A 230,686-nucleotide genomic window follows, 5' to 3' on the forward strand; every position below is an offset into this window, starting at 1 on the left:
CACCAAGGCCGCCGACCTGGGACGAGTCCATGATCTCGGCGCGTCCGGTGACGGCCGAGAGGGGAAGGCCGCCTGCGATGCCCTTCGCCGTGGTCACGAGGTCGGGCACGATGCCGAACTGCTCGCTGGCGAACATGGTGCCGGTGCGGGCGAATCCGGTCTGCACCTCGTCGGCGATGAAGACGACGCCGTTATCGTTCGCCCACTTCTGCAGCGCGGGCAGGAATCCCTCTGCCGGGACGATGAATCCGCCTTCGCCCTGGATCGGCTCGATGAGGATGGCCGCCAGGTTCTCGGCTCGCACCTGCGCCTCGATCTGGTCGATGGCCCGGCGGGCGGCATGCGCTCCGCTCAGTCCGTCTCGGTACGGATAGGACAGCGGCACCCGGTACACCTCGGGAGCGAAGGGTCCGAAGCCGTTCTTGTACGGCAGGCTCTTCGCGGTGAGCGCCATGGTGAGGTTGGTGCGGCCGTGGTAGGCGTGGTCGAAGACGACGACGGCCTGCTTCTTCGTGTAGTGGCGCGCGATCTTGACCGCGTTCTCCACGGCCTCGGCACCGGAATTGAAGAGGGCGCTGCGCTTGGCGAAGTCGCCGGGCGTGAGGCGGTTGAGGGCCTCGGCCACCTCGACGTACGAGTCGTACGGCGAGATCGTGAAGCACGTGTGCGTGAACTGCGCGACCTGGCGCTGCACGGCTTCGACGACGCGCGGCGCCGAGTTGCCGACCCCGGTGACGGCGATGCCGCTGCCGAGGTCGATGAGCGAGTTGCCGTCCGCATCCACGAGAACTCCGCCGCCGGCGGCGACCGTCGCGACAGGGATGCTGTGGCCGACACCCTTCGCGACCGCCTCGGCCTTGCGCGCCAGCAGTGCTCGCGACTGCGGTCCGGGGATCTCGGTCACGAGCCGCCGTTCCTGCGGCAGCTGCGGTCCTCCGGTGGGGATGGGCGCCTGCGCGGTGCCCGACGCGGTGTCGACGATGGTCATCATTGCCTCTCTTCGGCTGGTGCGGCTCGGCTGCCGACCACTCATCACTGAAGTGCGAACGGGCGACACCGATGATCCCGGTGTCTGAGTTCAGGCTAGGTCCGGGGCCGGATCCGCCGACTGGACACACTGGCCATTCAGGCGCGACCAAGTGGCCACTTTGTACACTCTGGATATGCCCATGCCGACAGTGCGCATCCTTCTCGCTCGCCGCGAATTCGGCCTCACGCTCCTCACCCCTACGGATGCCATGCCGGCCGCTGGGCTCGACGCCGAGGCCTCCTGGGTGCACAGTTCCGATCTCCTCGACCCGACCCCGTTCCTGACTCAGGGCCAGGTGCTGCTGACGACGGGCACGCAGTTCGGCGGATCCGCTGCGGGCCCCACCGCGACCGGCCGCCCCGCTGCCGGCGATTCCGCCACCGACAGTTCCAGCGACAGCGATGATTCCGACTACGACGGTTACGTGAGGCGCCTCGTGGGCAGCGGCGTCGTGGCGCTGGGATTCGGCACCGAGGTCGTGCGCACGACACCGCACGGTCTCATCGCCGCCTGTGTCGCCAACGCCCTCCCCCTGCTCGACGTGCCGTACCGCACACCGTTCATCGCTGTCGCCCGCTACGCGGCGGACCTCCTGGCCGAGCAGGACTACGCGCGGAACACCTGGGCCCTGTCCGCTCAGCGGGCGCTCTCGCTGGCGGCGCTGCGACCGGACGGGCTGTCCGCGACGCTGGCGGAGCTGGCCAGGCAGCTGGGCGGATGGGTGGCACTCACCGACGCCAGCGGCGCGGTCCAGCGCGCGTTCCCGGCGAAGGCCTTGTCCGAGTCGTCCCGCGCCGACATCGAGACCGCGGCGAAGCGGATGCTGCTCGGGCGCCGCCGCGCGGCATCCAGCGTCACCGGGGCGCACACCACCGCCTCGCTGCAGACGATCGGAGCGAGCGAGCGCCTGCTGGGCGTACTGGCGCACGGCGGCAACGGCGACGCGGATCAGGCGACGCAGCAGGTCGTCACGAGCGTGGTGGCGCTGGCCGGACTCGCCCTCGAGCAGGGTCACGCGGTGGAGACGGCCGGCACCGCCGTTCGCGCGGCCCTGGTGCGGGCCCTCGACGATGTGCGGGCATTGGCAGAGCAATCGGATGGCCTTTCGGCATCGGAGGTCGCGGCGCTCGGGGCGGCGCGGTCCCGCATCGATGCGGAGCTGGAGCCAACGCGGATGGCCGATGCCGCCACGGCCTCGGCTTCTGGCGGCGGGGCGGCAGGGCTGCTCCCGGGAGTGGACGATCCGCAGATCCGCTCCCGAGCGATGGCCTTGCTGGCGCCCTTGACAGCCGGTGACCAGCAGGGCGTGCTCGCCCGGTCACTGCTGGTCTGGCTGGAGCACAACGGCGTCTACGACTCCGCTTCCCGGGAGCTCGGCGTGCATCGGCACACGCTGACGGCGCGCATCCGCTCCGCCGCGCACCTCCTAGGACGCGACTTCACCGCGTTCGCCGACAGGGCGGAGGTGTGGGCGGCACTGCGCGCTGTCCGCACCCGTGCCTGACCGTGATCGCTCACGGACCACCCGCTTCGGAGGACGCGCTTTCGCTACGGACGACGGACCATGGTTCGGGGGACCCGATTCGATGGGCCGGACGACGGCGTGGGGGCGGCGATGAACGACGTGCAGAAACCGGGAGCGGATGACGGACTGGGTGAGGAGCCCGGCGCCGGAGCCGCCGAGCTCTTCGCCGTCGACGCCGACGGCGAGGTCGTCGAGATCGAGATCGTCGCGACCGAGACCTTCGCGGTGGACGGATCAGGGGAGGTCGTCGACGTCACGACGACCGTCGAGCTCATCGAGGAGACCCCGTGGCGTCTGCCGGCCGAGACCGCACCGCAGGAGCGCATCTGGATGGCGTTCCCTCCCGCGGACGCGTACCTTGGCGACACCGCCGACGACCTGGATGCAGCACGCAACGCGTGGACCGAGGTGGCCCACGGCATCCTTCGCTTCGAACCGGTGACCATGGTGGTCGACCCGCACGACGTGGCCGTTGCGCGCCGGTACCTCTCGTCCGAGGTCGACATCGTGACCGCGCCGCTCGACGACGCCTGGATGCGCGACATCGGTCCCACTTTCGTGCGCGACGAGAACGGCAGGCTCGGTGCCGTCACCTGGCGCTTCAACGGCTGGGGCGGTCAGGAGTGGGCCCGCTGGGGAAACGATGCGGTCATCGGCGCACTGGTCGCGGCGCGCGCCGGGGCGCGCAGGGTCGTGAGCGATCTCGTGAACGAAGGGGGCGGCATCCAGGTCGACGGGCTCGGCACCGTGCTGCTCACCGAGAGCGTGCAACTCGATGCCGCACGCAACCCGGAGTGGAGCAAGGCGGATGTCGAAGCCGAGTGCGCGCGCACCCTCGGCACCACGAACCCCATCTGGCTGCAACGCGGGCTGTACAGAGACGATCAGCGGTTCGGCACCCACGGGCACGCGGATCTGGTCGCCGCCTTCCCGTCGCCGGGACGCGTGCTCGTGCACAGCCAGACGGATGGCACCCATCCCGATCATGCGATCACCCGCGAGGTCGTCGACGCGCTGCGCTCCGCGCGCACACCGGACGGCGACGAGTGGGACATCGTCGAGCTGCCCGCACCACAGGTGCTGCGCGATGCGCACGACTTCGTCGGCTACAGCTACATCAACCATCTCGTCGTGAACGACGCCGTGATCGCCTGCACCTTCGATGATCCGCACGACGAGCAGGCCCTGGACATACTCGCAGAGGCATATCCCGGTCGGGAGATCGTGGGAGCGGATGCCCGGGCCATCTTCGCTCGTGGCGGCGGCGTACACTGCATCACCCAGCAGCAGCCGGCCGCACGGTGAGGCGGGGCTGTCGAACGTGACTCACCGCTGGTCGTCGTGCTCACCGCTCGTCGTGCACCGGTGACACATGCCGCGAACGGCATGTCACTGGAACTGATACCGCTTGAGTTCCACCACTCGACGGGCGGCGTCGTCCACGGTCGCGGCGAACGCGGGATCCGCCTTGGCCTTCGCCACCACCGCGGCGACCATCGGCGCGGCGAGCGATGAGTCGGCGGAGATGAGCACGATGTCGACTCCGGCCTGGAGCGCGAGGATGGCGCGATCCGCCGGCGACCACGCCGACGTCTGCTCTGCCACTGACAGATCGTCGCTCATCACGACGCCGCGGAATCCCAGCTTGTCTCGCAGCAGCCCGGTCACGATCGCGGACGAGAACACGGCAGGCGAATTCGGATCCAGTTGCGTGTAGATCGCGGTTGACATCATCACGACCCGGGCCTCGCGCTGGATCTCTGTGCCGAACACGCCGACGCTGGGGCTCGTCGCCGTCGTGACCGTGTCCGTCACACCCGAGTCCGTGTCGGTGTTCTCGGTCACGTTGCCGAGACCGGGGAAGTGCTTGATCACGGGAACCACACCGGACGTGTCCATACCCGCGCGGAAGGCGTCCGCATGGCCTGTGATCGTGTCGGGGTCGTATCCGAACTGACGGTCGAAGCCACCGATCGGCGGGTTGTTCTCCGCCGCCTGCGGCGACGGGATCAGGTCCACGACCGGCGCGAGGTTCATGTTCACGCCTGCCGACTTCAGCTGACTGCCCCAGCGCGTCGCGGCATCCCTCAGCGCGTCCGGTGCCATGGCGCCCTGCTGCAGACCGGATGGCATCTCGTCGAATCCGGGTCCGTTCAACACCTGCACCTCGCCGCCCTCCTGGTCGGTGGCGACGAACAGGGGCAGCCCCGCGGTTGCGGCAGGCGTCGCCTGCGATGTGAACTGCGAGACGACGGCGGCAGCGGCGCCGGTTCCCGCGTGCGAGCGCCCGGCGAGGAACACGTTGCCGATGTGAAGGCCGGCGATCGCCTTCACCGTCGTGGGATCCGCCGCCGTCGCCTGCGACCCCACCATGAAGAGCTGCCCGACCTTCTGTTCGAGCGTCATGCCTGCGATCGGATCCGCCGTGGTCGGCGTGGGAGTCGGGGTCGGTGTGTGCGTCGTCCGCTGGCTCGGGGTGCGTGTCGACGTCGGAGCGGATGTCGCACACCCGCCGAGCAGGCCGGCAAGCGCGGCCGCGACCGTGACTGCGACGGCCGCGCCGAGCATCCGGGAGGTCGGTCTGCGCACCTGTCGATGCTAGGCGACACGGCTCAGAGCTCTGTCACCCCGGATTCTCGACTCGTCCTCCTTATCGCCGAACCGCCCCCTGGCCTGCGGCGGCAAGGGGGCGATTCGGCATCACAAGGGCGAGTCGAACGCTCGCCTACGCGTCAGGCGTTCGCGGGCTCCAGAGTGCGGTCCGCGACGTCGACCTTGTCGTCGGTCTTCGCGTCGTCGTCCTTCGCGTCGTCGTCCTTCGCGTCGTCGGTCTTCGCGTCGTCGTCCTTGAACGGGTCGCCGCTGCGCTTCGCGTTGTACAGGCCGAGGTCGAGGATCCCGTTGCGCTTGGCCACGATGGTCGGCACGAGTGCCTGACCGGCGACGTTGATGGCCGTGCGACCCATGTCGATGATCGGGTCGATCGCGAGCAGCAGGCCGACGCCGGCGAGCGGCAGGCCCAGCGTTGAGAGGGTGAGCGTGAGCATCACGGTGGCGCCGGTGGTGCCCGCCGTGGCTGCGGATCCGATCACGGCGACGACGACGATCAGCAGGAACTGGCCGAACGTGAGGTGGATGCCGTAGAACTGCGCCACGAAGATCGAGGCCAGCGCCGGGTAGAGGGCCGCGCATCCGTCCATCTTGGTGGTCGCACCGAGCGGAACCGCGAAGGCTGCATACTCGCGCGGCACGCCGAGGTTGCGCTCGGTGACCCGCTCCGTGAGCGGCATGGTGCCCATCGAGGAGCGGGAGACGAAGCCGAGCTGGATGGCCGGCCATGCGCCCGAGTAGTACTGCTTGATGGAGAGTCCGTTGGCGCGCACGATGATCGGGTACACCACGAAGAGGATGATCACGAGGCCCACGTAGATGCAGATCACGAACACGCCGAGCGAGCCGAGGGCATCCCAGCCGTAGGTCGCGACGGCCTTCGCGATGAGCGCGAGCGTGCCGATCGGGGCGAGGCGGATGATCCACCAGAGCACCTTCTGGATGATCGCCAGCACCGACGACGTGAGGTTGAGGAACGGCTCGGCCTTCTTGCCGACGACGAGCGCCGCGATGCCGATGGCCGCCGAGATGACGAGCACCTGCAGCACGTTGAACGACACCGCCGTGGTGACCGCCGTGGTTGCGCCGGTGCCGCTCACCTGCGAGTTCGCGGCGAGACCGAACACGTTCGACGGGATCAGGCCGACGAGGAACGCCCACCAGGATCCGACGTGGCTCGGCAGCGCCTCGGCCGACTTGGAGACACCGGTGTGCGCACCCGGCTGCACGATCAGGCCGAGCGCGATGCCGATGAGCACCGCGATGAACGCCGTGATGGCGAACCAGATGAGCGTCTGGATGGCCAGCTTCGCCGCGTTGGACACCCGTCGCAGGTTCGCGATGGAACTCACGATGGCCGTGAACACCAGCGGCACGACCGCGGCGGTCAGCAGCGACACGTAGGAGTTGCCGATGGTGGTCACGGTGGCTGTCAGCCAGTTCGGGTCGAGCAGCGTGCCGCCCATGGCGCGGGCGATCAGGCCCACGATCACACCGGCGACGAGGCCGGCGATGATCTGGACTCCGAACGACGTCAGCCAACGAGGGGTCTTGCGTGTTCGGGTCTTCACAGAGGTTTCGGAGGAATCGGTCGTGGAAGTCACGGCCGCCACGTTATATAAGCCGCCGGGCTCGGGGGCGGCTGTGACGGACTGTTACGACGTCCGACGGATTCACAGTGCCACCTCACCGCACAGGTGGACCTGCACCCCGAGTTCCTCGAAGAATGCAGCCTTCGCGAGCAGGGCGCGGTCCGCGGTCTCGGCGTCCGGAGCGTAGACGACCTGTGCGTGGTTCGCCTTGTGCCGAGCCATGAGCTGGTCACGTCCCACTCCGTGGAGCACGGCGTGCATGATGGGCCACTCAGGGTTCGTGGCGTCAAGACGACGCTTGGTCTCCTCTGCGGGGAGGTCCGCCACGTGACCGCGTCCGAGATCGACGTGCAGCTCGCCGTCCATGATGAAGACGCGCGACCACACGATCTCGCCCGGCTTCGAGCATCCGGAAAGCGTTCCACCGCCCAGCGGGAAGAACATCGGGTCCTGACGCATCGCGTAGCTCTTGTCGTATCCCCCGTTGTGCGACGCGGGAACGGATCCGGAGATCTCGAAGACCCACACGAACTCGCCGTCGTACTCCTCGCCCCACCGTATGTCGTGCAGCGTTGTCGCCGGGTCCAGCCCCATCGCGGTCCAGATGCGGTTGGTGATCAACGCGTCGACGGCTACCCCTTCGTCCACCTCGTTGAAGTGCGGAACGGCAACGTTCTGATACAGCTCCCGAGAGCCGTCGCGACTCAGAACCGCCGGCCGCTCGACGTTGTTCAACAAGCCCTCCGCCAAGTCGCTTGCGGGAACCGTGTCCTTCAGCCCCTGCTGATACTGGATGCCGATGGCGTCGAGTCCGAAGTCGTCCGCTATGCGGAGAGCTGCGATGTACATGCGGAACTGACTGATCACCTGGTCCTCGGTGAGCTCCGTCGACGGATCCGAGCCGAACCGGAACTCGAAGCCCCGCTCGTCGAGCCACGTCTTCACCGCGCGCGCCTCGTCGTCGGTCACCTTCGTCATCTCGGCGACCAGGGCGCTCTGCGATAGCCGCTCCTTGTAGATGCCGAGCGGGTTGAGGAGCTCATCGTCGAAGATCGCGTTGTACATGCCCATGCAGCCTTCGTCGAAGACGCCGATGATGGCCTTCTCGTCTCTGAGCTGACCGGCGAGCGCCCGGCCGAGCTGCACCTCCTGGCTCTCCGGGTCCAGGGCCGGCAGGTCGCGCACGTGCGACTGGTCGTGAACGATGCCCCCGGTCTCGAGCCACTCGCCCAGCCTGGTGCGAGCCCAGTCGTCGGTGAAGTCGGCGCTCCAGAGTGCCGAATACGCGACATCCGCCTTCGTCATGCTGCCGGTCAGGTTCAACAGACCGACGAGGCCGGGGAAGTCGCCTGCCCAGTTCGCCACCACGAGGATGGGTCCTTCGTGGGTACGCAGACCTGGCAGCACATGGTGGCTGTACTGCCACACGGCATCGACCACGACGACCGGCGCGTCGACCGGGATCTCTTTGAACACCTCGATGCCGGCCCGCTGGCTGTCGATGAACCCGTGGCCCTTCTCCGCGTCGTACGGGTGCGCACGCTGAATCGACCAGCCGAATGAGGCGGCCGCCGCTGCGAAGTCGTCCTCGAGCTTCTGCTGCGTGGGCCAGCACTTGACGTTGGCGCTGGGTCGAAGGTCGCCGCTCGCGACCGTGTAGAGCGTCTGAGGCATTGCCTGCGGACGGCTCAGCGGTGCGGGCAGTGTGTAGGTGCTCATTACGAGTTCTCCTGTGGTGTCGGTAGTGCAGTGAGGTCGATGGTGTCGCCGGCCGACAAGGCGCCGGGTGCGGCCGAGAAGAGTCCGGACGCCGGATGCTCGACCTCGACCGAGTCGACGTCGAGGTCGCCGCCGAGAACCCGAAGCGTCGCGCGGCGCTCGTCGAGGTCGACGACGCCCCATCCGGTTCCGGCTGTGAAGGGGAGGCTCGCCTTGCCTTCCCTGAAGGCCTGACGGACGGGAGCTAGCCGAAGGCGACGCGTCGGCGCATTCCAGTCCGCGCCGGTCAACGCCACGAGCACACCCCAGCTCGCCATGGATCGCGCGTAGTGGTTGCCGCACTCCGCCTCGTTCCACGGGTTTCGACGGATGCCGTCGTGCCGCTCCCGCACGGCGTTCACGATCTCGAGACCCTCGTCGACGTCTCCCTCGTACACGAGGTGGGTGGCGACCTGGTACTCGATCCCGGTCCACACCTCGTCGGAGTACACGAAGGGGATGCGGGGCCTTCCGCTGTTCGGCCACGTGCACAGCACGAGCCCCGCCTCATCGTTCAGCGCGTAGGTTCGCTGAACACTGGCGTAGGTTTCGAATCCGCGTCGGAAGTTGTGCCGGTGGATGGAGCGGACCGCCGAGCGCACATGGTCGGCCGGGAGGATGTGCCCTAGTCCCACGAGGTGCGCGAGGGTCTGTCCGAGCAACTGGTCGCTCAGGCATCCTGCGCCGTATTGGTACCGGTGCGCGTCGACATCGTCGAGCCGCTGGTCGTAGTACTCGCCGTTGAAGAGCATGTGGTCGACCAGGTCTGAGGCGACATCCACCGCACGTGCATATCGGTCGGCCGCCTCGCGGTCTCCGAGATGCTCTGCCATGCGTACCGCAGCCGCAAGCGCCGCAATGAACATGGAGTTGGCGAGGGAGTTCTCCCCGTAGAACTCGATGTCATACGTGTTGTGCTGCTTGCTGTCGAGCACGCCGTCGCCGTTGGCGTCCCATTCCGTGAACGCGAAGTCGAGGGCGCGCTTCGCGGCCGGCCAGAGTTCCGCGAGGAAGTCGTCGTCGCCGGAGGTGCGCCACTCGCGGAACAACCGGACGATCGTGCCCATCTGTCCGTCCACCGCCGGATGGAACTCCAGCGGCTCCGCGTCGAACACGGAGTTGGTGCGGAAACGCATCCTGCCGTCCGGCAGAGTCTCGTTGAGGAACTCGTTGCGCCTGGCATTCCGCTCGAGACTCGGGAAGAGCGCGGCGAGCGCCTGCGCGTAATTCCAAACGTGCGTACACGTCCCCTCGCAGCTGCCTGCATGGTCGAAGCTGCCCTCCCAGGCGGCGAACCGCCCCTCAGGCGTTCCGTCCGCGATGCGGAAGCACGTCGTGCTCCTGGCTGCCGCCAGAGTCGAGGTGGCGGCATCCACCACGGCGGCAGGCAGGGTGCTGTCGTGGAGCGCATCGTGGAATGCCCAGGTCGAGGCCTCGAGCTCAGGAAGACGGCGGGCGAGGTCGGCCGCGACCGCCCAGGCATCCGGGTATCGGGTGGCGTACTGGTTCTGCACGACCTCGTCGGCATGCGTGTTCGGCAGCCCCACCATTCCGTTCCACGCCTTTGGCCGGTTCGGAGTGTGCCAGCTCAGGATGAACTCGAAGTCGTGCGCCTCTCCCGGTGCCAGCACGTGCTCGACGCTGATGCTCCCTGTGCGGAGCTTCGGCAGCTTCTCAGGATCGTCGCCGTCCAGGCTGAACACCGGCGAAGGCTCGAGCCGTCCCGATGCGGCGAAGGAGTCCCAGAACAGCTGAATGCCGTCCTGCCAGAAGTCGACCGGCCAGCATGGGGTGGCAGTGACCGGATTCGCCGTCACCAGGGTCGCCGTGCCGTAGTGGACGTCGTCCGCCGGAAGGTCGGTGCCGAGCTCGAGCCCGCGAAGGCCGTCTCGGTCGGTGAATGCGACAGACGGCATCCCTTCGTACTCGGGGAACTGGAACACGTTGCGCCCCGTGATCGCGATCGGATTCGACATCGCGGCCGCCAATTGGACCGTCACCGGAGAGTCCGAGTCGTTGCTCACCGTGTAGCGGAGCACGGCGCCCGGGATGCCGGAATCATCGGGATCCAGCGGCACCAACGGTGTGAACGCGGTCAGACGGACGCCGACTGGAAGGTCGTCGTCCTCGAACTCGACGGTGACGATCGGATACTCGCCGGCCATCCGAGACGACGCCAGCCTCGGCAGTCCGGCGACCTTGCCGATGTGGTATCCGGAATCGCCCTCGTGCGGCTTCTGCACCCGGCTCTCCAAAACCTTGGCCACGGCTGGAGAATCCGCCGGCTGCGCGCGAATCGCGAAGAACGTGAACGGCAGCCAGGATCCCTTGTCGGGATGATTCGAGATCTCCCAATCGCGCAGCTCGCCCCTGGCGCCGATCGACACGTTTCCGGTACCGATCCCGCCCAAGGGGAATGCCGCGGCTGTCGCCTCCGGCCCTAGCAACCGCGACGTCTGCGGGTTCGTCATCGTTGATAACCTTTCGTGTAATCGGTTTCAAGTATGCGGTTTGCAGAATTGCCCTGCAACCGGGCATCGGATGGAACTGACTGGAGAGCCGTGCTGCAATCGATGCCGCAGCTCGGACCGATCATCGAGCCACGCACGCGACAGGGCCACGAATTCCGACCACCGGATGTTCGCGCCCATCTCCACGGGCCCGGAGCTCGACCGCGAGACCAGGTGCTCCTGGTTGCAGGTGTCGCGATCCGCCCACCAGCCCCACGAGCATCCCCTCACTGCTGAAGGTTCCGATGTCGACACCGATGGTCGCCGTGGTGGTGATCATGCACCACATTGGCAGCAATCGGTTTCACAATCAAGTGCACATTCCGTTCCAAGCGCCGGTCAGATCTTCCGCACACGTTGCCCGATGGCCCTTGACAAGGCTCCGCTTCGGAGCGCCTAATGTCTGTAATCGATTTCGATGCGGCAATCGATCCTTCGCCACCCCACCGCGTCGATCGGTCGATCTTTCGCAAATCACAGCGACGAAAGGGATTCATCGTGGAATCGACATCCGGCACTGGACGATCGTTCATGTCCTCCTCAATCAGCCGGCGACGCGCTCTTCAACTGTTCGGGCTGGCAGCGGCTCTGCCGGCTGCCGCATCGCTGGCGGCGTGCTCGTCCGGCGGGTCCGGCTCCAGTGGATCGCGCAAGCTGACATTCGTCTTCTACGGCAACGCGAGCCAGCAGAAGGCCGTGCAAGCCGAATACTCCGGCTTCGTGAAGGCGAACCCGAAGGTGCAGTTCGCCGCCCAGGGCATCGCGGCGCAGAACTGGGCAGGATTCGCCAACACCGTCGCCACCCGGATCGCGGGCGGTGCCGCACCGGACGTGATCGACATAGCAACGGAGGGCCTCGGCATCTTCCGCTCGAAGAAGCTGATCGAAGACCTCGAGACGAACATCTCCAAGGACAAGGCGGCGATCGACGACTACTACGCGGACATCGACCCGACGTACAAGAAGTGGAGCGACGAGTACGGCAACCCCGGCGGCAAGACGTATTACATGCCGGGGGGCTTCAACACCGTGTGCCTCTACTGCAACAAGGACGTGTTCGCGCAGGCCGGCGTCGACCTCCCCGGAACCGACGACTGGACGTGGGACGACTTCGAGGCGGCCGCGGAGAAGATCAAGAGCAAGACCGGCGCATACATCCTTCCGTTCGGAAGCGCTCAGTTCACCGACATCATGCCCTGGCTGCTGAGCAACGGTGCCAGCACCCTCAACGAGTCCTGGACCAAGCCGGTCATCGACTCTCCGGAGGCGATCGAAGCCGCAGAGTTCTGCAAATCGATGGTGGACAAGGGCTACTCCCCTAAGCCCGGCGGCAATTTCGATGCAGCGACGCAACTCGCCCAAGGCAAACTCGCCGCGCTCGCCGGAGGCCGCTGGCCGACGATCGACATGATCCGACTGAAGCTGGTCGACAAGGTGCAGATCGTGAAGATGCCAAAGAAGAAGCAGCTCGGTACGCCGATCGGATGGGACGCGTTCCCGATCCTCACGTCGTCGCAGAACAAGGACGACGCATGGTCGTTCATCAAGTACCTCACCACGAAGGAAGCCGGGCAGGACTTCGCCAAGGTGGGCGGGACGAACATTCCGGCGCGCAAGTCGATCGCGCTCAGCGACACGTTCCTCAACGGCGCACCGAAAGGCAGCGAACTGCTCTACCAGGCCGCCTCGTACGCCACCCCGGTTCCCTCGCCGAACCGCGGTGCGGAGAGCCAGCAGGCCGTTGAACAGACCTGGCTGAAGATCCTCACCGGCGGCGTGGCAGCTGATGCTGGTCTCAAGCAGCTCAGCACCACCCTTGCGGGACTGCTGTGACGACCTTGACCACGTCGGCCAGCACCAGGAGGCCGGTACGCCGCGGCGACCAGAATGTCGCGCGAGGCTATCGGCCTCCTGCCTGGTTGGGCTATGCCTTCATCAGCCCGGCGATGATCTTCTTCCTCGTGTTCATAGCCGGTCCCTTCGTCGTCGCGATCGCACTCGCATTCTTCAAATGGGACCTGCTCACGCCTGCGCAACCCGCAGGGCTGTCGAACTTCGCACGGCTCTTCACCGATCCGCTGCTCGGGCGAACGCTCCTCACCACATTCGCATTCGCATTGGCATCCGTCTTCACTCACGTCATCGGCGGACTTCTCCTGGCACTTGCGGTGAACAGGGTGGCGAACCGGGCGGTGTCGTACTTCGCCAGAGCGTCGGTGTTCTTCCCGTTCCTCATCTCCTGGGCGGCCGTCGCCCTGCTGTGGAAATACGTTCTCGACCCGAGCTTCGGCTACATCGCCTTCTACCTCGGGCAGCTCGGCATTCCATCGCCGCAGTGGTTCACCGATCCTGCGTGGTCGCTACCGGCGATCATCGGCATCGACTTCTGGCACACCATCGGCTACACGTTCATCATCATGCTGGCCGGTTTGCAGACCGTGCCCAACGAGTTGATCGAAGCGGCTAAGACCGACGGGGCGTCGAATCGGCAGGTCTTCTTCAACGTCACGATCCCGCTGATGTCACCCACCATCTTCTTCGCCACCGTGATCACCTTCATCGGCGCCTTCCAGATCTTCGACCCCATGCAGATCATCACGCAGGGCGGGCCGGACAACTCGACGATGTCGATCGTCATGTACCTGTACCAGACCGGAATCCAGGCCTTCGACATCGGGTACGCCTCGGCGATCGCGCTGCTCGTGTTCGTCATCATCATGGGCGTCACCGCCCTTCAGTTCTGGGGATCACGAAAGTGGGTGTACGAGCAATGACGGCTCCCATCGCGACGATGGACGTCACGCCAGGGAAAAGCGGCCGGGCGCGGCGCCGACGGCGCTTCAGCACGGGCTCGATCGTTCTCGACATCGTGCTCGTCGTCATCGGCATCCTTATGGTGTCGCCGCTCGTCTGGCTGATCTCGACCAGCCTCACGGATGCATCGCAGGCGTTCGCACTTCCGCCGACGTGGATACCCATCCCATTCAGCGTCGACAACTTCGCTCAGGTGTTCGGACTGATCCCGTTCGGGCAGATGTTCCTCAACAGCATCATCGTGGCGACATTGAGCACCGCCGGATCGCTGCTCACGAGCATCCTGGCCGCTTACGCATTCTCCCGGCTGCAGTTCCGGGGCCGGCAGACCATTTTCGTCGGCATCCTGAGCGCGCTGATGGTGCCCGTGCAGCTCACGATCATCCCGGTGTTCATCCTGATGCGCACATTGCACCTGGTCGACACGCTGACCGCGCTGTGGTTGCCTGCGTTCATCAACGTGTTCGCCATCTTCTTCCTGCGGCAGTACTTCAACACGATTCCGCGGGAGCTCGACGAAGCGGCACGCATCGATGGCGCCGGGCATCTGTGGATCCTCTTCCGAATGCTGGTGCCGCTGTCCGGTCCCGCGATCTCGGCGCTGATCATTCTGAACTTCCAGGCCGCGTGGAACGACTACTTCGGCCCGCTGATCTTCCTGAGCAGTCCACAGAACATGACGCTCCCGATCGGACTCGTGACTCTTCAGAGTGGGCAAGGAGGCGGCCCCGCCGTTATCGTGTTCGCCGCCATCACGATGGTCGTCGTTCCTGTGCTCGTTCTGTTCCTGGTCTTTCAGCGCAGTTTCGTCTCGAGCATCGCATCCAGCGGGATCCGCGGATGACCGCGCCCGCGTCCTCGCGTCCGAGCGCGCGCGACGAGACTCGGTTCACCGGTGCCGGCAGACTGCTCTGGGATGCTCTCCCCGCATTTCTCGTGTCGGGAACGGCGATCTGCGTGGTCACCGGTCTCGTGCTGTGGATGGCGCCGGGACTAACGCCATTCTCGGTGGTGCTCTACGCCCTCTTGCTGGCGCCTCTGTACGGCGCGCTGGTGGCCCAGGCGCACCGCGCCCTGGAGGGCGAAACGCCCGGCGCGTTCTCCCTGGGGCGCGAGCTGCGCACATCCTGGCGGCTCTCGATCGGTTTGTTCGCGCCGGCCGCCGCGTCCATCGCCCTGACTCTTGTGGCCGAGTTGGTATGGGCGCGCACAGGCGCGATCATCGCTGCCGTTCCCGCAGCCGTCGGCACGGCAGTCTCGGTTCTTCTCCTCGTGTCGGCAGTGGTCGGGCTGCCGCTCGGTGTCTCGATGCCGCGACTTCGTGGCATCCGCCTTGCGCTGACGGCACTCGTACTCACCGCTCGTCGTCCTGTCCCTGTCATCGGGTTCATCGCCGTCATCGTGCTGGTGGCGTGGGGTGCGGCCCAGTTCAGCGGAACCTTGCTGTTCCTGCTTCCCGCGCCGCTCGCCGTCGTCTCGGTGCTCGCCCTCCGGCACATGGTGACGGTCATCGACCCCCGCGACTGACCTCACCGCGGACGACGTCTTGGCGCCCGTCTCGGCCGGCTCGGCGGGACGGGCGCCGATCCGGAACGGCTCACTTGAAGCCGGAGGTCTTGATCGACTCCGTGATCTGGCGCTGGAAGAAGAAGAACAGCAGCAGGGTGGGAATCGCTGCCACCGTCGACGCCGCGACGATGTAGCTCTCTGACGATGCGTACTGCTGATGGAACGTGGAGATGCCTACCTGCACGACACGGAGGTCCGGATTCGAGGTGATGGTCAGCGGCCAGACGAACGAGTTCCAGTTCGCCAGGAAGAAGAAGACGGCGAGCGCGGCCAGGACCGGACGGAACAAGGGCAGGATGACATTCCAGTAGATCCGCCAGTACCCGGCGCCATCGATCAGTGCGGCCTCTTCGAGCTCGTCCGGAAGCGAGATGTAGAACTGCCGGAGCAGGAAGATGCCGAACGCGCTGAACAGTGACGGGACGATCAGACCCCAGTAGCTGTCGAGCATACCGAGCAGGCGCACGACCTCGAACTCGGGAATGAGCACGACGGGGAGGCTGACCAGGAGGGTCGAGAACATGATGAGGAAGACGGTCTCACGGCCCTTGAACCGCAGGCGAGCGAGCGCATAAGCGGCCATCGAATGGAACAGCAACGCGACGACGGTCACGAACGCCGATACGAAGAAGCTGTTGAACATGTATCGGGCGAACGGCACCTGCGTGAAGACGTAAACGTAGTTCTCGAAGGTCCAATGCGGCGGAAGAAGTGACGTGCCGTAGATGTCGGCCTCGGTCTTGAAGGAGCTCAGCACCATGTAGGCAAGCGGAAAGATCGTCACGATGGCGATCACGACGCCCACGACGAAGAGGGTCGTGCTCTTCTTCGTCCACTTCTTCTCGCGCCCCGGCTTGCGGCGCGGAGCGGCAGGCCGGGCTCCGTCGTGCAGGGTCGAGCCCGTTGTTGTACGGGTGGCGATGTCACTCGTCATCGATCCGCCCTCCTTTCGTGATGCGGAACATGAACGCCGACCAGATGAGCAGCACCAGCACCAGCACCGAGCCGATGGCAGCGGCGTAGCCGTACTCGCCGTAAAGGAAGGCCTGTTGGTAGATGTAGAAGATAAGGAGCGACGTCGTTCCTGCCGGTCCACCCCCGGTGAGGATGTAGATCAGGTCGAAGCCACCGGTGATCACAGCGATCGTCGCGGTGACGAACACGAAGAGAGACGTCGGCCGGAGCATCGGCCAGGTGATGTTCCAGAACCGCTGCCACGCGCCGGCGCCGTCGATGCGAGCGGACTCGTACAGCTCGGCGGGAATGTCCTGCAGCCCCGACAGGAAGATGATCATGTAGTAGCCCATCTGGAACCAGATGCTGATCACCACAACGGTCCCCAAGGTGTAGTGCGGGTCGCCGAGCCAGGAGATCCCGTGCACGCCGAACGCGGACAGGAACTGGTTCACTACTCCGACCTTGTCCGCCAGCATGAACTGCCACATCAGTCCGACGACGACAAGGCTGATCACGTACGGAGCGAACAGGGCACTCCTGATCACCCCGATGAAGGGGATGCGCTGCTGCACCAGCAGGGCGAGCAGGAGGCCGACGACGAAGATCGCCGGCACCAGGATCACGAGGTAGAGCGCGGTGATTCCTGCGCTCTGGAGGAACTGCGGATCCTGCGCCATACGGATGTAGTTCCCGAACCCGACGAACGAGATGTTGCCGAAACCGTCGAGCCGGAAGAAGCCGAGCACGATGGCGATCACCATCGGGATGAACACGAAGATCAGCAGGCCGAGCGAGTCAGGCAGGAGGAACAGCAATGCCGCGAGGCCTTCGCGCCGTGCGCGAGCCGATCGTCGCCTCTCCTTGGATGAGTCGGTGGCGGAACGCCGTGACCCGTTCGTCTCGATCGTGCCCGCCCGTACTGTGGCGGTCATAGCAGCGTCCCTCCTTGGTAGGTCTGCATGAATGCTGTGATGGCCGTCTGGGCTCGGTCGGCCTGTGCGCGCGCATCGCCGCCGGCCGCCTGTACCTGCCCGATCGCGTCGGAGATGGCCTTGTAGACGACAGGTGGATAGCGCGGCTCGCCGCGACCGGTGGGCAGGATCACGTCGTGGAAGTACTTGAGCTTGTCGTTCTCGAGAGCGCCGCGCTCGACCATGAGCTTGTCGACGGACTTGCGAGGGGGCATGTCCGACTTCGCGACGGTGCACCAGTCGTAGATGCGCTGGATGCTCGACTCGCTCATGCTGCCGACGGTGTCGACGACGAACTTCGCGGCCGCCTCGGGATTGCGCCCTCGCGCGTTGACGCACCAGGCCCAGCCGCCCATGACCGTCTTCGTCTCACCACCGGGCGGAGTGGGGAGCGGAAACAATCCGTAGTCGAACTTGGGGTGACTTCCGCGGAATCCCGCCACCTGCCAGATTCCGGACTGCCACATCGCGGCGTATCCCTCGGCGAATGCCCTCGGCGAATGCCCCCGGCAAATCTCCTGCGGCAGGGTCCGTTCGCGGCGCGACGCCGGATCGTACCGAACGGCCGAAGAGGTCCAGTGCCTGCACGACCGCGTCACTGTCGAACGACGGCCTCTGGCGGGCATCCACCACGTCGCCGTTCCCCTGCCACATCCACGGGTACCAGGTGAAGTTCTGGAAGTACCCCGGCACCGTTTCGAAGACCAGGCCCGACTGCGAGTCCGTTGTGAGCTTGCGCGCGACGTCGAGCATCTGATCCCATGTCGTCGGAATGTCGCCCTCGCTGAGATGGGCCTTCTCCCACGCCGGGATGCTGTAGTACATCGCGAGCGGCTCAACCTCCATCGGCAGCCCGTAGACGCCCTTGCCGACTCGGCGAGTGGCGAGGATGTTCGGGTTGAAGTCGTCGATCGCCTCCTGCGTCATGTACGGCGCCAGATCGAGGAGAGCGCCGCCGTTGTAATAGCGGAGGAAGTCACCCGGACTGATCAGGAAGATGTCGGGACCGTCACCGGAGGCGAAGGCCGTTGCTAGACGCGTGTTGCTCGGATCCGTGAAGCTCGGAATGAAGACGTTCTCGACCTTCTGGTCGTTCTTCGCGTTCCAGTCAGAGACGGCCTTCTGGAACCAGTCGTTCTGCGCCTTGAGGTCCGCCGCGGTCTGCGTCTGCGGCGCATAGAACTGCCAGAACTGCAAAGGTTCGCTGGAACGGGATGCCTTGGTCGAGCAACCGGCGAGCGATAGACCGGCCGCAGCCGCCGTCGTCATTGCCGCCGCCTTGAACAGCGTGCGCCTCGAGAACGCTTCGGTGTGCACCATTGCTCCGTTCGTCGCCATTGTCGATCGCTCCGTTCGCAATCGATTTCGCTCCCAGGCTTGTCGCAAGGCAAGCGCGCGCTTCCGCCGGGCAGGGCCGGCGAGGCCATGCTCTTCCGCACATGACTAGGAAGTCACGGCTTGGATGCCCACATAGTCCGCCGAGGACATCGTGCTTTCGTACCGCTACAGGTCAAACATTGCGCCGAACGGATGTAATCGATTTCGTTGATCGTACACACCCCCCGAATGGGTGTCAATCGTTGAAATCCGAGTGCTGCGGTCTCTGCCCGTCCCTGTCGTTCGGATTCGGACACAGCCGCGCGGCCGACCCATGCTGCGGTTCGGCCAGGACGTGACCCGAGCGCCTTCCGGTCAGGAAGCGAAGGTGAGGCCGCCCGACGCGTCGTCCGGCGAGGCGGAAGCGCCGGGTGCGGACAGAGTGTTGCGGAGCACGACTGTTCGCGCCGGCTGCTTGTCGCCCTTGATGCGCTCGAGCAGCATGGTCGCGGCCGTCACCCCTAGGTGCCGCGACGGAAGATGCACGACAGTGATGCCCGCCGGCGCCAGCGCCGCGAACGGAAGGTCTCCGAAGCTCGCCATGCCCACGGCGGGAGGCATCTGTCTGCGCTCGATCAGCACCTGGAGCGCGCCGACGCTCATCAGGTTGTTCGCCACGAACACGCTGTCCGGGGGGTTCTTGCCGTCGAGCAGAGACCGCATCGCATCGCGTCCTCCGTCGACGCGGAAGTCGGCATGGATGAGATAGTCCCCCGGGTCGAAGTCCGCTCCCGCCTCGGCGAGCGCTATGCGCCATCCGTCCGCTCGCTGAATGGCGGTCTCCACGTCTGCCGGTCCTGTGATGCACGCCACCCGGGAGTAGCCCTGCTCGAAGAGCGCCTGCGTTGCCGCGCGTCCACCGGCCCGGTTGTCCACGGTGACCGCGTCAATGTCGGCACCGTGCGGGCTCCTGTCGACGGCGACCACGGGTCTGCCGCGCTTGAGCAGGCTTCCGATGTCGCTGTGCTCATCCGCGGCCGCTATGATCACGCCGCCCATGTCCTCGCTGATCGCGATATCGAGATACTTCGCCTCCTTGTCGCGGTCGCCGTCCGAATTGCAGAGCACGACCGAGTAGCCGGCTTCGTGCGCCACGTCCTCCACACCGCGTGCGAGCGAGGTGAAGAACGGGTTCTCGATGTCCGGAATGACCAGTGCGAGAACTTCGGAGTTGCGCTTGCGGAGTGTTCTGGCCGTGCGATTCGGTGTGAAGTCCAGCTCGTCCGCGGCCTTGCGCACCAGGCGGGACTTCTCTGCCGAGACATTCATCCCGTTGAACACGCGTGAGACCGTCGCCGCGGAAACACCGGCGCGCGCAGCGACTTCGTAGATCGTGGCCATTCGTCTTCCCACTCATGAATCGACACCGCCGTCGCGCGGATATCCGTACCGTAGCGCCGTTGCGGTGCTCGGTTGACACTTCCCGAAGGCGAGCCATAGATTGATTGAAATCGATTGCAAGCTTATGGCTTCCATCCCTTTCGACCAACCCGCCAGGGTACGACGACGTACAGGAGACCCACTTGACTATCGGCGACCTCGCCTCGCTCGCCCGTCTGCACCAGGTGCAGACCCGCTCCATCAGCCCGGAGAACTTCGACGGTTCGGTCGCCGGCGGTGGCCGTGCCATCGAGGGAACGGGCGCCGAGTGCGCCCGCGACCTCGGGCCCGGATGGAAGATCTCACCGAGCATCGACATCGACGCGGGCGAGACCTTCGAGCTGGCGGCCATCGCAGGCCCGGGAAAGATCCAGCACATCTGGATCACGACCCACACAGACAACTGGCGCACCCTTCTCTTCCGTGCGTACTGGGACGGTGCCGATGAACCGGCCATCGAAGTTCCCTACGGCGACTTCTTCTGCAACGGGTGGGGCAGGTTCGCGCAGGTGAACTCGCAGGTCATCGCCGCCAACCCGCACGGCGGTTTCAACTCGTACTGGCCGATGCCGTTCCGCGATGGCGCTCGCCTCTCCCTGGAGAACCTCTCGGACGCCCCCGTTCGCGTCTACTACCAGGTCACCTACGAGATCGGCGGGGACTATTCGAGCGACGGATACCTGCACGCACAGTGGCGACGCAGCAATCCCCTCGAGTACCTGAAGTCGCACGTGCTGCTCGACGGCATCGAGGGCGCCGGTCAGTACGTTGGCACCTACATCGCGTGGGGCGTGAACAGCGCGGGTTGGTGGGGCGAGGGCGAGATCAAGTTCTACCTCGACTCGGACGAGGAGTATCCGACCATCTGCGGCACCGGAACAGAGGACTACTTCGGCGGAGCCTGGAACTTCGACATTCCCGGCAAGGGCTACACCGAGTTCTCCACTCCCTATCTGGGCATGCCGCAGGTCATCCGGCCGGACGGACTGTATGACAGCCAGCAACGATTCGGCATGTACCGGTGGCATCTGAACGACCCGATCCGCTTCTCCGAACGCCTGCGGGTGGATATCCAGGCGCTCGGTTGGCGAAGCGGATGGCGCTACCTGCCGCTCCGCGACGACATCGCGTCGACCTCGCTGTTCTACCTCGACCGCCCGACTGCGCGACGTCCGAAGACGCCGTCTGCCGACGACCTGGAGGTTCACTTGGGCCGCGAGGCCGTCCCGGACCTCGGGGCCACCCCACCGCGGACTCCGTAGACCCGCTGCCGGCCGAGGTTGCCGAAAACGCGCCGGTCGGGTTCATTCGGACGCCATCGGGGGCGGAGCGTCCGGCCCGATCAGCCCTTCTTCACGAGGTCGGCCCGGTACCAGTACACGTTGTACGGTCCCCACACCGACAGGGTGAAGTAGACCGTCCTGCCGCCGTTCTCGGTGTACTGCGGAAGCTGGAACGGCGCATACAACCCGGGCACCGCAGACGAGGAGACCAGGGTCTTCGGAGACGACCACGGTCCCCACGGATGCGCGCTGTCACTGATCAGGGCTCCCCGACCGCCACCATCGGTGTACGTCATCAGCCATCTCTGCAGGTAATCGTTCCACGCGACGGACAGCTCGCCGACCGTCCCGTCGGCGACGATCCCCGCCTCGTCGACATCGTCGCTCCATCGCGGCGCACCGTCTGCATCCGTACCCGTGAAGTAGCGATAGGCACTCTGCTTCTCGACGTCGCGCTCTGCGACCTTCATCAGTTTCACCGGTCCGTTCCGTCCATGCGTCACGCCCCAGAAGTACAGCTCGTCGCCGACTTTCGTCACGCTCACCTGCACGAAACCGCCTTTGCCACTCCAGCGCGGCGACGGAAGCTTCCTCCAGGTCTGACCGTGGTCGGTGGACTTGGCGAGCCCGGAGTAGTTCGTCTCCCATTCACCCGCATCGCCCCAGTGCCGCACGGACATGTAGTCGAGATACATGGTTCCGTTCGCTTCGAAGCCGTAGGTCGGGATCGTCGTCATCTCGACGCCGTCCTCCTTCTTCGACGGGATGAGCTCCTTCGCCCATCCCTGCTCGTCGACGATGTAACCGTCGAGGCGGATGCCGTCGTTCGGGTCCGCGTCACTCGTGTACGCGATCGCGTTCGAGCGCCATTCGGTTCCGCCGCCGCCGGTCATGCCAGGGTCACGCTGACCGAACGTGTCGCCGAACACGAACCAGGTCTTGCCGTCCGCCTGGAACATGGACCCGAGGTCCTGGCCGGCGATCTCGTATCGCCCGGTTCGGTTGGGCGAGTCCGGTCCGGTGATCTGGGAGACACGGTGCACATTCGCCACGCCGGCCAGGGCAGACGGACGGTCCTGGGTCGACAGCATCGTTCCGACGTCCTTCGAGCACCCGGTGAAGGCGAGCACCGCTACGACCACGAGCCCCACAGCTCCAGCGGAACGCGCGACCCGGCGCGCCTGCGCTGAGAGTCCTCCTGCATGCGGACGATGTGCCATGCCTGGCCTCCTTGCCGAGCGCGTCGGCGCTACCGCCGCACCGATCGGTCAACAGTGAATCGTATGAAATCGGTTTCGTCAAGAAACGGTCTCGCCTCGATCAGCAAGTTCAATGTCAAGGCCTCGATCGATCGAAACCGATTGCAGCCGCGGACCTTCGGGCCGATCGACGCATTCGCGACTCGAGTCGTCACCGACAGCTCCCATGCTGTGGAATAGACGCATGGCATCCGATCGCATCCCGGCCCTCTTCGAGCGCAAGCACGCGCGGTTCGAGGGGATCCGCGGGGACTCCGAGTTGCGCGTCCTGTTCGACGACGGGCGATGGCTCGAGGGTCCGGCGTACTCACCGCAGGGGCGGTTCGTGCTGTTCAGCGACATCCCGAACGACAGGGTGCTCCGCTACGACGAGGTGAGCGGTCGAGTGGACGTGTGGGAGCATCCGGCCGGCTTCTACAACGGGCGCACGGTGGATCCGCAGGGCCGGTTCGTCAGCTGCCGTCAGGGGGATCGGAGCGTCGTGCGGCGCGAGCACGATGGCTCGACATCCGTCGTCGCCGACTCCTACGACGGGCATCGGCTGAACAGTCCGAACGACGTGGTGGTCCGCTCGGACGGCTCGGTGTGGTTCACCGACCCCACGTACGGCATTCAAAGCGACTACGAGGGGCACCGCGGGGACGAGGAGCTCGGCAGTCGCAACGTGTATCGCTGGTCGGCGGATGCAGGGCTCATCGCAGTCTGCACCACTCTGACCCAGCCGAACGGGCTGGCCTTCTCCCCCGACGAGTCACTGCTGTACGTGACAGACAGCGAACGCCGCACGATCACGGTCTTCGCCGTCGACGGGGTCGACGACGACCGTCTGGCTCCCGGCCGGGAGCTCGTGTCTGGCGAGGTCGCCTTCGACGGCCTGCGGATCGACACAGTGGGCCGGCTGTGGGTGGCGACCACCGAGGGCATCCACGTCTACGACCCGGACGGCACGGTGCTCGGCCTGCTCCGCCTGCCGGAGACGGCAGCGAACCTCGAGTTCGGCGGACCTCAGCGCAATCTGCTCTACATCACCGCGACGACGCGGCTGTACGTCATCCGAGTCTCCGTCGAAGGCGCAAAGCGGCTGCAGCGGTCGCACCGATAACGGAACGGACACGGATTCGCATGCTTGTGCATGCACCATTGCGTCGGCATCCCGATCCTCGCTAGGTTTACCGAGGCCCATTCGGGCCGCCATCCGGCGTCTCGCTCGCGCGATCGCTTCGCGCTCGAGCCGTACAGGAACACGAAAGGGGACAGTCATGATGAAGACCATCACGCACATCCAGCCTCACTCCTTCGTGCTCCGTGGCGCCGCCAACCGCACCGCCCGACGCGCACGTCGTACCGGGGCAGCCTGCTAGTAGCCATGCCTGCGTTCTGACGGCCTGGCCGGTGTTCTGAACAGGACACCGTTCTGAGCCCGACCGCACGCTGACGGTCTTCCTCTTCCGAGGATGCGTTGTCGCGACGCCCGCGATGTCGCTCGCCGACATCCGCTCGACGTCACCGACGATGACCCACCGTCGCACGGCTTCAGGACCAGGCAGAGTCGTCACCCGCTCAGCGCAATGGCGACTCCGCAGGCATTCCCGCCCTCCGTACGCGGTCCGCCATGCCCGGATCCGCGCGACGGAATCGACGCAGGAGAGCGCCCAGCGCGGGCTCTCTGCTCACCGCAAACCTGCCACCGGCAGAAACCGGGATCATTCCGGCGCCAGGCGGCCCATCGTCTCTTCTATTCGTTCCACGAGATCGCGAGTCGGACATCCGTGCCATCGCGTGAACCGCGCCCCGCACCGGGGCCGGTGCCAGCACCATCACTCGTGTCGGCAGCCCTGCCGGCACCACACCTCATCTGGAGTAACCCTTATGGATACGCAAACGCTCGACAGGCCCCGGTCGGTCACGACCGAGACCGCGGACGCGTTGACGCTCGCCGCACACCCGCCGAGCCCCGTCGACCGACTCGCGATGCGGGTCGGTCTCGCCCTGATCGTCTGGAGCCGGCACGAGAGTCGCCTGCGCCGCAGCGCCGCCGAGGACTGGGACCAGGCCTCGCTCCGCAACCAGCAGACCGAAGAGCGGGAGGCGCGCGAACAGGCGTGGCTGAACGCTCTGCACCTCATGCCTCGCCGGTGAGCCGATCATGAACACGTTCACGCTGGAGGGCATCCTGGCCGCTGCCTACGTGGCGGCCGGGATGCCCCGACCCTCTTCTTCAGTTGTCTTCAGCGGATGCGCGAGCATTCGCTCCTCGGCTTCGGCGTCGCGTCAGGAGATGACGACCTGGATCGCGGCCTCCGGTGTGTTGACCCGGAAGCTGAACGACTCCTCGAGGTAGAGGCTCACACTGTCGGCATCGTGCGTGCGGTAGCCGATCGCCAGATCCTGGCCGACCTCGAGCACGAAGTCACCGCCGCGCAGACTCAGCACGACGACGCCGTCGAGGCCGGGAACCCACTCCACCGGCCCGCCGAGGATGTCGCGCAGGTGCCGGATCAGCGGATATCCGCCCCCCTCGTTCGCCTCGATCACGCTCGTCCACTGACTCGGCCCGAGCGCCAGAGCGTACGGTCCGTCGACTCCGGATCGCTTCAGCGCGGCGATCGCCTGCGTCACGACGTCGTCGTAGTCCTGCGGAGCACCCTGGTGCACGAGCGGACGGTGCGGCGAGGCGGGGATGATGCCCGTGATGCCCGCCGCATCCCAGCCGTTGAAGACGGCCGAGTTCTCCACGCGCGCGATGCGCACCGCGGCCTCGTCGAGCGGACCCAGGTCGACGTCTTCTGCACCACGGTCGGCTGCGTCGAGTTCCTCGCGCTCGAGCGCGAAGTCGGCGCGCACCTCGGTGAGCGGCAGCACCTTCCGGCTGCGCGCGATCACGGACTCCTCCGGGGCGTCCACCACGCCGCCGACGCGTCCGAGATTCGTCGCTGAATGCTCCCAGCCGTGCGGCCCAGAGAAGTCGACGAGCTTGCGCGCCCCCAGTGCGACGGGAAGGCGGGCGGATGCCTCGTCATCCAGCAGCTTCCACGCCGCGTCGGTGAGCGGAGCGCGACCGCGCAAAAGGTGATTCGTCATGATGCCGTTCCTTCTGTGTCCTGTGCCGTTTGCGTTGCCGATGGATTCCGCAGCGATCCGATGCCGAGTGAGACGTCCGCGTCGCGGTTCGTCGGCTCGCTCCGTGCGGCGGCCTCGGAGCCATCCGCATCCGAGACGTCAGCGCCGAGCATCTCCGCCAGCTCCTCCGGATCCGCGAGCGCCTGCAGCACCGGGTTCGACGGCACGAAGAACGTCGAGCCGGTCACGGCCGTTGAGACGTCGAGGATCTTGTCGTGGAAGCCGGGTGGGTCGCCGATGAACATGCGGTCGATCATCCGCATCGTGACCCAGAGGCGCGCGGAGTATCCGATGAAGTAGGTGCCGAACTCGCCCGACCCTGGCCGCCCGAAAGGCATGTTGTCACGCAGGATGTCGACCTCGTTGCCGTCGTCATCCGTGATGGTCGTGAGCGTCTTGTGCGCCTTCTGGTCCGCCACGCTGTCGTCGAGCTCGACGTTGTCCAGTTTGGTGCGGCCGATGACCGCCTCCTGCTGCTCGGCGGTGAGGGATCCCCAGCCGTCCAAGTCGTGCAGGTACTTCTGCACGACGACGTAGCTGCCGCCGGCGAACGCGGGATCCGCGTCCGCGATGAGCGTCGCATCTGCGAGCTCGCTGCCCTTCGGGTTGGCGGTGCCGTCGACGAAGCCGAGCAGGTCGCGTGCGTCGAAGTAGCGGAAGCCCTGCGTCTCGTCGGCGACGCGAACCGCGGATCCGAGGGCGCCCAGCAGCAGCCGCTCCAGCTCGAAGCACAGGTCGACTCGCTCGGCACGGATGTGGAACAACAGGTCGCCAGGAGTCGACGGTGCGGTGTGCACGGCGCCGCGCACCCCGGGGAACACTTCGAGCTCGGCGGGCCGGATGCCGGGCACGAGCCTGTCCCACAGCGTGCTGCCGATGCCGACGACGCACGAGAGGTGGCCGCCGAGATCGCGGAATCCGACCGTCTTGACGAGGTCGTCGACCCCGGAGACGACGTCGCGCACGGAGTCGAGGGATGAGTCATCCGCTCCGACGGTGACCACCAGGAACACGGCGAACCGCGAGAGCGGAGCGTCGACGCTCTGCGCGTCGATGGGTACGCGATCGCGCAACTCACTCGACATTCGGCATCCCCTCGCCAGGCCGCGCGGTGCGAAGCAGCACCCGCGGATCAGACTATCGCCGACATCCGGGGCGTCTCGGGCCCGAGCCGCATCGTAGAACACGAGGTAAGTTCACATCACATGGGGGAAACGGCTGCGCAGCCGACGCCATCTCGTGGCGCCCGGGCGCTCGACTTCACGATCCGGGCCTTCAGCACGGAGGCCACGGTCTACGGGATCGTGCTGGTCAGCGCCCTGATCGCCGTCGGGTGGAAGTTCGACACCGACCTCGAGGTACTGCTCTTCATCGTCGGCACGACGCTCATCTTCTGGATCACGCACGTCTACGCCCGCACGGCAGTGGCCAGCAACGAGCACGCGGATGAGCCGGTCTCAGTCGGCCGGGCGTTCCGTGAGGCAGTCCGGCACTCCAGCGGGATGCTGCTGGCGATGCTGCTGCCGGCCGTCTTCCTGGCGCTGGCCGCCGTCGGCTGGCTCGACGAGTACGTGGCGTACTACATCGCGCTCTGGGTCAGCATCGGCATGCTGGCGGTCATCGGCTACATCGTGGCCTGGCGCAACAAGCGTCCGTGGTGGCGCAGGATCCTGAGCGCGCTGATCACCGGTGTGTTCGGTCTCATCGTGGTGGGGTTGGGGATCCTGGCGCACTAAGCCGTGCCCGACCCGACTGAATAAGCAGAGGATGACGCCCGCGATCGGGGGGAATCGCGGACGTCATCCGGTCGGGCACCGGGATGCCGGAGCGTCGGCCCGCGACTACACGCCGGAGATGTGCACGAAGATCGGGCTGCCCCAGATGGCTCGGTGCGACACGTACCGACCCCAGTCGGGCGAGTCGACGATGCCGCCGTCGCCGTCGTAGATGCCGATGTGCTGGCCGGGGTAGACGACGAGATCGCCTGCGACCGCCTGGGATTCCGACACCTGGGTGCCCATGGCGGCCTGGGAGTCGACGCCGCGCGGCAGGCTGATGCCGTTCTGGCCGTAGACCCACTGCACGAGGCCGTCGCACTCGAATCCGGCCGACGGGGAAGCGCCGGTGGAATACGGGACGACGCCGATGTAGGTCTCGGCGAGTGCGAGGATCGCGGCGCCGAGGCCCGATCCCGTGCTGGAGGCGGACACCGTCGACGTCGAGCTCGCGGTGGCCTGAGCTTCTGCGGCGGCTTGTGCGGCGGCCGCTTCGGCGTTCTTCTGATCCAGATCGCTCTGGCTCGTCGCGCTGAAGGTGTCTACGGCGAGGGTCGCCTGCTGCGCTCCGGCGTCGACAGCGAAGGTCTGAGCCGCCTGCTGCACCGGGATGGATGCCGTGGTCGGGTTCGTATCCGGGTCCGGCGTGAACGCGGCGGCCGGTGAGGCGGTCGTCCCGACGGAGAAGCCGACGGCGCATGCGACTGCGACGATCGCCACGCCCAGACCGGATCGTTTTCGGATCCGTGATGCGGTGCGGCCTCCGGATGTCGGCACGTGCACCGTGACGGTTCGGCCGACGCGGTCGCCCGGCACTCGGTCGATGAGTGCGACGGCGTTCCGGGGGTTTCGGGAGTTTTCGGTTGTGGGGGTTGCGCGGTGGCGTCCGTGGGGCATTCGTTCGACTCGATTCGGGTTTCGGGTTTCGGACGTACCTCGGACACGTTTCCATAACGAACGCGCGTGAATCTGGACATGCTGTCAGAAAACACGCTAGGAGAGCGCAGGACTTTCAGACTCTCGTTGGCGTGCCGATAGGTCTCGGAGCCCACTTTCGGCGTCGTCGAGACATCGTTTTCCGCCTTCACGTCGGCGGCGCCGAGAACCTCCCGGGCACCCGGAATCCGCGGTGGACCCGTCAGACCTCCGCGAGCCGGGCCGCCTCGGCGAGTACGTCGAGCTGCTCGAGATCCCGCACGTCGAGAACCTGGAGGTAGACGCGCCGGGTGCCGAGTGCACGAAGGCCGTGGAGACGCTCGGCGACATCCGCTGCTGTCCCGAAGAGACCGTTCACGCGCTCGGCGACGGGATCCTGTCCTTGGGAGCGCGCCAGCGCATCCGCCTTCTCCGTCGTCGTGCCGACGGTGGCAGTGAGGGCGACCGAGAGGCGCAGGGTCTCCGGATCACGCCCGGACGCCTGCACCGCGTCAACGGCGCGGCCGTAACGCTCCGCGACGACGTCATTCGGCACGAATCCCGTGTTGAACTCGCGCGCGTACTGCGCGGCGAGTGCCGGCGTGCGGGTTGGCCCACCTCCGCCGATGATGATCGGGATGCTCTGACCCACCGGTCGCTCCGCCGCCGGCCGCTGACCGCCCGGTGTGCGATCGAGTCGGTAGTGCTCGCCCTCGAAGGAGAAGGTCTCGTCGGCCGGCGTGCTCCAGAGGCCGGTCACGATCGCGAGGGACTCTTCGAGCAACCCGAACCGCTTGGGCGGGAATGGGATGCCGTAGGCGTCGTGCTCCGGAGCGTTCCAGCCCGCGCCGAGGCCGAGCTCGACGCGTCCACCCGACATGGCATCCACGTTGGCGACCTGCATGGCGAGCACAGCGGGGTGCCGGAACGTGACCGGCGTCACCAAGGTGCCGAGGCGTACGCGCTCTGTGGCCATCGCGAGGCCGGCGAGGGTGGTCCAGGCATCCGACAGGGCTGGATCACCCGTGAAGGACCGGTCGGGCTGCGTGTAGTGATCGGACCGGAAGAAGCCGTCGAAGCCGAGCCGCTCGGTGGCCCGAGTGGCGGCCAGCAGGTGATCCCAGGTCATGCCGAACTGGGGCTCGACGAAGATGCAGTACTCCACGGCGACCATCCTGTCGGATCGGTCGAAGGCTCGCCGGACCTCGGAGAAGCTGACGATCCTTCGACCTGGGCGTCCCCGCAGAATGCGCGGGCCCCGGGTTGCGGATGCCATGCGGGTGCGGAATCGTGGCCGATTCCTGTCGGCAACCGGAAGGAGAGCTCATGCTCACCCTCACCGAAAACGCAAGCACCATCGTGAAGACGCTGACCGCGCAAGCCGTCGACTCGCCCGAAGCCGGACTGCGCATCAGCGGTTCCGAGACGGGCGACACGTCGTTCGCCGTGACAGTGACACCCGCTCCGGATGCTCACGACCAAGTCATCACAGACGGGGACGCCCGGGTCTTCGTCGAGGAGACCGCGTCCCAGGCGCTCAACGACAAGGTCCTGGACGCCGAGCTCGACGAGCAGGGCGCGGTGCACTTCCAGCTGGGCCTGCAGCCGCAGTAGGGGTGCGGCATCCTCAGCCCGGGTTCAGTCACCCGTCACCCTGCGGATGCACACGGATGAAGAGGGCCCCCGCCACGGCGGGGGTCCTCTGCGTGTCGTCGACCCGCCGACTCAGACGGATTCCAGCGTTCCGACCTTCGGAACGGCCGACGCACTGCGGACGCGCCGCCTGATCGCAACGAGATCGAAGACGTGCAGGGCGATGGCCAGTGGAACGGCCGTGGTCGGGATCAACACCAGCGGCAGCTGCGTCAGCTCGGCACTCGACGGCACGACGGGGATCACCTGAGTCGCCGCACTGAGCCCGGTGAGCGCACCCAAGGCGAGCGCGACGACGAGGTCGAGGAGGCCGAAGACGTTGAACCAGACAGCTCTTCGGTAGCGGCCGCGCTCGACCGCCCGCATCACGAAGGGCGCGGCGATGCCTACCGCGATGTCACCCAACCCGGCCGGCAGGGCGAACAGCCACGGCAGTCGGCCGATGAGCATCGCGAGCACGAAGATGATCCCGGCTACCCGCAGCACCTGCGGAGCGATGAGAGCGGATGCCGCATCCGGCGCACGCAGAGCGCTTGCCACTGCAGAAACGCGGGACCAGAGCAGCACGACGAGCAGCCAGACCGTCACCGCTGCCGGCATGAGCAGCGTCATCCGCGAGAGCACCCCCGAAGCGGATGCCCACCAGAGCACAGACATCCAGGCCAAGGCGACGAGTGCCGAGACCACGACGGTGGTCGTCGCCGACCGGCGACTCGTGCCGGCCGCCCGCGCGCGCCGATAGACGATCCGGAGGGTGACCGCGGGGATCCCGAGCACGGGCACCGCCACGAGCACGAAGAAGAACCAGGGCATCGTGGTCACGATCCGCCCCGTTCTCGAACTGGAATGACGTTATCGAACATAGTGTTCGATAATTGTTCGAGGCGTTCGGCGCCGCCAGAGGCAAAACGACCCAATCGTCGGCTTGTGAACAGAAGCGGCGAATCCGTTCGGAATCCGCGCCGACGAAGGAGCTCGTCATGTCGACCACGTTCGAGGATCGTCGGGTGCGTCGGTCGAAGACCCTGATCATCGGAGCCTTCGCCGACCTCGTGCTCGAGAAGGACTACGCCCGCGTGACGGTGCAGGACATCATCGATCGGGCCGACGTCGGCCGCTCGACCTTCTACGCGCACTTCCGCGACAAGGAGGCCGTGCTGCGCGCCTGCTTCGACGAGGTGGAAGCGGAGCTGGCGACCATCGGAGGCACCCCGGCGGACGGCACGGCGGATGCCGAGCCCCATGACCCGTCCGCCGCCCCGCGTGCCGTCGGCGAAGGAGCGAGCAGCGCGGCCCGAGTGCTGATGGATCACGCGTGGGAGCACCGGCAGGTCTATCGGGCGATCTGCGCGAGCTCGGCCAGCGGCATCGTGCAGCGCCATCTGCGACGCCTGCTGCTCCCCGGCCTCCGCGGGCTTCCGGGGCCCGCAGCGCGCACGACGGATGCCGCGATCACCCGCGAGTTCTACGTGAGCGCCCTGATCGGCGTGCTCATCTGGTGGGTGACGACCGATTTCCACGCGCTCCCGAGCGAGGTCGCGGACGACTTCCAACGGCTCGCAGCAGGCGGGATTCCAGGGATGGGCGGGTCGGCCGCGTAGGGCGCGGGCATCAGATCCGACCGTCCGGATCGAGCAGAGCAGCGACCGCATGCGGGTCCTCGCGCATCGCGTTGTGCCCTGTCGGAAGATCGTGCACGTGCCAGGCGGGGTCGGTCAGGAGCCGGGCGCGCAGTCCGGCGAAGGGCGTCCCCTCTTCCCACCCCGAGCAGTAGATGAAGTCGCGTCGCGGAACGCGATCCACGTCCCCGCCGAGGCGGATCGTCTGCAGGAGCGACGCGAGAGGGTGCGGGCGGCGGCGAGGATCACCGCCGTTCGGCTGGCGGAACGGCGGGCGAACCGCGTAGCCGGTGTCCGCCGCACCCGCCGCGAACGCATGCCGGTAGGCATCCGTCGTCAAGGTCCAGCACGAGTCGCCGTCACGCGGTACGTAGGCGTCGAGGTGCACCAGTCGCGAGACGCGGCCGGCTGCACGGTCCGCCGCGGCCGCAATGACCATACCGCCGTAGCTGTGGCCGACGAGGGTCGCGTCGGCGATGCGTTCGCGGTCGAGAAGCCGCAGCACGTCGTTCGCGTGCGTCTCGAGGTTCGTGCTCGCGAGTTCGGCTGCATCGTCGTCGGGCCGCAGCCCTGTCAAGGTCAGGGCATGAACGGTGTGTCCAGCACCTTCGAGAAGAGGGATGACCCCCTCGAATGCCCAGGAACCGTGCCACGCGCCCGGCACGAGAACGAATGTCGCCATCAGGTGTCTCCTTCGCAGATCGGGATGCCCTACCCCTCGATCCCAGCGCTTCCACCAATGTCGTGCTACCGCTAGATTGCCTCTTGATGCCTCTTTCCAGCCAAGGTCAATCCGGCGCCGTGAAGTCGCAGGTGTGGCCCTCCGGTGGACGGCATCTGTGGCGCTCGGGCGGCGTCAGCTCCGTGCAGACGCACGACCACGGACATCTCGTCTATGCCGCGACCGGCGTTCTCACCGTTCACACGAGCGAAGGCACCTCTGTCGTACCGGCCAACAGGATCGCCTGGACACCCGCGGGCCGCGCGCACCAGCACCGCGCGCACGGCTACACGGACATGCGGATCGTCTTCGTTCCGCTGTCGTTGGCCGCACGCATCCTTCGGCGCCCCGCCGTCTTCTTGGCCACAGACCTCGCTCGCGAGGTCGTTCTGGCACTCACGGGACCGAACGGCGACGACCCGCCCGCCTACAGCGCCTCGGCACAAGCCCGACTTCGCCGCGTTCTCGTCGACGAGCTCCGAGAAGCTCAGGAGCAGCCCCTGTATCTGCCGGTGCCCCGCGACGATCGGTTGCAGGCACTCGCTCGGATACTGGACGAGCGACCGGGCGACAACGCGTCCATGGCCGAGCTCGGCGCCGAGGTCGGCGCCAGCTCACGCACCCTCAGCCGTCTGCTGAGCAACGAACTCGGCATGACCTTCTACCAGTGGCGCACCCAGCTGCGCATCTACCATGCGCTCGTTCTCCTCTCCGAGGGCAACGACGTCACCCAGACTGCCCACGACTGCGGATGGTCCAACCCGAGCGCCTTCATCACAGCATTCGCGGACGTGATGGGGACGACGCCGGGGCAGTATCTGGGCAGCCGACCGCGATAGCGATCCGGTCCGTACCGGCCAGCGCCCGGAGAAACGAAAACGGCCCGCTTTCGCGAGCCGTTCTCTTACTGTCTCAACCAGTGTGCGCCATGAGGGATTCGAACCCCCAACCTTCTGATCCGTAGTCAGATGCTCTATCCGTTGAGCTAATGGCGCCTGGGGTGTTGTTCCGGAGCCTGGGGCTCGCTGATCAACCTGACGACTATATCAGGCCGGGACACGCTCCCCGAAATCGGGCAGGTTGGGCACTGGCTGGCTGTTTCGACGGACTCACCCAGTGGGGCCGGCGCGGCTCGATCAGTGGGGCGGATTCGGCTCAACCAGCCGCAGAGGCGAGGGCGACCCGGATGCGAGAGGCCACGGCATCCGCTTCATCGGGGGACGCGTAGGCGTGCCGCGGGCCGAGCCAGAAGCGCAGGCCGTCGCCGCGGGAGCGCGGGATGACGTGCAGGTGCAGGTGCGGCACGGACTGCGAGACGACGTTGTTCACGATGAGGAGGGAGCCGTCGGCGTCCATCGCGGATTCGACGGCGCGCTCCAGTGCCTGGGACGTGCGCACCCAGGCATCCGCGAGGTCGATCGGCAACTCGTCGTACGTCTGCACGTGCCGTGTCGGCACCATCAGCACGTGCCCGGCGAACACCGGGTGAGCGTCGAGGAAGGCCACGAAGTCGTCGCTGCGGAACACTTCGTTGGCGGAGGCGTCTCCCGCGACGATCGCGCAGAACGCGCACGTCTTCGTGGACCCGCGTTCCGTAAAGGCGGCTCGTGACTCCGCCATGAGCTACGCGAGCACCTCGTCGAAGAAGTCGAGCTGCGCGCGCCAGCTGCGAGCATCCGCAACGGGACGGAAACGGTCGCCCGGCACCGTGAAGGCGTGCGGTGCCCCGCTGTACGTGTTCACCTGCCAGTCGATGCTCGGAACCGAGCGCAGCTCGTCTTGGAACGCTGACACGTCGGAATCCGGCGCCGACGGGTCGGCGCCACCGTTCAGGATGAGCACCTTGCCGCGGATGGCGGCCGCATCGCTCGGATCATGCGTGAGCAGCCTGCCGTGGAACGAGACGACGCCCCGGATGTCCGCCCCGGTTCGCGCGAACTCGAGGGCCGCTGTGCCGCCGAAGCAGTATCCGATGACGACGATGCGCGAGTCATCCACCTGCGGGAGCTCAGCGAGCGTTTCGTACGCTGCCTGCACACGGGCGCGCATGAGGCCGAGGTCTCGGTAGAAGGCGCCCACGACGGAGGGCGCCTCGTCCGATGTCGGTCGCACGCCGGCGCCGTACACGTCGGCGACGAAGGCGACGTATCCGAGGCGCGCCAGCATCTGGGCGCGCAGCTCGGCATTGGGTCCGACGCCGAGCCAGTCGGGCACGATGAGGATGCCGGGCAGCGGCTCGTCGGCGGCCGCGTCGTGTGCGACGTATCCCTCGAGCTCCGTGCCGTCGTGGCCGTACGTGATGGGGGACGCCTCGAGACGTGCGCCATCCGGAATCGGGATCCGGGCGAGCAGTTCCTCATGGGTGGCTGGCAGGTCGGTCATCGGCGACTCCTCCGGTCTGGTTCGGGCTCGACGCTCACGTTACGCCGGGCGCGCGGGCGCGGTCCGTGCTTGGACAAAAGGGATGCGCATCGAGCCGCGCTCTGTCGCATCGCGTCGACAGCACCGTGCCGTTCCGTGCCGGGCCTGTGCCGCTGTGCAAGCCGGGGTGCGGCATCCGTCCTACCCTGAACGCATGGCCGAGGAATACGCGCACGAACCGGATGCCCATCGCTACACCCTCCGGGCCGACGGCCAGATCGCCAGCGTCGTCGAGTACAGCGTGCTCGGCGACGCCATGTCGATGACCCGCACCTTCACGAATCCGAATCAGCGGGGCAAGGGTCTCGCGGCCAAGATCGTCGAGTTCGCGGTGGACGACGTGGAGAAGAACACGGACCTGCACGTGGTTCCGATGTGCTGGTACGTGGCCAAGTGGTTCGACGAGCACCCGGAGCGTGCCGACCTGTTGAAGGCTCGCACGGCGTAGCCTCGCGGAATGGCCATCTCGCAGATCCTGCTGTTCTCCGTGCCCGTTTCGGATCCGGATCGCGCCCGCGATTTCTATGTCGACACCCTCGGATTCACGCTCGTCGCCGACACGATGATGGGCGAGGACCAGCGCTGGATCCAGGTGGTTCCGCCGGGTGCTGCCACGTCGATAACCCTCGTCACGTGGTTCGAGACGATGCAGTCCGGATCGCTGCGCGGCCTGGTGCTCGAGACGGATGACCTCGAGGACGACATCCACCGCCTCACCAAGCTGGGCGTGGCGTTCGACTCCGGGGTGGAGCCCGCGCCGTGGGGTCAGTACGCGCAGTTCACGGATCCGGACGGCAACGGAATCATCCTGCAGCAGTCCACGCCGCGCTGATCCGGCCTGCCGCGAGGGCAGTTCCTCCGCCGAGGACGAGTCCCAGCAGCATGGCGACCCCGTGGGCATCCCACGACGCCACCAGAACAATCGCGACGACCACCGAGACTCCCGCGTAGACGCGCACGAGCACGGTCGATCTCGGTGACGGGCGCGCGGCATCCCTGGCACCGATCAGCAGCGCCAGGGCGAACACGCTGAACATGAGGCCATCGTTGGCGAACGAGCTGCCGCCACCGGGCCGGCTCCAGGCGACGGCGAGCAGATTCAGCACGATCGACGGCGCCAGGTACAGCGCGATCGCGATCCACGGACCCCAGATCCAGGTGCCGAAGGTGAGGGCGACAGCGACGACGAGCAGGTTGAAGACAGCGGCGACCTCGCCGCCGTCCTGGGCGACTAGCGCCGTGAGGATGCGCCACCACTGACCATCCGCGATAGTGGCGTGCGGGTCGCGGGCGAGGGCATCCGTGATGGCTGGAAAGACGGGCTGCAGCAAGGACGGCACCCCGATCACGACGACGAACACGACCGCAGGCCACGGCATGGGACGGGCGAGGGGCAGCATTCGGATGCCGACGTTCACGAACATCGCGATCACCACCAGGTGCCCGACGATGCTGACGAGGCTCTCGCCCGACGTGTCCACGGAATCGAGGATGCCCGCCGCCGACGGTGAAGGGCAAGCGCCGGCCGGTCTCCCGCGGGCGAGTGCTCGTTGCCGGGTGGCGCGGCCCTCACCGCGGATCCCTCCAGGAACCACGCGGTTATCCTCGAATCGGCAGTCGTTGCACGAAGGAGTCCACCCATGCCGACCACTTCCGGGCGTTCCGCTCTCATCGCCGGGTACGCCCGCACCCCGTTCGTCCGCTTCAACGGAAGCTTCGCTTCGATCCCCGCGCCCGCGCTCGGCGGACACGCCATCGCCGCAGCCCTGCGGCGCGCCGGCATCGCCCCCGAGCGCGTCGACATCGTGCAGGGCGGGCAGGTGGTGCAGGCAGGGGCCGGGCAGAACCCGGCACGGCAGGCTGCGGTGGCCGCCGGCGTCCCGCTCACCGTTCCCGCGATCACGTTGAACGCCGTGTGCCTCTCCGGGACCCTGGCTGTTGCGCACGCAGCACGGCTCATCGAGCATGGCGAGGCCGACATCGTCGTGGCCGTCGGTCAGGAGTCGATGTCGCTAGCACCGCATGCCTGGGTCGGATCCCGCGCCGGCCAGAAGTACGGGGCGATCGAGTTCATCGACACTCTCGAGCACGACGGCCTTTCCGACGCTTTCGAGCACATCTCGATGGGCGCCTCCACGGAGCAGTACAGCGAGGCGCTCGGCATCAGCCGCGAGGAGCAGGACGCCTTCGCGGCAGGATCCCACCAGCGTCTCGCCTCATCCGTCGACTTCCTCGCCGGTGAGATCGAGCCCTATGAGATCGCCTCCCGCAAGGGCTCGACGACCTACTCGGTCGACGACGGATTGCGCGCAGACACGACCGCCGAATCGCTCGCCTCCCTTCGCCCCGCGTTCGCCGGAAACGGCACGATCACGGCGGGCAACTCGTCGCAGATCACGGATGGCGCCGCCGCGCTCGTGCTCGTCGGCGACGACGTCGACCTCTCGGTCGCGCCGCTGGCGCGGGTCGTGTCGCAGGGATTCGTCGCCGGTCCGGACACGTCGCTGCACGCCCAGCCCTCGAACGCCATCGAAGCGGCGCTGAAAGCCGCTGGACTTCAGGTATCCGCTCTGGCCGGCGTGGAGATCAACGAGGCGTTCGCCGCAGTGGCCGTGCACTCGACGCGGCAGCTGGGCGTGGATCCGGCCATCGTGAACGCGCACGGCGGGGCGATCGCGATGGGACATCCGATCGGGGCGTCCGGCGCGCGCATCGTCGGCCACCTGGCGCGACGGCTGCAGGCTGCCGGATCCGGGAGCTATGGTGCGGTCGGCATCTGCGGCGGCGGCGGGCAGGGCGCATCCGTCGTGCTGCAGGCGGTGTAGCGAGGTCACCGGCGAGGCTGCGCGGTCACGTCCTATGCGCGACGCGCCGGAACCGGCGGGACCCCCAGCCTGGACCAGCGCTGGCCGCGCCTGACCAGCGGGGACTCAGAGGGTTCCGTGTGCCGCCCAGAGTTGGGCGGCACGGTCGGCGGCGTCCGCGATGAGCTGATGGAGCTCCGGCCGCTCTGGCACGCGGAACGACACGTAGGCGCCGCGTCCGCCGGCGACCGGACGCCCGTACGCCTTCGCCGCGAGACTGCCGTCGGGCAGAAGCCGCACGGTGATGCTCTCCAGCTCGAACTCCTCGTCGCGGCGCGTGTCCCGCCAGCGGAGCTCCTCCGGGACGACCACGTTGATCGCGAGCGCTCCGACCTGAGGGGTGTCCCCGGCTTCCGCATCCGTTCCCGTCATGTCCTCATCGTGCCGCAGCAGCAGAGGCACCGACAGGACATCCAGTCGGAACCGTGCCAGTCGGGCGTGTTCTCGGCGGGAGTGCGCCATCCGTCATGTCGACGGATGGGTGGCGTCGGGGTCCGGCCGGATCCGTCAGCGGTTGAGCGCGTCGCCGACCAGGCGGCGGAGCTCGATGATGCCGCTGTCGGACCAGCGGGTGGGGTGCACGCGATTGGTGAGCAGGGTCCACGCGCGACCGGAGCCGAAATCGATCCAGATCCCCGTGCCGGTGAAGCCGCTGTGACCGATGGTCTGGTCGCTGCACGTCTCGCCGCCGGACCATCCCTCGTACGTGTGCTCCCATCCGTAGGTACGGCGCGGGCCGACGGCGGTGCGCATCAGGGCGATGGCCTCCGGTGTCGCGCCCGATCCGTCCAGCAGCCCGCCGGCGAAGGCGAGGAGGGATGCCGCGGTGCCGAACAGGCCGGCATGCCCGGCACCCTGCAGCGCTGCCGCGTTCTCGTCGTGCACCGTGCCGACGAGCATCCCCCTGCGCCACGGGCAGTACTCGGTGGCTGCCGCCTCGGCCGGATCGGCCGACCACGCGAAGCCCGCACCGGGGTCGAGATCGCGGATGCGGGCATCCGCGAGCCGTTCCAGCACGAAGCCCAGGAGCATGTAGTTGAGGTCGGAGTACACGGGATCGCCGTGCGGCCAGTCCCGCTGGATGACGAAGGCCCGGAGCTGGTCGGGGTCCGTGCCGTAGGTGTAGACGGGGAACGTGGCGGGCAGGCCGCTGGAATGCGTGAGGCAATCGCGCAGGGTGATGCGGCGCTGCCAGGCGTCCGGGTCGAACTGACGCAGCTCGGTCAGCACCTGCGTGACGGGGGCGTCGAGATCGAGGATGCCTGAGCTGGCGGCATCCAGGATGCGCGGCGTCGTGAACACCACCTTCGTCACCGACGCGAGGTCGAACCAGGTGTCGGTGGTCATCGGCCGCTCGCCCGGCAGCCGCTGCGCCAGGCCGAAGGCCCTGGTCGTCACGCCCGTTTCTGCATCGAGCACACCGAGCACGGCACCGGGGATGCGACCGCCATCGACCCAGTTGGCGACCAGTCGCGATGCTTCGGCGAACCGCTCGTCGCCGGTCATTCGCCGGTCTCCCCGTCGATGAGCTCGCGCGCGATGTCGAGATGCCCGAGGTGCCGCGAGTACTCCTGCAGCACGTACGTGAGGATCCAGCGCAGCGCAGGGAGCGGTTGATCGTCGGTGTACTTGCCGCCGACGTGCGAACGCTCGTCGAGGTCGTGCTCGGCGACGATGCGACGCGTGGCCTCGCCGCCCGCGCGGAGCTCGGCAACCGCATCGGCGACGGTCAGTCCGGGCGGCACTGCCCAGGATCCGGTGCTGCTGGCGTCGGGATACGGATCTTCCAACAGCTCCCCCAGAAACGACCACCGCAGCCAGCGACGCTCCATCGCGGCGAGATGCCAGGCCAGCTCGATCATCGACCAGCCGGACGGGATGACGGAGGTGCGGGCATCCGCTTCGCTCAGCCCCTGCAGCTTGCGCTCGACGGCGCTGCGGTCGTAATCGAGGAAGCCGACGAGGATGTCACGCTCGTCGGCGAGTGCACGGTCCGGCTTGTCAACGCGATCGGCCATACCGGCAGAGTATGCCGCGGAGAGGGTGTTCCGCGCTTCGCACGATGCGGACGCAGGGCGGACGGCCATCGACCTCACGTTTCCGCGACCGCGATCGTCTGCACAATGAAAGAGGAACCCACAGGGGAAGACAGAGGAAGCCGCTCATGGACATCCGCCACGCAACCGTCACAGCTCCGCAGATCTCGGAGCACATCGGCGAGGTCGCCATCGTCGCCGAAGGGGATGCGGTCACGGGCATCTACTACCCGGGGCACTGGACCAGGCCGGATCGGAGCGCGTTCGGGCCGGAGGTCGGTGCGGCATCCGATCCGGTGATCCGGGAGGCGGTCGTGCAGCTGCACGATTACCTCGACGGCACGCGCACCACACTCGACTTCGCCATGCGCGCGAAGGGCAGCGAGTTCGAGGAGCGGGTGTGGGGCATCCTGCGCGGGATACCGTACGGCGAGACGCTCACCTAGGGCGAGATCGCGGAACAGCTCGGCGACCGGAACCTCGCGCGCATCGTCGGACAGGCCGTCGGGCACAACCCGCTGTCCATCGCGGTGCCGTGCCACAGAGTGGTCGGCGCGACGGGCAGTCTCACCGGATACGCGGGCGGGCTGGACCGCAAGCGATTCCTGCTGGGGCTCGAGGGGGCGCTCGCGGAGGATGGGCCGACGCTGTTCTGAGGGACGACGTCGCTCCCGCCCGGAGCGTCTGTCGGGAACGGAAACGGGCACGCTCGCGCGGAGGAACAGGCACGCTCGCGGTGAAGAACGGGCACCCTCGCGGAGAGCAACAGGCACGCTCGCGGGAAGGAACGGGCACCCTCGCGGGGAGGAACGGGCACCCTCGCGGGGAGGAACGCGCACCCTCGCGCGGAGGAATGCGCACCCTCGCGCGGAGGAACGCGCACCCTCGCGCGGAGGAACGGGCACCCTCGCAGGGAGGAACGGGCACCCTCGCGGGGAGGAACGGGCACCCTGGGCGAGGGGTTAGTTGTTGCCCTTCGAGCAGGTCTGGGTGGCGGCGGTCTGTCCCTTGACGTCGTCGGGCAGGGCGACCGGAGTGCTGGACGGCTGCGCCGCAGCGGTGGACGAACCACCGGCTCCGCCGCCGGAGCCGCCGCCGGAGCCGCCGGTGGACGCGCCGGAGCCGGCCGAGGCATCCGACGGGGCGGGTGGATCCGTCGAGGTCACGGAGCCGACGCCCGTGCCGCCGGTGAGCTGCAGCGGCTGGTCGGCCTTGATGGCCGCCATGAGCGTGTCGGCCGACGAGTGATCGGCAACGACCTTGCCCGGGTAGTCCGAGTCGCTGCCCACCGGATACTGCACGAACACGATGTTGTCGTACTGCAGGTCCTTGGCCGCCATGGCGATTTGGTACAGCGTTGTGACGTTGTTGAGCGAGTCGGACCACTTGATGTTCTGCAGTGCCGCCTTCGCCAGCCCCCACACCTTCACGGGGTTGGTCAACGTGGACTTCGTCATCACTGTGCGCACCAGCGACGACAGGAAGACCTGCGTGTTGCTGATGCGACCGAGGTCTGACCCATCGCCCACCCCGTACCGGGTGCGCAGGAACTCCGCCGCCTCCATGCCGGAGAGCACGGAGGTGCCGTCAGGCAGGTCGAGGTTCGTGTGCTCGTCGTGGATGCCGCCATCCGTGATGCATACGGGCACACCGCCGACGGCATCCGACATGGCGACGACGCCGTTGAAGTTGACGACTCCGGCGAACGGGATGTCCACTCCGGTGAGTTGCTCGATGGTCAGCACCGTGCAGGCGAGCCCGCCGTCCGAGAGCGTCGTGTTCAAGGGCTGGAACGACATCGCGCTGTTCCAGCCGCCTTGGCCGTCCGGGCACTTCGGGATGGCGAGCATGAGGTCGCGCGGAAAGCTCACGACAACGGCGTGTGTGTGGTCCTGCGACAGGTGCACGAGCATCGTCACGTCGTTCAGGCCCTCGCCTGAGCTGTCCTCTGTGGTGCCCCAGGCACCGCCCTGGTCCGTGCGGGTGTCGGTGGCGGCGAGCAGGATGTTCACGCCGCCCTCGAGCGCCCCGATGTCGGGGACGGCCCCGAGCTTCTCCTCACCGACGAGATGCACCGACGGCTTCACGTCCGCCACGAGGTTCGCGGCGGCGACACCGCTGATGCCGACGACGCTGATCAGAGCGACTGCTGCGACGGATGCCACGGCCTTGCCCACGGTCGCCCACGGCCTGCGATGCAGCCTGCCGTGTCTGGCGATGGTGCGCAGTGGCGCGGGCTCGGATCCCCGCGACCGCGGCCCGTGCTCTGCCCGGGACGGCGCTCCGTACGAGGATCCGGACGCGGCGCTGCCGGCCCCGGTCCGCTGTCCGTACTCAGGGGTGTTCCCCGTCGAACGGCGCGGGCCGGGCGCCTCTCGTCGAGCGCTCCGTGATCCTGCCACCGCACCACCCTAGGGGGTCGCGGGCGGCGCAGATAATCCGGTCGCCGTCGGCCGAACGCGTCGAAACCCGGCGTCGCCGCGAGCGTCACTCGTAGCGGAGCGCCTCGATCGGATCCTGGCGGGCGGCACGGCGAGCGGGCAGTGTTCCGGCGACGAAGCTGATCGCCATCACGACGATGATGATCGTCGCCACCGACGACACCGAGAACTGCAGCAGATGCAACCCCGGCAGATCCGATAGCAGCGTCGCCGACAGGCGGTTGCTGATCAGGGTGCCGAGACCGATCGCGACGAGCGCTCCGATCGCGCTGCCGAGGAATCCGATGAAGACGGCCTCGAGGCTGAACAGCGCGAACACGCGTCCGCTGCCCATCCCCATGGCCTTCATGAGTCCGATCTCGCGGGTGCGCTCCTGCACGCTCATCAGGAGCGTGTTCACGATGCCGAATCCGGCGGCGATGAGCGCGATCACGGCGAATGCGTCGAGCACGCCCACGATCCCGTTGATCACGGTCAGCAGGCTGCCGAGCTGGTCGTCGATGGTCTGTCCGGTGAAGCCGGCGTCCTTCAGGTCGGCCTTGATCTTCGCGATCTGCTGGGGCGTGGAATCCTTCGCGAACGTGGCCGTCGCGCTGCCGTACGTCGTCGTGATCGCCGACGGCTTGCCGGTGGCCTGCGCGTCTTGCAGTGCGGTGCGCAGCGTGTCGTTCACCGAGGCGCCCGACGTGAACAGGGAGGCGTTCTGGATGCCGACGATCGTGGCATCCACCTCGTGCATCGTGCCCAGATAGTCCTGGATGCCGATCGTGACTGGCTTGCCGACGGCCTCCTTCGCGCTGCCAAGGCCCAGGTTCTCCAGGTAGGTGGTCGGCAGCACGATCTGGCTGTCGCTCGAGCTGTTGTCGAGCTGCGCGCCGGATGCGAGATCGGCGCTCACATTGCGCACCGGATTCATCGTGAGCACCCATTTGCCGCCGGTCGAGTAGCTGATCCACGACGGGTTGATACCCGAGTTGCCGCTGGCCGACGTGATGCCGGAGACGCCCTTGATCGTCGTGATGTCGTCTGCGGTGAGCGCCGCCGAACTGCCGCGACCGGGTCCGAGGCCACCGCCGGAGGCGGAAGTCGCCGTGTTCGGGTCGTACTTCTGCGGACCCGAACCGGTGGACGACGCAGCGCTGGCCGTCTTCGTGACGGTCAGCGAGTTCGTCGCCCCGATCGCTCCGACCTGCGTTGTGATGTAGTTCGAGATGCCCGTACCGATGGCCGACGTGAGCGTGAGGGTGAATGCGCCGATGAAGATGGCGATCACCGTGAGCGTGGTGCGCAGCTTGCTGCGGAATGTGTTCGAGACCGCGGATGCGATCAGGTCGCCGGTCTTCATGCCGCCACCTCCGAGACGTCGGAGATGCGGCCGTCGCGCATCGTGATGCTGCGCTCGCAGCGGGATGCCAGATCGGCGTCGTGGGTGACGATCACGAGCGTGATGCCCTGCTCACGGTGCAGACCGAAGAGCATGCCCTCCACCTCGGCGCCGGTCGAGGAGTCGAGGTTGCCTGTCGGCTCGTCGGCGAAGATCACCTTCGGCTCGTTCACGAGTGCGCGGGCGATGACGACGCGCTGCTTCTGCCCACCGGAGAGGTCGTTGGCACGGTTGCGTGCCTTGTCGGCGATGCCGAGCCGGTCGAGCGCCTCCATCGCGCGGCGCTTGCGCTGCGATCGGGACACACCGGCGATCACGAGCGGCAGCGAAACGTTGTCGAGCACGCTGGCGTGCGCGTTCAGGAAGAACTGCTGGAAGACGAAGCCGAACTCCTTGTTCCGCAGGCGGCCCAGCTCACTGCCGCGCACATCCCTGGCATCCCGGCCGTCGACGAGCACGGAGCCGGAGGTCGGGCGATCCAGCAGTGCGAGCAGGTGCATGAGGGTCGATTTGCCCGATCCGCTCTTGCCGACGATGGCGAGGCTCTCCCCCGCCAGCACAGTGAGCGACACCCCGCGCAAAGCCTCGAAGCGGTCTGCGCCGCTCCCGTAGGCCCGGCGGAGGTCGCGGGCTTCCAGTACCGCTGACATGCTGTCCGTTCTCTCTCGTGCGGGTCGGCATCCGGACGCCATCGGCGCCTTTCGGCCGGTCGACGCACGGCGCGCCGAGTCCCGCATTCCCAGTGTCGGCAGACGGCGCTTTCGGGGCGTCCCGCCGACGCGGGCTCTTCGCTACCGCATTCGCAGTAGCCGGGTGCCCTCAGAGGCGGGATGCCACCCTCCACGTACTGAGCGATGCTTGGTGTGGAAAGGTGCGGCCGCACGACCTCGCGCGAACCCGCGCGCGGCCTCCGGCAGACGACCCGTCGGAGTCACCGAGTGACGACCAAGCGGAACGGAGGATGGATGCCGGTACCGGTCAGGCCCCGCCGTACTCGCGACATCGTGGTGGACGTCATCGTCTTCGTTGTCGTCTGCCTCGCCTCGTTCGCGCCGGCCGGTCGCAGCGAGATGGCGGCGGGATCCGTCGCGCAGCACGGCCTGATCGCGTTGCCGTTCATGGTCGCGGCGGGACTCGTGCTGTTCGCCCGCCGCCGCTATCCCGTGGTCGTGCTCGTGATCTGCACGCTCATCGCCATGGTGGCGCCATGGTTCGACGTGCCGCACACGGCCGGATTCACGCTGCCCGTCGGCATCGCGATGTACTCGGTCGCCCGATACAGCTCCCGCGCGCTGACCGTCGGATTCGCCGTTGCCCTGGTCGTGCTGCTCCCCCTCGAGCAGCTGCTCATCGCGGGTGTCGGATTCGGCGCCGGAGACGTCACGGAGCCCGCAACGCTGCAGCCAGCGGTGTTCGTGGCGTTCACGGCTGCCCTTGGGTCGGCGATCCGGTCGTATTTCGACGCTCTGGAGTCAGCAAGGGAGCGAGCCCGGCGCGCTGAGGAGTCCCGAGAGGCGGAGGCCCGCCGCCGGGTCGCCGAGGATCGGCTGGCCATCGCGCGGGACCTCCACGACTCGGTCGCGCACCGCATCGCGGTGATCAATCTGCAGTCCGGGGTCGCTGCGCGATCGCTGCGCAATGATCCGGGGGAGGCGGAGGCCGCCATCGCCATCGTCGGCGACGCGGCCCGCAACGTGCTGACAGAGCTGAACGACATGCTCGGACTGCTGCGCAGCACCGCCGACCGCGACATCGTCGACGAGCCGGACTTCGAGCACATCGACGGGCTGCTCGCGCTCTTCGCACGCAGCGGGCTGAAGGTGCGGGTGCACGTCGACGGCGATCCGTATCCGTTGGACGCACGCGTCAGCCCGATCGCCTACCGGGTCGTGCAGGAGGCGCTGACGAACGCGTACAAACACGGTCAGGACCGCACGGCGGAGCTCGATCTGTCGTACTCGGGGGACGGCGTGGCCATCCGGGTCACCAATCCCCTCCCGGATGCCGTCGTCGCGACGTCGGCCCCGGCATCCACATCCTCATCGACGGACGGCCACGGCCTGATCGGCATGCGCGAACGTCTCGCAGAGGTCGGTGGAACGCTGACGCTGGACCGCACGAGCAACACGTTCGAGCTGACCGCCGTGCTGCCGACGAGCCGGGCCGACGCCGTGACCGCCGACGGGAGTGCGCGATGATCCGGGTGTTGATCGCTGACGACCAGGCGCTCATCCGGTCAGCAGTCGCGGCGCTGCTCAGGCACGAAGACGACCTCGAGGTGGTGGGCGAGGCATCCGACGGGGCGGAGGCGGTCGCTGCGGCGCGGCGCGAGCATCCGCACGTCGTCGTCATGGACCTGCGGATGCCCGGCACCGACGGCATCGCCGCAACCCGGGCGATCCGCGCCGACGAGACACTGAATGCCACGCGCGTGCTCGTGCTGACCACGTTCGAAGACGAGGAGAACGTGCTGGCGGCGCTGCGCGCGGGTGCCGCCGGATTCCTCGGGAAGGGTGCGGATCCGGATGACATCGTGCGCGCGATCCGCACCGTCCATGCCGGCGACGAGCTGCTGTCGCCGGTGGCGACGCGGGCCCTGATCAGGCGGTCGCTTCAGGCACCGGCATCCGGTCCCACCCGCGTGCTGCCGCACGACCTGACGGAGCGCGAGACCGAGATCCTTGCACTGGTGGGCAGAGGGCTCTCGAACGACGAGATCGCCCAGGCGCTCTTCATCTCCCCGGCGACCGCCAAGACCCACGTCAACCGTGCGATGACGAAGCTCGACGCGCACGACCGGGCGCAACTCGTGATCGCCGCGTACGAATCCGGACTGATCGCACCTGGCACGGAATGATGGGATGTGCTGCGCTGAGCAGTGATCGTTCATTCTTCTCGAGTCGAAGGGCGCTGGTGAGGCTGTGGTCGTCATCGGAGTGATCGCCGCTGTCGTCGGGGTCGCAGCAGTCGTGTACCTCGTCGTCGCGATGATCTACCCGGATCGCCTCTGATGCGGCGGTGCTGATGGACTGGCTGTTCGCCGCCGCGACGCTGCTGACGCTCGTCGTGCTGCTCGGCGTGCTGTACCGGCCGCTCGGTGACTACATGGCCTGGGTCTACACGAGCAGCAAGGACTGGCGGGCCGAGCGGATGCTGTACCGCCTGGCAGGCGTCGACCCGCGCCGCGAGCAGTCCTGGCGCGGATATCTCACGAGCGTGCTCGGGTTCTCCCTGGTCGGGATCGTGCTCCTCTTCGCGATCATCGAGCTGCAACCGTTGCTGCCGTACTCCCTCGGGCTCGGATCGATGAGTCCGGACCTCGCGTTCAACACGGCCGTGTCGTTTGTCGCGAACACCAACTGGCAGGCCTACTCCCCCGAGCAGACCGTCGGCTACACGGTGCAGATGGTGGGGCTCAGCGTGCAGATGTTCGTCTCCGCGTCGGTGGGCATGGGCGTGTCCATCGCGCTCGTGCGCGGACTCGCCGCGCGACGCACCGGCACACTCGGCAACTTCTGGGTGGACCTCGTGCGCTGCACGTTCCGCATCCTGCTGCCGCTCAGCGTTGTCGCCGCGATCGTGTTCATCGCGGGCGGCGTGGTGCAGAACTTCAGCGGTTTCACCGACATCCACACCGTCGCGGGCGGCGTGCAGTCCATCCCCGGCGGTCCCGTCGCCTCGCAGGAGGCGATCAAGATGCTCGGCACGAACGGAGGCGGATTCTTCAACGCCAACTCGGCGCATCCATTCGAGAATCCCACCGCCTGGACGAACCTGTTCCAGGTGTTCCTGCTGCTGCTCATCCCGTTCTCGCTGCCGCGCACGTTCGGCACGATCGTGGGCAACCAGCGCATCGCCTACGTGCTGCTGGCGACGATGGTGACCCTGTTCCTGGTGGTCTTCGTTGCGCTGACCGCCTTCGAGCTGGCGGGCCAGGGCACGGCGCCGACGCTCGCGGGCGGCGCCATGGAGGGCAAGGAGCAACGCTTCGGCATCGTCGGCTCGACGATCTTCGGATCCGCGACGACCGGCACGTCCGGCGGCGCCGCCAACTCGATGCACGGCTCGTACACCGCGCTCGGCGGCATGGTGCTCATCCTCAACATGATGATCGGAGAGGTCTCCCCCGGTGGGGTCGGCGCCGGGCTGTATTCGATCCTCGTGTACGTCGTGCTCGCGGTCTTCCTCACCGGACTCCACCTCGGTCGCGCTCCGGTGTTCCTCGGCAAGCGCATCGGCACGCGCGAGGTCAAGATCGTGAGCGTCTTCATCCTCGTGATGCCGGCGCTCGCGCTCGGCGGCGCCACCCTCACCCTCGCGATCCCTCCGGTGCGCGACCAGGTGCTGGCGGGACTCGGCGAGAACGGTCCGCACGGCATGTCCGAGCTCATCTATGCGTTCATCTCTGCGGCGATCAACAACGGGTCCGCGTTCGCCGGATTCGATGCGAACACGCCGTGGCTCAACCTCCTGCTCGGCAGCATCATCCTGCTCGGACGTTTCATCCCGATCGCGCTCGTGCTCGCGCTCGGCGGATCGTTCGCACTGCAGGATCGCGCCACCACGACGGCCGTGCGGCTCCCACTGGCCCGTCCCCAGTTCGTCGTGTTCCTGATCGGCGTGATCGCGCTCATCGCGCTGCCCATGTTCGTGCCGTACCTGCTCGCCGGTCCGCTCGCCGAGGGGGTGGCGAGAGCATGACGCAGACGGCATCCGGCACGGCCACGGGCGGTCCAACGGCAGGCGGCGAGCGCTTCGTCGATCCGTTCCGCATTGCGGTGGAGGCGTTGCGGCGTCTGGATCCGCGCATGCTGTGGAGCAATCCCGTGCTGTTCATCACGTGGTGCGGTGCCGTGCTCACCACGTTCGTCGCGATCGCGGAGCCCTTCGTGGGCGGCCCTGCACCGTCCGGCGGAACGGTGCTGCCGGGCGGATTCACCTGGGCGATCGCGATCTGGGTGTGGCTCACGCTCTACACCGCGAACATCGCCGAGGCCATCGCGGAGGGACGCGGACGCTCGCGCACCGTGGCGCTGCGGTCGGTGCAGGGCCCTGTCACCGCCCACCGGATCGTCGACTACGAGCCGAAGCGGGATCCGGACGCGCACGATGCCGCCATCGTCGATGTGCGTTCCGACGAGCTGCGCCCAGGCGACTTCGTGGTGCTGGGCGATGGGGATCCGGTGCCGCTCGACGGAGCGATCGTGTGGGGCGTCGCGTCGATCGACGAGTCGGCGATCACAGGCGACTCGGGAGCCGTCATCCGCGCCGCCGGCGGCGACCGCACGGGAGTCTCCGGCGGCACGACGGTGGTCTCCGACCGGATCGTCGTGAAGGTCACGGCCCGCTACGGCGAGTCCGCCGTCGACCTGATGATCGATCTGGCGGAGGGCAGGCGCCGGCAGAAGTCGCCCAACGAACTGGCACTGAGCGCACTGATCGCTTCGCTCTCGCTGTCGTTCGTGATCGTCGCGCTGACGCTCAACACGATCGTGTCGCCGGTCGCGCCGCCGGTGTCGATCCCCATCCTGGTGGCGATCGTGGTGTGCCTCATCCCGACCGAGATCGCTGCGCTGCTGTCGGTAACGGGCATCGCCGCGATGTCGCGGCTGCTGCAGCAGAACGTGCTGGTGTCATCCGCTCACGACCTGGAGACGGCAGGCGATCTCACCATCGTCATGCTCGACAAGACGGGCACGATCACGCGCGGGAACCGCAGGGCCGTGCGTTTCGTTCCGCTGGACGGCGTGCCGTTCGGCGACCTCGTGCACGGTGCATGGCTGGCGTCGGTCGCAGACCCGACGACGGAGGGCACGTCGACTGTCGAGCTCGCGGTGTCCACCGGCGTGCCGAGCGTCACGGCAGCCGAACCCGACGGGAGGCCGGTCGGCTTCAGCGCACGCACCAGGATGTCCGGCCGCGATCTCCCGGACGGCACGCGGGTTCGCAAGGGCTCGGAGACCTCGGTGCTCGCGTGGCTCAAGCACATCGGCACGCAGCAGCGGCGCGAGGTCGTCGACGAGCTCACGCGGCGCACGATGGCGATCGCCCGCACCGGAGGCACCCCGCTCGTCGTCGCCATCGAGCCGCCGGATGAACCGCCCCGAGTGCTCGGCGTGATCGATCTGCGCGACAGCGTCAAGCCCGTCGTCCCGGCGAAACTGGCGCGGCTGCGTGCACTCGGCGTGCGTACGCTGATGGTCACCGGCGACAATCCGCAGACGGCCGAAGTGATCGCGGCCGAGGCCGGGGTGGACGACTTCCTCGGGGACGCGAATCCCGAGCGCAAGCTCGACCGCATCTCCCGCGAGCAAGCCGCAGGCAACTTCGTGGCGATGACCGGTGACGGCACGAACGACGCTCCCGCCCTCGCCCAGGCGGATGTCGGGGTCTCGATGAACACCGCGACCGCTGCGGCGAAGGCGGCAGCGAACATGATCGTGCTCGACGACGATCCGACCCGGCTCGTGGAGATCATCGAGGCCGGACGCCGTCAGATGGCGACCCGCGGTGCGCTCATCACGTTCAACATCGCGAACGACTTCGTGCGCTACTTCGCGATGTTCCCTGCACTGTTCGTCGGCACGTTCCCCGGGCTCGCGAGCCTCAACGTGCTCGGGCTGCACTCGCCGGCGTCGGCCATCCTGTCCACGCTGATCTTCAGTGTCGTCGTGATGGGCGTATTGATCCCGCTCGCTCTTGCCGGCGTTCCCTACCGGATGACGGATCTCGCCCGCGCGCTCACCCGCAACCTGCTCTACTACGGCGTCGGCGGAGTGCTCATCGCCGCCGTCGGCATCAAGCTCATCGACCTCGTGGTCGGCCTCATCCCGGGATACTGACCTCCGCCCGGACCCAGACCCGTCCAACTACAGACCGTTCCACACAGAACGTCCCGACAAGGAAAGGAGCAGGCGCGTGAACAGCACGCTTCGCCGAACCGGCCTCATTCTGCTTGCCTCGGTCGTCATGATGGCCGCATTCACGCTCGTGCTCGGCGTGGTGTATCCGCTGGTCATCACGGGCATCGGGCAGGTCGCCTTCCCATGGCAGTCGAACGGGTCCCTGCTCCAGAAGCCGGCAGCTGAGGGCGATGCCGGCTCGAAGGCGGGCTCCACGGTCGGCTCCGCGCTGCTCGGACAGTCCTTCTCGGATGCGAAGGGCCATCCGCTCCGCCAGTACTTCCAGCCCCGCCCATCCGCTGACAGCGCTGGATACGCCGGCACGGATTCGGGCGGATCCAACCTCGGACCGGAAAGCACGGAACTGATCTCGCAGATCAAGGAGCGCAAGGCGCAGGTCGCCGCCTTCAACGGGGTGCCGGAATCCGAGGTGCCCGTGGATGCCGTCACGGCATCCGGCTCCGGCCTCGATCCCGACATCAGTCCCGCGTACGCCCAGGTCCAGGTGGCCAGAGTCGCGCGGGCGCGCGGATTGCCGGCGGCCGCCGTGGAGGCCCTGGTGGCCGAGTACACCAACGGCCCCGACCTCGGCTATCTCGGCCAGAGCACGGTCGACGTGGTCGAGCTGAACCTGGCGCTGGACGAACTGCGGTGATCTCGGGGGTGGCTCGCGACGCACGAGAACCCCGGCGCGCGGGCGGATCGATATGGTGTTCGGATGCCTCAGAACGAGCTGCTTCCTCGATCCGTTCCGGCAGCGGAGGGAGTGTCGTCTCTCGGGCTGGAGGCGCTTCTCGACCGGCTCGGTGAGCGCTCGATCGAGTGCCACTCGATCATGGTCGTGCGTCACGGCCGCGTCGTCGCTGAAGGATGGTGGGCACCGTACTCGGCGGACCGTCCGCACCTTCTCTATTCGCTGACGAAGTCGTTCACATCCATCGCCGTCGGTCTGGCCATCTCCGACGGTGCGCTGCAACTCGACAGCAGGATCGTCGATGTACTGCCCGACCACGTTCCGAGCGACGTGTCGGAACAGGGACGACGCCTGACCGTTCACCATCTGCTGTCCATGACGACAGGTCACGTCGGCGACAGCCTCGAGGATGCATGGACCCAGGAGCCGGGCGACCTCGTGAAGGGCTTCCTCCGGCTACCGCTGACGGAGATCGAGGGAACGCAGCACTACTACGACAACTCGACCACCTTCATCCTCGCCAGGATGGTGGAGCGGGCGACCGGCCAGGGACTGCCGGAATTGCTCGACGAGCGGCTGTTCCGTCCGATGGGCATCGATCATGCCGAGTGGGATCGCGTGGCAAGCGGCGCGGCATTCGGTTTCCACGGACTGCACCTGACGACCGAGGCGATCGCGGCATTCGGTGAGTTGCTGCTGCGCGGTGGCCTCTGGCACGGTCGGCAACTGGTTCCGCGCGAGTATGTGGAACTCGCAACGACGCGCCAGATCGACAGCAGGCACTACGCAGAGGGCGCGGAAGGGGCCGATTACCTCAGCGGCTACGGATACCAGTTCTGGATGTCGCGCCACGGCTTCCACGGCAACGGCGCGTTCGGCCAGCACTGCATCGTCGTGCCATCGCACGACCTCGTGGTCGTCGTGACCTCCGCCCAGCAGACGGTCGAGCAGGCCCAGAACGTGCTGGATGCGGTCTGGGACTGCCTGCTGCCCGGAGTCGGGTACGGCGATACGGCGGATGACGACGAGGGGGCCCGCGAGAGGCTCGCCGGGCTGTCTCTGCCGCTGGTGCCTGGAACGGCGGATCCGGAGCGTTCGATGGTCGCCACCCTCGACTCATCTCTCGAGGGCTCAGCGCTGCCGGACGACATCCCTGTGTCGCTGGATCCCGTCGACGGCGGCTGGAGAATCCGATTCGGGTCGGTTCTCACGATCGACGTCGGGTATCGCCGCTGGTGGGAGAGTTCCGCGCTGGGCCGTCCGATCTGCGCGAATGGCGCCTGGCGAGGCGACCGATTCGTGGCGGATCTCTACGTGATCACCAGTCCGCACCACGTGCGACTCACGGTCGACGCGGCCACACGGACGGCGTCGGCGATCTGGACCACGATCCCGCTGACCAGTTCGGATCTGCTTCTGCACGTGCGCTCGCCGCTGGTCACACGGCCGGACGTCGCATAGCGCGGTGACGTCGATGCCGGCGTGGTCCTCGTGGCCGTGGTACACGTCGTGTCACTGCGCACGCGCCCGCGCGGCGAACTACCGCTCGTCGTCCTCGTCGTCCTGCTCGAGGTCGGCGATGTCGACGAGCCCGCCGAACTCGTAGTGCACGGTGGCTCCCGGCCCGGGCTCCCCGGACCGCGCGCGATAGAGCGAGTTGAACATCGGGTCGGAGCGTGCACGGTGCTTCCCCGACATCGCTGCAGCGGATGCCTGCTGCACGGCAGCGCAGACCAGGTCGCGTTCGAAGTCCCCCGGGTCGAGCTCCATGACCTGGCCGTCGAAGGCGCCGCCGTGCAGCACAGCATGGAACGTGGGCCCGGAATCGAGGATATCGGCGAGCTCGCTGCGGAACTCGTCGAGGCTGATCGACCGGTTCGCACCGACCAGGAGCGCCACGCGCTCCAGGAGGTCGCTGCGCTGGGTCTCGGCGAGTCCGGTGACGGACTCGACCAGCTCGCCGGCATCCAGTGCAGCCAGCAGCTGCTCCGGAGTGGGTTCGATGTCGTCGTCCATGGCCTCACGGTAAGTCGGGTTGCCGAAGACCGGAGGCGTCGCGCGGCGAGTCGCGTCAGTCCGCGGAAGTCTGCGGATGTCCGGCGAGCAGGCGCCGCAGGCTCTCCTCCACATCGGCGACCCTGCCCGCGCCGACGAGCGACTCCCACTCGGCGCGAAGGTCATCGAACACCGCCTCGCCGTCGCGCATCAGGGAACGCCCGCGATCGGTGACGGTCAGGCTCATGCTGCGCCCCTCGCCAGGGATGCGCCGGCGCAGAACGTATCCGCCGTCCTCGAGGAATGCGACGGTCTTCGCCGCAGCCTGCTTCGACACCGAGGTGCGCCTCCCGACCTCGGAGACCGTGCCAGCGCCCGCCTCCACTGCACGCAGGGCGAAGTCGTGGGCGGGGCGCACATCCGGATATCCCTTGGCCGTCAGCCGTTCTCCGGCCTCGTCGGCCAGGTACCGGAATCCGCTCAGGAGCAGCACGGCCAGATCGGCGCCTTCACGGGACATGCCTCGATCGTAAGACGCCCATCGAGGGGGGATGCGGCCGAGGCGGCGCGACGAGACAACCAGGTTGTCTTAATGTGGACAGTGTGACAACCTGGTTGTCTTGACCGGATCCCTGGAGGCGTCCATGAACAGCGACCAAGCGGCCGTCGACCGCATCCGTCACGACACAGCGACGGTGAACGGGACCCGATTGCACTACGTCACGGCAGGCGATCACGGATCCCCTGTGCTCCTCGTGCACGGCTTCCCCGAATCCTGGTGGGCATTCCGCAGACTCATCCCGTTGCTCGCCGCACGGCACCGCGTCCACGCGGTCGACCTCCGCGGATTCGGCGACTCGGACACCGCCGGCGACGACCACTCCAGCTCGGTCGCCGCCGACGATCTCCACGCGCTCATCCAGCACCTGGCGGTCGGACCGATGCACGTGGTGGGACAGGACGTCAGCGGGGGCACCGTCTACCGGCTCGCCGCCAGGCATCCCGATGACGTCGCCAGCCTCACCGCGATCGAATCGGGCATCGCCGGGTTCGGAGCGGAACGCCTTGCGGATGTCACGCACGGCGGAGCCTGGTACATCGGCGCACTCGCTGCGCCCGGAGTCGCCGGCCTGCTGTTCGAGAAGGAGGCAAGTGCGTTCATCGGCGACTATCTCTATCCGCTGTACAAGGTCTCGTCCGCCTCCGTCGGCCCGGCGGATGTCGCAGAGTACGCCCGTGGCTACGGACGACCGAACGGATTCTCGGGCGCCGCAGGCCTGTATCGCAGCATGATCACGGAGGGCGACGAGTTCCGGGCGCTGGCAGCTGCGCATCCGCTGCGGATGCCCGTCACCGCGATCGGATCCCGGGGCGGTGACTTCACGTATCGCGCGTTCAGCGGCGTGGCGGCGCATGGCGTGACATCCGTGAGACTCGACGGGGTCGGCCACTATGTCGCGCAAGAAGCCCCCGAACTGCTGGCGGAGGTGCTGCTCGAGGCGTTCGCGAGGACGAAGGCAGGCGCCGCACGCTGATGAGCGGCGGCGCGCGCCGCGGCCGACGAAGATGGGTCTATGGGCAAGGCCTCGCGCGGGGCACGCTCGCGGCATCCAGGGCGGATGCTGCGAGCGGGGACCGCTGCTGCCGTCGCTCTCGTGGCCCTCGTCGGCTGCACGGCGTCCGAACCAGGGCCGAGCCCGACCCGGTCGACGAGCGAAGTCGTTTCGCAGGGGTGGACCGAAATCCCCGTGCCGACGGCCGGTGCGCGAGTCCTCGTCTTCCTGATCGTCGGCAACCGGACGCTCGCCCTCGGATCCGTGTGGCACGGCTCGACCCGCGCACCAGCGGCCTGGTCGACGACGGACTTCGCGCGCTGGACCGCCCTCACCGTGCATCCGGTCACCGGATACGGCCGCCTCGCCGAGTTCACGATGGGAGCGGTCGACACGACCGACCGGCATACTCCTGGGCGGATCGTCGCCTGGGGGCAGGCGTTCGGCGGAGCACACAGCAACCCACGGCCGACGACATGGACGGGGAGTCCCGGCGCTCCACACACATCGGGCATGCTGACCGAACACGAGCAACCGTTCACGATGTTCGGCGGCGAGGATGCCATCGCGACCGACGCCGAGGCCGCATACGGCGGCACCATGCTGCTGGCCGGATCCTGGGACAGTCGGACCACGCTGGACGGCCCCGGACGTTACGGCGCGGCCGTGTGGCTGTCCGGCTCTGGGACGACCTGGACACGGCACACGGACCTGGCCGGCCTCTCCTCGAGCAACGGCGAGCAGACGAGCGCAGTGGGTGCGGCGGCGGGACCGACGGGATTCGTGCTGGTGGGGGCATCCGCTCGCTATGGTCAGTCGGGCCCGCCGAGCACGGCGCTGGCCTGGTTCTCGAATGACGGGCTCGCGTGGCAGCGCGTCGCCCTTCCGAATGCCGAGAGCGCGGTGGCGAGCCGGGTAGCGTGCGGATCACGCGCGTGCACGATGATCGGCAGCACGTTCGCCTCCGAACAGCACCTGATCTGCTGGCGGACGGATGCCGCAGGCAGGGTCACCGAGACCTCCGACGGCCCCGGCCGCGGGCTCGTCGACGTGACGGGAGTCGTCGCCGAGCAGGCATCCGTTGCCGACGCCCCCACCACGAGCGGCGCCGACGCGGCCAACGCCGCAACGGATCGAATCTGGACCGTGGCCGACTTCGATCACGTCGCGCGGCTCTTCACTCTGAGCTCCGACTGCTCCGGCTGGACCCCGATGCCGATGCCGACGAAGGCGGAAACCGCCGTCGTCACCGTGCTCCACGACCGCGTCGTTATGGCGACGTCCAACAGCGACGCGTCACGCCTCTGGGTGCGGAGCGTGAAGGGTTGAGCGTTGTCATCCGTCCCGCTTAGGGTGCCGGTGTGGCGGAACCGGTGGATCAGTGGTGGGCGAGACGGCAGTTCTCGCGCGGCACCGACGTGCCGTATCCGGTCGGCACGTACCGCGAAGCCTGGGCGTCGTTCCCAGCTCTCATCAGGCAATATCATCCCGACTTGAATCGCGGTTTCACGCTGTCGCAGATCCCGCCCGCCGCAGAGGTGCTGCTGCAGTGGCAGTGCGACGCCGGCCATGTCTTCGTGGCGACGCCGTCCGAGCAACGCGACCGTCCTGGGCAGCGTCGGCGGCGCTCGGCGTGGTGTCCGGAGTGCACGAGGCTGGCGTTGGGTCGCCCGAACCCGCGGGTCAGCGTCGAGCTCGACCAGGGCATCCTGCCGCAGCCGCCGGGCAACCCGTCGGGCCAGCGGTCCATCGTCCCGAGCCGTGCGGCACCTGTTCCGACCGGCGTGGCTGCGCGCCCGCCCACCCGAAGGCCTCGCCCGCCGCGACGCCTGTGCGACAAGACGCCGGAGCTGCCAGCCGGCACCCCCTTCCTCAGCGAATGCGCACCCAAGCCGGCGTCCGCCGTCGAGGCCGAGCTTCGTGCGGGCCTCGAGGCGCGACTGACGCTGACGAGCGGATGCAACGCCATCCGCATCGCACGCCCTTTCTTCGATCACCTCGAGGTGTGGCCCGACATCCTGCTGCCGGAGCTGCGCGTGGCGATCGAGTACGACAGCACGGGGCGCCACGGCTTGGAGCACGTCGGCAAACGTCAGCACACGGACGAGCGCAAGGACCGCGCGGTCCGCGCATCCGGATGGGAAGTGGTGCGGATCCGCACCGGCCGCCTCCCCGCGCTCGGTCCGCACGACATTCTCGCCTCGGGCGTCACGAAGAAGACGTTCGAGCGGATCATCGACGAGCTGCGCGACATCCGCGGTCCGCTGTTCGTCGACGCGTACCTGCTGTGATGCGGGCCGGCGGTCACCCCCGCAGAGCGATCGCCTCGCTCACCCACCGCGCGTAGAGCTCCCACGGATCGTCGACGCCGGCGCGCAGGGCATCCGCGTGCTCGGCGAGCTCCGGAGCCAGCTGGAACCATTCGCTCGTGCCCAGCCGCCACGGCGCGAACTGCTCGTGACGCGCATGCTCGCGGGAACGTCCGCCTCGCTCGAGAGCGACGAGCTCGTGGTGCCAGAGCTGCGACAGCCGCTGCCGGAGGTTGCTCGATGTGCCGATCTTCATGCGGTCGTCGAAGCGGATGTAGTACACCACGTCCACGCGGGGCAGCGGCAGGTCGCCGTCGGGGCTCGTGCCGTACACCCACTCGCACACCGAGCAGACCCATCCGGACGGATACCGGATGCCCACTCGCGCCCCGCACGCCGGGCACGGCGTCGGCAGCATGTCGTGCACGCCGTACTCCCGGGCCACCCAGTCGGCGCCGAGCGCCAGGTGGTGGAGGCAGAGCGGGACGGGTGCGCCGGCCGCGGCGGCGTCGGCGCAGCCCGGGATGACGCAGCTGGATGTCGCGCCGCCGAGCGCGCCCTCGCTCCGCGCTTCAGCCGTGCCGCCGCCTGTCATCTGGTCTCGTTCCTCCCGGTTCCGTCCAGCATCGCAGCGACCGCCGACGTGGCCGTCGCCCCCGCCCAGCCTTGCCGTTTTCAGGACATGCTGCGAGATAGCCGCACTACTGGGACATCCCGGCGCATGTCCTGAAAACGGCAGGTGATCGGCGACGGACCGGGCGGGATACGGGTACCGACGCCACCGACGTCACGGACGTCCGGGCCGCCAGGAACGCCACCGACGCCAGGCAGGGACGTCACGGACAACGGGCACGGACGGCACGACGCGACTCAGGGACGCCGGCGGCATCATCGACGCCGATACGGATCGGTCAGCAGCTCCAGGTGGCCGACATGGCACGCCGTTTCCTCGATCATGTGCACCATGACCCATCGGAGCGTGACAGTCCCTCTGCCGAAGGACGGTTGCGTCGCCCGCGACTCGAGATCCGGGAGGTCGGCGAACACTGAGCGGCTGCGCTCGCAGGCTTCCCGGTAGAGCGCGATGATCCCCTCGACCGAGTCGTCATCGGCCGACTCGAAGTCCCAGTCCGGCCGGTCGTCGAACGGCGCCGATGCCCACGGCTCGGGAAGCTCTCGCGATCCGACCCGTGCGGTGAACCAGTGGTCCTCCATGTGGGCGAGATGCTTGACGATTCCCCCGGGCGTCAGGTTCGTCGCTGGCAGACTCCGGGTTCGCGCCTGTTCATCGGTCAGCGTGCCGAAGCGGCGCAGTGCTCGTTCGCGGTAGAGATCCAGGAACTGGGCGAGCGTGGTTCGCTCGCCCGCGTCGAGGTCGGGATAGGCCAGAGCGGCGTCCGATTCACTCACGCTCCGAATCCTGCCACTGGCTCGCGGTCGGATTGACCGCACAAACGGCTCGGATTGGCCGCACAGACAGCCCAGATCAGCAGACCACCGTCGCCTCACCGAGATGGCGCGCGAAGAACCGGACGGCGCTGTCGATCTCGAACATCGGGATTCCGAAGTGGCTGCCCGGGTTGGCGTGCAGCGTCTTCTCGGCCGATCCGAGCGCACCGAACAGACGCATCACGTCGTCTCGCGGGTTGCCGTCGTCGTTCCACTGCAGGAGGTACTCGACAGGGACGGTGATGCGCGATGCAGGCTCGAGGAGCCACTCGCTGCCCACCAGGCCGAGCACGGCGGCACCGATCCGCGGTTCGTCGGCGACGAGACGGATGCCCAGCTCACCGCCCTGAGACAAGCCGTAGTACCCGATCGGCCGGCTCCGGTCGACGAACTCCGTTTGCTGGAGTGCGTCCAGCGTCTTCTGCCAGTCGGGGATGAGCTCTGCCACGACCGTTTCGTACATCGCGAGCTTCTCGGCCTCGAACGATTGCCCGGCGTCCTTCAGCCCGTCGATCACCGCGACCAGCCGCATGACCTCGGGGTGGAAGGGGCGATCCCCGGTGCCCGGCGCGTCGATGGCGGCGACGGCGAATCCGCAGGTCGTCACAAAGGGAAAGGCGCGAGACGTGACCTCCCATCCCTTTTTGCTCGATCCGCCGCCGTGCCCGATGAGCACGAGCGGGCGCGGGGTCGTCGCATCCGCAGGCGTCCAGAGCACACCGGGGATCTCCCCCAGAGTGAAGAGCTGCTCGCGGATGCCGTCGGTCACCGTCTCGGATGTGAAGCGCACCAGTGGATTCCAGCAGAACGGCTGGAGCCGAGACAAGGGGAATCCTCGAGCGCCGCCGTGCGTCGACGCAACAGCCGCGCCGCAGAGACAGTCGCTCTCGTGAGGCCGGGATCGACCCGGCGTTAACGGTCACAACCGTCCACTCCGCGCTGCGAACCCGGTCGGTCCGACGGCTCAGAGCCGCGCCTCAGAGCTGTGCCTCGGCCCGTGCCCCGGGCCGGTCGCCAGCCGGATACGCCCCGTATGCTCGAACCATGGACGAGGGCGCCCTCATCGAGCACATCGACGCGCTGCGTCGGGCGAGCGTAAGACCCGTCGTCGTCGGGATCTCCGGATACTGCGGTTCCGGCAAGTCCACTCTCGCCAGGTCCGTGGTGGCTGCGCTGCCCGGAGCCGTGCGGATGCGCGGCGACGACTTTCTCGATCCGGTCCGCTCCCACCGACGCTCGACCGATTGGGATGGTGTGGAACGCACGCGCCTGGTGGACGAGGTGCTCGCTCCGCTCCGCACGGGAATCCAGAGCACGTTCCGCCGCTTCGACTGGGCGCGCGGGGAGCTCTCCGCTCCAGAGCCGGTGCCGGCCACCGATCTCCTGGTTGTGGACTTGATCGGCTTGTTCCACCCCGAATCCCTCCCCGCGCTCGACCTCACCGTCTGGTGCGACGTCGACCTCGAGACCGCCGCCGAGCGCGGAATGGCCAGGGACAGACGACTCGTCCGATCCCACGACGAGCCCTGGCGCCAGGTCTGGGTGCCCAACGAACGCGACTTCGAGCACGCCTATGCACCGAAGGAGCACAGTGCAGTGATGTACAGCACCCGGTAGACCACCGCCCAGTAGTTCACAGCCCGGCGGCCGGCAGGAGCCGAGGCTCCTGCCGATGCTTCACAGCGACGTGTCCGCGGTACGTGCGATCATTCGTAGATACGTTCGATTGATCGGAGTGCGGATGCGTGGCGAAGCGACCGTGCTGCACGCCGACCTCGACGCGTTCTACGCCTCGGTGGAGCAGCGGGATGCGCCCCAGTTGCGCGGTCGCCCGGTCATCGTCGGCGGCGGAGTCGTGCTGGCCGCGAGCTACGAGGCGAAGGCCCGTGGCGTGCGCACCGCGATGGGCGGGCGACAGGCGCGCGAGCTGTGTCCTGATGCCGTGGTCGTCCCGCCGCGCATGGAGGTCTACTCGGCGGCCAGCAAAGACGTGTTCGCGATCTTCCGCGACACCACGCCGCTCGTCGAAGGTCTGTCCATCGACGAAGCGTTTCTGGAGGTCGGCGGCCTGCGGCGCATCGCCGGCACACCGGAGGAGATCGCCGCGCGGCTAAGGGAGCGGGTCCGCGCCGAGGTGGGCCTGGCCATCTCGGTCGGCGTCGCCCGCACGAAGTTCCTCGCCAAGGTCGCCAGCGCGGTCAGCAAACCCGACGGGCTGCTCGTGGTCGAGCCGGATCGCGAGCGGGAGTTCCTGCTCCCGCTCCCGGTCGAACGGCTCTGGGGAGTCGGGGCCGTCACGGCCGAGAAGCTGCACCGGCTCGGCATCCGCACCGTCGGGCAGCTCGCCGAGCTGGAGGAATCCAGCGCCGAGCGGCTCCTGGGCAAGGCGGCAGGCGCGCACCTCCACGCGCTGGCAAGGCTGCGGGATCCGCGACCGGTGGACACCACACGACGACGCGGATCCATCGGCTCGCAGCGCGCCCTGGGATCCCGTCCCCGTCAGCCTGCGGAGCTCGACCTCATCCTCACCCAGATCGTCGACCGACTCGCCCGCCGGCTCCGCGACAAGGACCGGGTGTGCCGAACGATCGTGCTGCGCCTGCGCTTCGGCGACTACGCGAAGGCGACCAGGTCGCGCACCTTCCGCTCCCCGACCGACCGCACAGGCATGCTGCTCACCGTTGCGCAGGGACTGCTCGCCGCCGCTCTGCCCGAGATCGCGGAACGCGGCATCACGTTGATCGGCATCTCGTTGTCGCAGCTCGGTCTCGCGGACAGCATCCAGCCGGAGCTGCCGATCGACTGGGGCGACGGAGCACGCCTCGACTCGGTGCTCGATGCCGTTCGGGAGCGGTTCGGCGCGACATCCGTCTCCCGTGCCGCGCAGCTCGGGCGAGACCCTGGCCTGTCGGCGCCGTTGCTGCCGGAGCACGAGTGAGCGGATCGCGGCGCACCGACACCACCCGTCACCGACCGTATGCGGTCAGGAAGCGGTCGCGGAAGGCATCCATGCGCCACAGCGGCGACGCGCTGGTCGGCTGGATCCCGGACGACCAGTGCCACGCGGCGATCGAGCGGAACACCGCGGGATCCTTCGCGATGATGCTGATCGGCACCTCGTGGTTCGCGCCCTTGCCGCTGACGATCGTCGCCGGTTGGTGGTCACCGAGCTCGATGACCACCAGGTTGGGATCGTCGACGTTCTTCAGGAACGAGTACATCGACTGCAGCGTGTACTGCACCGACTTGCCGTAGAACTGCTGCACGGTCTTCGGGTTCTGCCACACCGTTCCGGAGGATTCGCTCTGCGCGGGCTGAGGAGCGTAGATCGACCCGTCGCCGATCTGCGACCACGGCACGATCTGCGGCAGAGGCGCCCACGGCGTGTGCGAGGAGACGAGGTCGATCTCCGCCATGACCGGCTTGTGAGGTCCGGTCAGCTCGTGATCGGCGAAGTACTTCCACGTGTACTGGTCGGGGATCCTGGCATATCCGAAGTGCGGACCCTCATAACCGACGTTCTGCGCGTTCAAGAGCGAGTCGTAGTGGTAGAACGACCTGCCGAACGACCACGGCTGCGCGTCGGACGGCACATCGCTCACGGTGCGCCAGCCTGCCTTGCGGAACGCGTCACTCAGCGTGAAGCGGTCGCTGCGGACCACCTTGCTGTAGATCGGCTGCTCGTCCACCCACAGACCGGTCTGCAGCGTGGAGTGGGCGAGCCAGCTGAGCCCGCCGAACGTGGGCGAGGTGAGCCACGCACTCTGCGCGGTGTAGCCCTCCGCTTTCAGTTGCGCATTGCCGTTCCGCAGCACCGCATCCACCCCTGGTGAGAAGTCCGTGCCCTGAACGGCGACCTGACCATAGCTCTCGACGAAGGCGAACACGACGTCCTTGCCGCGCAAAGCGGTGAGCAGATCGGATGCGGGTTCCCCTGCGAACGAATCATCCGCGATCTGTCGAGGCAGTCCCGCCTGAGCCGACAACGTGGTGGACACCTGAGACACGGCCGTGCCGATCGCGTCGACGGATGCCGCGGCCGCCGTCGGCTGACCCGCGACGAGCTGGGATCCCACGAGTGCGGCGACGATCCAGGCCGCGGTCACGGCGCTGATCACGGCGGTGCCCACTTTCAGGTGCCGCCGGATACCGGCACTCACCCGCAGCGCCGCCCAGGTGAGCGCGACGACCAGAGCCACGGCGAGCACGATCGCCAGCACGACGAGGGCCGTCGTCGCGGTGGTCCCGATCGAGTCGGAGACGACGCCGAGGGCGTCGTCGAGCTGCTGCCAGTCGGCCGGATCGAAGTGGATGTCGAGCACCTGCTCGTATCCGTAGTCGATGCCCGCGAGCGCGATCGCGACCACGACGACAGTGCCGAAGACGGCGGCGAGCACGATCCGCACCCACCGCCACGGCACCACCATCAGCACCAGCAGGATCACGAGCGACTCCACCGGCACGCGGACGAGCGCGAGCGCGGATCCGGTCGAGAGGATCCCCGGCACGAGGGGCGCAACGATGAGCAGTGCGATCGCGATGCCCAGCGCGATCGGGCTCCACCAGTGCCGGGCCGAGCGCGCGGTCCGTGCGGATGCCGTCGGTGCGGGGGCGGTCATGACATCCGCTCCGACAGCGCGTACCGCAGCAGCACGAGGTCCCCGATCTGCCTGGTCTCCGCCAGGCGTGCTCGACGCGACGGCGTGAACGGGAATCGCCCGGAGCCGACCGCGCGCGGCGCCCGTGCCTCTCCCACGAAGAAGGGCGCTATCACCAGCTGCAGCTCGTCGACGAGGTCAGCTGCGAGGAACTGCGTCAGCACGGTGCCGCCGCCCTCGACCATGAGGCGCCGCACATCGCGACAACTCCCGAGATCGTCCAGCAGCGCTTCCATGGTCACGTGTGCACCGAGCCCGACGACCGTCGCCCGATCGCCGAGCTGCTCGCTCAGGCGACGCTCCGCCGAGCCGGTGCAGTACACGATCCGCTGCGAGTCCCCAGCCGTGAAGAACGCGGCCTCCGCCGACAGCTCCCCGCTCGAGGTGACCGTCACCTTCGCCGGAGAGCACGCGAGCCCTTCGGCGACCCTGCGCTCGCGCCGCGCATCATCGCGGACGAGGAGGCGCGGATCGTCGCGTCGCACCGTCGACGCTCCGACCATGATCGCGTCGCTCGCCGCCCGCACCTCGTCGACGCGGTCCAGGTCGGCGGCGTTCGACATCCTGAGCCGGCGCGGTCCCGTGCCGTCCAGATACCCGTCGATGGACATCGCGCAGCTCAGCGTGACGTATGGACGCCCTGTCATGCTCTGCCTCCCTGCTCCAGCACTCGTGTTCCGTCGCCGTCGCCGTCGCCGTGGGCGGCGCGTCGCTGCGCACGGATGCCATCCCCTAGCAGCACCACAGCACCCGGCACCACTGCCAGCATCGTCAGCACACCGAACGCCGCCGACACCACCACCCCTGCGCCCGCGCCCAGCCCGATCAGGGCGAACGCCGATGCGCTGGCCGCCTCCCTGGGACCCCATCCGCCCACGTTGATGGGGATCGCGGATGCGCACAGCACCACGAGCGCGACCGCACCGAGACCAGCAGGCTCGGCGTCAACGCCCGCGGCGAGTCCGGCCACGATGAAGGTCGTCGCGTGCGCGGCGACGACCACAACGGAGGATGCCACGATGGCGACGAGGGTGACCGGACGCGTGATGAGGGGGCGGAGCATCCGCGCTTCCCGCGCGAGCGCCGCGCGGCCGCGTCGTGTCGCGGCCACCGCACCGATGGTGATGGCGACGAGCGCCGCCAGGGCAGCGCCCACCCACGACAGTGGTCCCAGTGCGGAGGAGAGCCCGAGCGGGACGAGCACGGCAAGCGTCACGCTGGTCTGCACGATCTGCCCTGCCACGCGTTCGGCGACGACGGATCGCGCGGCGACGGCGATGCGCTGCTCGCGGCGTCCTTGCGCGTAGGCGCGGTGCACGTCTCCGACGACTCCACCCGGGAGCACGGTGTTCAGGAAGATGGCGCGGTAGTACGACGCGAAGGCGTCTCGCCAGGACAGTGGCATGCCGAGGCGCGAGGCGACGACCCGCCACCGCCATGCTGCGGCAGCGGTGGCGACGGCAGTGAGTCCGAAGGCGATCGCGATCGTCGTGGGCGAGACCGAGGCGATCCCGTTCAGGAACGGCCCGACACCGACCGCGAGCACCGTGGCCCCGATGATCAGGACGGCCGCGAGAACGGTGAGCGCCACCCGCGCTCTGCCCATCCTGTGCATCAGGCCGGCCATGCGAGCACATCCTCGTGCGAGACGATCACCCTGAGGGATCCCGCGGCGACCGCCGCGCGGCGTCGACGGCGGTAGTCTTCCGCGACCCCGGTCAGGGCCGGACGCTGGTCGATCGCGGCGTCCACCCATCCGTCCAGCCACTGATGGATCAGCAGCGGGTCGTCCGGGCCGAGGCGCCACGGGGTTGGTGCCCTTCGGATGCGCCACCCGGACGCGGCGAAGAGCTCGGCCATCGCGGGAACCGCGTCGGGCCCCAGGAGCCGCAGGCCACCGGACACGCGCCGCTGATGGGCGTTGAACGCGTCGCGGATGACGGTGTCCACCGGATCAGCCGGGTACAGCCGCACCTCACCCGTCACGGTGAGGCTGAACAGCGCAGGGGCTCCCGCCGTGACGCACGCCGCCACGATCCGCTCGCCTTCGGACCAGGTGACGACATCGAGCACGGCGGATGCCGTCACCGCTGACGCGCCCTCGAGTTCCCACGGCGTCAGCTGGGCGAGCTCCTCGACGCTGAGCTCGGCCTCGACCGGTCGGCCGGCATCGTCGGCGACCGACCGGAGCTCGACGTGGGAGAGGATGCCTGCGTCGCCGTCGTGCAGCACCCACCGCTGCGGACCCGGCAGTCGCGGCGCGAGCCACCTGGTCATCGCCCCGGATCCGGAGCCGAGATCGTGGATCGTGAGGCCATCGTCGATCGTCGATCCGGCAGCGAGCAGCCGTGCCAACTCTCCCGCGAGCTCCGGTGAACGTGCTGCATCGTCCGCTGCGGCACGGAGTGCCAGCCACTGCGGCGAGACGACCGAGATCGAGGTCATGCCGACACCAGCGCTTCCTCGACCATGCGAGCCGTGTCCTGCCATCCCGGCAGCAGAGTGCGGGCATGCCTGGCTTCCGTGCGGAGTCGGTCACGGAGTCCCGGATCCGAGAGCCATGCGTCCAGGGCATCCGCCAGCGCCGCTGCGTCGTCGGGGAGCACGAGCATCGCCCCGCCCCCTCTGTTGCCGATCGCACGGGTCCGGCCCATGCCGAGCGTGTCCGGAATACCGCCGACCGCGGCGGCCATCACGGGGATCCCGTGCGCCTGCGCCTCGGCGAGCGCCATCCCCGAGCTCTCGAGTCGGGACGGCGCGACGAGCAGCGCCGTTCGACGGTAGACCGCATCGAGCTCGCCAGGTGCGAGCGTGCCGGGCATCCACACGCGTCCGCCGAACTCGGCAGCGCTCTCGGCGATGCGGGATGCGAACTCCGGAAACACGGTCATCGAACCGATCAGCGTGCAGGTCCAGCCGGGCTCCGACACGCGGGCGAGCGCGTCGAGCAGGAGGTCCTGACCCTTGTGCGGCGCGATGACGCCCACGCAGAGGAGTTCGCCACCGGGCTCCGCGGCGGTGGCGGGTGGACTGCGGTGCGCGCCGGGGACCGCGACCGTGATGCACTGGCGATCCGCGAGTCCGCGTTCCACGAGTTGGTCGGCCGTCCACCGGCTCGTCGTCACCACCCGTCGAGCGCCGGCCAGTGACCGGCGCTCGGCGTCTGCTGTCGCGTCCGATGCATCCGGGAACGCCGCCGCGACCATGTGCGCGAGGACGACGACGCGGATGCGCGTGCTCGCAGCCTCGAGTTCGGCCGCCGCCCAGTCCCCCACCAGTCCGTCCACGAGCGCGAGACCTCCGTCAGGCACGGTGTCCACGGCAGTCGGCGCCGAGGATCCCTCCGCGTGCGGTTCGGCAGCCCCCGGATCCGCGACCCGGACCACGTTCACGCTCCAGCCCCGCTCGCGCAGCCCCGTTCGGATCTCCCTGTCGTACACATTGCCGCCGCTGACCCGCGTCGGATCGTCGATCCCGTCCGGCACGAGGAACCACACGATCCGCCCGGGCATCAGAAGGCTCCGGTCGTCGCCGTCGCGGTGATTCGCGTCACGTCCGTGCGTGTCCCGCCCATCAGCGCATCTCTTCCATCACAGCGCCACCTCGTACGACGCCCATGCGACATGCGATTCGTGCAGGGTGACGACGATCCCGCTGAGCCGTGCAGACCCGAGCGCACCGTCCCGAGCCCGAGATGCGAGTCGATCGCCGATGACCTGGCAGAGGCGCTCCGTGGTGGTGTTCACGCCGAGCAGGTCCGGATCCTCGTCCAGGTTGCGGTACGAGTACGCGGCCACGATCTCGCGCAGTTCGGCGGTGGCGCGGCCGATGTCCACCACGATGCCGTCTGCATTCAGATCGGATGCGCGGAACGTCGCGTCCACGACGAACGTCGCGCCGTGCAGATTCTGCGCGGGCCCGAACACCTCGCCCTTCAGGCTGTGCGCGATCATCAGGTGATCGCGCACCGTGACGCTGAAGCTCATTCCGCACTCCAATCGATGGTGTGGCACATCTCGTCGGCGGTGCCGGCGGCCAAGGATGCGATCACCGACGGCAGCTCGCGCCATCCGGAGGCGCCGCCGAGGAGCGCGTCGAACGCCGGATCCTCCAGAAGTCGCAGTGCCAGGGCGAGGCGCTCGCGCGTCGTCCTGCGACCCCTCCTGCTCGGCGCGACGGCGCCCACCTGGCTGGACCGGATCGTCAGCCGACGCGAGTGGAAGTCGGCGCCCAGCTCGAGTGGGACTTCGCCGCTGCCGTACCAGCTCGCGACGACCACTTCGCCGTCCGTCGGCGCGAGGCGGAGCGCGAGTCCCAGACCGGCAGCGGAGCCGCTCGCCTCGATCACGACATCCGCATCCGCATCCACATCCACATCCGGCGGAGCGTCGTGCGGTGCGGCGAACCGCGCACCGAGCGCCTGGGCGATCTCTGCTTTGGCCGCATCGATGTCGACGAGTGTGACCGCAAGTCCGGGGATGCCACGCAGCAGCGCCGCCACGGAGCATCCGATCATGCCGGCTCCGACCACGACGACGCGGTCGCCGATCAGCGGCCGGGCGTCCCAGATCACGTTGACCGCGGTCTCGACGGCACCGGCGAGCACGGCCCGCCTGGCAGGTACCGCGTCGGGCACGGGAACGAGCGCATCGATGGACGCCACGAATCGCGACTGATGCGGATGCAGCGAGAACACCGTGCGTCCGCGCCACTGGGGCGGGCCGTCCTCGACGACTCCGACGTTGAGGTAGCCGTACTTGACGGGGAACGGGAAGTCGCCTTCCTGGAAGGGGGCGCGCATCCGCTCCTGCTCCGTCTGCGGCACGTCGCCGCGCGCGACGATCATCTCCGTGCCCCGGCTCACGCCGGTCCACATGGTGCGGACGGACGCCTCACCCGCTCCGGCCTGCCGTTGCGGCTCATGACGCAACTCGGCCATGCCAGGGCCGGTGGTCCAGAGCGCGATCGCGTGATCCGCCTCTTGCGGATGAACCGCGGAGCCCTCGGGCAGCGTGTTCCTCATCACGACCATGATGAACACACGAAAGGTCGCAGGGGAATGGTTCAGGTCACGCCGTGGGGGTGGGCGCTCGGCGGTTTCGCCGCGCTCTTCGTCGTGGGACTCCTCATGCCGCTGTCGCTCACGGGGTGGGCTCTCGGCGTGGCCTACCTGATCGTGTCGTCGCTGCTGGTCTCGCTCGGGCTCGGGCGCCGGAGCGCGACCCGCTTCGGGCCGGCGAACGTCGTGACGGCCACGCGGTCCATGCTGGTCGGAGTCGCGACCGCCATGGTCGTCGCGTCGTTCACGATGCCGCTTCCGACGGCGCTGTTCGTCACGATCGTCGCCGTCGCGCTCGCGCTCGACGCCGTCGACGGCTTCGTCGCGCGTCGCACAGGCACCACGAGCGAGCTCGGAGCCCGATTCGACATGGAGGTCGACGCGTTCCTGCTGCTGGTGCTGTGCGTCTACGACGCCCGATACGTCGGATGGTTGGTGCTCGCGATCGGCCTGATGCGCTACGCCTTCGTCGCGGTCGGATGGCTGCTGCCGTGGATGCGCGCGACCCTCCCGCCGCGCTACTGGCGCAAGGTGGTGACGGCCTTCTGCGGGATTGCACTCACGATCGTCGCCGCGCGCATCCTGCCGCCGCTCTTCGACGGCATCATCGCCGCAGCAGCACTCCTGCTGCTCATCGAGTCGTTCGGCAGGGATGTCGTGTGGCTGATCCGCGCGAACGTGTCAGCGCGCAGTGTCGATGAACCGCGGCGGGCGTTGCCTCGTGTCACGGGAAAGGGCCTCCGCACAGGGGGCGAGACAGAAAGCGAGTAAGCACATGGCCGGAACCAGCCAGCCGATGCGCTGGGTGATGCGCATCCTCAGCGCGATCATCCTCGTCATCGTGGGCGGCATACACCTCTTCCTCGTCTTCGACGGCGTCGGAGGTGTGCTGGGAGTGCTGTTCGTGCTCAACGCGATAGCCGCGTTCGTGCTGGCGATCACGATGCTCACCCTCCGCGGCAGGCTGCTGCAGTTGGCCACGGTGTTGAGCCTGCTGTTCCTCGTCGCAACGCTCGTCTCGCTCCTCCTCGCTCTCACGGTCGGCCTCTTCGGCATCCGCGAGGTGTGGACGTTCACGCTCGTGCCGCAGACCATCGTCATCGAGTCGATCGGGATCATCGTGCTCGCCATCGCGACGGGCGTCATGTTCCGCAGTGCCCCGGCGGTGGCGGCGTCGCGGTGAGCGCGCCGGCACGCCCGGAGCGTTGGGTCGCGGCAGCGATGGAACTCTGACCCAGGGCTCTAGACCGCGCGCAGCAGCTCGACCGAGCCGCGCACCTCTGCCTCGAAGTCCTCGCCCCAGTTGCACTCCAGCGACACGCTGCCGTCGTAGCCCGCTTGCTGCAGCATCGCGAGGAAATCCCGCCATGGCCAGTCGCCCGTTCCGAGGTAACGGCGACCGCTGTCGGCGATGTGAGCGTGGCCGATCCGCGATGCGTGCTGAAGGATGGCACCCAGCGGCTCGCCGTGCAGCATGATGTGGAACAGGTCGGCGACGATCGGCACGTCGTCGATCCCGTACGCGTCGAGGAACTCCGCGGCTTCGCCGATCGAGTTGATCAGGTTGGTCTCGCCCGTGTGCAGCGGCTCCAGCATGATGCGCAGACCGGATGCCGCCGCCGCGTCGCGCGCGATCCTCACGATCGTCGCGAGCTGGTCCCGTGCTGCCTCCCGGCCCACGCCGTCCGGCACCGTCCGGGATCGTCCGGATCCGAAGACGACCTTCGCTCCGGGCTCGGCGACCTCGCCGAGAATCGGGAAGACGGCCTCGAAGTAGGCTCGCGCGGCATCCGCTCGGCCGTCGGCACTGCCCTCGGTGCCGATCAGCTGCAGGGAGCCGGGCACGAGCACGGCGAACGACGGATGCCGCCGGCCGCGATAGGCGTCCGCGAGTCGCCACCGGGTGGCATCCGGCACCACGACGTTGTCCACGATGAACGGCTCGACGTAATCGACACCGGCCGCGAAGGCTGCGTCGAGGCGGGCTGCGTCGGTGATGACGCCGAAGGCGGAGAACGGCATGGGGTTCCTTTCCGAGGTGACGGACGGTGTGCGTGATCGCGAAGCATGGGAGTCGGCCCCGTGGCGACATCGGGCACGCTAGCACCTTGAATGAATCGATTCAGCTCGATTATGCGGCGTGGTCCGCCGGTCCGATCACGCGCTTTGGCCGCCGCGTGTCGACGCACGCCGGGTCAGACCCGCCGCAATGCCGATCACGACGAGTGCGAACACCGCAAGCGCCGCGCACACCAGGAACATGTTGTGGTATCCGCCGATCACCGCGGCGAGCGCGATGATCCCGCCGGAGATGATGGCGCCGATGCGGCGGATGTTCGTGAACAGTCCAGACGCGAGCCCCGGCCGCGGAATGATCTCCAGGAAGAACGTGAGGCCGACACCTGCGACGATCGCGAAGAACACGGCGTTGAGGAGCTGCGCAACCAGGAGCAGCACGGGACCGTTCACGACGGCCATGAGCACGTAGAACGCCGTGCCGACGACGCATCCGGCTGCGATCAGCGTGAGGCTGGAGAAGCGCCGCGAGAGACGCCCGATGATCATGAGCGCCGGGATCTCCGCGCCCGCCGCGACGGCGAGAGCGATTCCGGCCCAGAACACCGGCAGTTGCAGCGTGTTCACCACGAACAGTGCCATCACGGTCGTCACGACGTAGTTGGTGGCCTGCAGCGCGACGAACGCCACCGCTATGGCCACAACGGCGACGATCGGATACGCGACCTCGTCTCTCGAGGCGTCGACCGTCTTGCGGACGGCATGCTCGGGCGACCGCTGGCGCATCCGCAGCATGACCGTCGTCGCCAGACCGACGAGCGACACCGCGGCGATCGCGACGAGCACGGATCGGTCGCCGAACCATCCCACCAGCAGCGTCGCGATCGGTGGGCCGGCCACCCACGCGAACGACACGACGGCACGCGTGTTGATGACGGTCCGCGGCGACGCCCCGCTCGCGCGCAGGTGCGCGAACAGCAGCGAGGATCCGACGCTTGCCGGGCCGCCCAGCAGCACGAGCGCGACCATGGCAACGGGCAGCAGGCTGGAGAATCCGAGCACTGCGGTCAGCGGCAGGGTGGCGATCCCGCACCAGATGATCGCGGTGAGGTAGCTGCCCCTTCTGTCGGCGATCATCGGGATCACCAGCGAGCAGACGAATCCACTCACGTTGTACAGCGCGAGGGCCAGGCCGATCTGCGCATCCGTCGCCCCGAACGGGCCCGCCAGCACGAGCGCCAACGCCGGATTGAAGAACGCGAACTGCAGACCCCACGTCAGCGCAGCCGTCGGAACCAGCAGAGTGCCGGACCGGCGACGAGCCGGCTGAGTGAGTGGCTGGCTGTCGTCGGTCACGTGCGTCATCCGCTCCATTCTGAAGCACCGCCCGGCATCGGATCGACGCGTGCCGAGCTGCGGCCCGCGTGACAACATGCCGACCTCAGCGACGGATGCGCGAGGTATCGCGGCGAGCCGCCCGAGCACGCGGCGGCACAGCTGCCCCACCTGTGGAAACGTTCAGAATGTGCGGCGATCCTCCGGCGCTAGCTTTTCCCCGTGCCCGATGCGAGTGTCCCGTCTCCCCTTGTTCTGCAGGATGCCGCCCCTGCGTTGCTGCCTGGTCGATCCGCGGCGTCGCTGCGCAAACGGCTGGTCGGCCTGACGGTGGCGGCGCTGTACCTGAGCATGGGAGCCCTCCTCGCCTGCGCATTCATTCCGTGGCAGCCCCCGGTGCTCTGGGCGCTCGTCGGATGGGTCGTTCCGCTGGGCGCGATCGCAATCATCGTGGGACAGTCGCGCGCGATCGGGGCGCGCACAAGACTCGAACGCGAGGCCGGATACACCACGACCGGAGACGACTGGAACCTGCCGCAACTCGATCCCCGCACCGGATCTGTGCTGCGCCCGAGCGCCGTCATCGCGGGAAGCACCGATCCCGTCGGTTCTTCCAACGACAAGCCCAAACCGCCTGTCAACCGCGGAGCCGTCACCGCTGTCTACGTCTACACGACGCTGGTGTCCTTGGGCCTGGTGGCCCTTTCGTTCTTCGTCGGGTCCATGGCGGGAGATGCCTTCGAGGTCGCTCCCGGTAATCCCGGTATGCGTATCTACCTCATAGCGATCAGTCTCGTCGGTCCCTTCTTGCTCTACCTTCTCTATGTGCCGCAGTTCAGGCTGCGGCATGCGCTTCGGCGCCTGCACGAAGTGGATGACTCGCCGCTCTTGTTCGTGAGTTCGATGACGCCGTCGATGATCACGTTCTTCGGCCGTCGGGGGCAGACCGTCACCGCGCGCACACTGATGGGGACTGCGGTCGGCCCGGACGGCATCCGCTTCTATTCGCTCCCGGACGGTGCGCGGCTCGCCGCGATCTCATGGTCGCAGGTGGACGAGATTCGCGGACGGCGTGTCACACAGAGCCGCTCGACGGCATGGCAGACGCTGTCGACGATGCGGAACTCGAACGGCCTCCGTGAAGTCCTCGACTGGCGCGGTGCCCAGGTGGCGGCGTTCGCCTCCGGTCGGGAGAGCATGGGACGGTGGATCGCCGAACGGATGATCGCGCTGCGGCCCTAGGATCCGCTCGGACCGGACACACCATGAGGGGCCCGTACCTGAGCGCGGGCCCCTCGTGCGATCCGACGGTGCGGATCCGATCCTCGCGGACCGTTCGCCGCTACCCGACCACCTTTCCACTCCACGTGCCGATCGCCTCGACGTAGCCTGCGGCATCCGTCGCCGTCACCGTCACCGTGTGCGACCCCTTGCCGAGAGTGAGCGGACCGGAGACGGCAACAGACGCGCCTCCGTCGATGCTCGCGGACAGCAGGGCTGCCGTGTCACCAGTGGTCGACACGGCCAACGAGACCGAGCCGCCCTTGTAGAAGCCGGCCCCGTTGACGGGTGCGCCCGGCGTCGCGAAGCGCACGGTCGTCACCGGGGTTCCGGCCGCCGGGTAGTCGACGATGTATGCCGTCGATCCCGTCGCCGAGGTCGCAGAGACCGTGTTGCCCGTGCCGTTGACGCCGTGCGTGATGCCGCCGCCTCCGCTGAGGAACTGCGTCACCACGTGGTGGAACGCCACGTTCGGGTTCACCGGAGTCTGGATCGCGGATGCCGCGAACACGTTCTGATCCACGCCGCCGGCTTCGCGGGTCGGGTCGAAGAACGAGTAGATGCCGAGTCCGTAGGCGTGATGGCTGGTGACCGAATCGGAGACCTGGTACGACGCGTATCCGTCGCGCGTGCCATCCATCCAGTCGGCCTGGGTGGGCGGGTCGTACGGCAGCTCGCTCTGGTAGAAGATCGTGGTGCCGCCATTGCCGTTCCACACGGTCTGCGCCTGCTGGTAGTGCTCGACGAACAGCCCGTTGGCCTCGACGTCATCGCCGTTGACCACGAGGCCGTGTTGACCGGTGTTCTGCGTCCAGCCCACGTCGCTGCCGTGGTCGGCGCGCCACGACCAGATGTCGTCGAGCAGCACGTTGCTGCTGTTCACGACGATCGCGGTGTTCACGCTGCCCTGACGGGCCCCGCCGATCCGCACGAAGACGTCGCTCAGTGTGGTCGGGTCGGCCGGGTCACTGACGTGTGCTCCCGACGGCCCGACCTGCACGAGCACGTCGCTCTTCACGGCGCCCGCATCGATCGTCAGCCCGGAGATCTTCACGCCCTTGACGTCTCCGACCTCGATTGCTGCGTTGCCGCGCGTCGGCGTCAGCGTCGCCTCGCCCTGGCCGAGGATCACCGTGTCCGCTCGCTTCACCCGCAACGCCTGGTCGAGCGTGTAGACGCCCGGCGTCACGATGAGGTTCTTCCCGGATGCAAGCTGCGCGTTGATCGTCGACGCCGAGTCCCCGGGGTGCGCGATGTAGAAGGCACTCATCGGCAGCGACGTGCCGTCAGTGGAATCCGTCGACCAGCTCACTCCTGACGCATTCCGCTTGGCGTTCGGCACGAACACCTTGTACCGGCCGCCGTCAACGTAGAGGAACGGTGCCTCGCGGCTCAGCGGCGTCGAGTCCAGCGTCGTGTACGGCGGGCTCGGATACGTGGCATCGGCAGGAGCCCCCGTCACGCCGGAGAACACCTGGTTCCAGACGCCGTTCGACCACGATCCGACGGAGCTGTTCTCCGTGTACCACTGCTGTTGGGATCCGTTGGTCACCAGCCCGTCGATGTTCGAGTCGGCGAGGAAGCCGCCGCTCGCGTAGGCGCCGAAGCGTCCCATCAGCGTGAGGTTGCCTGCGATGTCCACACGGCGAAGCGGTGCCGCCTGCGACACGGACCAGCGCATGGTGTTCGGATCGGTGATGCCCTCCGGGAACTGGCGGGTGGCGTCCTCGCCGAGCGGTTCCTGGATCGGGTTGACCTTCACGTTGCTCAAGCTTCGCCAGAAGTTGTCCAGCGACCCGGGACTCTGCCCCTCCCATGGAGCGGACGGATTCGACTGCACGGGCTCCACGTGAAGAGCGCCGTTGATGGTCACGTCGTCCGGCGAGCCGCCGAGGCCGGCCACGGATTCGTAGAATCCGACGTTCGCGTTCACGATGCCGGTCGCCGCATTCGGGCCGGAGTTGGTGGTGTCCGTGCCGCATCCGTACGTGCCGGGCAGGAAGTACACCTGGTGCCGGTTCGAGGAGAACTCCTCCTCGTTCGACACGGCCGCGAGCTTGGCGTTGATCTGATCCGTCGTCATGCTCGGGTCGAGGATGACCACGTTCGGACCGAAGTCGGGGGCGGCCGGGGCCACGTACGAGGCATCGGGCTGGCATCCTGCAGTCGGATCGCCTGCCGGTGTCGCAGCGGATGCCGGCGCGGCGGACAACAGGCCGATTCCGGTCAGCGCGAGAGCCGAGGACGCGAGGATGCTCACCCCCTTGAACGCGCGACGCGATGGCACGGTGCGACTCATGCTGGTTCTCCTTTGAACATTCGCCGACGTCAGCAGAAGCTGTTACTGACTTGTCAGTAACAGTGGCACGGAGTCGCGGTGCGCGCCACTCTTGTGCGCGACCCTTGCGCGCGACCGACGGCGGATCCCCCGAGGCCGCAGCCGTCGGGGGATCCGGTTCTGCGCAGCGCTCGCTGTCAGCCCTCCCGCGGCGCGCCGAAGAACGCCCGGATGTCGTCCGCCAGAAGCGCAGGACGCTCCAGCGCCGCGAAGTGGCCGCCCTCCTCCACACGACTCCAGTGCACGATGTTGTCGTTGTCGCGCTCGGCGAACACCCGGATCGTCTGGAAGTCGTCCTTGAAGACCGCGACGCCGGTGCGAGCGTGGTTGATCTGCGGTTCCGTCTGGGCCTGCGCATTGTCGAAGTAGCTGCGGCTCATGCCGCTCGCGGCGTTGGCGAACCAGTTCACGCTGACCTCGAGCAGGATCTTCTCCAGCGGTACGAGAGACGTGCCGTTGCCGAAGCTGTTGAACAGCTCGCTGTAGGCGAGGAGGCCGATCGGGGAATCGCTGAGCCCGACCGAGACGGTCTGCGGACGTGAGGCGTTCATCGTGTTGTATCCACCGACGGACTGGAACCACTGCATGTGCTCGAGGCCGGCGTAGTCGGCCGGTTCGAGCCGCTCGAACTCCGAGGGGTCACCGGAGGGGAACGAGAACAGCTGCAGCACGTGCAGGCCGAGGAATCCGTCGGGGCTCAGGAGTCCCAGCTCCCTGGCGACCATGGCACCGTTGTCCGACCCGTGGATGCCGTAGCTGTCGTATCCGAGTCCGCGCATGAGTGCGTCGTACACCTTCGCGACCCTGGCCGTCGTCCAGCCGCCCTCGACGACCGGCTGCGAGAAGCCGTAGCCGGGCGCATCGGGGATGACGACGTCGAAGGCATCCTCGGCTCGGCCGCCGTGCGCCTCCGGGTCGACGAGCAGGTCGATCAGGTCGAGGTAGTCGACGGACGATCCCGGATACGTGTGCGCCAGCAGCAGCGGCGTCGCGCCCTGGTGAGCTGAGCGCACGTGAATGAAGTGGATGTCCTGGCCGTCGACCTCCGCGACGAAGTGCGGGAAGGCGTTGATCCGAGCCTCCGCCGCCCGCCAGTCGAACGCACGCCACACCTCGGTCGCCTCCCGGAGATACGAGTTCGGGGTTCCGGCGCTCCAGTCGTCGGCTGGTGCCGGCTGCGGAAGTCGGGTGCGGGCGAGGCGCTCCTGCAGATCGGTGAGCTCCGCATCGCTGACGGAGACGGTGAAGGGACGGATCTCGAGACGTGTCGTGGTGGTCATGTCTTCAACGTTACGAACGTATTAGGTTGATTTCGTTCCTAATAATCACGCCTCTGAAAGGTGGCCATGTCCAGTCCCTCCGCCCGCCTTCTCGCGCTTCTCTCGCTTCTGCAGACCGGCTCGGCGCGAACGGGCACCGAGCTGGCCGCGCGCCTGGGGGTCAGTGGACGGACGGTGCGCACAGACATCGAGCGCCTGCGCGAACTCGGGTACCCCGTTGATGCCACCCGTGGCCCTGTCGGCGGGTACCGGCTCGGAGCCGGCGGGCGTCTGCCCCCGCTGCTGCTGGACGACGAAGAGGCGGTCGCCGTCACCGTCGGACTGCAGGTCGCGGCGGGAGTGACGGGGATCGCGGAGGCCGGCGCCCGTGCCCGCGCCAAGATCGAGCAGGTGCTGCCGACTCGACTGCGGCCGATGGTCCAGGCGCTCGGTTCCACCATCGACCGGGGCCAGGAGAACATCGACACCGATGCGCCGGATCCCGAAGTCGACGCGGCCGTCCTCGGAGCCGTCGCGGCGGCGATCCGCGATGTCGAGTGGCTGCGATTCGACTATCAGGAGACCGCTCGGCTGGTCGAGCCGTACCGTCTGCTCAGCTGGCAGCGGCGCTGGCATCTCGTTGCGCGCGATCCGGAGCTCGGCGAATGGGCGACGTATCGGGTGGACTGGATGTCGCTGCGGATGCCCACCCGGCGCCGGTTCGAACCGCACCCGCTCCCCGGCGGCGACTACACAGCGTTCGCGATGCGCACGATCGCCGCCAGCGGATGGGCCGTGCACGCTCGCCTCCGGATCGCTGCCGCCGCCGAGTCCGTGCTCGACCGCATCAATCCGACGGTCGGCGTGGTCGAACCGATCGACGAGGAGACGTGCGTGCTCGTGACGGGAGCCGACAGCCTGGACACGGTCGCCGCGTATATCGGCATGCTGATGATGGACTTCACGGTGGAGTCCCCCGCCGAGCTCGTGCCCAGGCTGCGGCTGCTCTCCGAGCGCTACGCCCGCGCGGTCGCGGGATCCGTCGACGCGAACGGATCCTGAAGAAGGCCGGTCGCCCGCTGAACCGACGGAGTGCCGTCAGCAACGACCGCGGCCCGGACCGTCGCGATCGCGGTCAGTCGAACCAGTCGTCGTCGACGCTCGCCGACCATTCTCGGAACGCCGTCAGCGTCTCGATGCGGCGAGGGATGTTGTGGGCGACGGCATCCAGGAGAGTGGAGTAGTCCCCCGATGCGGTGGGCGACTCGAGGATGATCGACAGCCGTCCGGGGGATTCGAACTCGATGTCCGTCGCGATCCGGGCGAGCTCGTCCGCATCGCCGGCCTGCGGATGCTCCGCGGGCGTTCTGGAGACGTCCTGCAGGCGCAGGAACAGCGCCCGCCGATCGTCAGCGCTCAGCCTTCGGAACGCCGCCACGTGAGCCTCGAGGATCTGCTCGCGCGAGCCTGTGGTGAGCAGGTACCCGTAGAGGTCGGTCCTGCGGTCGTTGGTCGAGGTCATCGGTACGTCCTTCGCCTGGTCTGTCGGGCGCGTTCTGCACCCGCATGACCAGTCTTCGCGCTCGCCGGCAGATCCGCAGGCGTAGGAGGTCAGACCAGTCGAAGTACACGGGACGAGGCCCAGGGAGTCCCTGGTCTCGTCCCGTGCCGGGCCGGGCGAGCCCGAAACCCTCAGGCGACTACGCGCGACGCTTGCGTGCGAGGCGGCGAGTGGCGAGCGCCCCGACACCGAGGAGCAGCAGGGCGGCGCTGCCGAGCAGCATCGGCAGCGGATCGGATCCCGTCGACGCGAGGGATCCGGACGCATCCGCCGATCCCGCACCGCCGGCGGCCGGATCCTCGACCGTCAGGGGCGCCGACGCGAGGACGGTGTTCGGATCCGCGGCATCGGCGATCGTGATGGTGTGCGCGCCGGGCGCCGTGTCCGCAGGGATCGTCCCGGTGAGGCTGAGGGATCCGTCGGTTCCCGCGGACCCGCTGGCGAGCTCGACGGGCGTCGAGTGCAGCGTCACCGTGTACGTCGTCCCTGCGGCGAGCCCGCTCGCGGTGACGGTGATCGGGTCACCCGGCTTCACCGAGGACGAGCCGATGTTCAGTGCGACGCCGCTGCCGGAGCCGCCCGGCGTGGTGCCCAGGTCGACGGAAAGCGTGCCCGCCCAGAGCGAGTGGCCGAAGCGGTTGCCGTCATCCGTCCACAGCACCTGGCGCTGTCCGTCGACCGCAGTGGACGCCGGTGCGACGGCGAAGCCCTCGAGGTTGTAGTTCGGCAGGCCGGCCGGGCGGGCGTAGGTGTGCTCGACGCCGAAGTGGCCGTCGCTGCCGATGCCCAGGAAAGTGGTCGCGTTGCCGCACGTGTTGTCGCAGTGCGCCCAGATTCCGCCGAGGTCGGCGTCGAACGAGTCGTCCATCACTCCGACGAGCCCGCTGTCGATGTCGGCGACGCGCGTGTAGGAGTGGTCGGTGTTCAGCACGTAGGCGTGCAGGTGGCCGGTCTTCTCGATGGCGCCGAAGAAGAGTCCCGCTGCAGCCTTGTGCGGGTAGTCGGCCGGGTTGTAGAGCGTGCCGGCGTCCGTGCGGAAGCCCTGTGCGGTGAGGTAGCTGTCCGGAACGAACGCGACGCCCTCGAAGCCCAGGTTGGAGTCGGCGGAGTCGGTCGGGGCATAACCCAGGTCATCCGTCAGCACCCACTGGTCCGTCGCGGAGATCGTGGTCGCCGAGGTGGTGGGGTCGAAGCGAAGGATCGAGTCCAGCGGCACGCTCGACGCGTTGTTGTCGCGCTCGGTCGTAATGTACAGCGCACCGTCGGGGCCGACCGTGATGCCCTCGGAGTCGGGTGCGCCGGATCCGTTCGGGAAGCGGATGTCCTTGCCATCCGCCCAGCCGTTCGCGGTGTCCTTCACCCAGGTGCCGTTCTCGTTCAGCAGACGCCACACGTGGCTCTTGTTCTTCACGGCGTACAGCACGTTCGCATTGGACGGATCGAAGGCGAGGCCGCTGAGGTCCTGTCCGGATTCGCTGGTCACCCACGAGCACTGGGCGTCGATCGTTGCGGGGGTGGCGCTGCCCGGCCAGGTCGTGGCATCCGCCGGGACCGTACCGGGGTCGTCGCCGGAGTTCTCGGTCTGGCACGGCGCCTCTGGCGCGGTGCCGCTGGTCAGCGGCGGCACGCCTGTGGCGCAGGCGGCGGCGTTCGAGGCGCCGAAGCTCGCGGCCGTCACCTCGAGGTAGGTGCTTCCGCCGTCGGGGCAGCGGGCCAGCGACTTGTACGCGTGATCCGTGTTGACCGTCTCGTCGACGCCGGCCTGGCCGGCCGTCCACTCGACCGAGTCGACGAGCGTGCCATCCGGCGTGTAGATCTTGACGGCGTCGCCACCGCTGGACAGGCCCTTGGTGGACTGGAACACGCCGTAGCCGCCTGCGGGGATCGTCGTCGAGAGCACGCCGTTCACATACAGACCGCCGGAGAAGTCCGTCGCGGCGCTGGCCGCGCCGCTGTCGATCTGCTTCCAGCCGGCGAGGCTCACGTCGTGCGTGCCCTTGTTGTACAGCTCGACGCCGTCGGAGAGTGTGGGCAGCGGGGCGAAGCCGATGCTGTCGTTGTCGGAGGTCACCTCGTTGATGACGATGTCGGCCCAGTTCGGATCCGTCGCCGGAGGAGTGTCTCCCCCGCCGCCGCTGATCGGAGTGCGCACGGACGACGCGTCCGCGATGCCGAGGCTCGACGTGCCGGGAGAGCCGATGGATCCTGTCACGCTGGTCCAGCTCTCCTGCTCGTCACCGACGGTGGAGAACGTCCAGCCCGTGGTGTCCGCCTTCGCGCCGACGTGCGCGGCGTCGACCCACGCGGACTGGCCCTTGCCGCCCGAAAGGAATCCGGAGGCGTACGAGACGGAGTCGACGGTGTTGCCATCCGTATCGAAGAGGTACATCGTCTTCGGGCCCTTGTTCAGCGTGGTGCTGCCGTCGTTCACCACCTTGACCGAGTCCTTGAGGCCCCAGTCGGCGCGGAACTCGGTGGGAGTGACATCCGTGATGATCGCTGACTCTCCGGCGGACAGCGTGCCGAGCCCGGACAGCGAGACGGTGCCGGGCGCGGCGGCCGTGCCGTACGACCATCCGCTCACATCGACGGCGGATGCGCCGACGTTCGTGACCTCGACGTACTCGCCGTCACCCCCTACGCTCGACCCGCTGATCAGCCCGCCGTAGGCGAACTCCGTGATCGCGACGCTCGGGGCGGCCGGACTCGCGGATGCTGTTGCCGGAACGGCCACGAGGCCGGCGACAGCGAGAACCAGGGCAGACGCGGTGACGACCGCGGGACGGGTAGCAGCAAGACGCACGGGCTACACCGTCCTGGAGGCCGTGGAACGGGAGGTGAACGTCGGGTAGCCGAAGGGGCAATTATGAGGGGTGCTCGTTTAGCGGGCGCCCCGTTCAGCCCACCGACAACCGCTGTGCGCTCGACCGGCCCACCCGCAGCACCGGACGCCGTCAGGCGTTGTGCTTGGCGACGACCTCCGCGCGCGACGGATCCTCGCTGGCGAAGACGCCGCCGTTGGCGACGCTGTCCGCGGTGATCTCCTGGAAGACGATGCGGACATCCTGGCGGCGCGCGCCGAGGATCTCGACGGCGCTCGCCGTGACGGCCTCGGCGAACTCCCGTCGCTGGTCGATCGTGCGGCCCTTCAGCAGCTCGACGGTGATGTTCGGCATGGCTTCCTTGCGGGAGAGGGGCTGATGAGACGGTACCCGGCGTCGATCACTCGTCGATCGGAGCGGAGACGGAGGCACTCGAGCCGCCCATCCCCGGCGGGGACTCCACCATAGCAACGCGGTGGGCTCGACCTTGCGGGGCTCTGGTCGACGCGCCCGGGTCGACGATCCGACGCATGAGTCTGGCGGCGCCGTCGCTGTCGCCGGCGGCTATCGCGTCGGCGACAGCGGAATGGAGTTCGACGCCGCTCGAGGCGACGCTCCACCGGAGATGGTCGTCAGGGACGCGCTCGCGAAGCGCCTCGTCGACGACACCGGCGAGCCTCGCCAGCATCGCGTTGCCCGCGAGCCTGAGGACCGTGCCGTGGAATCGACGGTCTGCCTCGAAGAATCCGTCCCGATCGCGAGCCGCCGTCGCCCCGGCCAGCGCCTGCGCCGTCGCCCGGAGTTCGGCGGTCTCTCTTGGCGTTGAATGCGCGGCAGCACGTGCGGCCGCCTCGAGCTCGACGACGAGCCGGAGGCCGAGGAGGTCGGCGAGCTGCGCTTCGCGGTCCGGCGACTCCAGACGCCACCGGATCACCTGCGGATCCAGCAGATCCCATTCATCCCTGGGGCGTACGCGGAGCCCGACCCGACGTCCAGCAGTGAGCATCCCGAGCGAGACCAGCACCCTGGTCGCCTCGCGGACCACGGATCGTGACGCCCCGGTACGTTCGACGATGCGATCGACGGTGTCGTCACTGCCCGGCGGCACGTCACCGCCCACGATCGCAAGGCCGAGACCGTCCAGCACACGCCGGAATGCCGCACCGTCGGAGACCGCCACCGTCACGCCTGCGAGAGAGGCGAGATCACCAGTTCGTCGAAGCGGACATGCGCTGGCGCGTCGAGAACGAACTGCACAGACCTCGCCACGTCGGCGGGCGCGAGCATGCGCTGCCGGGCTTCGACGTCGGGCACGTTCGGCCGATGATTCAAGAAGTCCGTGGCGACATCGCCCGGGCAGAGGTGGCAGGCCCGCACGCCGGCACCGGCCTCCTGTGCATTGAGAGTGCGCGCGAGTTCTGCCAGCCCCTTCTTGCTCGCGCTGTAGGCGACGCCTGCGATCGGGTTGAACGCCCACGCCGAATAGGAGGAGATGACGACGACGACACCGGCCCGTTCGCGAAGCTGCGGTAGTGCTGCGTCGATGACCGCGGCCGGCCCGACCAAATTGGTCTGCAGAATCTCCTCGAACTCGGGCATGTTCTGATCCGACCAGTGCCGACGCGGACTGTTCAGGCCGGCGGCGAGCACGAGTCCGTCGACGCGTCCGAAGCAGTCGAGAACGAGATCGCGCGCGCGGGCGATGGCCGAACGGTCCCGCACGTCGAGCGGCGCCACCAGCGCTTCGCCGCCGGCCGCACGGATTTCGGCCGAAACCTCCTCGAGGGCTTCGAGCCGACGTCCGCTCAACGCGACACGCCAGCCGGCGGCCGCCGCGAGGCGCGCAGAAGCCGAACCGATTCCGGATCCCGCGCCGGTGATCCAGACGACCTTCTCCGAATTGCGCCGGCTCATCGCGTCCTTTCCCTTGGTGATAGGGTCTCGCCAATAGTATGACTATTGGAGGCGTCAATGCTGCTCGATCTGTCAGACAAGGTGGTCGTCGTCTCGGGTGGTGGACGCGGTATCGGACGCACGATCGTCGACCGCTTCGTCAGCGAGAAGGCGAAGGTGGTCGCGATCGACATCGCCTACCCCGATGAGCTCGCGCCCGGCGTCGTTCAGCTCACCGCAGACATCACGGATCCCTCCGCCGTCAAAGCGGCCATCGATCGCGTGCTCGAACTCCATGGGCGCGTCGACGTGCTGATCAACAACGCAGGCATCCTGATCGAGGGCCCCATCGAGACCTTCGATCCAGCGCATTGGAAGGCCACCTTCGACGTCAACGTGCTGGGAACCTTCTTGTTGAGTCAGGCGGTCATCCCCTCCATGAAGGCTGTCGGCGCTGGACGCATCATCAACGCTGCATCCTTCGCTGCCATCGTGCCGAGCATCGGTTCGGCAGCGTATGCCGCGTCGAAAGCCGCCGTCGTCCAATTCACGAGAGTCCTGGCCGGCGAGCTCGGCCCGTGGAACATCACGGTGAACTGCTACGCGCCGGGAATGATCCCCACCGCGATGAACGGATTCGCCGACATGCCGGAAGGTGCGCAGGCACGACTGTTGGACACCCTCTCGTTGCGGCGCTGGGAGCGGGCGGACGACGTGGCAGATCTGCTCTGCTTCCTCGCGAGCGATGCCGCCGGATACATCACAGGGGCGCTGCACGACGTCAGCGGAGGCAAGCTGGCGACGCAGATCCCGAGCCGGGCGTACGAGGGACTGTCGGACTGACCAGAGCGTGACGACCCGACGAACGTCGAAGAAGCGCTGCAACGATCACCAACGGGCCGCAGGGCGTGACATCCAACTCGAGGCGCTCAGGAGCGGCCAAGGGCTGAAGAGGACGCCCTGATGCGATAAGCGCGACTCGCCGCCAATGCCTGCCATGCACGTGCCTGTGGCGCTCGTTCGTCAGCGCATCTGCTTCACATCGTCGGACGAGTGCACGGCAACGCTCGACTTCGGGTGAAGGCCGGGTCGACGTGCTCCGTTGCGAAGGCGGCGGGCGGCTTTGCTCACACGTTGACGCGATAGCGCAGATGCACTCGCCCGCCAGGCCCTGGCTCGCACTCCATCAGTTCGAGCTCGTGTCGCTGGGCGACGCCTGCCAGGAGAGGCTCGCCTGCACCCACCACCACGGGGTGCACGATCAGGACCAGTTCGTCGATCAGTCCTTCGTCGAGCAGCCTGCGTACCAAAGTGGCGCCTCCGACCACGTAGCCGACTCCTCCTGGTCGCTCTTTGAACTCCCGCAGCTCGTCGATGTCTCTCACGATTGCGGCGTTCGGCGGCCAGTCGATGCTCTCGAGTGAGGTCGAGACCACCAGGTGCGGAGTCTCGGCAATGAGCCGAGCGGTCTCGATCTCTCGCGGATACGGAGTACGGCCGAGCATCTCGGCAACCTCGGGCGCGTCGGAGTCGATGGCGCTCCAGTACAGTCCGTAGCCGGGATGCATGCGGCCGCCCTGGATGAGCGTGTCAACGGGGCCGACGAGTTGGATGGCGTCCGACCAGGAGTCGACCCAGTCCGCGAGGCCGTCCTGCACGCTGAAGCCATCGAGTGTGACCTGCATCGCCGTGACGAAACGGCGCGATTCTGATGAGTTCATTACTTCCTCCGAATGATGATCCTGTGGAGCCCGCCTGGTTCCCGAGTGCCGGAATCCGAGTTTGACGATGTGAGCTGCGCGAACCGTTCTGAACCGTTCGCTCGAGAAGACGCGCCTCCGCGCACGCGTGCACCTTCGTCCGGTCCACGCCGATAGCGACCACGTGAGTGCTCAATAGCCGATGGTGAAGCGGCGCTGTATGTACCTCGGTATTTCCGCCTCATCGAGAACAGCGACCGCCAGGTCCTCGGCTGAAATGCGGCTGCGCCCCTCGGCATCCGTTACAGGCTGGTCACCGCCGGACCGGTACCGGCCGGTGCGCTCACCCGGCGCAGTCTCGATGGCGGGACTGAGATAGGTCCACAGCCGGTTCGAGGTACGGAAGACGTTGAGCGCATCGCCATGACCGCGCATCGCCGCAGCGTAGTCCGGCGGCAAGCCGAAACTGTCGATCGCGGCATGGAGCAGTTCATCCGAGTCTTGAAACACCAGACCCGGTTCCATCTCGAGACTCGCCGCGCCGCCGACCACGATGAGACGGATGCGAGGAAAGTCGCACAAGGCGATGGTCAGCGCGTGCGCCACGCGAACGTAGATGCCCGGGTCCGCGATGCCGAGCGCGACGGCCCGCTCCGGATCCGCGGCTGTGTTGCCCGGCCCGAATGCGCTGACCAGAAGGTCGAGGCCGGCAATGACCGCGCGAAGGTTCTCGCTGTCGGTGACGTCAACCTCCTTCCACTCGACGTTGTCCCGACCGTCGTGGATGGCCGAGGCGTCGCGGCTGTACGCAGTGACCCGATGTCCCCGGTCGACGGCCTCCGTGACGACGCGGCTGCCGATCATGCCCGTGCCGCCGATGACTCCGATATGCATGAGTTGCCCCGTTCTGGATTACCCGAGAGAACCGGTCGTATGGCTGACCCGGTGAGGTTACGCCGTGCACAAACTATACGGTGTACAGATTCTATATAGCAAGCACCAATGTCTTAGACTTGTGTCGTGACAGCCACAGCGTCCCCGGATCGGCGCGCGCGTCTACGCGCGGCGACGACGGCCGAGATCAAGCAGGTTGCGCTCGCGCTGATGTCCGTCGGTGGACCGGATGCCATAACGCTGAGGGCGATCGCACGCGAGATGGGCATGACCCCGAACGCTATCTACGGTTATTTCGCCACCCGCGACGACCTCGCGACCGAGCTGATCCGGGACGTTTCCACCGATCTGGCCGACGTGCTGGATGCCAGCTGGGCGCGCACGAAGCGCTCGTCACCCGCCGGACGGATCCGGGCGTGGGCGAACGCTTTCCGGGCGTGGTCGCTCGAGAACCGCGAGGGATTTCGACTTGTGTTCGGAGATCCGATCCCCGGGTACAAGGCGCCGGAAGGAGGACCCGCGCCCGATGCGATCCGACGCATCTGCCTTGGCCTCACGGGGCTGGCCGCCCTCGCCTGGCCCTATGCCGCACCTGGCGCCGACACCGGCACTTTTCGGTGGTCCGATTTCGATCCGCTACTTTGCGATGAGGTTCGCACCGCTTTCCCCGAGCTGCCCCCGGCCGCGCTCGCGCTCGCTCTGCGCATCCGCTCCCGTCTCCATGGGCTCGTCACTCTGGAGGTGTACGGCCACCTGCAAGGGGTCACTCCCGCGCCCGAGAAGCTGTTCGACGCCGATGTCGCAGATCTCCTGAACACCCTGCGACTGGGACCTCAGGACTCTTGACCGCTGGCTGACGGCGGATAAGAACCGGATGCGCACACATGTACTGCGCCGTCGCCGTGACGACCAAGGTCTTGCCGTGGTGAATCCCCGGGGGTGCGTTGGCCGAACCAAGAAGTGGTCTCAGGACGTGCGGCGTACCGGCACATGGACCGGCGCACGACGTGCCGACTAGAGGTTCGCCGCAGTGCGCACAAGGTCAGCGACGGCTTTGGACCTGCATTGCGGTGGCCAGGCGATGACGGTCGTGACCGCCGGTGCGTCCGGCACGGAAACGACAGCATGATCATCGCCCAGCTGAGCCCCGAGCGATTCGGGCAGGAGCGCACATGCCCTGCCCAGCGTGATCAGTTGGATCAGCTGCGTATGGTCGCGGACGCGCGGGCCGGGACCGTCGACATAGCTCCCATCCGCTCGGGGCCAACGCGGCAGGGGCGGGTCGGTCATTGCGTCGACCTCGGCCGCTGACATCTCCGAGCGATGAGCGAGCGGATGCCCTACAGGCAAGACGACGATCTGCCGTTCGGTGTGCAACTCCTCGGTGTCGAACCCGGTCGTCGCGTCGTACGGTCGCTGGAGCAGTGCGACGTCCGCACGTCCGTTGCGCAGCAGGCTCTCCGCTTCGCTCGGCCCGCACAGTACGACCTCGACTTCGACGGCGTCCGGGCGGGCTGCATAGGCATCCAGCAACCGGGACACCAGCTCCTTCGACGCTCCTGCCTTGCTCGCCAGCACCACACCGGGGCGGCCAGTGGCCGCGCGTCGGGTGCGGCGCTCAGCGGCTTCCACCGCTTCGAGCGCGAACCGCGCCTCGTGCAGGAGCACCGAACCTGCCTCGGTCAATGCGACCGAGCGGGCGGTGCGGTGCAGCAGGACGACTCCGAGCCGTCGTTCGAGCTGCTGGATGGCGCGCGAGAGCGGTGGTTGCGCGATCGAGAGCCGTTGCGCGGCGCGCCCGAAGTGCAACTCCTCGGCGACGGCGACGAAGTATCGCATCTCCCTTGTCTCCACCGGCTCAGGATATTCGGCGCTGACCAGGACCGATACCCGTGCGGTATCACCCATCACCCGATCGGTGTTGGACCGTGCAGCTGCAGGAACTGCAGGATCAAGGCCGTGAGCAGACAGACGATTGCACTGGTGACCGGTGCGAACAAGGGAATCGGATACGAGATCGCAGCGGGTCTTGGAGCGCTCGGCTGGCGAATCGTTGTGGGCGCGCGTGATCCGCAACGTCGCGACGCCGCCGTGGAGAAACTGCGTGCCGCCGGGGTCGACGCGATCGGCGTGCCACTGGATGTGACCGACGACGCGAGCGTGGCCGCAGCCGCCGAACTGATCGACACGAATGCCGGAGGACTCGATGTCCTCGTGAACAACGCCGCTATCACCGGCGGCGTGCCGCAGACCCCGACGACGGCCGACCTCGCAACCGTGCGGACCGTTGTGGAGACGAACGTGATCGGGGTCATGCGAGTGACCAACGCGATGCTGCCGATGCTCCGCGCATCCGCCTCACCGCGAATCGTCAACATGTCCAGCAGCGTCGGCTCGCTCACTCTGCACACCACGCCCGGCATCGACATGGGTTCCGTGCCGACGACGTACCTGGCCTCGAAAACCTTCCTCAACGCCCTCACGATCCAATACGCCAAGGAACTCAGCGGCACCGACATCCTGATCAACTCCGGCTGCCCAGGATTCACCGCCACCGACCTCAACGGATTCAGCGGCACGCGCACGCCCCGACAGGGTGCGGCCATCGCGATTCGGCTGGCCACCCTTCCCGCCGACGGCCCGACCGGGGGATTCTTCGACGACGCCGGAACAGTGCCCTGGTGAGGCACCAGATCAATGGCCGGCTTTCCCGATCCGCAAACATGCACCGGTCTGCCCTGGAGGAGGGGCACGACAATGACAAAGGCAGTCAGGTACGACGAGTTCGGCGGAATCGACGTCTTGCGGCTGGACGAGATAGCCCGCCCCGTACCCCAAGACGGGCAGGTCCTCGTGGAGACCAGGGCGGCCGGCATCAACCCCGGTGAGGCCGCCATCCGAACCGGATCGATGGCCGACATCTTTCCCTCGACCTTTCCATCCGGGCAGGGCAGCGACGTTGCCGGAGTGGTGACAGAGGTCGGCCTCGGAGTCGACGAGTTCTCAGTCGGCGACGAAATCATCGGATTCTCCAATACCCGCAGCGCCCAGGCCGAACTGGTCGTCGTCGATGTCGACAACCTCACACCCAAGCCGCCCAGAGTCTCATGGGAGGTGGCAGGGAGCCTATACGTCGCGGGTTCAGCAGCATGGGGTGCGGTGCATTCCGTCCGACTCCGCAAAGGCGACACCGTCGTCGTCTCGGCGGCGGCCGGAGGAGTCGGCTCCCTCGTCGTCCAACTCGCCCGCCGAGCCGGAGCCACGGTCATCGGCCTGGCAGGCCGCAACAACCACGAGTGGCTACGAAGCCACGATGTCATCCCCGTCGAATACGGTGACGGCGTCATCGACCGGATCAGAGACGCCGCACCGAGCGGCATCGAGGCCTTCATCGACACCCACGGCGGCGGCTACGTCGAACTGGCCTTGGCTCTTGGCATCGACGCCGAGCGGATCGACACCATCGCCGACTTCTCGGCGGCCGCGAAGCACGGGGTCAAGACCGAACCAGGTCCCGACGCCGAGCCTGGCGCCCAGGTACTCGCCGAACTCGCCGCCCTGATCGCGGAGGGACACCTCGAAGTCCCGATCGCCAATGTCTACCCGCTGGCCCAGGTCCGACTGGCCTATGCCGAACTGGAACGCCGACACACCCACGGCAAGATCGTGCTCGTGCCATGAGGCGTTCCCGAACCAAGGCTCGTCCTCGACGGATGCTAGCCTTTCGTGTCCGTCTTCGACGTCACCCGAACCAAGCCCTCGACGACGCCGATCCGTTGCCGGAAACCGTCCCGGTTTCTTGCGTGATGACCTACCCCGCTGGGATGCGGAGAACGCGTTGAGACTGTCGCTCGTTCTCCGCCGCTGCCGACCGCACGACGATGTTGCCCGGGCCGGATAGCGAGAGTCGCGAGACGAATTCGAAGCGCAGAGCCTCACCGGGACCGATCGTCGTCGCTGGAGTGTCGATCTTGAGCCTTTGGCGATCGAGTTCCGTCAGGCCCTCGACGGAGAGATCGTAGGCAGTGCCCGTCCCCGTGTTGCGAAGCAGCCAGGAATCTGCACCGTCCGCTTCCACTGCCCAACGCACCTCGCTCTCCGCCAGTTCTGCGAACCCCACTGCGTTCGGCGCACCCGCGTCAGCAGCAGCGAAACTCGCCCGCTCCTGCGCGTCCTTGGACCGACGGTTGTTGATCAACGTGAGCCAGCCGAATATGACAGCAACCGCAACGGCAAGGATCGCCGCGGCCGCCGAGATCCACTGCGTGACCAAGCTCGCGGACTCGTATGGCGTCATAGACGTCAGGTTAGAGTCTTGGCCGGGCATGGGCTGACTGTTGTGGTCAGCCGGCCGCCGTCGTGGGTTCGTGCAGGCCATCGGTCTGCGAAGGTCCTCCCGCCGCTACGGTGGCTTCATGGATCCACTCACCGCTGTGCCGGGACACCGGTCTGCACTCGCTGCGGCGTCTGGATGGATGGGATGAACTACGGCCTGCTCGCCGACGAGTGGCCGCCCTAGGGATCGAGTTCCTCGCGATCGCGGTCTGAGGAGTCGAGGCCGAGGAACCGACGCATCAGAGGCCGGAGTCCCCGAGGGTCCAGGGATTCCATCCTAGGAAGACGGCGAGGCTTCAGCGTCCCGACAGCCTTCGGTTGTGGTTCGCGCAGCCAGTACCCGTACGTTCTTCGTACAACGACTTGGAAGGAGGATCGGTGCGGAAGTTGTTCGTCGGCGCGGTGGCGGCCATCGTGCTCGTCCTCGGCGGATGGCTGGCGGTCGTTCTCATCGCCGGCACCGTGCCCTCGGTGGCGGAGGCGCAGACGTGTCCCGCTGCTACCCCCGCAACGGTCGGCACCATCGTCGTTCCCCGGGGACCTGTCGCCGGATTCTGTCAGCCGCAGCTGATCATGGCCGCCCACATCATGAACGCCGGCCGCGACCAGGGGCTGGAGACGCGGACCCAGGAGATCGGTGTGATGACGGCGATCGGCGAGACCGGGCTGCGGAACCTCGACTACGGCGACGCCGCGGGTGCGGACAGTCGCGGCCTGTTCCAGCAACGGGACAACGGCGCATGGGGAACGCTCGCCGACCGGATGGATCCGTACACCGCCGCATCCAACTTCTTCAAGAAGCTCATCACCGTCGACGGCTGGCGGACGATGGATCCCAGCGACCTGGCGCACGCCGTGCAGGTGAACGCCGACTCCGGCTACTACTCGCAGTTCTGGACTCGGGCCCAGACCATCGTCACGGCTCTGGACGGCTGACCCGCGCCGCTCCTACGTGTACCGGCGCCCGCTGCGGACGACCGGGCCGGCCACCGCCTCCGGATCACTACCGGTGCATCCAGTCCTCCAACCAGGACAAAAGGAACGGCAGGGCGAACGCCCCCACGATGAGACCACCTGCGAGTTCGAGCGAATTCGCCGAATCCGTCCACACCATCAGGCGCCCCCTCGCCAGTCGATGCGCGTCAACACTGACGCGGCCCCACCGCTGTGGCCGGAGTGTGGCAAGTGAGGCCACCCCGCCCCACGCGCCCTGCCGTCCCCTCTGCAGTGCACCCGAGCGGAAGCGTACGGAGTCGATCTCCAGAAACCTCCCAGGATTCGATCGTCGCCGAAGAATCGGCCTCGTGGATGCACGGCCCCGACCAGACATCCCCACGGCAGCCGAAGGGCCGGGCGCCCTGGCGTGAACGTCCAGGATCCCGGCCCTTCGGGCGGCGCCGCCTCCTAGGGAAGCAGGCCCGGCGCCTGGGCGATGAACGTGTCGAGCACGCCGTCGGCCACCTTGACTTTGCCTTGCGGCCGAGTGGTGCCGGGGATGGTCGTGATCGCGCTCGCCTGGGATGCGAGCGCTGCTGCCCGATCGAAGTACGGCTGGCCGGCACCGTGCTGTCCTGCCTTCAGACCGGCCATGGTGTTCTGGAACGCCTGACCCCACAGTGTCAAGGCATCCAGCCACGGCTTGGTCTCCGCGAGGAACGCCTGGTCCTTCACACCGGCGCGGATCTGCGCCGGCGCCGCCGCGAGCTCGTCGGCGTGGGCGCTCAGGGCACGAAGCGCTGCCTGTCGCTGCGCCGGGTCACCGCTTGACCAACCCGCCTTGAACGCGGCGATCCGTGCAGCCAGAACCGGAGCCTGCGGTTGCCAGTTCGTCGTGCCGAAGGTCGGTGCGAGGTGCTCGACATCGACCAGCGCGAGGAGCGCATCCGCCGTCTTCTGGTCGCCGCCCGCCATGTACTGCGCTGCAGCATGCATGTTCTGATCCGGGTTGTACGCCTCGTCGTTCCAGGCGAACGACGCGCCACCGAAGAGGGCGAACTTGCTGGCTGCGGCTTGCTGCATCGGGTTGAGCACGATGCCGGCGAGCTGCGTGTGCAGTCCCGCTTCGCGATCCGCGTAAGGCGCCAGCAACAGTCGTCCGGTGGTCTGGCTGTAGTCGTCAACCGGATAGTTGTCCCAGAGGAAGACCTTGCGTCTCCACACATCCGATGCGGCCTGAGCGTCCGCCACGCTGATGGACGGAGGCACCACCGCAGTGCCGGTCCACTGCACGATGATCCGCGGGTCGAGCTGCTGGCGAAGGATGCTCTTGTACGGCGAGTCGGCCGTGTCGGAGTACTCCGTCGGCACCATCTCGAGCGGCGAGGTTCCAGCATGCTTGTCGAGGAAGTCGTGCTGAATGGTGTTCAGCAGGTCGGCCTGCGCCTGGCCGGCACTCGCCTGGCCCGGGTTGCCGTACTTCGTCTGGTCGGCCGTGCAGTTCCACTTCGTGTAGCTGATGTCGTCGAGCGAGATGTAGAAACTGCGACCGCCGATATCGTAGATCGACTGCAGCTTCGACTCCAGGGCGGCGATGTCGCTCGGGTCGCTGTAACAGATCGACAGTCCCGGAGCCAACGCGTACGTGAAGTGCACGTGGTGGGCTGTGGCCGATGTGATGAGCTGCTTCAGATCGGCGAGGTCTGCGGCGGGGTACGGATCGCGCCATTCGTCACGGAGGTACACGTCGTCCTTCGGCGTGTAGATGTAGGTGTTCGCCTTGACGTCGCCGTAGAACGCGAGCTGGTCGAGCCGGTCCGACTGCGACCAAGGCGCGCCGTAGAACCCCTCGATGGCTCCACGCAGAGGCATGCTGGGATAGTCGACGATGGTCGCGGCGGCGATGGTCTGCCTGCCGGGAGTGACGAGCTGGCGAAGGGTCTGCGCCGCGTAGTACACCCCGTCTCCGTCGTTCCCAGCGAGGACGACGCTCCCGCCATTGGCCCGAGCCTTGGAAGCCAGGGAGTATCCCTCGGCGGGGAGTGTGGACGGAACCGATCCGCCCGTGGATCGGAGCGCATCGGCGACGTCCTGGTCCTGGATCGACCCGACGACGACGGTCAGCGCGGTCCGGTGCGCGGCGAACGCACCTGCGCTGATGTCGGACTGCACGATGCTGCGCACGCCCGCCGCGGTCAAGGCGGCCTTGATGACGTCGATGGTCGAAGCATCGACCGACGACCCCGTCAGCACTTGCGCAGTGTGCGGCACGTGCAACGCCGCACCGGCTGCCGCGATCTGCTGCGGAGTGGGCGTGATCACCGGCAGGCCGCTCGACGTCGACGAGGCGGGAGCGGCGGCGGCGTGAGTCGCCGCGTTCGCCGGTGCGGAACTCAGCAATCCAGCACCGAGAACCGCCGCGGCGACGACGCCGACGACGGGTACGGAGATCTTCCTTGATGGGTGGGGCATGGCACCTCCAGGATGTGGACCAACGGAAAGAAGCGATTCGCATGCTGGCCCCAGACTCCTGGGTCTCGGTCTAGCTCCCCCGATGCCTAGACCAACATCTATACCGGTCTAGTACTCACAGCAAACCGAAATCAACTGTTTGGTCCATTCATCCTGATTCGCCAGGAAAATGGATCACCATCCCAGGTTCCCGCCATCCTAAATCGCTATAGTAATCGAGTGATTCTCATCCCTGCTTCCCCCGTGCGCGACTGCGAGAGCGGCCGTTGACCGCGCCTCCTGCCGGGTCGCCGAGATTCGGCGTCAACTACACGCCCTCACGCGACTGGATGCACTCGTGGCTCTCCCTGTCGGTCGATGACGTGCGACGCGACTTCTCCCAGATCGCGGAGCTGGGGCTCGATCACGTGCGGGTCTTCCCGCTCTGGCCCTTGCTTCAGCCGAACCGGACGTTGATCCGCGAACGGGCGCTGGACGACGTGCGAACGGTCGTCGACACGGCCGCCGAGTTCGGGCTGGACGCCAGTGTCGACGTGATCCAGGGACACCTCTCCAGCTTCGACTTCGTGCCATCGTGGCTGGCGACGTGGCACAACCGCAACATGTTCACCGATCCGGATGCCGTGGCCGCCCAGCTCGCACTCGTCTCGGCCCTTGGCGGCAGGCTGGCGGACGCCGGCAACTTCATCGGGCTCACTCTGGGAAACGAGGTGAACCAGTTCTCCGGCGCTCCGCATCCGTCTCCGTGGCCGATCGGCACGCCAGAGGCGGAAGCCTGGCTCACGGCGCTGCTCGGTGCGGCGGAGGCCGCGGCGCCCGGACGGCTCAACGTGCACGCGCCGTACGACGCCGTCTGGTACCTGGACGGGCATCCCTTCACGCCGACGCAGGCCAGCCGCATCGGTGACGCCTCCGTCGTGCACTCGTGGATCTTCAACGGCACAGCGCAGAAGTACGGCGGCCGCTCGGTGGCAGCGGATCGGCACGCCGAGTACCTGATCGAACTCGCCCGTGCCTTCGCGCCCGGTCCGCACCGACCCGTCTGGCTTCAGGAAGTGGGGGCGCCGTCGAACTGTCTCGAAGAGTCGGACATCCCGGGTTTCGTGGAAGCGACGCTGCGCTCGGCCGCGCGATGCCAGGATCTGTGGGGCATCACCTGGTGGTGCTCGCACGACGTCGACCGGCGTCTGGCGGACTTCCCCGACCTCGAGTATTCGCTGGGGCTGATCCGTTCCGATGGGTCGGTGAAGCCTTCGGGACGACGATTCAGCGAGGTCGCCGCAGAGCTGAGGAACGGCAGCGCCACCGCGACACGCTCGACGGGGATCGTCATCGACGTGGACGACGATGAACTGCCCGTCCGCCGTGCTGCGCTGTCTCCCCGTGGTGCGGTGTTCCAGACCTGGGTCGATCTGTGCACGGACGGCGTCGATCCTGCACTGGTCACGAGCAAGGACGCCGCCGATCCGGCAGCCCTCGCAGCACGCGGGATCACGTCGCTCGTGCGGCCGGATCCCGCGCGTGCCACCGACGAGGCGTATTCGTCGGCGAACACGGTCGTGGAGCCGTAGCCCTCACCGGGTCCATTCGGTACGACCCGGCTCGGGGTCGATTCAGGTCAGCTCGGGCCGGGGCGGCTCGGATCCGAACCCGCCCCCGGCCGCGCCGTGCTCTCGCGCACGCTGAGGCTCGGTACGGGGCCCCGCACGCCGGGAAGCGGCTCATCCGAGTCGAGTTGGGCGAGCAGAAGCGTCGCTGCCTTCTCGCCGAGGTCGAAGGTGTCCCTCGTCAGGCTGGTGATCGAGGGGTGCATCAGCTCGGAGATGATCGAGTCGTCGAACGCCGCGACCGAAACCTCACCCGGCACCCGAATGCCCATCTCCTGCGTGACCCGCATGCCTGCGACGGCCATGACTTCGTTGTCGTAGACGATCGCGGTCGGGCGGTCCGTCCTACTGAGCACGCGTCGCGTCGCCGCGGCCGCTGCTGCGGGAGCGAAATCGGTCGCGAAGGTCTCAACGGTGATCCCGCGGCCGGCCAACGACTCGAGCGTCGAAACGCGCATCCGGGTGTGCTGGAATTCGGCCGGGCCCGTCACGTAGGCGATGGCGCGATGCCCGAGCGCCGCCAGGTAGTCGAACAACTCGTGCCCGGCTTGGTCGTCGTCGATCCACACGCTGGTGTGCCCATCGGGCGCGAGCGGGGTGCTCCCGATCAGGACGACCGGCAACCCGAGGTCTTCGAGCAGAGTCAGCCGTGGATCGTCGTCGCGCGGGTCGAGAAGGATGACGCCATCCACCTGGTGGGAGCCGCTCCACGACCGGTAGGCACCGAGCTCGTCATCGAGGTCGTGCACGACCCGCAGGAGCATGGATGCGTTCACGGCGCTCAGCCCGGACTGGATGCCGGAGATCAGGTCGGCGAAGAACGCTTCGCTCCCGAGCGACCGCGCGGGCCGCTGCACGGCCAGACCGACGACGCCGAGCCTGGATCCGCTCAGCGCCCTGGCCGCCTGACTCGGCTGCCAGTTGTGCTCTCTCGCGACCGCGAGGATGCGCTCCCTGGTCTCCTTGCTCACACCTGGCCGGTCGTTGAGCGCGAATGACACCGCACCCGGTGAGACGCCGGCGATGCGAGCGATCTCGGCGATCGTCATGCGCTTGCGAACGGCCATCGGATGCCACACTCCTCAACGGCAGAAGTGGTTGCCTGCGCAATGCGCACCTGCTTCCACGAAGATACCTGCTGACCGATCAGGCGAGGTACAGGCGAAGCGGGGACATCGGCTCCCCGCTTCGCCTGTACCCGGATCTCACGCAGTGCTTCCGACCCGCAACCGCGTCACGACCATCGCAGCGCGACGGTCGACGGCGACGACTCAGTGCCGTCCGCGCTGATCGCGCTCACGCCGATGAGGGTGGTGGCCGCGGCTCCAGCCCTCTCCAGGCCGTCGATGTAGGCGCAGTCGCCGTTGACCCGGGCGAGCCAGCTGCGCGCGCTGCCGGACAGGCTGTACACGTCGTAGTACCAGGCATCCGGCACGGCGTTCCAGGTCAGGCGCACCTGGGCGCTCTCGGAGACGATGGCACTCGCCTCGATGCGCAGGCCCCTGGGCGCACCGACGTGCTGAGGGCCGCCGGCGTACGCGCGGATCTCGCCGATCGCGTAGTCCACGTCGGCCGCCTGCGCCGCATCCGCTCTGATGACGCCCAGGGAGATAGACGTGATGGTGCCGCTCGAGTCGCGAGCGAGGCGACCGATGTCTGCCGTCGCCGTGCGCCAGCCCGAGCGGCCGAGCGGCCGGTCGTGCGTCGGGACATCCGCGAGCTGAAGCCCAAGGGCGGAGAGGCCCTTCGTGGAGTTCGCGATCGGAATCCAGGTGATCGTGGCGCCGTTCCCGTCGAACGTCAGACCGAGCAGGAGCGTGGCAGGTGCCGAGCCCGTTCGGTACGTGACGTCGATCTCCGGAGCCCGCCCGTGAACGTCGAGCGGCAGGTGCGTCTTGTACAACCGGAAGCCCTCCCCCTGCGCCGAGTCGAGGGTTCCCGAGAGCTTCAGCGATGAGCCACCGTCGTAGGCGATCGAGTCGTCGAATCGCGCCGCGAGCGAGCCGCTTGCTCCCGAATCGCCGATGGGCACGTTCCACCACTGCCAGGTCGGCAGGATGTCCTGCGCACCGATGTTGAACCACGGCGCATCGCTTACCTCGAGGCCGTCGGCGAAGAACGTGCCGCCGACTCCCGTGTTGAAGCGGGTCACGAACGGATACTCGCCGATGACCGACCGTTCTGCGATGAAGTCCGAGACACCGCAGGTCTGGGCTGCCGGGGATCCGGCGGCCGCCGGGTTGCCGGAGGCGCCGGACCAGAAGACCGACTCGCGCTGATAGACGCTCGCTGCGACATCCGCCAGAGACGTGGGATCGCTCGCCTTCGCGCGGCCGGTGAGGACCATCTGGTGCTCAGGATCGAACAGGGCGAGCGAAGCGACGGGTGCCGCACTGCCATCCGTCGGCACGACCAGGGGCGCGTGGACATTGAGCCCCGTGTTGTAGTTCGACGCGCTTCCCTCCATCTCGATCCCGAAGAAGACGGACTCGAATTCGTCGATTCCGAGCGTTTTCGCGTATGCGGTGCTCTGGTTCACCTGCGACGTGCTCCACCAGTAATTCAGGAAGATGGAGTCGCAGTCCCCGAACGCAGGGTCGATCCACGGCGCGTTCGCCGAGTCCAGCTGGTTCTGGTACGAGAGGCTGCCGGACGTCGTCAGCCCGTCGTACCACTGCAGGTCGAAGTGCGAGAGCTTCAGCTTCGCCGCGTACTGCTTGGCATAGCGGCAGAAGGCCGCGAGCTTGGCCACCTGATCGGTACTCGCCGACTGCTCGATGTTGAAGAAGTATCCGTCGAATCCGAAGTACTCTGCCGCCTCGACAAGGCGCTCGGCGACCGTGAAGTGGCCGTTCGCATCCTGAATCAGGATGTCGTGCGCGCTGTCTCCCGCCGCCGAATTCATGATCGGATGATCGATCACGCCGTACGAGAGCGCCCCGTTGCGGTGCGCCACATCGATGTACGCCGGATTCGGGATCAGCGGAACGGGCTCGTACCACGCGGACCACGCCGCCTGGATGTCGGTGAAGGCGTGCACGCGGGGGATGTGGACGTCCTGGCTGCGTCCGTACGGGAAGTACTGGAACTCGGCAGCGACGTCGTCGTGCTCGGCGGCGACGGTGTACTGACCGCCGCCGACGGAGTAGCGGTCCTGATCGCTGAGGAGGGGCTTGTAGTACTGGCAATAAGTCGCCAGTTTCGGCGTCGTGCTGAGGGCGGGCTGCGCTTGCAGAGCACTGGTGAGCGGGATTCTCTGCCGAATCGGAACGGCGGACTTGAAGTACTTCGCATCGCCGTCGGCGGCCGGATTCCACGCGATGAACGCGTCGACCGCGTCGCTGGACTGCAGCGTCCACGCAGGGAACCCCTGCGCGGAGCCGGGTGCCCTGGGGATCCCCGAGGCTGCGGCCGACGGCGCTGCGGCCCCGGTTCTCCCGACGGGCCCGAAGGCCGGTGAGGCGCTGGCGACCGCGGGAACGGCGAGCGCCGCCGCAACGCCTCCCACGGCGCCCCCGAGCAGGGACCGCCGGGTCACGCCGGAACTGATGGACGACTTTCGGTCTGCCATGGCGACAGCACCTCCACTATGAGATGGGACGATCGGCTCGTTCAGCGGCGGCAGAGCTTGAATTCCCGTGAAGACCGGGGTTCCGTGCCTGATCCGATCCGACACTCCGACCGCTCGCGGCGAGCCCGAAACTATATCGCTTTAGTTCAGTTCGCAGACTAGCGCCGCCTGAAACGCGGCCGCAAGCGTCGGTTCGGATGGATCGAGGCACTAAAGGTCTATAGCGCTGGGATCGGATCGACGGCGATCGACGCACGTGCATCCGAAACGGTCGACATCGACGTGCTCTCGACGACCACGGCGACGAGCCGCGGGCGCGCCGATCCAACACGAAACGCTTTCGAACCTTCCGTTGGAGCGCCAGAGGCGGATGATCGAGACATCCGCCTCACAAGGGCGCACCACGGTAGTAAGCCGCACCGACAAGGAGCTCAGCATGACCGCCACGTACTCACTCAGCGATGAAGAGAAGGAATTCGCGCACATGGTGCGCCAATTCGCCGACGACGTCGTCGCGCCGAAGGCCTACGAGGCCGACCGCACGAAGACGCTTCCTCTCGACGTCGTACGGCAGATGGGGGAACTGGGCTTGTTCGGCCTCCCGTTCCCCGAGGAGTACGGCGGGCAAGGCGGAGACTACTTCGCGCTCTGCCTCGCGATCGAAGCCCTCGCACGAGTCGACCAGTCCATCGCCATCACACTCGAGGCCGGCATCGGGCTCGGCGCGATGCCCGTCTTCCTCTTCGGCACCGAGGAGCAGAAGCAGGAGCTGCTGCCCGAACTCCTCGCCGGCCACGCGCTCGCCGGTTTCGGTCTCACCGAGCCGGGGGCCGGATCCGACGCTGGCGCGACTCGCACCACCGCACGCTTGCAGGACGGCGAATGGGTGCTGAACGGCGCGAAGCAGTTCATCACCAACTCGGGGACCGCCATCACCCGGTTCGTGACCATCACGGCGGTCACCGGCGAAACGGATGGACGCAAGGAGATCTCGACGATCATCGTGCCCAACGGCACCCCGGGTTTCACCGTGGAGCCTGGCTACGACAAGGTCGGCTGGCACGCATCCGACACGCATCCGCTGACATTCGTGGACGCGCGCGTGCCGGAGGCGAACCTGCTCGGGCAGCGCGGTCGCGGGTACGCGAACTTCCTCCACATCCTCGACGAGGGGCGCATCGCCATCGCGGCCCTGTCGACCGGTGCAGCAGAAGGCTGCCTGGAAGCCGCTGTCGACTACGCCAAGACGAGGCTCGTGTTCGGCGAGCCCCTCGCTTCCCGACAGAACACGCAGTTCGTCCTCGCCCGCATGCACCTGCGCGTGCACAACGCGCGGCTCGCCTGGCACTACGCCGCCCGACTGAGGGATGCAGGCCAATCGTTCAAGACCGCGGCGGCCATCGCGAAGCTCACGGCCAGCGACGCCGCCATGGACAACGCTCGCGACGCGACCCAGATCTTCGGCGGCAACGGGTTCATGAACGAGTACCCGGTCGCACGTCACTTCAGGGACTCGAAGATCCTCGAGATCGGTGAGGGGACCAACGAGGTCCAGTTGCTCGTCATCGCGCGAGCCCTGGGCATCGCGTAGGCAGCGCCGGCGAGATGCCCGGCCGAGGGTCGCCTCTGCACCGGCCAGGGCGGCCATGCGTGCGACCCCGAACCGGATCGTACGGACGGCCTCTGGGCCGCTACCGTGGGGAGACAATTCCTGAGGAGGCCCGATGACGAAGCGCGCCAGCATGAGCGATGTCGCTCGCGCGGCAGGCGTCTCCCTGACGACGGCTTCGCGCGCGCTAGGAGGCGTCGGGCGGGTCTCACCGGAAACCCGCGCCAAGGTCATCGAGACGGCCGAGCGCCTCCAGTTCCAGCCCGACATGATCGCACGATCGTTCGTCACCGGCCGCAGCTTCATCGTCGGTGTGCTTGCCGAAGCCGCGTCCGGTCGATTCAGCATGCCACTCCTTCTCGGAGCGACCGATTACCTCGGTCGCGAGAACATCGCGGCCGTGACGCTCGATGCACAAGGTCGCCCGCGCATGCTGACCGAGTACCTGAAGCGACTCCGTTCGCGCCGCATCGACGGCGTGCTGGTGGTCGGAGACGACCCCAACCGTGCAAGCCTGGTCCTCTCCGAAGACTTCTCGGTTCCCGTCGTCTTCGCCTCGTCTTCCGCGACACCCGAGACGGACTTCGTCGTGGCTCCGGACAACCGCGGGGCCGGGCGAGCCGCCGCGGAGCATCTGATCGGCCTCGGCCGACGCTCGATCGCGCACGTCACGGCGGCCGTGCACGAGCCAGCGGTGGACGCCCGCGCGGCAGGCTTCGCGGAGGGGATGGCGGCTGCCGGGATGTCGACCGCGCTGGGCGGGCCCCTCTACGGCAGTTACAAGCAGCGTTGGGGCACCGACGCCGCTGAACGCATCATCGCAAGCGGCGAACCAGTAGATGCCATCTTTGCGGCCAACGACGAGATCGCCATCGGCCTGTTCGCGACGTTCCACCGGCACGGCATCCGCGTTCCCGACGACATCGCGATAGTCGGATACGACAACCGGCTCGCCGGCGTCGATCGTCCCGACCACCCTCTGACCACCTTCGACCCTGAGCTCGGTGCGGTGGGTGCGCGTGCTGCGGAACGCCTGCTGGCGGCCATCGCCGGGGACAGCGAGCCCGGGGTGGAGTACGTGCAGCCCCGGTTCATCGAGGGCCGGTCGACCGTCGGCCCGACGATCGACCCGTACGACGTGCTCTGACGGCGGGTGCGTCCTGCGGAGGGTGCCGAGCCTGCTCGGTGGCGTCCGCTCTGGAGTCAGCGACGGACGACAGTCGAGCATCGGGATGCGGGCAGTCGTCACCCCACCGAGCTGCGGGCGGGGCGGAACGTCGCGACACCGACGGTCGTGTCGCACTGCCCGTAATAGGCGAGCCAGGCGTCGCGGAACCAGACCAGTCCTTCGACGAAGGTCACATTCGGGGACAAACCGCCCCTGTCTTCCTTCGCGGTCGGCTCGAGCCAGGGCTCCAGCAACGCGGCAACGGGCACGGTGGGCCGGGCGGGATCGAACAGCACCTGTCCGCTCGAGTAGTAGAATCCGCCCTCCGGGGGATGGATGGCGCTGTTGTGCACGAGCAAGATGTGGCCGGTCCGCGTGATCAGCGGCTGCGGTCCGGTCTCGACCAGGCCGCCCATGAACGTGCCGGGTCGCGGGACGAGCACCGGCTCCGAATCGGCGACCCGCCAGTGCAACAGGTCTTCGGACTCCGCGAGATAGACGTTGCCCTCCCCGACGTACATGAGATAGCGGCCGTCGATAGGAGTCTCGAGGATGACACCGCCTTTGCTCCACTCGTCGACCGGCGGCTGTCGCCTGCCGCCGAACGTGTCGAGCCCGGGCAGGATCGGGCCGTGCTTGGTCCAGGTGCGCAGGTCGGTCGAGGTCGCCAGGCACAGGCGCGCCGTCGTCCGATCCCAACCGGTGTACGTGAGGTAGAACGTCTCGTCGATCATCACGACCCGCGGATCCTCACAGCCGAAGCGCTCGTACGCATGCTCGGGCACGAGCACCGGCTCCGCATCCCGCTCGAAGTTCAGACCGTCGTCGCTCTGCGCGTAACCGATCGATGAGACGAGGTCGTCTGAGTGCGCCCGATAGAGCAACACGACCTGGTCGTCGCGCACGATCGCTGCCGGGTTGTAGACGTTGGTGGACTCCCACGCGCGCGGCCCCGGCCGAAGGACCGGGTTGGCCGACGAGGGGGTGAACGGTCCGAACGGATAGTCGATGGGTGGATGGGTGGCAGACCTGGTCGGGTCGAGGGACGGGGTGGTGTCGCGGGCGGTCATGTGTCCTTCCGGATGTGATGGTGCGGGCGTCTGGGAGGAAGCGTCGAGGGACGGGCTTCGGTTCGTTCATGTTCGTGAGCCCTGAGTTCGTCCGGACGCGCAGCCCATTGTGGTGGCCATTCTTCGAGAGGCAGCGCAATCGATTGCACTCCTAAGAATGAAGCCTTTCGGACGCCGCGCGCAAGCGATCGGAGCGCACAGCGTCCGCGAGGAGTCGACCGTTGACAGCACGGGCGTAGCGGGCCTACGCTGGCCGGGCCGCGCGACGCTGCGCGTTTTCGATCCGATTTCGAACGATGGAGTTCAGCTGTGAAGATTCGAACGGTATCCATCGCAACCGCGCTCGTTCTCCTCGGCGCCGTTGTCTTGCCGACCAGTGCGCAAGCAATTGCGCACTCGACGGACGGAAGTAGCGCGGCCCAATCGCGCGCGTCCGCTCCCGCAGTGTGTCCGGCCGTGACGCCCAACATCACCTCCGACAACGTGACTGATTACCGACTCGATTCCAATCTGGTGAGCGCCGGCCACTGGTCGTACGAGGCGATCGACGGAAACACGGTCGGGCTGCTCCAGAAGGGCGGCACCGGTGCTTTCGCCGCCGACGAATGGGCGGCCGCACTCGACAAGCCGGAGCACGCGTGGTTCGTGAAGGCCGACGGCGAGATCGGCACCGACTACCGCCAGATCGCCGAGACCTACACCGTCCCGGATGAAGCCGACGGCAAGAACGTGCACATCACGGGCAGCTTCACGTCGCCGGGCGGACGGTTCCGTGTACTCCTCTCGCACGACGGAGACGCGACCTCGATCGGGAGCCCGAGCGCGTTCACGCAGCTGTACACGTACACCGGGACAGCGACCACGTTCGACCTCAACGTCACGGCGGCCAAGGGGGACGACCTTCTGTTCGTGGACGACGGCGTGTCGACCTGGTGGGTGCCCGGTCAGCTGAAGGCCACCGTCACAAGCGAGCTCGCGACACCGCCCGCCGTGGTCTCCGCCACCCCCGGCCCCGGTTCGATCGACGTCGGCGACTCCGTCAAGCTCGTCAGCGCGACGGCCGGCGCCTGCATCGCGTACACGACCGACGGCAGCGATCCGACGACCTCGAAGACCGCAGCGGCGTACGGCAAGCCGATCACGATCACGGCCGACACGGACATCAAGGCCGTCGCCATCGCCAAGAACGGCACGCCAAGCGCGGTGACCGACCTCCCGTTCGTGTTGAACGAGCCGTTCCGGGCCTTCGCCGGCGCCAACCAGGCCGGCATCGACGGGCTCGTCTCGAATCTCCAGTGGTCGCGCGAGGACGTCAGCTGGAACGGCATCGAACCCGCGAAGGGACAGATCGATCAGGCAGCACTCGCCGAGTACGTGCGCCAGTTCACCGAGGCCAAGGCGCACGGGGAGACCATCTTGCCGGTGCTCGACTACACAGCCGATTGGGCCGCCAACCGCACCGGCTACTCCTTCGACTTCCACGGCCAGACCTACGTCTACGGCCCCGTGCTTTCGACCCAGAACGGCCAGTTCACGCAGGTGCTGACGACCAAGGACGCGAAGGGGAAGGTGATCTCATCGCAGACGGTGCAGACCGACATCAGCCGCACCCCACCGCAGGACCCGGCCGACTTTGCGAACTTCGCGAAGATCGTGGTCAAGGCACTCCGGCCGCTGGGCATCAGCTACTACCAGGTCTGGAACGAGGCCTACCCGGGCTCCGGCTTCTGGGACGGTGGCATGGACCAGTACATGCAGTACATCCAGCTCCCGGCCGCCAACGCCATCCATGACGCAGGCGGCAAGGTCGTGTACGGCGGATGGATCTGCGGCGCTCCCCTCAGCGAGTTCATCGCACTGCTCGACAAGTGGAACGCCTGGAAGAGCATCGACGTCTACGACATGCACTACATGCCGATCGGGACCATGCAGACGATCTACGCTGCCGCCCAGAAGCGGGGGATCAAGAACCCCTCCGTGTGGCAGACCGAAATCGGGTTCACGACCGAGGACAAGTTCTTCGCCGACATCTACCCGCGCGTATTCGAGTGGGCATTGTCGAAGGGAGGCACGAACCTCGACCAGTTCAAGCTGCTGTACTTCGCCAACTGGACGCCGAACGATCCATCGGCGTTCGGATACAACCGCACCATCTACAGCGGCTCCGACTTGACCACGAAGGGCAGAACACTGGTGACCCTGGCAAGCCTGCTGCGGGGCACGAAGGCCGAGCCTTACACGGACTTCACGACTTCACCTGGCCTCAAGCCGGAGATGAACGAGGCGCTCTCGACCGCCAATGGCTTCCGGCTGGACGGCAACCGCGTCGTTCTCGCCATCGACCTGAAGCGGCAGAACCAGGCCGACATCTTCGAAGACCAGAACACGGGTGACACCATCCACCTGAACTTCGGTAATCCGACGATCACGGTCACGCTTCGCAACGTCACCGACGTGAAGTCCCTCGACCGGGTCGACCTGTTCGGCAACAAGACCCCGCTCACGTGGAAGAGTACGGGCCGGAACACCATCCAGGTGCAGGTGCCCATCATCGACGCCGACCCGACTGTGCACGACCTCAACCAGACCGAGAACGAGGACGTGTTCTACCTCTCGCTTCAGGAGCGCTGACGTCGCTCGGGCCGTCACAAAGCGGGACCGTCTCCATGGGAGGCGGCCCCGCTTTGTGACAGCCAAGTGAAGCCGCGAGAGTCGAGGTGGTGGAGACCGAGCGCGCGGACCCGTCACAAACGTGGGGACGGATGGAGGTGATCACGACAGCGCGAGCCGCTCACATGCGCGCCCCGTAACGCCCTGTTCACACTCCGCCCATATGTTCTTGATGTTGGGGAAAGGGGTCAAACGTGTCCGAACCCGTGATCGATCTCATGCACGCGAACCTGCATCGCGTCTTCGACGAGCGCGACGATGCCGCCCGTCGGAGTGCCATCGATGCGACGTACAGCGTCGATGTCTCATTCACCGATCCGGAAGGGACCGTGGTCGGCGTCGAGGCGCTCGACGCGAAGGCCCGCGCCCTCCTCGAGCGCTTCCCCGGATTCCACTTCAGCGAGGCGGGTCCCATGCGCGAGAGCGGCTCGCTCGGATACGCGCCCTGGAACTTCGGACCGGCTGACGGCGATCCGGTGGTGAGGGGCGTGGACATCGCGCTCATCCGCGACAGCAGGATCACCGAACTGCACACCTTCGTCTTCTGACCAGCACGACCACACCGAACCGCCGCAGTGCGGACCGTAAGGAGCACCAGATGAGCACGATCACCACGGATGACGGCACCGAGATCTTCTACAAGGACTGGGGTCAGGGTCAGCCCATCGTCTTCAGCCACGGCTGGCCGCTCTCGGCGGACGACTGGGACACCCAGCTGCTGTTCTTCCTGAGCAAGGGCTACCGGGTGATCGCTCATGACCGCCGCGGGCACGGTCGTTCCACGCAGACATCCGATGGCCACGACATGGACCACTACGCCGCGGACCTCGCCGCACTGACCGCTCACCTCGATCTGCACGACGCCATCCACATCGGACACTCGACCGGCGGCGGCGAAGTCGCCCACTACATTGCGCAGTACGGCGAGGAGCGCGTTGCGCGAGCCGTGCTGATCAGCGCTGTTCCGCCGATCATGGTGCAGACGGAGAGCAACCCCGGCGGTCTGCCGAAGAGCGTCTTCGACGGTCTGCAGGCCCAGCTCGCTGCGAACCGCTCGAACTTCTACCGCGCGCTTCCCTCCGGCCCGTTCTACGGGTTCAACCGGCCGGGAGTCGAGGCATCCGAGGCGATCATCGAGAACTGGTGGCGGCAGGGGATGATGGGCGGCGCGAAGGCTCACTACGACGGAATCGTGGCGTTCTCGCAGACCGACTTCACCGAAGACCTGAAGAAGATCAGCGTTCCGACCCTCGTCATGCACGGGGAGGACGACCAGATCGTGCCGTTCGCCGACGCGGGTGCGCTGTCGGTGAAGCTCGTGCAGAACGGCACGCTCAAGGCCTACCCGGGATTCCCGCACGGCATGCCGACGACGCAGGCCGACGTCATCAACGCCGACATCCTGGAGTGGCTCCAGGCCTGATCCGGCCGTACGGCGGGTGCGACGCTGCATGGTGTGCCGCACCCGCCGGCTGCCGGCTCGACCCGGCAGGCCGTCGAGCGGACCGCTGCGGGCTCAGGGCGCGTTGAGCGAACCGGTCAGCCTGCCGTGGAAGGCCCGGCTGTTCTCGTTCAGGCCGGTCAGCTCCACGACAGCGTCGAGCGCCGCGTACTTCGTCTCAACCGCATCGAGGGCGGCCACGCTGGAGGCATCCCAGACGTGCGATCCGCTCAGGTCGATGACCACACGCGGTGGATCGTCCGCATAGGAGAACTGGTCGACCAAGTCGTTGCTCGACGCGAAGAAGAGCGGCCCGTGAACCCGATAGCGCGCGACCGTGCCGTCGACCGAGACGTCACGACTCACCTTGACCACTCGCGTGATCCGGCGTGCGAACAGAACGAGAGCGAGGAGCACGCCCACCCCGACTCCGGTCGCCAGGTTGTTCGTCGCGACCACCACACCGACGGTGACCAGCATCACGAGAGTCTCCGAAACGGGCATCCTGCGCAGGGTGGCAGGTCGAACGCTGTGCCAGTCGATCGTGCGCAGTGCGACGACCATCATCACCGCGGCGAGCGCCGCCATGGGAATCGCTGCCATCACCGGGGACAGCACGGCGACCAGGAGCAGCAGGAAGAGCCCGGCGACGAGCGTCGAGACGCGGGTGCGCGCCCGGCCGATCTGCACGTTCACGACGGTCTGACCGATCATCGCGCATCCGGCGACGCCACCCCACAGGCCGGCGAGGATGTTCGCGACGCCCAGCCCCAACGACTCGCGCGCCTTGCTGGACCTGCTGTCGGTGAGCTCGTCGACGAGCTTGGCCGTCAGCAGGCTCTCCAGGAGTCCGACGAGCGCGGCGGCGAACGCGGTCGGCGCAACGATCCGCAGGGTGTGGAGATCGAACGGCACCGTCCACGCCGTCAGTCCGGGCAGACCTCCGCTCACCGAGCCCTCGTCCCCCACCGTCGGCACGTTCAGCCCGAACACGAACGCGGCAGCGGTGACCAGCACGATCGCGACGAGAGGCGCAGGTACGGCCTTCGTCAGCCTGGGCAGGAACACCACGATCAGGATCGTCACCGCGAACAGCGGGTAGACCTGCCATGGCACGTTCACGATGTGCTGCACCTGCGCCACGAAGATCAGCACGCCCAGCGCGTTCACGAAGCCGATCATCACCGATCGCGGGATGTACCGCACCAGCCGGGCGAGCCCGGCCGCACCGAACGCGATCTGGATGACACCGGTCAAGAGCACCGTCGGCAGCACGTACGCCGTCCCGTGCGCGTGCACCATCGGCGCCAGCACGAGCGCCACGGATCCGGCCGCCGCTGACACCATGGCCGGCCGGCCGCCGATGAACGACATGACGACCGCGAGCACCACCGACGAGACCAGTGCCACGTCCGGACCGACGCCGGAGATGAGCGAGAACGAGATGACCTCGGGGATCAGCGCGAGCGTCGTCACCATCCCGGCCAGCACCTCGGTCGTCAGCAGTCGTGGCCTTCTGAGCACGGCAGAAACGGGGATCTGACCGTTCCGGAGGCGGAGCGCGGCGATATCCGGGACAGAACGGGAGGCAGACATGACGGGGGCGCCGAACGGCCGCGCAGGACCGCGCGGCAGTCCTTTCGGCGGCGGGGAGAGTGCGCGCGCAAGGCGGCGGCACCGAACGAGCCTATCCGCTGCGCGCGACGCCCTCCGTCGAGGAAGTGCGGGTGAGCGCGGGTAGCCGTTGCCGGATTATCGCCGCCCGTGTGGCAGTGACGGATTCTCTCCTCACTCCGCTGGACGGCCCCGCCGCGCTCGTCGACGAGCTGCAGCGCCGCCGCGAGGTGGCCGGCTTCAGCTAGTTCGTGTTCGGCGCGGGGTTCGCGCAACGAGAAGGTGACGCGTCCGCGCCCACGAGGAAGTCGACGACGATGGTGTTGACGAGGTCGGGGCGCTCCATCATCACGAGGTGGGTGGCCCCAGGCACGATGCAGAGCTGCGCGCCTCGGATGTTCTTCGCGATCGCGACCGTGTGCTCGATCCTGATGGAGTCCGCGTCGCCTGCCATGATCAGCGCGGGACACTTCACCTGTCGGAGATCGCCGAGCGGAATGTGCGGCTCGTCCTGCCACAGCCGCGCCAGCTTCTCGCGCACCAGCTCCGCGTGCACGGGTCCGTCCGGACTCAGTTGTTCGTAGTCCGTTTGCATCTGCTCCTCGATCCGACGCACCAGGCTGGTCGAGTCGCCTGATGCGTCGGGGAGGCCCGACTTGCTGCCGACGCCCTCTGCCTCGTCGATCAGCCCTTCGGGGTCCGTGTTGGATCCGATCGCGACGAGCGAGCGAACGCGATCCGGATAGTCGATCGCGAGCATCAGAGCCGCGATGCCGCCGTCGCTGAATCCGAGCACGTGGGCGTCCTCGAGCCCGAGCGCATCCAGGTAGTCGACGGTGTCAGCGACGATGTCGTCGTAGGTGAAGGGGCCTTCGCGGTCGACGCTGCGTCCGTGGCCCGGCCGCTCCATGGCGTGCACGCGATATCGGGTGGCAAGGCATTCGAGCTGCGGCCGCATGGTCTCGAGCGAGCAGAAGCCGCCGTGGAGGAGCACCACCGGCTCGCCGGATCCGACCACCTCGTGATAGACCTCTGCCCTCGGCAGGGAGATGTACGGCATGAGGGTCTACCGCACCGCTCTGGCCTGGTCGGCCGGCGAGACCGGGGTGACGACACCGGATCCCACGACACGCGCCGGCAGCGGATGGTGGCAGGCCACCTGCCGGCCGTCGATCGGTCGGAGCAACGGTCTTTCCGTGTGGCAGATTCCGGTTGCTGCCGGGCAGCGCGGGTGGAACGGGCATCCGGCTGGGCGGTTCGCCGGACTCGGAACGTCCCCGCTGAGCACGATCCGTTCACGTTCCTTCCCGCCGGCGCCATCCACCTGGGGGATCGCCGACAGCAGCGCCGCCGTGTACGGGTGAGCCGGAGACGCGTACAGCTCCTCGGCATCCGCGAGTTCGACCAGGTCGCCGAGGTACATGACGGCGACCCGGTCGGACACATGTTCCACGACGCCGAGATCGTGAGCGATGAACACGTAGGTGAGTCCGTACTCGTCCTGCAGATCCGCCAGCAGGTTCAGCACCTGAGCCTGGACCGACACATCGAGCGCCGAGACCGGCTCATCGGCGACGAGCACGCTCGGGTTGAGGGCAAGGGCCCGTGCAATGCCGATGCGCTGACGCTGCCCCCCTGAGAACTCGTGCGGATAGCGGCCGGCCATGCTGGGGTCGAATCCGACGCGTTCGAGCAGGAATGCGACTCGGTCGTCGATGCCGCGTCGATCCGCGGTTCTGTGGATGCGCAGCGGTTCGGCGACGATGTCCTCGACCCGCATACGGGGATTCAGCGACGAGTACGGATCCTGGAACACCATCTGCAGCCTGCGGCGCACCGGACGGAGCGCTCGGCGGCTCAGCCGTGAGATGTCGCGGCCCTCGAACTCGACGGAGCCGGAGGTGACATCGATGAGCCGCGTGAGGCACTGGCCGAACGTGGACTTGCCGCACCCGGACTCTCCGACGATGCCGAGCGTCTCGCCGGCCTTCACCTCGAGGCTCACTCCGTTGACGGCGGTGACCGCACCCTTCTGCTTGCCGCGAAGCGCGTAGGTCTTCACCACGTTCTCCGCCTTGAGCACGACCTCGCTCACGCGATCTCCCTCCTGAGCTCCTCGCGCACATCGCCTGGCAACCAGCACGCATCCAGGTGGTTCGGCCTATCGCCGGTCGCGCTCAACGCAGGGAGGGTGGCGCACTGGTCCATGGCGAACCGGCAGCGAGGCATGAACGGGCATCCCGTAGGGCGTTCCCCGGCACCCGGCGGGAGCCCGGGGATGGTGGCCAGACGCTGCTTGCGCTGCCCCGGCTTCGGAATGGCGCCCAGCAGTCCCCACGTGTACGGATGCCGCGGCGAGCGCACCACGGTCGACTCCTCACCCATCTCGACGGCGCATCCGGCGTACATGACGATGACGCGGTCGGCGACCTCGGAGATGACGCCCATGTCATGCGTGATCATGATCACCGACGACCCGTATCGCACCTGCAGGTCGCCGATCAGTTCGAGGATCTGCCGCTGGGTCGTCACGTCGAGCGCGGTCGTCGGCTCGTCGGCGATGAGCAGCGACGGATGACACGCCAACGCCATTGCGATCATGACCCGTTGCCGCATTCCTCCGGAGAACTCGTGGGGATACGACTTCGCCCGCCGCGCAGCGTCGGGGATGCCCACCTCATCGAGCAGCTGGATCGCACGCTTCCAGGCGGCGGCCTTCGTGACGCTCTCGTGGTTCTTGATCGCCTCGACGATCTGCCAGCCCACTGTGTAAACCGGGGTGAGCGCGGTCATCGGGTCCTGGAAGATCATGGCGATCTTCTTGCCGCGGATGTGGTTGAGTCGCTTCGTCGGCATTCCGATGAGTTCGGATCCGTCGAAGCGCGCCGAACCGGTGACCGCGACGTTCGGGTTGTCGAGCAACCCCATCATCGAGTACATCGAGACGCTCTTGCCCGAGCCCGACTCCCCGACGATGCCGAGGACTTCGCCCCGGCCGACGTCGAACGAGAGTCCGTCGACCGCCTTGACGGCGCCTGAACGGGTGCGGAAGGTGACGCGAAGGTCGTCGACAGTGAGAAGCGGAGTGGATGCGATGGCATCCGTCGGATAATCAGGCACGGCGCACCCTTGGGTCGATGGCGGCATAGAGAAGGTCGACCACGGCGTTCGCCGCGACGACGAAGAACGCCGCGTACAGCACGCACGCCATGATCACGGGCAGGTCGAGGTTCTGCAGCGAGTCCCAGGTGAGCTTGCCGATGCCGGGGAGTCCGAAGACGACCTCCGTGAGCAGGGCGGCTCCGCCGACCAGCGAGCCGAAGTCGAGGCCGAAGAGGGAGACCACCGGCGACAGCGACCCGCGGAGCGCGTGCCGCCACAGGATGCGCCGCTCGGACAAGCCCTTCGCGCGACACGTGCGGACGTAGTCCTCCGACATCGCGTTCACGAGCTCGGAGCGCAGCACTCTCGCGTAGATGCCGCCGTAGAGCAGGGCCAGGGTGAGCCAGGGGAACAGCAGGTGCAGTGCCCATTGGGCGGGATCCTGCGTCAGGGGCACGTAGCCGAGCGGAGGAACCCACGAGAACACGGAATCGTGCAGTTGGTCCTGGGTCACCAGATTCACCACTTCACCGACCCAGTAGGCGGGGAGCGAGATGGCGGCGATCCCGATGATCATGAGGATCGGATCGACGACGGATCCCCTGAAACGGGTCGCGAGGATGCCTCCGCCGAGCCCGAAGACGATCCAGATGACCGCGGCGCCCAGCACGAGCGACAGCGTCACCGGCGCCGCCTGCATGATCTGCGGCACCACCCTGTCGCCGATGTTCACATACGAGGTGAGGTCCTGCGTCACGAAGAGGTGACTCATCATGAGCACGTAGCGCATCGGCAGAGGCTGATCGAATCCGAACTCGTGCTGCACCTGCGCGAGCACGTCCGGCGAAGCGCCGCGACCGGCGATCCGTGCTGCCGGATCCACACCGGGTGTTGCGAAGAAGATCAGGAACACCACGACACTGATGGCGAACATGACGAGCACGGCCGACCCCAGCCGCTTGATCGCGTACATCATGCTGCGCCCCGCAGCTTCGCCTTCGGGTCGAGCGCGTCACGCACGGCGTCACCGAAGAGGTTGAGGGCGACAGCGGTCACGACCAGCATGACGCCGGGGGCAAGGGCGACGACCGGCCGGGTGTAGAGCAGGTCGAGACCGTCATTGATGATGGTTCCCCAACTCGCGTTCGGTGGTTGCACCCCGATGGAGAGGAACGAGAGCGCCGACTCGGTGAGCATGTTGAGCGCGGCCATCAGGGGAATGAACACGATCACGGTGGGCAGCACGTTCCGCAGGATCTCTCGCCGAAGGATGCGCCAATCGCTCGCGCCAAGCCCGACGGACGCCTTCACGAACTCCCGGTTCCTCAACGACAGCACCTGGCCGCGGAGAGGTCGCGCCACATACGGCACGTAGATGAGGGCGATGATGCCGATGGGCAGCAGCAGGTTGCCGGGGCCGATCACGACCGGCCCGATCCGCAGCCCGTCGGTGAGCAGGACAACGGAGAGCGAGATCGCCAGGAGGTAGACGGGGAACGCCCACACGATGTCCATGAGCCGCGAGAGCACCCAGTCGATGGGACCGCCGAAGTAGCCGGCGACGACTCCGACCAGGGCTCCGGCCGCGCAACACAGCACAGCGGAGGTGAACCCGATCACCAGAGTGGTCAGCCCGCCGTAGAGCAGCCGGGCGAACACGTCGCGACCCTGTCCGTCTGCGCCGAGGAAGTAGCCGCCCAGGTTCCAGGTCGGCCCGATCGGCTCGACTCCCAGCTTGAGGCCCGTCGTCGACTGCTGCAGCACCGCCACCCGCTGCCCGTCCACCATCGTGTGCCCGTTGACGTTCGACTGGAACGGATCCGTGTGGGCGACGTACTGCGCGTACAGCGGCGCGGCCAGGCACAGCAGGATGATCGCGATCAGGATCGCGCCGGAGACCACGGCGACCGGATTGTGCACGATCTGCGTGAACGCGATCCGCCACGGTCCAGGTGGTCGCTCGGTGCGGCTGCGACCGCGAGGGGCCGCAGCCGCCGAGACGCTCACTTCAACCACAGCTGGTCCACGAGCATGTAGTACTGGTCGCTGAACTGGTAGTTCTTCACCCGCGACGACGTGAAGTCGATCAGCTTGGGGTTGAACAGCGGCACCAGCGGCGATTGCGCCATGAACTGCTGGTCGAGGTCGCCCCACTGCTGGTCTGCTGTCGCCTGGTCGGTGAGGCCGAGGGCATCCGCGCTCGCCATCTTCGCGTCGAGGTCCTTGTTGCAGTAGCCGGCGATGTTGATCGAGCTGTCGCTGTTCGGGTGGAACGAGGCGCACGACAGCAGAACCTGAAGGAAGTCGGATGCCGCCGGGTAGTCCTGATACCACTGCGTCAGGCTGATCTGCACGTTGTTCTTCGTGTTCTGGATGTAGTTGTACTGGATGTTGTTCGACAGCGGCTTCAGCGTCGCCTTGTACCCGAGCTCGTTCAGCATGCTCACCAGGTAGAGTCCGATGCCCTTGTTGACGCTGTCGTTCTGCACGACGACGCCGACCGCCTGCCCAGCCGTTCCCGACTGCTGAACGAGCTGCTTCGCCGTGGCGAGGTCGGGCGCGCTCCACGTGCTCCCGCCGTCCTTGGTGTAGTCGCAGAAGTCCTTGTGGCCGGGGAAGTCGGGCGGCAGGATCGTGCACGCCGGCGAGGCCAGCGAGCTCCCGCCGTACAGCTTCACGACGGATGCCCTGTCGACCGCCCAGTTGATGGCTTGTCGTGCGTCCTGGTTGTTGAACGGAGCCAGGTTCGTGTTCAGCGCCAGATACCACATGGCCGTCAGCGGAGTCACGTGCACCTGCGAGGAGTACTTCGACGAGATCTCGGAGAGCCGGTCCGACGGCGGGGTGTCGTACATCCAGTCGATCTGCGAGTTCTCCACGGAGGTCACCTCCGCCTCGGCGGTGAGCCCGAACGTCTCGTCGATCTCGTCCGGATAACCGACGGGCGCCGCCTGCTTCGACCACGAGTGGAAGTACTTGTTGCGCTTCATCACGAGCGCCTTCGTCGGCGAGTAGCTGGCGAAGTAGTAAGGCCCGGTGGTGGGGATCGGGGCGGTGCCAGAGTCCTTGGGCGCGGTCTTGGCCGGCAGAACCGATGCGAAAGGCATCGATAACTGCGCTTCGAACTCAGGGTCGGACTGCGTGAGGTGGAACGTGACGGTGTTCGTCGAGGAGTCGGCGACGACTCCGCCGTCGAGCGTGCAAGTCGTCGGCGTCGCGAGACACGCATCCGCCCCGACGATCACGTTGTACCAGGACCCGGCATTCGGGCTCGAGACCTTGAACAGCCGCTGGAACGACGCGACGACATCGTCGGTGGTGACGCTCGCCCCGTTGGAGAACTTGACGCCCTTCCGGAGCTGGAACGTGTATGTCTTGCCGTCGCTCGAGATGGTCGGCATGGCCGTCGCAAGGTCGGGCACGATCCTTTCCGACCCCGTTCCTCCCACTCTCGCGTAGGTGAGCAGCCCGTCATAGGCGCCCTGGTACAGCTGCCAGTACTGCAGCGTGTAGTTCACCTGCGGATCAAGGGTGCCGCCGGCGGACTGGGCAGCCAGGTGAAGGGTGCCGCCCTGATGTGCGCCGTCAGACGCGTCAGCTGCGTCGGTGTTCGTGGTGCTTCCGCATGCAGAGAGGGTCAAGAGCGAGGCGAGCGCGGCGACGCTGAGCAGCGCCTTCGTGGTGGTGCGCATTTCGTCCTTCTTCGTATCGGGTCGTGCCGTTCGGGTTGAGAGAGGGGTGGTCGCTTCGCGGTCAGACCGCAGCGTGGGAGCTCCAGCGCACCGGAGGGTCGATCGCTGTCACAGAGCTCGTGGTTCCGTTCGGTGCGAAGACTGCGACGCGGCCCTGAAGGTCGACACCGACGCACTCCGAGGCCGTCGGACAGGACACGGCCCGTAGGCCCGATCCGGTATCCACGGTCCGCGCAGCGCCGCTGATCGCCCCGGTGGTCGGGTCGAAGGTGACGGCCTTTCCGTTGAGGTCGACGCCCGTGCACTGTCCGGTGGATACGCAGTCGACGGAGGTGAGCACGCCGAGTCCGGCGGCCAGGTCGGCACCCTCGAGCGGCGTCACCCCGCCGGCGTCGACGGCACCGGTGCGCGTGGCGAACGAGACCTCGTTGCCCGATCCGTCCACGACGGTGCAGGAGTCGGCTGACGGACAGCTGACCGAGGACACGCCGTTCACGGTCTGGTCGTCGATCGCGGTGACGCCTGCGGGTCCGACCGTTCCGCTGCGCGGGTCGAATGCGACCTCGGTGTCACCGTTGTTGCCGCCGCCCCCTGCTGCTGTGCACTGCGCCGCGGACGGACACGAGACCGCGGCGAGATATGTCGACGGATCGACCGCCGCCCTTCGCGTCACGTGCGAGGTGCCGGGCACGAACGTGACCTCGACGCCCTTGCCGTCGACCAGCGTGCACTGAGTCGCCGAGACGCAGTCGACGGCTGTGGGCTGACCGCCCGGATCGATCGAGTGGGACGAAGACCCGCCATGGCCCGAGATCGGGAACGTGACGGCCCATCCTGCCGTGTCGATCGCGGTGCACGAGGTCGAGCCGGAGACGCACGACACGGAGACGAGCGTGCGCCCGGAGTCGATCGAGAGGCGCTGCGCCTTCTGCGGATGCCGCGGATCGAAGACGACGGCCGCCCCGAACTCGTCGACAGCCGCACACGCGGTTGCCGTCGCGCACGACACCGACTCGAGGGCCGAGGGGATGGTGGCCGTTGTCGCCGAGCTGCGCGTGGCGTTCGAGTTCTCCGGCGCCGAGGATGTCGGCAGCGTGGGTGCCGGTGACTCCGACGGGGTCGCCGAGCTTCTGGACGGGTCGGAGTTCCCTGCCGACGGCGAGGAGCCGAGCGGCGTGATCCGGTACATCACGGTCTCGGTCGGAGCCACCGAAGCCGAGATCGGTCCCTGCGTGGTGGTGGTCGCACCCGTCCACAGGTCCTGCACGCGATAGCCCGACGCCGCGGGCAGGCCGAGGTCGGCCGCGGTCGCCGACATGGTGGCGGCATCCGTGGTGCTCTCGTTGAAGAGAGTCACCGCCACGTCGCCGTTCTTCAGCTGTCTGGTCATCACGAGATGGGTTCCGTCGAACGTGCCGACGATGTGCGCGGGCGAGCCGAGCGCGTCCTGGTCCACCGCGATCACTCGCTTGTTGCCGAAGACGGAGACCGCCAGATCGAGCTGCGCCTTCGTCGCGGGCGTCGTGTCGGGCCCGCAGTCCGCCGCGCACAGGTTGGTCGACATGAGCAATGGTTCGGCCATCTCGGAGAACATCGACATCTCGGACCTGTCCTCGGTCGGGGTCAGCGATCCGTTGCCCACCTCCATCGCGTCCGGGTCGATCCAGTGTCCCGGGCCGGTCAGCGGCTCGTACAGCTGAGCATCCGCATTGACGATGCCGACGACGCTCCCCGCGGCGTGCTTGCCCGTCGTGGTGAAGTTCGCGTTCGCGTCGCCGGTCGGACGATCCAGCTCGGCGATCGGCAGGCCCCACAGCTGCGAGGCGATCGTTCCGGCACCTGCGATGCTCACGGTGATCGGACGCTTTTGCGCACGGATGGCGTCGACGAGCGCGGAGTACATCTTCACCTGAGTGGTCTGCTGATCGGTGTCGTACGCTGAGTTCGTCGAGAACGTCGGACCGCCGAATCCCTGGTTTCCGGTGTCGGCGTCGATCCCGGTGTATCCGGCAGGGGCATTGCTCGCCGGCGGCACGAGGGAGTCGCCGCAGCCCCAGTCGATCTTCACGTAGTCCGCACGCCATTTCGCCAGGGTCGCGGCATCCGTGGAGTCGAATCCGTAGCTGCCGGGTATCTCCTCGCAGTTCCAGTTGTTGCCGGCGTCGAGATAGAGGCCGAGCTTCAGGCCGAGGGAATGCAGATCCTGGCCGACGAGAGCGAAGCCGTCGTTGGCGCAGGGCGAGCTCGGCGGGAACGCGTACGAGTTCACGTACAGCTCCCCGTTCGGAAGCCGGCCGTTGATCGCTCCGCAGCTCTCGGGATCCTGCGCGGTCGGTGCCGTGATTCCGTAGGTGTTCGGGCTGCCGAGGCCCTCGTTGTCGTCGTAGCAGCCGTCGCTGTTCACGTAGGTGTAGCCGTCGGCCTCCAGGCCGGAGTCGTGGATGAACTTCGCGACCGCCTCCATGTTCTGCGACCCGTTGTCGCAGGCGTAGGCGTTGTAGCTGTTCCACCCCATCGGAGGCGTGGATGCCCGGGTGTGCGCTGCAGAGGCGTCCGTACCGGCGCTCGCGACGGTCTTGGCCGGTTCGGCAGCCGTGGCCGTAGCTGCCGATCCGACGGCAGCCGCCACAGCGATCACCGCCGTGGCAATGATGTTCATAGACGTACGGACGCGCATTCTCGGGTTCCCGTCTTCTCATCGTCGAGAGAGCAAGCAGGCTCAACGGAGGGTTCGAATCAAATGTGTACGTTCACACGGTAGGTGTCAAGAGAAAGGTTGTCCAGAAGGATTTGCGCTCGATTCGATCGAAAAGTCCGCATATCATGGGGAAATCGAACGGACTCGCCAGGCTCTGGCAGGAAAGGAAACGTTCACTTGATGAGAACGAGGCAACGACTAGCCGGAACACGACGCCCGGGTCGGACACGATTCGCTGCGCCGGCATCGCCACTCGTCTTGCACCTTTCCGCCACGATGGGGCATCGATGACGTCGGAGAACGGGGCACCAGATCCGGAACGGCTTCCGTCCTCCCGGAGCGGGCGGCCACCGTCCATCGTCGACGTGGCGGCATTGGCCGGGGTCTCCTACCAGACGGTCTCCCGCGTGCTCAACGAGCATCCCAGCGTGCGGCCCGCCACGCGGCTCGCCGTGCTCGGGGCCGTCGACGAGCTCGGCTACCGTCCGAGCAACGCCGCGCGGACCCTGGTCACCGGGCGATCCCGCACGCTCGGCGTGCTCGTGCTCGACATCGCTGACAGCGAGGGTCTCACGCCTCTGTACGGCATAGAGCACAGTGCGAGGGAACTCGGCTACTTCGTCGGCATCGGCGCCGTCGACTCCATCGACCGCACCTCAGTGCAGGCGACGATCGGCCGGTTGGCCGAGCAGTCGATCGCAGGTCTCCTGGTGATCGCGCCCGTCGAGGCGACGCAGGATGCCTTGGCCTCGGTGCCGTCCCACCTGCCTGTCGTCGCCATCGAGGGGGACGCCGGAGGCGCCATCTCCACGATCGGTGTCGACCAGGCTGCCGGCGCCCGCTCGGCCGTCGACCACCTGCTCGCACTCGGTCACGAGACCGTCTTCCATGTGCGCGGCCCTTCCGACTGGATGCAGACCGCGGACCGCATGACAGGGTGGCGCACGTCGCTCGAAGCGGTCGGCGCCGAAACTCCCATGCCGCTCGCCGGCGACTGGACTGCCAAGTCCGGCTACGAGGCCGGACAGGTGCTCGCGCGCATCCCGGAGCTCACGGCCGTCTTCGCCGGAAACGATCAGATGGCGCTCGGACTGATGCTCGCCTTCAGCGAGCGCGGCATCTCGGTTCCGCGCGACGTGAGCATCGTCGGCTTCGACGACGGCGACGACGCGCCGTACTACAACCCGCCGTTGACCACGGTGCGGCAAGACTTCCGCGCCGTTGGCCGCCGCGCCATCGAGATGCTGGTCGGACGCATCGAGGGAGGAACGACCGACGTCGAGCACGTCGTGCTCGCGCCTGAATTCATCGAGCGCAAGAGCACCCGATCCCCCTCGCCCCGCAAACCCGCGTAGACAGGGCTCGGACGAGGAAGGGCCGGGTGTCAATCAACGGACCGCGCGGACTGGAGTAATCCAGCGAAGGACCGGTCTCCTTGGCGTCCTCAGGGTCGTAGGGGCTGGAGCAGCCGGTGCGGTTCCTGCAGCGCGACGGCAAAGGCGTCCTTCGGCAACGGGGTTGCCTTCTGAACCATCACCTCGGATGCGTCAGGGATCTCACCGCACACGGAACAGGATCCATTGGCGTTCAGCTCGCCGCCGTCGGCTCGATGCTTGTACCCCATGCGCCGCTCGGGTTCGACATAGTTCGCGTTGCCCCACTGGGCCAGCCCGCAGACCACCGGCCAGAGGCCTTCGCCCTTCGGCGTCAGCCTGTACTCGTCGCGGGCGCCTTCACCCGGGATGCGCTCGACGACGTCCTCTTCGACCAGATGGTTGAGCCGGTCGGTGAGGGTTGCCGGCGGCAGGCCGATGTGCTTTCGCAGCTCGTTGTAGCGGCGGATCCCGTAGAAGAGATCGCGGACGATCAGCAGTGTCCACCGCTCCCCCACCACCTCGAGAGAGCGCGCGACCGCGCAGTCTTGATTCGTGTAGTCCGTTCCCAAAGGCATGCCTACAGATTAGTACTCGATTCAACCATTGATGCTTGTAAGTTCAATCATTGATGTGCATACTGAGCTCATGACCGAAACACCCACTCACCCGGGGGCGAGATCGTCGGCCGTCCGGAGCGGCGGACGGGCCTTCGGCGTCTCCCGTACCGCGGGCTTCGTCGCGATGTCGGCGTCGCTGCTGGCGTTCTTCGTTGCGGCGGGCGCCCCGACCCCGTTGCTGCCCATCTACGAGGCGGAGTGGCACTTCGCTCCCTCGGTTCTGACCATCGCCTTCGGCGTCTACGCGTTCGCCATGATTGCCGCCCTCCTGGTGGCAGGCTCGCTATCCGACTACATCGGACGACGACCCGTGCTGATCGGAGCGCTCGCTCTCGAGCTGGCGGCGATGGCGGTGTTCCTGTTCGCCGGCGACATCGCCTGGATCGTCTTCGGTCGGGTGCTGCAGGGGATCGCCACCGGTGTCGCGGCGAGCACGTTCGGCGCCGCGATCGTCGAACTCGCCCCCGGGGCGCGCAAGAAGCTCGGCGCCGTCATGTCGAGCCTCGCGACAACGGCCGGGCTCGGTATCGGTGCCCTGTTCTCGGGACTTGTCGCCCTGGCGATCCCGGCTGCGGCGGCGACCACGGTCTGGGTCGTGCTCGCTCTGGTGATGGCGATCGGCGTCACGTTCGCGATCCTCACCCCGGAGACCTCGACGCGGCGCCCGGGAGCGCTGCGATCCCTACTCCCCCGCGTCGCCGTGCCGGTGACGGTTCGGCGCCTGTTCGTGGCGACCACGCCGAGCATCGTGGCCGTGTTTCTGGAAACCGCGTTCTTCCTCGGGCTGCTCCCGCTGATCCTCGCGTCGCGATTCGAGGTGAGCACACCGATCATCGGCGGCCTGCTGAACTTCGTCATGTTCACGTCGGCGACCATCGCAGCCGCTGCGACGAGCAGCATCCACCCGCACCGCCTCAAGATGTGGGGGAACCTCGGCATCGCCGTCGGCACTCTCGCGCTGCTCGGGGCGCTCGCAACCGGGTCGATGGTCCTGATCTGGGCGTCGGCCGTCATCGCCGGCGGTGGGATGGGCGCCGTGTTCTCGGGCAGCATTCGCGGCCTGGTCCCTGAGGTAGAACCGCATCAGCGCGCCGCCCTGTTCGCAGCGATCTTCACGGTGGCGTACCTGACCTTTGGAGGATCCGCCATCCTCGCCGGTTTCATCGCAGCCGTCACGGGCCTTACCGCGATGGCGGTCGGATTCGGCATCGTGATGGGACTGTCCGCCCTCGTCGGCATCGCGCTCAGCGCCGGCCTGCTTTCCCGCAATCGGTCCGCGTCCACACATCCAACGGCATCCGACAGAGTCGTTTGACCTATCTCACTTCGCGACATGGGCGCAGGGTGTCCGCTGGAGGGGCCGGTACCAACCCCGATACGCGTTGCCGCGGGTATCCACTCACAGACCCTGGGTCACGAGCTTTTTGACCGTGTACTCCTCGACCGCTTCCCGGCCACCCTCCGAGCCGAATCCGGACTTCTTGCGCCCACCGAAGAAGGTGTCACGGGCACCGACTCCGAAGCGATTGATCGTGACCATCCCGACGTCGAGACGACGAGGCAGACGGAGCACCCGATCCGCCGATGCCGTGAAGAGATAGGCGGCGAGGCCGAACTCGACGTCGTTGGCGCGGGCCACCACCTCCTCCTCGTCCTCGAACGTCGTCGTGACAGCGATCGGACCGAACGGTTCGACCTTCATGAGGTCCGCGTCGTCGGGGACATCGGCAAGGAGCGTCGGACGCCAGTAATAGCCGACACTGTCATCGCCCGTTCCGCCGGCTGCGAGGGTCGCCCCCTTCGTGATCGCGTCGTCGATAAGGGGCTTCATCGCGTCGAACCTCCGGCGCCCAGCGAGCGGGCCCATCTCCGTCGCCGGATCCAGGCCGCTGCCGACCCGTGCCGCATCGAGAGCTGCTGCATAGCGGGCGACGAACTCGTCATGGATCGAACTGTGCACGAAGAAGCGGATGGGTGATCCGCACGACTGCCCGGTGTTGTGCAGCTTGCTGCCGACGGCCCCGGCGACGAGCTCGTCGAGATCCGCATCCTCGAACACGATCACGGGCGCGTGGCCGCCGAGCTCGAGCATGATGGGTTTCACCTCCTCGGCTGCGGCCAGCGCGAGCTGACGCCCGACCGCGAGGGATCCGGTGAACGAGACCTTGCGGATGAGCGGCGAGGAGATCAGGGCCGACGAGATCGCCACCGGATCGCCGAACACCATGTTGACGACCCCGGCAGGCAGCCCGGCATCGTCGAGCGCTCGAGCCAAGGCCACCGCGCTTGCGGGAGTCTCCTCAGCGGACTTGATCACGACCGTGCAGCCCGCGGCGAGCGCCGCCGCGACCTTCCGTCCCGGGACGGTCAACGGATAATTCCACGTCGTGAACGTTGCGACCGGACCGACGGGCTCCTCAATGACCGTAGTGCTGCCGTCGACGAGTGCCGTTGGAAGCACGTCGTACTCTGCTTCCTCATCCCGTTCGACGCCCTTGCCGTGCCGCTGGCAGATCTGTTCAAGGACTGGAACCTCTGGAACAGCTACGCGGGGCTCATCCTGCAGCCAGGGGTATCAACACAAGCTGGACCGTCGAAGTCGCAGACTGCCCAACCGGTACTGCATCGATCACCGTGGACAAACACGGTGAAAACACCATCCTGATCGACGCCGGCGCCAACGCTGCGCTCGAGCCGGACACGCTCCACGCGGAGCAATTCTCCGACGCTAGCGCCCTTCTGCTAACCCTGGAGGTACCCGACCGAGTGCTGCTTGCTGCACTACGAATGGCAAAAGCACACTCCGTTCCCACCATCCTCAACCTGTCACCGCTCCGCGGGCACGCCCCAGAGATCCTCAGCAGCATCGACATTCTCATCGTCAACAACGAAGAATTCACATCTGTGGCATCCCCGGATGGCCCGGACGTGGCATCGACGCAAGAGGCCGCAAACCGGCTCGGGCCACCCGTCGTGGTCGTCACACGCGGCGGCCAAGGCGCCATCGTCCTGCAGTGCGCCTCGGATGAACGCATGGCTCGGGTGCCCAGCGTGCAAGTCGCCGCCGTTGACACCACAGGATGCGGAGACGCCTTCGCCGGTGCGCTTGCTGCACGACTCTCCGCGTCAGAATCCCTCCTGAACGCTGCCAGGTTCGCTGCCAGCTATGCCGCGCTCGTCGCAACGAAACAGGGCGCCCAAGTCTCATACCCGCATCTCGCCGAATACGAGGCGTGGACCCTAAGAACTCATTGACAAGCGACCCGACGTCGGCAACCCATATCCGTTGGCCACCCGACTCGTCACATAGATGATGAGCTCTCGGCCGATCGTGCATATCACCGCCCGAGCAACCTGCGCGCCGTTGACGGTAGTGGTACCCATGGTGTTTGGGAGCCCTAGAGCCCGGCACACAGCGGGATCGATTCCGGGCAACGGCCGAGTTCAGCGTGGTCTATAGGGTTGCGATCGTGACTGTCGAATTACAGAACCTTGTGTGGCGTCCGCTGGCCGTGTCCGACGGCGCCGCCATGGCAGACCTGCTGAACGCGATCGACGCGGAGGACCATGTCTGGGGTCAGTACACCGTGGAAGACGCCACCGAGGAGCTTGACTCACCGGTCGACGACCTTCCGACCACCACTCTTGCAGTGTTCGACGGCGCGACAATGCTCGGCTTCTCAGCGGTCCACTACAAACCGACCGCCGAGATCGTTCACCGCGTCCAGGCGGCCGGTGCCGTCCGCCCCAGCCACCGGCGCCTGGGACTCGGGACGAAGCTCATGCAGCACGGGCTGGCCACGGCCGAAACTCTCCACGCTCTGCATCACCCCACGCTCCGACTGATTGTCGAATCCATCTACGGCGAACATGTCCAGGGGGCCGTCGCCCTGTACCGCGCGGCAGGCATGACGGCGACGAACTGGGTGCGGCACATGAGACATCCGCTCGGCGCCGCCATTCCGGACGCTCCTGTTCCCGACGGCCTGCAATTCGAGCGCTACACCACCGCGACCGACGAGGAATTCCGCGCGGTCCGTAACGAGGCCGTCCAAGACGACCCAGGCAGGTCGCAGCTCAGCGTCGAGGAGTGGAAGGTCTGGGCCGTCAACGCAAGCTTCCGACCCAGGTTGAGCTTTCTGCTCCGCGACGTCAAGACGGGCACCGCGGCCGGGGTCGTACTGGTCGTCTCATGGGAGGCAGAAACGGCCACGACGGGAGTACGTGACGCGTACTTCAGGATCATTGCCACACGGCCTGCATACACGGAGCGCGGGGTGACCGAAGCCCTGATGTCGCACACGCTTCGCGCCGCACATAACCAGGGCTACGGACGGGCCAGCCTCAGGGTCGATGCCGATGCCTCGAGCAAAGAGCTCGCAACGTTCGAGCGTGCCGGATTTGTCACCCAAGACACCCAGGTCCACTACTGCGTCCAACTCTGACGCATCCCCACCGCGGGAGCCGGCTGCCGCAGCGATCGGATCCTGCGCCCCGTCCCACGCCTGGCGGGACACCTGCACCGAGCTTGGCATCAAGGCGAAGAAGACCCGACCCTACCGGCCGCAGACCAACGGCAAGATCGAGCGATTCCATCGGACGATGGCCGACGGCTGGGCCTTCTCAAAGCACTACAACTCCGAATCAGCACGCCGCAACGCGCTCCCCGCCTGGCTGCACTTCTACAATCACCACAGGCCCCACACCGCCATCGGCAAAATCGCACCCATCAACCGAATCTCAAACAACCTCCCTGGGCACTACAGCTAGTCCCGGGGGGAGCGGGCGAAGTCAGAGCACTGCGGACAGTCATCTGCGAGCGGATGACGGCATTGGGTGAGGTGACCCAAGTAGTCTGCCGCACGCTGGAGTCGCGCAATGGTGCACTCGACGGCGGCGCGTCGTTCGTCGATGATCGCGGTGCGGTCGGCGCTGCCTGCCGGTGCGAGGGAGCGAATATCGGCGAGGGAGAGTCCCGCGCGTTGACATCGCCGGATAATCCGGCCTCGCGTGACCGCTTCATGGTTATAGACCCGTTGGCCGCTGGGGCTGCGCTGCGGAATCAGGACACCGACGTCTTCCCAATGCCGCAGCACGTGCGTCTCCACCCCGATGGCACCAGCCACTTCTCCGATTCTGAGGCCCACGCCCGATCTCCTCCCGCCCCACCCGAATCCACCCTTGACTTCAGGTCGACCTGAAGAATTAGCGTGCCAGACATGACAGCAACCCGTCCGAACTCGAGCGCTGGCGGCGCCCCAGATATTTCGGCGCGTGGACGCCTGTTCCCCAGTTTGCTCACGGTCGCCGGTGCGATGGCGGATGTGATGACCGGCGCCATCCGGCCGCATCGTCAAACTCTCGCCCGCAGCAGCGGCGCTGCTGGCCTTCCGGCAGCTCGCGAGACGGTCACACTCACCGCTTTCCGGCAAGTGCGACGCGAGGTGGCGACTCCTACGGTCGCCGACGGTCTCCGGCATCCAGCGCGGGTCGGAAATGCGATGACGAGCTTCCTTGTGCGGCATCCCGACGCGAACATCCTGGTGGATCCGGCCATCTGCGACGACGTCCATCACCGGGTCCTTCCGCAACTACCGGCTCCTCTTCGCGCGTTGGTCGCCCCGCCAGCATCCGTCGCCAGCACGCAGTCTTCATTGCGGGACGCCGGCCTCTCATTCGCGGACATCGAGTTCGCGCTCCCCACTCATTTGCACTGGGATCACGTATCAGGGCTCGTGGATGCACCCGAGATCCCGATCCGGGTTACCGAGCGCGAATGGCGCTGGGCGATGGCGGGCGTGCTGGCACCGGCCGGTGTCGCGCGTCGTGCCCTCGTCGGCCGGGAAGTCGACTACTACGACCTCGACGGGCCTCCGCTGCTCGGATTCGCCCGCAGCCACGACCTGTTTGGTGATGGATCCGTTACCGTCCTCGACATGTCCGGCCATACTCCGGGCAGCGTCGGTTTCCTGCTGCATCTGGACGACGGACGAGGAACCGGGCGTCCGCATTGGGCACTTCTGGTCGGCGATGCTGCATGGCACACCGTCCAGGTCACCAACGTCAGGGGCAAAGGCCTCGCCCGGGCCTTCGACAGCGACCGATCTGGCGCGCTGGAGGTGATCCGCACACTATCGGAGCTCGACGAGTCGATCGCGATCGTGCCGAGCCACGACGCCGAGGCGGCCGTCCGCTTCTTCCCATCCGCGAACTGAACACCGTCGATCAACCAGGAAGGACCAACCGCATGGATGTGATCGAGATACAGCAACGCGTCCATGAGGCGTGGACGCAGCAACGCTGGGACGACTGGGCCCGAACATGCGCTAACGGCTACCAGTTCCGCCTCTACCCGACCACTCGACTCGACCTCGAACAGACCCTCACGTGGAGCCGAGCATGGTTCACGGCATTCCCCGACTACCGCGACGAAGTGGCCGCGGTCTACGTGTCCAACTCAGCTGTCGCGTACGAGCTACTAAACGCCGGAACCTCACGCGCCGACCTGCTCCTGTTCGGAAACACCGTCGCACCGCACACACCCGGACGTCGCATCCGACTGCGATACGTCAAAGTCCTGGACCTCAACGCCGACGGCCAAGTCGTCCAGGATAGGCAATACCTCGACCCGAATACGCTGGTCGCTCAACTTGCTCCGTGACATTCATACCCGCCAACCCAATCAGGTATGCGGCGTGCCGGACTCCGCCAGCCAGCGGATGACCCAAGTGGTTCCCCGGGTCGTCCGTTGGAATCGTGCTGCTCTCACTGGAGAGCGAGGTACAGGGTCGCCGTGCGACTTGGCACACGACGCGGCCAGTGTGCTCCACATCGACGCACCGACCTTGATCGGCGATGCCCCCCCGATGTTCTTCTTCGACGATCCCTTCGGCAACGTTCTCGCATATATCCAGGAAGACTGAACCCGGATCGCGAGTCGAGCAGGAGCCGCACGCAAGAAGGGACCGCCTGTGGGTCGGGAATCGCGTCATGGTGCGCGGGTGTCTCTGGCCGCCGAGCGGTATGACCGGTTTGCGTTGCACGCGTCCCTTGATTCACGGCGAATCGAGCTCGGTCTGCACTGGGCTGGGGCGGCTCAAGAGATCTGGGACCAGTCGGCCGGGCTCAACGCACGGCGCCGGAGTGATCACCCGTTCAGTGCCTGCTCTCTTCACCGGCTGTGCGAACACGGGACCGCAAGCTGCCAGCACACCCTTCTCATGCTGTGGTGGCTGGGCCGCCCCCAGAAGAGTTCGTGCGGAATGCGGACCCCGCCAGTGATCAAGAGTTCCGGAATGGGCGGCACAGGGCCCTCTCCCAGAAGATCTGATCTGCTCACGTGAACTGCGGTCTCACCGTTCTCGGGCGCCAATCAGCTGACCATCGCCGCTGCTCGAGACGCGCGCGATTGAGGAGAAGTTGGATGCCTACTCGACTGGCGGCGTGGGCTCTCCGAGGGAGAGCATCAGCCGGTTCGCCCAGTTGAAGAACGCCGCACCGTGGATGACGTCGGCGATGGCCAGCTCATCGAGGCCGGACTCGCGCAGTTGCCGCACGTGCTCCGCACTGAACTCGATCGGCGTCGCGGTGAGCGCGACGGACGCGTCGATGGTGGCTCGCCACTGCGGATCGTCCTGCCTGGCCGTCGTGCCGTCGTCAAGGAGTCTCTGCACGTCGTCGGGGCGCTTCGACTTCTGCGACGCGAACCGCGAATGCACAGACGCGCAGAACAGGCATCCATTGGTGCGGGATGCCGCCGCGGCGGACAGCTCCCGCTGAGCACGAATCAGGCCGCCCTTCTCGTTGTAGAAGATGTCATTGTCGGTGCGAGTGCGGGCGCCGAGGATATCGGGATCCCGCACCAGCAGCCGGAAGTAAGGGCTGTTCGCGCGGCCCTTATCGACGAGTCCCTCGTAGTGCCGCTCGGTCAGCTGCTCCATCGGCAGCGGCTCCAGCCAGGCCTCCCAGCCGAGTTGCTCCTGCGTGAACGCATTCGGGCCGCTGAACGTGTGGCGGATGACTCGCCCACCTGCCCTTTCCTCGGGCGCTGGGTCGATCGATAGGGAGTCGCCGGGGCGGAGGCTTTCGGTCGTTGCTTGGGATGCTGCTTCCTGCGCTGCTTCTACTGCTGTTTTCTCGCTCATCGCAGTTCTCCCTTCAGAACCGTGAGCCCGGCGACCACCCGGAGCTGGAAGTTGAGGAACGACACGAGCTGCGAGAGCGTGACGATTCCGGTCGTGTCCCAGCCGGCATTCAGCAGGGTTTGCAGCGCGTCCGCAGACGCGTCGCGCGGGCGATACGTGAGCAGGTGGGTGTGCTCGAGGGCCGCCGTGAGCCGGATGCCCAGTGCCGCGGTGAGCTCGGGCGAGGCGGTCCAGTGCAACCCATCCACGTTCTCCACGGTGAGCGGGCCCTTCGGGTAGTCGCCGTACGGGCCGGTGGTCACGGCGTCGGACAAGGCGGCCTCCAGTGCTGCGATCGTCTGCGGCGACTCGGCGGCGAGCAGCTTGCCGTAGTGCGCGGCTGTGTTGCTGTGGGCGAGGGCGACTGCCCAGTAGGCGATGGCGAGGCGCTCGAGCCGGCTCACGTGCTTCAGCTCGTCCGAGGAGAAGAGCGCGTCGTAACTCGACTGGGCGTTCCGTTTCGCTTCGGGCCGCTGGAGGCGCAGCGCGAAGACCGGATCGCCCTCCTGCACGCCGACCAGGTGGTCGATGACGTCGATGGGCATGTGAATTCCTCTCTGCTTGGGTGCGTTTTCGGCGGGCCAGCCGGGCGGTGCAACCCTGGTTTCGACGGGCCCAACCGGCGGTGGGCCGGTTCAGCCAGCGGTGGCGAGGGCCGTGGCAGGCACCCATCCGAGTTCGGGCGCGACGCGATCGGTCGTGAGCTCGAGGGAGCGGAGCACCACCTCGTGCGGCGGGTCGACCGGATGCGGCTGGAATACGATGTCCGTCGCCAGCGGCAGGATCGGGTCGTCGTGCAGCGTCGCCAGCACCTGATCCGACGTTCCGATGTGCAGATCCAGGTAGGCAGCGAGCTCGAGCTCGTCGGCATCCGCGGGGATGACGAGGCCCTGAGCCTGCAGCGAGGGCAGGGATCGGGCGATGCCCTCTGCGCGCCAGCGTGCGGTATCCGCTTCGGTGTCGGTGACGAGCACGGAACGGGAGGCCATGATCCGTGGCTCGACGTCGTCTGGAAGAGCCGAGGTGTACGCCTGAACGATGGCGACCTGGTCGACGGCGGAGCCGTGACCGGTGTACTCCGTGCGCGGCTGCGTGCGAGAGAGCATCAGCCCGTGGCCCTCGCGGCCGATGCGCTCGGCTCCCGACGCGGAGAACGTCGCCTCCCAGAGCGTGTCCGCCAACTGCGGGGCCGGCGGGTAGAGCGCTCCGCCGTCGCTCGTGAGGACCTCGCCGTTCAGCGCGCGCAGCAGCGTCTGCTTGTGCGCGGCGTAGATAGCGGAACGGTCGGCCGGATCGTGACCGAACGGCGGGAACGAGGACGAGGTGCCACCGGATCCGATGCCCACCTCGAGGCGTCCCTCGGAGAGCAGCCAAAGCACCGCCGCGTCTTCGGCGACCCGCAGCGGCGCCTCCAGCGGCAGTGTGACAATGCCCGTGGCGAGCACGATCCGTGAGGTCTTCGCCGCCGCCTGCGCGAGCAGAACGAACGGCGACGGCAGGCCGCCCTCGTCCCGGTGGAAGTGGTGCTGCGCCACCCACGCCGTGTCGAAGCCGAGCTCCTCGGCACGCACGAACTGGGCGATCGCGTTGCGGTAGCGGTCGACCGGCGACGCGTCGTCGAGGAGGCGAGTGAAGAATCCGAGCCGAGGTGTCGTCATTGCGTGTTTCCCTTTCCGAGGTAGGCCTCTTGGATCTCCGGGTTGTCGAGCAGTTCGCGTGCGGTGCCTGCGAGCACGATCGCTCCGGTCGCCAGCACATAGCCGCGCGATGCGATGGAGAGAGCGAGCTCCGCCTGCTGCTCCACGAAGAGCACCGCGACGCCGAGCTCCGAGTTGATGCGAACGATCTCGTCGAGCACCTGGTCGACGAGCTTGGGCGAGAGACCCATCGTGGGCTCGTCCATGCAGATCAACTTTGGCCGGCTCATCAGGGCGCGGGCGAAGGCCAGCATCTGCTGCTCTCCACCGGAGAGGGTGCCGGCCTCCTGGTGGCGGCGTTCGGCCAGGCGCGGGAAGTGCTCGCGCATCCGCTCCAGGTCGTCCTGGACGCCCGCCCGATCCGACCGCGTGTACGCCCCGGTCAGGAGGTTCTCGTCGACCGTCAGCTGCGGGAACACGCGTCGCGCCTCCGGCACCGACGCGATACCGGCCTTGATACGGTGCCGGGTCGACGCTCTGGTGATGTCGCGCCCGGCGAAGTGGACGGACCCCGACTTCACCGGGGTGAGGCCGAGGATGATCTTCATCGTCGTGGACTTGCCGCTCGCGTTGCCGCCGAGCAGCGATACGATCTCGCCCTCGCCGACGGTGAGCGTGTTGCCCCGCAGCGCGTGGAACGGCCCGTAGTAGACGTTCACGTCGTCGAGTCGTAGCAGGTCGTTCGTCATTTCAGGTCCTCTCCGCCGAGCCCACGTCGTCGCCCGAGGTACGCCTCGATGACGGCCGGATCGCGGCGCACGGCATCCGGCCGTCCCTCGGCGATGATGCGGCCGCCGTCCATCACGATGATTCGGTCGGAGACCGTCATGACGAGGTCGAGCTTGTGCTCAACCAGCAGGATCGCCTGGCCGTCCGCCTTCAGCTCCAGCAGCTGCTCCAGCACCTCGGCCGTCTCGGACTGGTTCATGCCGGCCGTCGGCTCGTCGAGCACGAGCAGTTTCGGCTTCAGCGCCAACGCCCTGGCGATCTCGGTGCGCCGCCGGTTCGCGTAGCTCAGCGTGTAGGCCGGGTCATCGCGTCGGGGACCGAGTCGTGCCTCGAAGCGGTCGATCTCCTCCGCGATCGTCGCGTCGATGAGCTTGCGCTCACGCCGCGCGCCTGGTGATCCGAAGATCGCCACGACGAGTTCGGCGAGCAGCGGGATCCAGCGCAGCAGGAAGAGGTGCGAGAGCCGCCGGAACGGGCGGCTGGCGCGCAGCGTGGAGTGGATGCCCACCTCGATGTTGTCCGCGACCGAGAGCGTCGCGAACACGCGTCCGTTCTGGAAGGTGCGGGCGATGCCGTCCTCGGCGATGCGAGCGGTGTCGGCGTGGCCGATGTCGCGTCCGTCGAGCAGGATCCGGCCGCCGTTCGCCTTGATCGTGCCCGTAACGAGGTTCAGCGTCGTCGTCTTGCCTGACCCGTTCGGCCCGATGATCGAGACCACCTCGTGCGGCGCGACGGTGAACGATATGCCGTCGACGGCCTTGAGGCCCTCGAAGTGCCGCGCGAGATCGGTGACCTGTAGCAGCGTCTGGTCGTCGCTCATGAGTTCCTCACCAGGATTCCGCCGGGCCGGAACCTCACGACGAGGATGAGCACGAGGCCGTAGACGATGATGCGCAGCTCGTCGGTGAAGCGCAGCGCCTCGAGCCCGCCGATCAGGATGATCGCGCCGACGACCGCCCCGTACGGCAGGTTCACGCCGCCGAGGATGACGATGGTCACGACGAGCAGTGACATCATCATCGAGAAGATCGACGTGTCGATGTATGTGTACTGGTGCGCGAGCAGCGACCCGCCGATGCCGGCGAAGAACGCCGACACGGCGAACGCGAGAGCCTTGTAGTCCCGAACCCGCACGCCGGACGCCAACGCCGCGATCTCGTCGGCACCGACGGACGAGATGACGCGGCCGAGATGCGAGCGCCTGATCCGCCACATCACCAGCAGCGTCAGCACGAGAACGCCGAAGTCGATGAAGTAGAAGTCCTGCGCTGAGAACAGCTGGATGTCGCCGATCGTGGGCCATGGGATCCCCTGAATGCCCATCGGGATGATCAGCTGAATGATCGCCACGATCACGATCCCGATGCCGAGCGTAGCGATCGAGATGTAGTGACCCTTCACACCCCAGATCGGCGAGGCGATGATCGAGGCGATGATCGCGGCGACGAGTCCGGCGATCGGCAGCGCGAGCCAGAACGACACGTGCAGGTACAGCGTGATCAGCGCCGACGTATACGCGCCGATCGCGATGGGCCCGGCTTGTCCGAGTGCCATGACGCCGGCCTGTCCGGCTGTGACCGTGAACCCTGCGGCGATGATCGCGTAAACGAGCACTTGAGTGCCCGTGCTGAGGATGTAGTCGTTGGACACCAGCGGGATCACGATGCCGCCGATCACGAACGCGATCGGCCACACCCACTTCGGGATCCGGAACGGGCGACCCTTGCCGAGGAAGGTCCCCGTCAGCGGCTCGCTGGAGATGAGCGGAACCTTGCCGAGCAGCCCGCCCGGCCTGATGGTGAGCACCGCGATCAGGATGAAGAACACGATGATCTGGTCGGAGCTGCCACCGAAGAGGTAGATGCCGAACGACTCCAGGACGCCGAGCACGAATCCGCCGATGACCGCGCCGAGCAGGGATCCGAGGCCGCCGAGCGTCGCCGCGACGAACGCCGTCATCCCGGTGTTGATTCCGGATGTCGGATCCGCCACCCCCACGTAGAGCGCGATGAAGATGCCGGCGAGACCGCCCAACGCCGACGCGATCACGAACGATAGGTTCTGCACCGCGCCGACGGGGATGCCCATCTGCAGGGCGGCTTCCTGATCCTGCGCGGTGGCGCGGATCCCGCGTCCGACCTTGCCGTATTTGAGGAACAGGGACATGACGACCATGACGGAGGCGGTGATGCCGAGCATCACGATGTCTGCGGTGCCGAACCTCATGCTGCCGATGTGAAGGTTGGAGGTCGGCAGCACCGTCGGGAATACCCTCGAGTTAGCGCCGAACAGGGTCTGCGACGTGTTGTCGAGAATGAGCGATACCGCGTAGGTGGACAGCATGGCCGCCAGCGGCAGGTACTTCGCGAGCGGCCGCACGACGGCCACGTTGATCAGCAGACCGAGCACCGCGCAGATGATCAGCACGAGCGGCAGCGACAGCCAGAACGACAGTCCCAGCTGGGCGACGAAGAACCAGGTGAGCATGGCGCCCAGCCCGAAGAACGAGAACTGGGCGAAGTTGACGACGTTCATGACGCCGAAGACAAGAGAGATACCGACGGCTCCGAGGGCGTAGACGTTCCCTCGGAGCACGCCGGCTATGAGCGTGTCAAGCATGGAGGAGCTGGCCGGTCAGTCGAGATCAGCCGTTGTAGACAACCCACTTGCCACCCTTGAGGGTGGTAGGGGTCAGCTTGGGGGATGCCACGCGGCGGGTGTTGGGGTCGAACGTGATCTTGCCGTACACGACACTCGGCACATTCTTGATCTCGCTGAATCCCTTGAGGATTCCCTCGCGCGTGATCCCACCTTTCTCGGCCGCAGCGACAGCGACGTTCAGGGCGTCGTACGCGCCGGCCTCGAAGCTCGTCACGTCGGTCTCCTTGGGGTACTTCTTCGTGAACGCCTTGACGAACGCCTTCACGTTCGGAGCGGAGCTGGTCTCGACGAACTCGCTGCCGTTGACGGCACCTTCGGCTGCCGACGTGCCATCGAACGACTCTTCGTCCTGACCGCCGTAGAACGTGCCGTCGTAGCCGATGGAGCGCAGCTGGCTGACGATCTTTGCGGCGTCAGGTCCATATCCGATGTGCACGAAGGCTTGCGGCTTGTCCGCCACCGCCTTGATGAGCGACGGCTTGTAGTCGTCAGAGGTGTCGAGCACACCCTCAGCATCCGTGATCTTCAGGCCGACCTTCTTGGCCTCGGCCTGGAACGCCTGGTAGGCGGGGATGCCCCAGTCTGCGGTGTTGAGATATGTCACGCCGACCGACTTGATGCCCTGCTTCTTGATGTAATCGGCTGTCCAGCTATACGTGGCCGCGGTGGTGATCGAAGACGACCACTGGTACTGGGTGCCCTTGGCCGTGAAGTCGGGGTTGGAGTTGTTGAACCCGTACTGCAGCAGCTTGCCCGCGGTGTAGATGGGCGACGCCGGGATGGACGCTGCCGACGAGTAGTCTCCGAAGACGAGCACGACGCTCGAGTCGCCTACGAACTTCTGTGCGACGGGGACGGACTGCTTGGGGTCGGACTGCGAGTCCTCATACTTGAGGGCGACGGGATGCCCGTTGATGCCGCCGTTCGCGTTCACCTGCTCGGCAGCGAGGTCGAATGCCTCCTTGAACTGCTGACCGTACTGCGCGTACGGGCCGGTTTCGGCGGCGGAGACACCGAAGTAGACGGTGCTCTTGGCGTCGGACCCGCCGGTCGACGCGGAGGCAGCCCCGCTGCACGCGGACAGGCCGAGTGCCATGAAGCCGGCGACGGAGACGATGGCTGCGCGTTGAAGGACCTTCTTCATGGTGATTACCTCTTCGAGTCGGATGGAACTGCTGTGGTGGAAGCGTGCGGGATCGCCCATAGGGTCCCGGCGCGGGCGATCAGCGTGACGTGACGCAGGTCGCTGAAAGTGGGAGAGGGCTGCCCGACGCGACGGTGCGTCCCCGCTCCGGCTGGTGCACGGCCAAGCGGGTAGCGCCACAGTAGTGGCTGCCAAGCGGACTTCGACAGGCTCCCAGTAACACTCGGGAACCGTTCGCAACAGAGCTACGCAATCCGCAATCTGCGCCAGGTTCCGGGCCGCGCAGCGTTCAGGTATGCGCGCCCCCGGTGCTGCCATTCGGCGAGTCACACTCGCGAACTTCCCGCGAATGAAACCCACTGGCGCAAAGTGACGCACCACCGCTCCGCGGCTGTCGAGGCAGATTCAGGCACGGTGGAGGACCTGCTTTGGGCCCAGAAGATTGGATGTCAGTTGCCGGTACCTCCGACCCAGGGGTAGGTCCCGCTCCCGCCGGCGTGAGAAGGACGTCACGCGCCCGCGGAACTGATTGCCTCAGTGGCCGTTCATGGCCGCCGCGTGATCGCCGACATCCACGAGCAGGTCACGGCCCGCGCCGTGAATGACTAGCTGAGACTGGCGCTCGCCTCGCGGAGCGAGTCCAAAGCAGCGACCGCGAACGACCCGAAGCCCGACCCATCGTCCTCTTGCGCGTCGACCCAGGCGGCGTACCCCTGCTTGAACGCGAGCACCCCCAGCTCGGCTGCGACGTGCGCGACCGGCTCCGCAACCCCGCGAGCGGTGAGTGCCTCGGACATCGCGACGGAGAGGCCGATGCGCTTCAGCGCCTCGCGCTCCTGCAGCTCGATGCTCGACGCGATCGCCGCCGTCATCTGCGGCGCGATCTCGCGATTCATCGGCCCGAAGCCCTCGCCTGCCCGTTCGAGCCCGGCGGCGACGGCCTCCAGCGGTGTGGCGTCGACGGGAGCCTGCGTGATGCCCTCGGCGAGCAGTCGGCTGAGCAGCTCTTGGCCTGCGGAGAGCAGCTCGCGCTTGTCGGGGAAGTACCGGAAGAAGGTGCTCTTGGTGACGCCGGCTCGCTCCGCGATCTCGGTGACGGTGGTGGCGTCATAGCCCTGGTCGGCGAAGAGTTCGACGGCGGCGACCACGAGCCGCTCACGTGCTCCGGGTTCCCAGCGTCCCATGGAATCATCTTAGATGATGGCACCTTTGTCTCATCACCTGCTATCGTGATGAGACAACAGTCCCATCACTTGGAGGTTCACGCTCATGGATGTGTTCGTCACCGGCGCGACCGGCAACATCGGCTCAGCGGTCGTCGCAGAACTCCTCGCCAATGGCCATACCGTCGTCGGACTCGCCCGCTCTGACACCTCGGCCGCGAAGCTCGACGCGGTCGGCGCAGCGTCAGTCCGCGGCGATCTCGCCGACCTCGACGTCATCCGCGCCGCCGCCGCAGTGGCCGACGGGGTCATTCACCTCGCCTTCAGCAACGACTTCACGAGCTTCGAGGCGGTGGCCGCAGGCGTCGCCGAGGAGACCGCCGCAATCACCGCGATCGGTGATGCGTTGGTCGGCACCGGCAAGCCGTTCGTGATCTGCTCCGGCACACCGTGGGTGGACGGCCGCACCTCGCTTGAGAGCGACCCGCTGCCGACCGAAGGCCCGGTCGGTGGCCGGGCGGTGACCGTCAACCGCACGCTGGACCTGGCTTCGCGGGGAGTGCGCGCGTCGGCCGTACGACTCCCTCGTACCGTCCACCGGAACGGCGACGGGGGCTTCGCCGGTCTCCTCACCCAGGTCGCCCGTACGAGCGGAGTGTCGGGCTACCCGAGCGACGGAACGCAGCGGTGGCCCGCCGTGCACGCCGCCGACGCCGCGTCGCTGTTCCGCCTGGCGCTGGAGAAGGCGCCCGGCGGCACGTCCTGGCACGCCGTCGGCGACGAGGGCGATCCTGTTCGCGACATCGCCGCGGTGATCGGCCGGCGGCTCGGAGTGCCGGTGCAGCAGGTCCCCGAGGAGACCTACGGACCGCTCGGCGCAATCTTCGCCATGGACCAGCCCTCCTCGAGTGCACACACAAGAAAGGCACTGGGCTGGACACCCAACCACCCGTCACTGCTCGAGGACCTCGAGCTGATCCAGCCCTGAACCCGCTCCTCGGATGAGGCCGCGACGCACATAGCCCCTATTGTCCGACCGGACTCACCACACAAATGCCGCACCGCCCTCACGATCCTGAACCTCCGCAGAGGGATCCGCTAGCTCGCGGTGCTTCTTAGCGCTGGACAGCGGGTCTGTCAGACTGCGGTGCGGGGTCGGAAGATGTTGATGGCTTCGCGGATCGCGTAGTAGACGATGAGGAGGGTTGCGGCCGAGTCTGCCCACCACCAGCCGAGGGCCGTGTTCAGCAGCACACCGAGCAGGACGGCGCAGGCAAGAAGCCCGTCGATCATGGTCACGTGGCCTTCCGTTCGCAGCACGGGGTTGCCCAGTTCCGTGCCGGTGCGCGTCTTCATGGCGGCGAGGGCGAACATGCAGGTGGCGGTGATGGCGGTCCAGATGATGCCGCCGATGCTGCCGTCGGGCCGGTGACCGGTGGTGAGTGCCATGGCGGTCTGGATCAGGAGGTATCCGGCGAGAGCGATGAACGCGGCACCGATAAGCCGCAGGGCGATCTTCTGCCGATGTTCCCCGGTGCCGGACAGTTCCCAGATGACGACCGTGCTGGCGCCGATCTCGATCAGCGAGTCCAGTCCGAAACCGGCCAACGCGATGGATCCGGAGGCGATGGCTAGGGCGGCGAGGATGATGACGCCGGCGATGTTCCAGGCCAGCGTGATCCATTCCAGAACGAATCCGGTGCGCAGGAGATGACGTCGTCGCACCCCGAGGTCGTGTCCTTCGTCCATGGTCACCGGTATCGGGCGGGTCAGAGGTCGACGACTTCGAATTCGAGGAGGTCGGCGCCGGTGGCGACGGGGTTGGTTCCGCCGTGGGTCGCGCCGGCCCGTCCTTCGCGCCATGCCTGGTAGTCGGCTTCGCTTGCCCAGGTGCTGACGACGAAGTAGCGGTCTTCTCCCTTGACGGGGCGCAGCAGTTGGAAGCTTTCGAAGCCGATGTGCTGGTCGACGTCGTGTGCGCGACCAGCGAATCGGGCTTCCAGGTCAGCGCCGCGACCTTCGGGGACGTTGATGGCGTTGATCTTCACAACAGACATGGGTGGTTCCTTTCTTAGGTGGCCTGGAGGGTTAGTGCCCGGCGTTCACAGGAGTGACGAGGAAGTCGTCGAGATTCGGGAGTTCCCGACGGACTTGCCCTGCAGCGTGCTCGGCGACATGGGTGGCGTCGTGCAGACTGACGGCCTCAGTGATGATGGTGGCGGCGCCGAGGAGTCGGTGCCCGGACCAGCGCAGTTTCACGTGCTGCACGCCGGTGACGCCGGTGGTGTGTTCCAGGGTGTGTTCGACGCGTTCGATCAGCCGCGAGTCGACGGCATCCATGAGGCGTGCCCCGACTGACTTCACCGTCCCCCACAGCAGGATCAGGATCGAGATCGCGATAAGCAGACCGATGATCGGATCCGCGAGCGGGAATCCGAGCAGCACCCCGATCGCACCAAGAACCACGGACAACGATGTGATGCCGTCCAATCGGGCGTGCACCCCGTCGGCGACGAGGGCGGCGGATCCGATCTTCCGCCCGACGCGGATGCGGTAGATCGCCACGATCTCGTTGCCGGCGAACCCGATCAGACCGGCTGCGATCAACCACCACGCGTTCTCCACCGGACGCGGATGGATGAACCGGTCGATAGCTTCCCATCCGGCAATCACTGCCGAGAGGGCGACGACGAAGATGATGAACAGCCCGGCGAGGTCTTCCGCCCGCCCGTACCCATACGTGTAGCGGCGAGTCGCGATCCGACGACCAAGCACGAACGCGATCCACAGCGGGACGGCAGTCAGCGCGTCGGCGAAGTTGTGGATCGTGTCGGCCAGTAGAGCTACCGAACCGGTGAAGAGCACAAACCCGAACTGCAATAACGTCGTGCCCAAAAGCACGAACATCGAGACCTTAACGGCCGTGACTCCCGCTCTACTCGCCTCCAGAGAATCATCCACTGCATCGGCGGCGTCATGCGTGTGCGGCACGAACAGGTCGTACAAGAACCCCTTCACACCGCCATGCGGATGTGAATGCTCGTGATCTTGATCGCCGTCGGCACGAGCATGGTCATGGGCGTGCTCGTGGGAATGCTCGTGGACGTGACCCTTGTCGGTGTGCTGGTGCGTCACGATCTACGCCTCGGCTTGTGCGTGGTGATGGCGGGGCGTACCGCCGAGAGAGTGCTCGGCCTGGAAGATCGCGTCGGTCACCAGCTGCTTCGCGTGCTCGTTCTCCAACCGGTAGAACACCCGCTGACCGTCCTGCCGGGTCGCCACGATCCGTGCCAGGCGCAACTTCGCCAAATGCTGCGACACCGCAGACGGCTGCTTATCGAGGATGTCCGCCAAATGGTTCACCGACAGCTCCTCAACATCCCGCAACGCGAGAATGATCCGCACCCGTGTCGCATCCGCGAGCATCGAGAACACCTCGACAGCCAGCTCCACATATTGGCTGTCCGGCTCACGCCCACATATCGGCTTATCTGCATCCATACGCAGATACTAGCGACCCTGCTTGGTCGCGGCGTGCGCAAGCCGGTCCGCTGGGTGCTGTTCCTGAAACGACTCTAGGAATCAGGGTGGGGGTCGGACACAATCGGGAACTCCAGTTCGAACACGGCGCCCCTTGACGACGTGCTCACGAGCCTGGCGGTCGGTCGACGGAAGCGTTTCTCGAAGCAAGGGAGACGGATGAAGGAACGAAAAATGAAGTAGGCGGACAGGAGACAGAAAATGGAGAAGGGAGAGGGGCAGGACAGACGAAGGATCAAGGAAATCTAAGGGACAAAGTTGCTAATGTACGCAGGCACTTTGCCGTGGGGGGCGTGCTCTCGTCTACGTCCTTGCGTACACCGGGCTGCGCTGGGGTGAGACCATCGGGCTTCGTGCAAAGGACATCGACCTAAGAACTCGACGCATCAACGTCGTCGTCAACGCGGTCGAGGTCGGCAGCTACATCGAGATCGGCACGCCCAAGACCCACAAACGACGAGCTGTCGCCTTCCCCGAATTCCTGCTGCCGATGCTGAAGGACCAGGTCCAAGGCAAGGCACCTGATGACCTGGTCTTCCCTGGACCCAACGGGTTCCATATGCGCCGCACCCGAGTCAGCGCCGGGTCCAAGTCTTGGTTCAAGACAGCATTGCGCCAGGCCGAACTGGAACCCATGACCCTGCACGATTTACGGCACACTGCCGCAAGCCTCGCCATCAGCAGCGGCGCCAACGCGAAAGCCGTCCAGCGCATGCTCGGCCACGCCTCCGCCGCCATGACACTCGACACATACGCCGACCTCTTCAACGACGACATCGACCGTGTCGCGGCCGCACTCGATCACGACCGAAACTCCGCAATCGGGGCCGCTTAAACGGTCATCGGCGACTCTCGACTCACATTGAATGCGGCCAAAATGCGGCCAAACCCTGGAATACCGAGCAAGAAGAAGGCCCGAGATCTGCGTCATTCCGCGGATCTCGGGCCTCAGGTCGTGGCGGAGACGGAGGGATTTGAACCCTCGGTCCCCTTGCGGGGACTCCACCTTAGCAGGGTGGTGCACTCGACCGGACTATGCGACGTCTCCATGTGCGCACCGCCAGGCGGACACACGCAGACAATCATAACGGACCCGCGACACCCCTTCGAACCACCTGAGTTTCCGCCCTCCGGCGGGCCAACAACGTCCGGCCCCGTTGCCGCCGAGTGGTCCCTCTGCATGCGTGAGGAAAGGGACCGGGGGCGCTAAACGGACCAGGCGCCGCAAGGGAACCGGTATCGCGGACCGACCAGACTACGCCAGAGGCCGGCGCCGGGGACCGAACGAACGAGCGAGGGGGCACGCGCCGCGGACGGACCCGGGAGGCGGGCGGAGGCCGACGCGTGACCGGGCGGCGCAGGAACCGTGCACGCCGACCGCATCCGGGCTTGACCCCCGTTCGAGGGGCGGGCATGGTGGACCAATGTCTCCTGACTTCGAACCCGTGTGGCGCTCGCTCGACGAGCGCGTGGCATCCGGATGGGCTCCCGGCATCGTCGCCGGCGTGCGCCATCACGGCCAGACCCAGTTCTATGCGACCGGCGGCTACGACTTCGCCGGTGTCGTCGATCCCGCCCCCATCCGCGTCGACACCCCGTTCCGCATCGCGTCGCTGACGAAGATCGTTGCGGGCGTAATGGCCGCCCATCTCATCAGCGACGACCTGATCGATCTCGACGACGAGATCACCGAGTGGATGCCGGAGCTCGCCGACCGACGCGTGCTCCGCTCGCCGGATGCCGACCTCGATGACACGGTGCCCGCTGATCGCGAGATCACCGTGCGCGACCTGCTGACCTGCACCAGCGGACTCGGCGTGCAGTTCGAGCGGACTCCGCTCGCCGCGGAGCTCAATCCATTCGGCATCGGCCCCCTGCCGCCGCAGTTCACCGTCGAGGAGTATCTCGACCGCATCGCCGCGCTTCCGCTGGCGCATCAGCCGGGCGAACGCTGGATGTACCACACGAGTGCAGACCTGCTCGGCATCCTGCTTTCCCGGGTCGCCGAGCAGTCGCTCGACGACTTGCTGCTCGGCACGATCACCGGTCCGCTGGGTCTGACGCACACGGCCTTCTTCACCCACGACCGGCTGCCCACGCAGTACCGGCCGGCCGGCGAGGGGCTCGAGATCGCCGAAGACTACGATCGCGGCTTCTCGCAGCCGCCCTTCTTCGAGAGCCTCGGCGGCGGGCTGGTGTCAACCGTGCCCGACTTCATGCGCATTCTGGGAGCAGTCGCCGACGGTGAGCTCCTCCCGCCCGAGATCGTCGCGCGGGCGACGACGTCGCAGCTGGATGCCGTTGCCCGCCGCGGCCTGGACGAACTCGCCGGTCCCGGGGTGGGCTGGGGCTGGGGCATGTCCGTGGAGACCGGCACACCGCATCCGTGGTCCGCGCCCGGACGCTGGGGATGGACCGGCGGATCCGGCACCAGCGCATACGTGGATCCCTCGCGCGACCTCATCGGCGTGGTCTTCTCGCAGCGATTCATGGCCGGGCCGCAGGAGTCGTTCGGGTATTTCTGGGAGCCGCTGGCGGCATCCGTCGACCACGGCTGACGCGCGCCAGGCGTTCGGCGCTGGGGCCCGCGCCAAAGCGCCATGTGCGCACTGCAGCGCCACCCAGGAGGGCGCACGAGTGCGCACATGGCGCTGTTGCTGTTCTCGCGAACGCGGGGTCGGACGGACCCGGGCTCGCCCTCGGTCAGACCGCGACGGGTTCGGCCGCCGCTACCTTCGGGTCGGTGCCGGCGGCTGCCGCGGACACGACCGCCGCGCGACGAGCCGGGTCGTAGCTGCCGCCCTTCTCCTGAAGGATCACGTTCATGCGGTTGAACGCGTTGATCAGCGAGATGCGGGCGACGATCGCCGCCAGCTGCTCCTCGTCGAAGTGGGCGGCCGCGGCATCCCACACGGCATCGTCGATGCCTCCACTGTCGGCGAGGCGCGTCGCCTGCTCGGTCAGGGCGAGCACCGCGCGTTCGGCATCCGTGAAGACCGTGGTCTCGCGCCAGGCCGCGACGAGGCTGAGGCGCAGCGGCGTCTCCCCAGCGGCGAGCGCGTCCTTGACGTGCATGTCGAGGCAGGCGCCGCATCCGTTGATCTGGCTCGACCGGACGTTGATCAGTTCGTCGAGCGAGGCCGGCAGCGCCGACTCCTCGATGACCCTGTTGGCCGAGACGACGTACTTCACGAACTTCGGCATGACGGTGGTGGCGAATGCATTGAATCGGGCCACGATGTTCTCCTCTTCCTTCGTGGAATCACCTACACGCTTGTGACGGTCGCCACGGCGAAGAGGTAACACAGAGGTAAGAGGAAAAGGACTGTCAGGCGGATCGGGCAGGCAGATCCATGGCCGCGATGCGGGACGGATCCGTGATCGACTCGACCTCGGTGATGCGTCCTCCGACCACGGTGCAGCGCATGACGGCGATGGGTACGCCGTTCGTGCGCCACGCGATCATGCCGGGGCGGCCGTCGACCAGCACACGGCGTCCGGTGAATCGTGCGTTCTGTCCGCGCTCTGCGTGGCGGGCGAGCTCTTGCGAGCCGTGTCGCTCGATCACTCCGCGCGGTGTGTGCACGCGCCAGATGAGATCGGGGTCCAGCACCCGCATCAGTCCGTCGAAGTCGCCTTCGCGCGCCGCGGCGAGGAAGGCGTCCACCACCTCGCGCTGACGACGGAGGTCGGTGGGGCGTTGCGCACCCCGCACCTTGCGACGGGCACGACTCGCGAGCATCTTGGTGGCATCCGTCGATCTGCCGATGATGTCGCCGATCTCGGCGAACGGCACGGCGAAGGTGTCGTGCAGCACGAAGGCCAGGCGTTCGTCGGGCGTGAGCGTGTCGAGCACGATCTGCAGGGCGGCACCGACCGAGTCCGCGAGCACGGCGTTGCGCTCAGGCGCGTTGTCGTTGTCTTCGGCGACGATCCAGTCGAGACGGTCGTCGAGCGGCGACTCCGGCTTGGCGCTGCGTGTGCGCAGCGTGTCGATGCAGATGCGGCTGACGACGGTGGTCAGCCATCCGCCGAGGTTGTCGATAGATGCCTCGTCCTGTCGCGCGAACCGCAGCCACGCCTCCTGCACCGCGTCTTCGGCATCCGCTCTGGATCCCAGCATGCGATGCGCCACAGCGGTCAGACGGCCGCGCTGACCCTCGAACAGCTCGGCCATCGCCCGGTCATCGCTCGAAACACGCACCATGCCACTCTCCTCGCTTGTGCACCGTCATGAACCATGACGGAGCCGCGGGCGCGAAGGTAACACGCGCAATGAGTCGCAGGGGTCGAGGTCTGCACGAGCCCACCCGCAGCCGGTCCGCACGTGCGCCATGTGCGCCGCCGCGCCACCCTCGACGGCGCGATAGTGCGCGACGAGCGTGGTCGCGCAGCCAGTAAGCCCTGTGCCGATGACGCGATTAAGGAGGGCAGACGACCTGTCCGGGCGACCTGACTGACTGCCTGATCGGCGTCGGCCACTAGCTGCCGTTGGAACAGGTCTGGGTCGCCGCGGTCTGACCGTGCACGTTGTCACCCAGCTGCACGGGGGTCGACGTGTCGGTCGGGGTCGCGGAGCTCGATGCACTCGAACCCGATGACTTGCTCTTGCCCGACTTGCTCGCGTCGGCGGACGGCGCAGAACTCGGTTGCTGAGCCGGCTGGTCCGTCGAGGTGACGGATCCCTCGCCCGTTCCGCCCGTGATCGCGAGCGGTTGATCGTTGCCGAGCGCGTCCATCAGGGTTTGTGCCGAATCCTCGTCGGGAACGACGCGGTTGCTGTCGTCCGGATCGTCGACCACCGGGTACTGCACGAAGCTGATGTCGGCCCAGTTCAGGCTCTTCATCGCGAGCGCGATCTGGTACAGCGTCGTGACGTTGTTGAGGCTGTCCGAGAGCTGGATGTTGCTGGTCGCCGCCTTCGCCAGACCCCACAGTTTCACCGGATTGCTGATGGTTCCATCGCTCATCACCGTGCGCACCAGCGACGACAGGAACACCTGCTGGTTGCTGATGCGGGACAGGTCGGAACCGTCGCCGACACCGTGCCGCGTGCGAAGGAACTGCGTTGCCTCGACCCCCTGCAGCGTCACGTTGCCCGCCGGGAGATCGAGATCGGTGTCGGGGTCGTGGATGCCGTCCCCGCCGATGCACACCTGCACGCCGCCGACGGCGTTGGACATGGCAACGACGCCGTCGAACGAGATGAGTCCGGCGAACGGGATCTTCAGCCCGGTCAACTGCTCGATGACGAGAACGGTGCAGGCGAGGCCGCCGTCCGACAAGGACGAGTTGAGCTGCGCCTTCGACATGGCGCTGTTCCATCCGCCGTTGCCGTCAGGGCACTTGGGGAACGGGAGCATGAGGTCGCGCGGGAAGCTGATCACCTCGGCATGGGTGTGGTCCTGCGAGAGGTGCAGCAGCATCGTCACGTCGTTGAGGCCGACGCCTTCGCTGTCATCCGTGGTGCCGTACTGGCCGCCCTGACCCGACCGCGTGTCGGTCGCGGCGATGAGGATGTTCACTCCACCGTCGATCGCGCCGATGTCGGGAACCTCGCCGGCCTTCTCGCCGACCAGATGAACCGACTTCTTCGAGTCGCTGACAAGGTTTGCCGCCGCGACGCCCGCAATGCCGAGCACGCTGACCACGGCCACAGCGGTGACGGAGGCGACGATCTTGCCGAACGTCGCCCAGGGACGCGAGCGCAGGCGTCCGTGACGGGCGATACCGCCTGCGGAGCGATCGATGCGCGCCGAGGCGCGGCTGTCTCGGGTGCCGCGATCCGTCATGTGCACCGCCTCTCATTTCGTCCGTTGGCCATGGGCCGACCCTCGTTGGGCCGGCGGCCGTATCGTGCTGACAACGCAGCTCTGCGGCCGTCTGATGTGGTTCCTGGTCTGGGCGACGGGCCTGAACGTGTCATGGCCCGTCTTCGACGCTAATCGATGGAGATCGGTGAAACCCGAATTAACCTGAGTGAAAGGTGGGAACGCATCAGTCGGTGCTCTCGAATTCGGCGAGCAGGGCTGCGATCCGCCGTTCCCGCGTCGGTGCCGTTTTCGCCTGTTCGATGACCCGGATCCGCTGCTTTCGCTGACTCGGAGTGAGGCGGTCGAAGCCCTCCCGTGCGCCGCTCTCCGTCTCCAATGCCGCCGCGACGTCGTCGGGCACCGTCACCGTGGTCGGATCCGAATCCACCTCGATGGCGACCGTCACCTCCTCGCCGGTGGCGACCCCCGCCGCTGCCCGATTCGCGTTGCTGAGACCGATGAGGTTGCGGCCGCGCATGATCGCGATGCGGGTGCTCCAGGTGTGATCGCCGAGGGTGACCCGGATCCGTGGACGCTTTCCCGCACCGAGTGCCTCCACGACGGATGCCGGTACCTCTAGCCCGTGCATCGGCTCCGGCGGCTCCACGATCGACTGGAACTCCACGCTCGTCATCCCCTCACGATTCCCTGCCCGGGTGCCTCGCACACATCAGCGCCTGGTCCGCGTCACCGTGCCGTGGTGTCCAGTAGCCAGTCGAGCGCGACCGGCAGACCCTTGAGTGCCGACACGTGGCCGTCGTTCGGACGCAGCCAGAGCTGCGCCGCGGGAAGGTGCGCCGCAAGCCACTCTCCGTGCGGACGCGGGATCACGCGGTCGCGACCGCCCTGCACGACCAGCGCGGGGCATCCGACCTCTGAGAGCTCGAAGCCCCACGGGGTGGTGAAGGCGACGTCGTCGTCGATCTCTCCCCACGACGTTCCTCCGTCCGCGGTCGCCAGTTGCGACGCGAGGTTGGCGTCCGCGCCGAGCGATGCCCAGTCGCCCTCCAGCACAGCCCAATCGACGTCGACGAAGACCGACTCGTCGAACTCGGCGGTCTCGCCGTGACGACGCCGGGCGTCTCGCCCGCCGGAGAGCGCCGATGCGAGTCCACCCGGCGCGGCCATGCCCTCGAACCAGGGGTAGTCGTCGACATAGGGCGCGACGCCGGCGAACGTGACGGCGCCGACCACGCGATCCGGATCGAGCGCTGCGCAGGCGAGCGCGTGAGGACCGCCGCCCGACCCGCCTACCGTCGCGTACTTCTCCAGTCCGAGCACGGTGGCGGTCTGCACGACGTCGGATGCGGCATCCGCCACAGTCCTGCCCGGCCAGACCGTGGTGCCCGGATAGCCGGCGCGGGCGCACGAGACCACACGGATGCCCCTGGCGGCCGCCGCCTCCGCGATCGGCGGCAGGATGCTGCCGGTCTGCGGCGTTCCGTGGTGCCATAGGATCGTGAGCCGGCCGGCATCCGGGCCAGTGTCGAACACCCGGACGTTCCTGCCGCTCGGCAGTTCGATGTCACGCTCGATGGACATGCATTCCCCCTCGATGTCCACGTTATCGGCGGTCTGCTGTCAGCGCAGCGCCGGTAGCGTTAAGGGTCGGATCCATCGGCGCCCGAGCGCCGATGCCGGAGCGATCGGGATCGGATCGGGTCCGTGTCGGTGGGATCCAGTGCAATTCGTGTCGAGTGGTCCTGTCGGACGGAGGGAGCAGCCGTGGCGTGGTTCGATCGCTGGCGCAAGCGGCGCATCCTGAAGCCGTATGACGACGCTGCGATCGTCGTGCAGGAGCCAGCGACGGTCGAGCAGTCCGTGCTCGAAGGCGTGATGATCGCGGAGTACGCGGTGCGCCTGCGCCTGAAGAACGCCATCGCCGTGGATGCCGTGGTGTCTCCGCGGGCGTATGACGAACAGGCGTATCTGCCGCTGGCGTCCGAAGCGTTCGAGGAACTCGCCGACGAATCGCAGGCGGTATCGGACCGGCTCACGGAGGAGCTGGCTCACTCGATCGGGCGCCCTGGCAGGGCGGAGCACGTGCACGACTACCGTCGCGGCGACGAGAACAACGTGCGGCACCGTCTCATGGTGGCCACCGACGCGGCGAGCGCCTACCGGGAGAAGGCGCAACAGGAGGATGCCCTGCTCGAGCTCATCGAGCAGGCGCGCCGGGATGCCTGGCATGAGGTCAGCAGCTCACTCGTCGACCACGCCCTGCAGTACACCCCTAATGCCACGCCGCAGCTCGACCCGATCGACCGTGACATCGAGATCGCCAGCCTCCGCGCGGAGCTGGAGGCGATGACGGAAGGGTGAGCTCGAAGCCGCGGGGCGAGCAGTCGCGGACAAGCTCGCCGGACCATCGCGCGGGAGCTAGGGACGGTGCTGCGGACGCAGGCCGTCCATCAGGAGGTCGAGCAGACGGCCGACGCGGTCCGCGTCCTTGGCGTCGCCCGTTGCGACGAAAACACCGACGAGCATGTCCGTGGCGTCCGACGCGTCGACGTCGGGGCGGATCGTGCCGTCCACCGCTCCCGCAGCGAGCATCCGGCCGACGGTCGCGCTGATGCGTTCCCTCGTCTCGCTCATCCGCAGCGCCCCGGAGGACCAGGCCGCCCGCAGCGCGGTGGTCATGCCCTGCTTCGTGGCGACGAACCGGGTGTAGCGATCCATCCAGAGCCGGAGCGCCTCGAACGCCGTTCGGCCAGTGAGGAGGTCGTCCGCGCTGGCGACGACGGCGTCGAGCTCGCTCCGGTAGAGCGCCTCGACCAGCGACTCACGAGTCGGAAAGTTGCGGTACAGCGTGCCTATGCCGACGCCTGCGGATCGGGCGATTGCCTCCAGCGAAACGGCCGTGTCGTCGTGCGCCGCGTCGAAGGCGTCGCGCGCGGAGGCCAAGAGCAGGGCGCGATTGCGCACGGCGTCGGCTCGCAGCTTCACGGGCTTCTGCGGCGCGGCTGCCTCGGGCACGTGCGTCGCAATAGCGTCGCCCGCGTCCGTCATGGGGCGCGTCCCACGGTCGATGCTAGACATCCGGAGGGCCCTCCGCTACGCTGATTCTGTAATCGGAGACTCCTCCGCTTCGTCCCCATCCTATGGCACTGCCCTTCGCGCGGCCATCCGCGCGTCGCCGTCGACCAGCCGATACTTCGTTCACCGCCTTCGGAGGCATCATGTCCGTCGCTTCTTCCTCGTCCGTTCCTTCGTCCTCGGCATCCGACTCGGCCGCACGCGCTTCTGCCGCCCCGTCCGCGCAGGCCGTACCGGGCGGCGCGTATCCGCTCGCAGGCAGAAGCGTGGCGCGCGTGGGATACGGCGCCATGCAGCTGGAGCGGCACTCCGCGCGGCCCGAGGCTGCGGCATCCGTCCTGAGCCACGCGCTCGACCTGGGCGTGAATCACCTCGACACGGCTGACTTCTACGGAGCTTCGTTCGTGAACGACGTCATCCGCCGTGTCGTCGGGAGCCTGGATGCCGTCGCCCGCGATCGCGTGATTGTCGCCACGAAAGTGGGCGCGGAGACCAACCCGCAGGGGCCGATCCCGCTTCGTCCGGCACAGCGACCGGACCAGCTGCGCGCGAACGTCGAGGACAACCTGCGCACGCTGGGCTCCGATCACCTGGACCTCGTGTATCTGCGCCGGCTCGAGGTGCGTCCGGGTATCCAGCCGGAGGGCGATCAGGATGTGCCGCTCGACGACCAGCTGGAGACCATGATCGCGTTGCGCGACGAGGGCCTCATCCGCTCCATCGGCATCAGCGCCGTCACGATCGACACCCTCCGCCGCGCGATTCCCGCCGGGATTTCGGCCGTGCAGAACGCGCACAGCGTGGTCGACCGCACATTCGAGGACATGATGCGGCTGACGGCGGAGCACGGCATCGCCTGGGTTCCGTTCTTCCCGCTCGGCAGCGGCTTTCCCGGGCACGCGAAGGTAGTCGAGCAGCCGGCGGCGCAGGCGGCGGCGCGGAGGCTCGGCGCGACTCCGTCGCAGGTCGGTCTCGCCTGGCTGCTGCAGCGCACGCCGAACACGCTGATCATCCCAGGCACGTCGGATGCAGCCCATCTCGACGAGAATGTCGCGGCCGGAGACCTCGTGCTCGATGCCGAAGCTGTGGCGGAACTCGACGCGCTTCAGGTGGTCGGCGGCGGAGAGATCCGATGGGAAACCGCCGAGGCGTAGAACCGTGAGTCTCCCTGGCCTCGCGCTGGCTTGTGGAGCCCCTCGCATTGGGGTATCCAAGACGCTCCGAAATCGTCCAGAAGGGTCGTCGGCCGTCAGTAGGCTCGCCAACGCGAGGTCTCCTGAGAGCCCTCTCATATCTCAACCCTCGTGACGACGGACACCTCCGTGCCAGCTTCCCGAGCTGCCGGCCGGGCGCATCATCTGTCGGCGCGCGTGCAAGGAGTCCAGGGCAACGATGTTTCTGACCACGACAGCAGCGAACGGCGGAGTGTTTGCCGACGGGTGGATCAACCCAGTATCCGTCCCGGTCTTCCTAGTCCTCGTCGGCGGCTTTATCGCAGGTTTGGTGTATCTGGTCAGGTACTGGCGGGCCTTCGAGTTTCGTGCCAACGCGCTCGCATCCCTCATTCAGATGCCGGAAACGGCCAACCTTGCCCAGTACCGGCCTCTGATGCTGCAACGAGCAGAAGCGCTCGATCCAAAGGTGCTCGGTCCGCTCTGGAAGGAGTTCGACGAGACTCTCGTCGCGACGCGCGACGGCAACCAATTGTTCAATACCGTCGATGCCGAGTATTTCTTCAATCGCGAGACGCTCGCGGTGGAGTTTGCACGGAACCGGCTCCTCGCCGCTCTCCCCGGCATGCTGGCTACTGGCGGAGTGCTCGGAACCTTCCTCACCCTGTCGATCGGCCTCAGCGGTCTCGATATCAGCGGAGCAACGAGCGACAGCGACGCGCTGGGCGACGGCGTGCAGAATCTGATCGGCGCCGCCGGCTTCGCGTTCGCCAAGTCGGTCGTCGGCGTTGGTCTGAGTCTTCTCTTCACCATTGTCGACCGAGTCTTCGAGCGACGCGTCGCGACGAGGGTGGCTCCGATCCAAGCCCAGATCGACCACCTCTACCGCCGTACGACCCCTGAGCGCTCCTTGGTCGAGGTCGCGGACTACACCCGTGAGTCGAAGGAGGCGCTGCAGGAACTCCACGAGAAGATCGGTGATCGACTGCAGGAAGCGATCCAGGGGATCTCCACGGACCTACAAGGCGCGCTTACCTCCGCGATCACGACGGCGATGCAGCCCTCCATGGAAAAACTCGTCGACACCACGTCGGGCCAGTCCGCGGCGGTCTTCGAGGGACTCGTGGAACGGTTCGCCTCGGCGTTCACCGACATCGGCGAGCGCCAGAGCGCCATGCTCGATTCTTCTTCGACCCGACTGACCGCTGCGATCGATCGGGTGGGCGTCGAGTTCGGCGACCTCGTCGAACAGTCACGCCGACACGCAGATGACGTACACCAACGGCAAGCAGAGCTGCTCGAGGGCCTCGGCACCACGGTGACCGGGCTCACCACATCGAGCGCAGACCTCGCGGAAGCGGCGCGAGAGATCAGCGTGCTCAGCGAGAAGATCGCCGCCGCGGGAGGCCAGCTCGGAACAGGGCTCACGCAGACTGCGGCGACTCTCATGTCTCTCTACGAGAAGTCGGTGCGCCAGGCCCAGATCGTTTCCGACCTTCAAGAACGTGCCACGGCGACGGAGGCCAACCTCGACGAAGCCGCATCGCGAGTCTCCGACGCGACGTCGGCGCTCGGCGCGGCCCTGGACGGGTTCTCGTCGACCCAACAGAACTTCCAGGCATCTCTCCGAGGGGAGGCCGAAGACCTCGCGTCGACTCTCCGCACGTATGTGGAAGAGCTCGAGTCGAAGGTGGGCACATGGCTCACGGACTACTCCTCCGACATCGAGCACCAGATCAACGATCGAATGCAACTGTGGAACGCACACAGTCAGGACTATGCGGCGCACATGCTCGCCACAAGCAAAGCGCTCGCGGGTGTGATCGACGAATTGCACCGAGAAGGCACCTCGCCCGTGGACGACCAGACCATCGACCGATCCGTCATTGCCGATGAACTCGAGATCGTCTCGTGAGTCTCGTCCGCTCACGTCGAGCGACAACGCGGCGTGAAGAAGGTGAATCGCACTGGGTGTCGTTCACCGATGTGATGTCGGGCCTCCTCCTCGTCTTCATCCTGGCAACCGTCGCACTCATGTTGCAGGTCTCGCAGAAGCAGCAGGCGCTCGCGGACACGCAGCATACCCTCAACGCCAAAGTCACCGAAGCCAAGAAGCAGCAGGCCGCTTTCAGCACTCAGATCGACAAGGTCAATGAAGCGGAAGTCATACGCACCCAGATGCTGAAGGAGATCAGCGAAAGGCTCAACGCCGCCGGCATACAGGTGACGGTGAACTCGGACACCTCGGTGCTGAGCATCCCAACGGCCGCGCTGGGATTCGCATCAGGGTCGTACACGATCGAGCCGCAATACGCGGCGCGCGCTGCCGCGATCGGTCAGGTGCTGAGTGACGTCATCCGCAAAGACGACCGCTTCAAATACCTCGACACCGTCTTCGTGGAAGGCCATACCGACAGCGAACCGTTCAACGGTCCGCTGAACATGGACAACTGGGGCCTCTCAACCTTCCGCGCCATCTCGCTATGGCAACTCTGGGGCCAGAGCATGCCCGGAGACTCACGGCTCGACGCGTTGAAGAACGCCCAGGGAGGGCCACTGTTCTCGGTATCCGGCTACGCGGACACTCGACCAGTGGACGACGCGCCGGCTGGCATTCCCGACTTCGCGGGCAACCGTCGCATCGACATCCGGATCACGATCATCCGCCCCTCGAGCAAGGAACTCGAGAAGATCAGCGACGACTTCTCCGACGGAACCAAGTGATCTCGCTCCGACTTCCTCCGATCGGACTCCAGCTCGAGAGCTGGCCGGCGCACACCTACGAAGCCTGGGACGCGCTGCAGCACGAGGCCAGGCAGTTGCGTCAGTCCGCAGTCGCAGGGCCGCCCACTCCGATCGAGACGGAAGAGCTGCGGAGGCTGCTCCGGCACACCGAGATCGACACCGTGATCGGGCTGATGAGCTCTCGACGCTATGCGCGGGCGCTCGTCGGCCTCTGGTGCGAGACGGACGGCGATTGCTGTGACTCGATATCACCGACACTGCTCACGGCGCTGCACAAAGCTCATCCGTTCCCGTCGCCCCTGTTGACGCAGTTGCTCGAAGCCGTGTACTTCGATCGTTTCGACGAACTCGACGAACTCGGACTCATCGAAGAAGACATTTCTGCGCACGAGCACGACTGCGTCGAACTCGCCGGGCCGTCCATACGCGCCCGGCTCGCAGGAATCCTTGCGACCGCCTGGGGGAACAGCGGTTACCGAGACGAAACGACAATCGAAGTGCTGACAGCCGAGGATTCGCCGCGACGCGTCGCGAGCGATATCCGGGCGCGAGACTTGGCGCCCGCAACAGCTCTCGCGACGTGGGACATCGACGCCTACGACGGCGGTCGATTCGTCCGACTCGTGCGCCAATATCTGTTCTTGGAACGACTCCGAGCGCTGAAAATCGGTGCAGACGACGACGTGTTGGTCGAGATCCGGCAGCCGGAGGTCCGGGATGCGCCACATGTCCGCGGACAAACGCTGGGACATGCGGCGCTCGCCATCCTGATCGATCGCGCGGACACATACCCGGGATCCGTCTGGCGCGACGTCGTGCTTGACATTGCGAGCGATCCCCGCATGACCGCATCGGCATCCCACCAACGGTGGTGGTCAGTACTCGGTGACCATCGCCGCGACAAGGTGATCGGCTGGCTCGCCGCCGCCGAGCTGTCCGTCTTCCTCGAGGTACTCACCCACTTCGCGCAGCAGGACTCGGACGATACGATGCGTCGCTTGTTGCCGCCTCGCAAGCAGTTCCTCGAAGGTTTACTCCAACTCGGCGTTGTACGACGAAGCCGCCTCTTCCTCGGGGACGAGGTGCGGCTATACGTGTCACGACATACGCCGGCGACCCGAACCTGGGATTGGGCGCGCCTCGATGATGACAAGCGTCGGGCCCTGCTCTACCTCGACTGCGGAGACTTCCACCTCATCGAGGGATCGCACAACACCAAGCTCTGGCTTTACCTCGCGCACCCAGGTGAGGCGATCACCGACCCACGCCGCCACTCCTTCATGTATCGGGCGCTCACCAGAGCCCTTGCGGACCGATTCCAGCTCGCATGGCAGTCCAAGGCTGCTGCAGGTGAAACGAGCACCGGATTCCGTGATGTCGTGCACAAGGGTCTGTGGCAGGGTTCAGCCCTCGAGTTCCTCGCCGATGCCGGCATCCGTGTCGATCCTCAGGCCGTTCTGAACGCTTCCGATTACCAAGATCTCCGCCAGAAGCGCGGGCTACCCGTCGTGCGTGCCCGGCGCGCGGCATGAACGGTTGAGGTGATGACTATGGGTCTGCGTGACTACGTGCGCTCAATGTTGAGCGGTCGCGACGACAACGCGACAGCGATCACAGATGAAGACCTCTTCTCCGTCAGCTACGACGACGACGGTGTGAATCTCGTCGTTCACCGCGCGCAGCTTCGTGAGCTCGAGGAGGGAAAAGGCGGGGTCGAGGCGACAACCCAGCTCGTGCTGCTTCACATGCTCGCCGAAACGGGGCTCGCGTTGCCCATACCCGGCGGATTCCGCATCCCTGCAGTCCACGCTGTTCGGCTGGACGACGGGGATGCCGCAGTGCTCGGTCTGCCTCCGCGATTCGACGGGACGTTCACGGCAGACATCGACGCGTACACGACGAGTCCGCGATTCGCCGTCCGGCTCTCGGCTGTCGACGGCTTGGACCGCCGGCCGGCGCAGTTGCGCGGCGCGCTGCTCACGGTCGCAGGTGCACCCCATCTGGCGACGCCTCCGCAGGCGCGTGCCCTCGACGCAGTGGCCCGACACAGCCGGCTTCCGACCTCCGAGCGGACGGAACCGACCAATGTGCGTCTGGTCGCAGACCTCCAGCTTGCCGCCGCTGACGGACTGCACCTCGATCTCGCCCACTTCACAAAACACGGATGGTCCGCCGCTGAGCCCGAAAAGGTCGGTGTCATCGCGACACAGACTTCCGACGGCGGCCTACGACTCTCTCCCGCGCTGGGCATGGCGGTACCCGAGAGCCTGCTCGAGTCCAGGTGGGCGCAGCTCGATGGGGCCAAAGACCAAGGCGTGCTCCGCGTGGAGAAGAACATCATCCTGCTCGACGTGGATGCGCTGCACGCAGCGCAGGAAGTGCTGGAGCACCGGACGATCCGCCCCGAGCAGGTCACCGACTTCATCCGCACGCCCAGCGCATTCCTGGACGCACAACTAGTCGACCTAGAACTCGGTTTCTCTGTGCGCGTGGAAGGAGTCGGCCGATTGGTCCGCGTCAACTTCGGCGACTCCGACGGCGGCACGTTCGACTGGTTCGCCTCGGACGAACCCCTGCAGCCGCAGATGATCCGCGAACTCGTCAAGACCCAGGACGATCTCGATCGGTTCACCGCACACTATGAGGCCGCTCGCTCCGATGGTGCAGACAGCCTCGCCTTCGATGCGGCGATCATCGACATCCGTGATGAGAGCGAGGTGCAACGCGCCCTTGCGGAAACGCGGGAGACGATCGAACGCGGTGTCGAACAGCCCGAGGCCGAGCCGCAGCCCAAGGAAGAACGGGTGGCAACGGAGCGAGTGGGGTTCCTGCTCACGTCGACCGACCTCGTCGTCGACCGGCTGCACCAGACGGCGCGCGACTGGGTCGGGAAGGTCACGATCGACAACACCGCGCTAGCCCGCACGCCGTTTCCGCACCAGGAAGACGGCATCCGCTGGATGCTCGGGCTCATGCTCGCGGCCCACAGCGAACCCGCCGATCAGCTTTACCGGCTCCAGGGCGCTCTTCTCGCAGACGATATGGGTCTCGGAAAGACGTACATGTCTCTGGTTGCGACGCAGCATTACCGCGCGGCGATCGAGCGCGTCGAAGGCGCACAGAAGGTCAAGCCGACGCTCATCGTCGCGCCCTTGAGTCTGCTGGAGAACTGGGAAGACGAGGTTGAGAAGACGTTCGCATCCTCGCCGTTCAGCGATGTGGTCGTGCTGCAGACGAGTCGCGATCTCGCCCGATTCCGCATCGCGGGTGCCGGCCGGGAAACCATGCAACTCTCCAGCGCCCTCGACGAGCACGGCATGGTCAAAGAGGGATCACTGCGCATCGCGCTCCGAGTAGGACCGGATGCCGGCGGCCACCGTCTCGACATGCCTGGCCGCCTCGTGCTCACCACGTACGAGACCTTGCGGGACTACCAGTTCTCCCTGAGCCAGATCGACTGGGGTGTGGTCATCTTCGATGAAGCACAGTCGATCAAGAATCCCGACAGCATGCGCACCCGTGCTGCCAAGGCGCTGAAGGCCGACTTCAAGCTGCTCGCCACAGGCACACCGATCGAGAACACGCTCGGAGAGTTCTGGTGCCTCGTCGACACCGCGCAACCGGGACTCCTGGGCGATTGGCAGGCGTTCCGCGCGCGCTATCTGCTCCCGGAAAAGGAGGCCGAAACCGAGGCGGAAGCGCAGGAGATGCGCCTGGCGCTCGGCCGGGAACTTCACCAGGCGATCGGGCCGTTCATGCTGCGACGCATGAAGGAAGACCACCTCTCGGGTCTGCCGTCAAAGTTCACCCACACCGGACTCGGCGCGTCGGAGGATCCGCTGGTGGTGTTCGATCCGGGACTCGCGCGAACAATGCCCGAGGTTCAACGACAGCGATACGACGCCCATCTGCAGCGGTTCCGCACCGACAGAGCAGCGAAGAGCAACGGCGCTGCGCCTCTCGCCGTGTTGACCAGTCTTCGATACGCGTCGCTGCACCCCGATCTCGATATTCACGGAGTGCATCCCGAACGTCCGCGCTCTCAGGACGATTCTCGCCGGCAGATCGCCCAGTCGGCCAAGCTGCTCGCGACGATGGACATCCTTCGCGAGGTTCAGCGACTGGGCGAGAAGGCCATCGTCTTCACGTCGGCGAAGGAGATCCAGCTTCTCCTCGCCATCTGGATCATGCATGAGTTCGGCATCCGCCCGGAGATCGTCAACGGTGACACCAGTGCTGTGTCGAAAACCGACGGCAGCTCGCGGCGTCAGCTCATCGGGTCGTTCGAATCCGCCGTCGGATTCAACGTCATCATCATGTCGCCCATCGCAGCCGGTGTCGGTCTGACCGTCGTGGGCGCCAACCACGTGATCCATCTCGAGCGCCACTGGAATCCAGCGAAAGAAGCACAGGCGACGGATCGCGCGTATCGGATCGGGCAGACTCGCGACGTGCACGTCTACTATCCAGCGGCGACACACCCTCGGATCGACTCGTTCGACGTCATCCTCAATCGCATGCTCCGCACCAAGATCGACATCAAGGATGCCGTCATGATTCCGGCCCAGATTCATGAACTCGAACTCGCGGAGGCGGTCGCTGCGGATTCCGACGGCGCAGCTGCGGCGCGCTGAGGGTGAGCCGAGCCGTCCCACACTGCCGGCTTCTACGGCGGCGGCCAGATCCAGTGAGAGTCTCCGGCGGCGTGGGACCTCACCCCGAGCTCACTGATCGAGGGAGTGCTCGCTCACTCATTGGACTGCCGGGTCGCGTTGCGATTCGTGCCGGTCGTCGAGGCGGCTTCCCGCCCCCAGGATGAGCGCCGAGAGCACGATGGTGATTCCGAGATCCACGCGGAAACCGCCGACGATCGAGCGCCCCAGCTGCGCCCCGTAGAGCGCAACGCCCACAGCGCTTCCGGTCTGCCGTGCCGTGTTGAGCGTGGCGGACGCCACCCCCGAACGCTCGACGTCGGCGCCCGCCAGCGCTGACGAGGTGATGATCGGTACGATCACGCCGAGAGCGGCACCGAGCCCGACGAGTTGCACCACGATCACCGCATACGGCGTGCCAACGTCGAGGAAGAGCAAGGCTCCTGAGCACACGACGAGCACGGCGGCCGACACCATGACGCAGACCCTGCTGCCGAATCGCGCCTGCAGTCGTGCGGCGTAGAAGTTCGTCAGCATGACGGCCAGTGTCATCGGCAGGAACACGAATCCCGTGACGAGAGCAGATGCGTGCTGGGCTCGCTGGAAGAAGAGGCTCAGCACGAAGATCAGCCCGTAGAAGGCCACGTTGACGAAGAGTCCGATCACGATGCTCCAACGGAACAGCGGTATGCGAAAGGACTCGACAGGTAGCATCGGCTGGCGCATCCGTCGCTCGACGAGCACGAACGCCGTGCCGGCTGCGACGGCGAGAACGAGCGCACCGACGACGAACGGCTCGTCGAATCCGAACTGGCCGCCCTCGATGATCCCTGCCGTGAGCAGTCCGAGCGCGACGACACCGAGGACTTGGCCGGGAATGTCGAGCCGGCGCTCCGTGCTCCTGGTGGTCTCGGCGGCCGCAAGGAGCACCACCAGGATGCCGAAGAGCGCAAGCGGAATGTTGATGTAGAAGATCCATCGCCATCCGAGAGTCTGGATGAGCACGCCGCCGACGAGGGGGCCCGCGGAGAGTGCGGCGCTGCCGGCGAGCGCCCAAATACCGACGGCGCCCGCACGCGCACGCGCATCCGGGTACGTATGGGAGAGCACGGAAAGAGAGGATGGCACGAGTGCGGCCGCGCCCATCCCCTGGACAGCGCGTGCCGCGATGAGGACTCCGAGGTTCGGTGCGAGGGCGCACACCAGGGATGCCGCGATGAACAGGGTGAAGCCGGCCAGGAGCATCCGCTTCGCACCGAGACGATCCCCGAGCGCGCCGGCGCTCAGGATGAAGGCCGCGAACGCCACCGTGTAGGCGCTCACGATCCATTGCAGAGCAGCCACTCCGCCGCCGAGCTCGTCGCCGATCGGTTTGACGGCGACGTTCACGACGCTGACGTCCAGCTGCACCACCGCGAAACCCACACCCGTGGCGGCCAGAGTCCACCGTCGGCGAGCGGCATTCACCGTGGCTGCTGCAGTCCTTTGTCTGTTCGAACCTTCGGTTCGTCCCATCGATTCAGCCTTGCGCCTGCGTCCGACATTGTGAACCCGGTCGCATGCGGTGGCTTAGCAGGTACCGTGCCGGCCCCGCTCACTCCTCAGCCGGCGGCCGAGTCGCGTTCCACTCGAAGCACCGTGCCCTGAGCGGAGGCGACGATCACCTCGCCCTCTCCGGATGCCGCAGCCGAGTACACCTCGCACCTCACCACCGCCTGGCTCCGCGTCGCCGACACCACCGTCGCCTGTGCGCGGAGACCGGCGGTCGCCGGCCGCAAATACGTGATCGCCATGGATGCGGTCAACACCTGCGGGCCGAGCACCGTGCCGGCGGCGAACGTGAGCGCGTTGTCGGCCGCGTACGCGACCACGCCGCCGTGCAGGAATCCGTTCTGCTGAAGAAGGTCGGGACGCGCGTCCAGCGACAGCTCGGCCATGCCCTCCTCGAACCGGGTCAGACGTGCGCCGACGAGTCGGGAGAATGGCTGGGACTGGAGCACGGCATCCGCCTGCTCGGGGATGATGGCCATGCGGGCATTATGCCGCGAGGGGAGACAACATCATGAGGATCGTGGTCATCGGTGCGACGGGACACGTCGGCGGCTATCTCGTGCCACGGCTGGTGCGGGCGGGTCATGACGTGGTCGCGGTTTCGCGCGGGATGCGCGAGCCGTATCGCGCGGACTCTGCGTGGACATCCGTGGAGCGCGTGGAGCTCGATCGCGGCGCCGAGGATGCCGCGGGAACGACGGGCGACCGCATCGCGGCTCTCGAACCCGACGTCGTCATCGACATGATCTGCTTCACGAGATCGTCTGCCGAGCAGCTGGTCGATGCGATCAGCGGTCGAGTCGGCCTGCTCGTCAGCTGCGGATCCATCTGGTCGCGCGGCACGCTCACCGAGGTTCCCGGCACCGAGGAGGCGCCGCTCGACGGCTGGGGCGAGTACGGATCCGGCAAGGCCCAGCTCGAGGCGTACCTGCTCGACCAGTCGTCCCAGCCCGGCGGCGTTCCCGCGGTGGTCATCGATCCGGGACACATCTCCGGACCGGGCTGGCACGTGATCAACCCGGCCGGCAACCTGGATTCCGCGGTGTGGGAGAGCCTCGCGTTCGGGGAGACGCTCGTGCTACCGGACCAGGGGCTCGGCATCCTGCACCACGTCCACGCCGACGATGTGGCTCAGCTCTTCCAGCTCGCGGTCGAACGGCCGGATGCCGCGTCGGGCCAGGCGTTCTTCGCCGTCTCACCGCGAGCCCTCACGCTCCGCGGATTCGCGCAGACTGCCGCAGGATGGTTCGGACGCGATGCCGAGCTCGAGTACATACCGCTGGCGGAATATGCCAGCGCCGTGGGGCCCGAGAACGCGCTGACGACCAGCGAGCACGTGTCGCGGAGCCAGGCGATGAGCGATGCGAAGGCCAGGCGGATGCTCGGATACGTACCCGCCTACACCTCGCTCGGCGCCACGCGCGAGGCCGTGGAATGGCTCGACGCGAATGGCGGCTTCGGCCGGCGGCTGCCGTTCAACTGACGACGGCCCGCACCTCCCCCGCCGACGGCACGAGCGACGCCGTCACTCCTCCTGCTCTCGTGCGAACAGCAGCGACTCGGGAAGGCTCGTGGCGAAGTAGTCGGTGGAGCCGTCCGCACGAAGTGCCGACGGCGCCGTCGCCTCGGGTCGCGCCTCGCCGAGGCTTGCCGGCGGCACGCCGACCGGCATCCCCAGGGCGGCTCGCGCGTCGTCCCACGCGGCGAGCGCCTTGCCTTCTCCGCCTTCCCACGGCTGGAAGGTCCTGCCCTTGATCAGGCGCAGAGCATCCGCGGGCCGTCCGTCGGCCGTGAGAAGCTCCGCCACCTGCACGACCAGGTCGTCGCGCTGCTCGACCAGCACGCGATCCCGCTCGAGCCTGTCGAGTCGCTCGGCCGACGGATGCCCCAGTTTCGCGGCGAGCTGGTCCGACTCGAAGAGGAGTCGCGCGTCGTCGGGCGCAAGCACTCGCGCTCGTTCGTAGTGACGCCAGGCCGCATCCTCGTCGCCGAGCACGTTGTAGGAGGCGAGCCCGGCGTTGCGATGGATGAGCGGGCGGTCCGCCCCCAGTTCCAGCGCTCGCTTCCAGAGATCCAGCGCTTCTCGGCGTCGTCCCGCGTCGTACAGCAGCGTCGCCAGCAACTCCGTGGCGACATCGTCGTCAGGGTCGTGCGCGAGCGCGTCGGTCAACGCGTCGTGGGCGTCGAGTCCCGCAGGGAAGCACCACGTCGTGTCCGTGCCGCGCGCATCCGACCTCGCCCGTTCTGCGCCGATCGGGTCGCCGGCGCGGTCCAGAAGTGTCGCCCGCAAGTAGCGAGCGACCGGTGCCATGTTCCCTGCCGGAGTCGCGGGGAACGCCGCCGCGCGCTCGAGCGCCTCGGCGGCCGCCGGGATCTCCCCGAGTCGCGCGAGATCGAGGGCGAGATCAACGGCCAGCCCGGCGTCGTTCGGCACCGAGCCGTCGGCGAGATTGCAGTAGAGATCGTTGACGGGTGCGGATTCCGTCGCCGACGCGAGCACGGCATCCGCTCCACCGAAGTCGCCCAGTCGGCGAAGGGCGACGACCTGCACTGCGGCGATCCGCGGATCCACCGCACCCGCCGCCGCGAGACCGTCCGCGTCGCTCAGGGCGGTCGCGGCATCTCCTGCTCGCAACGCGATGAGGGCGCCTTCGATACCCGCCGGCACCCGCCAGTCGGCATCCCACCCGGCCTTGCCGAACCACTTGGCCGCTTCGTCGCTTCGGCCGAGGCGCTGAAGGATCAGCCCGAGCAGGTAGTACGGCTCGGCGTCGCGCGGATTCTCGTTGCGCATGGTCACGCGATCGACTGCGGTCCGGGCGTGCCGCTCCGCCTTCTCGTACTCCCCGGCACGAAGTGCGAGGTCCGCCAGCGCCAGGTTGGTGCGGGAGTCCCCAGGGTCGCGCCGCAGCGCCTCTCGCCAATACGGCAGCGGCGACCTCGTCGGATGCCTGTACTGCTGCAGGTGCACACCGGTCAGGTAGAGCTCCTCCACGCTTTCGATCGATTCGGGCGAGGGCGGCTCGGTCGCGATCCACGGTTCCTCGTCCGCCGGCTCCCGCACCGTCCAGTCGGCGAGGATCACGGATCCGTCCGCCGTCGTCTCGCGCAGCTCGACGCGAACGCGGTCCGCTGAGCATTGGTCGGGGAGGTCGGCGGTGACGCGCAGCACCTCGCCAGGATGCAGGGTGCGCGACCCCTCCGCTGCCGACGTGCCGTCGACGAGGATACGCAGCGTCGCATGCGAGGGTCTGGTCACTGCCGCACGCGCCTCGACCTCCGTACCGAGGTCGACGTGCAGCGCAGCGTCGCGGTTGGCCACGTGTGCGACGCCGATAGCAGGAATCGGATACCAGTACTGACTGAACCGCCGCACCTCACCCGGCATGAGCCAGGAGAAGTCCGGCTGATTGTCGGTGTACACCCCGGCCATGAGCTCGACGTACGGTCCGTCGTCGTCGGTGAGATGGCGGTCCCAGGCATGCCCGAACGGCGAGTCACCCCAGGTCCACTGCTTCTTGCCGGGCGAGATGCGGCGATCCGCCCAGTGCACGACACCGGCCTGCACGTCGTGGTCGTATCCCCCGAAGAACGCCTCGTCGGAGTCCACGACCATGTACGAGGTCGGAGCGGGGATGTTCGCGTAGAAGTCGATGCGGTCCGCACCGGGTTCGCGAGCGGCCCTCGCCGGATAGTCGACGCCGTAGTATGTGCGATCCGCCGCCGGAAACGCGGTGATGGCGCGACGGGCGTGGTCCGCGACGTAGCGGACGTCCTGCGGGAAGAAGGACTGGTACCGGTCGTGCACCCTGACCGCCGCGTTCGCCCACCAGAGGAACGTCTGGCGCTGTGACGTGCGATTGTGCAGACGCACATCGATCTCGACGTACGAGCGGTCCGGATGCAAACGGATGCCGTGCGTCTCGGCCATGCGCGTGAACGGATCGTGATCGGAGCACCACACCGTGACGCTTCCGTCGTCCGCTTCTTCGATGTCGAACTCCATAGGAAGGTAGGTCGCCGGCCGGTGGTGCTGCGGCCAGTTGAACTCGACGCCCCCGCTGATCCACGGACCCGTCAGTCCGACGAGCGCCGGCTTGATGACCGTGTTGCGGTAGAAGAAGTCGTATCCGGTCGTCTTGTCGAATCCGGTGTAGATGCGGCCGCCCAGTTCGGGGAGCACCGTGACGCGCAGACACCTGTTCTCGAGGTGGACGGCCTTCCAGGCGTGCGGCGTCGGCTCCTGCGCGATCCGTTCGATGAACGGCAGCGGATACACGCGCCCGCTCGACCCTTGATAGACGCGACGGTCGAGGTAGAGCGGCTGCCGGGACGGCGTCATCGGCTCGTATGTCGGCAGCACGAGTTCATCGCTCCAGGCGACGGCCTCGCCGGCTTCGAGTCGCTCGAGGATGCTCTCCGGGGGCGTCGGCCCGTGCGGATCGACAGTGGTCTGCGCGGTCATGTTCTCCACCCTAGGAACGTTCGGAGGCGGGATCGATCCGCCAGCGCGCCGTCGATACGAGGACCGCTTCGTCGAGTTCGGCCGTGACGGGAAGGGACGCAGAGCGTCCGTCGTAGCCGATCCCGACCCTGCTCTCCGGATGTCCGGGAAGCACCCGGAGTTCGACTCGCGACCCGGAACCTGCCGCGAGGCGGTCAACGGGGATCCGCCAGACCGAGCCGTTCCAGAACTGGTCGGCGACGGGGATTCCGTCGACAGCGAGCTGGGCGACATCGCCCATCCACGAGATGGTCAGGACGTCGCCGTCGATGGCGCGGCGGAGGTCGAGTTCCCATCGTGCTCCATATCGTCGAACGTCCGCGCTGGAGGGCGCAGATGCCCTCCTCTTGAACTGGCCGTAGGTCGCCGGGGGCTCAGCGGCCGGGTCGTGGGCCGTCACGACGACCGCTGTTCGACGCGTCGAACGCTCGGAATGCCCGCGGCCGACCCATTCGCCGGAGTCGGCGCAGAACTCGGCCGGACGGGTTCCGTCGCTCTCCTCGACCGTCAGCACGGCGCCGTCCTCGACGACCGCCCCGACGGCGAGAATCACACGACCCGTCGGCGTCACCGTGAGGCTGCCGCGAAGCGTGAACGGGATGATCAGCACGTCGAGCGCTCCGCTCTCGCTTCGCGCTCGCAGAAGGCGCGCACCCTGCCACGGGCGCTCCGCACCCACGACCTGCTCGGTGACGTCGACTCCGCCCGCGAACCGCACCTGGCCGAGGATCCCCTCCTCTTCGCCGAGGACGAGCAGCGGCACCCGCCCATCGGTCAGCGCGATGAGGCTCGCGGTCGCCCAGTCCACGCCGATGCCGCCGAAGTCCAGATTGACCGGCCAGCGAGCCGTCGTCCCCGAACGGACGGTGACCGGCCGATCCGGGAAGCGAACCGTGGTCTCGCAGAGCTGGAGATCGAACTGGACCGACTCGACATCCGCAAGAGGCACGAGCGGCTGATGCCAGGTCATGAAGACGACGCCACGGCGTCCGTCGCTGCGCAACGCCCAGCGAAGCGTGCTCCGGTCGTCGAGTCCCTTCGGCATCGTCTCGGGGAGCGCAGACGGCATGCCCGTCAGCATCCCGCCGAAGTCACGCAGGAACGTATGCTGCTCGCGAAGAAGTCCGAACGCCTCGCGAAGATCGCCTGCTGCGCCGATGGGCGCATGGAAGTCGTAGTCGAACCGCGGCAGGTCGTTCGGATACCCGGTGGCATGCGACTCCTGCCACTGGGTGCCGGGCGGGTTCGCACCGCCCACGAACATGTAGTAGCCCTGCCATGCGGATCCGTTGCCGATCTTCGCGTGGGCGACGGCTGCGATGTCTCGTCCGCTGACTGTGGGGCGGCGGTGATACGCGACGGTCATCCCGCCACCGAGTTCGCACGTCGCCGGCGGGTAGAGCTCGGGCGCGAACCTGCCGTCGGTTCCGCTCTTCTCGGAAGTACGCAGGTCCGCCCCGATCCCGGGGTCGTCCCATACGTGCGAATGGAAGAAGTGCTCACGGAACGACGCGTCCCATCCCGAGTCCGAGTCCACCCAGAATCCGTCGGCATACCCTCCGTACAGCGGGACCACCAGTCCCTTCGGCAGGGCTGCGCTGCCCCAGGCGGTCGACGTGTAGACGGATGCAACGAGCCCGTGGTCTGTCGCGATCCTCTGGAGCATCGCGATGTGGTCCGGCTGATCGTAGAGCTCGTTCTCGAGCTGGATCGCAATGACCCGGTTCTCTCGAGCCAGCACGCCGGACAGATGCGCTCCGAGTTGAGAGAACCAGTCGTCCACCAGGCGCAGGTAGGCGGGATCATTCGTGCGGTGCTGCACGGGCGCCTGCTGGACCCAGTCCGGGAATCCGCCGTTACGAGTTTCGCCGTGACACCACGGACCGATGCGGATGACGACGTCGAGGTCTGCTGCCTCCGCCTCGGCGACGAAGGAGGCGACATCCAGCTGCCCGTCGAAGTCGGCCGGTCCAGGGACGGGCTGATGCCAGAGCCAGAAGACATAGGTCGAGACGGCGGTGATGCCGCCGGCGCGCATCAGGCGAAGCCGTCTGGACCAGTCCGCGCGCGGGACTCTCAGATGGTGCAGCTCCCCGCTCACGGGAAGCACGGGCACGCCGTTGCGCAGCACCCGCCTGCTGGTGATGGTGAAGCGCGGATCTCCGAAGCCCGGGGACGACTCCGGCCTTGGCCACGGGGTTGAGCGGGCGCGCAAGGGCGCGGCGAAGCTGGTCACAGCTGGGACTCCTCGAGTAGAGATGATGCGACGTCCAGAGACGTGAGACGGCAGTCGCCGCCGCGGGACGGATGCGGATGCGGATGCGGATGCAGCGTGTCAGCCCTTCACCGACGAGCCGAGCGACGAGCCCATGAACTGCTTCTGGGTGAACAGGAAGATGACGATCACCGGCAGCAGATACATGATCGCTGCCGCAGCCTGCAGCGTCGGGATTCCGCTGCCGTGCGGATCGACGTAGCCGTTCGCCGTGGCGACCGCGAGCGTGGTGTTGTTGATGTTCAGCAGCAGCGAAGGCGCCAAATAGTCGCCCCACGCCCAGGTGAACGAGAGCAGCGCGCTTGTCAGCAGCGCCGGCTTCGCCAGGGGCAGGAACACCCGAACGTAGATGCGGAACCAACCGGCGCCGTCGATGATGGCCGCGTCCTCGAGCTCCATCGGAATGGCGCTAAAGAACTGACGGAACAAGAAGATGAGGTACGGGGTGCCCGCGATGCCCCAGAGAACCCACGGCCAGTACGTGCCAACGAGCCCGAGGCGCGCGAAGAGCACGTACGTGGGGATGAGCGTCGCGATGGACGGGATCATCATGGTCGCCAAGATGATGGTGAACAACACCTTCTTGCCCGGCGCACGGAACCGCGAGAACGCGAATCCGACGGTGGCGCTGCTGGCCGTCGTGAGGATGCACGTGAGGAGCGACAGGAACAGCGAGTTGCCCGTGTAGGCGAGGAAGTCGATCTTCGTGAACGCTTCGACGAAGTTCGACCACTGCGGGTTCGAGAGGTCGAGCAGCGCCGCAGCGCCTTCGGCCAGCTGCTGCGGACTGGCGAGCGCGGTCAGCACGATCCAGACGAAGGGCACTCCGAAGATCGCCACGCAAACGATCACCAGGATGTATACCCAGACGGACGCCTTCTGCCCGGTGGCCGCATCTCCCCCGCGATCCTTGCGGTGCTTCTCCGGCACGACGATCGCGCGCGTGGCCGGGGGGCGTTCGGTGGTGGTGGTCATGACGGACTCACTTCTCGTCGACGTCGGTGTCGACCTGGTAGAAGACGAAACGCCTGCTGGCGCGCTGCAGGATCAGGGTCAGCGAGAGCACGATCACGAAGAAGATCCACAACATCGCCGACCCGAACCCGAACCGGTGGTTGAAGAAGAACTCGTTGTACACCTCGACCATGTACATGGTCGAGGAGGTCGGCACGTTCGAGGACTGGGACACCGTGCTCGTCTCGGCGAGCAGCAGCGGCTGGACGAGCACCTGCAGCGACGCGATGATGCCCGTGATCACCTGGAAGTACAGCATCGGCGAGATCAGCGGAACGGTGACGTTCCAGATCGTGCGCCAGGTCCCCGCTCCGTCGAGGCGTGCCGCCTCCTCGAGCTCGGCGGGGACATCCTGCAACGCTGCCAGCGAGATGATCATGCCGCCGCCCAACCCCCAGAGCGTCATGATGAGGAGCGCGTAGAAGGCGTAGGGATCGGCCAGCCAGGTCACCGGGTGGATGCCGAAGATCGCAAGGATGCCGTTGAGCAGGCCGGCATCCCGGTTGAAGATGAGCCGCCACATGATGGCGACGGCGACGACGGGGACGACGGACGGCACGAAGAAGATGGCCCGCACCACACCGCGCGCACGGATGCGCCGGTTCACGAGGATCGCGAGAACCAGCCCGCCGGCGACGGACAGCGGTACGACGAGGATCGTGTAACCGAATGTGCGGAGCAGGCTCGCCCACACGTCCGGGCTCTCCGTGAAGATCTCGACGTAGTTGCTGAAGCCGACGAATCGCCACAGAGGAGAGGCCCCGTCGTAGTTGGTGAAGCTCACCGCAAGGGCGTAGACGATCGGCGCGAACGTGAGGAGCACGAAGCCGAACATCCACGGCGAGATGAACAGGTAGAACGTCCCCGCCCTGTAGCGCTTCCACCCGCGACCGCGAGAGCTCGTTCGAGCCCCCGCGGTCGCGTTGGCTGTGATGGCTGTCATCCCAGCTGGTCCTTGCCCTGTGCCAGAAGCACGTTCATCTGTTTCTGCACGGACTGCGCGATTTGCTCAGCCGTTTGCGATCCCTGGATTCCGGCCTGCAGCGCCTTGTCCAGGTCGCCATTCCAGGCAGTGCCGTCGATATACGGCGAGTCCTGCCCGGGCTTGACGTAGGTGACCTCCTCTTTCGCCAGGGCGATCGCCTGCTTCTGGTACGGCTCGTCGGCCGGGATGTACTTCCAGAGCGACGTCAGCGCCGGCAAACCCCATCCGCTCTTCGCCCGATCGATAGCGGGCTGACCGCCCATGAAGTATTCGATGACACTCCATGCGCCATCCTTGTTCTTCGATGCGGAGGGGATCCAGCCGCCGACGGCGCCGAGCACCGGACTGATGCGCTTGCCGAATGTCGGCGCAGGCGCAAGCGATGCCGTCTTGCCGACTGTCGCACCGTCGGTGGCTTGGAAGTTCGCGCCGAACCAGAAGCCGTCCTTCGTCATCGCCATCTTGCCTGCCACGAATGTGGGGGCGTCCTGCCCGTCGGTGAGCGGGTTCAGCGAGGTCGGCCCGAGGCCTGCCTTGCCGTAGTCGATCAGCCACTGGATCGCCCTGATGCCTTCGGGGGTGTCCAGCTGCGCTTTCGTCAGGCTGTCATTGAACAGCTGACCGCCCTGCTGCTCGATCATGTTCGCCACGATGCCGCTAACGCCCCACTGCCACTCGATGCCGAGCGGCATCAAGATTCCGCCCGCTTTCAGCTTCTTCGCTGTGTCGAGGAGGTCGTCCCAGCTCGCCGGCGTCGACGTGCTCAGCGGCGTGACGCCCGCCTGCGTGAACATGGCCTCGTTCTGCCAGATCGTGTTGTCGGGGCTGAAGTCCTTGATGAGGCCGTAGCGCTTGCCCGATCCGAGCTTCTTTCCGTCCCAGCGCCAGAGGTCGTTCACCGCCTCGAGGTCGGCGGCGTGGATAACCTTGCTCTTCGCGATGTAGTCGTCGAGCGGCGACGCGAGCTGGCGGGCGAACAGGTTCGCGCTCGGGCTTCCGCGCACGACGTCCGGCGGGTTGCCCGCGGTCAGCATGGCATTCAGGCGGTTCTGGTCGAACTCGATGAACTTGATCGTGATGCCGGGGTTCTTCTTCTCGAAGTCCTTGATGTATGCCGGCGTGAATTCGGCGCTCTGCCACATGACGGTGACGGTGCTCTTGCCTCCTGAGCCGCCCGAACCGCCTGCCGTGCAGCCGGCCAGCGTCGAGCCGAACGCGACGGCTCCCGCCGCGAGCAGCGATCCGCGCAGTACGGATCGGCGTGTGATTTCTGTTGCCACTGTGATGCACCCTTCTCGTTCTTCAGTGAACATGTGCGTTGCATGGGTGAATTGCGGATGTCGGAAGCGCCTTCCGGAAAGAAGCCGCGATCGACCTGGATGATTCGGCCGCTCGCGCGGCGCGCTCCATGGCACGGAGGACGCCACGGCCGCGCACGTCAGGATGCGCCATCGTCTCTACCTCTCTGTAGGAGCTGCGCGTCGACCCACGTGCTGGGCCGACTGCCTAAGACCGGTTACAGTTGTGAGGAGGAACCTCCTAAAACCGGTCTCAGGTGGAGACCATAAGACCCGCCTCCGGAGGCTGTCAAGCGGAGGCGCGAGATGTCGGAGCATCGGATCGACGGCCGCGACCGTATGGTGATGCGGGAGATGCGGCTCTCGGTCGAGCACCGAGCGCCGGATTCGTACTGGGGAGCAGGAATGAGTGCAGGGCAGGCATCAGAGGCCGTCGTCATCCCACGGGGTGCCAAGCGGACGACGATCTCCGACGTCGCCAGGGAGGCCGGCGTCTCGAAGGGCACGGTCTCTCGAGTGCTCAACGGGAAGAACTGGGTGGCCGACCCGACTCGGGAAGCCGTGCTGGCCGCGATGGACCGAACGGGATTCGTCGCCAATTCCAGCGCCCGTTCGCTGGCCCTGCGCCGCACCGGCAGCCTCGCGCTGGTACTGGGTGCACCGGCGACCGAGCTGTTCACCGACCCGAACTACGCACTGTTCCTCCAGGTCATCACCGATGAGCTCGCCAGCTTCGACTATTCGCTGGTGTTCATGACCGGCGCGACGAGCGCGGCGAGGACCCGGCTCATCCGGTTCCTCGAAGGCGGGCACGTCGACGGGATGATCTACCTCTCCACCACCGAACCGCGTGCGGACGAATTCATCCAGCTGCTCGAGTCGCACCCGATCCCGGTCATCATGGCCGGGCATCCGTTCCCCGATTCGGATCCGCTGCCGTTCGTGGCCGCTGACGAGGACGAAGGCGGAAAGGTCTTGGGCGCGCACTTCCTCGAGCGCGGATACCGTCGGGTCGGCGTCATCACGACTCACCTGGAGACCTTGGGCTCGAAGCTCCGGCTGCGCGCCTTCACCGACATCGTCGGCGATGTGGTGAGCAAAGACCTGATCGTCGAGGCGAGCGACTACACCGTGAAGGCGGGTGCTGCCGCGATGCGCACGCTGATGGACCGGACGGATCGCCCCGACGCCGTGTACGCCGTATCCGATGTGCTCGCTGCCGGTGCGATCGAGGTGGCCGAGGAGCTCGGGCTTCGTGTGCCCGACGATGTCGCCGTGGCCGGATTCGACGACTCAACGACCGGTCGCACGGTCGTGCCTCCGCTGACGACGGTGCGACAGGACATCTCCGCCATCGCCCGCGAACTGGTCACGCAGGTTCTCGGCGCCGTCGACGGTCGCCCGATCCAGTCGCAGCGGATGCCCGTCACTCTTGTGGTTCGGGAGTCGGCTTAGCCGGCGGAGCCTCGTCCAGGTGCCGCGTCTTCGGTGCTGTTGCCCCCGCGTCGCCGCGTCGCGTTACAGGGCCGCGCAGGCGCCGAGGCCGTCACCGGCGCCTTCCGGCTCCTTCCGCAGTGAAGCCCGCCTCGAGCGCGAACTCGCCGGTGACGCTTCCGCGCCCTGCGACCACGACCGGACCGAGCTGGTCGTCTTCCGGCCAGTAGGCCCGCGACGCCGGCTCGAGCGCGATGGTGTTCACGGAGCGCCACCACGGGAATCCGTCGGTCGCATGGTGCTCCTGCCAGAGGTGCAGGTGCGGCATCAGGTCCGTGTCCCACCTCAAACGCACGAAGGCGCCCGTGTCCGGATCGATGATCTCGGCGTCGCCTGGGCCGGAGACCTCCAGCGAGCGGAATCCGCCGACCCCGCCCTCGTCTCGCGGGAACTGCACGCCCGCATCCTCACCGGCGACGATCACGCGCGAACGCGGTCCGACGACGGCCGGTCCGAGCGCCGGATGCTCCGTCCACGTGAACGAAACCGCGTCGGGCGACAGGTTGGTCACCGTCTGCGTCACGCGCACGGTTCCTCCGTCGATCCGCACGCTCCGCCGCACGCGCAGCGGCACCGTGCGCAGCACGACCTCGTGCGTGCACGACGACGGTCCGGCATCCACGAGACGCCAGATGCGCCATGATGCCTCTCCGTGGAACGGATGCTCCACCCCGCCCACCGAGCGTTCGTCGCCCGAGTGCGGCACGAGGGTGTGCCATCCACCCGGGTACCTGCGATGCCATTCCGTGCTGGATCCCTGCGACAACGGAACGGGATCCCACACCTCGTCCGCCCACGGCGTGACGAGCAAGAACTCGGTGGACGTGAGGCAGTCGACGATGGAGGCGATGCGTGCACCACGAGGGTCGACGCGCACGGAGAGCGCATCGGATCCGATGGTCAGGTGTTCCTGTTCAGGTGCATCCGCCGGCGCAGTCGCGGGGGCGGTGTGATTCATAGAGCCATCGACCCCTGCATGCGGCCCATCCGCGGGGCGAACGTGTTGTGGAAAATGGAGGATGCCGCGCCGAGAGCGCCGGCCTCGCCCTGGAGCACGGAGCGCTCGACGCGCACCTTCCGCGCGGAGTGAGCCGTGGGGACGGCGTTGACCTCCCGCGAGATCTCGGAAACGACCAGCTCCTGAAGCTCGGGCTCGAACACCGGACCGCCGATGACCATGAGCGGCAGGTCGAGCAGGTCGATGAGGGCCACAGCGCCCTGGGCGATCACGGATGCGATCTGCTCGGCGGCCGCCACAGCGTGCGCCTCCCCCTTGCCCACCTCTTCGCACAGCTCCCGATAGGTGGTCGCCGGGCCTGCGTATCCGAGCTCCTTCGCGATCTCCGGAAGCGCCGCAGTCGGGTTGCACTCTCGAACCAGCACGGGACGTCCGTCGTCGTCGGTGCGCCCGACGCGGATGGCGCACAGCTGCCCGAACTCGCCGGCGTTGGAGCTGATCCCGCGATACACATCACCGTTCAGCACGAGGCCGGATCCGATTCCGGTTCCGAAGTACAGGAACACGAAATCGCCCGAGCGCTTCGTGCGGCCGACCCAGCGCTCGCCCACCGCCGCGGCCTCGCCGTCCTTCTGCACGATCACCGGGCATCCGAGCCGCGCTTCGAGCATGTCGCGGAGCGGAACGTTGCGCCAGGACCTTGAGAGCGGCAGCTCCAGCAGCGAGCCGTCCGGCGTGATCGGGCCAGGTGTCGCCACGCCGACGCCGAGGAACGACTCGGGCTCGATGCCCGAGGCATCCACCATGTCGTCGATGCTGTCGCCGATGAGGTCGACCAGCGCATTCGGCGAGACGTCGGCACCGAGGTCGACGACGCGTCGGTCGACCATCCCGCCGTCAAGGTCGGAGAGCACGAAGGTCAGCGATGTCGGGTCAGCGAGCACGCCCGCAGCGTGCGCGGCTTCCGCCCGCAGTCGGACGGTCGTGCGTGGCTTGCCCACCTGTTCGGTTCGCACCTGCTCGCCCTCCACGACGAGGCCGCGGTCGAGCAGCACCCTGAGGATGCGCGACACTGACTGTTGCGTCAGTCCAGTGCGCTCGGCAACCTCCGTACGGCTGATGACGCCGGCCTGGCGGATGGTCTCGATGATCGTGGCCTCGTTGAACGATCCGAGGTCGTACTGGTTCGCCCCGCTCTGAGCCCGCCGATCCGCCTTGCGCGGTCGCACCAGCGGCGACGTCGGGCGAGGCCCTGCTATGGGGCCCTCGGTCACGTGTGTCATGGGGCCTCCAGAGCGCCATCCGGTCGGCGCACCCCCGCCGCCCAGGCGTCGTGCCCCGAGAGTTCGGCCGGGTAACGGGCCGCCGCGCTCTCGTCGATGTCTATACCCCACCCCGGTGCATCGTTGGGCGTCAGCCAGCCGTCCTCGATACGAAGAGTACCCGGGAAGACCTCGTGCGTTGCCTCGTTGTAGACGTGGCCCTCCTGGATGCCGAACGCCGGCGATATGACATCGAGCGCCACGTTCGCGGCCGCGCCGATCGGCGAGGTGTCCCCTGGGCCGTGCCAGGCCGTGCGGATGCCGTTCGCCTCCGCCAGATCCGCGAGTTTGCGGCCCGCGGTGAGCCCTCCGATGTCGGAGACGTGGCTGCGGATGAGGTCGACGCCCTTGTTCTGGATGAGCCGCGCGGCATCCTGGAACGACGTGGTCAACTCGCCGACCGCGATCGGGATGGGGCTCGCCGCCCGAACCTCCGGGAGGCGGTCCCAGTGCTCGGGCGGCAGCACGTCCTCCAGGAAGAACAGGCGGTACGGCTCGAGCGCACGGGCGAGCCAGACCGCGTCCTTCGGCGTGAGCCTCGAGTGCACGTCGTGCAGCAGCTCGATGTTGTCGGGCAGACGATCGCGTGCGGCCTCGAAGAGCGCCGGCGTGCGCCGCAGGTAGTCGCGGGCGCTCCAGCCGTTGCGGTAGGGCGCATCCGGATACTCGGTCGGCATCGCCGGTGCGCCGTATCCGCCGCCGCCCGGGGTCGACACCTGCAGCCGCACGTAGCGCTGGCCGCGATCGATCAGGCGTTCTGCGCTGTCGAGGGCCTCATCGATCGTTCGGCCGTCTGCATGCAGGTAGGTGTCGGCCGCAGCGCGCACCTTGCCGCCCAGCAGTTCGTGCACCGGCATTCCGGCACGCTTGCCCGCGATGTCCCAGAGCGCCTGGTCCACACCGGAGATGGCGTTGTTCGTGACCGGGCCCCCGCGCCAGTATCCCGTGAACCCGATGAGACGCGTCAGATCTCCGATGTCACCCGGGTACCGCCCGATGAGCAGTCGCGCGACGTGATCGTCGATGAACGAGCGCACCGCCATCCAGCGCTGGGTGAAGGTGGCGCAGCCGAGGCCGTAGAGGCCGGGCTCGTTCGTGTCGATCCGCACGACGACGAGGGCGGTGCCCTCCGGCGCGGTGACGATCGCGCGAACGGAGGTGATGCGCAGATCCGTGCGGGGGCGCCAGGGGTTCTCGAAGGTGTTCATCGTCTCTTTCGTGTTCATGCCGTCAGCGGAATATCCGCCGGCAGGTCCCGCGTCTCCAGGTCGAGCAGGTGCTGCGCCCGGAATCCGATCAGGCGTTCCGCGTCCGTCAGGTCCATCGGCACCTCGCGTTCGACGAAGCGCTTGTGCCGAGGCACGTCGGGTGCGAGGGCGTCCAGAACGTCCTCCGTGCGATACGGGATGCTCGTTGTCGGGGCCGCGAGATAGAACGCGTTCGCGCCGCGGGCATCCGTTTCCAGACCGAGCTCGATCGCGCGCGCGGCGTCCCTCACATCGAGATACGCCCACGCCTCGGTGAGTCCGGGCCGTGGGTCCGCCGTCAGCTGCGCAGCAACGGCCGTCAGCGCAGCCATCGTGTTCACGTGCGGGAACCGCAGGGTCACGATGTCGACTCCCCACCGTCGATTGACCATGTGCGACGCGTTCTCGTCGTTCAGCTTCGACAGCGAGTACCAGTCGGAGACGTCGGCGGGGATGTCCGTGTCGAGCGGGAAGTACGGCGGGCGGGCATCCCGGTCGACGCCCTGCGGCAGGCCGTATCGGTTGATGCTGCCGGCGACGACGGCCCTGCGCACACCGCGCTGCGCCGCCTGCGTGAGCACGTTGAAGGTGGAGATGACGTTGGTCGCGTAGACGTCGTACGGCGAGCCGGCGTCGCGGTGTGGAAGGGCAGCAAGGTGCACGACCAGTTCGACATCGGCGAGCGCCGCCGCGACATCCCGCTCCGAGCGGGTGTCTCCGTGCACGACCCGATCCGCGCCGTCCACGGCCTGCCCCGGCTGGCACAGAGCGGTGACGAGGGCTCCCTGCTCCGCGAGGTGCCGGGTCGTCACGCTGCCGATGCGCCCAGCAGCTCCTGTCACCAGCACACGCCTGCCGTCGATCTGCGTCATCCCTTGAGTCCTCCTGCCGCACTGACCCCGCGCAGGAACTGCTTCTGGAAGATGACGAACAGCACCACGGGAATGATGATCGTCAGGAACACGGCGGCCATCTGCACCGCGAACGGCAGTGTCGTCCCGTTGCCGAAGTTGCCCAGCGTCACCGATACCGGCTGCAGACTCGGATTCGTCAGAACCAGCATCGGCCAGAGGTAGTCCTTCCACGACGCGATGATCGTGAGCAGCGTCACCACGCCGAGGATCGGCCGCGACAGCGGGATCACCACCGTCGTGAACACGCGGATGGCGCTCGCGCCATCGATCCGCGCCGCCTCGATGAGCTCGCGCGGGATCGAGTCGAAGAACCGCTTCAGCACAACCACATTGAAAGCACTCGCACCCGCCGGAAGCCATACCCCCCAGAAGGTGTTGAGCAGGCTGACATTCAGCACCGGCATGCTCAGGATCGTGAGATACAGCGGCACCAGGCTGATCACGCCGGGGAGGAAGAGCGTCGCGAGTATCGCTCCGGAGAGGATCGGGCTCCACTTCGGCCGCAGCACGCTGAGCAGGTAGGCGGCCGTCGCACTGACGAACAGCGTCGCGACGGTGCAGCCCACGGCGACGAGCACCGTGTTGCCGAGCGATGCCCCGATCTGCGCGCCGTTCCACGCCAGCGGCAGGTTCCCCCACTGCAGTGGCGTCGTCCAGATGCCCATCGGGTTGCTGATGATGGCCTGGCTGTTCGCGACGGATGCCCGAGCAGACCACGCGATCGGCCCCAGCCCGGCAACCAGCAGGCCGATGAACATCACGACCTGCAGGATCCACATGCTCGCGATCACGACCGGACGCTTGCGGTCGGCGGAGGAGATGGCCCCGCGCTCCTTGACCTCCTGCTGCCGCCGGCGGCGCCTGCGCGGCGCTTCCGCTTCGATCGTCTCCAGTTCGGCCGGCGCGATGACAATGCTCTGACCTGCTGCACTCATGACGGGCTCCAACGCTTGGTGATGAAGTGGTAGACGATCGAGAGCACGCACAGGAAGAGCGCGAGGATCACGCTGAGAGCCGTGGCCGCGCCGTAGTCGCCGTTGACGAACGCGTAGTTGTAGATCTTGAGCATGATCGTCTGCGTGGCGTTGTTCGGTCCGCCCCCTGTGAAGAGGAACGGCTCGGTGAACAGCTGGAACGTGCCGATCAGCTGCAGCAGCATCATGATGAAGATCACGCCCCGCAGCTGCGGGATCGTGATGTGCCACAGGCGCGACCAGATGCCTGCGCCGTCGATCTCGGCGGCCTCGTACAGCTCGGAGCTGATGCCGCCGATCGCCGCGATGTAGATGATCGCCGTCGCTCCGGCGCCTGCCCACGTCGTGTAGAGCACCAGGGACGGCATGGCCATGGCTTCGGAGTTCAGCCACGGATACGGTCCGAGCCCGATCCATCCGAGCATGCTGTTGAAGATGCCGTCGCTGGAGGGGTCGTAGAAGAACTTCCAGAGCAGGATGCCGGCCACCGGCGGCACGACGGCCGGCAGGTAGGCGAGCAGGTTGTACATCCATCCGAAGCGCCGCAGTTCGTTGACGAACACGGCGATCAGGATGGGCACCGGGAACCCGAACACCAGCCCGAGCAGGGCGTAGTACCCGGTGTTGAGCGCGGCCTGGGGCAGGCCGGGATCGGTGAGCACGTACGTGAAGTTGTTCAGCCCGACCCAGAGCGCTGGCCCGACGAGGTTCGTCTTCTCCACGCTCATGAGCACGCCGCGCACGACGGGACCCCAGCTGAAGTACAGGAAGATCAGCACCACCGGAATCGCGAAGAGCACGGCGGTCAGACCGCCGGAGCGGTACCACCGCACCACTCCGCGGCCGCGTTGCGGCTTCAGCCGCGGGACATCGACAAAGACAGTTCGAGACATTCGTTCGTCCGTAACCGTGCAGGTGGGCGGGCCGGTGCGACCGGGCCCGCCCACCCGCACTGGCTCAGCGCTGCTGCGCGAGCGTCCGGTTGATGGTCGTGGCGGCAGTCGAGACCAGCGACTTGATGTCGGCGTTCTGATCCGTCAGCACTTTCTGCACCACGGGATCGAGCGTTGCGTAGGTGTCCTGGGCGTCCGCGGGCTCAGGGACGAGCGGCAGCGTCGATGCGGTGTATCCCTTGAACTGGTCGAGGGGCACGTTGATCTGATCCTTGATCCAGCCCATGTACCGGTCGTAGACCTTCTGGGTCACCGGCGGCAGTCCCGGTGTTCCTACCGCGGAGCCGTCGGCTCCCGATGCCTTGGCGTTCGCGATGGCGAGATCCTTGTCGAAGTACTGCTGGAAGTTCATGAACTTCACCCACTTCGCCGCGGCGAGCAGCTGGTTCGGTGACGCCTTCGCGTTGAACATGGCGATCGTGCCGCCGGTGAGCGTTCCGTTGGTGCCGTTGGCCTGCGGCAGGGCACCCTCGCCGAAGTCGTCCGGGTTCATGCCGTAGAGGTGCACAGCCTGGTTGTAGATGTCCGGTGCCTGGAGCACCATGCCGATCTTGCCGGCGGAGAACGCCTTGCGGATGTCGTCCTGGTTGTACAGGAACTGGCTGCCCATCGAACCATCGGTCCAGCGCATGTCGTGCAGCGCCTGCAGGGCCTCCTCGGTCTGCGCACCCATGGTCGACTTCTTGCCGGCCTTGTCGGTGACGGTTCCGCCCATGCTGTAGGTCATGGTGGTGAGCATCCAGCCGCCCGTGTTATTGGTCGTCAACTGGGCGTAACCGGCGACGTTCGGCACCTTGTCGTGGATCGCCTTGGCATCCTGACGCACCTCGTCCCACGTCGTCGGCGGTTTGTTCGGGTCGAGACCCGCTTCGGTGAAGATCTTGCGGTTGTAGGCGATCCCGACCGAGAACAGGCCGTAAGGAATCGTGTAGACGTCGCCCTTGTCGTCCTGAACGTTCTTCAGAGCGAGCGGGTTGAGATCCTGCAGCAGACCGATCTGCTTCAGGTAGGGCGTCATGTTCGGCAGCTGCCCGTTGGCGATGAGCTGCTTGCTGTAGGTGAGCGACACGTTCATCGTGTCGGGCAGGGTGCCGCCGGCGAGCTTCGCCTGGAACGACTGCGCCTGCCAGTACTCCGTGGTCGGCTTGACCGTGATGTTCGGGTACATCTTCTCGAACTGGTCGACCTGCTTCAGGAAGTTGGCGCGGTCGGCCTTCTTGTCCGCCGTCGGCTCGTCGCCGACGGTGATGGTGACCTTCGCCTTGGGGTCGGCCTTGCTCTGGTCGGCGGCATTGCCGGTGCCCGAACTCGTGCATCCGGTCAGCGCCGCGATCGTGCTGATGGAGGCGATCAGCACAGCGACCTTGACTGCTCGTTTCTTCATTGAAACTCCTGGGTTGTGGGATTGGTGCGTTGCATGGTCCGCCGGGGATGGGTCGCGTTCCGGCGTTGTCCGAAAATATAAAACCAAGAGTGTTATTAAATCAAGGGCTTGTTTTCGGACGACGGATGACGACTGCCGACGCGCACGGAAGAGCCGGCCACCGATGACGCGGTGACCGGCTCTCGACAGGGGCGGATTACTGCTGGTTCCCCTGGTCGCCCTGGTCGCCCTGGTTCCCCTGGCTCCCCTGGTTCCCCTGGTCGCCGGAGCCGCCCTTGTCGGAGACGACGTAGTTCGCTCCTGCGACGATCGGGAACTGGATGGCCCCGGTCGTCTTGTCCACCGTGAACGGAACCGGCTTTCCCTTGCCGTCGACGCGCACGACGATCGACTTGGCGTTCCACTTCGTGTTCATCGCCGTGATGGTCGACATCGTCTTCCCGTCGGCAGCCGTGTAGGTGTAGGCGGCACCGCGCTGGGCGACCGGAAACACCTGTGCCGAGACGGAAGACGACACCGTCGTGGATTTCTCGCCCGTCGCCGTCGTGTGCACCAGGATGCCCGTCCCGCCCACGAAGGCCGGGACCTTCCCGAAGGGCTGCGCGTAGTCGTGAATGGTGGTCGGACCGGTGAACCGCTCCCCTGTCTCGATGTCCATCCACTGACCGGCTGGCAGATACACGTCACGAGCCATCGCCGTCCCGGTGTCGCTGCCGTATAACGGAGCCACGAGCAACGACGGACCCATCATCCACTCGTACTGCTTCGCGCTGTACGACACGAGGTCGTACGTGTTCGTGTCGGTCGGATAGGCGATCGGCAGCGGAGTCGCCGTGGACGGATACCCCGTTCGCCACGAGTCGACGGCGGCCGAATAGATGTACGGCTGGTACTCGGCGTGCCACTGGGCGGCCTTGACCGTTGCGGCCCGCAGGGACTCGTCGCTCATCCTCCACGGCTCGTTGCCGAAGGACATGGCGGGCGAGACGGCGGCCATCATCGCGTTGCGGGTGAGATACTTCTGCTTGTCGGCATTGGTCTCCAGGTCGCTCATCGGCCGTCCGCCGACGATGTCCGGATAGAAGTTCGCCTCGCCGCTCGCGGCGAACGCGAGGCCGTTGACGACGGTGCGGTCGCGATCCTTCGGACCCTGGTTGTAGTCGGTGTCGTTCTCGCGCAGGATCGACCCCGGCACCGAGTAGGCGCTGTTGCGCACCATGACCTGCTCGCCGGCCTTCACGAGCGCCTCGTCGATGGCGTTGACCAGGGCGTTGTCGGCGAAGTCGTTCGCCGTCGCGTCGAACATGTGGTCTTCCTTGAAGCCCTGCGCTCCCCACAGCTCCTCGTTCTGCACGAACCACTCGACCGCCGCCGGGTTGTCGGGATCGACGAGGTATACGCGTCCGCTCGGGAACGAGATGGTCGAGAACGTGCGGGGAGTGCCATCCGCATTCTTGATGAAGTAGCCCTTGTCGAGGCCCTCCTGCACCCACGGACCGTCCTTCGCCGGGTCGTACGTGCCGCCGGCGGACGGGAGCGCGGGGAACGACTGCCGCAGGCCGAGGATGAGGTTGATGCCCCGGTCGGAGAAGAACGCCTTGTAGGCATCCGGATCCGGATACTTCGATCCCCACATGCCGAAGCTCGACGTGGTGCCCTGCGCGTCGCCGACGTAAGGCCAGAAGCCGGATCCGGTGACGGCCCAGCTGATCGGATACCCCTCGTCGAGGTACTTCTGCACGGAGGCCTCGATGGTCTGCTGGTTCGTGTTGTATGCGAGCGCGCCGTACGACTCGTAGCCGACGCCGAAGAAGTTGTAGTCCGGCTTCGCATCCGGATATCCGGCGGCGTGCCGCGCGTTCGAGTACGCCTTGTAGACGGTGGCCATGTCGCCGAAGAAGTAGTCGAGGGAGGCCATCGACGTGCCCGTGACGCCGAGGAGCGTCGCCGAGTCGTCGATCTGCACGGCGAGGTGGCCGTTGTCGAACGCGACCTGCCCGAATCCGCGATCCGGGAAGACCGTGAAGTTCGAGACGAACCGCATGCTCGTCGTCGCCGACGAGGTCTGGGCGTAGAAGTCGAGGTTCTTGATGCCGTAGACGTTGAGGTCGCTGCTCGTGCCGCCCAGATCGCCGAGACCGTAGGCCGGGTTCATCCCGCCCGCGAGCTGTGCGCGGATGACGCTGGACTTTCCGTCATCGGGCGTGACGGAGAGCTTCGCGGTGTCGGCGTCGGCGGCGACGTGCACGGTGGCCGTCCGACCGTTGGAGAACAGCACGGAGAAGGTCACGCCCTTCGCATCGGCTCCCTTCACCGATGCCGACACTGCGCTGCACAACTCCGTGGAGTTCAAGCCGAGCACGAGCCCCGTCGTCTGGTTCGCGCCGGCGACCTGCTTGCCATTGCGCTCGAACGAGTAGCGGAATCCGTCACGGTCGACGTTCATCGCCCACTTCGTCGTCTCGACGCGGGCGGTTGAGCCTTCCTGCTTCAACGCGTAGCCGCCGAAGCGCTGCATGGATGTCTTGGCGGGCGCCGCCGGCGTGGTGACCGTGTCGCAGGCGGGCCCGGTCGGCGTCAGCCGCAGGGCGTCTGCCCGCGTGATCGCGCCGAGTGCCGTATTCGTCACGGCCTGACCGGTACTGGCCGTGACGGTGAAGGTGAAGGCCGACCCCGAATCGATCTGGGCTGTCCCGAGAGTCGTCCACCCGCCTCCGCCCTTGCTCTGATCGAAGTCCAGCGCTCCCCCGGTCTGGCCTGACCACGAGTAGCCGACGTGCCTGCCGTTGTCCGTCGAGCTCTGGTAGTAGACGGCGACGGTGTAGCGCCCCGTGGTGGGCACGCTCGTCGTCCAGGTCGCTGTGTCGCCTGCCGTGCGGCTATAGCGAGGCTGGATTCCGCCGTAGCTCGCATCCCGCGCGGTCGCCCACGTGCCGTTCTCCGTGTACCCGGTCGAATGCGTCGTGAGGAGTACGGCGTCGTCGGATGCCGCAGCGGCCGGTGCAGCCGAGACGGCTATCGCCGGCACTGCTGCCAGCACCCCAGCGATCAGGAGGGCGAGGCGCGTGCGCCCCCGCCCTCGCGATAGGCGTTTCTTCATGGTGCTCCTTACTCGTCGTTGCGTATGAGCGCTCTGCCCTGTGGTGCTCGGAGTGCGCGGGATCCGCGCGGTGAAGTCAGTAGCTGCGAAGGGAGACGATCCTGGCCTGCTGGGCGCCGTTCGTCGCGAGAATGCGCACCCGCATCGCGCGCGTGCTCACGGGCTCGATCGCATGCCGGCGGTGCCGGCGACGGTTGTCGCGCACGGTGACGACCTCACGCCATCCGTCGCCGTCGAGCACGTCGACGGCATAGTCGCGGGCGAGCTCAGGGAAGATCCGATCGGGCGTGCGGTGGTGGTGCAGGGTGTTCAGCTCGACGTCGACGTCGTCGTCGAACACGAGGTCGACGGTGTCGATCGTCTGCTGCGCATCCCAGTCGAGTCGAAGCCACTCCGCCTCTGCGAAGTCGCTGGGCTCGGAGACCCAGAGCTGCGGCCCGCCATACGGCCGTTGGTATCCGCCCACCGCCTTCTCCGGCGCGAAGGCCTCGGTCGGGGGGCTCAGGCGAATCCGGGCGCTCGTGCCGCGCAGCGGTCTGGCGGGCCAAGCGACGACGGGCTCCGCCGTCTCGACGGCGACGTTCGCGTCGCCGTCCGCGCCCGGCTTGTGCGGCAGCGCGAGCACCCCCGGCACCTGCGCGACCCGGGCGTGCACCTCGACGCCTTCCGCAGAGCCGAGCACCAGGACCAGGTTCTCGGGTCGTTCCGGCCGCCACTGCACGGGGATGCTCACCCACTGCGGCGCATCCGCTCCTGCAACGTCGACGGTGAGCTCGCGCTCGAGAACGACCGGGACCCAGTTCTGCGGCTTGCCGGTCGTCCAGAGCGACACATCGAGCGTCATGTCCCGGGGTACGCTGAGCAGCACGTCCGCCTCCTCGATCGCCGGGTCGACGGGGAGGACGAGTGCGAGATCGGCGTCCAGAGGGATCATGGCGCACTCGGCGTGCGGACTCACCGCATCCGGATCGACGTCTCGCAGCCTGCTTGATGCCGTCACCCGTGCCGTGCGTGCCTTGTCGAGCGGGTCGGTGTTCACGACACCGAACACCGAGGCGTCCTGCTTCAGCAGCAGCTGCCTGAGCTCGTCGGCGTGCGAGTCCGCGAGCCTGCGAGGGCTCACCCCGAGGTCGAGCGCGAGCGCTCCGGCCGTCCCGATGACCTCCCCGCCCACGGCGCACGTCGCCATGACGCGACTGGATCCGAATGCGACGTGCGAGGCTGAGATGTCCCGCCCCGCGAACATCAGGTTGGCGACGGTGCGGGAGTAGTAGCTGCGGAACGGGATGCCGTAGATGCCGTCCGAATAGCGCTGGTGCGCCCCGGCTTCCTTCGCGTACATGCCCTCGACCGGATGCAGGTCGATGGACCATCCCCCGAAGCCCACCGCGTCGGGGAACTCGGTCTGATCGAGGATGTCGTTCTGCGTGAGCACGTGGTCGCCGAGGAACCGGCGGTACTCGCGCTTGCCCGGCATCGATCCCACCCACTCGAGGTCGAGGGTGTCGGCATCGAACCTGCCCGAGTTCTTGATGTAGTCCCAGACGCCGAAGATGACCGAGCGCAGCTCGTCCCTGATCCGTTCGTTGTCCTGCACGATGTCGAGCTCGCCGCCCCACTCGATCCACCAGTAGTGCGCGCCGGTGTCGCCGCTTCGGATCACGCGCGACACAGGGATGGGTGTCTGCGTGATGTCCTTGGTGGACTCCGGCGGAACGAACTCGACCGGATGCCCGGCATCCTTCGTGTAGAAGAGCAGGGTGGATCCGAGGAACTCGCGGTCGGCCGACTCCGGCGCCCATTCCTCGCCGTACTCCTCGCGCGCCTCCCGGCCGAGCCGGTACTCGGCGCCCGCAAGGTGCCCGATCAGTCCGTCGCCCGTGCAGTCGAAGAAGAGCGGACTCACGAAAGTGGTCTCGATCTCAGAGCCCATGGTCCAGCCACGAGCGCTGACGATGACCGGATGCCCGTCCGCCTCGCCCATGACGATGTCGCGAACGTCGGTGTTCAGGAACAGCCGGATGTTCGGCTCGGCACGCACAGCGTCGAGCACGACCTCGTCCCAGTGGATGGGATTGCCGTCCGGGTTGCGGTACTGGTTCTCGACGTAGAGCTCACCGATCACGCCCGTCTCCCGCGCGAATCGCTGCACGCCGTGGGCTGTCGCTCCGACGACCCACACCCGCACCTCGGACGACGAGTTGCCGCCGAGAACCGGACGGTTCCCGACGAGCGCGACTGACTTGCCGAGGCGCGCGGCACTGATCGCCGCGCTGACACCCGCCAATCCGCCGCCGATGATGGTGATGTCGTGCTCTACGGTCTGCTGGTACATGACTTCCTGATCGAGGATCGCGATGGGATGCGGCAGCCGGCCGTCCGGCGCCGCCTGCTGAGACGAGGCGGTCGGGTGGTGCCGCACCGACGTGACGCGACACCACCCCGCTGCACGGACTACGCCGACATGAGCTGCTGCACCGCCTGACCGGCCTGCTTCATGGCATCCTTCGGCGATGCACTACCGATGAGGACGGCCTGAACCTGGTTGGCGATCTCGGTCTCCATCTGCGCGTATTGCGGGAACTTCCAGAGCGGCTCGGCTGCCGCGTTGACCGTGACCCGCTTCGAGAAGTCGCTGATGAACGTGTCCTTCTCGATCTCGCTCGAGCCCAGGGCCGCCTTCGTGGTCGGCGGAAGGCCGAGCTTCGAGAAGTAGTCGAGCGTCTGCGTCGTGTCACTGGTCAGCCACTGCGCGAACTGCCCGGCCGTGTCTGCGCCGTCACCGTCCACAACAGTGACCAGGTGACCCCACAGCACCTCGACAGGGGTGTCGCCCTTTGTCAGCACCGGCCGTGCCATGGAGGACATCTTGTCGGCGAGGTTCTTGTCGGGAGACGACGCGACGACACCCGCCTTGCCGACGGGAGCATCGTCGTAGATCGCCGTCTTGCCCTGGGCGAAGAGCGTGCGCGCAGCCGCACGGTCGACGTCCGGCGCGATGAGCCCGTCGTCGTAGAGCTTCTTGTACCAGGTGACGGCCTTCACGGATGCCGCGTCGCCGATCGTGCACTTCTTGCCGTCGATGAGGGGCGAGCCGAAGGTCTGCATCCACACGAGGATGTCCTTCAGCTGGGCAGCCTTCGTCGAGGCCGCATACGGAATGAGCCCGCCGCCGAGCGCCTTCAGCGACCGCAGCTGATCCTCGAAGGCGTCGATGGTCGTCGCCGGAGTGGTGATGCCCGCCTTCTGCAGCAGTTCGGAGTTGGTGATCAGCCCGATTGCCGCGATGGTCCACGGGAGGCCGATCTGCTTTCCGTCGACCTGGCCAGCCTTGAGCGCGGCCTCGGTGTAGCCGCGGCCGGTCGCGAGGCCCGACAGGTCGCGCAGCTTGCCGAGTGCCGCGAATCCGGACGCCCAAGCGACGTCGAGCTGAGCCGCACCGGCGAACTGTCCCCCGCGCACCTGCAGGGTGAGCTGGTTCAGGTAGTCGTTGTAGTCGTAGCTCGGCGTCTTGACGGTGACGCCCTTCTTCTGGCCGAACGAATCGACCGCGGCGCCGAGGGTCGGCTTCGTCGCCGCCTCCGACATCCCCCACGATGCGAACGAGAAGTCGGTCGCCTTGCCTGCGGTCGGCGAGCGGCCGGCGGAGGCGCCGTTGCCGTCCGAGCTGCAGCCCGCCACCGTTCCCGCGATCGCCAGGCCGCCGAGACCGACGGCGGCGAAGCGGAAGACGTCACGTCTGCTGATGTCCTTGGTCATGATTCTCCTTCGAATGGAATGTGTGGTGCTGGTGTTTCTCTGGTGGTCCTGCGAGGCCGGGATGCGCCTCGAGACGGGCTTCAGCCCTTGACGGCGCCGGCGGTGACGCCGCCGACGAGGAAGCGCTGCAGTGCGATGAACGCGACGCTGACTGGCACGGAGACGAGGAGGGACGCCGCCATCAGCGCGGGCCATGCGGTGCTCGACTCGGTGATGAACATGTTCACGAGCCCGGGCGGGAGCGTCTGCTTGTCCGGTCCTGCCAACGTCAGCGCGAACATGAAGTCGTTCCAGCCGCGCACGAAGGCGAAGAGCCCTGCTGCCACGAGCCCTGGCGCGGCGAGCGGCAGGATCACGGAGTGGAACGTGCGCCACGGGCCGGCCCCGTCGATCTTCGCCGCCTCGATCAGGTCGTCAGGCAGGGCGTCGAAGAATCCCTTCAGCATCCACACGCAGAGCGGAAGCGTGAACGTCGTGAACGACAGGATGAGCGCGAAGTACGTGTTGAGCAGGTGGAACTGCGCGAACACCACGTACAGCGTCACCAGCAGCAGCGCCTGAGGGAACATCTGGCTGGAGAGCACGAAGTACATCAGCGACTTGCGGCCGCGGAATCGGAACTTCGAGAACGCGTAGCCCATGTACATGGAGATGGCCACAGACAGCACCGCGGTGATGACGGAGACGATCACGCTGTTCTGCAGGTACCGGAAGATCGCCGGCGTTCGGAAGATCGTGGCGAAGTTGTCGAACGTGATCTGCGTGGGGAACAGCCGGGGCGGATAACTGAATGCCTGCGTGTTCGGCGTCAGCGAGGTGACGACCAGCCAGTACAGCGGAAGGAACGCGAAGAGCACGAGCACGGCCAGCGCGATCCAGGTCCCCCAGCGCGGGCGACGCCGGCTGCGGGTGCGTGTCTTCCCGGCCGAGTGCGCGGTCTCCACGCCCGTCGCCTCCACGTCGAGCGCCGTCATCGTGCCTTCTCCTTCTTCTCGCCGCGCTCGCTGAACGTCACGTAGACGACGACCAGCACCATCAGAAGCACCATCCACAGCAGGCCGAGAGCACCGGCGTGGCCGAGGTCGTATCCCTTGAACGCGGTGTCGTACACCTGGGTCGCGAAGGTCTGGGTCGTGCCGGCTGGCCCGCCGCCGGTGAGCACGAAGATCGTGTCGAAGTGCTGGAAGTTCCAGATCAACTCGAGCAGCACGACAAGACCGGCGACGCCGCTGATGTGCGGCCAGGTCACGGTGAAGAACCGGCGGATCGTCCCCGCGCCGTCCATGGCGGCTGCCTCGTGCAGCTCGCCGGGAACCGTCTGGAGGCCGGCCAGGATCATGACCATCATCCAGGGGAACGAGTTCCACGACTTGGCGATGATCAGGGCACCGCGCGCCGTCCCCGTGTTGAACAACCAGGCGATCGGATGGTCGATGATGTGCAGCTCCTGGAGCACGCCATTCAGCACGCCGTAGTTGGCGTCGAAGATCCACATCCACAGGAACGAGACCACGACACCGGGGACGAGCCACGGGATGAGGAACGCGCCGCGCAAGACGGTGCGTCCGCGGAATCGTTGGTTGAGCACCAGCGCCAATGCCATCCCCAGCAGGAACGACAGCACCGTCGATCCGACGGTGAAGATCAGCGTCTGACTGAACAGCTGGCCGAAGTCGTCCTTCAGCACGTCCATGATGTTCGCGAAGCCGACGAACGTCGTCCCTGGGTAGAGCAGGCTCTCCTTGAAAAAGGCCGAGATCAGCGACCGCACGAGCGGGTAGAGCACCACCGCGAGCAGGAGCACGAGCCCTGGCAGGAGCAAGAGGAAGACGAAGCTCTTCTCGCCGAGCCGTTTCCCGCGTCCGCCGTCCTGTTCGGTTGGCGGTCGCGTCGGCTGCGTTCGCGGCCTCAGGTCGGTCGTCGTCATGGGGCTCCTCATACGCCGTCGTGTGCTGCGGGCCAACGTACCATCAAGCAGGCATGGATTACCACTCACTGGTAATCACGCATCAATGAGCGGCATTGAATGCCCCCTTAGTGACCACACGGCGGCGATGGGCGGGTATCCTGTGTATCGGTGCACGGCGTGGATGCCGTCCGGAAGTCGGCGAAAGCGAGCAGCGGTGAGCACGGAGATACACCAGAGCATTCAGCGTGCGGCGTCGGTGCTCGACGCCCTCGGGGCATCGGAAACCGGCCAGCTGCGGGCATCCGACATCGGCCGCACCATCGGCCTCGGCCCGTCGACCACCGCCCGTCTGCTCACCACGCTGGAGGAGCTCGGCTACGTGCGGAAGGAGCCGGACGGACAGCTGTATTCGATCGGAACGGCGATCTTCGCGCTCGCCACGCACGGGCTGAACCAGATACCTGTGCACCGTGAATCACGCGCCGCAGCGCAGGAGCTCGCCCAGAAAGTCGGACTCAGCGTCAACGTCGGCGTACGCGACGGCATCTCCGTGATGTACCTCTGCCACTTCGAGGGCGCCAAGGCGTCCAAATCACACACGATGGTCGGCCTTCGCCAGCCGCTGCACGCTTCTGCACTCGGCAAGTGCCTCCTGCTCGACCTCTCCGAAGACGAGCGCATCGACCTCCTCGGCACTGAACTGCCGCGCTACACGGCCAACACCATCACCGATCACGGCGCTCTGACCAAGGAGCTCGCCCGCTCGGCCGATCGAGGAACGTGCATCGAGGACCAGGAGCTCGCACTCGGAAGGCTGTGCATCGCGGCTCCGATCCGCAACGCCAGCGGCAGAGTGGTCGCCGCCCTCTCCATCTCCGGTCGCATGACGGTGATGCGCGACAGCGACCTGGATTCGCTCTCCGAGGAAGCCATCGAGACCGCCGACCGCATCAGCGTGGGTCTGGGACTCATCTCGGCCATTCCCGCCTGAGGCGGCACCGCGGTCGTCGACGGCACCCGCGGCCGAAGCGCCGCGATGATTCAATGACTCAGATGCACAGCGCGAGATACCTGTCGGCGGCGGTTCCGTTGCGCCTTGCGAGCGCGGGGACAGCGGCTGCGCTTCCCGTCCTCGCCGTGCAGGAGGTGCACAGCATCGCCGTCGGCGGCGGATTGGTGGCGGCGTCACTGGCACCCAGCGTGCTCGCTGCCCCGATCGCCGGCGTCCTGCTCGACCGCAGCCGCCACCCCGGCCGGCTGATGGTGCTGTCGGGAGTCGTCACCGCCGTCGCGTTCGCTCTCGCTGCCTTCCTCGGGCAGATCCCGACCCCTGTCGTGGTCCTCGTCCTCATCGTCGCCGGCGCCGTCACGCCCTTTTTCATGGGCGGGATGTCGAGCTTCGTGACCGATGCCGTCCCCGGCCCCGCCGAGCGCGCATTCGGCGCCGACGCACTCGCCTACAACATCGGCAGCGTCGCGGGCCCGGCCATCGCCGCAGCGGCGATCACACTCGGATCCGGTCGGATCTCGATGTTCGTCCTGGCGGCGATCGCGGCCGTCGGCACGATCGCCTGCCTTCTGTTGAAGCTGCCGCCGCATCCCGAGCATTCGGATCGACCCAGCATCCTCCGCGAGATCGCGCGGGGATCCCGCTTCATCGTCACGCACCGTCCCCTGGCCGCCGTGACGGCTTCCGGCACACTCAACCAGCTCGGCCAGGGTGCGCTGCCGATCGCTGCGATCGGGGTCGCAATGGCGACGACACAGCACGAGAGCGACGCGGCCTGGATCGTCACCTCGTTCGCGATCGGCGCCCTGCTCGGCTCGCTCGCAGTGACGGTTCGACCGATCCGGCGCATCCCGGCCGCAGTCGTCATGGCTGCGGCGGCCGTCGTGACAGGACTCCTGACGATCGCCGCAGCCCTCGTGCCAGGGCTGCCAGGAGCGATCGTCCTCATCGGGCTCTCGGGTATCGCCACCGGACCGGGGGTCGCCGCCATGCTCCTGCTGCGAACCCGGCACAGCCCTCGCCCACTGCGCTCGCAGGTCTTCACCGTCGCTGCCGGGCTGCGCGCGACCGCCGCGGCCGTAGGTGCCGGTCTTGCCGGTCTGCTTCCGGGCGGCACCGCTGGGACGCTCCTGGCCCTGATCGGGGTCACCTGGATCGCGTCAGCCGTGATCCTCGCCGCGTACCCTCGCCACCCGGCGCCCGTCGACGACAGCACGACATCCGCGACCCGTCCTGGCAAGTGACATCGCCGGCGCGATAGGAAACGAGCGGTCGCTCCGCGGCCGTGCACCGGGGGTCGTCCGACATGCGGCCAGACTGTCGCTATGGCTTCCCCGGAGATACCGCTCGATGGAGGCAACGCCTCGTCCTTCGTCGTCCGGAGGGGTGACACCGTCCGCAAGCCATGGGCGACATCGACGAACAGCGTCCAGCGCTTGCTGGAGCATCTGCGCGCGCGGGTCGGCGACCTCGTTCCTGAGCCTCTCGGTAAGGACGATCACGGGCGGCAGGTTCTCGAGTTCGTCCCCGGCATCGAGGCGATAGACGAATTGCCGCTCGACGCGGCCGACCTGGAACGGGTCGGCGCGAGCATCCGCGCGCTCCACGAGGCGGCCGCGTCCTTTCCGCGGAACGAGACCGACGCGTGGACGACGGCGATGCGGCGCCCCGGCGACGAACTGATCTGCCACAACGATCTCGCGCCGTGGAATCTGATCCGAAGCCCTGAGCGTTGGACGTTCATCGACTGGGACGGCGCAGGACCGACGACCAGGATCGCGGACCTCGCGTACGCGGCACGGGCGTTCGCACAGCTCGATCACGATCACGAGTTGCCCGATTCGCTCGCGCTGCTCCGGACGTTCCTCGACGGATACGCGGCTTCGGCGGACGATCGCGACGCGTTGGCGCCGGCGATGATCGAACGCGCCGAAGCGATGCGCGACCTGCTCATCGGCAGCATCACCACCGGCGTCGAACCGTGGGCGAGCATGGCCGTCAGCGGACACGGCGACTACTGGATGCGGGCCGCTGCGCATCTCCGCGGTCACGCCGCGGAGATCCAGAACGGAATCCGTTGAAGAGCGGTCCCCAACGAACGAGATCCGCCGCGCGGAACCGTGGTTCCGTGCGACGGATCTCGTCGCGACTGCACGCAACTCCTGCTCGCTGCGCTCGCTCAGCGCGCCCGGCGCGGGCGGACTACGCCGTCTGCGCCTCGCGCTTGGGCAGGCGCCAGTTCGGGCGCACCCAGTGGCAGGTGTATCCCTCCGGGTACTTCTGCAGGTAGTCCTGGTGCTCCTCCTCGGCCTCCCAGAACTCGCCGGCGGGCTCGACCTCGGTGACGACCTTGCCCGGCCACAGACCGGAGGCATCGACATCCGCGATGGTGTCGCGCGCGACCTGCTCCTGCTCGGGCGTCGTGTAGAAGATGGCCGAACGGTAGCTGCGGCCGAGGTCGTTGCCCTGGCGGTTCTTGGTCGACGGGTCGTGGATCTGGAAGAAGAACTCCAGCAGCTCGCGGTAGCTGATCACATCCGGGTCGAAGACGATCTCCACCGACTCGGCGTGGTCGCCGTGGTGGCGGTACGTCGCGTTCGGCGTGTTCGGGTCGCCGGAGTATCCGGTGCGCGTCGAGATGACGCCCGGCTTCTGGCGCAGCAGCTCCTGGGCGCCCCAGAAACAACCGCCGGCGAGAATGGCTCGCTCAGTACTCATGACGTTCTTCTCCTACTTCTCGTTCTGTCCATTGTCGTCGCGGATGCCTGTGCCCGACACGGTCGCGTCATCCTGCGTTGCGAAGAGTGCCGCGAACTCGCCGTAGCCCTCGCGCTCGAGGTCCGATACCGGCACGAAGCGCAGCGCTGCCGAGTTGATGCAGTAGCGCATACCGCCCTGGTCGATCGGACCGTCGTCGAAGAGGTGACCGAGGTGGCTGTCTCCGTGCTTCGAGCGCACCTCCGTGCGCACCATGCCGAATGTACGATCCTGCTTCAGCACCACGTTCTCGGGGTCGATCGGGACGGTGAAGCTCGGCCATCCCGATCCGCTGTCGTACTTGTCGCTCGACGCGAACAGCGGCTCGCCCGAGACGATGTCGACGTAGAGCCCCGGCTCGTGGTTGTTCCAGAACTCTCCCGTGAACGCGCGCTCGGTGGCGCCGTGCTGGGTGACGTCGAACTGCTTGCGACTCAGCTGCGAGATCGCGGCTTCGTCCTTGCTGTAGTTGCCCATTGTGAACTCCTTACGAGAGGAAGAACACGGGATCGAGGGCCGAAGTTCCCGGCTGGACCCGTCTGCGCTGTGAGTTCGCTGTGATCCGTCGCCGCTGGTCGAGCTCGTCGAAACCCGCCGGAGGACGCGGGTTCCGCCGAGCTGAACCGGCGGTACGCAACGGTGTACAACCCGCGGCAGGCCGTATAGAACGGAACGCGGAACGCGAATCGAGGGGATCACATGGGAACGCTCATCTTGAGGGTCGTCGTCGGCCTGCTGTTCATCGGCCACGGGCTGCAGAAGCTCGCCGGCCTTTTCGGCGGCGGAGGCCTCGAACAGACCGAGAAGACGATGGATGCCCTCGGCATGCATCCCGCGAGGCTTCAGGCCCGGGCCGCCGGGCTCGCGGAGACGGCGGGAGGCGCCGCGCTGGCACTGGGCGTTGCGACGCCGTTCGCCTCTGCCGGACTCATCGCGACGATGATCACGGCGATCCGCAAGGTGCACGCGAGGAACGGGATCTGGAACTCGAACGGCGGCGTCGAGTTCAACGTCGTGATGATCGCGGCAGCGACCTTGCTCGCTGAGCGACCGGGCAAGGCATCCGTCGACGGGGCGTTCGGACGCTCCAAGTGGGGCACCGGCTGGGCGATCTTCGCGATCGTCGCGGGGGCGCTCGGATCCGTGCTCGCCATCCAGGCCGGCAAGCGGTTCGCGCCGCAGACTCCCGCCGACGACGAAGCCGCCGTCGAAGCGGACTCCGCTGTGGAGGAGACAGCGAGCACGGAGTCATCCGCGTCGTCCGATGCCGACAGCGACGCCGGATAGGCGGCGGATCAGCAGTAGCGGTTTCCGCCGCAGCGAGAGCCTTGCGCGATCCGGGTGCAGCAGGGGCGGCGTGAGCGGCTGAGACTCTGTGCGGACTCGCAGCCGGGTCGCGCCTGTCGCCGCCATCTCTCGGTCTGTCGGCCGGGAGACTTGCGGAATGTCGACCCATCGGCTTCGCCCGTCACCGCTCGTCTCCCTTCCACGCGGTGCCCTCGTGATCGCCCTCGTGCTGTGGGCCGCGACGTTCGCGCTCGGCTTCGCCGCGAAGGCGGCCAGCGGTTGGCTGACATCCCAGCTCGTCGTGGATCGCGCCCTCAACGACGCGCACTCGTCGCTGTTCGACGCCGTCGCCCGGGCGCTGGACCACCTCGACTCGGTCAGCGTGGTCGCGGTGTGCCTGGTGATCCTGGCCGTCCTCGTCGGGCTGTTCGTCTCGTGGGGTCGGGCGCTGGCTGCCGTCGTCATCGCCGGTGGCGGGTGGGTGCTGTGCCTCATCCCGAAGGCCGTCGTCGGCGAGACCCGTCCGCCGTTGGATGCAGTCGCCCACCTTCTGCACGTCTCGCCTGCGACCCTGAGTTATCCGAGCGGGCACACGGTCTTCGCCGTGACGCTGTCCGCCGCCGTCCTCATGGTCTGCCGCGGACTCTGGGCGCGGATCATCGTGCTCGTGGTGGGCATTCTGTTCGTCGCGGTGACCGCATGGTCGCGCCTCTACGTCGGCGCGCACTACCCCACCGACGTCCTGGGTGCCCTTCTCGCCGGAGCCGGCGGCGCACTGCTCGTCGCGTGGCTGTGGAATTTCGTGGTTCGTCGCATCCTCGCTCGTCGTAGCCCCTCGGACACCGCCCCGGCCGCCGACGCTGCCCGCGGTTGACGAGCACAATCGGTCGGATGACCCGCTCAAGTGTTGCCTGTCAGTGGACCGAACGGGCCCTGAACGGGGACTTGCAGATGAGCGCAACCCGAGTTTGTGACCGCCAGCATCGCACGCTACCGTCGTCCTGGATCAACTCGGCACGACGGCGGATTGGACACGTACAGGTGGATACGGTTGCGCTCAAGCGGACCTGGAGTCAGGTAGCAGCTCACGGCGACGCCGTCCCCGGTTTCTTCTACGCACACCTCTTCCTCGCGCATCCCGAGGTGCGGGAGCTGTTCCCCGTCACCATGGCGACGCAACGAGATCGACTCGTGCGGGCCCTCGGCCGCATGGTGAGCAACGTCGACAACATCGGCGAGGTCGTCGGATACATCCAGGATCTCGGCCGCGACCACCGCAAGTTCGGAACGATCTCCGGGCACTATCCCGCGGTCGGCGCATCCCTCCTGGCCACGCTCAAGCACTTCCTGGGCGACGCGTGGACGCCGGAACTGGCATCCGATTGGGCCGATGCATACGGACTCATCGCCACGACCATGATCACCGCAGCCGAAGAGGCGGAGTCGGTTCCGGCCACCTGGTCCGGCGAGGTGGTCGCGACGGAGCGACGCGGTATGGATGTCGGGCGAGTGACGATCCGCACCCACGAGCCGTACGCGTACCGCGCCGGGCAGTCGGTGGCCGTCGAGATCCCGCAGCGCCCGCGCCAATGGCGCTACCTCTCGCCGACGCACGCACCCCGGGCCGACTCCACGATCGACTTCCACGTGCAGCTCGTGCCAGGCGGTCAGGTCAGCGGTGCCCTGCTTCGGGATGTCAAGGCGGGCGATTCTGTCCGGCTCGGCCCTCCGATCGGCGACTTCCTCACCCTTCCGTCCGACGGCGACTGGCCGGATCTGCTCCTCGTCGGTGGAGGGACCGGCCTCGCCCCGCTGCTGGCCGTGCTCGACCAGGTCGCGGAGCGTCACCGCATCACTGGGACGGGACCGCGGGTCGCGCTCTATCACGGGGTGCGGCATCCGTGGGGCTTCTATGCGCGCAACGAGCTGAACGCCTACGCGGGCGTGCCGTGGCTGCGCACCCGGTTCGCCGTCTCCGACGACCCGTCGTTCCCGGGATCCCGCGGGCCCATCGGCGAGGTGGCGGCAGCGGACGGCCCGTGGTACGGATATCTCGCGATGGTGTGCGGCTCACCGCGCATGGTTCGCAACACGACAGACGCTCTTCTGCGCTCCGGTCTCCCCGCAGACCGGATCAGAAGCGAGAAATACGAAGAACCGTACACTCAACAGGCCGGTGAAGCCGGCGACCGCGCAGCCTCCCCCGAAGTCAGCCAGGCGGGCGTTGGCCTGGGAATCCAGTAGAGGACGACATGAACATGGCCGGGACAACATCCGCATCCATCACCCCTGGACTGCTGCGCGAGGCAGCGGCCGCCGGCGAGAACGACGGCTACGACCGCGCTGCACTGCAGTCCCTGCTGGCCGCCGCCGCCGACGCCCTCGAACTCGCCTGGCGCGAGAAGCACGATCTGATGGCGGGCCTCAGCACAGGCGACGAGGAGATCTCCAGCCGCGCCGTGCTCCTGCTCAGCAGCGCGCAGCGGATCGCCGACGAAGCGGTCTCCGAGGCCGAGTCCTACTCGAAGGACCTGGTCGATACCGCGAGAACTCAGTACCGCGAGATCATCGAGCGAGCCCAGCAGGCGGCGCGCGAGATCGAGAGGCAGTCCGGCGGGTCGCGTCCCGCATCCGAGCCCGGCTCGACGGCGGCCTGGGAGGCCGACCTGCCGGCCGCTCCCGCTTTCGCCACCGACGATCTCGCCGCGGCAGGGCCGGCCTCTCCCGACGACGTGGTCCGCGCCCGTCAATTCACCCGGATGGCCGCCGCCCAGGCGCACTCGCTGCTCGAGTCGATCGAACGCGAGCTCGGGCGCCTCGGCACGGGAGCCATCCCCACGGTCAACCAGCAGGGGTCGGCCGGCAACGAGGGCTGAGGAGCCGACGAAGGCTGAGACACCGGACCAGGGTCTCGGCGGAGCCGCGCGAGTCCGCGCATGAGCTCTCACGGATCAGATGCCGGCGAGCTGCTGCACGATCGAGACGATCGCGCCACCCCAGATCAGTGACACGGTCCCGACGACCGCACCAATGGCGACTGCTGCGACGATGACGCCGCCCAGCAGGATCAGCAGCATGCGGCCGATCACCGACGCGCGACCGCGCGCCTCTTCCGCATCCGACTCGTAGACGTTCTTGATGAATGTCGTCACGCTCACGGCGTCCCCCAGGATCGCTCTCTGGCCGTGCCTCACGCCTCGAGACACGGCCAACCCATAGTGCGGGTGAGCTCCGTTGTTCGCCCTCGGCCAGTCTGCGACGCAGGGCCGAGGACAAGGTCAGAGTCGACTGAGGACGCTCTAAGGGCTTCGTTGCCGATCCGTAACCGAAAGGGACTGGCCGAGTTCAACAGGAACGGGGATGAGCGAGTTCGCCGACGTCAGCCCCGCTTCACCGGCCGCAGGGAACCCGCCACCGCGAACGCGGCGACCATGAACACCACGACCAGCCACAGCGAGTTCAAGAGCCCGACCGATTCCGCGAGCGCACCGATCACGGGAGGGCCGGCGAGGTTGGCGAAGTACCCGACGGATGCCACGACGCTGACCCGCGCCGCAGGATTCGGCCCGCTCTCTGCTGCCGCCGACATGCCCAGTGGGAAGCCCATCGAGACGCCGACGGACCACAGCAGCACACCGATCAGCACGAGCCACACATTTCCGCCGAGGATGAAGAGCACCACCCCGACCGCCCCGAGCGCCGTCGTCCAGCGGATGGTCCACACCCGGCCGAGGCGGTCCACGACGGGACCTCCGAAGATCCGGGTGAGCGCCTCCCCCACGGCGAATACCGTGAAGAACAGCGCGGCGATCGCAGCGGTCTGCCCGTGATCGTCGTGCACGGCCAGCGTCATCCAGCTGTTCGCGGATCCCTCGCCGAGCTCGACCCCGAGCATGACCACGCCGATGAGGAGCAGGCGCCAGTCCAGCCATCCCTTCGCCCACTCCACGATGCGCTGCCAGCGGGTGAGCTCCTCCTTCGGCGCCTCCGCACGCGCGCCAGGGGCGATGGACGGCACGATCACCACGATGAGCAGGGCGATCACGACGGCCTCGCCGATGAACTGGGCGGACGGCGTGATGTCGGCCGCCGCGCACAACGCACCGACTCCTGCGCCGATCGCGGCACCCACCGACCAGGCGCCGTGCATGAGGGGCATCAGCGTGCGCTTCGCGCGGGACTCGACGGCTGCGCCCTCGACATTGATCAGCACGTCGAGGGTGCCGATACCGAACCCGACAAAGATGAACGCGATGACGGCGACGGGTATGGATCCGAGCCCGACGCCGATGCCCATGAGCGCCATGGCGAGTGCCACCACGAGGATCGCACCGCCGAGCGCCCGCTTGCTGCCCAGATAGTGCAGCAACGGAGTGGACGCCACGAGGCCGCAGATCGAGCCGATGGTGACGCATCCGAGGATCACGCCGATCAGCGCGGTGTCGGCGCCGAGGTCGGACTGAACAGCGGGGAGCCGCGGACCCCAGGAGGACACCGTGATGCCGCCGACGGCGAACGCCAGGATGATCGCGTTGCGCCAGCGACGCAGGGCGTGGGCGTCGACCTGCAGGTCGGCGGCGTTGGTCATGCCAGTCGGTTCCTCTCCGTTGAGCGATTCGCGGCGGGAGAGCGCTCCCGCGAGGGGATGCAGTCCTCCGGATGCCGAGGTTCGCGCTCCCGCACGACATCATGGCACATCCATCGAATCGATTCGAATCACGCGTGTCCGATGCGGCAGGCCTCGCCCGCATCTGAGAAGTCTCAGACGCCGTAAGGCTCGCGTCAGCGCCCACGGCGGAACAATTCAGGGGGAAGCGATCGCGTGGCCGCGGCTCTGCGGCGGCGAGAACGTCGCACGTAAGGAGTCGAGATGAGCGCGTATCCACCTTCATCACCACCGCCGGACGGCTCCGGATCACAGGGCGCGATACCTCTCTGGGCGCCGTACTACGGCGCCAGTCTCGGCATCGCCTTCTCCCGCTTCTTCCGGAAGTACGCGACCTTCACCGGCAGGGCGAGCCGGAGCGAGTACTGGTGGTGGCAGTTGATCGGCATCATCATCGGCGCGATCGTCGAGGCGATCTACATCCCGTCGCTCCTGGCCTCGCGCTCGGGTGCCGGGATGCGTCTGAACGTGGGGATCGTCGTCGCCATCGTCCTCGGGGTCATCCTCTTCCTCGGACTCATCGTCCCGGAGCTGGCGCTCTTCTGGCGCCGGATGCACGACGCCAACCTCCCTGGTCCGCTCTGGTTCCTCGGTCTCATCCCGGCCGTCGGATGGATCATCATCCTCGTGCTCTCTCTGCTGCCGTCGGATGCTCGCGGTGCGCGATTCGATCGACCGCCGCAGTAGCGGCTCCCGTCGGTGCGCGGCGCATCCGTCGCTCAAGCCTTCGCCCGCACCCCGCGTCTCGCCGCGACGAGCAGGCACACCAGGTAGCAGCACATGGCAAGCGCCCACAGGCCGGACATGATCATCGAGCTCGAGTCGAATCCGTAGATGACGAAGCTCGCGCCGTTGAAGCCCGCACCCAGCGTCGCCAGCGCGCCCAGGATGGATGCCGTCGCGTACAGCGCGCTGCGCAGGCGCAGCATCCACACGAGATTGACGATCGCGGCCACGACCAGCACCAGTCCGACCACCGCGTGCGCGACCAGCCAGGGCTCACCGTGCGGGATGAGCCAGGCCATCGACGCGACAACCCCCGCGTAGTAGTCGGATGCGTTCGCGCCCGGATGATGCGTAGGCACGGTCACGAACAGGTTGGCCACCATGCCGAGCAGGAACTGTGCGACGAGCGCCAGGCACAGCACGAAGTTCACGACGACGAGTGGGATCGCGCGGCGACCAAGGTCGCGCGTTCGTGAAGGTTCGACTGACTCGGTCGTCATGGTCCGCGGTCCGTGCGCCGGAGTCCGCACGACGCCGACGCGCACCATGGTCACACACGGCGGATCACGCCGAGCGACACCTGCGGGAACCTTCAGGCAGCAGCCCGGCCAGGACCGCATACCGCGAGGTCCCACCGCGCGTGGAGTACGAGCTGACGTCGACCGGTCGCACGCTGCTCGAGCCCGCGCGCGCCATCGCCGCATGGGCGATCTCTCACCACGCCGACATCACGGAGGCGCGTGCCCGGCAGGATGAGTGAGCCGGCTCATGGATCTGCCCGTAGATTCTCAGAGCCGAATCTTCCCTTGAGAGCGGAGCGAGCATCCATGCCCAACCCGATAGGTCGTGCCCTGCGCAACAACCGCGCCGGCCAGGACGCCCTCATCTGGGCGCTGCCCGGACTGAACGCTCCACAGACGCTGACCGTCACGAGTCCGGCTTTCGCGCCAGGCGAGCCGATCCCGCGCGAGTACCGCGGACGACTGTTCGGACCGAACCCGTCGCCGGAGCTCGAGTGGACGCAGGCGCCCGCCGGCACTGTCGAGCTGGTGCTCATCGTGCAGGATCCGGATGCCCCGCGCCGTCAGCCGGCGACGCACCTGGTGACCCGCGGCATCGGTCCTGAGCTGCGTGGCGTTCCAGAGGGCGGCCTCGCTCAGCCGAGCCCGATCCCCGGGCTCGTGCATGGCAAGGGCGCGCTCGGCCACCGCGGATGGGCGGGCCCCATGCCCGTGCCGTCGCACGGGCCGCACGTGTACGTGTTCCAGCTCTTCGCCCTCGACCGCCGGCTGGACCTCCCGGATCCGTTCACGCTTCGGCAGGCGGTGGACGCCATGAGCGGACACGTGATCGCTCGCGGCAGACTGGACGGCACCTACGAGATTCCGTGACGGAACCGTTCGCCTGTTCTCCTTTCGTCGTCTGGCGGGCGTCGATGACGACGGCCGGATGAGTCCGTGACCGCCACGAACCGCGTCCCCGCCCGGCAGAATCGTCCGTGATGAACGAACCGATCCGTTTCGCGATCGTGGGCACCGGATTCCGTGCCCGCGCCTTCTGCACGCTGGCCGCCGCGTTGCCCGACCTGTTCGATGTCTCGGCGATCCTCCCGCACCGCCCGCTCGACGACAACGACCGGGCGGCACTCGGCCTTCCGGTCGCCGGCGACCTCGGCGAGCTGCTCGGCACGCGACCCGGTTTCGTGCTCACGACAGCCGGACCGGATGCCACGCCCGACCTGATGCGCGAGCTCACCGACCGCGGTGTGCCCGCCCTGGCGGAGACGCCGCCTGCGCTCGACGAGTCCACCCTGCAGGCGCTGTGGCGCGACGTGGGATCGCGCGGACTCGTGCAGGTCGCCGAGCAGTATCCGCGGCATCCGATGACGGCAGCGCGGATCGCGGCAGTGCGATCCGGCCTGATCGGAACGCCCACCTCGGCCCAGGTGTCGATGACGCAGACCTATCACGCCGTCGCGATCCTCCGCGCACTTCTCGGCGTGGGCCTCACGGATGCCGACGTCCGCGCGACGACGCACACCGCGCCGCTGGTCGCGCCGGTGAGCCGCGCCGGATGGACGCGAGATCGGGAGGAGCATCCGACCGTCACCACGACGGCCACTCTGGACTTCGGAGATGCCATCGGTCACTACGACTTCACCGAAGGGCAGACGCGCAACCCGCTTCGGGCATCAAGGGTCCTGGTCCGCGGTAGCCGAGGCGAGATCATCGACGACGCGCTCACCCGGCTGGTCGATGAGACAACGGTCGTGACCTCCGGCTTCGAGCGGCGTCAGACCGGCCTGCACCACGATTTCGAGGCGCCGGAGCTGGACCAGATCTCCCTCGACGGATCCGTGCTCTTCCACAATCCGTACGTCGGCGCCCGTCTCTCCGATGAGGAGATCGCGATGGCGTCACTCCTCGAGGCGATGGGGCGGTGGGTCGCCGATGAGGGACCCGAGCCGTATCCGCTCGCGGATGCCGCGCAGGACCAGCTGCTCGGGCTGGCGATCCGACGCGCGAGCGAGACGGGTGCGAGTGTGCGAGTGGTGCGGGAGGCTTGGGCGGCCTGACCGGACGACCGAGGTCGTTTCGTCACGTAGCGTTGACCATCGTGGTTGCACGGTACGAGGAGATGGTCCGAGAGCGGATCGCCCGATGAGCGACCTCGGATTCCGCGCCTACGGCAAGCTCCTCTCCGTCCCAGCCCGCACCATGATGGTGCTCGCCGGCTTGCTGGCTCGCACGCCGATAGCCGTTCTCGGATTCGGATTCCTCTACTTCGCGCACGCGAGCACCGGCTCATACACGCTCGGCGGTCTCACCTCCGGTCTCGCCATCGCCTCGATGGGACTCATCGGGCCCCTGGCCGGACGGATCGCCGACCGGCGCGGACAACGTCAGCTGCTGCTGGCGTCCGCGATCACGCATCCGCTCGCCATTGCGGGCGCGATCGCGTGCGGCTACCTCGGCTCGATGGTGGGACTGGTCATCGCGTCGGTGTTCTGCGGTGTCACCGTCGCGCCGGTCGGCGCGTTCATGCGCGCACGCTGGTCGACCATCGTCGAAGACGGATTCCTGCTGCGAACGGCCTTCGCGATCGAGGCGGTAGCCGACGAGATCGTCTGGGTGTTCGGCCCGGCGGTCGCCGCGTTCCTCGCCGCCGGACTCCTCCCGGCCGGCGGGCTGATCCTGTCCGGCATCATCGGGCCGCTCGGAGCACTCTTTCTGCGGATGATGCCCGACGCGAAGCCGGTCGCGGCCACGGAGCATGCGCACCGCCCCGGCCGGCTGCTGCGCTCCGCACCGTTCCTGATCCTGCTCGTCGCAAGCTTCGCGACGGGCATCGGATTCGGCATCAACGACCTCTCGATCGTCTCGCTCGCGACGGCGAACGGGGTGCCAGAGCTCGCGGGCACCGTGCTCACGGCGTATTCGATCGGAAGTGCGTCGGGCGGATTCGTCTTCGGCGCGCTCTCCACACGACTCCGATCGAGGCAGATGCTCGTCGGCACGGCGCTCGCGCTGGCCATCACCTGGGTTGCGCTCGCGTTCGCACCGGGGATCTGGTGGTTCTATCCGCTCGGCTTCTTCGCGGGTGCCACCATTGCCCCGCTGATGATCGCCATCAACCACATCGCCCACGACATCGTGCCGCCCGCCATCATCACCGAGGCTCTCGCGTGGCTCAACACCCTCGTCATCTGCGGCATGTCGCTCGGCTCGTTCGCTGGAGGACTCATCAACGACGCCGCAGGTCCGCACGCGGCGTTCACGGTCGTGGCGTTCACAGCCGTTGTGCCGATCGTGCTCGTGCTGGTGGGCTTCCGGGCGTTCGGAAAGCTCGGACCCTCTGCGCCCGATGATGCGGATCCGGAACTGCGCTCGCAGGAGCGGCCGGAAGCGGTTCGGACGGAGTCACTGCGCCCGGGAGACGGCCCGAACGTGCCGTAGCGGCCGCTCCGCACGATCGAATGCGATCGTCCGCCAGCTTGCGACTCTCAGTCGGTCGTTCCGAAGAGAAGCTCGCCGTGCCGGTGCAGGGTGTCGTACGCGTCGCCGAAGGTCTCGGGCCGCGCGGCCTGCGGCTCGTATTTGGCCAGGAGCAAGCCGAGCAGACCCTTCGCGGGCGAGGTCAGCGGGCGCTCGCGGTCCCGGCCGGCGGGTTCGGCACGCCTGCGCTCGGGGTTCGCCGGCACGTACGGGGCCTGCACATCCGGCCAGAGCTGAGGCTGACGCGGCACGGTGAGCCGGATCGTCTCCTGCAGCGTTCGCGCATGCTTGTCGCGCTCGGTGAGGGGCTTGAGCCCGTGCTGCCGTGTGAGCGAGCTCGCCACCGACGCGTGCTGCGTCGGCTCGCTCTCGACCGTTCCCTCCTCGACGTAGGCGGATACCAGGATCGTCGGCACGCGCAGCCCGAGTCGATCGAAGGTGAACCCCATCTCGCCGGGATCCGGATGTCCGCTCGGCGGGGTGGCCGATGGCGGGGGAACGTGATCGAAGAGGCCTCCATGCTCGTCGAACGTGACCAGCAGAGCAGTGTTGATCGCGTTCGACCCCTTCGCGGAGCTGCTGTTCCTGATCGAGGTGTAGACATCGGCCAGGAGCGCTTCAGCGGCGCGCACGTCGCTGAATGCGGATTCAAAACCATGCGTGCTCAGCGTCGGGATGTTCTCCGGCGGATGCATGTCGTTGTGATCGAACACCATGCGTGGCTCGATGAACGAGTAAACGGGCAGGTCGCCGTTCGCAGCATCTTCGCGGAACTGATCCATGCTCCGGAAGTTGGTCTTCCAGTAGCGCTCGATCGACGGCGCGTGCAGCAGCCCCGTCAACGACACCACCTGCTCGGCGTCGTAGTACACGCGCCAGGAGAGTCCAGCATCCTGGAGCCGGTTGAAGAGGGTCGGGACATCGGGTGCGTTCAGCCATTTGTCGGGACCCCCGCCTTGCCCATTGGTGACGAAGCCGTGCGAGGTGCTCGCGTGGAAGAACGAACGATTGCAGAAGGTCTGCGACGGCACGGCGCAGTGCCAGTGGTCGAAGACGGCGAACGACCGTGCGAGCGCCGAGAACACAGGCAGCATTTCGGGCGTGAAACCGCCCATGACCGGCGAATACTCCGAGAGAGACGGTTCCGAAGCTCGTTGGATGCGATAGTTTGTCACGTAGTCATGGACGAAGCCGTCCATGGTCGGCTCGCGGCCGGATTCAGGCGCGTTCCATGGCGCCCGGATGCCGTCCTCCGTTCCCGGATCCGCGTTCGACGGCGGATCCACGACCCCGAAGAGCTGGGTGTTGACGTGCGGATACGTCTCGCCGGGATCCGGGTTCGGCTGCGAGAAGAGCACATCGGTCGGATCGTCGTACACGAACGACGCGACGGCCGTGCCGTCAGGAGCGCGGTTCGGATGCTCACCGTTGCGCACACCCTCGAAAGCCTGTCCACGCGGTGGCCGGACGCCGTCGTACAGCCGTCCGAGCACATGATCGAAGCTGCGATTCTCGAACATGAGCACGACGAGGTGATCGAATCCGGGCTCCGGGCGCGCCGGCAGCGGACTGAATCCGTACCGCTCGTCTTTGTTGTTCTCGGATCCCACGACCGCTCCGGCGATCAGTCCGCCGCTCACGGCTCCGGTCACCAGCCCGGCGGCTCCCCAGCCTGACGCGCTCAGGAACCGGCGCCTGCTCGGGATCCGCTCGGCGTCGCCTTCGGCGCTGGACGGCTCCGGGTCCTCCGGCGATTGGGGCATGGGTCGATTATGCGCAGACTCGCTGCTGCGTCGGCCAGGCTCGCCAGGGCGAGCCGGTGCTGCTGGACGAGGGGGTGCACCCCCGGAGGCATCCACGGCGCACGGCCCGGATGCTCGGCCGCGCCGCACCGCCACCTCAGTCGCGACGGCCCGGTTCGATCCTGACCCTGTCCGGCCGGAAGCCGTGTTCGATGCCCCAGAGCACGGCGTGAATGCGACTGGCGACGCCGATCCGGCGGTAACACGATCGGATGTACGTCTTGACCGAGTTGATGGAGAGGTGCGCTCGCTCGGCGATCGCCTCGTTCGACAGTCCTTGGGTGATGAGCGCCAGTATTTCGGCCTCCCGCTGCGAGAGCCCTTCCTCCCGTCCCGGCCAGTCGCCCGCCGCCGCAACCGATCCTGATGACGGCACGTAGACGTGTCCCGATCCGCCGTGGATCGCCTCCAGCGCAGCCGCGATGTCGGCTGCCGGCAGCCCTTTCGAGATATAGCCGTCGGCGCCGTTGGCCAATGCCGCGGCGACGAGGTCGTCATCGATGTTCCAGGAGTAGACGGCCACACTGCCCACGAGCGGGTTCGCGGCCAGTTCGCGCACCTGGTCCCTGTCGCCCTGCGGGTTGGCGAACGTGTCGTACAGAGCGATGTCGACGGGATTGCTCACCTGCAGGTTGGCATCCAGCTCGACGACGGCGAACCGCTCGGGGTATGCATCGAGCATCGAGGCGAGGCCGCGCACGACCACCTCGTAGTCATCGATGAGCGCCACACTGATCGCCACGGCCCCACTCTAAGACGAGGAATTCTTCACCCCTAGGGGTGAAGCCCCGATCAGCGGAGCTGCCTAGCGTTGAGTCATGGGATTCGGGGGCGTGCCGTTCGGTCGCGGGGCGGTCGGTGCCCCGGCGCATTCGCGTGCGCCGGGCGCCGATCGGCTCGGCGGTCTTCGATGGCAGGGTGGTGCCTCCGGATACGCCGCACGGTCGGCCGTGCCCCACCGGCCGGGATCCGTGGGCGGATCGTCTTCGCCCGACGGGTCATCGGCTTGGAAGCCACGGCCTCCGCACCCGAATCGGATCGCCTGACGTCTCGACGGCTGTGCGTGTCATGCGCCGACCGGATGTCGAGGCACCACGGCCGGCCGTGCGGCACCCTCGACCGGTGTCCCCCGCCCCGTCTCCCCGTTCGGACAGCGATGTCCGCTCTCCCCGACCCGACGAAAGACTGAGATGGGACTTCTGCTCCACGCGCACTTCCGACTCGAGATGGACGACGAGCTCCTCGGCCACCTGGAGACGGTGGTGGTCAATAAGTTCCGCAGGTCTGAATCGTTCCTGCTGACCTGGCTCGACGGCGAGGGCGCGGCTCGCAGGTCACTCTGGATGTCGTGCAAGGTGCCTGCGTACTTCCAGTACCAGAACGGTCATCCGCGCTCTCTCGACCGGGAGTGGCTGCTCCGGCTGCAGATCGCCGCCGACGGCTCGCGCGGACTGTTCGTGACTCGCGAGGACGGTACGCCGGCGCGAGTCCGCATTCAAGGCTGAGCCCGCCCAGTGCCGACGGTCCCGCATCGGGCTACACGAGCCGCAACGCGAGGTTGTAGCCGAAGGCGATGAGAACGGTCGTCGCGATGAGCACCAGGATCGGCACTGTTCCGCGAATCCTTCTGAACAGCATGCCGCCGAGCAGGAGAAGCCCCAGAATGCCGGCGAGGGTCCAGTAGACGACACCCGTCGTATCGGCAACCACCGTGAGGCCGAAGACGGCGTCGCCGATTCCGATTCCCGCGAGCAGTCCGGTGCCGAGCGCGGCACGGATGCCGTTTTCTCTGAGCCAGGAGGCCGCCACCCCGATGAACGGTCCCGCGACGAGCCCGATGAGCGCCCACATCAGCGGCGAGTAGTAGTGGCCGCGCCACGTCGAGATGACGGCGTATCCCACGACGAGCAGCGCGAAGGACAGCGCCCCGAGCACGACGCCCACCCCTGGACGGACCCGCGCCCACGACACCAGGAGGGCGGTGACGAGCGTCCAGCCGCTCACCGAATTCGAGAGCGGCCTCAGCCAATCGGGGAGGTATCCCTGTGCCAGCGATTCGAGACCGCCGATCACCAGGCTCGCAACGAGCACGATGATCGCGCGCACGATCCATCGAGACGACGTGTCCGTCGTGCCCTGGACTGATGGCGTCGCGGTCAATGGCGCCGCCCTGCCTCGAAGGGAGCGGCCTCTGACGACACGACACCACTCATCCGGCGCGCCCTCTCATCCGTCAGCACTCTCCTCGCCAGAAGACCCGGCGCCTGCCGGCCGGCACTGCCCGTTCGAGCCTCCGCTGCGCAACGGCAGTCGAAGGCGGCCGGGTCGAGATCGGGTTCGGGCATCTGGCCATTGTCGAGCATCGCGGCTCACCGTGCCTGATTCGCCGGGCTGGTCCACCGTGCGCACGTTCGCCGTGCCTCGTTCGCCGTGCCTGGCTCGGTCGGCCATTGCACGTCGAGAGCGGTCCGCCGCAATGCGGCCGCAATGCGCATGGCCTCGGCAGCGGCCCCACGGAGACCGTCTCGCACCTCCGCGGCCCGCGCGCACGGCCGGTTCAGCCGTGGATTCCGGCGACGAGTCGGTCGACGAGGCCGAACGCCTGTGCCACCTGCACAGGGCTGCCGTAGTCGCGGGAGTGAACGATGAGCCCCTCCTCGACGGTGATGATCTGGATGTAGGCGAGCGTGAACTCTGCCCCACCGGGCGCGCTGACACCGTGGAGTTCGTACTCGATCACGGCCACGCACGGATCGGTCGTCTCGAGGATCCTGACGTTCTCGACCCTGGTGTAGCGACGGCTGCTCGCTCGGGTGAAGCCGGCGCGAAGCTCCTCGCGCGTGGTGTGCCGGACTGTCGGGAACAGTGGCGCTGCGAAGGGCATCTCGATGACGACGCTCTCAGCGTAGAGATCGGCGAGAGTACCGATGTCGTCGATCGTTCGGGACAGGAATCGCGCTGCAGTCTCGGTGGCGTCGGACACGGTTCTCCTAAGATTGAAAAGGAACAAGAGTTCCGTTTCACGATACGGAGGAGAAGTTCCGTTTGTCTAGCTCTGGCCGTGCACCGCGCTCGGATCTGCTCCGCAACCGCGCACGATTGATAGCAGCGGCCCGCAAGGCCTTCGAAGCAGAAGGGTCCGGCTTTTCGGTCGACGATGTTGTGGCGCTCGCGGGGGTCGGCGTCGGCACCTTCTACCGCCATTTCCGGTCGAAGACTGCGTTGCTCGATGCGATGATCGCCGAACTGCTTGACGACCTGTCGCGTCTCATCGCACCAGAGGTCGATGCCGCCGACGCGATCTTCGCCTTCGTGCACGGCGCCCTGCGGTCCGCTCCCGCGAAACTCGATCTCGTCGAAGCCCTCGAGTCCCTTGGAAACGCGACGGAACTGCAGCAGGCGATCCAACGACTGCGCCAACAGGTACGCGGTGCCCTGGAAAACGCACAAGAAGCCGGCACGATCACGTCGGACGTGAATACCGACGATCTGCTCGCCCTCGTCTCGGCAGGAATGACCGCGTCCGCGCGGTCCGCCGATCAACCGCTGCGCGCCGAGCGGATCGCCGCAGTCCTCTGCGACGGGTTGCGGACCCGGGATCAAGGCACTCGATCGGCCTAGTCTTCGCGCCGCACGCTCGGCGGGCCGGCACTTCACCGGTCCGGCGTCGTTGAGCCGGATTCCGAGCTTCGACCGTCGGATGGCCGACCCTACCGGTACCACTCCTCGTCGATCGTGGCGAGCCGTGATGGGTGGAGTCGTCGCCCGAGTCCGTAGAACTGTTGGAAGCTCATGATCAGCGGCCGCCAGCGGTCCGCGTCGATGCGGTTCACGCCAGATCTCGATCGGATCTGCGGTGCGACATGGACCCGGTCGATGCGGACCTGGAACAGATAGGTCGGACGCTCCGCCGGATCGTCTTTCGCCATGGTCGAGAGAGCGTGCACCTTGCCCTCCAGCTGCACGGCGCATTCCGCCACCCGGGGAGCGTTCACTGTTTCGCCTGCCACAGCCGTGAGCCCGGCCCACCCCCACTTGTCTTGCAGGTAGCGGTATCCGGCTTGCCGCTTTCGATCGCTGACCACACGACGGCCCGTGGTGAGGGCAAGGCGATCCACGGCATCCACCATCTCCTCAGATGGCAGATTGATCACGCACTCACCCGTCGCCAAGAGATTCGCACTCGTCTGGGACCCGCCGCCCATGCCGAGCACCGCGGTCTTGCCGAACCAGAACACCGAGGACATGGGCGCGAGATTGGGCTCGCCCGCCGAGTCGATGGTGCTGAGCAGGGCGACCGGAGTTCCGAAATAGAGGATCGCCGGGTCGATGACGTAGTGGTCGGGAAGCAGCTGTTGTGTACTCATCAACCTGCAGACGCCGCACCCACTGCGAACGTGAGGCTCCCCGGACGAAGTCGTCCGTACTGATGCACCCATAGCCGCAGAAGGTGGGCTCGCAGGTTGATCTGCGAGCCCACCTTCGTTCAGCGGACTACTGTCCCGGCGTCGAGTCGACGACCCATTCGAGAACGCCCACCGGCTGCGTGCTCACCAGGTTCACGCGCAGCTTGGTGGTGGTCACGGAGTCGTAGCCGACCTGGTTGAACGTGTCCGTCGCCGTGCCGTATGCAGTGGCGTTGGTGACGTCGGCCCACGCAGAACCGGTCCAGTACTGCACGTTCCAGGAGGACGGGGTGAAGACTCCGCCACCGTCATCGAAGAAGTACAGTGCGGATCCGTTCGTCGTCACGGCCTGCGCCCAATCGAGTTCGATCCACTGGGGTCCGACGTTGGGCCACGTCCCCCAACGCAGATTGCCCGAGGTGTCGTTCGACTGAGGCGGATAGACGCCGTCGTTGATCGCCTTCACGCTTTCCCACGGTGACGTGTACGACGCGCTCGGTGTCGCCCCTTGGAGGGCGAGGTCGGTCGACCCCGCTGGGACCGGAAGCGGGCGCTGCACGACGACCGCCGGTGCGATGCTCACTGTTCCTCCGGCGCCGGCCGCCCCGGTGTAGGTCACCGAAAGCGGCAGCGACACCTTGCCTGACGCCGACGAAGGCGCGGTGACGTTCCAGGTGACCGCTGTGGACCCACCGGCGGCGATGGAGATCGCCGACGAAGAGCCTCCGGAGACGGTCCAACCCGACGGCGCCGCGATCGCAGCATCCGCCTTGATCGAAGCGCTACCCGGGTTCGTGATGGTCAGCGACACCGGAGTGGAATCGCCTGCCTTCAGCACCGGCTGCGATCCCGCGGGCGTGTTCCCCACCTGGGCTGCGAGAGTGGGCGCACTCGAGTTGCCGAGGGTGACGACGACCTCAGTCTTGTGCGGGCGCACGGTGACGGTGTGCGAGGTCGCATCCCACGTGCCGTTGACGACGGAGGTGACGCCGGCCGTGGCGAAGGACGGCAACTGCAGCTGCACGGAATCGGTGGGCAGCTTTCCCGTGAGATCCATCGTCACCTGGCGCGCGCCCCGGACGGTCTTCGTCGCAATGGAGACGCCGTAGGTCGTCCGGTGCCCGTTCGCCACGTTGTAGCTGTTCGTCAGGTTGCCCAGCGAGATGGTCTGCCCATCGGCGATCCAGGTGTCGGGGATCCCCCGACCGACATAGAGAGTGCTTCCGAACGACGGGCTCGCCGTGGTACCGGTCTGGGTGCGGCCGAGCACGGCGATCGACTGCTGGACAGTCTGCGTCTGGCTTGCGAGCGGCCAGGCGTAGGGGACGGCACCGAACTGCGGTGCGGCATGGCTGCCCGCCCATGGGTTGTTCGGGTTCGGAGCCGAACCGTTGGCTTCCCACCACGCGTTGGGGCCGCCGGTGGTGTTCTGGATCTGCCACGCATAGCTGGTCAGCGGCAGGTCGCGGTACTGGGTGCCGTACAGGCCCGCCGAGGCGTAACCGGTGTTCAGCGCCACGCTGTACCCGGAGTACGCACCGAAGGAGGGGAACGGAACACCGGTGCCGGCAGCAAGGCGCCCGTAACCGACGGTGTAGAGGTTGTCCGACTGGTCAGGATCACCCAGCGTTCCGTTGAGTGCGCCGCCCGCGAGGAATACGTCCCACACGTTCTGGCTCCACAGGTTCGATCCTGCCCAGTTCGCGTCGTTCGCAGTTGCACACCGATCTGCACTCACCGGCTGGTTCACCTCGCACGGCAGGAACTGCTGCCCTGATGCCTTTTCGTTCGCGGCCAGGCCGGCGTTCGTCGCCGCCAGAAGGCTGTTGTACTGCTGAGCAGCCCAGCTAGCTTCGGCGGTGTTGCCCAAAGTGGTGGCGATGTACTCGTACGACGCGATGCCGGCGAGCGCCGCCTCATCGTCGAAGAGCCAGGTGCCAGTGCTGTCGTTGTCGAACGACGTCTTCAGATACCCGGTGCTGGAGTTCAACTGCTGCTGAAGGTACGTGTGCATGATCGTGTAGAGGCTCGGACCCCATTGGCTGGAGCCTGATGCGTCGTCGTGGAAGTACTTGCTGACGAAGGCGGTGTCGCCTGTTCCCTGCAGGTAGTCAGCCCATGCAGTCGGCGTCTTCCAGAGGCCGTCCCAGTACCAGTTCGCCCCGTTCTCGTCGAAGTTCGGCTGCTCGGAGATGCGCGCAGTCAGCAACAAGTTCTGTGCATCGGTGAAGTCGCCGACCGCGAACCGGTTGTCGAGGATGCTCGGCGCGTCGTGGTTCAGCACCCAGTCGTAGTTGTTCGCCCCGGAGAACTGGGCCTCCCCTGTCTGCACCATGCGGGTGTAGATGTACGCCGCCTTGTAGGCGTTGGAGATGGCGTCGCCCGGCTTCGCCAGTCCTGTCGAGGGCAGTTCGGTGTTGGGCAGCGACAGCGAGGGTGCGGTGTCGAGCATGGAGTTCCAGTTGCTCGCCATGTGCTTGTAGGCGCTGTTGTAGCTCGAAACGTTCGTCAGGTCAGCAGCGGCCGGAAGCGGCGTGGTGCTGCTGAACGTGTCGACAGCGGACACGTACTCGTCGGTCGCCGTGCCGCCTGCGGGTATGTCATCCGGCGATGACGTCAGGGTGACGAGGTTCGCGCCGGATGCTCCGGGCGGGACGGCCAGATCGCCCGTCGTGGTGTTCTTGATGGTGATGCGCGTGTAGACGAGTTCGGTGAGCGCGCCGTCCACTTTCTGGGCGTCCGCGAAGTTCGTGATGGTGACGTCCGCTCCGGCGCGTGAGAAGGACGTCGTCATGGCCGGCAGGTACCCGTCAGCCTCGTTCCACTGGACCGATCCCGCTGCGGGAGCCTGGCCGGAGGCGAGTCCGTAGGTGTAGACGCCGAAGCTGTACATCGCGCCGCAGTAGGTCGTTCCGCCCGCGGTGTAATGCGTCGGCACTCCCCTGGCGAAGTAGGAGCCCGACAGATAGGTCAATGGTGCGTAGTAGTTGCCCTGCCAGCCGAGGATCGACTCGTTGGCATAGCCGAACCCATGCGGATCGCTCGGCAGCGGAGCGTTCGTTCCGACTTGCTTGGGCGAGGAGTCGCCGCACACGTTGGTGGGCAGCGACGGCATCGGTTGATAGTCGGTGGATGGTGCTTTCACGGCAGCGGCTGACGCCATGCCGGGAATGGAAACCTGAGTGGCCGAAAGACCGACGACCGCAAGCGCCGTCAGTCCTGCAGCAACCCAAGTTCGACGAAGACGAAGACGCTTCATCTCAATCCCCTCCGTGACGCGGCTATGCGTCACAGTCATGCGAGACCCCGAAAAGCGTGAAAGCGCTTAGGGGGTTGATTGAATTGATCACGCTAGAGAACGCGCAATCGCGAACTATCCGTTGCCCATACTGCGACAGAAAAGGGTTTCGGAATTTTCGAAAACGGAGAACTCGATGACCGTTATCATTTCGTTATCGATGGAGGTCCAGGTCTCACCCCTCGAATCGAGGCGGTTCCTCAGTACACGGCCCGAACCGTGTCGCCAGCCGTCGCCTACTTGGTCAACGCGGTCGATTCGCGGGTGACGACACGGCAGCCGACGTAGTGCAGACCCCGATCCGGCTGCCCGTCGATCGCCCGGAAAAGCAGCTGAGCGGCAAGGCGGCCGAGATCCTTCAGATTCATGTCGATCGTCGTGAGCGGGGGCCGGGATTGGGTGGCGAGCGGCTCCCAGTTGTCGTGGCTCATCACGGCGATGTCGGCAGGGACGTCCTTGCCCGCCTCACGGAGGGCATCGATGACCCCCCGGGCGATCTGATCGGATCCGCACAGAATCCCATCGACATCTGGATAGCGAGTCAGGATGGCCCTGGCCCCGCCGCGTCCCCAGTGCTCAGACCACGCACCGTACAACGCTTCCCCGCCGAGCAGTTCCAACCCCGCATCGTGGAGTGCCTCGATCGCCCCCGCGACCCGATCCCGTGCTGCGGTGTAGGTGACGTCTCCGGAAATGTATGCGATGCGGGATCGCCCGCACTCGAGGAGATGTTCGGCGGCAAGCCGGCCGGCACCGACGTTGTCGCTGGCGATCGAGATGTCGTCGGGGTCGGTGGAGGGTGCGTACGCGTATACGACCGGCACCGGCAGGTCGAACGGGAGCGGTGCCCGCGGATTGGGGTTGTCGCCGACGATGATCAGTCCATCGATTCGCCTCGACATGAGCGCGCGTACGTGGTGCTGTTCGCGGATCGCGTCGCCTCGCGCATCGCACAGGAAGATCGATGTGCTGCCGGCGCCGAACGCGTCTTCCGCGCCCATCAGGATCGGTATCGAGAGGCGACCTTCCAGATCGCCGGTGATCAGACCGACCGTCCCCGTGCGCCCCGCCTGCAGGCTCTGAGCAAGGGCGTTCGGCGTGAAGCCGAGTTGCTCGGCGGCCTTCAGCACACGGGCGCGGGTGCGGGCGGCCACTTCCGCGCGACCGTTGACCGCCTTGGATGCGGTGGCGATGGATACGCCTGCCAACTCGGCGACGTCGCCCAACGTAGGGCTCTTCTGATTCGCACGTTCCGACATCGCTCCCCGTTTCAGCGTTTTCGAAATCATAAGCGCGATTTCGTGAGCTGCCCAGCGATTCTTTGATCGCCGCCCAGCAGACCTTCGACCCCGGATTCGCCTGGAATACAGACCCCGCGGCGAACTATTGACACTGTCCGCATCGTGGTGCCACCATGCTCGAAAACCGTTTCGGTTTTTTCAGCGGCATCGACCCGTCCTTGGCGATCACGTGTGGTTCACGGTCGAACCCCTTGGTCGAAAGGCGTCGCCGCCGCATGCCCACCACCACCTGAGAGGCACCAAGCATGACCACTCCCCTTCGCCGCCGCGGCAAAGTCGCCGTCGCGGTTTTCGCGACAGTCGGCGCCGTGGCGCTGACTCTTTCCGGCTGCTCCAGTTCCGCCAACGGCACCACGAACAGCTCCGCCATTCCCGAAGCCGGCACCGACGACGGCGCGACGATCACGATGTGGTCGCGAGCCCCGCTGCAGAAGCAGGCGACCAACGCGGTCAACGACTACAACAAGACCCACAAGAACCAGGTCAAGCTGACGCTGCTGCCCAACGATGATGTCGAGGGCAAGGTGGGAGCCGCTGTGCAGACCAACAGCCTGCCCGACCTGCTCGCGGGCGACGTCGTCCGGGTCCCTTACTGGACCAAGGAGGGCGTCTTCATGGACCTGACCAAACAGATCGACGCGCTGCCGAACAAGTCCGACATCCAGTCGGGTCACATCGCCGCAGGCACGGTCGACGGCAAGGAGCACACTCTCCCGTTCGTCTCCGACATCTCGGTGATGGTGTGGAATGAGGATCTGTTCCAGCAGGCCGGGCTCGACCCGGCGAAGGGTCCGGCGAATCTCGATGACTTCGTCAAGGACGCGAAGGCCGTCGCCGGCTTGAACCAGCCGGGCGTGGCCGGCACGTATGTCGCCGGCGAGTCAGGAGGAGCGCTCGCGTTCACGCTCTTCCCCATGATCTGGGGCAGCGGTGACGACGCGCTGAACAAGGCGGGCACCACGTCGTTGCTCGCCAGCTCCAACGCACAGAAGATCTACTCCGGCCTGCGCGAGCTCGCCGACATGCCGAACGGCATCGGTGCCGGCTCCAAGACGGACACCGGCGCCACCTGGACCGCTCCGTTCCAGAACGGGAAGATCGGCGTGATGGCCTACCCCTTCACTGCGGTCAGTGCCCTCTTCAAGACCTCGCCGTTCAAGATCGGCGTGGCTCCGATCCCCGGCGTGGACAGCGGTTCGTCGACCTTCCTCGGCGGTGACGCGATCGGCATCAGCAAGAGCTCCAAGCACTCAGCGGAGGCGTGGAACTTCCTTTCCTGGCTGATGACGGAGAAGGCGCAGAAGACGGTGTTCGCCGACAACAACGACACCGCCTCCAACATCAAGGTGCTGGAGAACGACTACACCGGCGCCGATCCTCGCACCCTGATCGGGAACGCGACAGTGAAGACCGGGCAGACCCCGATCGCGGAGAACTTCAACACGGCGTTCAACGCGGCCGGCAGCCCCTGGCAGATCCTGATCCAGGATGCCATCTGGGGTGACGCGTCCAAGACCAAGGCGAACAACGACGCGATCACGGCGGCTCTGGGTGGTTGATAGCAGCACGGCTGCACGAGTCACTCGATCTCGTACCCGGTTCTCGAGGCGGACGGCGCCCGCCGTTCGCCTCGAGAACCTGCGCGGTTGGCTGTTCGCCGCTCCCACGGCGGTTCTCGTCCTCGGCCTCTTCATCGCCCCGCTCGTCGTCGTCATCATCATGGCGGCGTCCAACTGGACCCTCCTCGGCGGCAACCAGGGAAACAACTTCCCCCTCAACTTCACCAACGTCTTCAAGGATCCGCTCCTGCCAGGAGCCATCTGGTTCACCATCGAGTACACGATCATCACGACGGTGATCCTGATGCCGATCGCCTTCGGCCTCGCGCTTCTGGTCCAGGAAGCGAGGAAGTGGAACGCGATCCTCCGCACGGCGATCCTGATCCCCTCCGCCATGGGTATCGCATCGGCGTCGCTGCTGTTCTATGCCCTGTACTCGCCACAGATCGGCCCGCTGACCCCCCTGCTGAACCTGATCCCGGGGTTCCAGGAAGGTGAGTCCGTGCTCAGCACCCCTGGCGGCGCGCTCTGGGCCACAGTGCTGCTGGTGGTCTGGCGATTCGCCGGCTTCTACATGCTGCTCATGATGGTGGGCCTGCAAGCCATACCGGGTGAGGTGTACGAGGCCGCGAAACTCGACGGCGCGGGTCGGCTGAAGACCCTGATGCGGGTGACCATCCCGCTCCTTCGACCCACCATCGCGATGACCCTGATCATGTCGATCACCGGATCCCTCCTGGCGTTCGACCAGTTCTACATCCTCACCGAAGGCGGACCGAACAACTCCACGATGACCATCGTCCAGCTGATCTACCGGGAAGCTTTCCAAACCAACCGGGACCTCGGAATGGCCGCGGCACTGACCGTGATGCTTCTCATCGCTCTGGTCATCATCAACGCCATCCAGCTGAGGGCACTGCGCGTCGGTGCTGACGAGGACTGAACAATGAAGACGACCAAAGTCACAACCCAGTCCACGTACTACGTGCTGACCACAGTTCTTGCCATAGTCTTCCTGCTGCCACTCGTCTGGGCGGTCATCGTGTCGGTCTCGCCGGCCCAAGGCACGGCGCAGATCCACGGATTCGGGTTCGGCAACTACACGAAGATGTTCGACTACGGGTTGGGGCTTCCGACCTACCTGAAGAACTCGCTGATCCTCTCGATCAGCGCAACCGTCCTCACGATCGTGCTCGCAGCGACCGGAGGTTATGCGTTCGCGCGGTTCCGGTTCTGGGGCAAGAACACCCTCTTCGTCCTCGTGCTGTCGATCATGATGATCCCGTACGCCGCACTGCTGATTCCTCTGCTGGTCTGGATGAACCAGATCGGACTGCAGAACTCTCTCTTCGGGGTGGCACTGGTCCTCACCCTGTTCCAGATGCCGTTCGGGATCTTCATGATGCGGAACTCCTTCTCGGCAGTCCCGCGCGAACTCGAAGACGCGGCGTTGATGGACGGATGCAATACCTTTCAGGCCTTCTATCGCGTCATGATCCCCGCGGTGCGCCCCGCCATCGTGACCGTCGGCCTGTTCTCCTACCTGGCAGCGTGGAATGACTTCATCATCTCGCTCTACCTCCTCGGTGCCGACAATTCGCCGCTGCCGCTGGCGCTCGTCAACATGCGTCAACAGACCATGGGGGTCATCGACTACGGGTCGACCACCGCCGGAGTCGTCGTCCTGACCATCCCCGCGCTCATCCTCTTCCTGGCCCTTCAGCGCTATTACGTTCGCGGATTCACCGACGGTGCGATCAAGGGGTAGCCCTCCCAGGCGGCAGCCAGAACGGCGCCGTTCAATGACCTCAACTTCGACTCCACCACCAGCACCCGGCCTCGTGCCGCAGCCTTCGAGGAACAGCCCATGACCCTGACCAGCCCCTCCCGACGAGTCACTACGCCCGTCACTCCCGCCAACCCTTCGCACGGAGCACTGCGCCCGCTCGGCCTCAGCGAGGTGCAGATCACGGGAGGATTCTGGTCACGGATGCAAAGCGTCAACGCCGACGGCACGCTGCCGCACATCGCCCACTGGCTCGAGCGCGAGGGTTGGCTCGGAAACTTCGACCTCGCGGCGACCGGAAGCCTCACCCCGGAGAATCGGCGCGGCCGCGAGTTCTCCGACTCCGAGGTCTACAAGTACCTGGAGGCCGTCTCCTGGCAACTCGGCGAACACCGCGACGACAAGCTCGAGAAGCACTTCCGCTCTGTCGTCAGCCGGGTCGCCGCGGCACAAGAGCCTGACGGGTATGTGAACACCCGATTCGGCCGGCCGGGACAGCAAGCGCGCTGGTCCGATCTGGCATGGGGACACGAGCTCTATTGCGCCGGCCACCTCTTCCAGGCCGCGGTTGCGCGCATCCGCACCAAACCCGACGCCGACGATGGTCTCGCCCAGGTGGCAACCCGCCTCGCGGACCTCATCTGCGAGGTGTTCGGCGTTGATGGCATCCAATCGGTCTGCGGGCACGCGGAAGTCGAGACGGGCCTCGTCGAACTCGGCCGTGCCACCGGCAGCGACAAGTACATCGAACAAGCCCGGATCTTCATCGAGCGGCGCGGCACCGGAGTCCTTCCGGACATCGAATTCGGTCGTGCCTACTACCAGGACGACATTCCCGTACGTGACGCCGATGTGCTGCGCGGTCACGCCGTACGCGCAAACTACCTCGCCTCTGGCGCGGTCGACGTGGCCATCGAGACCGCCGACGGGGTCCTGCTCGACTCGCTCACCCGTCAGTGGCAGAACACGGTCGCGCGCCGCACCTACATCACCGGTGGGCAGGGCTCCCACCACCAGGACGAAGCATTCGGCGAGGACTTCGAGCTCCCGCCGGACAGGGCCTACTCGGAAACCTGCGCCAGCGTGGCGTCCATTCAGTTCAGCTGGAGGCTTCTGCTCGCACACGGCGACTCGAAGTACGCGGATCTCATCGAACGCACGCTCTACAACGTTGTCGCCACCTCGCCCGCCGCGGACGGTCGCAGCTTCTACTACGCCAACACACTCCACTGCCGGGTCCCGGGAGAGCCGGCAGACCCGGACGCCGTTTCGCCGCGCGCCGAAGCATCCCTGCGGGCGCCGTGGTTCACGGTCACGTGCTGTCCCCCCAACGTCGCGCGCACCTTGGCCAGCCTGGACGCGTACGTCGCCACCGCATCCGCCGAGGGCATCCAGATACACCAATACGCCCCGGCCAAGATCGCGACAACGCTCGACGACGGGGAGAGCATCGAACTGTCGATCGAGACCGACTACCCCACGACCGGAGCGGTGACGATCCGCCCGCTGCGCGACGCAAGCAAGCCGTGGACCCTCCAGTTGCGTGTGCCCGCCTGGGCGAACGGATCCAGCTTGACCGTCAATGGTGGGGTGGTGCCCGCCGAACCGGGATACGTGACCCACCGCCGCCAGTTCCGCGCCGGCGACGAGATCGTGCTCGACCTGCCGATCGAGCCGCGGCTTTCCGAGCCGGACCGACGCATCGACGCCGTGCGCGGCGCGGTCGCCGTCGAGCGCGGACCGGTCGTGTACGCGCTCGAGTCCGTCGATCTGCCCGATGGATGGGGGGACGTCTCGAACATCGTCATCGATACGTCGGTCGCACCGCAGGACCAGGGCGAGCGGGTGGTCGTCCAACTCGCACGCAGCATCGCAGGCGAGAAGCCCTGGCCCTACAACACCTCCGACCCCAGCCACGAAACCCACAGCTCGCTGGTGCCACTCATCGCGTACCACGACTGGGCCGAACGGGGTCCGTCCACGATGCGCATCTGGCTCCCGACGCTCTAAGGGCACGACGACGCGCGCCCGTTCGCCGGGCGCCTGATCCATGGTGTCCTTCCAGCCGGCGCCGGATTCCACCGACCTGTTCATGCCACGCGCGATCACCTGGAACGGGTCGAGGCGGATGTGGACGCGGCGGGGGAACTCGGCGAACAGGTCCCCGATGTCGCCGTCCCGGAGACGAGGGCATGCTGAGTCCGTGGCGGGCGCGTCTCCGATGGCCCAGCCGCAGCGATGGCAGGGTTCGGGTCGAGGTTGAGGATGCCGCGCCCGACGATCGTGACAGGACCCGCGAGTTCGACGTTTCGGATCTCCCCCGGCGTGCCCTCGAGTTCGACGTTCATCGTGCTCGGCCTGCCGAGCGAGTCGCCTTGGCGCAGCGTGACCCTTTCGCCTGGCCGGACGAGGCCATGGCGAAGCAGATAGGCCGCCGCTGCACCGGCGGCGCTGCCGGTTGCGATGTCTTCGACGGAACCGTCGTTCTCCCAGTGGCGGCCCGTGCGTTCGGCGACGTTCAGCAGATAGGCGAACTGCGCGTCGAGTTCGTCGAGCAATTGCTGCAGCGTCGGATGCACGACGTGGGCGCGGCCGACTCCGGACGTCACGGGAACGATCAGGTAGCGCAATCCCGTCGACACGACCTCCACGGGGAGTCCGCTGGCCAGGTCGCCTCCGTTCAGACCGAAAGCGAGGGCGGCGCGGGAGGCCTGCGCCTCGCTTGCGACCGCCCCGAAGACGGGAGCCCCCTGATCCATTCGCGCGTGCACAGTCTTATGGCCTTCCTCCCTGGCCGTGCCGACCGGAACGACGCGTTCCCGTAGGCGTAGAACCCAATCGTGCGTGCGAGCGGTGCCGTGAAGCTCGTGGAGAACGGCTGCGGCTCCCAGCACAGGGTGCCCAGCGAAGGCGAGTTCGCCGTTCATGTCGAACACGCGTGCGTCATAGGTGGTGATGCATCGAGTCGGGGTGAGGAAGATCGTCTCGAACTGACGCAGCTCGCGAGTAACGGCCCCCATTGTCGCCTCGTTCATCGGTACGTCACTCAAGACGACCGTCACGCTGTTTCCCCCTAAGGGGCGGTGCGAGAACACGTCGCAGATGAAGAAGGCCCTCTCGGATGCATCGTGCAGCTGACCGCCCAGCTTCGACATGTGCACGAGGGTAGGCGTCCGGCGGTCGTCACCTAGCAGGCCAATCTGCCTAATGTGGTCTTATGCAGGCGACGAACTTGACGCGTGTCCTCGGACAGTGGCGCGGACGCGGTCCGACATTGGTGGCAGCGCTGCAAGAGGCTGTCTCGGCGGCCGTCTTGGATGGCCAGCTGGCACGAGGGACGCCACTGCCCTCCGAACGGAGCCTGGCGGCCGCACTCGGTGTCAGTCGCGTCACTGTGACGGCGGCGTACGACGCGCTACGTGCGGCTGGATGGATTCGCACGACGCCCGGCGCCGGCAGCGAGGTGCAACTGCCGGACTGGCTGGACGCACGCGTCGATGCCTCGGCACCGCGCGTCGACGGTGCGATCGACCTGACTCTCGCGGCGCCTGGCGCGCCGCTGCCCGTGTACTTGGCTGCCCTCGCACGAGCTACGGAGCGGTTGCTTCGCCATGCGCGCTCCCCTCGGGCAGAGGCACTGCCGGGATTGGCCGAGGCGATCGCAGATCGTTACACCCGCGGCGGTCTCGCCACCCGGCCGGAGCAAGTCCTGGTGACAACGGGTTCCGGTGCGTCTCTCGCTCTTCTCGCGCGGCGCTTCCTTCGGCCGGGGGTCGCTGCGCTGGTCGAGTCTCCGACCTATCCGGGCGCTCTCGACCTGCTGCGTTCCTCCGGTGCGCGCGTCGTCGGCTGGCCGGTCTCTCGCGGTTGGGATCCCGAGCAGTTCCAGCAGTTGCTGCGTCGACACCGTCCCGCCGTGGTCTATCTGATCCTCGACTTCCACAACCCGACCGGCGCGTTGGCGACCGCTGCCCAACGTCGCGAACTCGCCCAGCACGCCAGGGCGGCAGGCGCTCGACTCGTGCTGGACCAGACAATGGCCGATCTGGATCTGCGCGGTCCGGATGCCGCCGCCATGCCGAATGCCCGCGATGGTGCCGGAACCTTCCGGATCGGCTCCATGGCCAAGACCGTCTGGGCCGGGCTTCGCGTCGGATGGCTGCGCGGGCCCGCGACGGATATCCGAACGCTGAACGCCCTGCCCGAGACGTACTACTTCACCCCGCCCACCCTCGAGCAGTTGACCGCGCTGGAATTGTTCGACGGCTTGGACGATCTGATCGTCGCTCGTCGGCAGCAGCTACGCGAGCAACGAGCGACGCTGCTGTCTGTACTGGAGTCCTTGCCGCAGTTGCGTCTCACCCAGGAGCCGCTCGGTGGCCTCAGCGCCTGGCTCGAGTTATCCGGGCAGATGTCCTCTGCGACTTTCGCCAGACACGCACCGCAACTGGGTTTGAGGCTGCTGCCAGGGGGCCGCTTCTCGGCCGACGGCACGCTCGACCGCTATCTGCGCCTGCCCTTCAGCCTGCCGCAGGACACGCTCGTCGAAGCCGGGCGGAGGCTCGGTGACCTTCTCCAGGTCGCCGAACGCTGAGTCTCAGCGCTCGGCGATCCCGTTCTCGATCGGGGGATCCTGCCGAGTTCGGCGACCACGAGGAGGGGAATCCCACCGCCACAGCAACGGCACGGACACCACAGCGACCAGCAGCGAGAGCACACCACCGACCATCCACGGGGCGACCAGTCCGTACTGAGCTGCAACGAAGCCTCCGGCGAGCGCGCCCAGCGGCGTGGCGCCGTAGGCCAGCATCCGGCTGGCGGCCGTCACCCGCCCGAGCATTTCGTTCGGGATCAGCCGCTGCCTCGTGGAGCTGGAGACCACATTCCGCATCGACAACGCCATCGAGAACACGGCGAAGAGACCCACCATGACGATCGGACTATGCCCGATGGCGGCGATCGCCAGCCACGCGAGCGGGCTGATCACCTCGACCGCGATCGCGATCCGTCGCGCTCCGAACCGTTTGACGACCCGAGCGCTGAACAGGCCACCGATGACCGCGCCCGCGGCCATCGCTGCCAGGAGGACGCCGTAACCAGCGGGACCGATGTTCAGAACATCGCGAGCGAACAGGACCAGCAGGGACAGGGCCATCGCTTCACAGAAGTTCCCGGCAGCAGAGATCAGTGTCAGCAGCCGAGGCAGCCTGGACCGCATCAGCCATCGCAGACCCTCTCTGATGTCCGTCCAGACGGATGATCGGGACGCGGCGGCAGACGAAGCCCGGTGCTCTGATGTCGGCGAGGGTTTGATGCGCAACAGAAGCAGGACCGATCCGCCGAAGCTGATCGCATCCACAAGGAATGGCACCGCTGAAGAAACGGCGAAGAGGGCCGACCCTATCGGCGGCCCGAGGAAGTCCCTCGAGGCGGACTCGGCGGCCACCAGCCTCCCGTTGGCCGCGTCCAGATCATCTTCCTCGACGATCGTCGGGACGAACGCCTGGCTGGCGCTCATGAAGAGCACGTCCGCGCATCCCATCACGAACGCCAGCACGTAGAGCATCCAGATCTGCGTCACGTGAAGACCGGCCACCGCGGCGATCACGGCGACCACCAGCATCTGCCCGACCTGCGTGAACAGCATGAGCCGGCGTCGATCCGCGCGGTCGACGATCACCCCTCCGAACAGGGCGACGGTCAGCCAGGGCAGTCGCCCGGTGAACACGACCGCGGCGATCAGTCGCGGGTCGACCGTCAGACTTGCAGCCAGGAGCGGAAGCGCCGCCAGCACGGCGCCATCGCCCAGCGAAGAGACGAGGCTCGCTGACCAGAAGTACGTGAAGATACGACGGGGGCGCGCCGGCGTCCGGCAACGATCGACCGTCATGCTGGGTCCCTCGTGCACCAGCTCGCGGACGAGGACGAATCGTTTCGCACCACCCGAGTCCATCAATATGCCGTCTCGACGACCAGGCCAATCCATCACCATTGGCCTTATGGTTGCCACAGACCAGGATCCCCACTGCGGCTCTTGCGACCGAGGAGAAACCCGAGTAGACCTGGCCGTCGAGTCGCGCGATCCGTTCGCGCGTTGGCCGCACAACCGCGAACGGTCATGGGAAGGAACTGTGTTGGACAGCGAACTGGCCAGGGTGCTCGACGATCTCCACGACTACGGTGTTCGCCACGATGCCGCCGAAGCGGATCGGCTCGATCGCCTGCGCAACGTCGAGCCGGACACGGCAAGACTCCTGGCCGTTCTCGTGCGCGCCACGCACTCCACGAGGATCCTCGAACTCGGGACCTCGAATGGATACTCGACGCTGTGGCTTGCCGACGCCGCCCGGGCCACGGGTGGAGTCGTCACCAGCGTCGAACTCGACGCGGCACGCAGTAGCGAGGCTGCCGTGAACATCCAACGTGCCGGCCTCGCCGAGTGGGTCGATCTGCTCGTCGATGACGCAGGGATCGTGCTCATGGAGTCGAAGGACGCATCACAGGACTTCATCTTCCTCGACGCGGAACGGCGGCATTACGTCGGATACTGGGCGAACCTGCGCCGCGTTCTCGAGCCCGGCGGCCTCCTCGTCGTGGACAATGTTCTCTCCCACGCCGATCAGGTCGAAGACTTCCGGTTGCTGGTAGCGGCCGACCCCGGCTTCAGCGAAGCACTCGCCCCGACCGGAGCCGGAGCACTCTTGATCGTCCGCGAACCCGTGCCCGCATCGGGAGAAGAGGTAGTCCGATCGTGATCGACATCGAATCTCTCCGTGTGCGCCTCTATCGGCAGCTCGCCGACGAGGGCCGTGTCGCCGCCCCTTCCGAGATCGCGACCGAGCTCGGCGTCACCGCAACCGATGTGACAGCCGCATTGGACGTACTCCACCGTGATCGTCATCTCGTACTCGACTCGCACGGTGAGATCGAACTCGCTCACCCCTTCGGCACGCGGGACTTCGGGTTCTCCGTGAAAAGCTCGACCGTGCTGTGGTGGGGCGGATGCGCGTGGGACGCATTCGCGATCCCGCACCTCGTCCCCGACTCCTCCCCAGCCCTGATCGCCACCACGTGCCCCTCCTGCGGCTCCGCGCTCGCGTGGAACGTCGACCGGGACCGGCCGCCATTCGGCGCCGGCGTGGCTCACTTCCTCGTGCCCATGGCGCACGTCTGGGACGATGTGATCCACGCTTGCGAGAACCAGCGAATCTTCTGCAGCGAAGCCTGCATCGACGCCTGGCTTGAGCGAACACAGCAGCCGCGCGGCGCGGTCTTCGGCCTCGACAGGTTGTGGCGTCTCGCCTCCGATTGGTACACCGGTCGACTGGACCACGGCTATCGCAGACGGGAGCCGCTCGAAGCGGCCGCGTATTTCCGTGATGCCGGGCTCACCGGCGCATTCTGGGGCAACTAGGCGGCAACGCCGTCACAGCGCCGCCTCGTTGCCGGGCAACGCACTCGTCGACACCTCGCCTGTGCATGATCAACTTCACGTCGGGAAAGTGGTGCCCTGGATCTCCAGGACTTCGACGCTCTGGGGTGGCCGGAGAAACCCCTGCTCCTGGATGGCCGCGACTGTGCTCAGATAGGTCGGCGACACCTCGAGTGCCTCCGCGGCCGACCCGGACGTCCAGACGGTGACGACGACGCGTTCCTCACCCGATCCAGAGAAGTAGAGTCCGAGGAACCCGGATTGCGAGCGGAACATCGGAAGCGATCGCTCGTTGGCGAACCGTTGGTATTCACTCTCCCTGGCCAGGACGATGCGGGTACGCCAGAGGCGCAGGATCATGGGAGCGTCGGGCGACCCTGTTGAACCTTCGGCGCTTTCGGCGCCGGTTCCCCTGTCGGCTGCGCTGTGGATACCGCCAGAGGCCCGGGATGGTACTTCAGACTTCACGGAGTCGTGCTGCATCGTCCAAGCCTCGCGAGTGCCGGCTGAACGCACCAGACCAATGGTTCGCCCGTGGTCTGGCCCTCCGTCAGGCAGCGGAGACACCGCAACCCGCGCGGGGCCCCTGAGCCGGCACTCGCCGACCAAGGGGCCCCGCGACGATCACCTGGGTCGGGTGGTCACTCCTTTGCGACGCTCATGCTCACGCTCGCGACGATCAGCGGCTGAGTGGCATCCTTTGCGACCAACCGCAAGTCGGCGGAGAGGTTCTGCGCCTCACTGAGCTGGCTTCCGCTGAGTCGCACGGTCTGCGTCTCCCACGTGCCTGACCCCGCGCTGCTCACGGACGGAGCGGCGTGGTAGGGATCCCCCGGCGCGTCGTACTGCGCCGTGAAGCCCTGCCCGGCACTGCCCCAGTAGGTCACAGTCAGATCGATGTCAGCCGCGGCCGCCACAGCACTGGACGGGTCGACCTGCAGGTACACGTTCGATGTCGGCGCCCCACTCTGGCTGCTCGTCCAGGTCTCAACCGCGGCGGTGCCGCCCTGAGTCGTTTCGGTCAGGTTGCCGTCGGCGCCGTGTCCCGTCTGACCGAGCCCGAGGAACTGCATGCCCTCGCCCGGTGCTCCCGCTGTCACCGAGACGGTCGACTCGGCCGAACCGGATGTGACCGGGCAGGTCAGCGGAGCGGGAGTGCCCCGCGGGATCGGTCCTGCGACGACCCGCCAGTAGGCCAGTCCTGCCGAATCCAACTTCGTCGGCACGCAAAGACCGCCGTCATTCGTCACGGACTGGGCGAGCGGCCGACCCGTCGTGCCGTCGACGACGTGATATGCACCCTTCTTGAGGTTGAGGCCATCGGTGCGCAGCACGACGGATCCGTCATACGGATACACACTGCTCACCTCGGCGACAACGATCTGCGCGCTCCTGCCGTCCGCTGCCACGGTGGGCACCACCTGCAGTGCGCCGGCGCTCGTCAGTTGCGCATAGGCGGGCGCATAGTCGGTGAGCTGCGAGTCGTCGTTCAGCACCACGCCGCCGTGCGAGGCGTATGCGGCGATGCGGGCGTCCTGCCCGTTCAACGGCAGCACCGCCCGGTAGTGGGACAGGTCGGCGCGACCGTTGGCGATCTCCTGGCTGGTGACGATGTCGAATCCCGATTGATCGCGATCCCACGCTGTCGTGATGAGGTTCTCGACGTTGACCAGCGAACCACCCGCGCTGTTGTCATAGCCCTGGGACACATCGATGTACAGCGCGACCGGCTGCGAGGGATACGATCCGTCGAGCGACTTCAGCGTGGACAACCACGAGGTGTAGATCGGATACCCGTAGACGTCCTTATCCGTTCCGTCGTGGATGAAGAAGTCCTCGCCACCGCCTTCAGGCAGGCCGAGACCATAGTTCGCGACCCATTGCGCAGCCTGGGCGTTCAGTGCGGCCGCCCCATCCGGTGCCGTCCATTCTTGAGCCAGCTTCACGCCGTAGGCCCGAGCGAGCGAGCCGAATGTCAGGGCGAGGCCTGGTGACTGCGCAGCATCCACGATCACGGTGACGTCATACCGGCTGGCCAGGGAGAAGAACGTGTCCGGATTGTTCGCGTAGCTCGGGGCATTCGCGAGGTGGCCGCCGAAGTAGTAGTACAGCGGGCCGTCGGTGACTTTTCGCACCGCGGCCGTCATGCGCCCGTACGTGTCCTCGACACTCCACGACCGGAACGCCTGGTAGACGTCGGCGAGTGGTTCGCCCGGCTTCGCCGCCGGAACCTCCGAGAATGACGCGTACGTCGTGCCGTACTTCGCGTTGAAGGCTGCGATCCCATGGAAGTGGTCCGGTAGGTAGTGCGCGTGGAACTCGTCGACGTCTGTCGCAGCCCATCCGCCCGTGCCCTGGTTGTCCCATTGGGCGTCGAGGAACCCATAGTCGAGAATGGAGCCGCCGTAGCCCGGCTCGTGGGTGATGTGGCGCACGGTCTTCTCGACGTAGCTCAGGTAAGCGGCTTGTCCGCCACCCCACCATGCAGGGGCGACGCCGGTCGCACCATCACTCGTGACCTCGCGGTCGGTCTCCCATGACGCAGGGCTGCCGCTCCAGCCCGACTGCCAGAAGATCGGGACGAGCGTGATGTGGGCCTTCGCCGCGTTCGCGAGTTCGGTGTCGAGTTCGGAGAAGTCGTATGTGCCGTTCGAGGGCTCGATTCCGCCCCATGGCAGATCGATCTCTGCGCCGGTGATGCCCTTCGCTCGCAAGGCCTGAAAGTCGGAGACCGACCAAGGCGTGCCGTTGTTGTCGAAAAAGAGTTGCGTATCCCAGAGCTTCGCGTCGGAGGAGCCGTGTAGAGGCGGATGGCCAGATGGGCCGGCATGAGCGGGCATCGCCGCCGATATCGAGAGAAGAGCGACGCCAAGCGCTGCCGTTATGGCCGGCGCCAATCGTTTAACCACCGTGTAAGGCCTTTCAATCATGTTCTGTCATGGAGAAAGGACCAGGGCACGAAGCGGGCGCGTGGTACTCCACCCGGATCGTCATCGATCCCGGCCCGCCCGAGAAAGTATCACTCTGTGTGTTATAAATCCACACTGCAGTTGACCGGCGGCGCGCTTCTCTCGTGATCGTGGGCGAGTTGTCCGCGGGGTGCGAGTCGGCCCAGGGAAAGGCACCGCCCGCGCGTTCCTCCCGTCAGAAGACGTATCTCCCGCGGGCCATCCGCAACCACGAACCTGCCCGCAGCGGAATCCCCGTGGCGTGGTTCGCCCGACTGGCTCGTTCCCGATGCGCGGGTTCGACCAAGCCCTGTTCTTAGCCGCTCTGTTAGGGGTGACGTCACGGCTGCCGAGGTTGCGCCCGGATGATCGTGTGGTGCGGATGATCGCTTCCGGATGCGTTCATCAGCAATATTGGGTGCGTCGCGGTCCCTGAACGCCCGCGGCCATAAGAATGAGCATTAGTTGCACAGCCGCGATCGACGCGGTCAGGTTGGTCGACTCGAAGCTCACGCGGGCTTCTCCATCATGAACAGCCGACGGTGCTCGGGTGCTCCAGCAGAAGGGAAACATCATGTTCAACGACAATGGGTCGTTCTTGCTCGCACTCCTCGAATTCTTCCTGTTCATCGCTTGGTTCATGTGCCTGTTCTGGGTGTTCGGCGACATCTTCCGCAGCAGCGATCTCGGTGGAGTCGCCAAGACGCTGTGGGTGCTGTTCGTGATCATCGTTCCGTGGCTCGGCATCCTCGTCTACCTGATCGCTCGCGGCGGCGGAATGCAGAAGCGCCAACTGGAACAGGCGCAGGCGATGCAAACGGCGCAGGCGGACTACATCAAGTCCGTCGCCTCATCCTCTGGAACGTCGGCCGCCGAGCAGATCGCCTCCGCGAAGTCGTTGCTGGACTCTGGCGCCATCACACAGGCCGAGTTCGATGCCCTGAAGGCGAAGGCGCTCGCCTGACGCCGGCCCAGCAGTAGGGGTTACTCCGAGGGAATGCGCTCATCGGGGTCGTCGCGAAACGGCGCTCCCCTGCGGTGCTCGGGCGGTCTTGTTTCTCGCCGCCCGAGCGCCGGTGGCGTCGATACCGGCGCCCCCGAACTCGGAACTGCCACCCCGTGCGTGGTCGCGCCCCTTGCCGATCACGATCGATCTGATTGCGCTGATCGAGGGACGACCAACGGCTCGTCGCATTGGCGAGCACCTTCCGCCAGGCGGTGCGCTCAGCGTCGTCGGTATCGGGTGTCGTGCCCCTGAGCGCTCCCCTGCCGAGGCTTCCTCGAGCCCTTCTGCCCACCACGATCGGCCTTGAGCTCGATGAGCTTGCCGCTGATGCGCGTGTCCTCGAGCCTGCTCAGGACCTCGCCGGGCAGCGCATCCGGAAGCTCGACGATCGAGAAGTCCGGAAAGATCTTGATCGCGCCGAAGTCGTCGCGACTGAGACCGCCCTCGTTGGCGAGTGCTCCGACGATCTGACGGGGCTCGACACGCTGACGCCTTCCCACCTCGATGCGGTAGGGCGCCAGTGCCCCTCGGGATGCGCGTTCCCGGCGATCCGCACGGCCGCTCGGACCGCGATCGCCGCGCTCGGCCCGAGAGTCTCGCTCCGGCCGCCCTTCACGTCCGAGCTGCCGGGTGAGCGCGTCGTCCGCGGAGAGGAGCAGCGGCTCGTCGCCCTGCGCGACGACGGCGAGAGCTGCGGCGACATCCGTCTCCGGAACATCGTGGTGCTCGACGTAGTGCGCGATGATGTCGCGGAATGCCGAGATGCGAGACTCCTGCTCGAGCGCTGAGGTGATCGCGTCGTCGAAACGGCTGAGGCGCGTCGAGTTGATGTCCTCGACGGTCGGAAGCTGCATCTGCGCGATGGATTGGCGGGTCGCCTTCTCGATCGTGGTCAGCATGCGCCGTTCGCGCGGCGTGACGAAACTGATGGCCGAGCCACTGCGACCGGCGCGCCCCGTGCGTCCGATGCGGTGCACGTACGACTCGGTGTCGATCGGCAGGTCGTAGTTGACGACATGGCTGATGCGGTCGACGTCGAGGCCGCGGGCTGCGACATCCGTCGCCACCAGGATGTCGAGCTTGGCGGACTTGAGCTGCTCCACCGTGCGCTCGCGCTGCGCCTGCGGCACGTCGCCGTTGATCGCCGCGGCCGTGTAGCCGCGGGCACGCAGCTTCTCGGCGAGCGTCTCGGTCTCATTCTTGGTGCGGACGAACACGATCATTCCCTCGAAGTTCTCCACCTCGAGGATGCGGGTGAGTGCGTCGACCTTCTGCGGGTACGAGACGACCAGATAGCGCTGCGTGGTGTTCGCCGAGGTGGTGGTCTTGCTCTTGACCGTCACTTCCTGCGGGTCACGCAGATAGGTCTGCGAGATGCGGCGGATCTGCGCCGGCATAGTCGCGGAGAACAGTGCGACCTGCTTCTCCGCCGGCGTCTCGGCGAGGATCGTCTCGACGTCCTCCGCGAAGCCCATCTTCAGCATTTCGTCCGCCTCGTCGAGGACGAGGTACTTGAGCTCGGAGAGGTCGAGGGTGCCCTTGTCGAGGTGATCCATGATGCGACCGGGGGTACCGACGACGACGTGAACGCCGCGCCGCAGCGCCGACAGCTGCACCCCGTAGCCCTGACCGCCGTAAATGGGCAACACGTGCGCGCCGCGCACGTGCGCGGCATACGCTTCGAACGCCTCCGAGACCTGCAGGGCCAGCTCGCGCGTTGGAGACAGGACGAGTGCCTGCGGGATCTTCTGCGAGACATCGAGCCGCGAGACGATCGGCAGCGCGAACGCAGCGGTCTTCCCTGTGCCCGTCTGCGCGAGACCCACGACGTCGCGTCCCTCCAGCAGCAGCGGGATCGTCGCCGCTTGGATCGCCGAAGGCGTCTCGTAGCCGACTTCCTTGAGCGCTTTGAGCACAGCGTCACTCAGCCCGAGGTCGGAGAACCCCGTCGGCTCGGGGGCGCTATCGCCCGCCACTTTCCCCGAATCCTCAGCCGTCATGCTTCAAAGGTAGATGCCTTCCGTTCCCGAGTCGACGCGGCCGCCGCCCTGCGGCCCGTTCTGGGCGGCTCGAGTCGGGAGCATCCTGCGTTGTGTTGGTAGGGGAAGCGCATGATCGCAGCCCTTACGAGCACGCTCTACCCATCCGCGCAGACGATCCAGGCATTCCTCCGCAGCGCATCCAGAGAAGAAGACCGTCGGTGCGATTGCTAACCTCCTCCAGATGCGGAATCTGGACTGGGGAGGGCTGCGCAACCTCCGCGACCTCGGCGGGTTGCCGACAGCGTTGTCCTCGACGGGCAAGACGACCATGGGCCGTACGCGGCGATCCCATCCAGTGGTCACGGAACGCTTCGCAGTCGGAACGCATTGCCGTCGGGATCGGCGAGCATGACGCCGTCGGACAGCTCGGCCCGGCGGGATGCGCCGAGCTGCACCAGGCGTTCGGCCTCACGCGACGGATCCGCTGCGACCAGCTCGAAGCGCTGACGATTGCGTGCATTCCTGGATTCGGTTCCCGGCCTGTGCCAGGAGTCCCACGAGATCTTCGTTCCGCCTACCGGGGACTGGATTGCCGTTTGGTCTCCTTCATCCCACACCAAGAGCCAACCGAGCGCGTCTCGCCAGAAGAAGCCGACGTCGCGGGTGCCGTCACAGGTGACCTCCCCGACAAAGCCCGTTCCGCTCATCCAGTTGTTGCCCGGCTCGAGAACGCAGAGTTCGTTACCGCCTGGGTCGGAGAGAACCACGTGCGGGGCATCCGGCTCCTGGCCGACGTCCAGATAGTGCGCGCCCCGACTCAGCGCCGCCTCGACGATCCGAGCCTGGTCATCGGGATCGGTACTGGCCAGGTGCAGATGCAGCCAGGGCCGGCCGATCTGTTCGCCGTGGGACGCCGTGAATCGGAACCCGACCTGGAACTCGTCGCCGGGTACGAGCACGCCGTCACGTTCATCCACGACCTCACGCCCCAGTATTCCCGCCCAGAAGGCGCCCACCGCGGAAGGATCCGCCACGTCGAAGGCCACTGCTTCCAGCCGCGCTGCCATGCGTGGAGGCTAACACCGCGCCTCACACCAGCAGTCGAACGCGGACAGCTCGGTCACGGCAGCCCACGCATCGCGCGCTGATGCATCCCTTCGGGACAGACCGATCACTTCGTGAGTGTGGTCGATGGAGTTGGCAACGGTGGCAACGAGTCTCGTCGTGAGGTGCCCGAAAAGAATCTGCTATTCGGTGTTGCTATCTACCGGTACTCATGCTTACTATCTAGTGGTAGTCAGCAACACTGAATAGTCGAAGGGAGGGTGCCATGGGTAAGCAGATGACCGAGATGCTCAAGGGCACTCTGGAGGGCATCGTTCTGGCGATCCTGGCCGAGCGGCCCGCATACGGGTACGAGATCACGGCCCGGCTTCGCGATGAGGGGTTCTCCGACATCGTCGAAGGCACCGTGTACGCGCTTCTGATCCGGGTCGAGCAACGCGGCCTGGTGGACGTGGAGAAGGTCCCGTCCGAGAAGGGGCCGCCACGGAAGGTGTATTCGCTGAACGCTTCGGGCGGCGAGTACCTGACGGAGTTCTGGCACAGCTGGAGCTTCCTTGCGGAACACATCGAACAGCTTCACCGCAGCATCAACAACACGCAGAAGGACAACTGATCATGGCAGCAAAGTGGATCGAGACCGTTACCGGATCGCTCGAGCAGAAGAAGCAGTACCGACAGGACAAGGCCCGCATCGAGGCACTCCCGGAACCGTATGGGACGGCGGCGAAGGCGATGCACCGGTACTTCATGTACTACGCCGGCACGGTCGGGGGCGACACGCTGGTGACGATGTTCGGTGACCTGGCCGACCTGTGGGAGCGTGCCGCGACCGATGGCACCCCGGTGCGGGAGATCGTCGGGGATGACCCCGTCGAGTTCGCCGAGACGTTCGCCCAGGCATACACCGGCCGGCAGTGGCTGGACAAGGAACGCGCCCGACTGACCGCTTCCTTCCGCGCCGCGGAGCAGGGAGCACAGAAATGATGACGACCACTGAGCCGGCGATCCGGGTGAGCGGCATCACGAAGTCGTTCAAAGACGTTCACGTGCTGCAGGGAGTGAACTTCGAGGTGACAACCGGGAGCATCTTCGCCCTGCTGGGCTCGAACGGTGCCGGAAAGACCACCCTGGTGAGCATCCTGTCCACCCTGCTGAAAGCCGATTCCGGAACCGCGACAGTGCACGGTCTGGATGTGGCGACCAAGCCGGGCAACGTGCGCTCCTCGATAAGCCTGACCGGGCAGTTCGCGGCGGTCGACGAAGTCCTCACCGGCAGGGAGAACCTGATCCTGATCGCCCGGCTCCGTCACCTGAAGAACCCCGCCGTCGTGGCGGATGACCTCCTCGACCGGTTCTCCCTCACCGACGCCGGTGGCCGCAAAGCCGCCACCTACTCCGGCGGGATGCGGCGCCGGCTGGACATCGCGATGAGCCTGATCGGGAATCCGCCGATCATCTTCCTCGACGAACCGACCACAGGGCTGGACCCGCAGGCCCGCATCGAGGTGTGGCAGACGGTGAAGCAACTCGCCGGACAGGGCACCACCGTGCTGTTGACCACCCAGTACCTGGACGAGGCGGAACAGCTCGCCGACCGGATCGCGATCCTGCACAAGGGCGTGATCATCCAGAACGGCACCCTGGCCGAACTCAAGCAGCTTCTCCCGCCGGCAACGGTCGAGTACGTGGAGAAGCAACCCACTCTCGAGGACGTCTTCCTCACCCTCGTCGGCGACACCGGCGAGACCGACACCACCGGCAGCGCTGCGACGATACCGGCCGGAAAGGATTCCTGATGACCAGTCACGCCCTCGCCGACACCGGCGTCCTCACCGGCCGATCACTTCGCCACATCACCCGCAGCCCCGACACGATCATCACCACGGTGATCACCCCTGTCGCGCTGCTGCTGCTCTTCGTCTACGTCCTCGGCGGTGCCATCCACACCGGATCCGACCAGTCCTACATCAACTACATGCTCCCCGGCATCCTGCTGATCACGATCGCGTCCGGCGTCGCCTACACCGCCTACCGGCTCTTCCTCGACATCCAAGGCGGCATCTTCGGACGCTTCCAGTCGATGCCCATCGCCCGCTCCAGCGTGCTCTGGGCACACGTCTTCACGTCCCTGTCAGCGAACCTCGTCTCCGTCGCCGTCGTCATCGGCGTCGCCCTGATCATGGGATTCCGCACCGGAGCATCCGT

At 67.0% G+C, this 230,686-nt stretch carries 209 protein-coding genes, 2 tRNA genes and 2 pseudogenes (2 of these 213 cut by a window edge); 90 read left to right on the plus strand and 123 right to left on the minus strand.

Annotation, left to right across the window (positions count from 1 at the left end; genetic code table 11):
- Positions 1-988 carry the 5' portion of a 4-aminobutyrate--2-oxoglutarate transaminase gene (gene gabT, locus HII28_RS16875; RefSeq protein WP_170027237.1) on the minus strand. It extends 398 nt beyond the left edge of the window, so the window shows 988 of its 1,386 coding nt (coding positions 1-988); it begins with the start codon at positions 986-988; the stop codon falls past the left edge of the window.
- Positions 989-1,163: 175 nt separating this feature from the next.
- Here gabT and HII28_RS16880 point away from each other — a divergent pair, with 175 nt between their 5' ends.
- Positions 1,164-2,534: a PucR family transcriptional regulator gene (locus HII28_RS16880; protein WP_240978334.1), complete on the plus strand. Its 1,371-nt coding sequence runs from the start codon at positions 1,164-1,166 to the stop codon at positions 2,532-2,534.
- A gap of 111 nt (positions 2,535-2,645) precedes the next feature.
- Positions 2,646-3,860, plus strand: a complete 1,215-nt coding sequence (locus HII28_RS16885; protein ID WP_205865027.1) for an agmatine deiminase family protein — start codon at positions 2,646-2,648, stop codon at positions 3,858-3,860.
- A gap of 84 nt (positions 3,861-3,944) precedes the next feature.
- Here the strand turns inward: HII28_RS16885 and HII28_RS16890 are convergent, their stop codons facing one another.
- From HII28_RS16890 to HII28_RS16905, 4 genes are all read right to left on the minus strand, one after another.
- Positions 3,945-5,144 carry a glycoside hydrolase family 3 N-terminal domain-containing protein gene (locus tag HII28_RS16890; protein WP_346769385.1) on the minus strand — a complete coding sequence of 400 codons (1,200 nt, stop codon included), beginning with the start codon at positions 5,142-5,144 and terminating at the stop codon, positions 3,945-3,947.
- A gap of 143 nt (positions 5,145-5,287) precedes the next feature.
- Positions 5,288-6,769 (minus strand): dicarboxylate/amino acid:cation symporter, encoded by a 1,482-nt coding sequence (locus HII28_RS16895; RefSeq protein ID WP_170027015.1) that lies wholly within the window; start codon positions 6,767-6,769, stop codon positions 5,288-5,290.
- 69 nt (positions 6,770-6,838) lie between these two features.
- Complete coding sequence (locus HII28_RS16900) at positions 6,839-8,476, minus strand: fucose isomerase (RefSeq protein ID WP_170027016.1); 1,638 nt, start codon at positions 8,474-8,476, stop codon at positions 6,839-6,841.
- Positions 8,476-10,986, minus strand: coding sequence for a GH116 family glycosyl-hydrolase (locus HII28_RS16905; protein ID WP_170027017.1), 2,511 nt, complete (start codon positions 10,984-10,986; stop codon positions 8,476-8,478). The genes HII28_RS16900 and HII28_RS16905 overlap by 1 nt, the downstream gene beginning before the upstream one ends.
- A 570-nt stretch (positions 10,987-11,556) precedes the next feature.
- Between HII28_RS16905 and HII28_RS16910 the strand changes: the two genes are divergently transcribed.
- The 4 genes from HII28_RS16910 to HII28_RS16925 are packed head-to-tail and all read left to right on the plus strand — an operon-like array spanning position 11,557 to position 15,366.
- On the plus strand, positions 11,557-12,858 hold the full coding sequence (locus HII28_RS16910) for a sugar ABC transporter substrate-binding protein (protein ID WP_170027018.1): 1,302 nt from the start codon (positions 11,557-11,559) through the stop codon (positions 12,856-12,858).
- Positions 12,855-13,799, plus strand: coding sequence for a sugar ABC transporter permease (locus HII28_RS16915; RefSeq protein ID WP_205865028.1), 945 nt, complete (start codon positions 12,855-12,857; stop codon positions 13,797-13,799). The genes HII28_RS16910 and HII28_RS16915 overlap by 4 nt, the downstream gene beginning before the upstream one ends.
- The gene (locus HII28_RS16920) at positions 13,796-14,683 is read left to right on the plus strand and encodes a carbohydrate ABC transporter permease (protein WP_205865029.1); all 888 of its coding nucleotides are present in this window, start codon (positions 13,796-13,798) and stop codon (positions 14,681-14,683) included. The genes HII28_RS16915 and HII28_RS16920 overlap by 4 nt, the downstream gene beginning before the upstream one ends.
- Complete coding sequence (locus tag HII28_RS16925; RefSeq protein ID WP_170027019.1) at positions 14,680-15,366, plus strand: hypothetical protein; 687 nt, start codon at positions 14,680-14,682, stop codon at positions 15,364-15,366. Before HII28_RS16920 ends, HII28_RS16925 begins: the two co-directional genes overlap by 4 nt.
- Before the next feature lie 70 nt (positions 15,367-15,436).
- Here the strand turns inward: HII28_RS16925 and HII28_RS16930 are convergent, their stop codons facing one another.
- The 5 genes from HII28_RS16930 to HII28_RS16950 form a co-directional block, all read right to left on the minus strand.
- Positions 15,437-16,342 carry a carbohydrate ABC transporter permease gene (locus tag HII28_RS16930; RefSeq protein WP_170027020.1) on the minus strand — a complete coding sequence of 302 codons (906 nt, stop codon included), beginning with the start codon at positions 16,340-16,342 and terminating at the stop codon, positions 15,437-15,439.
- Positions 16,332-17,297 (minus strand): sugar ABC transporter permease, encoded by a 966-nt coding sequence (locus HII28_RS16935; RefSeq protein ID WP_170027021.1) that lies wholly within the window; start codon positions 17,295-17,297, stop codon positions 16,332-16,334. Before HII28_RS16935 ends, HII28_RS16930 begins: the two co-directional genes overlap by 11 nt.
- Positions 17,294-17,803, minus strand: a complete 510-nt coding sequence (locus tag HII28_RS20520; RefSeq protein ID WP_170027022.1) for an extracellular solute-binding protein — start codon at positions 17,801-17,803, stop codon at positions 17,294-17,296. The genes HII28_RS16935 and HII28_RS20520 overlap by 4 nt, the downstream gene beginning before the upstream one ends.
- Positions 17,706-18,656 carry an extracellular solute-binding protein gene (locus HII28_RS20525; protein ID WP_170027023.1) on the minus strand — a complete coding sequence of 317 codons (951 nt, stop codon included), beginning with the start codon at positions 18,654-18,656 and terminating at the stop codon, positions 17,706-17,708. Before HII28_RS20525 ends, HII28_RS20520 begins: the two co-directional genes overlap by 98 nt.
- 372 nt (positions 18,657-19,028) lie before the next feature.
- Positions 19,029-20,054 carry a LacI family DNA-binding transcriptional regulator gene (locus HII28_RS16950; protein WP_170027024.1) on the minus strand — a complete coding sequence of 342 codons (1,026 nt, stop codon included), beginning with the start codon at positions 20,052-20,054 and terminating at the stop codon, positions 19,029-19,031.
- 182 nt (positions 20,055-20,236) lie between these two features.
- On the opposite strand from HII28_RS16950, the gene HII28_RS16955 reads away from it, so the two are divergent.
- Positions 20,237-21,355 carry a glycoside hydrolase family 172 protein gene (locus HII28_RS16955; RefSeq protein ID WP_170027025.1) on the plus strand — a complete coding sequence of 373 codons (1,119 nt, stop codon included), beginning with the start codon at positions 20,237-20,239 and terminating at the stop codon, positions 21,353-21,355.
- 80 nt (positions 21,356-21,435) lie between these two features.
- Here HII28_RS16955 and HII28_RS16960 read toward each other — a convergent pair whose 3' ends face one another.
- Positions 21,436-22,596 carry a DUF4185 domain-containing protein gene (locus tag HII28_RS16960; RefSeq protein ID WP_205865030.1) on the minus strand — a complete coding sequence of 387 codons (1,161 nt, stop codon included), beginning with the start codon at positions 22,594-22,596 and terminating at the stop codon, positions 21,436-21,438.
- Positions 22,597-22,819: 223 nt separating this feature from the next.
- Between HII28_RS16960 and HII28_RS16965 the strand changes: the two genes are divergently transcribed.
- Together HII28_RS16965 and HII28_RS16970 are read left to right on the plus strand one after the other, a co-directional pair.
- Positions 22,820-23,737: an SMP-30/gluconolactonase/LRE family protein gene (locus tag HII28_RS16965; RefSeq protein ID WP_170027026.1), complete on the plus strand. Its 918-nt coding sequence runs from the start codon at positions 22,820-22,822 to the stop codon at positions 23,735-23,737.
- A 767-nt stretch (positions 23,738-24,504) separates the two neighbouring features.
- A complete protein-coding gene (locus HII28_RS16970; RefSeq protein ID WP_170027027.1) occupies positions 24,505-24,774 on the plus strand; it encodes a hypothetical protein in 270 nt (89 codons plus the stop codon).
- Between the two features lie 132 nt (positions 24,775-24,906).
- On the opposite strand, the gene HII28_RS16975 is transcribed toward HII28_RS16970, so the two are convergent.
- Both HII28_RS16975 and HII28_RS16980 read right to left on the minus strand, forming a co-directional pair.
- Positions 24,907-25,716 carry a family 1 encapsulin nanocompartment shell protein gene (locus tag HII28_RS16975; protein ID WP_170027028.1) on the minus strand — a complete coding sequence of 270 codons (810 nt, stop codon included), beginning with the start codon at positions 25,714-25,716 and terminating at the stop codon, positions 24,907-24,909.
- On the minus strand, positions 25,713-26,840 hold the full coding sequence (locus tag HII28_RS16980; RefSeq protein WP_170027029.1) for a Dyp-type peroxidase: 1,128 nt from the start codon (positions 26,838-26,840) through the stop codon (positions 25,713-25,715). The genes HII28_RS16975 and HII28_RS16980 overlap by 4 nt, the downstream gene beginning before the upstream one ends.
- Positions 26,841-26,960: 120 nt before the next feature.
- Between HII28_RS16980 and HII28_RS16985 the strand changes: the two genes are divergently transcribed.
- Entirely contained in the window at positions 26,961-27,491 is a 531-nt protein-coding gene (locus HII28_RS16985; protein WP_170027030.1) for a hypothetical protein, read from the plus strand.
- Positions 27,492-27,596: 105 nt separating this feature from the next.
- Here the strand turns inward: HII28_RS16985 and HII28_RS16990 are convergent, their stop codons facing one another.
- Both HII28_RS16990 and HII28_RS16995 read right to left on the minus strand, forming a co-directional pair.
- Positions 27,597-28,250, minus strand: coding sequence for an NlpC/P60 family protein (locus HII28_RS16990; protein WP_170027031.1), 654 nt, complete (start codon positions 28,248-28,250; stop codon positions 27,597-27,599).
- 418 nt (positions 28,251-28,668) lie between these two features.
- A complete protein-coding gene (locus tag HII28_RS16995) occupies positions 28,669-29,619 on the minus strand; it encodes a TIGR03560 family F420-dependent LLM class oxidoreductase (RefSeq protein ID WP_205865031.1) in 951 nt (316 codons plus the stop codon).
- Positions 29,620-29,771: 152 nt separating this feature from the next.
- On the opposite strand from HII28_RS16995, the gene HII28_RS17000 reads away from it, so the two are divergent.
- Entirely contained in the window at positions 29,772-30,059 is a 288-nt protein-coding gene (locus tag HII28_RS17000) for a Fe-S cluster assembly protein HesB (RefSeq protein WP_170027033.1), read from the plus strand.
- Positions 30,060-30,170: 111 nt separating this feature from the next.
- Here the strand turns inward: HII28_RS17000 and HII28_RS17005 are convergent, their stop codons facing one another.
- Positions 30,171-30,920, minus strand: a complete 750-nt coding sequence (locus HII28_RS17005; protein WP_170027034.1) for a hypothetical protein — start codon at positions 30,918-30,920, stop codon at positions 30,171-30,173.
- Positions 30,921-31,078: 158 nt separating this feature from the next.
- Here HII28_RS17005 and HII28_RS17010 point away from each other — a divergent pair, with 158 nt between their 5' ends.
- Positions 31,079-31,699, plus strand: coding sequence for a TetR/AcrR family transcriptional regulator (locus HII28_RS17010; RefSeq protein ID WP_170027035.1), 621 nt, complete (start codon positions 31,079-31,081; stop codon positions 31,697-31,699).
- Positions 31,700-31,709: 10 nt separating this feature from the next.
- Here the strand turns inward: HII28_RS17010 and HII28_RS17015 are convergent, their stop codons facing one another.
- Positions 31,710-32,399 carry an alpha/beta hydrolase gene (locus HII28_RS17015; protein WP_170027036.1) on the minus strand — a complete coding sequence of 230 codons (690 nt, stop codon included), beginning with the start codon at positions 32,397-32,399 and terminating at the stop codon, positions 31,710-31,712.
- An 86-nt stretch (positions 32,400-32,485) separates the two neighbouring features.
- On the opposite strand from HII28_RS17015, the gene HII28_RS17020 reads away from it, so the two are divergent.
- Positions 32,486-33,277, plus strand: coding sequence for an AraC family transcriptional regulator (locus HII28_RS17020; protein WP_170027037.1), 792 nt, complete (start codon positions 32,486-32,488; stop codon positions 33,275-33,277).
- A gap of 83 nt (positions 33,278-33,360) precedes the next feature.
- Here the strand turns inward: HII28_RS17020 and HII28_RS17025 are convergent.
- From HII28_RS17025 to HII28_RS17035, 3 genes are all read right to left on the minus strand, one after another.
- Positions 33,361-33,433, minus strand: a tRNA-Arg gene (locus tag HII28_RS17025).
- Positions 33,434-33,593: 160 nt separating this feature from the next.
- On the minus strand, positions 33,594-34,058 hold the full coding sequence (locus HII28_RS17030) for an HIT family protein (RefSeq protein ID WP_170027038.1): 465 nt from the start codon (positions 34,056-34,058) through the stop codon (positions 33,594-33,596).
- Between the two features lie 3 nt (positions 34,059-34,061).
- Positions 34,062-34,820 carry a dienelactone hydrolase family protein gene (locus HII28_RS17035; protein WP_170027039.1) on the minus strand — a complete coding sequence of 253 codons (759 nt, stop codon included), beginning with the start codon at positions 34,818-34,820 and terminating at the stop codon, positions 34,062-34,064.
- Between the two features lie 82 nt (positions 34,821-34,902).
- On the opposite strand from HII28_RS17035, the gene HII28_RS17040 reads away from it, so the two are divergent.
- Both HII28_RS17040 and HII28_RS17045 read left to right on the plus strand, forming a co-directional pair.
- A complete protein-coding gene (locus tag HII28_RS17040) occupies positions 34,903-35,307 on the plus strand; it encodes a GNAT family N-acetyltransferase (protein ID WP_346769386.1) in 405 nt (134 codons plus the stop codon).
- 9 nt (positions 35,308-35,316) lie between these two features.
- Positions 35,317-35,691 (plus strand): VOC family protein, encoded by a 375-nt coding sequence (locus HII28_RS17045; RefSeq protein WP_170027041.1) that lies wholly within the window; start codon positions 35,317-35,319, stop codon positions 35,689-35,691.
- Here the strand turns inward: HII28_RS17045 and HII28_RS17050 are convergent.
- A complete protein-coding gene (locus tag HII28_RS17050; protein ID WP_170027042.1) occupies positions 35,663-36,340 on the minus strand; it encodes a hypothetical protein in 678 nt (225 codons plus the stop codon). The two genes, HII28_RS17045 and HII28_RS17050, sit on opposite strands and share 29 nt — an antisense overlap.
- Before the next feature lie 159 nt (positions 36,341-36,499).
- Here HII28_RS17050 and HII28_RS17055 point away from each other — a divergent pair, with 159 nt between their 5' ends.
- Positions 36,500-37,684, plus strand: coding sequence for an acetyl-CoA C-acyltransferase (locus HII28_RS17055; protein ID WP_170027043.1), 1,185 nt, complete (start codon positions 36,500-36,502; stop codon positions 37,682-37,684).
- A gap of 105 nt (positions 37,685-37,789) precedes the next feature.
- Here HII28_RS17055 and HII28_RS17060 read toward each other — a convergent pair whose 3' ends face one another.
- The 3 genes from HII28_RS17060 to HII28_RS17070 are packed head-to-tail and all read right to left on the minus strand — an operon-like array spanning position 37,790 to position 39,741.
- Positions 37,790-38,185 (minus strand): hypothetical protein, encoded by a 396-nt coding sequence (locus HII28_RS17060; RefSeq protein ID WP_240978336.1) that lies wholly within the window; start codon positions 38,183-38,185, stop codon positions 37,790-37,792.
- Positions 38,186-38,230: 45 nt separating this feature from the next.
- A complete protein-coding gene (locus HII28_RS17065) occupies positions 38,231-39,229 on the minus strand; it encodes a serine hydrolase domain-containing protein (RefSeq protein ID WP_170027044.1) in 999 nt (332 codons plus the stop codon).
- On the minus strand, positions 39,226-39,741 hold the full coding sequence (locus HII28_RS17070) for a DinB family protein (protein ID WP_170027045.1): 516 nt from the start codon (positions 39,739-39,741) through the stop codon (positions 39,226-39,228). Before HII28_RS17070 ends, HII28_RS17065 begins: the two co-directional genes overlap by 4 nt.
- 146 nt (positions 39,742-39,887) lie before the next feature.
- On the opposite strand from HII28_RS17070, the gene HII28_RS20755 reads away from it, so the two are divergent.
- Together HII28_RS20755 and HII28_RS20760 are read left to right on the plus strand one after the other, a co-directional pair.
- Positions 39,888-40,205 carry a hypothetical protein gene (locus HII28_RS20755; RefSeq protein WP_346769387.1) on the plus strand — a complete coding sequence of 106 codons (318 nt, stop codon included), beginning with the start codon at positions 39,888-39,890 and terminating at the stop codon, positions 40,203-40,205.
- A 6-nt stretch (positions 40,206-40,211) separates the two neighbouring features.
- Positions 40,212-40,415, plus strand: coding sequence for an MGMT family protein (locus HII28_RS20760; RefSeq protein WP_346769403.1), 204 nt, complete (start codon positions 40,212-40,214; stop codon positions 40,413-40,415).
- Positions 40,416-40,721: 306 nt separating this feature from the next.
- Here the strand turns inward: HII28_RS20760 and HII28_RS17080 are convergent, their stop codons facing one another.
- The 3 genes from HII28_RS17080 to HII28_RS17090 all read right to left on the minus strand — a co-directional run bounded on the left by HII28_RS17080 (position 40,722) and on the right by HII28_RS17090 (position 44,234).
- Positions 40,722-42,161, minus strand: coding sequence for an LCP family protein (locus HII28_RS17080; protein ID WP_346769388.1), 1,440 nt, complete (start codon positions 42,159-42,161; stop codon positions 40,722-40,724).
- 85 nt (positions 42,162-42,246) lie between these two features.
- Positions 42,247-43,545: an ABC transporter permease gene (locus tag HII28_RS17085; RefSeq protein ID WP_170027046.1), complete on the minus strand. Its 1,299-nt coding sequence runs from the start codon at positions 43,543-43,545 to the stop codon at positions 42,247-42,249.
- Positions 43,542-44,234 (minus strand): ABC transporter ATP-binding protein, encoded by a 693-nt coding sequence (locus HII28_RS17090; protein ID WP_170027047.1) that lies wholly within the window; start codon positions 44,232-44,234, stop codon positions 43,542-43,544. Before HII28_RS17090 ends, HII28_RS17085 begins: the two co-directional genes overlap by 4 nt.
- Before the next feature lie 315 nt (positions 44,235-44,549).
- Between HII28_RS17090 and HII28_RS17095 the strand changes: the two genes are divergently transcribed.
- From HII28_RS17095 to HII28_RS17125, 7 genes are all read left to right on the plus strand, one after another.
- On the plus strand, positions 44,550-45,782 hold the full coding sequence (locus tag HII28_RS17095) for a histidine kinase (protein WP_170027048.1): 1,233 nt from the start codon (positions 44,550-44,552) through the stop codon (positions 45,780-45,782).
- The gene (locus HII28_RS17100; protein WP_170027049.1) at positions 45,779-46,441 is read left to right on the plus strand and encodes a response regulator transcription factor; all 663 of its coding nucleotides are present in this window, start codon (positions 45,779-45,781) and stop codon (positions 46,439-46,441) included. Before HII28_RS17095 ends, HII28_RS17100 begins: the two co-directional genes overlap by 4 nt.
- Before the next feature lie 64 nt (positions 46,442-46,505).
- Positions 46,506-46,595 (plus strand): potassium-transporting ATPase subunit F, encoded by a 90-nt coding sequence (locus HII28_RS20530; protein ID WP_170027050.1) that lies wholly within the window; start codon positions 46,506-46,508, stop codon positions 46,593-46,595.
- A 13-nt stretch (positions 46,596-46,608) separates the two neighbouring features.
- Positions 46,609-48,285, plus strand: a complete 1,677-nt coding sequence (kdpA, locus tag HII28_RS17110; protein ID WP_170027051.1) for a potassium-transporting ATPase subunit KdpA — start codon at positions 46,609-46,611, stop codon at positions 48,283-48,285.
- Positions 48,282-50,426: a potassium-transporting ATPase subunit KdpB gene (gene kdpB / locus HII28_RS17115; RefSeq protein ID WP_170027052.1), complete on the plus strand. Its 2,145-nt coding sequence runs from the start codon at positions 48,282-48,284 to the stop codon at positions 50,424-50,426. The genes kdpA and kdpB overlap by 4 nt, the downstream gene beginning before the upstream one ends.
- Before the next feature lie 76 nt (positions 50,427-50,502).
- Positions 50,503-51,141 carry a potassium-transporting ATPase subunit KdpC gene (gene kdpC / locus HII28_RS17120; RefSeq protein ID WP_170027053.1) on the plus strand — a complete coding sequence of 213 codons (639 nt, stop codon included), beginning with the start codon at positions 50,503-50,505 and terminating at the stop codon, positions 51,139-51,141.
- A 63-nt stretch (positions 51,142-51,204) separates the two neighbouring features.
- Entirely contained in the window at positions 51,205-52,641 is a 1,437-nt protein-coding gene (locus HII28_RS17125) for a serine hydrolase domain-containing protein (RefSeq protein WP_170027054.1), read from the plus strand.
- Between the two features lie 78 nt (positions 52,642-52,719).
- Here the strand turns inward: HII28_RS17125 and HII28_RS17130 are convergent, their stop codons facing one another.
- Together HII28_RS17130 and HII28_RS17135 are read right to left on the minus strand one after the other, a co-directional pair.
- Positions 52,720-53,196 carry a hypothetical protein gene (locus HII28_RS17130; protein ID WP_170027055.1) on the minus strand — a complete coding sequence of 159 codons (477 nt, stop codon included), beginning with the start codon at positions 53,194-53,196 and terminating at the stop codon, positions 52,720-52,722.
- Positions 53,197-53,251: 55 nt separating this feature from the next.
- Positions 53,252-53,695, minus strand: coding sequence for a MarR family transcriptional regulator (locus HII28_RS17135; RefSeq protein WP_170027056.1), 444 nt, complete (start codon positions 53,693-53,695; stop codon positions 53,252-53,254).
- 124 nt (positions 53,696-53,819) lie between these two features.
- Between HII28_RS17135 and HII28_RS17140 the strand changes: the two genes are divergently transcribed.
- Genes HII28_RS17140 through HII28_RS17150 form a run of 3 tightly spaced genes read left to right on the plus strand, consistent with a single transcriptional unit; the run spans position 53,820 to position 57,019 of the window.
- A complete protein-coding gene (locus HII28_RS17140; protein WP_170027057.1) occupies positions 53,820-54,710 on the plus strand; it encodes an alpha/beta hydrolase in 891 nt (296 codons plus the stop codon).
- Positions 54,711-54,749: 39 nt separating this feature from the next.
- Positions 54,750-56,057: a hypothetical protein gene (locus HII28_RS17145; RefSeq protein ID WP_170027058.1), complete on the plus strand. Its 1,308-nt coding sequence runs from the start codon at positions 54,750-54,752 to the stop codon at positions 56,055-56,057.
- Between the two features lie 32 nt (positions 56,058-56,089).
- Positions 56,090-57,019 carry a zinc-ribbon domain-containing protein gene (locus HII28_RS17150; protein WP_170027059.1) on the plus strand — a complete coding sequence of 310 codons (930 nt, stop codon included), beginning with the start codon at positions 56,090-56,092 and terminating at the stop codon, positions 57,017-57,019.
- Between the two features lie 13 nt (positions 57,020-57,032).
- On the opposite strand, the gene HII28_RS17155 is transcribed toward HII28_RS17150, so the two are convergent.
- The 3 genes from HII28_RS17155 to HII28_RS17165 form a co-directional block, all read right to left on the minus strand.
- Positions 57,033-57,632: a GIY-YIG nuclease family protein gene (locus HII28_RS17155; protein WP_170027060.1), complete on the minus strand. Its 600-nt coding sequence runs from the start codon at positions 57,630-57,632 to the stop codon at positions 57,033-57,035.
- 293 nt (positions 57,633-57,925) lie between these two features.
- The gene (locus HII28_RS17160) at positions 57,926-58,447 is read right to left on the minus strand and encodes a DinB family protein (RefSeq protein ID WP_170027061.1); all 522 of its coding nucleotides are present in this window, start codon (positions 58,445-58,447) and stop codon (positions 57,926-57,928) included.
- Between the two features lie 76 nt (positions 58,448-58,523).
- Positions 58,524-59,276, minus strand: a complete 753-nt coding sequence (locus tag HII28_RS17165) for an alpha/beta fold hydrolase (protein ID WP_170027062.1) — start codon at positions 59,274-59,276, stop codon at positions 58,524-58,526.
- A 254-nt stretch (positions 59,277-59,530) separates the two neighbouring features.
- Here HII28_RS17165 and HII28_RS17170 point away from each other — a divergent pair, with 254 nt between their 5' ends.
- Positions 59,531-60,103 carry an AAA family ATPase gene (locus HII28_RS17170; RefSeq protein ID WP_170027063.1) on the plus strand — a complete coding sequence of 191 codons (573 nt, stop codon included), beginning with the start codon at positions 59,531-59,533 and terminating at the stop codon, positions 60,101-60,103.
- A gap of 124 nt (positions 60,104-60,227) precedes the next feature.
- Positions 60,228-61,424 carry a DNA polymerase IV gene (gene dinB, locus HII28_RS17175; protein ID WP_170027064.1) on the plus strand — a complete coding sequence of 399 codons (1,197 nt, stop codon included), beginning with the start codon at positions 60,228-60,230 and terminating at the stop codon, positions 61,422-61,424.
- Between the two features lie 28 nt (positions 61,425-61,452).
- Here the strand turns inward: dinB and HII28_RS17180 are convergent, their stop codons facing one another.
- The 7 genes from HII28_RS17180 to HII28_RS17210 all read right to left on the minus strand — a co-directional run bounded on the left by HII28_RS17180 (position 61,453) and on the right by HII28_RS17210 (position 68,167).
- A complete protein-coding gene (locus tag HII28_RS17180) occupies positions 61,453-63,105 on the minus strand; it encodes a sulfatase (RefSeq protein ID WP_170027065.1) in 1,653 nt (550 codons plus the stop codon).
- Positions 63,102-63,791 (minus strand): dihydrofolate reductase family protein, encoded by a 690-nt coding sequence (locus HII28_RS17185; protein ID WP_170027066.1) that lies wholly within the window; start codon positions 63,789-63,791, stop codon positions 63,102-63,104. Before HII28_RS17185 ends, HII28_RS17180 begins: the two co-directional genes overlap by 4 nt.
- Positions 63,788-64,771, minus strand: coding sequence for a lysylphosphatidylglycerol synthase transmembrane domain-containing protein (locus HII28_RS17190; protein WP_170027067.1), 984 nt, complete (start codon positions 64,769-64,771; stop codon positions 63,788-63,790). Before HII28_RS17190 ends, HII28_RS17185 begins: the two co-directional genes overlap by 4 nt.
- The gene (locus HII28_RS17195; RefSeq protein WP_170027068.1) at positions 64,759-65,589 is read right to left on the minus strand and encodes an SAM-dependent methyltransferase; all 831 of its coding nucleotides are present in this window, start codon (positions 65,587-65,589) and stop codon (positions 64,759-64,761) included. Before HII28_RS17195 ends, HII28_RS17190 begins: the two co-directional genes overlap by 13 nt.
- The gene (locus HII28_RS17200) at positions 65,586-66,656 is read right to left on the minus strand and encodes a glycosyltransferase family 4 protein (protein WP_170027069.1); all 1,071 of its coding nucleotides are present in this window, start codon (positions 66,654-66,656) and stop codon (positions 65,586-65,588) included. Before HII28_RS17200 ends, HII28_RS17195 begins: the two co-directional genes overlap by 4 nt.
- 78 nt (positions 66,657-66,734) lie before the next feature.
- Positions 66,735-67,130, minus strand: a complete 396-nt coding sequence (locus HII28_RS17205; RefSeq protein ID WP_170027070.1) for a 6-carboxytetrahydropterin synthase — start codon at positions 67,128-67,130, stop codon at positions 66,735-66,737.
- Positions 67,127-68,167, minus strand: coding sequence for a zinc-binding alcohol dehydrogenase (locus HII28_RS17210; RefSeq protein WP_170027071.1), 1,041 nt, complete (start codon positions 68,165-68,167; stop codon positions 67,127-67,129). Before HII28_RS17210 ends, HII28_RS17205 begins: the two co-directional genes overlap by 4 nt.
- Positions 68,168-68,203: 36 nt before the next feature.
- Here HII28_RS17210 and HII28_RS17215 point away from each other — a divergent pair, with 36 nt between their 5' ends.
- Together HII28_RS17215 and HII28_RS17220 are read left to right on the plus strand one after the other, a co-directional pair.
- Positions 68,204-68,974 (plus strand): CDP-alcohol phosphatidyltransferase family protein, encoded by a 771-nt coding sequence (locus HII28_RS17215; RefSeq protein ID WP_170027072.1) that lies wholly within the window; start codon positions 68,204-68,206, stop codon positions 68,972-68,974.
- A gap of 4 nt (positions 68,975-68,978) precedes the next feature.
- On the plus strand, positions 68,979-69,386 hold the full coding sequence (locus tag HII28_RS17220) for a hypothetical protein (RefSeq protein WP_170027073.1): 408 nt from the start codon (positions 68,979-68,981) through the stop codon (positions 69,384-69,386).
- Between the two features lie 59 nt (positions 69,387-69,445).
- On the opposite strand, the gene HII28_RS17225 is transcribed toward HII28_RS17220, so the two are convergent.
- Together HII28_RS17225 and HII28_RS17230 are read right to left on the minus strand one after the other, a co-directional pair.
- Complete coding sequence (locus tag HII28_RS17225) at positions 69,446-70,225, minus strand: sugar phosphate isomerase/epimerase family protein (RefSeq protein ID WP_170027074.1); 780 nt, start codon at positions 70,223-70,225, stop codon at positions 69,446-69,448.
- Between the two features lie 135 nt (positions 70,226-70,360).
- Positions 70,361-71,584: an MFS transporter gene (locus HII28_RS17230; RefSeq protein WP_170027075.1), complete on the minus strand. Its 1,224-nt coding sequence runs from the start codon at positions 71,582-71,584 to the stop codon at positions 70,361-70,363.
- Positions 71,585-71,776: 192 nt separating this feature from the next.
- Between HII28_RS17230 and HII28_RS17235 the strand changes: the two genes are divergently transcribed.
- Positions 71,777-72,796: a hypothetical protein gene (locus HII28_RS17235; RefSeq protein WP_170027076.1), complete on the plus strand. Its 1,020-nt coding sequence runs from the start codon at positions 71,777-71,779 to the stop codon at positions 72,794-72,796.
- Positions 72,797-72,896: 100 nt separating this feature from the next.
- Here the strand turns inward: HII28_RS17235 and HII28_RS17240 are convergent, their stop codons facing one another.
- Together HII28_RS17240 and HII28_RS17245 are read right to left on the minus strand one after the other, a co-directional pair.
- Complete coding sequence (locus HII28_RS17240) at positions 72,897-75,134, minus strand: adenylyl cyclase (RefSeq protein WP_205865032.1); 2,238 nt, start codon at positions 75,132-75,134, stop codon at positions 72,897-72,899.
- Positions 75,135-75,310: 176 nt separating this feature from the next.
- Positions 75,311-76,453 carry an epoxide hydrolase family protein gene (locus HII28_RS17245; protein ID WP_170027077.1) on the minus strand — a complete coding sequence of 381 codons (1,143 nt, stop codon included), beginning with the start codon at positions 76,451-76,453 and terminating at the stop codon, positions 75,311-75,313.
- 66 nt (positions 76,454-76,519) lie between these two features.
- Between HII28_RS17245 and HII28_RS17250 the strand changes: the two genes are divergently transcribed.
- A complete protein-coding gene (locus HII28_RS17250; protein WP_170027078.1) occupies positions 76,520-77,494 on the plus strand; it encodes a WYL domain-containing protein in 975 nt (324 codons plus the stop codon).
- A gap of 73 nt (positions 77,495-77,567) precedes the next feature.
- Here HII28_RS17250 and HII28_RS17255 read toward each other — a convergent pair whose 3' ends face one another.
- The 5 genes from HII28_RS17255 to HII28_RS17275 form a co-directional block, all read right to left on the minus strand.
- Positions 77,568-77,954, minus strand: a complete 387-nt coding sequence (locus HII28_RS17255) for a hypothetical protein (protein WP_170027079.1) — start codon at positions 77,952-77,954, stop codon at positions 77,568-77,570.
- A 178-nt stretch (positions 77,955-78,132) separates the two neighbouring features.
- A complete protein-coding gene (locus HII28_RS17260) occupies positions 78,133-80,796 on the minus strand; it encodes a lamin tail domain-containing protein (protein WP_346769389.1) in 2,664 nt (887 codons plus the stop codon).
- Between the two features lie 151 nt (positions 80,797-80,947).
- Entirely contained in the window at positions 80,948-81,169 is a 222-nt protein-coding gene (locus tag HII28_RS17265; protein ID WP_170027080.1) for a tautomerase family protein, read from the minus strand.
- Positions 81,170-81,215: 46 nt separating this feature from the next.
- On the minus strand, positions 81,216-81,995 hold the full coding sequence (locus HII28_RS17270) for an FCD domain-containing protein (protein WP_170027081.1): 780 nt from the start codon (positions 81,993-81,995) through the stop codon (positions 81,216-81,218).
- 2 nt (positions 81,996-81,997) lie between these two features.
- Complete coding sequence (locus HII28_RS17275; protein WP_170027082.1) at positions 81,998-82,729, minus strand: SDR family NAD(P)-dependent oxidoreductase; 732 nt, start codon at positions 82,727-82,729, stop codon at positions 81,998-82,000.
- A 57-nt stretch (positions 82,730-82,786) separates the two neighbouring features.
- Here HII28_RS17275 and HII28_RS17280 point away from each other — a divergent pair, with 57 nt between their 5' ends.
- On the plus strand, positions 82,787-83,551 hold the full coding sequence (locus HII28_RS17280; RefSeq protein WP_170027083.1) for an SDR family NAD(P)-dependent oxidoreductase: 765 nt from the start codon (positions 82,787-82,789) through the stop codon (positions 83,549-83,551).
- A gap of 284 nt (positions 83,552-83,835) precedes the next feature.
- Here the strand turns inward: HII28_RS17280 and HII28_RS17285 are convergent, their stop codons facing one another.
- Entirely contained in the window at positions 83,836-84,429 is a 594-nt protein-coding gene (locus HII28_RS17285) for a dihydrofolate reductase family protein (protein WP_170027084.1), read from the minus strand.
- Positions 84,430-84,600: 171 nt separating this feature from the next.
- Entirely contained in the window at positions 84,601-85,302 is a 702-nt protein-coding gene (locus HII28_RS17290) for an NAD(P)H-binding protein (RefSeq protein WP_170027085.1), read from the minus strand.
- A gap of 126 nt (positions 85,303-85,428) precedes the next feature.
- On the opposite strand from HII28_RS17290, the gene HII28_RS17295 reads away from it, so the two are divergent.
- Entirely contained in the window at positions 85,429-86,148 is a 720-nt protein-coding gene (locus tag HII28_RS17295) for a TetR/AcrR family transcriptional regulator (RefSeq protein ID WP_205865033.1), read from the plus strand.
- A gap of 168 nt (positions 86,149-86,316) precedes the next feature.
- On the opposite strand, the gene HII28_RS17300 is transcribed toward HII28_RS17295, so the two are convergent.
- Entirely contained in the window at positions 86,317-87,156 is an 840-nt protein-coding gene (locus HII28_RS17300) for a LysR family transcriptional regulator (RefSeq protein ID WP_346769390.1), read from the minus strand.
- A gap of 105 nt (positions 87,157-87,261) precedes the next feature.
- Here HII28_RS17300 and HII28_RS17305 point away from each other — a divergent pair, with 105 nt between their 5' ends.
- A complete protein-coding gene (locus HII28_RS17305; RefSeq protein WP_170027087.1) occupies positions 87,262-87,987 on the plus strand; it encodes an SDR family oxidoreductase in 726 nt (241 codons plus the stop codon).
- Between the two features lie 72 nt (positions 87,988-88,059).
- The gene (locus tag HII28_RS17310; RefSeq protein WP_170027088.1) at positions 88,060-88,983 is read left to right on the plus strand and encodes an NADP-dependent oxidoreductase; all 924 of its coding nucleotides are present in this window, start codon (positions 88,060-88,062) and stop codon (positions 88,981-88,983) included.
- A 130-nt stretch (positions 88,984-89,113) separates the two neighbouring features.
- On the opposite strand, the gene HII28_RS17315 is transcribed toward HII28_RS17310, so the two are convergent.
- The gene (locus HII28_RS17315) at positions 89,114-89,599 is read right to left on the minus strand and encodes a hypothetical protein (RefSeq protein WP_170027089.1); all 486 of its coding nucleotides are present in this window, start codon (positions 89,597-89,599) and stop codon (positions 89,114-89,116) included.
- A 416-nt stretch (positions 89,600-90,015) separates the two neighbouring features.
- On the opposite strand from HII28_RS17315, the gene HII28_RS17320 reads away from it, so the two are divergent.
- Entirely contained in the window at positions 90,016-90,573 is a 558-nt protein-coding gene (locus HII28_RS17320; RefSeq protein WP_170027090.1) for a hypothetical protein, read from the plus strand.
- A gap of 468 nt (positions 90,574-91,041) precedes the next feature.
- Here the strand turns inward: HII28_RS17320 and HII28_RS17325 are convergent, their stop codons facing one another.
- Positions 91,042-93,045 (minus strand): beta-N-acetylglucosaminidase domain-containing protein, encoded by a 2,004-nt coding sequence (locus tag HII28_RS17325; protein WP_170027091.1) that lies wholly within the window; start codon positions 93,043-93,045, stop codon positions 91,042-91,044.
- A gap of 266 nt (positions 93,046-93,311) precedes the next feature.
- Between HII28_RS17325 and HII28_RS17330 the strand changes: the two genes are divergently transcribed.
- The gene (locus HII28_RS17330; protein WP_240978338.1) at positions 93,312-94,616 is read left to right on the plus strand and encodes a glycosyl hydrolase; all 1,305 of its coding nucleotides are present in this window, start codon (positions 93,312-93,314) and stop codon (positions 94,614-94,616) included.
- Between the two features lie 47 nt (positions 94,617-94,663).
- Here HII28_RS17330 and HII28_RS17335 read toward each other — a convergent pair whose 3' ends face one another.
- Together HII28_RS17335 and HII28_RS17340 are read right to left on the minus strand one after the other, a co-directional pair.
- The gene (locus HII28_RS17335) at positions 94,664-95,719 is read right to left on the minus strand and encodes a LacI family DNA-binding transcriptional regulator (protein WP_170027092.1); all 1,056 of its coding nucleotides are present in this window, start codon (positions 95,717-95,719) and stop codon (positions 94,664-94,666) included.
- Positions 95,720-95,886: 167 nt separating this feature from the next.
- Positions 95,887-98,223, minus strand: a complete 2,337-nt coding sequence (locus HII28_RS17340) for a hypothetical protein (RefSeq protein ID WP_170027093.1) — start codon at positions 98,221-98,223, stop codon at positions 95,887-95,889.
- A 436-nt stretch (positions 98,224-98,659) separates the two neighbouring features.
- On the opposite strand from HII28_RS17340, the gene HII28_RS17345 reads away from it, so the two are divergent.
- Entirely contained in the window at positions 98,660-99,814 is a 1,155-nt protein-coding gene (locus tag HII28_RS17345) for an acyl-CoA dehydrogenase family protein (protein WP_170027094.1), read from the plus strand.
- A 133-nt stretch (positions 99,815-99,947) separates the two neighbouring features.
- Complete coding sequence (locus HII28_RS17350) at positions 99,948-100,979, plus strand: LacI family DNA-binding transcriptional regulator (RefSeq protein ID WP_170027095.1); 1,032 nt, start codon at positions 99,948-99,950, stop codon at positions 100,977-100,979.
- A 98-nt stretch (positions 100,980-101,077) separates the two neighbouring features.
- Here HII28_RS17350 and HII28_RS17355 read toward each other — a convergent pair whose 3' ends face one another.
- The gene (locus HII28_RS17355; RefSeq protein ID WP_170027096.1) at positions 101,078-102,070 is read right to left on the minus strand and encodes a glycoside hydrolase family 130 protein; all 993 of its coding nucleotides are present in this window, start codon (positions 102,068-102,070) and stop codon (positions 101,078-101,080) included.
- A gap of 456 nt (positions 102,071-102,526) precedes the next feature.
- Here HII28_RS17355 and HII28_RS17360 point away from each other — a divergent pair, with 456 nt between their 5' ends.
- The 3 genes from HII28_RS17360 to HII28_RS17370 all read left to right on the plus strand — a co-directional run bounded on the left by HII28_RS17360 (position 102,527) and on the right by HII28_RS17370 (position 106,163).
- Entirely contained in the window at positions 102,527-104,701 is a 2,175-nt protein-coding gene (locus HII28_RS17360; RefSeq protein ID WP_170027097.1) for a chitobiase/beta-hexosaminidase C-terminal domain-containing protein, read from the plus strand.
- 233 nt (positions 104,702-104,934) lie between these two features.
- On the plus strand, positions 104,935-105,288 hold the full coding sequence (locus tag HII28_RS17365) for a nuclear transport factor 2 family protein (protein ID WP_346769391.1): 354 nt from the start codon (positions 104,935-104,937) through the stop codon (positions 105,286-105,288).
- 50 nt (positions 105,289-105,338) lie between these two features.
- Positions 105,339-106,163: an alpha/beta hydrolase gene (locus HII28_RS17370; RefSeq protein ID WP_170027098.1), complete on the plus strand. Its 825-nt coding sequence runs from the start codon at positions 105,339-105,341 to the stop codon at positions 106,161-106,163.
- A 93-nt stretch (positions 106,164-106,256) separates the two neighbouring features.
- On the opposite strand, the gene HII28_RS17375 is transcribed toward HII28_RS17370, so the two are convergent.
- The 8 genes from HII28_RS17375 to HII28_RS17410 all read right to left on the minus strand — a co-directional run bounded on the left by HII28_RS17375 (position 106,257) and on the right by HII28_RS17410 (position 117,248).
- Positions 106,257-107,777 (minus strand): SulP family inorganic anion transporter, encoded by a 1,521-nt coding sequence (locus HII28_RS17375; protein WP_170027099.1) that lies wholly within the window; start codon positions 107,775-107,777, stop codon positions 106,257-106,259.
- A gap of 262 nt (positions 107,778-108,039) precedes the next feature.
- Positions 108,040-108,855: an alpha/beta hydrolase gene (locus tag HII28_RS17380; protein ID WP_170027100.1), complete on the minus strand. Its 816-nt coding sequence runs from the start codon at positions 108,853-108,855 to the stop codon at positions 108,040-108,042.
- A gap of 6 nt (positions 108,856-108,861) precedes the next feature.
- On the minus strand, positions 108,862-109,890 hold the full coding sequence (locus HII28_RS17385; protein ID WP_170027101.1) for a dipeptide ABC transporter ATP-binding protein: 1,029 nt from the start codon (positions 109,888-109,890) through the stop codon (positions 108,862-108,864).
- The gene (locus HII28_RS17390; protein ID WP_346769392.1) at positions 109,887-110,915 is read right to left on the minus strand and encodes an ABC transporter ATP-binding protein; all 1,029 of its coding nucleotides are present in this window, start codon (positions 110,913-110,915) and stop codon (positions 109,887-109,889) included. Before HII28_RS17390 ends, HII28_RS17385 begins: the two co-directional genes overlap by 4 nt.
- Positions 110,908-111,873, minus strand: a complete 966-nt coding sequence (locus HII28_RS17395) for an ABC transporter permease (protein ID WP_170027103.1) — start codon at positions 111,871-111,873, stop codon at positions 110,908-110,910. The genes HII28_RS17390 and HII28_RS17395 overlap by 8 nt, the downstream gene beginning before the upstream one ends.
- A complete protein-coding gene (locus tag HII28_RS17400) occupies positions 111,870-112,913 on the minus strand; it encodes an ABC transporter permease (RefSeq protein ID WP_205865034.1) in 1,044 nt (347 codons plus the stop codon). The genes HII28_RS17395 and HII28_RS17400 overlap by 4 nt, the downstream gene beginning before the upstream one ends.
- Positions 112,901-114,589, minus strand: a complete 1,689-nt coding sequence (locus HII28_RS17405; protein ID WP_170027104.1) for an ABC transporter substrate-binding protein — start codon at positions 114,587-114,589, stop codon at positions 112,901-112,903. Before HII28_RS17405 ends, HII28_RS17400 begins: the two co-directional genes overlap by 13 nt.
- Before the next feature lie 61 nt (positions 114,590-114,650).
- Positions 114,651-117,248: a glycoside hydrolase family 27 protein gene (locus HII28_RS17410; RefSeq protein WP_170027105.1), complete on the minus strand. Its 2,598-nt coding sequence runs from the start codon at positions 117,246-117,248 to the stop codon at positions 114,651-114,653.
- 404 nt (positions 117,249-117,652) lie between these two features.
- Between HII28_RS17410 and HII28_RS17415 the strand changes: the two genes are divergently transcribed.
- Complete coding sequence (locus tag HII28_RS17415) at positions 117,653-118,642, plus strand: LacI family DNA-binding transcriptional regulator (RefSeq protein WP_346769393.1); 990 nt, start codon at positions 117,653-117,655, stop codon at positions 118,640-118,642.
- 89 nt (positions 118,643-118,731) lie between these two features.
- Here the strand turns inward: HII28_RS17415 and HII28_RS17420 are convergent, their stop codons facing one another.
- Positions 118,732-119,238, minus strand: coding sequence for a helix-turn-helix domain-containing protein (locus HII28_RS17420; protein WP_170027107.1), 507 nt, complete (start codon positions 119,236-119,238; stop codon positions 118,732-118,734).
- A 70-nt stretch (positions 119,239-119,308) separates the two neighbouring features.
- Between HII28_RS17420 and HII28_RS17425 the strand changes: the two genes are divergently transcribed.
- On the plus strand, positions 119,309-120,595 hold the full coding sequence (locus HII28_RS17425) for an MFS transporter (protein ID WP_170027108.1): 1,287 nt from the start codon (positions 119,309-119,311) through the stop codon (positions 120,593-120,595).
- An 84-nt stretch (positions 120,596-120,679) separates the two neighbouring features.
- Here the strand turns inward: HII28_RS17425 and HII28_RS17430 are convergent, their stop codons facing one another.
- The gene (locus HII28_RS17430; RefSeq protein WP_170027109.1) at positions 120,680-121,741 is read right to left on the minus strand and encodes an aldehyde dehydrogenase family protein; all 1,062 of its coding nucleotides are present in this window, start codon (positions 121,739-121,741) and stop codon (positions 120,680-120,682) included.
- Between HII28_RS17430 and HII28_RS17435 the strand changes: the two genes are divergently transcribed.
- From HII28_RS17435 to HII28_RS17445, 3 genes and pseudogenes are all read left to right on the plus strand, one after another.
- Positions 121,726-122,535 carry a PfkB family carbohydrate kinase gene (locus HII28_RS17435; protein ID WP_170027110.1) on the plus strand — a complete coding sequence of 270 codons (810 nt, stop codon included), beginning with the start codon at positions 121,726-121,728 and terminating at the stop codon, positions 122,533-122,535. The genes HII28_RS17430 and HII28_RS17435 overlap by 16 nt on opposite strands.
- Before the next feature lie 215 nt (positions 122,536-122,750).
- Positions 122,751-123,725 (plus strand): GNAT family N-acetyltransferase, encoded by a 975-nt coding sequence (locus HII28_RS17440; RefSeq protein ID WP_170027111.1) that lies wholly within the window; start codon positions 122,751-122,753, stop codon positions 123,723-123,725.
- 52 nt (positions 123,726-123,777) lie between these two features.
- A pseudogene (locus tag HII28_RS17445) lies at positions 123,778-124,050 on the plus strand (integrase core domain-containing protein); the annotation flags it as partial.
- On the opposite strand, the gene HII28_RS17450 reads toward HII28_RS17445, so the two are convergent.
- Positions 124,047-124,406, minus strand: a complete 360-nt coding sequence (locus HII28_RS17450; protein ID WP_170027112.1) for a MerR family transcriptional regulator — start codon at positions 124,404-124,406, stop codon at positions 124,047-124,049. The pseudogene HII28_RS17445 and the gene HII28_RS17450 overlap by 4 nt on opposite strands.
- Before the next feature lie 93 nt (positions 124,407-124,499).
- Between HII28_RS17450 and HII28_RS17455 the strand changes: the two genes are divergently transcribed.
- The 3 genes from HII28_RS17455 (at position 124,500) to HII28_RS20390 (ending at position 126,203) form a co-directional block, all read left to right on the plus strand.
- On the plus strand, positions 124,500-125,495 hold the full coding sequence (locus HII28_RS17455; protein ID WP_170027113.1) for an MBL fold metallo-hydrolase: 996 nt from the start codon (positions 124,500-124,502) through the stop codon (positions 125,493-125,495).
- A gap of 32 nt (positions 125,496-125,527) precedes the next feature.
- Entirely contained in the window at positions 125,528-125,941 is a 414-nt protein-coding gene (locus HII28_RS17460; RefSeq protein WP_170027114.1) for an ester cyclase, read from the plus strand.
- 139 nt (positions 125,942-126,080) lie between these two features.
- On the plus strand, positions 126,081-126,203 hold the full coding sequence (locus HII28_RS20390; protein WP_240978339.1) for a folliculin domain-containing protein: 123 nt from the start codon (positions 126,081-126,083) through the stop codon (positions 126,201-126,203).
- Between the two features lie 504 nt (positions 126,204-126,707).
- Here HII28_RS20390 and HII28_RS17465 read toward each other — a convergent pair.
- The 8 genes from HII28_RS17465 to HII28_RS17500 all read right to left on the minus strand — a co-directional run bounded on the left by HII28_RS17465 (position 126,708) and on the right by HII28_RS17500 (position 134,878).
- A complete protein-coding gene (locus HII28_RS17465) occupies positions 126,708-127,424 on the minus strand; it encodes an alkylhydroperoxidase domain protein (RefSeq protein ID WP_170027115.1) in 717 nt (238 codons plus the stop codon).
- Positions 127,421-128,008, minus strand: a complete 588-nt coding sequence (locus HII28_RS17470) for a CMD domain protein (protein WP_170027116.1) — start codon at positions 128,006-128,008, stop codon at positions 127,421-127,423. Before HII28_RS17470 ends, HII28_RS17465 begins: the two co-directional genes overlap by 4 nt.
- Before the next feature lie 90 nt (positions 128,009-128,098).
- Positions 128,099-129,121, minus strand: coding sequence for a putative FMN-dependent luciferase-like monooxygenase (locus tag HII28_RS17475; protein ID WP_170027117.1), 1,023 nt, complete (start codon positions 129,119-129,121; stop codon positions 128,099-128,101).
- Positions 129,118-129,849 carry an ABC transporter ATP-binding protein gene (locus HII28_RS17480; RefSeq protein ID WP_170027118.1) on the minus strand — a complete coding sequence of 244 codons (732 nt, stop codon included), beginning with the start codon at positions 129,847-129,849 and terminating at the stop codon, positions 129,118-129,120. The genes HII28_RS17475 and HII28_RS17480 overlap by 4 nt, the downstream gene beginning before the upstream one ends.
- Complete coding sequence (locus HII28_RS17485) at positions 129,846-130,709, minus strand: ABC transporter ATP-binding protein (RefSeq protein WP_170027119.1); 864 nt, start codon at positions 130,707-130,709, stop codon at positions 129,846-129,848. The genes HII28_RS17480 and HII28_RS17485 overlap by 4 nt, the downstream gene beginning before the upstream one ends.
- Positions 130,706-132,508 (minus strand): ABC transporter permease, encoded by a 1,803-nt coding sequence (locus HII28_RS17490; RefSeq protein WP_170027120.1) that lies wholly within the window; start codon positions 132,506-132,508, stop codon positions 130,706-130,708. Before HII28_RS17490 ends, HII28_RS17485 begins: the two co-directional genes overlap by 4 nt.
- Positions 132,509-132,533: 25 nt before the next feature.
- Complete coding sequence (locus HII28_RS17495; protein ID WP_170027121.1) at positions 132,534-133,694, minus strand: ABC transporter substrate-binding protein; 1,161 nt, start codon at positions 133,692-133,694, stop codon at positions 132,534-132,536.
- Positions 133,695-134,299: 605 nt separating this feature from the next.
- Positions 134,300-134,878, minus strand: coding sequence for a TetR/AcrR family transcriptional regulator (locus tag HII28_RS17500; RefSeq protein ID WP_170027122.1), 579 nt, complete (start codon positions 134,876-134,878; stop codon positions 134,300-134,302).
- An 85-nt stretch (positions 134,879-134,963) separates the two neighbouring features.
- Here HII28_RS17500 and HII28_RS17505 point away from each other — a divergent pair, with 85 nt between their 5' ends.
- Positions 134,964-135,845, plus strand: a complete 882-nt coding sequence (locus HII28_RS17505; RefSeq protein ID WP_170027123.1) for an SDR family oxidoreductase — start codon at positions 134,964-134,966, stop codon at positions 135,843-135,845.
- A gap of 149 nt (positions 135,846-135,994) precedes the next feature.
- Here HII28_RS17505 and HII28_RS17510 read toward each other — a convergent pair whose 3' ends face one another.
- The 4 genes from HII28_RS17510 to HII28_RS17525 all read right to left on the minus strand — a co-directional run bounded on the left by HII28_RS17510 (position 135,995) and on the right by HII28_RS17525 (position 138,358).
- Positions 135,995-136,606 carry a cation transporter gene (locus HII28_RS17510; protein WP_170027124.1) on the minus strand — a complete coding sequence of 204 codons (612 nt, stop codon included), beginning with the start codon at positions 136,604-136,606 and terminating at the stop codon, positions 135,995-135,997.
- A gap of 20 nt (positions 136,607-136,626) precedes the next feature.
- Complete coding sequence (locus HII28_RS17515; RefSeq protein ID WP_170027125.1) at positions 136,627-136,914, minus strand: antibiotic biosynthesis monooxygenase; 288 nt, start codon at positions 136,912-136,914, stop codon at positions 136,627-136,629.
- Positions 136,915-136,945: 31 nt separating this feature from the next.
- Positions 136,946-137,875: a cation diffusion facilitator family transporter gene (locus tag HII28_RS17520; RefSeq protein WP_346769394.1), complete on the minus strand. Its 930-nt coding sequence runs from the start codon at positions 137,873-137,875 to the stop codon at positions 136,946-136,948.
- Between the two features lie 120 nt (positions 137,876-137,995).
- Complete coding sequence (locus HII28_RS17525) at positions 137,996-138,358, minus strand: metalloregulator ArsR/SmtB family transcription factor (RefSeq protein ID WP_170027127.1); 363 nt, start codon at positions 138,356-138,358, stop codon at positions 137,996-137,998.
- A 343-nt stretch (positions 138,359-138,701) separates the two neighbouring features.
- On the opposite strand from HII28_RS17525, the pseudogene HII28_RS17530 reads away from it, so the two are divergent.
- Positions 138,702-139,232: pseudogene (locus HII28_RS17530) on the plus strand (site-specific integrase); the annotation flags it as partial.
- Between the two features lie 121 nt (positions 139,233-139,353).
- Here HII28_RS17530 and HII28_RS17535 read toward each other — a convergent pair.
- Positions 139,354-139,445: transfer RNA gene (locus tag HII28_RS17535), tRNA-Ser, on the minus strand.
- Between the two features lie 376 nt (positions 139,446-139,821).
- On the opposite strand from HII28_RS17535, the gene HII28_RS17540 reads away from it, so the two are divergent.
- Entirely contained in the window at positions 139,822-140,955 is a 1,134-nt protein-coding gene (locus HII28_RS17540; protein WP_170027128.1) for a serine hydrolase domain-containing protein, read from the plus strand.
- Between the two features lie 145 nt (positions 140,956-141,100).
- Here the strand turns inward: HII28_RS17540 and HII28_RS17545 are convergent, their stop codons facing one another.
- The 5 genes from HII28_RS17545 to HII28_RS17565 all read right to left on the minus strand — a co-directional run bounded on the left by HII28_RS17545 (position 141,101) and on the right by HII28_RS17565 (position 145,752).
- On the minus strand, positions 141,101-141,634 hold the full coding sequence (locus HII28_RS17545) for a carboxymuconolactone decarboxylase family protein (RefSeq protein ID WP_346769395.1): 534 nt from the start codon (positions 141,632-141,634) through the stop codon (positions 141,101-141,103).
- 91 nt (positions 141,635-141,725) lie between these two features.
- Positions 141,726-142,604, minus strand: coding sequence for a sigma-70 family RNA polymerase sigma factor (locus HII28_RS17550; RefSeq protein ID WP_240978340.1), 879 nt, complete (start codon positions 142,602-142,604; stop codon positions 141,726-141,728).
- Positions 142,605-142,878: 274 nt separating this feature from the next.
- Positions 142,879-144,189 carry an LCP family protein gene (locus tag HII28_RS17555; protein WP_170027129.1) on the minus strand — a complete coding sequence of 437 codons (1,311 nt, stop codon included), beginning with the start codon at positions 144,187-144,189 and terminating at the stop codon, positions 142,879-142,881.
- Positions 144,190-144,394: 205 nt separating this feature from the next.
- Positions 144,395-144,844, minus strand: a complete 450-nt coding sequence (locus tag HII28_RS17560) for a YdeI/OmpD-associated family protein (protein WP_205865035.1) — start codon at positions 144,842-144,844, stop codon at positions 144,395-144,397.
- A gap of 53 nt (positions 144,845-144,897) precedes the next feature.
- Positions 144,898-145,752, minus strand: a complete 855-nt coding sequence (locus HII28_RS17565) for an alpha/beta hydrolase (protein ID WP_170027130.1) — start codon at positions 145,750-145,752, stop codon at positions 144,898-144,900.
- A gap of 183 nt (positions 145,753-145,935) precedes the next feature.
- On the opposite strand from HII28_RS17565, the gene HII28_RS17570 reads away from it, so the two are divergent.
- Entirely contained in the window at positions 145,936-146,532 is a 597-nt protein-coding gene (locus HII28_RS17570; RefSeq protein WP_170027131.1) for a hypothetical protein, read from the plus strand.
- A gap of 57 nt (positions 146,533-146,589) precedes the next feature.
- On the opposite strand, the gene HII28_RS17575 is transcribed toward HII28_RS17570, so the two are convergent.
- The gene (locus HII28_RS17575) at positions 146,590-147,219 is read right to left on the minus strand and encodes a TetR/AcrR family transcriptional regulator (RefSeq protein WP_170027132.1); all 630 of its coding nucleotides are present in this window, start codon (positions 147,217-147,219) and stop codon (positions 146,590-146,592) included.
- A gap of 170 nt (positions 147,220-147,389) precedes the next feature.
- Between HII28_RS17575 and HII28_RS17580 the strand changes: the two genes are divergently transcribed.
- From HII28_RS17580 to HII28_RS17600, 5 genes are all read left to right on the plus strand, one after another.
- Complete coding sequence (locus tag HII28_RS17580) at positions 147,390-148,400, plus strand: aldo/keto reductase (RefSeq protein WP_170027133.1); 1,011 nt, start codon at positions 147,390-147,392, stop codon at positions 148,398-148,400.
- A gap of 238 nt (positions 148,401-148,638) precedes the next feature.
- On the plus strand, positions 148,639-150,333 hold the full coding sequence (gene zorA, locus HII28_RS17585) for an anti-phage ZorAB system protein ZorA (protein ID WP_240978341.1): 1,695 nt from the start codon (positions 148,639-148,641) through the stop codon (positions 150,331-150,333).
- A gap of 56 nt (positions 150,334-150,389) precedes the next feature.
- On the plus strand, positions 150,390-151,142 hold the full coding sequence (locus HII28_RS17590; protein ID WP_205865036.1) for an OmpA family protein: 753 nt from the start codon (positions 150,390-150,392) through the stop codon (positions 151,140-151,142).
- Complete coding sequence (locus tag HII28_RS17595; RefSeq protein ID WP_170027135.1) at positions 151,139-152,695, plus strand: EH signature domain-containing protein; 1,557 nt, start codon at positions 151,139-151,141, stop codon at positions 152,693-152,695. The genes HII28_RS17590 and HII28_RS17595 overlap by 4 nt, the downstream gene beginning before the upstream one ends.
- Before the next feature lie 18 nt (positions 152,696-152,713).
- Positions 152,714-155,797 (plus strand): DEAD/DEAH box helicase, encoded by a 3,084-nt coding sequence (locus HII28_RS17600; protein ID WP_170027136.1) that lies wholly within the window; start codon positions 152,714-152,716, stop codon positions 155,795-155,797.
- A gap of 117 nt (positions 155,798-155,914) precedes the next feature.
- Here HII28_RS17600 and HII28_RS17605 read toward each other — a convergent pair whose 3' ends face one another.
- Both HII28_RS17605 and HII28_RS17610 read right to left on the minus strand, forming a co-directional pair.
- The gene (locus HII28_RS17605) at positions 155,915-157,330 is read right to left on the minus strand and encodes an MFS transporter (RefSeq protein ID WP_170027137.1); all 1,416 of its coding nucleotides are present in this window, start codon (positions 157,328-157,330) and stop codon (positions 155,915-155,917) included.
- 86 nt (positions 157,331-157,416) lie between these two features.
- A complete protein-coding gene (locus HII28_RS17610; RefSeq protein WP_170027138.1) occupies positions 157,417-157,845 on the minus strand; it encodes a PaaI family thioesterase in 429 nt (142 codons plus the stop codon).
- A 32-nt stretch (positions 157,846-157,877) separates the two neighbouring features.
- Between HII28_RS17610 and HII28_RS17615 the strand changes: the two genes are divergently transcribed.
- A complete protein-coding gene (locus HII28_RS17615; RefSeq protein WP_170027139.1) occupies positions 157,878-158,849 on the plus strand; it encodes an NAD-dependent epimerase/dehydratase family protein in 972 nt (323 codons plus the stop codon).
- Between the two features lie 42 nt (positions 158,850-158,891).
- On the opposite strand, the gene HII28_RS17620 is transcribed toward HII28_RS17615, so the two are convergent.
- From HII28_RS17620 to HII28_RS17640, 5 genes are all read right to left on the minus strand, one after another.
- Positions 158,892-161,831 (minus strand): DUF5107 domain-containing protein, encoded by a 2,940-nt coding sequence (locus HII28_RS17620; RefSeq protein WP_170027140.1) that lies wholly within the window; start codon positions 161,829-161,831, stop codon positions 158,892-158,894.
- 10 nt (positions 161,832-161,841) lie between these two features.
- Positions 161,842-164,106, minus strand: a complete 2,265-nt coding sequence (locus tag HII28_RS17625; RefSeq protein WP_170027141.1) for a beta-galactosidase — start codon at positions 164,104-164,106, stop codon at positions 161,842-161,844.
- A gap of 99 nt (positions 164,107-164,205) precedes the next feature.
- Positions 164,206-165,120 (minus strand): carbohydrate ABC transporter permease, encoded by a 915-nt coding sequence (locus HII28_RS17630; RefSeq protein ID WP_205865037.1) that lies wholly within the window; start codon positions 165,118-165,120, stop codon positions 164,206-164,208.
- A gap of 7 nt (positions 165,121-165,127) precedes the next feature.
- A complete protein-coding gene (locus HII28_RS17635) occupies positions 165,128-166,102 on the minus strand; it encodes a sugar ABC transporter permease (protein WP_170027142.1) in 975 nt (324 codons plus the stop codon).
- Positions 166,099-167,424, minus strand: a complete 1,326-nt coding sequence (locus HII28_RS17640; protein WP_170027143.1) for a sugar ABC transporter substrate-binding protein — start codon at positions 167,422-167,424, stop codon at positions 166,099-166,101. The genes HII28_RS17635 and HII28_RS17640 overlap by 4 nt, the downstream gene beginning before the upstream one ends.
- 423 nt (positions 167,425-167,847) lie before the next feature.
- Here HII28_RS17640 and HII28_RS17645 point away from each other — a divergent pair, with 423 nt between their 5' ends.
- Complete coding sequence (locus HII28_RS17645; RefSeq protein ID WP_170027144.1) at positions 167,848-168,897, plus strand: LacI family DNA-binding transcriptional regulator; 1,050 nt, start codon at positions 167,848-167,850, stop codon at positions 168,895-168,897.
- 91 nt (positions 168,898-168,988) lie between these two features.
- Here HII28_RS17645 and HII28_RS17650 read toward each other — a convergent pair whose 3' ends face one another.
- From HII28_RS17650 to HII28_RS17705, 12 genes are all read right to left on the minus strand, one after another.
- Positions 168,989-169,894, minus strand: a complete 906-nt coding sequence (locus HII28_RS17650; protein WP_170027145.1) for a hypothetical protein — start codon at positions 169,892-169,894, stop codon at positions 168,989-168,991.
- A complete protein-coding gene (locus HII28_RS17655) occupies positions 169,891-171,177 on the minus strand; it encodes an ROK family protein (protein WP_170027146.1) in 1,287 nt (428 codons plus the stop codon). The genes HII28_RS17650 and HII28_RS17655 overlap by 4 nt, the downstream gene beginning before the upstream one ends.
- A complete protein-coding gene (locus HII28_RS17660; RefSeq protein WP_240978342.1) occupies positions 171,174-172,442 on the minus strand; it encodes an enolase C-terminal domain-like protein in 1,269 nt (422 codons plus the stop codon). The genes HII28_RS17655 and HII28_RS17660 overlap by 4 nt, the downstream gene beginning before the upstream one ends.
- A complete protein-coding gene (locus tag HII28_RS17665) occupies positions 172,439-173,335 on the minus strand; it encodes an NAD(P)-dependent oxidoreductase (RefSeq protein WP_170027147.1) in 897 nt (298 codons plus the stop codon). The genes HII28_RS17660 and HII28_RS17665 overlap by 4 nt, the downstream gene beginning before the upstream one ends.
- On the minus strand, positions 173,332-174,312 hold the full coding sequence (locus tag HII28_RS17670; RefSeq protein WP_170027148.1) for a carbohydrate ABC transporter permease: 981 nt from the start codon (positions 174,310-174,312) through the stop codon (positions 173,332-173,334). The genes HII28_RS17665 and HII28_RS17670 overlap by 4 nt, the downstream gene beginning before the upstream one ends.
- Positions 174,309-175,244 carry a sugar ABC transporter permease gene (locus HII28_RS17675; RefSeq protein WP_170027149.1) on the minus strand — a complete coding sequence of 312 codons (936 nt, stop codon included), beginning with the start codon at positions 175,242-175,244 and terminating at the stop codon, positions 174,309-174,311. Before HII28_RS17675 ends, HII28_RS17670 begins: the two co-directional genes overlap by 4 nt.
- A 64-nt stretch (positions 175,245-175,308) precedes the next feature.
- The gene (locus tag HII28_RS17680; RefSeq protein ID WP_170027150.1) at positions 175,309-176,688 is read right to left on the minus strand and encodes an extracellular solute-binding protein; all 1,380 of its coding nucleotides are present in this window, start codon (positions 176,686-176,688) and stop codon (positions 175,309-175,311) included.
- 196 nt (positions 176,689-176,884) lie between these two features.
- On the minus strand, positions 176,885-179,788 hold the full coding sequence (locus HII28_RS17685; protein ID WP_170027151.1) for a TIM-barrel domain-containing protein: 2,904 nt from the start codon (positions 179,786-179,788) through the stop codon (positions 176,885-176,887).
- A 76-nt stretch (positions 179,789-179,864) separates the two neighbouring features.
- Complete coding sequence (locus tag HII28_RS17690; protein WP_346769396.1) at positions 179,865-182,210, minus strand: FAD-dependent oxidoreductase; 2,346 nt, start codon at positions 182,208-182,210, stop codon at positions 179,865-179,867.
- Positions 182,211-182,242: 32 nt separating this feature from the next.
- Entirely contained in the window at positions 182,243-183,547 is a 1,305-nt protein-coding gene (locus HII28_RS17695) for an extracellular solute-binding protein (protein ID WP_170027152.1), read from the minus strand.
- Between the two features lie 80 nt (positions 183,548-183,627).
- Positions 183,628-184,521: a carbohydrate ABC transporter permease gene (locus HII28_RS17700; protein ID WP_170027153.1), complete on the minus strand. Its 894-nt coding sequence runs from the start codon at positions 184,519-184,521 to the stop codon at positions 183,628-183,630.
- Complete coding sequence (locus HII28_RS17705) at positions 184,518-185,474, minus strand: sugar ABC transporter permease (RefSeq protein WP_170027154.1); 957 nt, start codon at positions 185,472-185,474, stop codon at positions 184,518-184,520. Before HII28_RS17705 ends, HII28_RS17700 begins: the two co-directional genes overlap by 4 nt.
- A 196-nt stretch (positions 185,475-185,670) precedes the next feature.
- Here HII28_RS17705 and HII28_RS17710 point away from each other — a divergent pair, with 196 nt between their 5' ends.
- From HII28_RS17710 to HII28_RS17720, 3 genes are all read left to right on the plus strand, one after another.
- Positions 185,671-186,447 carry an IclR family transcriptional regulator gene (locus tag HII28_RS17710; protein ID WP_205865038.1) on the plus strand — a complete coding sequence of 259 codons (777 nt, stop codon included), beginning with the start codon at positions 185,671-185,673 and terminating at the stop codon, positions 186,445-186,447.
- A 62-nt stretch (positions 186,448-186,509) separates the two neighbouring features.
- Entirely contained in the window at positions 186,510-187,709 is a 1,200-nt protein-coding gene (locus HII28_RS17715) for an MFS transporter (protein WP_170027156.1), read from the plus strand.
- 81 nt (positions 187,710-187,790) lie between these two features.
- Positions 187,791-188,546, plus strand: coding sequence for a phosphotransferase (locus HII28_RS17720; protein WP_170027157.1), 756 nt, complete (start codon positions 187,791-187,793; stop codon positions 188,544-188,546).
- Positions 188,547-188,667: 121 nt separating this feature from the next.
- On the opposite strand, the gene msrA is transcribed toward HII28_RS17720, so the two are convergent.
- Positions 188,668-189,183, minus strand: coding sequence for a peptide-methionine (S)-S-oxide reductase MsrA (msrA, locus tag HII28_RS19945; protein WP_205865039.1), 516 nt, complete (start codon positions 189,181-189,183; stop codon positions 188,668-188,670).
- 12 nt (positions 189,184-189,195) lie between these two features.
- Positions 189,196-189,699 (minus strand): peptide-methionine (R)-S-oxide reductase MsrB, encoded by a 504-nt coding sequence (msrB, locus tag HII28_RS19950; RefSeq protein WP_205865040.1) that lies wholly within the window; start codon positions 189,697-189,699, stop codon positions 189,196-189,198.
- A 222-nt stretch (positions 189,700-189,921) separates the two neighbouring features.
- Here msrB and HII28_RS17730 point away from each other — a divergent pair, with 222 nt between their 5' ends.
- The 4 genes from HII28_RS17730 (at position 189,922) to HII28_RS17745 (ending at position 193,385) form a co-directional block, all read left to right on the plus strand.
- Positions 189,922-190,509: a DoxX family protein gene (locus HII28_RS17730; RefSeq protein WP_170027158.1), complete on the plus strand. Its 588-nt coding sequence runs from the start codon at positions 189,922-189,924 to the stop codon at positions 190,507-190,509.
- Between the two features lie 157 nt (positions 190,510-190,666).
- Complete coding sequence (locus HII28_RS17735) at positions 190,667-191,383, plus strand: phosphatase PAP2 family protein (RefSeq protein ID WP_170027159.1); 717 nt, start codon at positions 190,667-190,669, stop codon at positions 191,381-191,383.
- Between the two features lie 167 nt (positions 191,384-191,550).
- A complete protein-coding gene (locus HII28_RS17740) occupies positions 191,551-192,753 on the plus strand; it encodes a globin domain-containing protein (RefSeq protein WP_170027160.1) in 1,203 nt (400 codons plus the stop codon).
- A 14-nt stretch (positions 192,754-192,767) separates the two neighbouring features.
- Positions 192,768-193,385 (plus strand): hypothetical protein, encoded by a 618-nt coding sequence (locus tag HII28_RS17745; RefSeq protein WP_170027161.1) that lies wholly within the window; start codon positions 192,768-192,770, stop codon positions 193,383-193,385.
- A gap of 75 nt (positions 193,386-193,460) precedes the next feature.
- Here HII28_RS17745 and HII28_RS17750 read toward each other — a convergent pair whose 3' ends face one another.
- The gene (locus HII28_RS17750) at positions 193,461-193,667 is read right to left on the minus strand and encodes a hypothetical protein (RefSeq protein WP_170027162.1); all 207 of its coding nucleotides are present in this window, start codon (positions 193,665-193,667) and stop codon (positions 193,461-193,463) included.
- Between the two features lie 221 nt (positions 193,668-193,888).
- Positions 193,889-195,097: an MFS transporter gene (locus tag HII28_RS17755; protein ID WP_170027163.1), complete on the minus strand. Its 1,209-nt coding sequence runs from the start codon at positions 195,095-195,097 to the stop codon at positions 193,889-193,891.
- A gap of 282 nt (positions 195,098-195,379) precedes the next feature.
- On the opposite strand from HII28_RS17755, the gene HII28_RS17760 reads away from it, so the two are divergent.
- Positions 195,380-195,862, plus strand: coding sequence for a DUF805 domain-containing protein (locus HII28_RS17760; protein ID WP_170027164.1), 483 nt, complete (start codon positions 195,380-195,382; stop codon positions 195,860-195,862).
- A gap of 32 nt (positions 195,863-195,894) precedes the next feature.
- Here HII28_RS17760 and HII28_RS17765 read toward each other — a convergent pair whose 3' ends face one another.
- Complete coding sequence (locus HII28_RS17765) at positions 195,895-196,401, minus strand: hypothetical protein (protein ID WP_170026894.1); 507 nt, start codon at positions 196,399-196,401, stop codon at positions 195,895-195,897.
- On the opposite strand from HII28_RS17765, the gene HII28_RS20765 reads away from it, so the two are divergent.
- From HII28_RS20765 to HII28_RS17785, 4 genes are all read left to right on the plus strand, one after another.
- Entirely contained in the window at positions 196,374-196,661 is a 288-nt protein-coding gene (locus tag HII28_RS20765; RefSeq protein ID WP_346769397.1) for a winged helix-turn-helix transcriptional regulator, read from the plus strand. The two genes, HII28_RS17765 and HII28_RS20765, sit on opposite strands and share 28 nt — an antisense overlap.
- A 67-nt stretch (positions 196,662-196,728) precedes the next feature.
- Positions 196,729-197,292: a YbhB/YbcL family Raf kinase inhibitor-like protein gene (locus tag HII28_RS17775; RefSeq protein ID WP_170027166.1), complete on the plus strand. Its 564-nt coding sequence runs from the start codon at positions 196,729-196,731 to the stop codon at positions 197,290-197,292.
- A gap of 110 nt (positions 197,293-197,402) precedes the next feature.
- Entirely contained in the window at positions 197,403-198,476 is a 1,074-nt protein-coding gene (locus HII28_RS17780) for a gfo/Idh/MocA family oxidoreductase (RefSeq protein WP_205865042.1), read from the plus strand.
- 85 nt (positions 198,477-198,561) lie between these two features.
- Complete coding sequence (locus HII28_RS17785; RefSeq protein WP_170027167.1) at positions 198,562-199,857, plus strand: MFS transporter; 1,296 nt, start codon at positions 198,562-198,564, stop codon at positions 199,855-199,857.
- Between the two features lie 47 nt (positions 199,858-199,904).
- Here HII28_RS17785 and HII28_RS17790 read toward each other — a convergent pair whose 3' ends face one another.
- Complete coding sequence (locus tag HII28_RS17790; protein WP_170027168.1) at positions 199,905-201,659, minus strand: alkaline phosphatase family protein; 1,755 nt, start codon at positions 201,657-201,659, stop codon at positions 199,905-199,907.
- A gap of 136 nt (positions 201,660-201,795) precedes the next feature.
- A complete protein-coding gene (locus HII28_RS17795; protein WP_346769398.1) occupies positions 201,796-202,440 on the minus strand; it encodes a response regulator transcription factor in 645 nt (214 codons plus the stop codon).
- 448 nt (positions 202,441-202,888) lie between these two features.
- On the opposite strand from HII28_RS17795, the gene HII28_RS17800 reads away from it, so the two are divergent.
- Positions 202,889-203,203: an ATP-dependent DNA ligase gene (locus HII28_RS17800; protein ID WP_170027169.1), complete on the plus strand. Its 315-nt coding sequence runs from the start codon at positions 202,889-202,891 to the stop codon at positions 203,201-203,203.
- Between the two features lie 31 nt (positions 203,204-203,234).
- Here the strand turns inward: HII28_RS17800 and HII28_RS17805 are convergent, their stop codons facing one another.
- On the minus strand, positions 203,235-203,858 hold the full coding sequence (locus tag HII28_RS17805) for a DUF6518 family protein (RefSeq protein WP_240978343.1): 624 nt from the start codon (positions 203,856-203,858) through the stop codon (positions 203,235-203,237).
- A gap of 397 nt (positions 203,859-204,255) precedes the next feature.
- Positions 204,256-204,681, minus strand: coding sequence for a nuclear transport factor 2 family protein (locus HII28_RS17810; RefSeq protein ID WP_170027171.1), 426 nt, complete (start codon positions 204,679-204,681; stop codon positions 204,256-204,258).
- 116 nt (positions 204,682-204,797) lie between these two features.
- On the opposite strand from HII28_RS17810, the gene HII28_RS17815 reads away from it, so the two are divergent.
- Positions 204,798-205,319: a TetR/AcrR family transcriptional regulator gene (locus tag HII28_RS17815; protein WP_240978387.1), complete on the plus strand. Its 522-nt coding sequence runs from the start codon at positions 204,798-204,800 to the stop codon at positions 205,317-205,319.
- Between the two features lie 89 nt (positions 205,320-205,408).
- On the opposite strand, the gene HII28_RS17820 is transcribed toward HII28_RS17815, so the two are convergent.
- The 3 genes from HII28_RS17820 to HII28_RS17830 form a co-directional block, all read right to left on the minus strand.
- Positions 205,409-206,065, minus strand: a complete 657-nt coding sequence (locus tag HII28_RS17820; RefSeq protein ID WP_170027173.1) for a flavin reductase family protein — start codon at positions 206,063-206,065, stop codon at positions 205,409-205,411.
- Positions 206,066-206,192: 127 nt separating this feature from the next.
- Positions 206,193-209,267: an NEW3 domain-containing protein gene (locus tag HII28_RS17825; RefSeq protein ID WP_170027174.1), complete on the minus strand. Its 3,075-nt coding sequence runs from the start codon at positions 209,265-209,267 to the stop codon at positions 206,193-206,195.
- A 371-nt stretch (positions 209,268-209,638) separates the two neighbouring features.
- Complete coding sequence (locus HII28_RS17830) at positions 209,639-210,661, minus strand: LacI family DNA-binding transcriptional regulator (RefSeq protein ID WP_170027175.1); 1,023 nt, start codon at positions 210,659-210,661, stop codon at positions 209,639-209,641.
- Between the two features lie 287 nt (positions 210,662-210,948).
- Between HII28_RS17830 and HII28_RS17835 the strand changes: the two genes are divergently transcribed.
- The 4 genes from HII28_RS17835 (at position 210,949) to HII28_RS17850 (ending at position 216,058) form a co-directional block, all read left to right on the plus strand.
- Complete coding sequence (locus tag HII28_RS17835) at positions 210,949-212,262, plus strand: sugar ABC transporter substrate-binding protein (RefSeq protein WP_170027176.1); 1,314 nt, start codon at positions 210,949-210,951, stop codon at positions 212,260-212,262.
- Positions 212,255-213,205, plus strand: a complete 951-nt coding sequence (locus HII28_RS17840; RefSeq protein ID WP_346769399.1) for a sugar ABC transporter permease — start codon at positions 212,255-212,257, stop codon at positions 213,203-213,205. Before HII28_RS17835 ends, HII28_RS17840 begins: the two co-directional genes overlap by 8 nt.
- Before the next feature lie 3 nt (positions 213,206-213,208).
- Positions 213,209-214,030 carry a carbohydrate ABC transporter permease gene (locus HII28_RS17845; protein WP_170027178.1) on the plus strand — a complete coding sequence of 274 codons (822 nt, stop codon included), beginning with the start codon at positions 213,209-213,211 and terminating at the stop codon, positions 214,028-214,030.
- Positions 214,031-214,129: 99 nt separating this feature from the next.
- Entirely contained in the window at positions 214,130-216,058 is a 1,929-nt protein-coding gene (locus HII28_RS17850; protein WP_170027179.1) for a beta-L-arabinofuranosidase domain-containing protein, read from the plus strand.
- A gap of 95 nt (positions 216,059-216,153) precedes the next feature.
- On the opposite strand, the gene HII28_RS17855 is transcribed toward HII28_RS17850, so the two are convergent.
- Positions 216,154-217,203, minus strand: coding sequence for a PhzF family phenazine biosynthesis isomerase (locus HII28_RS17855; RefSeq protein ID WP_170027180.1), 1,050 nt, complete (start codon positions 217,201-217,203; stop codon positions 216,154-216,156).
- 77 nt (positions 217,204-217,280) lie between these two features.
- On the opposite strand from HII28_RS17855, the gene HII28_RS17860 reads away from it, so the two are divergent.
- Entirely contained in the window at positions 217,281-218,642 is a 1,362-nt protein-coding gene (locus HII28_RS17860; RefSeq protein WP_170027181.1) for a PLP-dependent aminotransferase family protein, read from the plus strand.
- A gap of 3 nt (positions 218,643-218,645) precedes the next feature.
- On the opposite strand, the gene HII28_RS17865 is transcribed toward HII28_RS17860, so the two are convergent.
- On the minus strand, positions 218,646-219,938 hold the full coding sequence (locus tag HII28_RS17865) for an MFS transporter (RefSeq protein ID WP_170027182.1): 1,293 nt from the start codon (positions 219,936-219,938) through the stop codon (positions 218,646-218,648).
- Positions 219,939-220,182: 244 nt separating this feature from the next.
- Here HII28_RS17865 and HII28_RS17870 point away from each other — a divergent pair, with 244 nt between their 5' ends.
- Together HII28_RS17870 and merB are read left to right on the plus strand one after the other, a co-directional pair.
- Positions 220,183-220,803: a class I SAM-dependent methyltransferase gene (locus tag HII28_RS17870; RefSeq protein WP_205865043.1), complete on the plus strand. Its 621-nt coding sequence runs from the start codon at positions 220,183-220,185 to the stop codon at positions 220,801-220,803.
- Positions 220,800-221,462 (plus strand): organomercurial lyase, encoded by a 663-nt coding sequence (gene merB / locus HII28_RS17875; RefSeq protein ID WP_205865044.1) that lies wholly within the window; start codon positions 220,800-220,802, stop codon positions 221,460-221,462. The genes HII28_RS17870 and merB overlap by 4 nt, the downstream gene beginning before the upstream one ends.
- Before the next feature lie 75 nt (positions 221,463-221,537).
- Here the strand turns inward: merB and HII28_RS17880 are convergent, their stop codons facing one another.
- Both HII28_RS17880 and HII28_RS17885 read right to left on the minus strand, forming a co-directional pair.
- The gene (locus HII28_RS17880) at positions 221,538-221,840 is read right to left on the minus strand and encodes a hypothetical protein (RefSeq protein WP_170027184.1); all 303 of its coding nucleotides are present in this window, start codon (positions 221,838-221,840) and stop codon (positions 221,538-221,540) included.
- A gap of 281 nt (positions 221,841-222,121) precedes the next feature.
- Positions 222,122-224,194: a beta-galactosidase gene (locus HII28_RS17885; RefSeq protein WP_205865045.1), complete on the minus strand. Its 2,073-nt coding sequence runs from the start codon at positions 224,192-224,194 to the stop codon at positions 222,122-222,124.
- 808 nt (positions 224,195-225,002) lie between these two features.
- Between HII28_RS17885 and HII28_RS17890 the strand changes: the two genes are divergently transcribed.
- On the plus strand, positions 225,003-225,392 hold the full coding sequence (locus tag HII28_RS17890) for an SHOCT domain-containing protein (RefSeq protein ID WP_170027186.1): 390 nt from the start codon (positions 225,003-225,005) through the stop codon (positions 225,390-225,392).
- 260 nt (positions 225,393-225,652) lie between these two features.
- On the opposite strand, the gene HII28_RS17895 is transcribed toward HII28_RS17890, so the two are convergent.
- Entirely contained in the window at positions 225,653-227,434 is a 1,782-nt protein-coding gene (locus HII28_RS17895; protein WP_170027187.1) for a DEAD/DEAH box helicase, read from the minus strand.
- A gap of 341 nt (positions 227,435-227,775) precedes the next feature.
- On the minus strand, positions 227,776-228,483 hold the full coding sequence (locus HII28_RS17900) for a VOC family protein (RefSeq protein WP_170027188.1): 708 nt from the start codon (positions 228,481-228,483) through the stop codon (positions 227,776-227,778).
- A gap of 263 nt (positions 228,484-228,746) precedes the next feature.
- Here HII28_RS17900 and HII28_RS17905 point away from each other — a divergent pair, with 263 nt between their 5' ends.
- The 4 genes in view from HII28_RS17905 to HII28_RS17920 are tightly spaced (at most 2 nt apart) and all read left to right on the plus strand, a layout consistent with a single transcriptional unit that may run on beyond the window.
- Complete coding sequence (locus tag HII28_RS17905; protein ID WP_170027189.1) at positions 228,747-229,094, plus strand: PadR family transcriptional regulator; 348 nt, start codon at positions 228,747-228,749, stop codon at positions 229,092-229,094.
- 2 nt (positions 229,095-229,096) lie between these two features.
- Complete coding sequence (locus HII28_RS17910; protein WP_170027190.1) at positions 229,097-229,465, plus strand: DUF1048 domain-containing protein; 369 nt, start codon at positions 229,097-229,099, stop codon at positions 229,463-229,465.
- Complete coding sequence (locus tag HII28_RS17915; RefSeq protein WP_205865073.1) at positions 229,465-230,277, plus strand: ATP-binding cassette domain-containing protein; 813 nt, start codon at positions 229,465-229,467, stop codon at positions 230,275-230,277. The genes HII28_RS17910 and HII28_RS17915 overlap by 1 nt, the downstream gene beginning before the upstream one ends.
- Positions 230,277-230,686 carry the 5' portion of an ABC transporter permease gene (locus tag HII28_RS17920; RefSeq protein WP_170027192.1) on the plus strand. The gene runs 355 nt beyond the window's last position, so 410 of the gene's 765 nt are visible here — the first part of the coding sequence; the start codon lies at positions 230,277-230,279; the stop codon falls past the right edge of the window. Before HII28_RS17915 ends, HII28_RS17920 begins: the two co-directional genes overlap by 1 nt.

This window comes from Planctomonas sp. JC2975 (assembly GCF_012985205.1).
Classification (GTDB): Bacteria; Actinomycetota; Actinomycetes; order Actinomycetales; family Microbacteriaceae; genus Humibacter.

Excerpts from the sequence above, each read along its gene's own strand:
- HII28_RS17095 (WP_170027048.1), top strand. The coding sequence starts at position 44,550 with ATGCCGGTACCGGTCAGGCCCCGCCGTACTCGCGACATCGTGGTGGAC.
- HII28_RS17490 (WP_170027120.1), bottom strand. The coding sequence starts at position 132,508 with ATGCTTGACACGCTCATAGCCGGCGTGCTCCGAGGGAACGTCTACGCC.
- msrB (WP_205865040.1), bottom strand. The coding sequence starts at position 189,699 with ATGGGCAACTACAGCAAGGACGAAGCCGCGATCTCGCAGCTGAGTCGC.
- HII28_RS17185 (WP_170027066.1), bottom strand. The coding sequence starts at position 63,791 with ATGACAGGGCGTCCATACGTCACGCTGAGCTGCGCGATGTCCATCGAC.
- HII28_RS17780 (WP_205865042.1), top strand. The coding sequence starts at position 197,403 with ATGAACGAACCGATCCGTTTCGCGATCGTGGGCACCGGATTCCGTGCC.
- HII28_RS17635 (WP_170027142.1), bottom strand. The coding sequence starts at position 166,102 with ATGACAGCCATCACAGCCAACGCGACCGCGGGGGCTCGAACGAGCTCT.
- HII28_RS17715 (WP_170027156.1), top strand. The coding sequence starts at position 186,510 with ATGCACAGCGCGAGATACCTGTCGGCGGCGGTTCCGTTGCGCCTTGCG.
- HII28_RS16995 (WP_205865031.1), bottom strand. The coding sequence starts at position 29,619 with ATGGTCGCCGTGGAGTACTGCATCTTCGTCGAGCCCCAGTTCGGCATG.
- HII28_RS17720 (WP_170027157.1), top strand. The coding sequence starts at position 187,791 with ATGGCTTCCCCGGAGATACCGCTCGATGGAGGCAACGCCTCGTCCTTC.
- HII28_RS17225 (WP_170027074.1), bottom strand. The coding sequence starts at position 70,225 with ATGCCGTTCTCCGCCTTCGGCGTCATCACCGACGCAGCCCGCCTCGAC.
- HII28_RS17375 (WP_170027099.1), bottom strand. The coding sequence starts at position 107,777 with ATGTCTGCCTCCCGTTCTGTCCCGGATATCGCCGCGCTCCGCCTCCGG.
- HII28_RS16905 (WP_170027017.1), bottom strand. The coding sequence starts at position 10,986 with ATGACGAACCCGCAGACGTCGCGGTTGCTAGGGCCGGAGGCGACAGCC.
- HII28_RS17245 (WP_170027077.1), bottom strand. The coding sequence starts at position 76,453 with ATGACCACCACGACACGTCTCGAGATCCGTCCCTTCACCGTCTCCGTC.
- HII28_RS17125 (WP_170027054.1), top strand. The coding sequence starts at position 51,205 with ATGCCTCAGAACGAGCTGCTTCCTCGATCCGTTCCGGCAGCGGAGGGA.
- HII28_RS17425 (WP_170027108.1), top strand. The coding sequence starts at position 119,309 with ATGACCGAAACACCCACTCACCCGGGGGCGAGATCGTCGGCCGTCCGG.
- HII28_RS17665 (WP_170027147.1), bottom strand. The coding sequence starts at position 173,335 with ATGACGCAGATCGACGGCAGGCGTGTGCTGGTGACAGGAGCTGCTGGG.
- HII28_RS17250 (WP_170027078.1), top strand. The coding sequence starts at position 76,520 with ATGTCCAGTCCCTCCGCCCGCCTTCTCGCGCTTCTCTCGCTTCTGCAG.
- HII28_RS17035 (WP_170027039.1), bottom strand. The coding sequence starts at position 34,820 with ATGACCGACCTGCCAGCCACCCATGAGGAACTGCTCGCCCGGATCCCG.
- HII28_RS17205 (WP_170027070.1), bottom strand. The coding sequence starts at position 67,130 with ATGAGCTTCAGCGTCACGGTGCGCGATCACCTGATGATCGCGCACAGC.
- HII28_RS17280 (WP_170027083.1), top strand. The coding sequence starts at position 82,787 with ATGCTGCTCGATCTGTCAGACAAGGTGGTCGTCGTCTCGGGTGGTGGA.
- HII28_RS17000 (WP_170027033.1), top strand. The coding sequence starts at position 29,772 with ATGCTCACCCTCACCGAAAACGCAAGCACCATCGTGAAGACGCTGACC.
- HII28_RS17675 (WP_170027149.1), bottom strand. The coding sequence starts at position 175,244 with ATGTCTCGAACTGTCTTTGTCGATGTCCCGCGGCTGAAGCCGCAACGC.
- dinB (WP_170027064.1), top strand. The coding sequence starts at position 60,228 with ATGCGTGGCGAAGCGACCGTGCTGCACGCCGACCTCGACGCGTTCTAC.
- HII28_RS17195 (WP_170027068.1), bottom strand. The coding sequence starts at position 65,589 with ATGACCTCGATCTCGGTCGTCTCGCCGCAGTGGCTGGCACTCCGTGCC.
- HII28_RS17030 (WP_170027038.1), bottom strand. The coding sequence starts at position 34,058 with ATGGCGGAGTCACGAGCCGCCTTTACGGAACGCGGGTCCACGAAGACG.
- HII28_RS16975 (WP_170027028.1), bottom strand. The coding sequence starts at position 25,716 with ATGACGAATCACCTTTTGCGCGGTCGCGCTCCGCTCACCGACGCGGCG.
- HII28_RS17655 (WP_170027146.1), bottom strand. The coding sequence starts at position 171,177 with ATGACACACGTGACCGAGGGCCCCATAGCAGGGCCTCGCCCGACGTCG.
- HII28_RS17790 (WP_170027168.1), bottom strand. The coding sequence starts at position 201,659 with ATGCCCCAATCGCCGGAGGACCCGGAGCCGTCCAGCGCCGAAGGCGAC.
- HII28_RS17855 (WP_170027180.1), bottom strand. The coding sequence starts at position 217,203 with ATGTCGAAGCTGGGCGGTCAGCTGCACGATGCATCCGAGAGGGCCTTC.
- HII28_RS17020 (WP_170027037.1), top strand. The coding sequence starts at position 32,486 with ATGCCTCTTTCCAGCCAAGGTCAATCCGGCGCCGTGAAGTCGCAGGTG.
- HII28_RS17275 (WP_170027082.1), bottom strand. The coding sequence starts at position 82,729 with ATGAGCCGGCGCAATTCGGAGAAGGTCGTCTGGATCACCGGCGCGGGA.
- HII28_RS16985 (WP_170027030.1), top strand. The coding sequence starts at position 26,961 with ATGGGGGAAACGGCTGCGCAGCCGACGCCATCTCGTGGCGCCCGGGCG.
- HII28_RS17830 (WP_170027175.1), bottom strand. The coding sequence starts at position 210,661 with ATGTCGGAACGTGCGAATCAGAAGAGCCCTACGTTGGGCGACGTCGCC.
- HII28_RS17670 (WP_170027148.1), bottom strand. The coding sequence starts at position 174,312 with ATGAGTGCAGCAGGTCAGAGCATTGTCATCGCGCCGGCCGAACTGGAG.
- HII28_RS17065 (WP_170027044.1), bottom strand. The coding sequence starts at position 39,229 with ATGACCGGCGACGAGCGGTTCGCCGAAGCATCGCGACTGGTCGCCAAC.
- HII28_RS17650 (WP_170027145.1), bottom strand. The coding sequence starts at position 169,894 with ATGAATCACACCGCCCCCGCGACTGCGCCGGCGGATGCACCTGAACAG.
- HII28_RS17825 (WP_170027174.1), bottom strand. The coding sequence starts at position 209,267 with ATGGCGTCAGCCGCTGCCGTGAAAGCACCATCCACCGACTATCAACCG.
- HII28_RS17470 (WP_170027116.1), bottom strand. The coding sequence starts at position 128,008 with ATGCCCATCGACGTCATCGACCACCTGGTCGGCGTGCAGGAGGGCGAT.
- HII28_RS17100 (WP_170027049.1), top strand. The coding sequence starts at position 45,779 with ATGATCCGGGTGTTGATCGCTGACGACCAGGCGCTCATCCGGTCAGCA.
- HII28_RS17010 (WP_170027035.1), top strand. The coding sequence starts at position 31,079 with ATGTCGACCACGTTCGAGGATCGTCGGGTGCGTCGGTCGAAGACCCTG.
- HII28_RS17040 (WP_346769386.1), top strand. The coding sequence starts at position 34,903 with ATGCGCATCGAGCCGCGCTCTGTCGCATCGCGTCGACAGCACCGTGCC.
- HII28_RS17015 (WP_170027036.1), bottom strand. The coding sequence starts at position 32,399 with ATGGCGACATTCGTTCTCGTGCCGGGCGCGTGGCACGGTTCCTGGGCA.
- HII28_RS17555 (WP_170027129.1), bottom strand. The coding sequence starts at position 144,189 with ATGACGGATCGCGGCACCCGAGACAGCCGCGCCTCGGCGCGCATCGAT.
- HII28_RS17580 (WP_170027133.1), top strand. The coding sequence starts at position 147,390 with ATGTCCGTCGCTTCTTCCTCGTCCGTTCCTTCGTCCTCGGCATCCGAC.
- HII28_RS16880 (WP_240978334.1), top strand. The coding sequence starts at position 1,164 with ATGCCCATGCCGACAGTGCGCATCCTTCTCGCTCGCCGCGAATTCGGC.
- HII28_RS17090 (WP_170027047.1), bottom strand. The coding sequence starts at position 44,234 with ATGTCAGCGGTACTGGAAGCCCGCGACCTCCGCCGGGCCTACGGGAGC.
- zorA (WP_240978341.1), top strand. The coding sequence starts at position 148,639 with ATGTTTCTGACCACGACAGCAGCGAACGGCGGAGTGTTTGCCGACGGG.
- HII28_RS17565 (WP_170027130.1), bottom strand. The coding sequence starts at position 145,752 with ATGTCCATCGAGCGTGACATCGAACTGCCGAGCGGCAGGAACGTCCGG.
- HII28_RS17895 (WP_170027187.1), bottom strand. The coding sequence starts at position 227,434 with ATGACGGCTGAGGATTCGGGGAAAGTGGCGGGCGATAGCGCCCCCGAG.
- HII28_RS17060 (WP_240978336.1), bottom strand. The coding sequence starts at position 38,185 with ATGGCGCACTCCCGCCGAGAACACGCCCGACTGGCACGGTTCCGACTG.
- HII28_RS17765 (WP_170026894.1), bottom strand. The coding sequence starts at position 196,401 with ATGACGACCGAGTCAGTCGAACCTTCACGAACGCGCGACCTTGGTCGC.
- HII28_RS17785 (WP_170027167.1), top strand. The coding sequence starts at position 198,562 with ATGAGCGACCTCGGATTCCGCGCCTACGGCAAGCTCCTCTCCGTCCCA.
- HII28_RS17285 (WP_170027084.1), bottom strand. The coding sequence starts at position 84,429 with ATGAACTCATCAGAATCGCGCCGTTTCGTCACGGCGATGCAGGTCACA.
- HII28_RS17515 (WP_170027125.1), bottom strand. The coding sequence starts at position 136,914 with ATGTCTGTTGTGAAGATCAACGCCATCAACGTCCCCGAAGGTCGCGGC.
- HII28_RS16885 (WP_205865027.1), top strand. The coding sequence starts at position 2,646 with ATGAACGACGTGCAGAAACCGGGAGCGGATGACGGACTGGGTGAGGAG.
- HII28_RS17420 (WP_170027107.1), bottom strand. The coding sequence starts at position 119,238 with ATGCCTTTGGGAACGGACTACACGAATCAAGACTGCGCGGTCGCGCGC.
- HII28_RS17525 (WP_170027127.1), bottom strand. The coding sequence starts at position 138,358 with ATGGATGCAGATAAGCCGATATGTGGGCGTGAGCCGGACAGCCAATAT.
- HII28_RS17190 (WP_170027067.1), bottom strand. The coding sequence starts at position 64,771 with ATGGCCGGCCTGATGCACAGGATGGGCAGAGCGCGGGTGGCGCTCACC.
- HII28_RS20525 (WP_170027023.1), bottom strand. The coding sequence starts at position 18,656 with ATGGTGCACACCGAAGCGTTCTCGAGGCGCACGCTGTTCAAGGCGGCG.
- HII28_RS17645 (WP_170027144.1), top strand. The coding sequence starts at position 167,848 with ATGAGTGCAGGGCAGGCATCAGAGGCCGTCGTCATCCCACGGGGTGCC.
- HII28_RS17395 (WP_170027103.1), bottom strand. The coding sequence starts at position 111,873 with ATGATGTACGCGATCAAGCGGCTGGGGTCGGCCGTGCTCGTCATGTTC.
- HII28_RS16910 (WP_170027018.1), top strand. The coding sequence starts at position 11,557 with ATGTCCTCCTCAATCAGCCGGCGACGCGCTCTTCAACTGTTCGGGCTG.
- HII28_RS17685 (WP_170027151.1), bottom strand. The coding sequence starts at position 179,788 with ATGAAGAAACGCCTATCGCGAGGGCGGGGGCGCACGCGCCTCGCCCTC.
- HII28_RS17410 (WP_170027105.1), bottom strand. The coding sequence starts at position 117,248 with ATGAACATCATTGCCACGGCGGTGATCGCTGTGGCGGCTGCCGTCGGA.
- HII28_RS17575 (WP_170027132.1), bottom strand. The coding sequence starts at position 147,219 with ATGACGGACGCGGGCGACGCTATTGCGACGCACGTGCCCGAGGCAGCC.
- HII28_RS16935 (WP_170027021.1), bottom strand. The coding sequence starts at position 17,297 with ATGACCGCCACAGTACGGGCGGGCACGATCGAGACGAACGGGTCACGG.
- HII28_RS17200 (WP_170027069.1), bottom strand. The coding sequence starts at position 66,656 with ATGCCCGGGCGGATCGTGTGGTTCCTCGTGCCGGACGGGATCGACGAT.
- HII28_RS16925 (WP_170027019.1), top strand. The coding sequence starts at position 14,680 with ATGACCGCGCCCGCGTCCTCGCGTCCGAGCGCGCGCGACGAGACTCGG.
- HII28_RS17700 (WP_170027153.1), bottom strand. The coding sequence starts at position 184,521 with ATGACGGCGCTCGACGTGGAGGCGACGGGCGTGGAGACCGCGCACTCG.
- HII28_RS17475 (WP_170027117.1), bottom strand. The coding sequence starts at position 129,121 with ATGACGACACCTCGGCTCGGATTCTTCACTCGCCTCCTCGACGACGCG.
- HII28_RS17775 (WP_170027166.1), top strand. The coding sequence starts at position 196,729 with ATGCCCAACCCGATAGGTCGTGCCCTGCGCAACAACCGCGCCGGCCAG.
- HII28_RS17215 (WP_170027072.1), top strand. The coding sequence starts at position 68,204 with ATGGTTCAGGTCACGCCGTGGGGGTGGGCGCTCGGCGGTTTCGCCGCG.
- HII28_RS17325 (WP_170027091.1), bottom strand. The coding sequence starts at position 93,045 with ATGCCCCACCCATCAAGGAAGATCTCCGTACCCGTCGTCGGCGTCGTC.
- HII28_RS17315 (WP_170027089.1), bottom strand. The coding sequence starts at position 89,599 with ATGACGCCATACGAGTCCGCGAGCTTGGTCACGCAGTGGATCTCGGCG.
- HII28_RS17850 (WP_170027179.1), top strand. The coding sequence starts at position 214,130 with ATGACCCTGACCAGCCCCTCCCGACGAGTCACTACGCCCGTCACTCCC.
- HII28_RS17910 (WP_170027190.1), top strand. The coding sequence starts at position 229,097 with ATGGCAGCAAAGTGGATCGAGACCGTTACCGGATCGCTCGAGCAGAAG.
- HII28_RS17745 (WP_170027161.1), top strand. The coding sequence starts at position 192,768 with ATGGCCGGGACAACATCCGCATCCATCACCCCTGGACTGCTGCGCGAG.
- HII28_RS17170 (WP_170027063.1), top strand. The coding sequence starts at position 59,531 with ATGGACGAGGGCGCCCTCATCGAGCACATCGACGCGCTGCGTCGGGCG.
- kdpB (WP_170027052.1), top strand. The coding sequence starts at position 48,282 with ATGACGCAGACGGCATCCGGCACGGCCACGGGCGGTCCAACGGCAGGC.
- HII28_RS17835 (WP_170027176.1), top strand. The coding sequence starts at position 210,949 with ATGACCACTCCCCTTCGCCGCCGCGGCAAAGTCGCCGTCGCGGTTTTC.
- HII28_RS17130 (WP_170027055.1), bottom strand. The coding sequence starts at position 53,196 with ATGGACGACGACATCGAACCCACTCCGGAGCAGCTGCTGGCTGCACTG.
- HII28_RS17730 (WP_170027158.1), top strand. The coding sequence starts at position 189,922 with ATGGGAACGCTCATCTTGAGGGTCGTCGTCGGCCTGCTGTTCATCGGC.
- HII28_RS20755 (WP_346769387.1), top strand. The coding sequence starts at position 39,888 with ATGGACATCCGCCACGCAACCGTCACAGCTCCGCAGATCTCGGAGCAC.
- HII28_RS17605 (WP_170027137.1), bottom strand. The coding sequence starts at position 157,330 with ATGGGACGAACCGAAGGTTCGAACAGACAAAGGACTGCAGCAGCCACG.
- HII28_RS16960 (WP_205865030.1), bottom strand. The coding sequence starts at position 22,596 with ATGGCACATCGTCCGCATGCAGGAGGACTCTCAGCGCAGGCGCGCCGG.
- HII28_RS17760 (WP_170027164.1), top strand. The coding sequence starts at position 195,380 with ATGAGCGCGTATCCACCTTCATCACCACCGCCGGACGGCTCCGGATCA.
- HII28_RS16970 (WP_170027027.1), top strand. The coding sequence starts at position 24,505 with ATGGATACGCAAACGCTCGACAGGCCCCGGTCGGTCACGACCGAGACC.
- HII28_RS17355 (WP_170027096.1), bottom strand. The coding sequence starts at position 102,070 with ATGACCGCCCGCGACACCACCCCGTCCCTCGACCCGACCAGGTCTGCC.
- HII28_RS17290 (WP_170027085.1), bottom strand. The coding sequence starts at position 85,302 with ATGCATATCGGAGTCATCGGCGGCACGGGCATGATCGGCAGCCGCGTC.
- HII28_RS17505 (WP_170027123.1), top strand. The coding sequence starts at position 134,964 with ATGGATGTGTTCGTCACCGGCGCGACCGGCAACATCGGCTCAGCGGTC.
- HII28_RS17695 (WP_170027152.1), bottom strand. The coding sequence starts at position 183,547 with ATGACCAAGGACATCAGCAGACGTGACGTCTTCCGCTTCGCCGCCGTC.
- HII28_RS17085 (WP_170027046.1), bottom strand. The coding sequence starts at position 43,545 with ATGAAGACCGGCGACCTGATCGCATCCGCGGTCTCGAACACATTCCGC.
- HII28_RS17705 (WP_170027154.1), bottom strand. The coding sequence starts at position 185,474 with ATGACGACGACCGACCTGAGGCCGCGAACGCAGCCGACGCGACCGCCA.
- HII28_RS17255 (WP_170027079.1), bottom strand. The coding sequence starts at position 77,954 with ATGACCTCGACCAACGACCGCAGGACCGACCTCTACGGGTACCTGCTC.
- HII28_RS17615 (WP_170027139.1), top strand. The coding sequence starts at position 157,878 with ATGAGGATCGTGGTCATCGGTGCGACGGGACACGTCGGCGGCTATCTC.
- HII28_RS16930 (WP_170027020.1), bottom strand. The coding sequence starts at position 16,342 with ATGACGAGTGACATCGCCACCCGTACAACAACGGGCTCGACCCTGCAC.
- HII28_RS16980 (WP_170027029.1), bottom strand. The coding sequence starts at position 26,840 with ATGTCGAGTGAGTTGCGCGATCGCGTACCCATCGACGCGCAGAGCGTC.
- HII28_RS17495 (WP_170027121.1), bottom strand. The coding sequence starts at position 133,694 with ATGAAGAAGGTCCTTCAACGCGCAGCCATCGTCTCCGTCGCCGGCTTC.
- HII28_RS17310 (WP_170027088.1), top strand. The coding sequence starts at position 88,060 with ATGACAAAGGCAGTCAGGTACGACGAGTTCGGCGGAATCGACGTCTTG.
- HII28_RS17540 (WP_170027128.1), top strand. The coding sequence starts at position 139,822 with ATGTCTCCTGACTTCGAACCCGTGTGGCGCTCGCTCGACGAGCGCGTG.
- HII28_RS17510 (WP_170027124.1), bottom strand. The coding sequence starts at position 136,606 with ATGGACGAAGGACACGACCTCGGGGTGCGACGACGTCATCTCCTGCGC.
- HII28_RS17465 (WP_170027115.1), bottom strand. The coding sequence starts at position 127,424 with ATGAGCGAGAAAACAGCAGTAGAAGCAGCGCAGGAAGCAGCATCCCAA.
- HII28_RS17680 (WP_170027150.1), bottom strand. The coding sequence starts at position 176,688 with ATGAAGAAACGAGCAGTCAAGGTCGCTGTGCTGATCGCCTCCATCAGC.
- HII28_RS17135 (WP_170027056.1), bottom strand. The coding sequence starts at position 53,695 with ATGTCCCGTGAAGGCGCCGATCTGGCCGTGCTGCTCCTGAGCGGATTC.
- HII28_RS17630 (WP_205865037.1), bottom strand. The coding sequence starts at position 165,120 with ATGACCACCACCACCGAACGCCCCCCGGCCACGCGCGCGATCGTCGTG.
- HII28_RS17210 (WP_170027071.1), bottom strand. The coding sequence starts at position 68,167 with ATGAGGAACACGCTGCCCGAGGGCTCCGCGGTTCATCCGCAAGAGGCG.
- HII28_RS17070 (WP_170027045.1), bottom strand. The coding sequence starts at position 39,741 with ATGGCCGATCGCGTTGACAAGCCGGACCGTGCACTCGCCGACGAGCGT.
- HII28_RS17620 (WP_170027140.1), bottom strand. The coding sequence starts at position 161,831 with ATGACCGCGCAGACCACTGTCGATCCGCACGGGCCGACGCCCCCGGAG.
- HII28_RS17055 (WP_170027043.1), top strand. The coding sequence starts at position 36,500 with ATGCCGACCACTTCCGGGCGTTCCGCTCTCATCGCCGGGTACGCCCGC.
- HII28_RS17500 (WP_170027122.1), bottom strand. The coding sequence starts at position 134,878 with ATGGGACGCTGGGAACCCGGAGCACGTGAGCGGCTCGTGGTCGCCGCC.
- HII28_RS17265 (WP_170027080.1), bottom strand. The coding sequence starts at position 81,169 with ATGCCGAACATCACCGTCGAGCTGCTGAAGGGCCGCACGATCGACCAG.
- HII28_RS17880 (WP_170027184.1), bottom strand. The coding sequence starts at position 221,840 with ATGATCCTGCGCCTCTGGCGTACCCGCATCGTCCTGGCCAGGGAGAGT.
- HII28_RS17600 (WP_170027136.1), top strand. The coding sequence starts at position 152,714 with ATGGGTCTGCGTGACTACGTGCGCTCAATGTTGAGCGGTCGCGACGAC.
- HII28_RS16920 (WP_205865029.1), top strand. The coding sequence starts at position 13,796 with ATGACGGCTCCCATCGCGACGATGGACGTCACGCCAGGGAAAAGCGGC.
- HII28_RS17820 (WP_170027173.1), bottom strand. The coding sequence starts at position 206,065 with ATGAGTACACAACAGCTGCTTCCCGACCACTACGTCATCGACCCGGCG.
- HII28_RS20520 (WP_170027022.1), bottom strand. The coding sequence starts at position 17,803 with ATGTGGCAGTCCGGAATCTGGCAGGTGGCGGGATTCCGCGGAAGTCAC.
- HII28_RS17845 (WP_170027178.1), top strand. The coding sequence starts at position 213,209 with ATGAAGACGACCAAAGTCACAACCCAGTCCACGTACTACGTGCTGACC.
- HII28_RS17180 (WP_170027065.1), bottom strand. The coding sequence starts at position 63,105 with ATGACCGCCCCCGCACCGACGGCATCCGCACGGACCGCGCGCTCGGCC.
- HII28_RS17335 (WP_170027092.1), bottom strand. The coding sequence starts at position 95,719 with ATGGCCGTTCGCAAGCGCATGACGATCGCCGAGATCGCTCGCATCGCC.
- HII28_RS17755 (WP_170027163.1), bottom strand. The coding sequence starts at position 195,097 with ATGACCAACGCCGCCGACCTGCAGGTCGACGCCCACGCCCTGCGTCGC.
- HII28_RS17460 (WP_170027114.1), top strand. The coding sequence starts at position 125,528 with ATGGATGTGATCGAGATACAGCAACGCGTCCATGAGGCGTGGACGCAG.
- HII28_RS17915 (WP_205865073.1), top strand. The coding sequence starts at position 229,465 with ATGACGACCACTGAGCCGGCGATCCGGGTGAGCGGCATCACGAAGTCG.
- HII28_RS16950 (WP_170027024.1), bottom strand. The coding sequence starts at position 20,054 with ATGGCCACGATCTACGAAGTCGCTGCGCGCGCCGGTGTTTCCGCGGCG.
- HII28_RS17550 (WP_240978340.1), bottom strand. The coding sequence starts at position 142,604 with ATGGTGCGTGTTTCGAGCGATGACCGGGCGATGGCCGAGCTGTTCGAG.
- HII28_RS17230 (WP_170027075.1), bottom strand. The coding sequence starts at position 71,584 with ATGACGCACGTGACCGACGACAGCCAGCCACTCACTCAGCCGGCTCGT.
- HII28_RS17340 (WP_170027093.1), bottom strand. The coding sequence starts at position 98,223 with ATGGCAGACCGAAAGTCGTCCATCAGTTCCGGCGTGACCCGGCGGTCC.
- HII28_RS17735 (WP_170027159.1), top strand. The coding sequence starts at position 190,667 with ATGTCGACCCATCGGCTTCGCCCGTCACCGCTCGTCTCCCTTCCACGC.
- kdpA (WP_170027051.1), top strand. The coding sequence starts at position 46,609 with ATGGACTGGCTGTTCGCCGCCGCGACGCTGCTGACGCTCGTCGTGCTG.
- HII28_RS17345 (WP_170027094.1), top strand. The coding sequence starts at position 98,660 with ATGACCGCCACGTACTCACTCAGCGATGAAGAGAAGGAATTCGCGCAC.
- HII28_RS17800 (WP_170027169.1), top strand. The coding sequence starts at position 202,889 with ATGGGACTTCTGCTCCACGCGCACTTCCGACTCGAGATGGACGACGAG.
- HII28_RS17890 (WP_170027186.1), top strand. The coding sequence starts at position 225,003 with ATGTTCAACGACAATGGGTCGTTCTTGCTCGCACTCCTCGAATTCTTC.
- HII28_RS17865 (WP_170027182.1), bottom strand. The coding sequence starts at position 219,938 with ATGACGGTCGATCGTTGCCGGACGCCGGCGCGCCCCCGTCGTATCTTC.
- HII28_RS17370 (WP_170027098.1), top strand. The coding sequence starts at position 105,339 with ATGAGCACGATCACCACGGATGACGGCACCGAGATCTTCTACAAGGAC.
- HII28_RS17485 (WP_170027119.1), bottom strand. The coding sequence starts at position 130,709 with ATGAGCGACGACCAGACGCTGCTACAGGTCACCGATCTCGCGCGGCAC.
- HII28_RS16900 (WP_170027016.1), bottom strand. The coding sequence starts at position 8,476 with ATGAGCACCTACACACTGCCCGCACCGCTGAGCCGTCCGCAGGCAATG.
- HII28_RS17145 (WP_170027058.1), top strand. The coding sequence starts at position 54,750 with ATGGGCAAGGCCTCGCGCGGGGCACGCTCGCGGCATCCAGGGCGGATG.
- HII28_RS17380 (WP_170027100.1), bottom strand. The coding sequence starts at position 108,855 with ATGCCGTACATCTCCCTGCCGAGGGCAGAGGTCTATCACGAGGTGGTC.
- HII28_RS17240 (WP_205865032.1), bottom strand. The coding sequence starts at position 75,134 with ATGAGTCGCACCGTGCCATCGCGTCGCGCGTTCAAGGGGGTGAGCATC.
- HII28_RS17140 (WP_170027057.1), top strand. The coding sequence starts at position 53,820 with ATGAACAGCGACCAAGCGGCCGTCGACCGCATCCGTCACGACACAGCG.
- HII28_RS17905 (WP_170027189.1), top strand. The coding sequence starts at position 228,747 with ATGGGTAAGCAGATGACCGAGATGCTCAAGGGCACTCTGGAGGGCATC.
- HII28_RS17660 (WP_240978342.1), bottom strand. The coding sequence starts at position 172,442 with ATGAACACGAAAGAGACGATGAACACCTTCGAGAACCCCTGGCGCCCC.
- HII28_RS17560 (WP_205865035.1), bottom strand. The coding sequence starts at position 144,844 with ATGACGAGCGTGGAGTTCCAGTCGATCGTGGAGCCGCCGGAGCCGATG.
- HII28_RS17455 (WP_170027113.1), top strand. The coding sequence starts at position 124,500 with ATGACAGCAACCCGTCCGAACTCGAGCGCTGGCGGCGCCCCAGATATT.
- HII28_RS17610 (WP_170027138.1), bottom strand. The coding sequence starts at position 157,845 with ATGGCCATCATCCCCGAGCAGGCGGATGCCGTGCTCCAGTCCCAGCCA.
- HII28_RS17220 (WP_170027073.1), top strand. The coding sequence starts at position 68,979 with ATGGCCGGAACCAGCCAGCCGATGCGCTGGGTGATGCGCATCCTCAGC.
- msrA (WP_205865039.1), bottom strand. The coding sequence starts at position 189,183 with ATGAGTACTGAGCGAGCCATTCTCGCCGGCGGTTGTTTCTGGGGCGCC.
- HII28_RS16965 (WP_170027026.1), top strand. The coding sequence starts at position 22,820 with ATGGCATCCGATCGCATCCCGGCCCTCTTCGAGCGCAAGCACGCGCGG.
- HII28_RS17900 (WP_170027188.1), bottom strand. The coding sequence starts at position 228,483 with ATGGCAGCGCGGCTGGAAGCAGTGGCCTTCGACGTGGCGGATCCTTCC.
- HII28_RS17045 (WP_170027041.1), top strand. The coding sequence starts at position 35,317 with ATGGCCATCTCGCAGATCCTGCTGTTCTCCGTGCCCGTTTCGGATCCG.
- HII28_RS17405 (WP_170027104.1), bottom strand. The coding sequence starts at position 114,589 with ATGCGCACCACCACGAAGGCGCTGCTCAGCGTCGCCGCGCTCGCCTCG.
- HII28_RS17480 (WP_170027118.1), bottom strand. The coding sequence starts at position 129,849 with ATGACGAACGACCTGCTACGACTCGACGACGTGAACGTCTACTACGGG.
- HII28_RS17155 (WP_170027060.1), bottom strand. The coding sequence starts at position 57,632 with ATGACAGGCGGCGGCACGGCTGAAGCGCGGAGCGAGGGCGCGCTCGGC.
- HII28_RS17350 (WP_170027095.1), top strand. The coding sequence starts at position 99,948 with ATGACGAAGCGCGCCAGCATGAGCGATGTCGCTCGCGCGGCAGGCGTC.